This window comes from Natrinema pallidum (genome assembly GCF_005890195.1).
Taxonomy (GTDB): domain Archaea; phylum Halobacteriota; class Halobacteria; order Halobacteriales; family Natrialbaceae; genus Natrinema; species Natrinema pallidum.
The window spans coordinates 1-227,549 of record NZ_CP040637.1; the positions used below are offsets into that span (position 1 = coordinate 1).

Sequence of the window (227,549 nt, forward strand, 5' to 3'; positions counted from 1 at the left end):
GAATCTGTCGCCGAGCGGGTGATCGGGGGGTCGTCCCAACTGGAGAGGACAGGAGAGGGAGTATACGGGTACCGAAAGACCAGTACGGGTAACGGAAAACCGTAGCCGGAGTGCCCGATCGACAGCAGATAGTGGTATTATACCACATACTAATATTTGCGAGGTACTCGAGAGGGCGGAGCCCCCCCCCCACCCCTTCGTTTCGAGTGGAGATCCGCGAGGCCGTCGGGTGGGATACGAACTGGACAGTCGCTACTGGCGGGGATATCGGCCTGCTTTTCGGCTCGAGAAGGTTCTCAGCCCCATTACGATGGTGTATTCGCTGATACGGACGGTTCTAGTAATCCAGAAGCTAGTCTAGCAATATAGATGGCTCTGAGAACCAGTTCTAGTAGGATCTAGTAAATAGCATTCTATACCTAGTAAGAATATCTTGTTTGCTAGTACTGCGGATACTGTTTCTAGCCGACCCAAATAAATCTTCCCGTCACAAATTCCGCCGAACCCCCACCCACCCTCGTGGCTAGTTCCACCTGAAACGAAGGGGTGGGGGGGGTTGGACATCTCGATGCCGCCACCGTTTGGAAGATATTGCCATACCGATCCCCGCTAATCGGGGAAATCGTAACCGAACTCGCGACTCGAGCCGATTCGATCCTCCTTCAACTGCTCGATTGCTTTTCACCGACTCGAAACGTGGTCGCAACGAACGGATCGGTTCCGCAACGACCGCCCGTTTCGGTCGGAAACGGGGGGGGAAGGGAAGACTTTATTACCATGGTTTTCCTCTGTTTCGTTTGCATCAACTGGACTCGGAACGGGCATCTGGAACGGTGAATTCGGCCATGGAGGCCATCACACCGCTATATTCCCGCTCCCGGGTTCGGTGTTCCACTCGAAATAAGGGGGTGCTGCACGACGGATGTCAGACGACAACTCAGAGATCACTGGCTCGGACGAGGTCGACGGAACGAGCGGTTTCTCGACGGACTTCGAGAGCGCCGACCTCGGCGACGACGAGTCGAATCAGGGACTGTTCGACGACCTGCTCAGCGGCGAGCCCATCTTCGAGAACAAGGAAGTCCTCCGTCCGTCCTACACCCCACACGAACTCCCCCACCGGAGCGATCAGATCAACAAGATGGCGACGATTCTCGTCGCCGCGCTCCGCGGTGAAACGCCGTCGAACATCCTCATCTACGGCAAGACCGGTACCGGCAAAACCGCGAGCGCCAAGTTCGTCAGCAAGGAACTCGAGAGCACCTCACAGAAGTACTCGGTTCCGTGCGATGTCGAGTACATCAACTGCGAAGTTACCGACACCCAGTACCGCGTGCTCGCACAGCTCGCGAACAAGTTCATCGAGAAGAACGAAGCGCGGATTGACGACCGCGTCGCGACGCTCGAGTCGCTGCTCGACGATATCGACGAGTACGACGCCGACGCGGCGCGCCGCAGTGCCGACGCGACTACACCGGACGACGGCGCGGACGACCGGACGGCGTCGGACCCCTTCGATTTCGTTTCGAGCGCGGACGCGGAGCCGGACGCCGACGGTTCAGGTGGAGACGAAACCGGCGCTCAGTCTGGTGGTTCTGCAGTCGAAACAGGGGGGTCTCCGGACGGATCGACGGATGCCGCCGACTCCTCGTCGTCCGCATCGGAGACCGGGCGGGAGGTCGCCGGCGGTCCCGGCCACGACGAGGCCACGACCGATTCGTCCGCGCCCCCGCCGGCCCATCCACTCGAGTCGACGGCGTTCGAGACTCGCGCCGAGGTCGAGGACCGCATCGCCGAACTCGAGGACGACAAGGAGTCGTTCGAGGAGGTACCGATGACCGGGTGGCCGACCGACCGGGTCTACAGCGTTTTCTTCGACGCCGTCGACTACGACGAACGGGTCGTCGTCATCATGTTAGACGAGATCGACAAACTCGTCGAGAAAAGCGGCGATGACACCCTCTACAACCTCTCGCGGATGAACTCCGAACTCGAGAACTCGCGGGTCTCGATCATCGGTATTTCGAACGATCTGAAGTTCACCGACTTCCTCGATCCGCGGGTCAAGTCCTCCCTGGGTGAAGAGGAGATCGTCTTCCCGCCGTACGACGCGAACCAGCTACGGGACATCCTCAAGCACCGGTCCGAGGTCGCGTTCAAGGGGAACGCGCTCTCCGAGGACGTGATCCCGCTGTGTGCGGCCTTCGCCGCACAGGAACACGGCGACGCGCGACGCGCGCTGGACCTCCTGCGGACCGCGGGCGAACTGGCCGAACGGTCCCAGGCCGAGACGATCGTCGAGGAACACGTCCGGCAGGCCCAGGACAAGATCGAACTCGATCGCGTCGTCGAAGTCGTCCGGACGCTCCCCACCCAGAGCAAACTCGTCCTCTTCGCGATCATCCTCCTCGAGAAAAACGGCGTCCACAGCATCAACACGGGCGAGGTGTTCAACATCTACAAGCGCCTCTGCGAGGAGATCGACGCGGATGTCCTGACCCAGCGCCGGGTGACGGATCTCATCAGCGAACTCGACATGCTCGGGATCGTCAACGCCGTCGTCGTCTCGAAGGGGCGGTACGGCCGGACCAAGGAGATCAGCCTCTCCGTTCCACTCGAAGAGACGGAGGCCGTCTTGCTTTCCGACTCCCGACTGAGCGACATCGACGATGTCCAGCCGTTCGTTCAGGCGCGGTTCGAAAACTGACCGCGGCTGTGTCCGCGTTCCCGTCCGCCCTTCGCGTTCGCTGCAAGCGCTTCAATCCCTGTCCGCGTCCCAGCGCGATTCCAGCGGTGATTCAATCGGCCGGTATTCCGGCGTCGCGTTCCGATCCCCTTCGTTTCGACTCGAGTTCTCACGGACTGCGACACAGCCGCGAGCCGTGATGCAGCCGCGTCTCGGGGGGCGCGGATTCCGGGTGGAGACAGTCGGCGGTCGGTTCAGTGTCGATGCCGGCCGATCGCGACCGCGGCTCCGGCCCCGGTACTGGCGATGGCAGCGACCCCGGCGAGGTTCCCGTCCGGTCCGACACCAGTGGCACCCGGATCGGCGGGCGTCGGTGCCGGTATCGATCCCTGGGTTGTACTCGAGGGTGATGTCGGAACGAGCATTCCACCGAGGAGTTTGTCGAAGGTCAGGCGGACGTGCCCAAGCCACGGGATGCGGAACATCGCTTTGCCTTGAATCCACGTTGGTTTGACGACATCGCTAATCCCGTTTCCGTACTGGTCGTATCCGTCGTTGTTGTCACCTTTCGTGACGAAGCCGGCGTGCTCTGCGGGGCAGGTCGCGACATCCTCACAGGTCGCATCCCCGACGATCTCCTCGCTGGCCTTGGTATCGACCCAGTGTTCTCCCTTGTCGACCCAGAAGTGGGCGCGGTGGATCACCGGCGTTTCCGCTGGATCGCCGTTGGGTTGGTAGATGATCACGTCGCCGGGATTGCCGAACTTCTCGTGGTCGCTCTCCTGACCGTTCTCGAGGGTGACGACACCGGTTCCGCCGGCGGCAGCGTCACCGGCGAATCGGCCCTCGTCTGCGACGAAGATGAGATCGCCCTTGTGCATGTTCGGCTCCATACTGCTGCTTTCGACGGCGACGAGTGGGGGCCAGATACCGCTGACGCCGAACAGGAGGAGACCGACGACGGCGACGATGGCGACGCTGCTCAGGATATCCCGCGTCACCATGACGGTCTCGTTGTCGGTGTTGAGGAACCAGCGCAGGAGCCCGTCGTCTTCGATCGTCACGCCGTCGTCGGCGGTGGCGGCGTTTCCGGGTGGCTCCTCGGGTGCAGGCGGCGTTTGCGAACTGCCGGCGCTTCGATCCCGCTCGCGATCGTCGTCGCCGGAATCATCCGGGGGCGACCCGGCACTAGAACCGCTCATCGTCACTCGTTTTGCCGGGCCGTCAAATCAACTTTCCGTTCGCGGGGATCGCCCCGATCGTCTCAGTGACTGCCATCCTCGGCAGCCATCCCGAACAGGACGAGCGCGATCGTGCCCGTCGCGACGAAGGTACCCGTCGGTCCCAACCCGGTCGCTGCGCCTGCCGAGCCGACCGCCAGCCGAAGCTCTCCGACCCATGGCACCCGAACCATTGCTTTCCCGGTGATCCAGTCGGGGCTGACGATCGTCGTCTCGGCCCCCGAGCGTGGCAGTTGGTCGTAACCGGGATTGGCGTCGCCTTTCGTAACGAACCCGTCGTGCGGTGCCGGACACGTGGTGATCTCGTCGCAGGTCGCACCGTTCAACGACCCTGGGTCGGCTTTCGTCTCGACCCATCGCTCACCCTTTTCGACCCAGAAGTGGGCGCGGTGAATCGTCGGCGTCTTCGTCGGATCGCCGTTCGGGATGAAGACGATGACATCGCCGGCGCTGGCGAACTTCTCGTGGCCGTTTTCCCGACCGCTCTCGAGGGTGACGACGCCGGTGTCGCCGATGGCGTTTTCGCCGGCGAACCGATCGTCGTCGACGACGAAGACGAGGTCCCCCTCCCGGATGTTCGGTTCCATACTCCCGCTCTCGACGGCGACGAACGGCGGCCAGGTTCCGCCGATAGCGAACAGGAGGAGACCGATGGTCGCGATGATCGCGAGACTCGCTGCGACATCCCGACACGTCGTGACTCGCCAGTCGTCGGTCTCGAGCAGCCAGCGACCGATCCCGTCCTCGATCGCAACGCCGTCGTCGTGAGTGGGGTTCCTGCGGTCGTCGGACGCTCGATCTCGGCGGTCGGGCTCGCGGTCGGCTGGCTTGGCCGCGCGGTCACCGGGGTCGGCTCCCCGAGCCGAGTCCGGTCCCGAGCGTCCGTCAGGGGGTCCGGTCGGGTCGTCGCCCCGCGTCTCGCCGTCAGGCCCATCCATTGGGAACCGCTTTCTCCGAGCCGGGTATCAACCTTCCGGCGACCGTCGCGGGGACGGCGGATGGACTATCGTTCCGTCGACTCGAGCGCCGCGAAACCGGCCGCCGCGAGCGGGGCATTCGCTACCCTTTTGACCTCGCTCGCGAATGCGAGAGGTGTGCCACTCGAGGCCCCCGCTCGGATCGTCGGCGAACTCACGAGCCGCGGGTACAACGCCGAACGCGAGGCAGTGACGCGGCTCGCCGCGGCCGAGAACCCGAACGCGGCGCTCGAGCGCGTCCTCGAGGAGATCCCGGACGATGCACTGGTCGTCCGGACCGACCACGTGGAGACGGCCCTCTCGACGGCCGGCGCGGCCGGGGCGGTCGGGGCCGAGACCGTCGCCGGAGCTGAATCGCAGCCGGCTGATTCGACCCCTTCCGTTTCGACTGGAACCTCGCCCGAGGACCGCGACCCGACCGGCGGGTCTCCAGTTGAAACGGAGGGGTCTCGATCCGCCGATCCCGCCCAGCGCTCGCTCGAGATCGTCGGCGACATGACGGGCCAGAGCACGGGGACGGGCGAATACAGCGACTTCGTCTCCGTCTTCCGTGATCGGCTCGATCGACTGGGCGCGAAACTGCGGGGCCGAGTCAACCATCGGCCGGCGACGGCCATTCAGGACATGCCGGGCGGCAGCGAGGTGGCGATGGTCGGGCTGGTCAACGACATCCGCTCGACCGCCAGCGGCCACTGGCTGATCGAACTCGAGGATGCGACGGGAACGTTTCCGTGGCTCGTGATGAAAGACAGGGAGTACGCCGACCTCGTCGGGGAACTGCTCTGCGACGAAGTGCTGGCGATGGAGGGGACCCTGGCGGACGATTCGGGGATCGCATTCGTCGACGCGATGCACTTCCCGGACGTTCCCCGGACCCACGAGCCATCGACGGCGGACCGGCACGTGCAGGCGGCGCTGATCAGCGACGTCCACGTCGGCAGCCAGGAGTTCATGGCCGACGCCTGGAACGCCTTTGCCGACTGGCTACACACTCCGGACGCCCAGCACGTCGAGTACCTACTGCTCGCGGGCGACATGGTCGAGGGGGTCGGCGTCTACCCCGACCAGGACGAGGAACTCGACATCGTCGACATCTACGAACAGTACGAGGCGTTCAGCGAGCACCTCAAGAAGATCCCGGGCGACATCGAGATCGTCATGATCCCGGGGAACCACGACGCGGTGCGACTCGCCGAACCCCAGCCCGGATTCGACGAGGAACTCCGGGAGATCATGTCCGTCCACGACCCGCAGATCGTGAGCAACCCGTCGATGGTGACCCTCGAGGGCGTTTCCGTCCTGATGTATCACGGCGTCAGTCTGGACGAGGTCATCGCGGAACTGCCCGAGGAGAAAGCCAGCTACGACGATCCTCACAAGGCGATGTACCACCTCCTCAAGAAGCGCCACGTCGCGCCGCAGTTCGGCGGTCACACCCGCCTGGCTCCCGAGGAGAAGGATTACCTCATCATCGACGAGGTACCCGATATCTTCCATACCGGCCACGTCCACAAGCTCGGCTTCGGCAAGTACCACGACGTGCTCGCGATCAACTCCGGTTGCTGGCAGGCCCAGACCGACTTCCAGAAGAGCGTCAACATCGACCCTGACGCCGGCTTCGCGCCGATCGTCGACCTGGATACGCTGGACGTGACGGTCCAGAAGTTCTCCTAACGAAATTTTGCGCTGCGCTCTGGTGAGACGACGCCAGCAGAGCCGACACACGTCTCGCCGACGCTCGGCAACAGTTCGATCAAAAGTCCCTTTCCTTCGTTCGCTCGTCTCACTCGCTCACATCGGTCGTCGGCCCGCGAGCGCCTCCGACGCTCGCGGAACAACCACTTGCCAAGTTACTTTTGCCACAGCATTCCCTCGAAGCTTCGGGACCACTCCGATTACGGCTCGAGTCGAAACCGAACCGTCGGGGAGCCGTCGAACCGCGGGCCGTGGCCGCGCCGTTCGAACCCGAGGTCCTCGGCGGCCGTCTCGATGGAGTCGGCGTCCTGTGCCGCCAGCACTTCGACGGCCATCGACTCGCGTTCGGCGAATCGGACGGGTTCGGCCAGCAACCGTTTGCAGGCCTCGCAGGTGCCGTCGAGTTGGGTGACGTGAACGGTATCCTCGCGTGCGTCGAAGCTAATGAATCCCAGCAGGTCCTCGGGATCGGAGCCGCTATACTGCGAATCCGACACGTCCGCGTTCGGATCGTGGCTCCCGTCCTCGGCGACGCGGACCGTTCGGTCGTGGACGAGATTCCGCATCACGTCCGTTGGGGAGTCGGCGATCGACGCGAGCGCGTCGGCGTCGGCCTCGAGTGCGTCCCGTACGTTCATCGGCGTGTGGTAATGCGGTGCACGACAATAAATCCCGGTCGCGCATCCGTTGTCGTGCGCCGCGCGCTCGAGTCAGCGTCGCGATCGCGGGGGCGAACGGGGACAGGTAAAAATGCGGACGATGAACACAGTTATTTGCCCGCTCTGGTTACGGACGGAGTATGAGTCACACCATCGCACCGCTCGCGGCCCGTGAGGTGTCAGTATGCGCGTCGTAGCCAAGTTCGGCGGGACGAGCCTCGGCAGCGGCGACCGGATCAACCGCGCCGCCGATTCGATCGCCGCGGCCGTGGAGGACGGCCACGAGATCGCCGTCGTCGCCAGTGCCATGGGGTCGACCACCGACGAACTGCTCGACGAGATTTCCTTCGAGACCGACGAGGCCGACCGCGCTCAGATCGTCAGCATGGGTGAACGGACGTCGGTCCGCATGCTCAAGGCCGCACTGTCGGCTCGCGGTATCGATGCGATCTTCCTCGAGCCGGGCAGCGATCGGTGGCCGGTCGTCACCGACGAGTACGGCGAGGTCAACGTTGAGGAGACCCAGGAACGCGCCCAGGAGGTCGCGGCGGATCTCGACGGGACGGTGCCGGTCATCACCGGTTTCCTCGCCGAGGGGCCGGACGGCTCGATCACGACGCTGGGTCGGGGCGGCAGCGATACCACGGCCGTCATGATGGGCAAGTACATGGACGCCGACGAGGTCGTCATCGTCACCGACGTCGAGGGCGTCATGACCGGCGACCCCCACGTCGTCGAAGGGGCCCGCAACGTCGGCGAAATCTCCGTCGACGAACTTCGGAACCTGTCATTCCGCGGTGCCGAGGTCGTCGCTCCCTCCGCGCTGTCGTACAAGGACGGGAAGTTAGACGTCCGCGTCGTCCACTACCAGCACGGCGATCTCCTGTCGGGCGGCACGAGCATCGAAGGCGAGTTCAAGAACTTGGTCGACCTGCGCGAGCGGCCGCTCGCCTGTCTGACCGTCGCCGGCCGTGCCATCCGCAATCAGCCAGGTATCTTCAACCACCTCTCGGAGTCCGTCGCGGAGAGCGACATCAATATCGACGCCGTCGCCAGCGGGATGGACACCATCACGTTCTACATCGACGAGGAGGAAGCCGAACGCGCCGAGAACATCCTCCACCGCGAGGTCATCGCCCGCGACGAACTCTCGAGTGTCACCGTCGACTCGCCGATCGCCGTCATCCGCGTGACCGGCGGCGAACTCCCCAACCAGCCGGGGATTATCAGCGAGATCGTCAACCCGCTGGCCGAGGCCCGGATTCACCTGCAGGACATCATCACCAGCGCGACCAGCGTCGCGCTGTTCGTCGACTGGGATGACCGCGAGGAGACCCTCGAGTTGACTCAGGACCTGTTCTAGCTCGAGCGTGTCGTTGTCCGGACGCGACTCACGGTTTCGGGCACCGACTCGGACGCGACCGCTGGTAATACGCTATTATCTTCGTCGTTGCCCGCGTATACAGCTGCTGCTACAACGGTCACGGCCGGTGTATGCAGTCGCTAATATAGTGGTAACAGCATCGTAACGAAGGTGGTTGTCGATGCGGACGGGCACATGAGCACCGACCCGACAGCGACGGCGGTCCTCGAGGAGGTCGAGGCCGATCCGGACGCGATCCTTGCGGCGTTCGACGCGGACTCGCCCGCCGACCTCGTCGACGCCGGCGGCGACCACAACCCGAGACCGGACGACGCCGTCGACACGACGGCGACTGACCTGTTCGCCGACCTCGCGGCCGGCGAGACGGCGGCTACAAACGGTACGGACGGTGAGCCGCCGGCTGCGAACGCCACCGATGCCGATTCCGACGGGATGGGACGCGCCACCGACGCCGACGGCGGAGCCCCGACGCGTGCGGACCGCGAGTTCGAATTCGTCGGCCACCCGGACATGATCATCCGTGGCGACGGCGACGTGATCGACGCTACCGCGGTCGAACTCGGCGCGCTCGTTGCGACCGACGTCGTCGCTGCCGACTCGACCGATCCCGCTGACTGCGTCGACCCTCGCGCGGCACCCGATACCGACTCGACCGACGCCACCGCTTCGTCGCGGACACTCACCATCCGTGACGGGCGGACCGAGAGGCTGGCACTCGTCGGTCCCGAACCGACGAGGACGCGGATCGCCGACGACGTCTTCGGTGGCGTCCGTGTCGACACTCACTGAGTCCGCGGCCGTGATCGTCTCCGTCCACACTGTGTCACCGTCGGCTCCGTTCGCGTGCGGTCCACCGATTCCGTCCATCGATGCGTCGATCCGTCCGGCGGGGGCCGTCTCGAGCCATCGACGCTCACAACCTCTCAGCTAGACTGAACACGCTGGGCGGCGTTGAGCGGGTATGGTCGCGTACAAGTCGAAAGTAGTCGAACGGATCACCCTTCCATCGAAAGAACGACGAACGCAGGCGCTCGAAGCGGCTGGATACAACGCGTTCAATCTCCCAGCGGACGACGTGTTTATCGATCTCCTGACCGACAGCGGGACGGGCGCGATGAGCGACGACCAGTGGGCCGCGCTGCTTCAGGGGGACGAGGCGTACGCCGGCTCGTCGAGTTTCGACCGCCTCGAGTCCGCGGTCGCGGACGTGATGGGGTTCGAACGCGTGGTCCCGGCTCATCAGGGTCGCGGTGCCGAAAACGTTCTCTACGGTAGCCTGCTCGCCGAGGGCGACGTCGCGCTCAACAACACGCACTTCGATACGACGCGAGCGCACGTCTCGAATCAAGGTGCCGATCCGGTCGACTGTCCGGTTCCGGGAGCCCACGATCCGGCGACGAACGAGCCGTTCAAGGGTAATTTCTCGATCGAGCGGGCTCGCGAAGTCGTCGACGAGGTCGGCGCGGACCACGTCCCGCTGGTGATCCTCACCATTACGAACAATTCGACGGCGGGCCAGCCGGTCAGCGTCGAGAACACCCGTCGCGTCCGGGCGTTCGCCGACGAGATCGACGCCACGTTCGTGATCGACGCCTGTCGGTTCGCGGAGAACGCCTACTTCGTGACCCGGCGCGAAGACGAGTTCGCGGACGCGACGGTCGCCGAGGTGGCACGCGAGCAACTCGGGCTCGCGGACGCGCTCGTCATGAGCGGGAAGAAAGACGGGCTGGCGAACGTCGGCGGGTTCGTCGCGACCGACGACGAGGCCCTCTTCGAGCAGTGTAAACAGCGCGCGATCCTCTACGAGGGGTTCCCCACGTACGGCGGCATGGCCGGACGCGATGTCGCCGCGATGGCAGTCGGCCTGCGCGAGGCCGTCGAGGAGTCGTACATCGAGGATCGGGTCGAACAGGTCCGCGAACTCGGCGCGATGCTCGAGGAGGCTGGCCTGCCGGTGTACACGCCGACCGGCGGGCACGCGGTCTACCTCGACGCGGGAGCGACTTTTCCGGAGATCCCGGCCGAGCAGTTCCCGGGGCAGGCGCTGGTCTGTGAACTGTATCGGGAAGGGGGTGTCAGGGGCGTCGAACTCGGGAGCTTCGCGTTCCCCGAAACCGACCGACCGGAACTGGTTCGACTCGCGGTCCCACGCCGGACCTACCACCGGGAGCACTTCGAGCACGTCGTCGAGACGGCCGAAGCAGTCCTCGAGAAGCGACACGAGGTATCCGGACTCGAAATCGCTTCCAACCCCGCAGTCCCCGAGCTTCGTCACTTTTCGGCGTCGCTCGAGCCGGTCTCGGCCGAAGCCGCGACCGCTGTTGACGCGGGATCGGACTGACGGACGGGTGCGGCCGACGCGAGTTACCGATTCGAGAAAGCGCTGCGCGCTCGCTCTCGAACCGTCTTCGGTTCGGGCTCGGATCGACTCCTGAACTGTCGCTTCGCGATCGTTTGCAGCCCCTTCGATGTCGCTTCGGACCGTATCATGTCGGCCGCCCAGTCGGGAACCTGTGACTCGAGCTCTCGGCGTTTCTGCGCTTTCACTCTGCTGAATCGGCGAAGCGCGACGCCGACGCCGAGGAACAATCCGGCGTCGACGATCTCGCGTCGGAACCGGTCCCGGTCGTTGCGGACCGCGATCGCTTTCACCAGCGAGAGCAGCCCGATCGCCAGATAGACCTTCGAACTCTTCGACGGATCGCCGCTGAGCATCCGTTGGAGCGCCATACTGGGGCACGTACCACATTCATCCCCGATAAAACGACCCCGGCAGGCGACGGGACCCCATGAGTCGGGCCATCAGACGCGCCCGGCCGCCACCGCCACACCGCGGTGGCGCTGGTCGTCGATCGGTTCGATCGAAAACCCCAATCGCTCGTAGAACGGCCTGACATCGTCGTCGAACCGGGCCGTGAGCCGCTTTTCTCGCTCGAGCGCCCGGTTGATCAGCGCCGAGCCGATCCCCCGACCCCGGTGGCGACGGCGGACGCCGATCGCCCCGACGTGGGCACCCGGCTCGCTCTCGAGGGGTTCGAGGACGGCCGTACCGAGTACCCGTTCGCTCCCATCGGATTCGCCGGCCGGCTCCGTGCCGCCTCGCCGATCGCCGGCCACGAAGACGTCTCCGTCGTCGATTCGCTGTTCTACGTCGCCCGGCTCGAGCATCGCCGCGTCGAGGATGCGACGGACCTCCAGAACGTCGTCGGCGGTGGCGGTACGGACGAACATGTGTCAGATGCGTCGGCCGGCGTGGGCCAACAGCGCGTCGATTGTCGCTCGATCGACTCTCGCTTTCGGCAGGGCAACCACGAGGGACATACGCGGAGTACCACATCGATGGGGAAAGCGGCTGGGCTTTCACCGATCGCGCGAGCACCGAGGGGTTCGTCGTCCGGGAGTGATGGTATTACCGTACATGGTTCCGTGCTGTCGGGAGCCACGATCGACCGATTCCCGCCAGTAGCGCGTCACCGTCGGAGTCCCTGAGGGCGACCGCAGTGAACTCGTGAGGAACCAAGTCACCGTCGGCCGTTCGGAGGGCGGCGTCGACTCGAGTGCTCCCGGTCTCGATCGCCGCCTGGATCGATCCCCCGTCCGGTCCCTCGTAGAAATCAAGCGCGTGCATCGACTCGATCCGTTCGTTCGAATAGCCCGCTCTCTCGGGCAGCCGCTCGTTCCAGTCCTGACGGTTCCCCTCCGCATCGAGGACGTAGAACACATCGTCGATTGCATCCGCCAGGGCACCGAGTTCGTCGTCGCGATCGCTCGAGAAGTCGACGGCGTCCGCGCCGGCTTCGAATCGCTCGATTTTCGCCGTCAACCGCGCGATCGCGCCCCCCGTGTCGCTGGGGATGACGAGAGCGAGGAGTTTGACCGTCGGGACTGCGTCCAGTAGCGGCCGGACCACGATGGACCGAATCGACTATGCGAGTTCAGTAGTCGCTGACCGGCTATTACTGAGCGGGTCGGTGCCGCAGAAACTCTTGCCAGCTGAATATTTATCCCGATCGACTCTGATGCAGGGTGGTAACTGCTCCTCCGAGTCGGAGACGCTACGGACCGAGTCGCCAGCGTTACCCGCCCTTGATCAGCCGCAACACCGTTACGTGGTCGCTTTCGACGGGCTGATCCTCCGGGACCGGACGCCCGTCGACGAGGACGCTCACCTCGTGGGGACTCAACTCGACCTCGCGGAGCAGGTCCGCGTACGTCGGCGTGGCGTCGGTGGGATCGCCGGTCGCCTCCCCGTCAGCCGCGACCCCCGCCACCGCCTCGAGTTCGAGTTCGTAGGTGTCCTCGCCCTTGACATCGACGGTGACGTGCATACGCCCCGTTACGCCGCGGCGGCCTTGAGCGCGTCGCTCGAGGCTCGGCTCGTCGCTCACTCCGCCGCCGGCTCGTCCGATCCGGCTCGCCGCTCTCGACCGCGCTTCCGGCCGGCGCGCCAGTGGCCGTAGAGGGCGCGGACGAGCGCGCCGAGTCCCAGCAGGAGGACGAGCAGGTTGACCACACCGCCGACGAACGGGATCGGAAGCCGGCCGAGGGCAGCGCCGGCGACCAGCCCGACGATGAGCGCGAGCCAGCGATTGCCCAGCCCGACCAGCGAGAGGAGCCACGCGGCGACGGCGAAGCGCCCGTAGATGGTCCCGATCCACAGCAGCAGGCCGAACGCGAAGCCGCCCACGAGCGACAGCGGAAGCCCGATGACGGTGATCGCGAGCGCGATCAGGAGGACCGGGATCCCAACGGACACGAGCAACCCGACGAGCCCGGAGCGAATGGGACCCGATGCGACGCGGTCGGCGACCCCGTCGGAGAACCGCGGGAACAGCGCGAGCAATGCGGCTCCGAGTAGCAGGTTCACTGCCAGCGCGTAGGCCGTGAACAGCCACGATGCGAAGGGCTGAATCGTCGGTGCGACGTCGACGCCGAGCGAGGAGTCCTCGACGATGTCGCCCGCGACCGCGTCGGTGTTCCCTTCGAGGTCGCCGTCGTACCGGAGATCGCCCGCGATCGAGGCGCTCTCTCCCAGCCGGATCGTTTCCGCACCGATTTCGGCGTTGCCGTCGATCGTGCCGTCGATCGTCGCGCTCCCGACGCCGGCCGTGAGGTCCTGGCCGACGGTCCCGTTCTCGGTGAGTATCAGACTCCCCGCGCCGACATTCACGTCGCCCTCGACGGGTCCCGCGATAGTCACGCTCCCGCCGGCCGCCTCGAGATCGCCGCCGACCGAACCGGTCGGTTCGATCCGCACGTCGCCCCCGACGGCGCTGACATCGTTGGTGACGGTCCCGCGGACGACGACTGAGCCGGCGATCCCCTCGAGGGTATCGACCGTCTCGCCCTCTTCGACGACGATCGTTCCGCCGGTTTGCCCGTTGCTCTGTGCGGCGACCAGCACCGGAACGGTGCCGACGACGGCGAAGACGACCACTGCGATGACGACGAGCCGCGATCGTGTGCTTGAGCCAACCATTGCGCGTGCTCCTTCTTCGAGCAGGGTGTAAAACCCGACACCACGGTGTCAGGGACGAAAACGGTCCGGTCTCGTGATCGGTTCGCCACCCCTGGACTGTCGGCGACGCGATCCGATGGCGACCTTCGGTCGTTTTATCTTGCGGCCCCACCTTCGACCGGTATGAGCGAGGCCGACGCCGAGGCGGCGGAGCCAACACCCGGCAAAACCGAAGTCTGGATCGAGAAGTACCGCCCGGAGCGACTCGACGACATCAAGGGCCACACGGACATCGTTCCGCGGCTCAAAAACTACGTCGAGCAGGACGATCTCCCCCACCTCCTTTTTGCAGGGCCGGCCGGCACGGGAAAGACGACAGCGGCGAAAAGCATCGCTCGAGAGGTCTACGACGACGACTGGCAGGAGAACTTCCTCGAACTCAACGCCTCCGATCAGCGGGGGATCGACGTCGTTCGCGACCGGATCAAGGACTTCGCCCGCTCGAGTTTCGGCGGCTACTCCCATCGCATCATCTTCCTCGACGAGGCCGACGCCTTGACCTCCGACGCCCAGTCCGCGCTGCGCCGGACGATGGAGCAGTTCTCGAACAACACCCGATTCATCCTCTCGTGTAACTACTCGAGTCAGATCATCGACCCGATTCAGTCCCGCTGTGCGGTCTTTCGCTTTACCGAACTCTCCGCGGACGCGATCGAAGCACAGGTACGCGAAATCGCGGCCACCGAGGACATCGCGGTGACTGACGACGGCGTCGACGCGTTAGTCTACGCGGCCGACGGGGACATGCGCAAGGCGATCAACGCGTTGCAGGCCGCCGCGGTGATGGGCGAAACCGTCGACGAGGAGACCGTCTTCGCGATCACCGCCACCGCCCGCCCCGAGGAGGTCGAGGCCATGGTCGACCACGCCATCGACGGCGACTTCACCGCTGCCCGTGCCGCCCTGGAGGACCTCTTGACCGAGCGCGGGCTCGCCGGCGGCGACGTCATCGACCAACTCCACCGGTCGGCCTGGGAGTTCGACGTTCCCGAGCGGGCGACCGTGCGGTTGCTCGAGCGACTCGGCGAAGTCGACTACCGCATTACCGAGGGCGCAAACGAGCGCCTGCAACTCGAGGCGATGCTGGCGTCGCTGGCGCTCGAGACGGACGCCTGATCGGCGGTCGACCCCCCGGCTAGTGGCCGTCGCTGGCGTCGACGCTGCGGAACGCGACGGCGATACGTCCGTCGTCCGCCGCAACGCCGACGGTCCAGCCGTGGGCGTCGGCGATGCGCTCGACAGTCTCGAGTCCGAAGCCGGTGCCGTCGGCCGCGGTCAACTGGTCGGAGTCGGGCTCCGTCTCGATCCTGCCGTCGGCGGCCGCGGCGTCGGGTTCGGCGTCGCGTCGCGCGACGTAGAACCCGTCATCGGTTGCACCGACGGTGACGACCGCCGTCTCGGCCGGCGTTTCGTCGCCGCTTTTCGTTCCGCAGTCGCTCCTCTCGGCCGTGTCGATCATGGTCCCCAGCAACTGCTCGAACAACTCCCGTAGCCGCGCCTTGTCCGCCTCGAGCACGCGGTCGTCGGCCGTGTGCGTCACGAGCCGTGCATCGCCGGTCTCGACGGTGACCCAGGCCCGCCGCGCGACGTCGTGGATGGCGACGGGTTCGGTCTCGACGAGCACGTCGTCCCGCCGGACGATCGAGACGAGCCGATCGACGAGTTCCCGCAGCCGCTCCTGAGCGTCGTCGACCTCCGCGAAGTGTTCGGCAGCGCCGGTTTCGGCGGCGAGTTCGAGGTAGCCACGGGCGACGTTCAGCGGCGTCCGCATCTCCTCGTCGACCAGCGTCTCGATCGTCTCGAGTCGGGCCTCGGCGGCGGCGACTTCCCGCTCGCGGCGGCTCGTCTCGGTCACGTCGCTGTAGACGAGCAGCCCTTCGGGAGTATGAGCGTCGGATGCCCCCCCGTCGCTCGCGCCAGCGTCGACCGGTACCAGCGTCAGCAGGAACTCGCGGACGCCGTCGACGGTTTCTCGACGACTGTCGAGCTGGCAGCGCTCGCCCGCCCGGAGCGACTCGAGCAGCGCCGCCCGTCGGTGTTCGAGTCCCGGCGCGACGGGCTCCTCGCCGCCGACCCCCTCTGGAGCGGTCCCGAAGACCTCGTCGAAGGCGTCGTTGCTGTCCCGGACGAGCACCCGTCCGTCGTCGATTTCGTAGCGGACCGCCGGCTCCGGGATGGTCGCGAACAGCGCACGGAAGCGGTCGCGTTCGTCGGCGAGGCGGTCGCGCTCGGCCGCCAGCTCGTCCCGCTCGCTGGCCAGTCGGTCGCGGTCCGTCCGCAGCCGATCGCGCTCCCGCTGCAGTTGCTCGCGGGCCGTCCTGTGGCTCGCGTCGGCATCGATCCGCTCGAGGACCGCGGCGGCGACGCGACACCACGCGGCCAGCGAGTCACAGTCGCGGTCGTCGAACGCGGCCGCCTCCTCGGCGGCGACCTGCAGGAGTCCGATATCGCCCACCGGAACGCAACACAGCGACGTCACCCCGTCGAGGGGGGCCGTCAGTCGGTCGTCACTGTCGATCTCGTCGATCCGAAGCGTCTCACCGGTTCGAAGGGTCTCGTCGAGGACCCCGTCGCGCGAGATCGGCTCGAGGTCGTCGTCGGAGACCCCCAACGCGGTCGCTCGGGGAGTAAACTCCCCGAAGTGGACCGTCGAGAGCCAGCAGGTCTCGCAGTCGAGGGCGTCCGCCGCAGTCTCGACCAGTCGTTCGAAGAGTCGGTCGCGGTCGCGACAGGCCGCCACCTCGGGGACCGACTCGAGGAAGCGCTCGGCGGGTCCGGGGGTCGACGCGGCGCGGTCGGCGCTCACCGCGTCCCCGGTCTCACGACAGACCCACTCGATCTCGTCCGCGAGGTGGGCGACGGCGTCGTCGGTGTCCCGGCGGACGTAGCCGTCGATGCCGTCTGTCGACCGCGCGGCCGTCGGCGCGAACGACGGCTCGGTAAAGAGGATCACCGGCGTCGAGCCACAGCCCTCGATCACCTCGAGCAGCGAGGCACCCGCGGCCGTCGTCGGCGTCTCGGCGAAGACGACGCAGTCGGCCTCGGGGGCCCAGTTCCGGACGCGATCGACGGCCGTCACGGCGTGGACCGACCGCTCCGGCCCGGCCTCGACCCCCTCGAGAGCGCCAGCGCCGTCGCTGGCAGCCGCCTCCGCGTCGGCCACGTAGAGCACTGTTCGCGGTCGCTGGGTCGCTGTCGCCGTCGTCATCCCCTCGCCGTTCAATTGTCTATGTGCTGTGACCGTCCGTCAGGATAAAGCTTTGCCGTCCGTCCCGGACCGCGTTTGGGGACGCGTGAAAACGCCCTGCTTCACCGTTCACGCGTCCCTACACACGACGGTCGATTACCCCGATCTCGTCAGGCTCCGGCCCGATCACGACGCGATAGCCGGCATAGTCGAAGCGAACGGTCACGTCCGGGTTCGACTCGAGGACGGCAGTCAGCGCGTCGGGATCGACGGCCTCGTACAGCGGGGGGAGGGCTGCCGGGGCACAGCCCTTACGGGCCGCGATACGATCGAGAGCCGTGGCGAGTGCTGGATGCATGGGTATCGTGCTCGGGGTCTTCGACGAGCGAGAGCGCGAACGTCGTCTCGCAGTCGGGGCAGGTCGTCGTGTCGTCCGTCGGCGCGAGACGGATGTCTGTACCACAGTCGCAGCGGAGTGTGATGCTCGAGACCATATGTGTAGCTCCGTGTACAGGCCCCGACGCGACAGGAAGCGATCCGGCGAGCGAGCCAGCGAGGGTTGCGACTGGTCGACGGACGTCGGCAGGTCTTTATTTCGCCAACGCCAATGGTGGATTGCTCCCGCTACGCGGGGGCGGATCGTTGAGCCGGAGTGCTTGGTTGGATGCTGTGGCACTCCGGCTTGGCGCACTTTCGTGCGCATCCGTGCGGTACGCAATCTATCCGAAAGAACGTTAGGATACTGATCGGTTGGGATCGACGCCCGACGTCGCGCGACCGCGCGCTCGAGGAGGGCGGTGACCGAGACGGTCATCGCGTGGGCGAAGCCGTCGATCGGCGTACGATATGGATCATCTGCGGGAAATATTTATATAGACGTATCTTTTCTTTGAATAAAATGTACCCGCATCCCGACGACCGGACCCGACGGTGTGGCCCCGCGACTCGAGGGGGTGGCTAAATGCGAGAGAAACAGCGGCGCACGCGGTCATCGGCATCGGACGCCGACGAACCGGCGGCCGAAACGCAGTCAGCCACGCGGACCGCCGACCATTCCGAGCGCGATCCCCGTCCGCTGGCGGAACAGTCGCCAGCGGCGCACCCGGCCCCAGCACAACCGGACACCGCAGTGCCGGAGGCAGCGACCGTCCCCGACGGCGTCGCGGTCCCGTCACCCGGCGACCGCGCCCGCCGCAAACGCGAGCGGAACATCCAGCGCTCCCTCGCGGGGACCGACACTTCGCGTGACGATGTCCCCGAGCAGGTACTGGCCGTTATCGGCAGCGGCGGCATGCCCCTGGACCTCAGCCTCCGACGCCCTCTCGAGGAACGGATGGACGCCGACTTCTCGACCGTCCGAATTCACACGGGCGGAAAGGCCGCCGAGGCCGCGGAGGCGATCGACGCGAGGGCCTTTACCTGCGGGACCGACATCGTGTTCAATGCCGGTGAGTACGATCCTGAGTCACCGGAGGGACAGCACTTGCTGGCCCACGAACTCGCCCACGTCACACAGCAACGCAGCGGCGGTCTCACGAAATCTTTCAACAAGTGATGCGAAAACAATCAGAAGGTTTCTGAATATCCAACCATTGTCGGAGGAAGATATCACTGTTATAACGGATATTTTTGGAATTGAAAAAGAAAGTGAGGTTCGAAAAGCTGAACACAGAATACGGTGGATTCAGAAGAACCACGAAAAATTAGCTCAAATTCTATCTGGCTCGGAACCTAGTCAGGAAGAGCGGTACCCCGATTGGTACGACCCTCCGCACGATCCAGACTCGCTAGTTCTTCAATTCATTTCTAGCGGTGATATGAATGATGATGTTGAGATGCTACGAGCGCACGGAAATGACAACCAAAATGGGTATTGGCTCATCCCTCCGGAAGAGGTTGGTGGGCTAGATCCAACTGAGATAGATAACGTGACAGCAGAAGAACTACAAAACAATCTGGCTCTTCCGGAACGTCCAAAATACATCTCAACGGTTACAGTCCCTGCAGAAACAGCAATGCGTATAAGCACCATCAAGCCGAATTTTGGCCAGAACGGGGGCTGGCCGCAGGTCGAACTTGAAACTCGTCTAAGTGATGATGCATACGAGATCACGAAAACATTTGAAGAGTCTAGTGACGAACCAAGAGGTAAATCGCCATGACAACTGTAAGCGTTGATGGGAAAGAGTTGACGATTGGGGAGACAACGGTTACTCTCCGCCACCCAATAAAGGAGACAGTTCGAGTTAATGATGTAGTCGTGGTATTACTCGATGTACCGATCGGAACGATAGATAATCAGAACGTTATAGCCTTCTCGAAAAATGGAGATCGTCTTTGGGAAATAGAACCGATTAGTGACGACCCGACTGCAGACCAAGCATATGTTAATATATATATAAATGAGCGTGGTGTTTGGGTTGTAAACCCAATCGGTGCACGATGTCGGGTCGACGTAGAGACGGGAATTCTAGTGGAAAAAGAAATAACGCGTTGATCTACGGTCTTATTGAAACTGATTAAATTACTAAAATCGATTCAGCGACGGCGAGTACGATCCTGAGTCGCCGGATGGAGCACTTGCTGGCCCACGAACTCGTCCACGTCACACAGCAACGCAGCGGTGCGACGATCAGCATGATGCCCCGGGAAGGGGCTGATCTCGAGATCGATCCCGATCCGCGCTTGGAACGGGAAGCCGATGATGCGGCGAGGGCTGCGCTCTCCGACGAACCACTGACGATCAGTCGGATGGGGACGACTGTCCATATCCAGCGGCACCACGACGATCAGATCCGACGGGAGAACGGAAAGTTTGGACCGCTAAAAGAGGAGATCGCTGCACAGCGAACCGAACGCAAGGAGAAACCCTACGGATACGAGAGACGTCCTGACTACGCACCGGGACAGCGAGAAGCGGTGTGGAACAGGTGGCAGGATCCTGATGGCGATGTGCTTTGTGCAGTTGAGGGCATACCGCTTGATCGGGATAACTGGTGCATGGGGCACAAACCCAGGCGAGAGTATCGGTATCTGGTCGAGTACTATCTGAGAGGAATCATTTCCCGTGAGGAATTCTTAGCAGAGTATAGAAACCCTGACCATTATCAACCGGAATGTCCACACGCGAGTAGTTCCGGAAAACATGAAGAAAACGGACAGTATTGGAAAAAGAAGTGGGGGCCACTGGAGTGATAACCTATGACTGACAATGAGTCCGACGATCTGTACAGTAGTACCGACATCGAGAATGCGATTATTCTGGGCGAGAGAGGGACATTCGACGACCTCATCGACGACGCTGACCTGACGCATCGAGCTAATAATGGGAATACGCTCTTACACGAGGCGGCTGGCTCAGGTCGCCCAGACATAGCCAGGGAACTGATTGATCGAGGAATCGACCTTGATGCTCAGAACGACGGGGGCCTCACCCCGTTGCTTACTGCTTTGGAAGTTGAAAACTATGACACAGCGAAGGTGTTGCTTGAGGAGGGTGCGAATCCGAATACCTTCGATAATAACGGGAGATGTGCACTTTCGATGGCGGTGACGAGAGGACAAAGAGGTGATAAATTAAAAATGCTCCTCGAGCATGGTGCTGATCCGACGGCATCGGATCAGTCTGGAGAATCGGTGCTGGAGTGGTTGAGACGGATCGGGAAAACGGACGTAGCAGAGCTGATGGAATCCTATACTGAGGAATAGGTCCGACTCGATTATGACCTGTGTAACACGTGTGGCTCTCGCATGCATTGTCCTCTCCCGTGAGGGATTCCGTGACGAGTCTAGAAATTCGGATCGCTAGCGGCCAGAATGCCGTCGTGTAAGTAGTGACAGTGGACTGACTCGACTGCTGGATAGACAAGTGGGGGCCACTGGAGTGATCACGTCGCTGTGCGTTGCTTTCGATAAACTAGACGCGTGTTGCGGCCGATCACGTTCGTGTCGGACGATCCTTTCGCGGCGTCAGTTGCGGAACTGTTTTACGCGCTGCAGGGTCAATACACGCGTAATGAGCGAACTAGAGGAGGAGTACCGCCTCGAGTACTTCGAGGAGGAAGGATTCGAGCGCAAGGAGTGCCCGGAGTGTGGTGCTCACTTCTGGACGCGCGACGAGAGCAGGGTGACCTGTGGTGAACCACCCTGTGAAGAGTACGACTTCATCGATAACTCGGGATTCGACGAGTCGTACGACCTGACCGAGATGCGCGAGGCCTTTCTCTCTTATTTCGAGGCGAACGATCACGAGCGCATCGATCCCTACCCGGTCGCGGCGAACCGCTGGCGCGACGACGTCTTGCTGACACAGGCGTCGATCTATGACTTCCAGCCGCTGGTGACCAGCGGCGAGACGCCCCCGCCCGCGAACCCGCTGACGGTCTCCCAGCCCTGTATTCGAATGCAGGACATCGACAACGTCGGGAAGACGGGCCGGCATACGATGGCCTTCGAGATGATGGCCCACCACGCGTTCAACACGCGCGAGGATGTCGCCGAAGACGAGTACGCCTATCATGGCGAGGTCTACTGGAAGGACCATACCGTCGAACTCTGCGACGGCTTCTTCGAGTCGATGGGCGTCGATCTCGAGGAGGTCATCTACATCGAGGACCCGTGGGTCGGCGGCGGCAACGCCGGGCCCGCCATCGAGGTCATCTACCGCGGCGTCGAACTCGCGACGCTGGTCTTCATGTCGATGGAGCAAGACCCCGACGGCGAGTACGAGATGAAAGACGGGAACCGCTACAGCCCGATGGACACCTACATCGTCGACACGGGCTACGGCCTCGAGCGGTGGACCTGGGTCTCCCAGGGCACCCCGACCGTCTACGAGGCGGTCTATCCCGATATGATCGCCTTCCTCAAGGACAACGCCGGCCTCGATCACACCGACGAGCAGGAGGCTCTGATCCATCGCGCCGCGAAACTCGCGGGCCACATGGACATCGACGAGGCCGAGGACATGGAAACCGCTCGCGGCGAGATCGCAGCCGAACTCGACGTCGACGCGGCCGAACTCGAGGCCCTGATGGAACCGCTCGAGGACATCTACGCGATCGCGGACCACTGCCGTACCCTCGCGTACATGCTCGGCGACGGGATCGTCCCCTCGAACGTCGGGACGGGCTATCTCGCCCGAATGGTCCTCCGACGCACGAAGCGACTCTGTGACACGGTCGGCGTCGACGCGCCGCTGGACGAACTCGTCGACATGCAGGCCGACCGACTCGACTACGAGAACCGCGACACGATCCGCGACATCGTCCGCACCGAGGTCGAGAAGTACCGCGAGACCCTGGAGCGCGGCGGTCGCCGGGTCGAAGCGCTGGCCGAGGAGTACGCCGAGAAAGGCGAGGCCATCCCGACCGACGAACTGATCGAACTCTACGACTCCCACGGCATCCAGCCCGATATGGTCGCCGAGATCGCCGCGGAAACCGGCGCGGATGTCGCGGTTCCCGACGACTTCTACAGCCTCGTCGCGAAGCGCCACGACACGCCCGAGACGGTTACGGAGGCCGAGGAGGACGAGGACGAGCGTCTCGAGGACCTCCCCGAGACGGAGAAGCTCTACTACGATGATCAACAGCGGACCCAGTTCGAAGCGGTCGTTCTCGATGTCTTCGAGCGCGACGAGGGCTACGATGTCGTCCTGGACCAGACGATGTTCTACCCCGAAGGCGGTGGCCAGCCCGCCGACACCGGGACGCTCTCGACGGACGAGACGACCGTCGAGGTCGAGGACGTCCAGATCGAGGACGGCGTCATTTGTCACCGGACTGACGAGGACCCCGGGAAAGGCGAACTGGTCAACGGACAGGTCGACGGCGGTCGTCGTCGACAGCTCATGCGCCATCATACGGCGACCCACATCGTCATCCACGCCGCGCGGCAGGTCCTCGGCGAGCACATCCGGCAAGCCGGTGCCCAGAAGGGCGTCGAGCGGTCGCGGATCGACGTTCGCCACTACGATCGAATCGGCCGCGAGGACGTCAAGCGGATCGAGGACCGTGCAAACGAAATCGTGATGGACAACACTGCGGTCTCCCAGGAGTGGCCGGATCGCCACGACGCCGAGGCCGAACACGGGTTCGACCTCTATCAGGGCGGGATTCCGCCGGGCGAGCAGATCCGGCTGATCCACGTCGACGATGACACCCAGGCCTGCGGTGGCACCCACGTCGCCCGTACCGGCGACATCGGGGCGATCAAAGTCCTGAACACCGAGCGCGTTCAGGACGGCGTCGAGCGGCTCACCTTCGCGGCCGGCGAGGCCGCCATCGAGGCGACTCAGGAGACGGAGGACGCTCTCTACGAGGCCGCCGAAATCCTCGACGTGTCGCCCGAAGACGTCCCCGAAACCGCCGACCGGTTCTTCAAGGAGTGGAAGGCTCGAGGCAAGGAGATCGAGGATCTGACGGAGCAACTCGCGGAGGCTCGCGCCGGCGGCGCTGTCGGCGGCGAGGAAGTCGCGGTCGGCGACGCGACGGCCGTCATCGACAGGATCGACGCCGATGTCGACGAACTGCGGGCGACTGCGAACGCCCTCGTCGAGGCGGGCAAGATCGCCGTCCTCGGGAGCGGCGAGGGCAGTGCCCAGTTCGTCGTCGCCGTTCCCGACGATGTCGGCGTCAACGCCGGCGAAGTCGTCGGGGAACTCGCCGGGAAGGTCGGCGGCGGCGGCGGCGGCCCGCCGGACTTCGCCCAGGGCGGGGGCCCCAACGTCGAGGACTTGGACGACGCGCTCGAGGACGCGCCCGACGTGTTGCGACAGGTCTTGAACGCCTGATCGGTCGACGTTTTTTTCCGGACTCCGATTGTACGCCCCCAGCCGTGTCTCCGTTCAATGGGGCGTCAGTTACGCGGTCTTCGAAAGCGTGAGGACGCCGAACGCGGAGACACCGAGGGCGACCGCGGCGATCCCGGCGATGAGGAGCGTATTGGCGTAGCCGACGATCGAGGCGACAGCAACGAACACCGGCGGTCCGACAGTCGTTCCGAACTGCAGCACGCTTGTTCGGATACTCATAATGCCGCCACGGAACGCATCGGGTGCGAGTGTGTTCAGTGCGGTATCAGTAATGGGCTCCGCAAACCCCTGCCCGATACCGAACAGGAACAGTGCGCCGGCAAGGACGACGACCGAGTGGGTGAGTGCGGCGAGTGTCATCCCGATCCCGTAGGTCACAAACCCGAGCGTGATGAGTCGCGGGGGCGAGAGATGGCGAATGAGCCGGGACGACTGCGAGGATGTCAGTCCCATCGTGACTGCCGGGAGTCCGAGCAACAGCCCGATCGTTCCGGACGAAAACCCGTAGGATTCGTCGAGAATGAACGGGATGACCGTGAGCTGTGCGCCGTAGAGAATCAGGAAAATGCCGAACACAGCCGCATACAGCCCGATCGCTCTCCACAGTGGGACCGCCTGGACCGCGTTAGCGACGTAGGAGAGGCCGGACGAGCTTTCGCCCCCCTCGGGTTCGGTAAGGACCGCGGAGCCGGCAATCGCGACGACGATCCCGAGCCCGAAACAGACGAACGGGGCGGCCCACGAGAGCAGTGCGAGGCTCCCACCAAGTAGGGGGTAGCCGGCCGCGCCGATGGCGAGGATTGCCGCGTTCAGTCCGATGAGGCGGCTCCGTTGGGCTCCCGAAAACAGGTCACCGAGCAACGTCACGGTGAGACTCATAATGGCACTGCCGGCGATTCCCTGGACGACGCGGAGACCGAGAATCGTCGTGAAGCCGCCGACAAACACGACTGCAATGCCACTCACGCCGAACAGGAACAGCGCCGGGACGAGGACGCGCTTGCGGCCAACGCGGTCGGCAACGAGTCCGACGAACGGTGTGAGAACGACACCGGGCAAAGTAAACGCCGAAATGAGCAGGCTTGCCTGACTCGCCGAAATGTCCCACGCCGTCTGAATCGTCGGCAGTACCGGGCTGATGAGGGAGACGCCCATTACGCTCACGAGCGTACTCGCAAAGATGATAACGACCGTCCGTGATTGCTGCGTGTCCGTCAGTGGAGTAGATAAATGCGTTCGCATAGACGCTGTTGCTTGACACGTGTCTGCGAAAAACCTATCGAACAGTGATACCAACGGTTGGCCTCATCCGTCCGGGTTCGCCTTCACAGTCGGGAACGGCATGCTCACGGACCTGGCTCCCGACTGCGTTTTCTCGTCCCTGGGTCGTTTCCCGCGAGCCACCTCGTCGTACCGCTCCCGGTGACGCGAGCCGTCGGTTGGAATCGAAACCGTCGCCTTGCTCCACCCGGATAGTCCTCGTATGCCGACCGCATCGAACGGAGCCGTCTCGCTGTACTATGACCGCGCTGGCGAGGGCGAGCCCGTCGTCTTCGTCCCCGAGGCCGGTCTCGGCGGCTGGCTGTGGGGCTGGCAACACGCCGCCGTCGCCGGCCCCCACGAGGCCGTCGTCTGGGACCTGCGGGGAACGGGCCGCTCCGATTCGCCGCCGGGTCCCTACACCCTCGAGACGCTCGTCGCCGATCTCGAGGCGGTGCTGGCCGACTGCGAACTCACCGCCGCGCACCTCGTGGGCTGTGGCCTCGGCGGAGCGATCGCGCTCGAGGCCGCCCGGACCTCGAGTCGCGTGGAGACGCTGACGCTGTTCGGGACTGCGCCGCGGGGCGCGGCGTTCGACCTCGCGCCGCTGTTTGCCCCGCCCGACGATCGGGATGCGCTCGAGGCGTCGCTCGAGATGGCGGTCTCCCCGGCGTTTCTCGAGGCCCAGCCCGACGCGCGCGAGGGGATCGTCGACTGGCGGGCCGACGGCGACGCCGACCGGGCGGGCTGGGAGGCACAGGTCGCGGCGCTCGAGGAGTTCGACGCGACCGACTGGTTGGTCGAGGTGACCCAGCCGACGCGGGTGATCCACGGCGGCGCGGACGAACTCGTGTCGCCCGCGACCGGGAAGGAGTTGGCGCGAGGGCTGCCCCGCGGGGAGTTCCGGGCGCTCGAGGGCGCGGGCCACCTCTGTTTCGTCGAGCGCTCGCGGACGGTCAACGATCTGTTGCTGGGCGCTCTCGAGGCGCAGACGGACGAGTCCGAGTGATTCGGTCGGGCGGCGGGAGGACTCGAGAGGGAGCGTTCGCGGCGTCGGCTCGGCGACAGCGACGCTTACCCGATCGATTGTGACACCAGAGTGAGCCACGCCCTCCCCACCCGATTCGCTCGCTTACCGAGGGGACTCACTTCGTTCGCCCCTCGCACCGCTCGCTCATCCCTCGCGCTTCGAGCAGCGATTCGCCCCCCGCTCATCGCTGCTCAGCGCGCCGTCCCAGTCGTCCGTTCGGCTCCCGTTCCCGTGCTTGCGACTGAGCCCCGCCCTACTACGTACGCGAGGGTGGAAGCGACCGCCGTGACCCTCTCGCTGGCCCGCCGGGCGGACCACTTTCCCGACCGGACGGCGATCGTCGACATCTCCGAGGCCCGCCTCTCCGCGCCCGCGGCGACGATCCACGAGGATCGGGTCTCCTACGGCGAACTGTCGGCGATCGCGGCCCGAACCGCCGAACGGCTCGCCGCGCTCGAGATCGGCTCCGGCGATACGGTCTGTCTCATCACGCGAAACCGGATCGCAGTGGTGGGGCTGTTTTTCGCCTGCCGACGGCTCGGGGCGACGCTCGCGCCGGTCTCCCATCTCCTGACACCTGCATCCGTCGAGCGCCCGTTCGACATCCTCGAGCCCGAGCTCGTCGTCGCGGAGGCGGCCCAGCGAGATCTGATCCGGTCGGTCCCGTTCGACCGGTGGGTGACGCTCGAGGAGTTGTCCGAGACTGATCACGCCGGTCTCGCGGTCGACGACCGACGGCCGGGCGAGGCCCCCCTGCTCGCCCTCCACGGCCGGTCGGGACGACCGGTCGCGGGCTACGCGAGCGAGACGCTCGAGCGCAACTGCCGGACGGGGATCGCTACGTGGGGGCTGGCGGCCGACGACGTCGTCCCGCTGACGACGCCGCTTTCGGCCCCGGACGGACTCGTCCGCGTCGCGCTGTCGGTGCTGTACGTCGGCGGGACGCTCCTGCTCGATCGGGCCTTCGATCCCGGCGACGCGACGCGGGCCATCGCCGCGGAGGGAGCGACACTGTTGCCCGGCCGGCCGGCGGCCCTCCGCGATATCGCGGCCGAATCGGGTTTCGACGCGGCCGCCGACTCACTCGAGCGGGCGATCTGTGCGGCCCCGGTCGACGGGGGCGTGATCGATGCCTACCGAGACCGTGACGTACCGGTCGCACGGGTCTACGGTCGTCTCGAGTGTCCGACGGCCCTGAGTGAGGGAGTTGCCGACGATGCCCGCGTCGGCGACGCCGACGAGTCACCGGTCGGCCGCCCGGTTCCGGACTGTCGTGCCCGGCTGGTCGACGACGATGGGTCGGTCCTCGAGGGGGCAGCCGTCGGCCGCATCCAACTTTCGGGACCGGTCGTCGCCGACGGCTACGTAAACGCTGCCGGAACCGACGACGAACAGTGGCCCGAGCCGGCTCCGCTCCCGAGCGCCGAGGACGATGCCGGCGATAGCGGTTGGGTCGCCGACGGCTGGTTCGATACGGGCGATCGGGCCCGCCGGGACGACACCGGGAACTATCACCTGCCGTGAGACGCGGCGAGCCGATCCGTTCCCGCCCCCGATCTCCCGGACTCGAGTCTCGAGATGTCAGCGCGCCACTCGTCCCAGTGGCGCGTCTCGCCGTCGGCGGTCGCGGCAACCACGGCACCGGACGGAACACCTATTCTTATCGAGTGGCCACTATGGCGTAATGAGTCATCCCCGAATCGCCGTCCTGAACGCGGCTCACCGGGACGAGAACACGACGCGAAATTTCCGGCGCGAACTCGACGGCTCGCTCGCGGAGTTCGACGCCACCGACGGGACGGTCCCCGACGATTTCGACTACGACGGTGCCGTCGTCACCGGCTCCCGATCGTCGGTCTACTGGGACGACGACTGGATGCGACCGGTCAAGGAGTGGGTCGGCGAGGCGATCGACCGCGGCATCCCCTTCCTCGGGGTCTGTTGGGGCCACCAGCTGCTCGCCGAGGTCCTCGGGGGCACCGTCGAAGACATGGGCGTCTACGAAGTCGGCTACAGCGAGATCGAACACACCGGCGAGTCGCGGCTGTTCGACGGCATCGACGAGACCTTCCTGTCCTTTACCAGCCACTCCGATGCGGTCACTGCCCTTCCGCCCGGTGCCGACCCCCTCGCGGCCAACGACTACTCCAATCACGGCTTCCGCAAGGACCGCGTCTTCGGCGTCCAGTTCCACCCCGAGTACGACGCGAAAACCGCCCGCGAACTCGTCGGCCGCAAGGACCTCTCCGATGACCGCCGCGAGTCGATCCTCGCCGAGATCACCGACGAGAACTATCGCCGCTCCTGCGAGGCGAAACTCGTCTTCGACAACTTCCTCGAGTTCGTCCGCGAGGTGAAGGCCGAAGACGCCGTAGTCATGGCCGAGAGCGAGGATTCGGCGGCATCGACCGGTCGTTCCGACTGATCGTCTTTCCCTGTCGTCCGTTTTGCGCCCTGTGCTGTAGCCGTAACCACTCCTGTACGCCGGACTGTCCGTATTCCGTTCCGATTCGGGAGAAACGTATTTTTAGTGGAATCCGCTACTACTGTGTATGAGCACGTCGGTCAAAGTCACCGATCGGACGAAGTCCCATCTCGAGGAGCTACAGGCCGAGATCCGCCTGGAGACGGGCCGAAAAGTGACGCAACAGGAACTGCTCGAGCGAATCATAACCGAAACGTACGAATCAAAAGACGAACTGATCGATTCCTTCCGCGATGATTTCGAACCGCTCTCGGACGACGAAATCGAGCAGTGGTTGTCCGGCAGTTCGGACTGGGGTGTCGAAACGAACGAAGACGGGATCGATGCGGTACTGTACGGCGAATGAGCCTCCTCGTCGATACCGGTGTTTTCGTTGCCGTTCAAAACGAGCGGGACGAACACCACGAAGCAGCGACGAACGCGTTGAAAGCCGCGTTGACCGGTGAGTTTGGTGCACTATATACGAACGATTACGTGTACGACGAAGCGGTGACGCTCACCCGACTGCGGACGGGCAGTCACCGCGAAGCACGGACTGTCGGCGATCGGATCGCCGGGCGCGGTCCGTTTCCCGATCGGATCAAGATGCTGTTCGTCTCCGACGACCGATTCGAGCAAACGGTCCGCGTTTTCGACCGCTACGACGACCATGACCTCAGCTTCACGGACGCGAGCCTCGTCGCGCTCGTCGAAAACAGTGATATCGACGTTGTTCTCAGTTTCGACGACGATTTCGACGGCCTCGTCGATCGAATCGATCCGACGATGATCGGCGACGGGTAACGGGACCGCTGTTCGAACTTCCTCGTTCGATTCAAAAGGCGGATCCGATTCGTCGGCTGCCGAACCGACTGGAGACCGATTAGTCGGCGGTGACTTCGACCTGCGCTTCGTCTGCCTTGCCGATGGCCTCGACGATGAGTTCGGCCACGTCGACGATCTCGATCTCGTCCTCGAAGTCGCCGGTCTTGCGGCCGTCCTCGTACATCGTCATGCACATCGGACAGGCGACGACGAACTTCTCGATGCCGCTGCCGGCGTCGGTGTCCTCGAGCGCCTCTCGAATGCGTTCCTCGCTGGGCTTTGGCTCCTCCTCGAAGTCCATCCAGAGGCCGCCGCCACCGCCGCCACAGCAGAAGGAGTTGCTGCGGTTGCGGGGCATCTCGTCCAACGTACAGCCCGTCGCTTTGATGAGTTCGCGCGGGGCCTCGTACTCGTCGTTGTACCGGCCGAGGTGACACGGATCGTGGTAGGTGACCGTGTAATCGAGTTCGGTTCCGTTCAGGTCGAGTTTGCCCTCCTCGACCAGTTCCTCGACGGCCTGGGTCCAGTGGTAGACGTCGATTTCGCCGTCGTCGTTCCACTGGTCGTCGTACTCGAAGGGCATCATCGGGTCGTCGGCGAACTCGTCGAAGTTGACCTCCGGATACTCGTTCTTGAACGTGTTGTAGGAGTGGGGGTCCGTACAGACGATTTTGTCGAACTCGCAGTCCTCCCACGTCTCGACGTGGTGGCCGGCCAGTTCGACGTAGAGCAGTTCCTCGCCGACGCGGCGGATGTCGTTGCCATCGAACTTCTCGTCGTCGAAGAGGATGCCGAAGCTGACGTCGGCCTCTTTGAGGATCGTCGCCAGCGAACGGGCGACCTGTTTGTTGCGCTCGTCGTAGCTCGGGAAGTCGCCGACGTACCAGAGGTAGTCGACTTCCTCCTCGCGGGCGTCGGTGACGTCGAACTCGAGTTCGTCGGCCCAGTCGCCCCGGTTGCGCGGCGAGTCGCCGAAGGTGTTGCCGTTCTGCATGACGTTCTGGAAGACGTCCTGCATGCTCGAGGAGACGTCACCCTGATCGGTCTGCTGGCGGTTGAGCCGGGTGAAGCTCTTGAGGTGTTCGATCTCGACGGGGCAGGCGTCCATACAGGCCATGCAGGCCATACAGGAGTCCATCGTCTCGGAGTTGATCACCGAGGTGCCGCCGTCGGCGATGATCGGTTTCTCCTCGCCGCCGGCTGCAACCTCTTCACGGTAGGATTTCAGGTCGAGGATGACGTTCCGCGGGTCGAGCGGGCGGTCGGAAGCCTTGGCCGGACAGACCGACGAACAGCGACCGCACTTGGTACAGGCGTCCTGATCGAGGATTTCCTTCCAGGTGAAGTCGTCGATGGAGTCGGCGTTAGTCGCGTCCAGGTCCGACGGGACGTTGGGCAGGCGCTGCCCTGCTTTCTCGTCGCGCGTGACGACGTTCGCAAAGGAGGAAATCATGTGGAAAGGCTTGGCGTAGGGAATCCACGCGATGAAAAAGAAGGCGAGCAGCGAGTGGGACCACCACGTGAGCCAGTGGAGCGTCTCGGCGTTGGCACCGAGATTGGCGGACGCGCTGTACTCGGGGCCGGCGGCCACTGCGGCTTCGGTGCTCGGGAGGCCGATTCCATCGAACACCGTTGCGAGTCCGTAGCCGACGAAGCTCACGATTTCGTGGTCCGGAATCCCGGCGATGTAGATACGGAATCCCTCGAGCAGGAAGCCGCCGATGCCGAGCGCGAACAGCGTCCAGATGAAGACGTCGTCCTCGTTGGAGGTGTGTCGATCCCAGAGACGAGTGTTACGAACCCAGTAGCGGCGGTACATCGCCATTCCGATGCCGACGACGAAGAGGAGCCCCAGCGCGTCGACCATGAACTGGTAGGCGAGATAGAAGTCGCCGTTCCAAAACGACATGTGGAGGAGTTTCTTCGCGGCGTACTCCTCGGCCATCAGGATGAGCGTCGCGACGAACAGCGTCAGGAAGCCCCACAGAATAAACGAGTGCATCAGACCGCCGTAGAGGTCCCTGTTGAACTGTTTCTCGTTCGAGAGCACGATCTTGGTTGCGCTCACGACGCGGTGCTGCAGGTCATCGAGTCGGGGGAACGAATCGTCGTCCCCCGCTGCGTAGCGGGCGAACCGCTGATAGACGCCGTAGGTGAAGACGGCGATGGCGGTAAACGCAAGGAGGTAGAACACCGCGTACTCGACGCTGGTGATCCCCCAGTACGTCTCCCTGGCCACGTCCGACTGTGCGAAGGCGTTCATGTCCAATGACGGGGAGGGCTGTAACTTAATTCTTGTCACACCGTCTCGGCGACAACCCCGACGCCGTCTTGCGAAAATTTCCGCACTATTTCGAGTTTATAATTGTCGACCATGTGCGACTCGGCCGCCCAACGTGATCTGGCAACAGGCTTAAATAGACTCCCGTCTGGAGTGTCCACCCATGAACGATAAAACCGAGGAACTCCGTGATATTTTCACCGACGTCACCGACGGCGAGGAAACGGTCACCGAATCGCAGGAGAACACCCGCGGGTCCCTCGAACGAGACGAGCGATCCGACGCGGACCGGCTCGAGAGCGTCGTTCAGCAGATGCGCGAGCGCTACGAGTTCGAGACGGAACTCTCGGACGACGAACTCATACGGGTCGCCAAAGCCTTCTACGACGGCACTAGCGACGCGGAAATCGCCGACGAACTCGGCGTCGAGGCGGCCGAGGTCTTCGAGGCGCGACTGTCGTTGCATCTCGTCGGGGAGGACGACGCCGACGAGGTCGATCTCGCGGCGATCCGCGACCGCGAGGAGGACGACACGACGCTGGCCGCGGAGTACGACGTCAGCGAAGCCCGAATTCGTCGCTACCGCCGCGTCGCCGACGCGAAAGACCAGTCACGAGCCGCGAACGACCGCTATCGCGACGAGTTCGACAGCATCCTCGCCGACGCCGATCTCTCCGAGCGCATGACCTCCGACCTCCGCGAGGACGGTCTCGAGGACGCGACGGAGGGCATGGAGACCGACGTGGAATTCTGAGGCCGATTTTGTCCGCGATCGTGTGAGCGGGCGTCGGCTTCCCGTGACTGGGTGACTCGAAGCATCCCGAGATCGTCGGCTCCCTCGCTCATCCGTCGGACTCGTTCGCGGCCGCAACGATCCGGTCCGTCCGGTGACCTGTCCGCCGCCCCGCTACGAGACTTCTTATACGAAGCCGGGACCAGACGGGTTGTGACACGTACTCCGGTTTCGTTTAGCGATCTGCGGACCGCCGCCTACTGTCCGCGGAAGTGTTACTACCAGCGACGGCTGCCGGACGAGGATCGCGAGCCGCCGCCCGAGGTCGAGTCGGTTCGGGCGCTTGCGACCCGGTACGACGACCTGCTCGAGTCCCCGCCGGAGGCCCTCGACGAGGAACCGATCGCCGTCCCGGCCGCTCGCTACCGCGACCGGCTTGGGGCGACCCGCGAGCGACTCGTCGACGCGGGTCAGTGGGAGCGTCTCTGTACCCCCGCCGACCGAGCGGTGTTCGCGACCGGCCGCCACTGTCACGGCGTCGTTCACAAGGTCCTCGCCGAGCCGCTCGAGCCGACGCTGATCTCGTCGGGACGGCCGCCCGAAAACGGCGTCTGGGAACCCCAGTCCGTGCACGCGGTCGCGGCCGCGAAGGCGCTGGCCTGGGAGCACCAGGAGACGGTCGACCGGGCATGGCTCGAGTATCCCGCCTACGGCGTGATCCGGTCGTTCGAATTGACGACGCGGCGGACGGCACAGTATCGGAGCGCGCTCCGGGCGGTCCGGGAGTTGGACGGTCCACCAGCGCGGACGACCAACCGCTCGAAGTGCGAGTCCTGCGAGTTCGCCGCGGAGTGTGGCGTCAAGATGCGAACGCTCCGATCGTTGTTGGGGATCGAGTAGCCTATGCGGGCTCGCCTCGAGACGCCTACCGATCCAGCGCGACTTTCAGGAGCGCGGTCCCGGCGGCGAAGACGAGACCGAAGACGAGGCCGACCGGTGCCGCACTCGCGAGCGCTCGATCGGCGATCACGAGTTGGCTCACGGTATAGCCGAGTCCGGGGACGGTGATAGCGAGGACGGACCACAGAACCGGGCGCGTCCGAACCCACGAATCGGTGTGTTGGGAACGACGGCTCATGTGGAGACATGCGAGATATATTCGGCCGAAACCACATAACATTTCCCGGCCGGACAGTTCGCGAGCGGCGCTGTCACCGCCGGATCGTCCCGGCTCCGCTGGCGCAATTCGTCCCGCCGTCAGTGCTGCTCGAGCCAGGCCTCGATCTCGTCGGCCTGTGCTCCGTGGCGGTGGATCGTCCCGCTCGAGACGTCGACGACGGTACTCTCGGTCCCGCCGTCGGTTCGGCCGCCGTCGAGGACGACTGCGGCCGCCTCGCGGATTTCGGGGTCGAGGTCGTCGAGTCGGCGGGCGCTCTCGCGGCCGCTGACGTTCGCGCTCGTCGCGGTGATCGGCGTCCCGGCTCGCTCACAGAGCGCGAGCGCGAGATCGTTGTCGGGGATGCGGACGCCGACGCGCTCGCGGCCCGCCGTGAGTTCGTCCGGCACGGCCGCCCGTCGCCGACAGAGCACCGTCACGGGCCCGGGGAGGAACGTCGCCATGAACCGCCGCTCCCGGTCGGTCGCACGGACGTACTGCAGCGCCGACGGCACCGACGGCACGGCGAAGGAGAGCGGCTTCGTACGGTCGCGTCCTTTTACCTCGAAAACGCGCTCGACGGTCTCGGACTCGAGCGCCGCTCCGCCGAGGCCGTAGACCGTTTCGGTGGGATAGACGACGAGATCCCCCGATTCGATCGCGTCGGCCGCGCGGTCGAGTTCGCTCATTCGGTTCGAAGTCGGCGGATGCCGAGCAAAAAGGTATCGTTCGGGTTCGAGCCCTTACTCGAGGCCGAGTTCCGCCTCGAGCGCGTCGTAGTCGGGGAAGTCGGGCCAGTCGGTGGCGACCCACGCGCCCGCGACCGTGCGGTCGTCGTCGAGCGCGAAGAAGGCGACGCGGGGTTCGCTGATACCGGTCATCCCGTCGAGATCGTGGTCGACGCCGTACGACGCCGCCACCCGGTTGCTCGGGTCGGCGAAGAACGCGAACGGGTGTTCGGTGTCGTCGAGGAAGCGTTTGATGCCGTAGGGTGTCGTGGCCGTGACGCCGACGATCCGGCCCGCGCGGTCGTCCCAGTTTCGCTCCGCGAGTTCGTCCCAGACGTACGTGGCGAGGAAGGAACCGGTCATCGGCGTGAAGACGAGGATAGTCGACCCATCGGTCTCGTTGACGAGCCTCGAGAGCGTCCGGTCCTCCCAGAACTCGTCGGTGACGAGCGGCCGCGTGAAGTCGGGGGCTTCCGCGCCGGGGCCGGGATGATCCGCCGGCCCCAACTCGACGACATCGAACTCCGGCATCAGGCGTCACCTCCGGCGCTCGCCGCGGCCGCGTCGGGGCGGTCGCCCTCGCCGTAGGTGGACTCGAGGTAGTCGACGATGTTGGCGCTCTCCGCCATGGTGACGCCGGTGTTCTCGTCGACCACGACGGGAACCGTCCGGACGCCGGCGACCCGTTTGACGACGTCGCGATCGGAGTGCATCGGCTCGACGAACCGCGAGCGGTACGCGAGATCGTACTCGTTTAGCAGTCGGGTAACGCGCTCACAGTACGGACAGCCCTGCAGTCGATAGAACGTGATCGGTGGCTCGGCGGTCTCGCTCATGGCCGCCCGTACGGGAAACGCCCGGGTAAACGTGTCGTCGCCGGCGTCGATGGCCGTGAGTCGGTAGAAAATGGGAAACGGTTAACCGATCCAGCTATAACGCTGTATATCAATGGCGTTGTCTCCGCTGTTTGCGGTCCCGTTGGCCGCCTACGAGGTCCCAGTCGTGGGTGTCGGGTTCGATCAGTCGACGGTGACGGTCGTCGGCGCGCTCGCGATTGTCGTCCTCATCGCCCTTTCGGGATTCTTCTCGTCCTCGGAGATCGCGATGTTCAATCTCCCGAAACACCGTCTCGAGGGAATGATCGAGGACGATATCCCGGGTGCGAGCCTGGTCAAGGGGCTCAAGGACGACCCCCACAGGCTGCTCGTGACGATCCTGGTCGGCAACAACATCGTCAATATCGCGATGTCCTCGATCGCGACGGCGATCCTGTCGATCCACTTCGGTGGGCTGGTCGGCGTCTTCCTGGCGACGTTCGGGATCACTGCCCTCGTCCTCCTGTTCGGCGAGAGCGTCCCCAAGTCCTACGCCGTCGAGAACACCGAAACGTGGTCGATTCGCATCGCGAGACCGCTGAAGGCCACGGAGTACCTCCTCTTCCCGCTGATCGTTCTTTTCGATTACCTCACCCGACAGATCAACAACCTCATCGGGTCGACGGGCGCGATCGAGTCGCCGTACGTGACCCGCGACGAGATCCAGGAGATGATCGAGTCCGGCGAGCGCGAGGGCGTCTTGGAGGAGGAGGAACACGAGATGCTCACGCGTATCTTCCGCTTTAACAACACCATCGTCAAGGAGGTGATGACGCCGCGTCTCGACATGACGGCGGTCCCGAAAGACGCCGGTATCGACGAAGCGATCGAGACCTGTATCCAGAGCGGCCACGCCCGCATTCCGGTCTACGAGGGCAGCCTCGACAACGTGCAAGGCGTCGTCCACATCCGCGATCTCGTCCGAGACCTGAACTACGGCGAGGCGGAAGACGGCGAACTCGAGCTCGCGGACCTCATCCAGCCGACGCTGCACGTCCCCGAATCGAAGAACGTCGACGAGCTCCTGACCGAGATGCGGGAGAACCGGATGCATATGGCGATCGTCATCGACGAGTTCGGAACCACCGAGGGGCTGGTGACGATGGAGGACATGATCGAGGAGATCATCGGCGAGATTCTCGAGGGCGGTGAGGAACAGCCCATCGAGGAGATAGACGACGACACCGTCCTCGTCCGCGGGGAGGTCAACATCGAGGACGTCAACGAGGCGCTCGAGATCGATCTGCCCGAGGGACAGGAGTTCGAGACTATCGCCGGCTTCATCTTCAACCGCGCCGGGCGGCTCGTCGAGGAAGGCGAGGAGATCACCTACGACGGCGTCCGTATCACCGTCGAAGATGTCGAAAACACCCGGATCATGATGGCCCGACTGACGAGACTCGAGGCGGATGCGACCGCCTCCGACGGGAACGAGTCGGTCGAGGAGGAACCCGATGCCGGCGACGTGACGGACAGCCCGCTCGAGTAGCTCACGAGGGGCGTCTCACGACGATTCGCTGCCGACGACTGAAACGGCATCGTCGCCCCTGCGTCGTAGCGACACGGTGCCGACTGCTCACCGTCCGATGAGACGCCGCAGTCGGCGTCCGATACCCCGTAGCCGCCGTCCGACGAGACGCCGCAGTCGGCGTCCGATACCCCGTAGCCGCCGTCTGACCCGCTCGGAGAACCGGAGTCGACGCGTCTTGACGATCGCTCGAATTTCGACGGCGATCGCGGGTGGCACGGCGATTCGGCGCGGTCCCGCAACGTACTGCCCGTCGGGCTGTTCGTACTCGAGGGAGACGATGGCCGTATCGCCAATCTGCCGGCTGGACACGGCGTTGACCAGCGCGAGATCGATTCGCTGTTCGGGTTCGTAGAGGTAGATCGTCTCCTTCTCGCGGTCGAACGCCCCGACCGACTGCAGGAACGAGGCGAGGACGAGTGCGATGAGAGCCCCCGGAATCAACAGGGCGGCAAGGCCGGTAAACGGGCCGGCACCGGCGGCCAGCAGTTCGTTTTGTGAGACGTACCGCCCGATGCCCATCAGCGCGCCGATGACCGCTCCCATGACGACCGTGCCGACGGCGGCGTCGATCGCACGATTCAGACTCGTTCCCGCCGGTGCGTCGATGGGGAGGACCTCGGCGATCCGCGCCAGATGGGCCTCGGTGTGGCTCGAGGCGGCCAGTGCGAGAACGGTCGCCGCGAACGCCGCGATGAACGCAAGCACGACGGTCCTGCCGGGGCCGCCCGCGGCCTCGCTGCCGAGCCTGTACAGTCGCCAGCAGACGACGGTCCCGATCGCGGCGAAGAACGTCCCGACGCCGAACGCCCACAGGAGTCGCACGGTGCGTGAGGTACTGGCGTCGCGCCGCCACTGCATCGTTTCGTCGGCGGTGTCGGTGCCGTCGACGGCGTCCTCGTCCATGCGTCGAACTCACGACCTCTCGGGTAAAGACCGTTCGATGTCGCACGGATCAGAGCACGAGCGCGGCGACGGTGGTGTAGCCGATAAAGGAGACGGTGATCGCGCCGGCCAGCGAGCCGATCCACGCGAGGACGGTAACGCCCATCTTCCGCGCGCTGACACCGCCACCGGCACCGGCCGCAGCGTAGCCGCTCCCGATGATCGCACTGACGATGATCTCGTTGAACGAGACCGGGATGCCGTAGAAGACGGCGGCCTGCGCGATGATGAACGAGGGAATGAGCGCGGCGATCGACCGGCGCGGCCCCAGCGAGGAGTAGTCCTGCGAAATGGCCTTGATCATCCGCGGTGCGCCGGTCCACGATCCGATCAGGAGGCCGAACCCGCCGCCGACGAGCATCGCGAGCAGCGGCAGGTCGAGGTCGCTCGAGAGCGGGATCAGCGGCCCGATTGCCAGCCCAACCTGACTGCCGCCGGCGGAGAAGGCAACGAGCCCACCGAGGATGAGCAGGAAGTGGCGTTCGCCCCGCTCCGTCCCGTTGCGAAGGTCGACCCCGATCGCGACCGCCCACAGCGCCGCAATCGCGAGCGTCGCGAGAGCGGTGCCGACGACCGCCGGACCCGGAAGCGACGTGCTCGAGGCCTGTGCGATCGACGCGCCGCCGCCCGCCGACGAACCGAGGATCGCGAACTCGATGTTGGCGACGATCGCGCCGACGATGGCGGCCAACACGATGATCAGGGACTCCTCGGCGATCACTTCCGCGCGGAGCGCGCGGGCGACCGCGTAGGCGATGGAGCCCCCGACGAACGGCGTCAGTACCCACAGCGTAGCGATTTCGGTATACTTCGCCCACGCGGGATCGCCGCCCATGGCGAGCCCGGTGCCGATGACCGCGCCGGTAACGGTAAACGCCGTCGCGATCGGGTAGCCGGTGAAAATGCCGATCGCCACCAGCCCGGCCGCGATGAGTAGGGCGAGCGTCGCCGCCATCGACGAGAGCGTGACATCGCCGGCGATCAGTTCCGTGCCGACCGCTTCGGAGACGTTCGCACCCTGGAGGACCGCCCCGGCGAAGCCGAGCAGGCCGACGAGAAAGCCGGCCCGCATCACCGAAATCGCGTTCGCGCCGACCGCCGGCGCAAAGGGTGTCGAGCCGCTCGAGCCGGCACCGATCGCCCAGGCCATGAAGAGACTCGCGACTGCGGCCACGGCAAAGGTGCCGAACGTGGCGATATCGACCATCTACTCGGTCCCTATTAGCGGCCCCTACAAGTGTGTGCCGACCTCCTGCCGCCGGGAGAGCGGACGACAACACACGGTACGGGACCGGCTCGACCCGATCACGTTCGTGTCGGTCCGACCCGATCGTCGATCGGCCTCGTCCTGAGTCCCGTTCGAGCCGTATCTTAACACATAAACCATTGCTATTCTAGTGCCGGGTATGGAGAACATGGAACGGACGGACGAAACGGACGCACTCGACCGCCGACAGTATCTGAAACTGTCGGGTACTGCGGGCATCGCTGTCACTGGACTCGCCGGCTGTCTCGAGAGCAGCGGCAGCGACTCCCCGGACCCCGACGACGAGAACGTGATCGTCCCGGGAACGGCCGCCGGCTTCCCGCCGTTCGAGATGAAACGGGGGAGCGATCTGGTCGGGTTCGACATCGACCTGCTCGAGGCCATCGTCGGCGAGACCGAGTACGAACTGGCCGAGTGGAAAGACCAGGGGTTCGACGGGCTCCCGCCAGCCCTCAAGGACGGCAAGATCGACGTCATTGCCGCGGCAATGACGATCAACGAGAAGCGCCAGGAGTCCTTCGACTTCACCGACCCGTACCACAGCGCCGACCAGGCGATCCTCGTCCAGTCCGGCGGCGACTTTCAACCCGAGTCGCTCGCGGACCTCGAGGGAACGACCGTCGGTGCCCAGAGCGGAACGACCGGCGCGGTGCTCGTCAAGGACGACCTGATCGCAGCCGGCCTGATCGCCGAGAGCGACTTCAGCTCCTACGACAACTACGTGTTGGCGACGGAGGAACTCGAATCCGGAACGATCGACGCCGTCGTGCTCGACGATCCGGTCGCAGAAACGTTCGCGTCCGAGCGCGACGTCGAAGTCGCGTTCGTCCAGGAGACCGGCGAGGAGTTCGGCTTCGCCGTCCGGCCGGACGACGACGACCTGCTCGAGGCGCTCAACGAGGGGCTGGCTGCGGTCCGCGAGAGCGGCAAGTACGACGAAATCTCCGAAGAGTGGTTCAGCGGCTAACCGAGAGATCATAGATGGACCTCACGCTCTGGCTGGGACAGTCCCTGGCAGCGCTTGCACACCGCCCGGACGGAGTCCTCGCCGTCGCGGAGACGGTCCCGGCGCTGGTCGATCCGGTCGCAGCGGGGCCGCTCCAGGCCGGTGATTGGGAGTTCGTTGCGGCGAATGCCGACTACCTGCTCGGGGGGACGGTATTGACCGTTCTCCTCACAGTGACCAGCCTCGTGCTCGGCTTCCTGCTCGGCTTTCCTGCGGGTGCGATCGAGGTGTACGGCGACGGTGTCCTGCGGACGCTCGTCCGCAAGTTCGGCGTGGTACTGCGCGGAACGCCGATCATCGTCATCATGATCTTTACCTACTACGTGTTGCCCATCGAGATTCCGATCAACGCGATCGTCGCGGTCCTGACGGCCGTCGACGCCGCACTCGGGCCGACGCCGTTTACCGTGCCGACGAGCGTGCCGGATACCTTCATGGCGGCGACGCTCGCGCTCGGCTTCCGGAGCGCGGCCTACCAGTCACAGATCTTCCGCGGCGCTTTGGAGAGCATCGACGAGGGCCAACTGGCCGCGGCCAGATCGATCGGGATGAGCCGCTTGGAAGGAATCCGACACGTGGTCGTTCCCCAGGCGCTCCGCCGGAGCGTTCCCGGGTTCCAAAACGAGTTCACGATCGTACTCAAGGACACCTCGATCGCGTTCGCGATCGGCCTCGCCGAACTGCTCAAGCGCAGCCACGATCTGTTCCTCCAGCAGACCACCGCAGTCCTCGAAATCGTCCTCTTTATGAGTCTGATCTACTTCGTCCTGACGTTCGCCGTTAATCGGACGCTCGACTACGGAAGCAACTACTTCGCAATTCCAGGTGACTCGTCGTGACAGTTCCTCGGACGAACGACGGTGACGGACGCACAGCAGACGAACAACGGGGCGACGGCGACGAGCGGACCGCTTCGCCGTCGTCCGCGACCGCGGCGACGGACCCGCTCTTGCGGATCGAGAACCTCCATAAGTCCTACGGGGCCGAGGAGGTCCTGCGGGGCGTTTCCCTCGAGATCGACCGCGGCGACGTCGAGGTGCTTGTCGGCCCGAGCGGGAGCGGCAAGTCGACGTTGCTGCAGTGTCTCAATCGCCTGACCGAGATCGACAGCGGCCATATCTATCTCGGCGACACCGAGGTGACGGCGTCGGAGACCGACCCGAACGAAATCCGCCAGCAGATCGGGATGGTCTTCCAGGATATCAACCTGTTTGCCCACCTCACCGCCCGCAAAAACATTACCCTCGGCCTCCGGAAAGTCCGGGGGATGAGCGCGGAAGCGGCCCGCGAGCGGGCCGATTCCGAACTGGACCGCGTCGGTCTCGCGGACCAGGCTGACTCGTACCCGGCACAGCTTTCGGGCGGGCAGAAACAGCGCGTCGGGATCGCCCGCGCACTGGCGATGGACCCCGAGGTAATGCTGTTCGACGAGCCCACGAGCGCGCTCGACCCCGAACTGAGCAACGAGGTGCTCGCGGTGATGGACGAACTCGTCGACGAGGGGATGACGATGGTCGTCGTTACCCACGAAATGCGCTTCGCCCGCGGCGCGGCCAGCGGTATCACGTTCCTCGCCGACGGGCAGATCGTCGAGCGGGGGCCGCCCGACCGACTGTTCGAGAACCCCTCCCACGAGCGGACCGCGCAGTTCTTCGAGAACATCAGCCACGACCATGACTGAGGGGACCGACGTCACGACCGCGACCGAGCGGGACCCGGTGGCCGGAACGGAGCCGCGACCGACCGCCCGTGACCGACTCCGCAGTTCGTTCGATCGCGCCGGGCACCTGCTCGCCGTGCTCGCCGGACTCGTCTTCTGGGGCTGGCTGCTGACGCGCTGGCTCTACGACTGGGTGCTCGCACGCGTGGGCATCGGCCCGGGTGCCGGCGAGGCCTTCCTCTCGCCGGCCCCGCTCGAGGCGTTGGCCGCGTCGCTTTCGTCCGCTGCCGGGTCGTTCGGCCCGCTCGGCGTCCCGGTCGGCTGGCTCGCATCCGCGGCCGATGCGGCGGCGCTCGGCGTCGACATCGGCCCGGCGCTGGCGACCGGCGCTTGGTACACGATCGTCCTAACGCTGAGCAGCCTCACGCTCGGGTTCTGTATCGCAGTTCCCCTCGCGATCCTGCGGGTCTACGGCGGCCCGATGCGGTGGCTCGCGCTCGCGTACACGGAACTGATTCGCGGGACGCCGCTGCTCGCGCAACTGTTCGTTCTCTACTACGGGCTGCCGTTGTCGGCCTGGCTCAACGACTTCTCCGTCGTCGGACGCGGGTTCGTCCCGGGGTACGCGTTCTGGATCGCCATCCTCGGGTTCACGATCAACGGCTCGGCCTACCAGGCCGAGTACATTCGCGGCGCGCTCGAGACCGTCGACGAGGGGCAGCTGACGGCTGCGCGCGCGCTCGGCCTGTCGCAATTCGAGGGTATCCGCCACGTCGTCCTGCCGCAGACGCTCCGATACGCGATTCCGGCCTGGACGAACGAACTCGTCTACCTCATCAAGTACTCCTCGCTGGCGGGCTTCATCACGGTGCCCGAACTGTACTATCGCGCCAACGACATCGCCTCTTCCACCCTCGAGTACACGTCGATCTTCGGGCTGCTCGCGATCGTCTATCTCGGTCTGGTGCTGTCGGCGACGAACGTCATGGGCCGCGTGGAACGTCGCGTCGCAGTCCCGGGACTCGGCGGTGCCGAGGGTCGCCAACAGGAGCCAAACGAGTAGCGACTTCGCTATCGGTCCGCCGCTCGAGTCGGCCCCGTTTACCCACGCCACGAACCGACGCGTGACTCCGACGCGAGAACGCCTGCGAACGCGGCGACTTACTCGACCGGCTCGGCATCGGCCGCGGCGTGCTCGAGAAAGAACGCCCTGTGTTTGTACAGAATCCATAGGCCGGTCAGCCAGAGTGATGTGGCAGCCACGACACTTAGTAGCAGATCGACATCGTCTTGGACAGTCCCCGAGTCGAGAATCCCAAAAAATCCCAATGTAATGTGCAAGCTCCACCCGAGGACTCCCCCGGCGAGACCGATCGGTCGGCCAGTGATGACCGTCCAGCCGATACCGATTGCACACACACCGACGACGATTGCTGGCCAGATCCCGAGGAGGTTATCCCCACTAATGCTTTGACTACCGATCCGAATTCCGTTGATGAGGACTAGCCATCCCAGTATTCCGACGCTGAGCGGTGCTGTATTTGTATTCGGCTCGAGCAGACCGCTTCGCGTCGTGGGTCTCGCCAGTACCATCGTCACTACGTGTCTGCTGTCGTAGATGCACGCTCCGGAGACATATCGTCTATCTCATTTAAAAAAGTAGTCAACTGCGTGGACTGCGGTCGATGAGCCGCCGCCGTTCTCGAGGGCACTCCCGCCGGACACCTCTCACTCGAACCGGTTCGAGCGGTCAGTTCGTCGTCGATTTCGAGTTATCGCCGTTATCCGGCGGCGGCTCCGCACCCTCGATCGCTTCGGCTGCGTCGGTGTTTTTCTCCACTTCGACGTGCCAGCGGTCGATCTCGTCCTCGTACTCGGCGAGGCGGTCGGAGACCGCCTCTTTCAGTTCGTCGTCGTTGACGTTGACCTCGAAGACGAACTGCTCGCCGTTGCCGCCGTTGCGCGTCGACTGCTGGACGTTGGCACTGACGAGTTCGTTGTCGAAGTAGTAGGGCGCGAGTTGGGTCATCACGTTCTGATAGACCGTGTCCTCGACGCGGCGCAATGCCTTCCGGCTCGCCGAATCGGCTGCCCGTGCGACGTAATCGACTGATTCCTTCCAGTTGTCGACCGCGGCCCCGGCGTCGTCCTCCTCGAGTTGCTCGTAGGACTCCGAGAGTTTCTCTCCGGCGGTCTTGATGTCCTCGTCCGGCTCTTTCCCGGCTTTCTCGCCTTTTCCTTCTTCGACGCTGGCCTGATCCGCGGTTTTTTCGCTGACGTCGGAGTCGAGGGTTTCGTGGGCTTTGGGACGCCACTCTTCCCACTCCTCGAAGGCGCGCGCGAAGCGCGAACCGGTCTCTCCGTCAGGATCGTCGACGTCGACGTCTCGAAGCGCGCGCGTGATGCGCTCGCCGTGTTCGACGATGTCGCCCCAGTCACCGCGAACTTTGAACCCCGAGATGCTCTCTTCCATTCGGCTGGGCGAGTGGTAGCGTGCGGATAGGTATAAACTTCTCCCGTCGACCGCTTGGACGGCGGTGGTCTGCAGGGAGCTACCGCTCCCCGTCCGTTCCCTTGCCACCCAGCTGCTGGCCGCCGGTCATCATCTGGTCCGGCCGCCGCTTGGCTGCTGTGTTCCCATCGCCTGCCCACTCATCTGTTGGCCGCCCATCTGCTGGCCCCCCATCTGCTGGCCGCCTTCGACCGTCTCGAGTAGCGTCAGACAGGAGTCTATCGTCCGATCGATCACGGTAATCGTCTCGGCAACGTGGGGGTGTTGCTGGAACTGCCGGAGTTCCGGCAGGCCCTCCTCGGCGATCCGGACGAACGTGTCCGCGACCTCCGGGCCAAACATCGAGTCGCGCGCGATCAGTTTCTCGTTGAACTCGGCCAACTCCGCGATGTCACGACAGATCGCCGCGCACGTCGCGAGCTGTGGTCCCTCCGACGCGCACATCTTCGCACACCAGTCGGCGACGTGTGAGAGTTCGGTGAAGTCCTCGAGCGCGATCCGAAGCTCGTTGGTGAGGTGGTTCTCGAACGACTGCCCGCTCTGGATCTCCTGTCCCGCCATCGGTTGCTGTCCGCTACTCATCGACTGCGGCTGTTGGCCGCCGCTCATCGACTGCGGCTGTTGGCCGCTGCTCATCGATTGCGGTTGTTGGCCGCCGGCCATTGATCGCTGTCCGCTCCTCATTGGCTGCTGGCCACTGTTCGTTCCTTGCGGCGCTCCTTGGCTGCCGCTCATCGTCCGCTCGCTGGGCATTCGTGTCGGCTGCTGTTCGGTCCGCCCTCGCCGTTGCTGTTGCTCGTACTGGTGTCCCATCGTTGTTCAGCGCCCGTGATGAGGCATCGAGCGCTACACGGATGGGTTGATTAAACCGGACGCACCGTTACGACCGTTTCCGGCGGCAAACCGCCGTTTTCACCTCGTGACGACGACACGCGAACTCGGACCGCCGGTCCACGCTCGACCCAGTAATCACGGATTAGCTCTTTCAAGGTGGTGTTTCCTGCGCTACCGCTGATTCGGATCGCGAGCTGACAGACGGTCGCCGGTGATCGACACTGTGAACTACCCGGCGAGTGGCTGTACGGGTATGCCGATCGAAAACCGGGACAATGCCTATCTCATTACGCATGGACTGGCGAAGGACACGCTCTCGCACCTGCGCGACGTCGAGACCGAGCAGGTCAGCTTCCGGAAGGGGCTGGTCAAACTCGGCCGGATCTGTGGTTACGAGATCATCGACGGTCGAATGGAGACCGAGTACGTCGAGATCGAGACGCCCCTGGAGCAGACGATGGGCGAGCGCGTCCGCGGGCTCGACGACGTCGTCATCATCAACGTCTTGCGTGCGGCAACGCCGTTCGTCGAGGGACTGCTAAAGGCCTTCCCGCGGGCACGACAGGGCGTCATCAGCGCGAGCCGCGACGAGGAAGCCGGCCGCGCGGAGGACGGTTCCTTCCCGATCTCGGTCGACTACGTGAAACTGCCCGAAATTCACGAGGAAGACACCGTCATCATCGCCGATCCGATGCTCGCGACGGGAAGTACGATGTGTACCGTCCTCGAGCACGTCGTCGAGAACGCGGTCCAACCGGAGAACCTGATCGTCCTCTCTGCGGTCTCGGCACCGGAGGGGCTGCTTCGGGTCAACGACGAGTTCGACGAGGCCGACCTGCTGACGGTGTCGATCGACGACCGCCTCGACGACGATGGGTTCATCATCCCCGGTCTCGGCGACGCCGGTGACCGCGCGTTCCGAACGACCTGAGCGCTCGACCGCCGACTGTCACCGAGCGAACGGGTGGCGACGGACTTTTGCGGGTCCCCCGAACCGGGCCTCCTATGGAGTACGTCGTCGTCGATCTCGACGACCTCGAGCGAGTCGCCGAACGACCCTGCGCGGCCTCCGCCGACTGAGCGAGGCGGCGGGGTTGAACAACCTCGCGATCAATCGGTTCGACACGGAGCCGGGCGAACAGCTGCCGCTGGCCTCCTACGGCCACGAAACGCAGGAGGAGGTGTTTCTCGTCCTCTCGGGAACGCTTCACGTCGAGACACCGGGGAGAGGATTCGTCGTCTCCGAGGACTCGATGTTCGCGGTCCAGCCGGACTCGCTACACCGAGCGTACAACCCCGGCGACGCCGAGGGAGCGGTCGGTCGCACCGCTACGACGCGTCCGTCTCGACGGTATCGATTCCCAGCACGGCGTTGACCGGACACCGCTGGATGACCGCCGTTGCGAGGAGATCGCTTCCGGCGATGAACGCCAGCGTGCCGAGCGTGTGCTTCCGGTGTCGGTAGCCCAGCGAGAGCAGTATCGCTGCGAGGACGACCCGCCCGATGCGGTCGGCCCCGCCGACGTTTCTGTCCATGTCGAACCGACGAACGGGAGCGTACGTATAGCTGCTCCTTCTCCCCCCACGTTTCCAGTCGAACCCCGTTCCCGTCGGCGGAATTCGTCTCGGTCGGATCCGGACGAAGCGGGCGTTCGAGCGCTCCTCGCGTCACGCCGCCGTGTCGTCCTCGTCCGCTTCGTCCGACTGCGCGGAGAGGCCCGCGTCGCGGTCGCGCTCGAGTGCTGGCGGTGTCTCGTGGTGGGCCGAGTAGCCGTCGAACCAGCGAGCAATGCGCTCGAGGCGGTCGACGACGTGTGCTGGCTCGCCGGAGCGGGAGAGTTCGTGGCCCTCGCGGGGGTAGCGGACGAGCCGAGTGTCGACACGGTGTTTCTTCAGCCCGTGGTAGAACAGCTCGGCGGTGTTCGCCGGCGTGCGGTAGTCGCGGTCCGAGTGCACCACGAGCGTCGGTGTGTCGACGTCTGGGACGGCAGCGACGGGTGACTGCTCCCAGAGGAACTGGGGCTCCTCCCAGGGCGTCGTCCCGAAATCGCCCTCGAGGAGTTTGAAGGCGTCCGTCGAGCCGTAGAATCCGGTGAGGTCGTAGACGCCCCGTTGGGAGACGGCCGCGCGGAAGCGGTCGGTGTGGCCGACCGTCCAGGCGGTCATGAACCCGCCGAAGCTGCCGCCGGTGACGAACGCGTCGTCGGCATCGACGAACTCGCGTTCGCAGACCGCGTCGACGCCGGCGAGGACGTCGGTCAGCGTGACCGCTCCCCAGTCGCGTTCGATCGCTGTCGCCCGGGCCTCGCCGTAGCCTGTCGACCCTCGCGGGTTACACCAGAAGACGACGTACCCCCGCGCTGCGAGCGTCTGGAACTCGTGCCACATCGTGCCGGCCGTCGTCCAGTGGGTGTGTGGGCCGCCGTGGATCTCGACGACGAGCGGATAGAGTTCGTCGGAATCGAAGTCGGGCGGGGTGAGGAGCCACCCCTGTAGCTGGCCAGCAGCGCCGTCGCTCTCGAACCAAACTGCTTCCGGCTGGGAGACGGCTCGATCCGCAAGATACTCGTCGTTGACCCGGGTCAGCCGGGTCGTCTCGCTGCCATCCCGTGTCGTCACGAAGACGTCACCGGGGTGGTCCCACTCGCTCTGGACGTAGGTGATCGCGTTCCGACCGACGTCGAACGACTCGACGGTAACGCCGTCGCCGTAGATCGCCGTCGGCTCCTCGCTCGCATCACCGGGCACCGTCCAGACGACGCGCGATCCCCTGTCCGGCGTGCTGAAGTAGAGCGCGTCGCCGTCAGGTCCCCACTGGAACTCACACTGATGACCGACGGTTCGATCCAGCGGCTCCGTTGGGGTGGTTTCCGTTCCACTCTCGCGGTCGTGGATGCGAAGTTCCGTCTGGCGCATCGAGGCCTGCTCTTCCGGCGTGTACTCGAACGCGACCCTGCCGTCCGTGGTGGCGTCGATCGAATCGATCCAGCCGGTCGTCTCCGTGAACGCGTCGACCGCATCCGACTCGAGGTCGTGCTCGTACAGCTCGTATTCTAGCGAGTCGTCGGCCGCTTCCCCGGTCTTGGCGGCGTAGTAGATCGTCTCGTCGTCACCCCACGCTGGGGCGACGTAGTCGACGTCCGCGTCGGTCGGCTCCCCGTCGTCGGTGACTCGCGTGACCGCGTCGCCGTCGGGCTCCGGGGTATTCGAGAGCGCCGTCTCGACCTCGAGGACGTAGACGTGATTGCGCCGGCCATCGACGTACGCCATATCCGCGCGGTAGATCATGCGGTCGATCACTCGCGGGTCCGGCTCGCCGCGCTCGTACTCGGAGTCGACCGCCCGATCGCGTCCCATCTCTCGATCGGCCGCGGTGACCTGCTGGGTGAAGAGCAGTCGGGAGCCGTCCGGACTCCACGCGAGGTCGGTGACGCCGCCGACGACCGACGTGACACGTCGAGCCTCACCTCCGCCTGTCGGGACGATCCAGAGCTGCTCGCGATCGTCTCCCTCGCCGCGGGTGCTGGCGAACGCGAGGTACTCGCCGTCGGGACTCCACCGGGGCTCGCTGTCGACGCCGTTGCTGACGGTGAACTGCGTCGGTTCGCCGCCGCCGATCGGAACGACGTGAATCGTCCCCGTGTACGATTCCTCGTCCTCGGGACGCCGCTGAACGAACGCGACGCGCTCGCCGTCCGGCGAGAGTCGGGGGTCCTCGACGCCCACGATGCCGTGGTAGTCTGTCGCCTCGATTTTGTTCATATTTGTTGTCGCATTCGATCGGTTATATATTTCGCCCCCCGTTCCGAGGCAGTGGATCCTCCTGATGGTCCCCGAAATGCCACTCCTCGTCCTCGAGGCCGTCCTCTCGCTGGTCGGGCTGTCCGTCGGCCTCACCGGCCTCTCCGTAACGCTCCCGCTCCGGACGCTCGGACTGGCGATTTTCGTCTCGCTGTCGTACCGGAACGCCACCCGCTCGTCCGGGTCCGAGTTCGGGTCCGCCGCGCCGGCTCCGGCCGACGCGTAACTCTCTCATTACTATTTTAACACGACCGGTCGAAGGTCGGCTATGACCAACCGGGATGCGGCTCGCTCGCGTGTGCCCGACGATGTTCCTCCCCCGGACCGTGCCTTTCGACTCGCGTTCGGCGGCTACATCGGCGTTCTCGTCGCGGGACTCGTGACGGCGATGGCCGTTCTGCGTCGCCCGGCGATGGCTTCGACTGCGGTGACCGGCACGGCCGTCGCCGGTCTGGGAGGCGGGTGTCTCGCTGGCGTCGCCTTCGCGGGACACAGCCCCGGGCTGGCCGTCCGTCTCGGTCGAACCCGACGCCGACGAGCGGCGCTCCTCCTCCCGGCCGTCCCGTTCGGACTGGCGGTCGCCGCATCACTGGTCGGGCCGCTCGAGTCGCGGTTGGCGTTCGTCGCGCTCGTGTCGATGGTTGTCGTCGCTCTCACGGGCGGTCTCGTCACGTGGATGGCACAGACCCGGTACGTGGACGCCGTTACGAGTGACGCGCCAGTCGCCACGTGGCAGTGGGAGCCGCCGAGCAGTCCCACGCTGGACGCCGTCGTGTTCGCCATGTGGCTGCTGCTCGGCGCTGCCAACGCGTATCGCGGCGACTGGCTGCAATCGATCGTGTGGGCCGGTCTGGCGCTACTCTGGCTCTGTAGCGGCCTCGCCGAGGATCGATGGCGGATCGGGTCGATGGGGGCAACGCCCGAAATCCGCGTTCACGAAACCGGACTGGTCAAGCAACGACCGTACACCCGATTGATCGTCCTGTGGGACGATGTCGACCACGTCAGACTCCGAGCGGACGACCTCGTCTTGGACCGTAGCCTGTTCGACGTGCGATTCGACCGCGACGAACTCGCGGCGCTCGAGGCAGCGCACGAGGAAATCGAACGACGGCTTCCGAACTGACCCGCCGATTGACGCCTCGTGGCGGCCGCCCGACGTCTCCCGCGTCAATCCATCACTCGAGGTCGGCGCGGCCGCTCGTTGCGCTTCGAATGCGATCCCGGAACGCCTCGCCCTCCGCGCGCGGGACGCGCACGTCGAAGCTGACCGTGGCCTCGTAGTCGGCCTCGAACTCGTAACCCTCGCTCTCCAGGATCGAGCGCACGGTTCCGGAATCGTCGTATGCGACGGTGATCACGACCCGTTCGTGTGGCCGCTCCTCGACGATGCCGGCCGCTTCGACTGCCTCTTTCACGGCGCGGGAGTAGGCCCGAACGAGGCCGCCGACGCCGAGGTTCGTCCCGCCGTAGTAGCGCGTCACGACGACCGCACAGTTCTCGAGGTCCTGCTGTGCGAGGACGTTCAGCGCCGGTTTGCCGGCCGAGCCGGAGGGCTCGCCGTCGTCGCTCGAGTACTCCCGGAGGAAGTGGCCGTCCGTCTCCCCGTCGCCGGCTCGGACGCGATAGGCGGGCACGTTGTGAGTTGCGTCGGCGTACTCCTCGCGAACGGCGTCGACGAACGTTTCGGCCGCGTCGACGGATTCGACGGGCCGGACGTGCCCGATGAACTCCGAGCCCTGGACGACGAACTCGGCGGTGGCCGGTTCCGGAACGGTTCGATACGCCCGGCTCACGGCCGCCCTCCCTCGTCTCGTCGGCGGACGTACCGACGCGGAGACGGCGTCTCGAAGCGGGTCATAGCGGTGCTACGTTGGGCCACGAAAAGAGACCGTCGGTCCCGCCCGTTTCGCCTCGGCGAACGGGGCCGAATCGTGGGAACGTTTCGCTGGGACCCGTACGCTATTGGTCCTCCATGCGCTGTGTGGACACATGAACGGCGAGACCATCGACGCCGAACTCGCGGACGAAATCTACAGTAGCTGTCGGACGACGGTGGGTGACGAACTGCGCAGCATCACGTACTTTACCGCGGACGACATCGAGCAGTTGTACCTCCGTTCGGACCTGGAACAGACCGCGGACCTGATCGGTTTCGCCGAACACGAGCGGCTGGGCTTTCGCTCGCAGTCGGCCTACCGGAACACGCAACTCGGCGAGTACCAGGCGACGATCCGGATGTTCGAGAACGGTTACTTGTCCCGGGTCATTCGCGGGCCACACGGCGTCTGGGTGACGACCGACGATCTGTCGATGGAACGGTTCGAGGAACTCACCAGCGCACTCGAGTCGATCCTCGACGACTTCGCGGACACCGTCGCCGTCGGGGACGACGACTGACTGTCGGTCACTGAATCTCGATCTTCCGGACGAACGAGAGGTCCCGGATCGCGGTGATGACCTCGCCCGATAGCTCCTCGTCGGTGATCAGGTAGAGCCGCGGTTCGTCGGTGAACTCGGGGTCCTCGCTGATCGTCTGGCGGATCGAGATGTCGTGGTCGGCCAGCGTGCCGGTGACGTCGGCAACGATCCCCTCCTGTTCGGCGTTGGTCACCTCGACGGAGAGGACGGTCAGGTCCAGGACCGGTGCCAGGTCCATCAGGCTCGGTACCTGCGAGATGTTCTGGAAAATCCGCCGTAGCTCGGGGTCCTCGAGAATGACATCGGTCGTCGAGTCGACGACTCGCCGGTCGACGCCGATCTCGCGGGCGATTCCCGTGTTCGGAATCTCGATGCCGCCGGAGACGACCCGGCCGTCGTCGTTGACCGAGAACCCGCGCTCGAGCAGCAGTCGGATCACCGCTTGCTGGCTCGGCGATCCCTCGAACTTCTCCATGATCTCGTCGAACATTCGTTGCCGAGTGTACGGCCGCGCCGGTATAATGTCCGGTGATCGGTCTCGGCCGGCGTCGGCGGCGACCCGCTCGCGGGTGGCCGCCCGGCACGTCGTCTGACGGATGATTTTTCACCGTTCCCGTGCAGGCCGACACTATGCGCGAACTCCGGAGCTGTGACTTCTGTGGTGCCGAGGCGATCGGCGCGTTCGAGATCGTGCCCCCCGAACTCGAGCCGACCGAGGCCGAACAGCGCCGCGTCGTTCCCTGCCGTGACTGCAAGGTTCGACTCGAGACGCTGCTCGAACCGCTGCTCTCCCGGGCCGGTGCCGAGCGCGAAACCGACGCCGCGGATCGCGATCGGGACGGAAGCCCGACCGACGCGTCCGACGGCTCCGAGGATGTCGTCGCCAGCGCCGGCCGATCGACGGAGAAGCGACGGCGGACCACAAGCCCGAACGCGACCGTCTCGGACGCGTCGGCGGAGCACGACGAGCGGACGAGCCCTCGAGACGACACTGGGGCTGAAGCCGACCGTGACCCTGCTTCCGACCCCGAATCGGGATCGCAGTCGGACGCGCCCGCGGAGCCGGTCCTCGAAGACGGGATCACCTTCGAGCGCACCGAGCGGGCGGCCCGGGACGGCTCGACCGAGTCGGACGAGACCGAGACAGGGACGGCGGCCGCGGCCGATTCGACCGACGGGTCGTCGGACGACGAGTCGCTGTCCGACGAAGCCGCCACGACCGACGCACCGACCGGTCCGCCAACGGCTTACAGCAAGGTCCTTCGTCTCCTTCGCAACCGCGAGTTTCCAATGGACCGCAGCGCCGTCGAGGAGTTAGCGGTGGGGGCCTACGACCTCGAGCCCCACGAAGCAGCGGCGATCGTCGACTATGCCATCGCCGAGGACGAGTTCGTCGACGAACGGGGCACACTTCGGCGCTCGTAAGCTGACAGCCGTAACCCAGTTCGGTTCTCGCGTCCGCGCAACAAACGGCTACAGCGTCCCCTTCGTGCTCGGCGTCCCCTCCCGTCGCTCGTCGCGTCGCGTCGCGTCGTCGAGGCTCCGGGCGAGCACTTTGAACAGGGCTTCGACCTCGTGGTGGGCGTTCTCGCCGTCGACCTCGAGGTGGAGTGTCAACCCGGCGTGCATCGCCAGCGATTCGGCGAAGTGGCGGGCCATGTCGCTGGTGAATCCACCGATCCGTGCCTGCGAAAAGCTGCCGTCGAAGTAGAATCGCGGTCGCCCGCTGACGTCGACGACCGCCTCCGCGACGGCCTCGTCGAGCGGAACCCGCCGGTCGGCGTAGCGGACGATCCCCGCCCGGTCACCCAGTGCGTCGTCGATGGCCTCGCCGAGCACGATCGCGACGTCCTCGACCGTGTGGTGGTCGTCGATCTCGAGGTCGCCGTCACAGTCGATCTCGAGGTCGAACAGGCCGTGCTTGGCGAACGACGCTAGCATGTGATCGAAGAAGCCGATACCGGTCTCGACCGTGGCCGTCCCGCTGCCGTCTATCTCGAGCGTACACTCGATCGTCGTCTCGGCCGTCGCACGGGTGACAGTCGCCGTTCGCTCGCTCATGGGAGAGTCATGCCGCCCCCGATACAAGGCGGTTCCGCTCGCCGTAGTCGACGGACCGTCGACCGGGTCGATCGACTCCGATTCCCGTGTCCGTCCCGATTCGCGAATATCGGCTCAAACCGAGTTATAAAATGTCTCCTGGCCGCATGTCGGGTTTCAAAACGTCGTTTGCCACTCCTTAGCGGGAGTGAAACGGTCCGAAACGACGCCAATCTTCGGCCGATTATATACTCCGGTAGCTGAATGTCATACTCGAGAAGAGGTGACCCGTTTCGATGTCCAACCCCTCCCCCGTTTCGAACGAATCGATCGCCCCGTCGAGCCCTGATGCGGAGCCGAGCCGTGACTACGCCGATCGGTTCGTCCGCTCGCTCAAAGGCCCCGCTCAGTTCCTGTCGTTCTGGATCGCTATCGCCCTGCCCTTCGTGCACCTCCCCCTCCTGGCACAGGGACTCGGCGATCCAGCCGTCACGCTCGCGTTCGTCCTCCTGTTGGTCGCCAACGTTTTCGCTCTCTACGTCGGTCACGGCTACAACAGCTAAGCCCGCCGGTCGCCCCTCGAGTCACCGTCGGGAAGCACGAAGAGCACGACCACGTCCGAGGACGGCGATGAACGGGCCGACGAAGAGCATCGCCGGCAGGAGGCGAACACCGCGGCCATTCGGACGTGGTCAGAGTGCTCGTCCGCGTCAGCCACTGGGAGACGGTTCGTCGTCTGCCGCATTGGTTCCCTTCGTCGCTCGCGTCGGCTACTCGTTGGCGTCGACCGCCGCCTGCGCTTCCTCGAGCGTGAAGTTCCCCTCGTAGAGCGCGCTCCCGACGACGACTGCCGCCGCGCCGGCGTCCGCGAGGGTCCGTACGTCCGCGAGGGTCGCAACGCCGCCGCTGGCGATCACCGGGATATCGGTCGCCTCGACCAGTTCGCGGACGGGTTCGGTCGCGACCCCCTCGAGTCGCCCTTCTACGTCGACGTTCGTAAAGAGGATCGCGGCGGCACCGAGGTCCTCGTACCGCTTGGCCGCTTCGACGGGGCTGATACCTGCGCCCTCGGTCCAGCCCTCGACGACGACCTCGCCGTCTTTCGCGTCGAGGCTGACGACGACGCTCTCGGGATGGCGCTCGCTGATCTCGCCGACGATCTCGGGGTTCTCGACCGCCGCCGTCCCGAGGATGACCCGATCGACGCCCCGCTCGAGCAGGGCGACGGCGTCGTCGACGGTGCGGATACCACCGCCCAGTTGCGTCGGTACGTCGACGGCGTCGATCACCGCGTCGATGGCGTCGGCGTTCGCCCGTTCGCCCTCGAACGCCCCGTCGAGATCGACCAGGTGCAGCGATTCCGCACCGGCGTCGATCCACCGCCGGGCGGCCCCGACCGGCTCGCCGTAGGTCTTTTCGGTGCCGCGTTCGCCCTGCACGAGCTGGACGACCTCGCCGTCCTGAACGTCGACCGCGGGGATCACCTCGAACTCGCCGTCTGCGTCGTTGGCCTCAGTACCCATACTCGAGTGCGCGAGGCCGGCGCGAGTAAAGGCGACGGTTTCGTCGACTGCCATCGCTGCGACACTGTCCCCGCGCTGACCGGCGTTATTGGGATGGTCGTCACGGGCCTCCTCGAGTCGAACGAAGGCTACGACGCCATGCAGAATCCCCAAAGTGATTTCACACGTTGTGCTGAAATGACGGTACGTGATGTGATCCCGTATGGATCGAGTTCGAAATCAACTCGCGACTGCGCTGACGGGGCCAGCCGAACGATGAAGCCACGCTATATCGACGCGATTATCGATCTCGCCTACGGCGGTCTGATTTTCGTCTCAGTCGGTTTGATCGTCGTCGAGGGAACGCGAGTCGGGTTAGCGCTCGGGTTAGGCGTCCTCGTCTCGTACGCACTACACGTCATCTGGAAGATGGCACGCTTCGATCCGGAGTGGATGACGACGGAGATGGAAGAGACGGTCGAAGAGGCCATCGAACAGACGATCGGCGAGCAAGTCGACACGGTCCAGCAACGGATCGAAACCGTCGACGAACGCATCGACCGTCGGCCACGCGAGGACGAAATCGAGGATCTCCTCGAGGAGACGGTCGTCGACACCGACGAACCGGACGAGACCGGCGACGCCGCTCGATAGCCCCTCGTCGCCGATCGAAAGCCGCGTCCGACGGCCGTCGATCTTCTCTGCGTACGAGACGGCATAACGAATATCCGAATCGACGTGATACCTATCTCTCAGTATGGTGTCCGTGTTGCTTCTCGTCGGCATTCTCGTGGCCGTTTTCGTGGGATACAACGTCGGCGGTGCGACGACCGGACCGGCGTTCGGCCCGGCCGTCGGTGCCGATGCCATCTCGAAGACCGCGGCCGGCGTGCTGATGACGGTGTTTTTCTTCGTCGGGGCGTGGACGATCGGTCGCCGCGTCGTCGATACCCTCGGCCGCGAACTCGTCCGGGATCCCGGCGTCTTCACGCTCGAGGCGAGTATCGGCGTCCTCTTCTTTATCGGCGCTGCGTTGTTCATCGGCAACTTCTTCGGCGTCCCCGCATCGACGTCGATGACGGCCGTCGGCTCGATCGCGGGGCTCGGGCTCGCCGCCGGCGAACTCAACGTGGCAGTCATGGGTGAGATCGCTATCTGGTGGGTCGTCTCCCCGTTTATCGGGTTCTGGGTCTCGCTGATCATCGGCCGCTACTTCTACTCGGCTCTCAATCGACGGCTCGCGATGGTGCGCAGTGAGGGGCCCCTCTACCGGCTCGATCGGTCCCGTCGGGTCCCGGTTCCGGTTCCGACCGACACCACGAACTGGCGCGAGCTGGGGGGCGTGGCGATGGTAATCGTCATCGGCTGTCTGATGGCCTTTTCCTCCGGCACCTCGAACATCGCGAACGCGGTCGCCCCGCTCGTCGGCAGCGGCCAACTTGCGATGAACCCCGCGATCGTCATCGGCTGTGCCGCGGTCGGGATCGGCACGGTCACGATCGCACGGCGCACCCTCGAGACGATGGGGAACGATCTCACGGAGTTGCCGTTGACGGCGGCGATCGTCACCGCGACGGTGAGCGCCTCGCTCGTTATCTTTCTCTCCGCGATCGGCATTCCCGCGAGTTTCGTGATCATCGCGACGATGTGTATCATCGGTCTCGGCTGGGGGCGGGCGACGCGCCCGATAACGGTGGCCGACGCCGTCCGGGGCGAGGAGTCGGCCCCGCTCTCGGTCGACGCCTTGACCGCCGACGAGGAGGGCGAAACGCTGCCGCCGATCGGCGACGAGGACCCGGAACGGATCCCCAGCGCGTCCGACCTCTTCGATCCGGCGACGACGGCCCGCGTAGTCCTCATGCAGAACATCGTCCCGGTCATCGCGACAGGCGGAGCGTACGCCACGTTCCGGTTCGTTCCGATCTTCGGACTCTGATTCGAGGGGGCTCTCAGTTCGACACACTGTACACTCGGCCCACTCTCGTCTCGCGCTCGGTGAACCTCCTCGGGAGCACGCCCCGAGGCACTCGGCCTGCTCCGCCCGTAGAGCCGCAGACTGTGTCCCGCACCCGCTCGGCCGCCGGTCCGACCCGGGGCCGTGCCGTCCCTGCGTGTTTATTCCTCCCGGTGTGGAACGGGGCGTATGGTTTCACGCGTCTTGGTTCCGATGGAGGACTCGGAAATGAGCGACCGCGCCCTCGAGTACGCCCTTGAGGTCTATCCGGACGCCGAGATAACCGTCTTACACGTCGTCGGCGAACCGTCCCAGATGTGGGGACACGCGACGGGGATTGCACTCGCCGACGATCTCGAGGACGCCGCGGAGGAACACGCGAATGCGGTGTTCGATCGCGCACGCGAAATCGTCGCGGACGCCAGCGGCGACGTGGACCTCGAGACCGCGATCGAATTCGGCCATCCCGCTCGTGCGATTATCAACCGGGCGGGTGACTACGAGACGGTCGTCATCGGTACCCACAGTGGGTCCATTGCGAATCGTATCTTCGTCGGCAACGTCGCGGAAAAGGTGTTCCGGAGTTCCCCGGTTCCGGTGGTGGTCGTCCGGTAGGTTGGTGGGCCGCCGTTGTCGTGAAGACCGGACCGACGCACGTCTCAAGCCGCCACGTGTGTCTTCGATTCGACAACGGGAACTGCAAATGGGCGCGTTTTTACGATCGGACGTACGAGTTATCTGCCGTGACAGAAGTACTGCTTATCGTAGGGATTCTCGTCGCTATCTTCGTCGGATTCAACATTGGCGGTTCGACCACCGGACCCGCGTTCGGGCCGGCGGTCGGAGCCAACGTGATCACGAAACTGATGGCGGCGGGCTTGATGTCGGTCTTCTTCTTCCTCGGGGCGATCACCATCGGCCCGCAGGTCGTCGAGACGCTCGGCGGAGAACTGGTGCAGGACCCCAGCATCTTTACCACGCAGTCGAACGTCGCCGTGCTCTTCTTCATCGGCGGCGCGCTGTTCATCGGGAACTACGCCGGCGTCCCCGCGTCGACATCGATGACAGCGGTTGGAGCGATCGCCGCGCTCGGACTCGCGACGGGCGAACTCGACTGGGCGGTGATGGGCGAGATCGTCGTCTGGTGGATCGTCGCGCCGATCATCGGCTTCTGGGTCGCGGGGGTCGTCGGCCGATACTTCTACCCGCGGATCAACGCCTGGATCGCGATCGAGGGGAACGATGGCGGCAGAGAGATGATTACGATCGATTCCTCGGGGTTCGTCCCCCGGTTCCGGTTCGGGGAGAACGCGACGCAACGGGAAATCACCGGTGCGTTCGCCGTCGTCGGAATCGGGTGTCTGATGGCGTTTTCCTCGGGGACGAGTAACATCGCGAACGCCATCGCCCCGATCTACGGGACCGGTGACGTCGACATGGTCCCGCTCATCCTCATCGGTTCGGCGGCGGTCACGGTCGGTTGCTTCACCATCGCTCGCCGAACGCTCGATACGCTCGGCAACGACATCACGAACCTCCCGCTGACGGCGGCGATCGTCGTCGCAGTCGTCGCATCGGCGATCGTGATTTCGCTGTCGATCATCGGTATTCCCGCGAGTTTCGTCGTGGTGGCGACGATGAGTATTATCGGTCTCGGCTGGGGCCGTGCGACCCGGACGACGACGCTGTCGGGCGTCAGGGCCGGCGAGGAGACCCGCGTTTCGGTCGGCGCGCTGACCGCCGAGGAGGAGGGCGAACAGTCGCCCGAGATCGGCGAGGAGGAACCCGAAGACATCCCGAAGGCGTCGGACCTGTTCGATCCCTCGACGACCGCTCGCGTGATCCTCATGCAGAACGTCGTGCCGGCGATCTCGACGGTCGGCGCCTATCTCACGTTCCGATTCATCCCGATTTTCGGGTTCTGACCCGACGGCGGTGCTCGACCGGACCGGCCGTTTCCGTTATCCGGTTACCGGATCCGATCCCCCGACCCGGGAGCGTGTCACTGGGCGTCCCTCCGGATTTCGGACCCGGCAACGAACGCATCGGTCCTGCGAATACGTTCGGACATTTCTGTTTCCTCTGCCGTTCGAGCACGGGTCTTGTAACGAACCATGGCATTGTTTCCTCCGAATTGGTCAATTCTGACTCAAAGACAATTTAGGACTGAACAGCAAGCTATACCAGTGCGGGACTCGAATCGCAGAGTGATGCCCACGGTAGAATACCTCAACTACGAAGTACTGGACGATCAGGGCTGGGACATGGACGACGACGACCTCTTCGAGCAGGCCGCCGATGCTGGCCTCGACGAGGAGGACTACGGCTCGCTCGATGTCGCCGAGGGCGAATACATCCTCGAGGCGGCCGAAGCACAGGGCTACGACTGGCCCTTCTCGTGTCGCGCCGGTGCCTGTGCGAACTGCGCCGCGATCGTCTTCGAGGGCGAGATCGACATGGACATGCAGCAGATCCTCTCCGACGAGGAGGTCGAGGAGAAAAACGTCCGCCTGACCTGCATCGGGTCCGCCGAGACTGACGAGGTCAAAATCGTCTACAACGCCAAGCACCTCGACTACCTGCAGAACCGCGTCATTTAAACCGGCTGACGGTGCTTCGCCGCGCAGTTATCGATCCCCCCGTTTTCCGGGGTCGCATTGTCACTCTTTCCGCAGCGTCACATCACACGAGCAGCGCCGGCCTCGACGGTCGATTCGCGGGTTCTACACGTCGCGGCCGGTACGGACCGGTCGGGAGCAGTCGCTCGAAGACGAGTAGCGGGCGGGCCGCGTCACCGCATCGGTCTGCGGCCCGTTCGCGGACGTGCTGTCTCCGTCGCTCGCCCGCCCCACTACTTGAATTACCTCTCAATTGTCATGTGGCGAATGACGCACCAACAGCCACTTCAGTTGGGCTAACCTGTCCTGTTGCGATCTATGTATCTCCCACCCGGAACTATTAATTGAATACTTTTTCAACTGACTATCGATAGCGCGAGCAACGGAGCGGTTACGGCGGTACCTCGAGGACGAGGAACTTTGCGTCTTCCCCGTCTTGCTCGCGCTGGTTCACGTCGCGCTGTCCTTCCAGCGGCGGTTCGACCGGACGGGGTTCGAAACCGGTCGCCTCGAGCCGACTGCTGCATCACCTGCCGACGACTACCCCCCACCGAATTCCACGATCATGTCCACCACAGACACTACCGACGATTCGATCCGTCTCGCCTTCGTGTGCGTCCAGAACGCCGGCCGCTCTCAGATGGCCACCGCGTTCGCCGAACGCGAACGCGACCGCCGCGGCCTCGCGGACCGCATCGAAATCCTGACCGGCGGCACCCGTCCCGCCGACGGCGTTCACGAGGCGGTGATCGCCGTCATGGACGAAGTCGGCGTCGATCTCACCGACCGAACACCCAGGGAGATCACGCCCGACGACCTCCGCTCGTGTGACACCGTCGCGACGATGGGCTGTTCGACGCTCGAACTCGGCGACGTGGACAGCCGTCGACGTTCGCGACTGGGCGCTCGAGGACCCGGACGGTCGCGATCTCGAGGCAGTCCGTGAGATCCGCGACGGAATCGAGGCCCGAGTCGCCGCGCTTTTCGATGAGTTCAGCGACGTCTCCGGGAGTTAGCCACTGACCGCTGGCCCGTGCAGGACGAGTTCGTGCACGGCGACGAGGACGACGACGGCGACCACGATGAGCGCGCCGTCGGCGAGCGACGGGAGGAGCCCCAGGGAGACGATCAGCGTCGTCGCGCAGGCGGGCGGGTGGACCGTCTCGGTCGCGAGCATCCCGCCCGTCGTGAGGACGACGGCGACCACGCCGCTGGCGACGACGCGGAACTGTGCGGTCGCGAGCAGCGGCGCGGCCGTGGTCATGCTCACACCGACCCCGGGCGCGATCGTGTGATACGCGACCAGCCCCGCCATGACGCCGATGACGTGACCGCCGATCACGCGCCGCGGCGCGGTCACGTTCCCTTCCCGAACCGTCGCTAACAGGAAGGCGGTGGGTCCCAGACTCGGGAAAATAAACGCCTGGCCGGTCAGCCAGGCCAGCAGGCCCGGAACCGAAAGCAGCACGCCGACGTACAGGGTCGAAACCGCCGCGCCCTCTCTCATGGGCGGCCCCTTGTCAGTACCGACGGATATACCGTTTGTTCCGACGCTTTTCGCGGAACCGGCGCATTACCGGTGGCCCGTGGTCGATACCGCTCGTCGTTTCGTTCCGCGGTCACGTCGCGACCGTCCGCCCGGGAGGCCGAAAACGTAAGGGGACCGCGCTTCGGAGGAACGGTCGTGACGCTCGCTGGTGCCGTCGCGACGGGTCCGGACCTCCTTCGACTCGTCGCCGTCCCCGTCTTCGCCTGGACCGCGTACCGCGACATCGAGACCCGCCGGGTCTCGAGCACCGTCTGGATACCCCTCTCCTTGCTGGGGACCGCGCTGTTGCTCTGGGACGGCTGGCTGGCCTGGCACGCCGGCGGGACCGCCTGGACCGACTCGTTCCTGATTCCGACGGCGATCAGTCTCGGACTGGTCGTCCCCATCGCCTACCTGTTCTGGTGGTTCGGCGGCTTCGGCGGGGCCGACGCCAAGGCCCTGCTCGTCCTCGCCGTCCTCTTCCCGACGTTTCCCGAGTACGCGCTCGGCTCGTGGACGCTCCCGCTCGAGCCGACCACGTCGATCGGTGCGTTCTCGTTTACCATCCTCACCAACGCCGTCTTGGTCGGCGTCGTGTTGCCGCTCGTCCTCGCCGTTCGCAACGCCGCCGCGGGACGGATCGCACCGGTCATGATCGTCGGCTGGCCGGTCGCGTGGGATCGGGTGCCGGAGACTCACGGTCGCCTGCTCGAGACGCCTGCGGGACTCTCTCAGGGCGGGCTCGATCTCGACGCGCTGCGGATGTACCTCCGCTGGCGGGGGCTCTCGCTGGCTGAGCTTCGCGACCGACCCGATCGGTACCGGAACCCGGCGACGCTGCCAGCCGAGCCGAACCCGCCGACCGACGGCGCGGTGACCGCGGATGGACCCGTTTGCGGGGACGGCGGCACGCTCGAGTCGGCCGCCGACGACGCGGGGCTCGAACGGGAGTCCGAGATGCCTTCGGCGTCCGACGACCCCTGGGGTGCCGCGGCGTTCTTGGACGATATCGACGGCTCGGCCTACGGGACGACGCCCGAGACGCTCCGCGACGGGCTCGAGGTGCTCGCGACCGCGGAGACGGTCTGGATTTCGCCCGGGACGCCGTTTCTCGTCCCGATCTTCGTCGGACTGCTGATCGCGCTGGTGTACGGCGATCTCCTGCTCGGAACGGTGTTCTGACGGGAGATGGCGACGCGCTTCGCTTTCCCGACGCGGTAGCGAGCGCCGAACGGCGTTTCACGTCGCCCGCACGAACGGGCGGTGGACGGCACGACGCGGGTACTCCGGCCGGGGTCGCCTCCTCGAGTGCCCGCGAGGAGCACCCGCCCGAGGTGGTCGTAACGTGTTACTGTAGCCGCTTACAGCGTCCGCTCGTACAGCGGGACGAGCACCGTCCAGAAGAGCACGAAGGCGACGCCGACGCCGATCAGCGCCAGCCACGGGTCGCCCCTGCCGGTCGGCGCGCCCATCGCGAGGAGGACGAAGGTCCCGGCGAACAACAGACAGCAAACGAGGACGCTGCCGAGTTCGAGAGCCACGGCGACGGGATGGGCACGCAACTGGGCGACGATGCCGGCGAGGGCCATACCCGAGCCACACACGGGGACGGCAAAAACGTCACGGCACTGGGACCGCCGACGGCAGCCGTCGCCGACAGCATCGTCTTCGCGACGCGTCGCTGCCGGTCGCTCGAGCACGCCCTCTCGGCCGGCCGCGTGGGCTGGCGCTCGAGGCGGACGGACGCGGACGCCGTCACGGTTTGGATGCTGTTCGCGTCGCGCCGACACGGAGCGGCGACTCCCACGCCCGGGTCAGGCTCGAGACTCGATGTCCGCGGCGATGTCGTCGAGTTCGTCGTCGGCGAGGTCGGGGCGATCGCCCGTGATGGCGTGAATGGGGCCGCCGCCGTCGCCCTCGAAGCGGGGGACGATGTGACAGTGGACGTGGGGGACCTCCTGCCCTGCCGCCTCGCCGTTGTTGAACGCGACGGTCGTCGCGTCGGCGTCGACGCTCTCCTCGACGGCGGGGACCATGCGGTGAACCGTGTCGTAGAGGGCTGCGGCGACGTCGTCCGGCACGTCGTTCAGCCGCTCGTACTCGTCTCTCGGGATCACCAGCGTGTGGCCCGGAGCCAGCGGGTTGGCGTCGAGGAACGCGACGGTCGTCTCGTCTTCGTACACGATTCGCGCCGGGATCTCTCCCTCCACGATCTGGCTGAAGATCGTACTCATACGCGGGTATGTGTCGGCTCGGCGTATGAAGGTTACCGACGAGTCGATCGGGGATCGGTTTCGATCGGACAGTTGGCGGCGTCCGCGATGTGCCACTATTGTATCGTTTGATATCGCTGTCGTATCAACTACTGCTGTCGTATACGTGGTCCGGGCTTGTGAGGTCAATTACAATGAGTTCTTGTTCGTCATCCCATGTCGCTTTGTATCTTGTTGTCTTCTCTGGTACGATGTCGTATTCATTTAAGAACGCTCTACAGTTGACTTGTCCACCGTGCCCTTCTCGGTCACTTTTTCGAACCTTATACGATGCATCCGTCTCATCGACTCTCGGATGGAGGCCAACTTTCTGGTTCACAGCGTCGTTGAACAGCTCAACGTAGTCCTTTTCCTCGAAATATTCCGAGACAGCCGCATGATTAATTCCTACTGTGCCGCTTTTGCGAAGCGAAACACGAGGTCCAACTCCGGATTTGCCACCTGCTTTACCACCTTTCTTGGTAAACTTCTTGAACCCCATATACTCCAATATATCCTCATGCATAATATGTCTTTCCCACTTACTTCTTTTACGGTTGTTTTTGCAACACTGACCTACTGAATTCCACCCTTCGGATAAATCAATGTGTATCTCTACCGTTTCCAGTTTACATGATCGAGCGCCTCCTGCAACGTACTGTCGTTCATGTCTCCCTTCAGTGCGGCGACATCGAATGAACGCCTAAGCGTGTCTGCGGTAGTTTTGCAACGGTTGCTTTCGTTCAGTCTTCGTACTTTCTTGCTTCTACAACTCACTCGCTATCTCTTTCCCTCGGCGTTGTGCATCTTCCTCGAACATGGAACTGTCGTAGTGTTTCCGGAGGGTATCAGGAGCTGCGTTTACTCGACCACTGATTACCTCCCACGAAAGCTATTTTCCCCGCATACGGGTGACTGAACTACGCCGAAGGTCATAGGTACCAATGCTCTTATCGCACTTGTGCTTGTTATGCTTCGAGTACGCACGGTCACCTCAGACACTTACTGACGTGGTATCATGATATAGTGTGGACTTGGCTACCCAACCATAGGCTGAGGTTAGCAGTGTACCACTGTTTTCCTTCGGTTCCTTGCACTCGTGTTTGATGTAGTCGGAGATGACGGTCATCACCTCGATAGTGTTCAGATACGCCGATTCCATGCGAAGGCGAATGATCTCAACCACTCATCAGCAATTTCTGCTTTGGTGTTACGAAAGCAGTTCGAAAATGATATAGTTCGTTGCTGAAATCGAGGCTGTGTCGAGAGCAAGCGTCTTGAAGCGGTGTTGCTCCATTGATGGGAAACACGGCGTCATCGACATCGTGTTTTTCACGTAGTTCAGCGAAGAATGTGTGAGCGAAGACGTTTGTTCTCACTGGTTTAAGCTTTGTATAGAGCAAATCGCTTGTCTCAGGATCGACGGTCTCGAGTTCGGTCAGCAGATGGGGCCGGCAGTTCGTTCGCTCTTCGGGAGTGGGTTCGCGATTGCTCGTCGGGTCGGTCGGATCCACTGGAACGCATTTCACCGCGTTCGTGTAGTAGGCGTCGTCACCGTAGCCGATGTCGGCGACCAGCCGACGAATGCGCCGCCCGGAGTGGCGCGAGGTGTAGGCCTTGCCGGTCCAGTTCCCGCCCCGCCAGCGATCGGCGTCGGGGGTGCCGCGGCCGGGTGCCTCGCCGACGACCACGATGCTGGCGTCGAGGTCGCCGGTTCCCCACGAAATGCACTCCCGGGAGTCGGCGAGGACTGAGCAACGGGTACATCCGGGCTCGAGGACGTTGCGACTGGTCGGATAGGTTGGGTCGTCGGTGCCTGCGGAGTCGGGGTCGGTATCGGGAGCTGACGCGGGCACGGTCGGAGATACGCTTCCAGCGGTTTAGCCCGGTCGATCCGAACATGTGAACAACGCTATCTTGTCACATTCGAGGGGACAAGTTTACGTTGGACGGGCGGCTAACGGTGTGCTAATGACATCGATCGGCCCGGAACTACTCGCGGAATCACTCCAATTGGTCCTCTACGCCCTCATCGGGGGCGTGTTGACGGTCGGCGGCGTCCTCGTCGAACAGGCGAGCGTCCAGCACTACGGGTCCGGCGAGGCGATGATCGCGCTGTGGCTGGCCGCGCTCGGCGGCGTTATGCTCTATGCCGGCGCGTACGGACTGGGCTACCAGAAGGTACTCTCGCAGTACGTCTGAGCGCCGCAGGACTGGCTCGGTTTTCGAACTCTTATAGATGCTCGCCGTACCGTTCGCACACCGAACGCACAGCCGTCGTGCGACGGGTGCGCTCGGCTGTCAGCGGTTCCGATAGCCCTTACCAGCGACCGGTGGCAACCATGCGGTGACCCGCAATATCGATTCCTCTTTACTGTCGGAGGCGATTAGGTGGGGTATGAGCAGGTTCGGCGAGGTCGACGACCAGTACGACCCACACGAACTCGAGCAGCGGGTCTTCGAGTACTGGGACGACGTCGATGCCTACGAGCAGACGGTCGAGCACCGATCGGACGGCGAGTCCTTCTTCTTCGTCGACGGTCCGCCGTACACGTCGGGGTCGGCGCACATGGGGACGACATGGAACAAATCGCTGAAGGACGTTTACCTCCGCTTTTTGCGAATGCAGGGGTACGACGTCACCGATCGGCCGGGCTACGACATGCACGGGCTCCCGATCGAAACCCGTGTCGAGGAACGGCTGGGGTTCGAAAACAAACAGGACATCGAGGAGTTCGGCGAGGAGAACTTCATCCAGGAGTGCAAGGACTACGCCGACGAGCAACTCGAGGGGCTTCAGGAGGACTTCCAGGACTTCGGCGTCTGGATGGACTGGGACGACCCCTACCGGACGGTCGAACCCGAGTACATGGAAGCTGCCTGGTGGGGGTTCTCGAAGGCGGCCGACCGCGGACTCGTCGAGAAGGGCCACCGCTCGATCTCGCAGTGTCCCCGGTGTGAGACCGCGATCGCGAACAACGAGGTCGAGTACGAGGACGTCGAGGACCCCTCGATCTACGTCAAATTCGATCTCGAGGAGCGGGACGGGCAACTCGTCGTCTGGACGACGACCCCGTGGACGGTCCCGGCGAACACCTTCGTCGCCGTCGACGAGGACGGTGACTACGTCGGCGTCCGGGCCGAGAGGGACGGCGAGGAGGAACTGCTGTACGTCGCCGAAGCGAAACACGAGACGGTCCTGCGCGAGGGCCGCTACGATGACTACGAGGTCGTCGCGGAACACTCCGGCGAGGACCTGATCGGCTGGTCCTACGAGCACCCGCTCGCCGAGGAGGTGCCCGATCACGTCGACGCCGAGGGGACGTTCGAGGTCTACGCGGCCGACTACGTCGATACCGACGGCGACGGCACCGGACTCGTCCACTCCGCGCCCGGCCACGGTGAAGTGGACTTCGAGCGCGGCCGCGAACTCGGGTTCCCGATCTTCTGTCCGGTCGGCGGCGACGGCGTCTACACCGAAGAGGCCGGCAAGTACGCGGGCCAGTTCGTCAAAGACGCCGATCCGGAGATCACGGCCGACCTCGAGGACAACGGCGCGTTGCTCGCCTCGGGGACGGTCCAGCACAGTTACGGTCACTGCTGGCGCTGTGACACGGGTATCCTCCAGATCGTCACCGACCAGTGGTTCATCACGATCACCGACGTCAAAGACGACCTCCTCGCGAACATCGAAGACAGCGAGTGGCACCCCGAGTGGGCGCGGGACAACCGCTTCCGTGATTTCGTCGAGGAGGCACCCGACTGGAACGTCTCCCGGCAGCGCTACTGGGGCATTCCGCTCCCGATCTGGACGCCCGAAGACCGGGACGACGACGAAGAGCGGCTCGTCATCAGCGACCGCGAGGAACTCGCGGACCGCGTCGATCAGGACATCGACCCGGACGCCGTCGACCTCCACAAGGACACGGTCGACGATCTGACGATCACCGAAGACGGGACCACCTACACGCGCGTTCCGGACGTGTTCGACGTCTGGCTCGACTCCTCGGTCGCGTCGTGGGGCACCCTGAACTACCCCTCGGACGACAGCCGGTTCGACGACCTCTGGCCCGCCGACTTCATCCTCGAGGCTCACGACCAGACGCGGGGCTGGTTCTGGTCCCAGTTGGGGATGGGGACCGCGGCGCTCGGCGAGAGCCCGTATCAGGAGGTTCTGATGCACGGCCACGCGCTCATGCCCGACGGCCGCGCGATGAGCAAGTCCAAGGACATCCTGATCGACCCCCACGAGGCGATCGATCGCCACGGCCGGGACGTGATGCGCATGTTCCTCCTCTCGAACAACCCGCAGGGCGAGGACATGCGCTTCGACTGGGACGGGATGCAGACGATGGAGAACCACCTCCGGACGCTCTGGAACGTCTTCCGGTTCCCGCTGCCGTACATGCGGTTGGACGAGTTCGACCCCACGGCGACGACGCTCGAGGAGGTCGACGCGGACCTCGAACTGATCGACGAGTGGGTCCTCGCCCGCTTGCAGTCCACGAAGGCCGAGATGACCGCGGCCTTCGAGGACCGCCGGCAGGATCGGGCGCTCGAGGCGCTGATCGAGTTCGTCGTCGAGGACGTCTCGCGGTTCTACGTGCAGGCGGTCCGCGAGCGCATGTGGGCCGAGGAGGACAGCGGCTCGAAGACGGCCGCCTATGCGACGATCTATCGGGTCCTCCGGGAGAGCGTCGCCCTGCTTGCACCGTACGCGCCGTTCATCAGCGAGCAGATCTACGGCACGCTCACCGGCGACGACGGGTTCGATACCGTCCACATGGAGGACTGGCCCGCCGTCGACGAGTACTGGGAGGACGAGCAACTCGAGACAGACGTCGCGCTCCTGCGCGCGATCGAGGAGGCCGGCGCGAACGCCCGTCAGCAGGCCGGCCGCAAGCTTCGCTGGCCCGTTCCGCGCGTCGTCGTGGCCGCCGACGATCAGCGGGTCGTCGACGCCGTTTCCCGCCACACCGAACTGCTCGAGGACCGGCTCAACGCCCGCGAGATCGAACTCGTCTCGCCGGACGACCGCTGGGAGGAGCTGCAGTACAGCGCCGAGGCCGACATGAGCGAACTCGGTCCGGCGTTCGGCGACCGCGCCGGCCAGGTCATGACCGCGCTCAACGAGGCCCGCATCGACGAGCCGAGCCTCGACGCGATCGAGGACGCCGTTTCGGACGTCCTCGAGGAGAGCGCGGAGCCACGCTCCGCGGAAGACGCGAGCGGCGATGAGCCGCGAGCGCGACAGGAGATCACCGACGAAATGGTTTCCTTCGTGACCCAGACGCCGGACAGCGTCGCCGGCACCGCGTTTAGTACCGACGGCGACGACCGGGGCGTGGCCTACGTCGACGCCTCGCTGACCGACGACATCGAGAGCGAGGGCTACGCCCGCGAGGTCATCCGCCGCGTCCAGGAGATGCGCAAGGACCTCGAACTCGATGTCGAAGAGCGAATCGCACTCGAGTTCGCGATCGACGACGATCGGATCGCCGATCTCGTCGACGAACGGGAGAGTCTGATCCGCGAGGAGGTTCGTGCCGACGAACGCCGGCCCGTCGAGGACGGCCACCGGAAGGAGTGGGATGTCGAGGACGTGTCGATGGAGATCGCGATCGAGCCGCTGGCGGCGGCGGAAGCATCGGACTAGAGAGCCGCTGTCCGTCACCGCACACCCGTTCACGCGACGGCTGTGCGATCAGTGTGTCGATCGTTGCAGTTGGTATTATCGCGTCCCCCGAACGTCGCGAGAGCTGCAGCGGATGCGCACCCCTCGAACCTGAGCGGGGAACGGAGTGACCGTGAGCGGTGAGGCGGTTGTTTTCTGGCCGGAGTTGTGCGTAACCGGTCCCGACAGAAGGGAGTCACCCGAACGTGACAGTGACGCTGCCACAAATGTCTTGATCGCTGACTCACCAGAATCGAGTAGTGAACTCCCGTGTCGTCGGTCTCGCGGTCGTCGTCTTGCTCGTCGGAAGCCTGCCGGCCGGCGTCGGTGCCGGGGAGCCGTCCCGACCGGTCGACTCGCCGTCGGCAGCCAGCGTCGATATCGGACCCGCCGACGAGCCGCCCGCTTCGGTTGGGACGAGTGCCGGGTCGACGGCGAGCAGCGATACCGATAACGTCCTTTCCCGGACGACCGTCCTCCGCCACCGGCAGGACGACCCCGACACCTTCGAGGTGGAGACGACGGTTCACGTCCCCGAGGCCGTGACGGCACTCGAGATCGAACTCGAGCCGGGCGCGACCGTCGAGGAGACTGCAGGACTCGAGCGGACGGACGAGCGGACGTTCGAGTGGACTGGAGACGCCGACGAGGCGACGATCCGGTACGCGATGCCGGCCGAGCGGCGGGGGAGCCAACAGCAGGGGGACGGCTCCGGAGAGGGGTACACGTTCGTCGATACCGGCGACTGGGGCGTGGTAGCGGTTCCGGACGTGTCGCTTTTCTACCGGCGAACCGCGCCCGTCGGACTCGAGCGGACGGTCCGGGTCGACGGCCCGGGCGCGACCGGCGGTGATATCGCTTTCTTCGGCCCGGTAACGGTCCACGAGCGACCCGTCGACGGCGGGACGATCAGGCTGGCCGTCCCCGACGCTGCGACGCTCGAAGAGTCGCCGGACGCGGTACTGACCGCACTCGCGGATGCACGCGACCGCCTCACCGTCGGCGCACGGAGCGACGACGTATTCATGGTCGCGGTACCGAACGAGACCGACTGGGGCTCGAAGCGCGGGCTCCAGTACGGCGAGTCGGACGCGTGGGTCGTCGACAACGCCACGCTCGACGAGCGGAACCCGGTCTGGCTCCACGAATACGTCCACATCCGGCAGGATTTCGCCGACGGGACCGAGGTCGACCCCGCGGTGGCGTGGGTTTCCGAGGGGCAGGCAGACTACTACGCCAGTCTGCTCGCCCTCGAGAGCGGCGCGACCGACTTCGGCGAGTTCCGATCGCTCCTCGAGCGCGGCGAGCGCGAGCCGTACGCCGGTGGCGTCCTCGCCGACCGGTCCACGTGGGACCACCCGGAGACCCACTACGCGAAGGGCACACTCGTCTACGGTGAGATCGACCGCCGGCTGCGGCTCGCGACGGAGGGTGATCGGACGCTTGCGGACGTGTTCCGGTCGCTGAACGCCCAGGAGGAACCCGTGACCGAGGCGGCGTTCATGGACGCGCTCGAGGACGAAGGCGGACCGGCGGTCCGTACGGTCGCGGAGCGATACACGCGGACGGCGGAGACGCCCGAGATGTGGACCCGACGCGAACACGAGGCCGCCTTCGGCCGGTCGGCCGCGGTCTTCGAGCACGGACTGGGGTCCGGGCCGATCGACGTAGCCGATCGAGAGTGGCCGCGCTGGTCGGCGTCGGCAACCGGCGGTACCGACGGCGACGACCGCACGCTCATCGCGGTGCCGGCCGGCGAATCCGTGACGGTTCCGAGCGCGGTCGCCAACGTCGGCGAGCACGAGGGGACCTACGACGCGACGCTACAGGTCGACGGCCGCGTCGTCGATCACCGCCGGGGGACGCTCGCGCCCGGCGAGGATGCGACCCACGCCCTCTCGTGGACGCCGTCCGAACCAGGTGAATACGATATCCGCGTCGGCTCGGGGCGGCTGACGGCGGTCGTCCGGTCGTCCTCGAGCGTGACCGTGAGGGAGCTGCAGGTCTCGCCCGACCGCATCGAACCCGGCGAGTCGGTGACGGCGACTGCGACGGTCGCGGCCGCCGGCGATCGGCCGGCCGCGGCTAGCCTCGCGTTCCGGACGGCCGACGGCGTCGCCGCGGAACGCGCGGTGGCGCTCCGGCCCGGCGAGACGACGACGGTCGACGCCACGCTCTGGTTCGACGAGGACGGTCAGTACGAGGTCGCCGTTGGCGATCGAACGACGACGGTCGATGTCGGCGGCGACGCGTCGACACCAATGAGCGAGGAACTGCCCGGTTTCGGCGTGTCAGCGGCGCTGATAGCGATCGCACTCGTATTTGTCGGGGCGGGTCGTCGGCGCAGCTAATCGAGTCCGTCCCGCTCCGGTCGCCGTGACACCTGCCCGAACCGGCGTTCGAGAACTCCTGACCGACCGATCGCGTTCCGACGGTGGCGGCGAACGACCCCCTCGCGATCACTCGAGGTCGACGCGGAACCGACAGGCGTCGGCTCCGTCGTCGACGCAGTCGGTTTTCGTGACGGTCGCGTCCGCGTCGAACGCGGCGACCACGCCCTCGAGAATGCCGTGGGCGAGCGCGCAGTATCGCTGGTCGCGGTGGGTGTCGTAGCTGACGATGGCGTGATCGGCCTCGGACGTACAGGAGAGTTCGGGAAGCGACGTGTCATCCGTGGCGGCCTCGATGTCGTTGTAGACGTCCTCGAGCCCGGCGAGCAGGTCGGGCAGCTCCCAGTCTCGGTTGATGTGGGCGCTGAACGTCGAGAGCAGTTTCGGGGCGAGCGTCGTCCCGAAGTCGCGCTCGATCGCCCGACGGTCCTGTGTCGCCATCGTCGAGAGCGTCTCGAGGATAGCGTCGATTTCCCCGTCGTCGTAGTGAGAAACGGGGAGGTAGAGCTTCGGCTCGAAGCCGGACTGCTCGACGATCGTATCCCAGGTACCGTCGTCGGTCCGTTCGACGACGTACTCCTTGAGGGTCTTGTGGACGATTCCGTGCATCTGAGAGTTCCGGTCGTTCTCCGTGACGGCTCGTGTGGCCGAGCCGCTCTCGTGCCACGCGCTAACAACTAGACCCGCGTCTGGGGGCTACTTAATCGTTTACTTACAGGTGTGCCCCGAGCGTCGGTGCGACGGAGACGGTGTCGACGCCTCGCTCGATGGTATCGGTGCCGTATATCGCTTCGACGCCGGCTCGCGAGAGCTTCGTGACGGCGTTACGAGCCAGCAGGGGATGAACGCAGGTGACGAAGACTCGGCCGACGTCTCGCTTTTTAAGGACGGCAACGGCTTCGCTCATCGTCGACCCCGTCGCGATGATGTCGTCGACGACGACGACGTCGCGGCCGGCGACCTCGACGTCGCTCGGCGAGATGTCGACTTCGGTTCCGGATCGGCGGGTCTTCTCGAAGTAGTCGGTCTCGCCCGCGCCGTAGGTATCCCGAACCGTTTCGGCGAGTTCGATAGCGCCCGCGTCGGGCGAAAGGAAAATCGGCTCCGCGAGGTCCTCGGGCAGGGGGGCGGCCAGTCGCCCGGCCGCGTCGACCGCCGTCGCCGTCGGCTCGAAGAAGTCACAGACCGCCCGCTCGTGAGGGTTGACGGTCAGTACCCGGTCCGTTCCGGTCGAAATCGCACGAGCGACTGCCCGCGCGGAGACGGGATGGCCCGGCTCGAAGGCCGCATCCTGCCGGCCGTAGCCCATGTAGGGCAGAACGGTGACGACCTCCTCGACGCCGGCCTCGCGGACGGCGTCCTGGAGCTGGAGCACCTCGAGATGGGCGTCGCTCGAGACGGTCGAGGCGACGATTACCGCCCGCTCCGGCTCGGCCTCGGCGACGCCGGGGACGGCGGCGAGCAGTTCACCGTCGGGAAAGCGGTCGTACTCGACGGCGGCGAGCGGTTCCTCGAGGTCGCGTGCGAGCGCCGCGGCCAGAGATTGTGACGCGGATCCGCTGATGATCATAATCGGTGGGACAGCCCGGGGGCTAAACCAGTTTTCGTTCTCGATCGGCCCGTATTCGATCGGCAGACTCGGTGCAGCGCTCGACCGGTCCGCAATACCGAGGGACCGACAGCCGATGCTCACCGTTTCGGGTGACCTTCCGCCGCGAAAACGCCCTTCGTAGCCTCACCTTGTGACGAGACGTACTTAAACCGCCCACGCGGGTTCGGGATGTATCGCCCCCGATCGGTGGCTCACCGCGGCGGATCGATCACGCCGTGGCGTCGTCGACGGCCGCGTCGCCATCGCCACACGGGCCGCCGTCGGTGTCGCTCAGGATCTTCAGCCCGCCGTCGCGATCGACCAGTGCGAAGACGTTGACGCAGCTCGAGTCGCCCAACTCTGCCGGGGTGACCTGGGTGGGTTCGCCCCCGTCCAGTCGGAACAGTACCCGGAAATCACCGGGTTCGGACGGCCAGTTTCGCTCGAGTTCCGCCCCGCTGTCGCCGGTCAGTTCGTGTGTCGACCAGTGTTCCGGTCCGTCGCCGAACTCGACGATCGCGTCGATGGTGTGCGTCTCGTCGTCCAAGTTCTCGAGCGAAATCGTCCCGAGGAGAGTCCCGCCGGTCCCGCTATCGGGGTCCGACGCCGCCGCGTCGCGGTCCGAGTTCCCGTCCTCGTTCCCGTCCCCGTCCCCATCACTGCCCATACAGCCGGCGACTGCGCCGGTAAGCGCGGTGCCGGTTGCGGCCAGGAGCCGCCGCCGTGGGTATCCCATCATGTATCCACCGAGAGTAATTCGGTGTAGTTAAATATACGTCAGACAGCGGCCGCGTTCACGGACTCAGCGCTCCGTCCCTCGCGGCGGGACGGCGATTCCTGTAACATCTGTGATACCGAGCAATCGTGTCCGCCACTCCCCTCCGCTCGCCGAGAGAAACGTCCCGTCGGCCGTGACGGCGTAGACCGTGTCACCGTACCCGAATCCGACGATAGCGTCGTTCGAACGCTCGCTTTGCGCCCACTCGCCGTCGATCGGATACTCGTAGCACGCATCGTCCGCAACCGCGTGTGCGCGCTCGAGTCGCCCGGGTTCCGAGCGCGGGTCCGCCGCGACGGTCTCGAACGACCCTCCGAGGAGTTCCAGCCAGCCGTTCCCGAGTTTATAGAGCCCGTCGACGGTTGCGGCGAGCGGGACACCGGCGGCCGAAACGTCGCGGACGGCCGTCAACCCCGCGTGCTCGAGCCTGCCTCCGTGGACGCGGGAGACGCCGTCATCGGTGCCGACGAGGTCGCCATCGATCGCCCGCACCGTGGCACCGCTCCCGTTCTCGAGCGTGGTCCACTCGTCGGTCCCGGCCGCTCGCCGCGCGATGTGGCCGTCCGGATCGGCGGCGATCAGATCGCGGTCGTCGTAGCCAACGGCGACTGCCGGGCCGAATCCCGTTCCGACGAACGTCTCGTCGCCGGTACCGTTCCCGCCTTCGAGCGTGCGGACGCGAACGTCGTCGTCGGTCGCGATGGCGACGCCGTCACCGATTGCCGCAACGTCTCGAGCGTGACAGCGCTCACAAAGTCCGAATTCGCCGACGGTATCGCCGGCGACGCGAACGCGGACGACGCCCATCTCGCTCGTGACGTAGGCCGTACTCGCGCCCTCGCGGTCGCCGTAGACGCGTTTTTCCTCGATCGAGTCCATACGAATCCGTGGCGGCGACGGGCCGAAAACGTTCCGTCACGGACGGCCACCGTCGGTCGGTTTGCGGAATCCCTTTCAGGAGTCCGGTCGGACTAGGGCGTGATGCAAGTCTTCGGATCGAGCGGGACGCGAGGCGTCGCCAACGAGGAGTTGACGCCCGCGTTCGTCTTGCGCGTCGCGAAAGCGGCGGGGACAACCTGGGGAGACGGGCACGGTGGGGACCGAGTTGCTATCGCCCGCGACACTCGCCATACCGGGCGGATGCTGGCCGACGCGGCCGCGAGCGGGATGGCGAGTACCGGTACCGATGTCGACCGCCTCGGAATCGTCCCGACGCCAGGTGCACAGGCCTACGCCGAACGGGAGGGCGTCCCAGTACTGGTCATCACGGCCTCGCACAATCCGCCACCGTACAACGGCGTCAAACTCGTCGGCGACGACGGCGTGGAGCTCTCGACTGCCGACCTCGAGTCCATCGAGGAGACGCTGCTCGCCGAATCGTTCACCGTCGCCCCCTGGGACGAGACCGGCTGCGTTCGCGAGGTCGACGGCGTGACGCAGGCGTACGTCGACGACCTGCTCGCGGCCGCCGATCGGGACCGGATCGCCGACGCCGACCTCACCGTCGCGCTCGATCCGGGTCACGGCGCGGGATCGCTGACCAGCCCCGAGTTCTTCCGAGCGCTGGGCTGTCGAGTGGTCACGGTCAACGCCCAACCCGACGGCCACTTCCCGGGTCGGGACCCCGAGCCGGTCCCCGACAACCTCACCGACCTCGGCCGACTCGTCCGCGCGACCGACGCCGACATCGGCATCGCTCACGACGGCGACGCCGACCGCGCCATCTTCTTCGACGAAACCGGCTCGTACGTCGAGGGTGACGCCACGCTCGCCGCGCTCGCGGCCGCCGAACTCGAGGCCGGCGACACCACCGTCTCGGCGGTCAACGTCTCTCAGCGGCTCGTCGATGTCGTCACCGAGGTCGGGGCCGACCTCGAGTTGACCCCGATCGGCTCGACGAACATCATCACCCGGATCGAGGAACTCGAGGAGAACGGCGAGCGGGTGCCCGTCGCGGGCGAGGGCAATGGCGGGATCTTCTTCCCCGATTACCGGCTCTCGCGAGACGGGGCCTTCACGGCCGCGCGCTTCCTCGAGTTGGTCGCCGAGCGACCCGTCAGCGAGATCGTCGCGCCCTACGGCGGCTACGTCAACGTCCGCCACAACGTCGAGTACGAATCGACGGCCGAACGCGACGCGATGCTCGACGCGGCGGCCAATCAGGCCCAGGCCGCCGACGCGGACCTCAACACGCGCGACGGCTACCGGCTGGATTACGGCGACGCGTGGGTGCTCGCCCGCCCCTCCGGAACCGAACCGCTCGTCCGGATCTACGCCGAAGCCCGCGACGGCGATCGCGCCGAGGAACTCGCCGGCGACATGTACGATGCGCTGGCCGCCGCGAAGGCTGACATCTGACTCCTTCGACTGCCACCCACCTATTCACGGAACGATCGTCACGGGAAGTTCCGCGCGCCGCGTGACGGCCTCCGCGACGCTGCCGAGTACCACTCGCGAGACGCCGGTTTTCCCCTCGCTGCCCATGACGATCGCGTCGACATCCGCTTCGGTCACGTACTCGAGGATCGCGTCCGCGACCCCGCTCCCCTCGATGACGCCCATCTCGAGGGTGCCGTCGTACGCGGCGGCGGTGTCCCGGACATCGGCGAAGAACGCGGGCTCGTCATCCCCCGCGACGCCGCCACCGTAGTCCGTCTCGAGGTCGTCGACCGCGTGGACGACCGTCACTCGATCGGCAGGTACCCACTCGAGGGCGTGCTCGAGTGCCGCTTGCGCCGGCTCGGAGTCGTCCATCGGGACGAGGACGTGTCTGGACATACGCGACTATTCGGGGAGTAGCGGCTAAAATCCGGGGTCGAGAGTCCGGACCGTCGGAGTCGCGGACTCAGACCGGGTCCTCGATCTCGAGGGCGTCCTCGAGTCGCTCCCGTTCGGTTCGCAGGGCCTCGAGTTTGTCCGCGACGCGGCCGTCGCTCAGGCGCTCGCGTTCGGCGGGCGTGAGTTGTGCAACTGCCTGTGCGGCGGTCTGCAGGCGATCGTAGTCGGGAGCGGTCGCGAGCAGGCGGACCTCGCGCAGTGCCGCGACGGTGTCTTCGTCGGCGATTCGGGTGACGAAGGGGCGATACTCCCGCGCCCGGCAGCGAAGCGCGCCGGCCGGCTCCGGCGGCCAGTCGATCGTCAGCGGTTCGGCGTCGATTCCGTCGAGGTACGTTTGCTGTGTGGCGACGTTTCGTTTGAGTTCGTCCGCGCTGTCGACGTAGTGTGAGAGCTTCGATCGGGAGTAGCTCGCGTAGTCAAGCAGCTCCGGGAGCGTACACTCGCCGGCCGGGTTGTCGCGGACGTATTCCGCCAGATCGGCGGGCGGTTGCTCGTAATCCACGAACGGATACCACCGGCTCCGCTCGAGCAGGGCGAACACCTCGCGCGCACTGGCCGCGAGCCGATACTCCCGAAAGGCCTCGCGGACCGCCTCGTTGTACCGCTCGATCGGCTCCCGGAGCCGCTCGACCGGAGCATCGAGGTCCGCGTTCGCCAACTCGAGCAGCCGTTCGTGCTCGTCGATTTCGTCGTCAAGTCCCCGTAGACGTTTGGCAGCCGTTTTTCGGGCCTCCGCTACCTCCTTGCGGGCGGCCTCGCGTTCTTCTAACAGGTCGGCGTACTCGGCGGCCGGCTCGAGACAGTCGTGGGCGCGCTCGAAGTCGGACTCGCTGAGCCGGCGCTTGTCGATCGCCTCGAGGGCGTCCTCGAAGGCCCCGTGTTCGGGCAGGTCCTCGGAGAGTCCGGAGACGAGCCCGTCGAACTTGCCCTCGAGTTCGATGTAGGCCTGAAAGTTCTCCTTGCCGGTCCCGGTCGCGCGGTCGACGTAGTCCTCGAGGAGCGTCGTCGCGTTGCGGTAGGCCGCTGTCACTGCCTCGACGGTCTCCTCGCCGTGGTCTTCGACCCGTTCGTCTGCCGTCGCGAATCGCTTTCGGGCGGTTTCGAGCGATTCGAGGGGCGTCGGCTCGCCGTCGGTACGCCGGTCGGGAGCGCTCGAGCCGGCGTCGGCGGGAGGGGCGCGTTCGCTCATTTCACTCGTAGACCGCGTCGGGGTCAAACACTTGCTCGCCGACGTTCTCGCCCTCGATCGTCCGGTAGAAACACGACCGGTGGCCGGTGTGACACGCACCGCCCTCTTGGTCGACCAGATAGAGGAGCGTATCGGAATCACAGTCCACGCGGACCTCCTCGACCGCTTGGACGTGGCCACTCGTCGCGCCTTTCTCCCAGAGCTCGTCGCGGCTCCGGGAGTAGTAGTGCGCTCGGCCGGTTTCGCGCGTCCGCTCGAGGGCCTCCGGCGAGACGTATGCCAGCATCAGTACCTCGCCGGTCTCGGCGTCCTGTGCGACGGCGGGGACGAGCCCGTCCTCGCCGAAGTCGACCGAAACGTCGTCGTCCATACTCGTGATATCGGTCGGCCGAGCGATAGGTCTTTTGCCGCGTGCAATCCGTTGCCGGATCGGGTGTTCTTCGGGACCGCTCACTGAATCGTCCGCCTACCGGGCGGTCCCTCTCAAAGACAATCAGTCGGACTGCGGGCACCTGCGTCCTGTAGTTCGGAATCGAACGAAACGAGATCCGCATCGTGGCCCTGCGCACAGGCAAGTATCAGGCAATCGAGTGGATACAATAGTGTCTCTCGTTGTAGTCGGTTCGCGTCCATCATATCGGAGGCATCGGGGATGATAACCCGAACGTCGGACGTGATCTCGTTCTGGATCGCTTCGACTCGGGAGAACTCGAGTCACTGCTTTTTGGTGAGTACTGATCGCAATTCCATGAGGTTCATCGTCGACGTGAAAAAGTCGTGGTCCGCGTCGAGTACCTCCGCAGCAACTGCCCCTGTTTCGGGTTCGTCGGTAACGGCAGCGATGAACACGTTCGTATCGAGAAAAAGCCTCATCTCTGCTCACGGAGTTCGCGAATTTCAGCTACGGAGTCGACATCTAGCTCGTCGGCCATTCCACGCAATCGCTCACCGAGCGGCAGCCGATCACTGTCCTCGTCCTCGGAGCGAGTGAATTCGTTCACGTCGTCTGCGTAGACGCCCATACGCGCCCAGTGGGGCGGCATCAATAAAACGGTTCACCATAGCGGTTGTTTCCAACGGGAATCGACTGCTGATCGAAGCGAAAATCGGTACCGACGCGACCGATCAGCCCTGCCCGTTCAGCGTGATGTCGCTGACGCCGATGACCCGCTCGTCGGACTCGAGTTCCGCCTTGGCCGCGTCGGGAACCTCGCTGTCGACGTTGTAGACGGTCAGGGCCTCGCCGCCGATGGTCTCGCGGGCGTTGAACATGCCGGCGATGTTGACGTCGTGGGAGCCCATGACAGACCCGATGAGGCCGATGACGCCGGGTTCGTCGGTGTTACGCGTGACGACCATCCGCCCGTGGGGGATCGCGTCGACGCGGTAGCCGTCGATGCGGACGATCCGCGGATCGTCGCCGGCAAAGAGGGTCCCGTCGACCGAGACCTCGTCGTCGTCGTTGCTGACGGTCACGGAGACCAGGCTCTGGAAGTCCTCGGCCTGGCGGGTCTTGGATTCGGTGACGTCGACGCCCCGATCCTCCGCGATCTGGGGCGCGTTGACCGCGTTGACCTGCCACTCGAGGGGTTGGAAGACGCCCTTGAGTGCGCTCGCGGTGACGAACTCGACGTCCTCGTCGGCGATGTCGCCTTCGTAGACGACTTCGATGTCTTCGATGCGGCCCTCGAGCAGTTGGGCGGCGACCTTGCCGGCGGTTTCGGCGAGGTCGATGTAGGGCTCGACGCGGGGGAACGCGCTCTCGTCGATCGAGGGGGCGTTCAGCGCGTTCGCGACGGGCTCCCCGACCAGTGCGGCGTTGACCTGGGCCGCCGTCGAGGTGGCGACGTTCTCCTGGGCGGCCTCCGTCGACGCGCCCAGATGGGGCGTCACGATGATCTCGTCGTGCTCGAGCAGCGGCGAATCGGCCGCCAGGGGCTCTTCGGCGAAGACGTCGATCGCCGCGCCGGCGAGGGTGCCGTCCTCGACCTTGGCAGCGAGGGCGTCCTCGTCGACGACGCCGCCGCGGGCGCAGTTGACCAGGTAGCCGTCGCCCAGCAGGTCGAGTTCGTCCTCGCTGATCAGCCCCTCCGTTTCGGGGGTCAGCGGGGTGTGGACGGTCACGAAGTCGGCGGCCTCGAGACACGGCTCGAACTCGACGAGTTCGGCACCGATACGCTCGGCGCGCTCCTCGCTGATGTAGGGATCGTAGGCGACGACGTCCATACCGAGCGAGTCGAGTTTCTTGGCGACCTCCTGGCCGACGCGACCGAGGCCGACAACGCCCAGCGTCTTGCCGTTGAGTTCGGTCCCGAGGTAGTCGCTTTTCGCCCACTCGCCGTTCTGCAGGCGGATGTGGGCCTGGGGGATCGAGCGGGCGGTCGCGAACGTCATCGCGACGGTGTGTTCGGCGGCCGCGCGAACGTTCCCTTCGGGCGCGTTGGCGACGATAACACCGTGGTCCTTCGCAGCGTCGATATCGATGTTATCGACACCGATCCCGGCGCGGCCGACGATCACGAGGTCCTCGGCGGCCTCGAGGACCGCCGCGGTGACCTCGGTCCCGGAGCGAACGATCAGTCCGTTCGCATCGGATACCGCCTCGAGGAGGTCGTCGCCCTCGAGTTCGTAACCCGTCTCGACTTCGTGGCCGGCCTCTCTGAGTACGTCCAGACCCGCGTCCGCGATCGGATCCGTGACGAGAACCTTCATGCGCGAGACAACCGCGCGGAGCACGTAAACCCTTCCGTTGTGGTCGAGGGCGGCAAAAAATACCGCTGTCCGGCACACTCACACTTCGCGACAGCGGCCGGTCCCATAGCCCGTATCGGCGCACGGGGCGACCGATCCGATGTGGAACTCCCACGACGCAGGAATTGTGGGCCATATCTATATGTCGAACGCGTGTATTGTCCCGTATGTACGATCGAGTCCTGCTGCCGACCGACGCTGCGGAGGGGACGGAACTAGCGACTGAACACGCCATCGCCCTCGCCGAGCACACCGGTGCGGAGCTCCACCTACTGTACGTCGTCGACAGCGATGTCTACAACACGTACAGCGGCGACGAATACGTCCACGAGTTCGAAAGTCTCGAGGCCGCCCTCGAGCACGTCGGCGAGGAGGCCCTCGAGTCGGCGGCCGACGCGGCCCGGGAGGCGGGACTCGAGCCGACGACGGTCGTCAGACACGGCCGACCCCACGAACAGATCCTCACGTACGCCGACGAGGCTGCCGTCGATCTGCTCGTTATGGGATCGAAGGAACGCTCGGGCGAGTACCGCCAACTGCTCGGGAGCGTCACCGATCGCGTCGCACGGCTGGCTAGCCGACCGGTGACGATCGTCAAGACGCCGGTCGAGGACGACGACTGAAGTCGGCCGGGCCGTTCGATTCGCAGGGTTGCTCACGGGGGCTGCGCTCGCGGAAGGCACACGGTCACGCAGCTTCCGGAACCGTCGGCTCGAGGTTCGTAATCCAGATAGCCACCGTAGTCGTCGACGATCAGGCTGGCGAGCCAGAGCCCGAGCCCGTTGCCGTGTCTGACCTGCGTGATCTGTTCGTCGTTGAAAATCCCCGTCCGCTCGGACACGGGAATCCCGGGACCGGTATCGAAGACGCGAACGCCGACCGTATCGGCGTCGACGGTGACGACGCTGATCTCCACCGTCGGATCGGAGCCCTCGGCGTGGACGATCGCGTTGTGGATCACTTCCTCGAGGACGGTGTTCAGGCGGGAATCGGCGGCGACCGCGGCATCGACGGAGTCGACGACCGTGATCGAACTCGCGGGATACTGCGTCCGGAGATCCGCGACGACCGTCTCGAGGATGTCCCGGACGTCGATCGCCGTCCGGCCGCCGTCCTCGTCGAGGGTGGCATCGGCGAGCTGTTTCGCCGTTTCGGTCGTGTCGATCAGCGCGCTCGACGTGTCCACGATCTCGGCCGCGTACTCGCGGTGGGTCTCGTTTTCGACCGCCGACTGGAGGGTTTCTGCGAAGCCGTTGATGATGTTGAGGTCGTTTCGAAGGTTGTGTCGGAGCAGTCGATGGAGGACCCGAAGGTGTCGTTCGCGTAGTTTGAGGGCGGTGATGTCCCTCCCTTCGGAAACGAGCAGCTGTATCTCCCCGTTCCGATCGGTGATCGGGCGGATCGAGAAGTCGATGATCGCGGTTCGGTCGGCCCCCTGGATTCGGAGTTCGTCCCGGAACAGTTCCCCCTGTCTGGCGCGTTCGACTCCTTCGAGCGCCGTGTCGCGCGCGGCGTCGCGCAACTGAAACCACTCCGTCTCCCAGACCGGTTCGCCGACGACGTCGTCGAGTTCGAGGTCGACGAAAGACAGCGCCGTCTCGTTTACTTCGAGGATCGTCCCGTCGGGCTCGAGAAGCCCGGTAAACTGGTAGGTATTGTTGAAGACGGCCTCGAAGCGGCGCTGTCGCGCCTTCCGATCGGAGATGTCGCGGAACAGCCCCGTAAACAGGCGCTGTCCCTCGTGTGTGTGTTCCCGAAGGCTCACCAAGACGGGCACCTCGTGGCCGTCCTCGTGGACCGCGGGGAGTTCGATCCCGTCCCAATCGATGTTCCGCTCGCCCGTCCGGAGGTACGTCTCGAGCCCGGCAGCGTAGGCCGACTGGAGTCGATCGGGGATCAGCGTCGTCTTCGAGGAGCCGATCAGCGCCGCGGGACTGTAGCCGAGGATGTCCTCGATCGCGGGATTCGCGAACACGATCGTGCTCTCCTCGTCGATCGTCAGCAGCCCCTCGGACGTGTTTGCCACTAACTGCTGGAAGAAATCGCTGTCGTCGAACGAACAAAGCGGGGACTCGAGGGACTCGCTTGCGGTCGGTCGTTCGCCCGCCCGGTCGTCGCTGGCCACGCGACGGTAACGTACCGGGCGAGTTATATAAACACCGGAGATAGAGGTCGGCCGTATCGCCCGACGGCGCGGATGTCGGCAGTGCTGTACGCGACCCCGAGTCGGATCGGTCGGACGGTTACTCGTCGCCCGCCGGTCGCAGTCGCGGCAGAGCGGCGACACCGGCACCGAGTAGCGCGAAGGTGAGGACCGTTCCGCCGACGGTGACGATCAGCGAGAGGTCCGTCGCGGCAGTGATCGCACCCTCCTCCATCCCTTCGGTCCCCGTCCCGGGCGTCCACTGGGCGAGTACTGCGAGTCCGACGGCCAGAACGACGTAACTCACGAGGAACGCGCCGACCGCGACTCCGGCCTCCCGGCGCGTCTCGAGGGCAACGTATCGGACGAGGAAGTAGCCGGCGGCGAGCAGGACCACTGCCGGAATCAGCGCCGAGACGGACGGGACGAGGCCGACGGGATACATTCCGATCCCGTCGATCGGTTCGCCGCCCTGTTGAATCGCCGCGCCGTGGTTTGCCAGCGTCGTGAGTCCCGCGATGACCCAGTTACTCGGGCCGGAGTCGCCCTGTCCGTACGAACCCGTTGCGGCGTACGCCGTGATCAACTGGTAGAACGCGGCGAACACGATCACGAACGCGCTCACGCCCGCGACGGACCCGGCCTTCCAGGGGGCGACCGCGATACGTCGATCGCCGGCGTCGGGCGCGGGTCGCTCGTCAGCGTCCGCGTCATCGTCGCTCTCAGGAGGTGTCGTGTCGTCCTCGAGACGCGGTCCTTTGTCGTACTCGAAGCGTCGATTCTGCGACATGTGGGCGGCAACGGAGCCGGCGTCATAATACGTTTCGGTCGCTCGATACGTGGAACCAGTGCGCCGCGGCGGCTGGAAACCTGAACTGGTTTATCCGGGGGCCGACAACCGGGCCACCATGACAGTCGTCGCTTTCGACTTCGACGGGACGCTTTCCGACTCCGAGATGACCGTGTTGCTCGGCGACCGCCGCAGTGTCGCCGAAGACATGGCCGACATCACCGACCGTGCGATGAACGACGAGATCGGCTATGCCGAGAGTCTCCGCAGGCGCGCGGCCCTGCTCGAGGGGCTCCCAGAGGCCGAGGCCGACGCCGCCTTCGACGAGGTCGTCCTCCGCGAGGGTGCTGCCGATCTCATCGAGGAACTGAACGACGCGGGCGTTACGACCGCGATTCTCACGGGCGGATTCGAACGCGGCGTCGCGGCCGCCTTGGAGCGCGAGGGGGTCTCCGTCGATCACATCGTCTCGAACCGACTCCCGATGCAGGCGGGCGAACTCACGGGCGCGGTCGACGGGCCGCTGATCGAGGGCACCAAAGACGACGCGCTCGCGGACCTCGCCGACGATGTCGGCGTCGACCTCGCGGACACCGTCGCGGTCGGTGACGGGGCCAACGACCTGCCGATGCTCGAGGTCGCCGGTCTCGCGATCGGCTTCGAACCCAAGCCGGCGGTCGAACCCCACTGCGATGTCGTCGTCACATCGATGGCCGAGGCCCGAGAGACGCTCGTCGAAGACGGCGTGCTCGCCGACCGCTGATTCCACCGGTACTACTGACTTATCGAGCGTAACCAGCTGTTGTGTGCTCGTGCTCGCACTCGATCCGCGACTGAGCGGCGCGAAGCGCCGCTGACCGCTGGGTCGGTCGGACGGTCATCGATCCGTGAATATCCGCTCTAAGTTCCGATTTCTCGACCGAGAAGGTTTTAACTCGTACTCGAGTAAGTGCTTTTGATGATGTGGCAGGACTTCGTCTTCATGCTCGGAAGCGGCCTCTCGATCGTCTTTCTCGCGCCGACGTTGCGTGACCCGAACGCACGGGTCCCTCTCGGCACGAGTCTCCCCTCGATGGGGATCGGGTTCGTCTACAGTCTGACCTTCTTTACGCTGGGAATGACCTTCTCGGCGACCGGCGCGTTCGCCGCCGGCTCGATGTGGTCGTTGATCGCCCTGTTCCGGTCCCCACAGGGAGTCTCGATGAACCTGTTCGCCCGGGAGAACCTCGCGCTGTTCGTCTCCGACCTTCGCTACTGGCTCGCGCGCCGCCGGTCCGATCGGTCGCTCGCCGACCAGTACGTCTCCTTTGACCGCGGTGCCGGCCACGGGACCCCCCGATAACGTCCGCTCCGGTCTCTCGAGTCGCGGATAGCCACCGCCGACACGATCACACAGCCGTTCGAGACCCGTCCCGCCGTCAGCCCGTCATTCGGAAAAGAGACTCGTGTGAACCGGCGCGAACTCGGTTTGCTCGTCGGACTCCGGCACCGTATCCGTGATCGCCCGCCCGGCGAGTCCCTCCTCGAGCAAGTTCGACAGCGGCGGGCCGACTTTTTCGGGTTCGACGAGGAAGGCGTCGTGGCCGTGGTCGGATTCGACCACGTGGTGTGCGATGTCGACGGCGGCCTCGCGACAGGCCCCCGCCAGCGATTCGGCCTGGTCGACGGTGAAGTGCCAGTCCCCGGTAAACGAGAGGAGCAGGAGTTCGCCCTCGAACGCCGCCAGCGCGTCGGCGTCGGATTCGTAGCCGGCTGCCAGATCGAAGTCGTCCATCGCGCGTGTCAGGTAGAGGTAGCTGTTGGCGTCGAACCGATCGGTGAACTTGTCGGCCTGATAGTCCAGATAGGACTCGACCTCGCGATACGGGAAGAAGGCCGCGGCGGGGTCCGGCGGCTCCTCGCGGACCGCTTCCCGGCCCGCCGATCGGCGACCGAACTTCCGGCCCATCGAGGCCTTCGAGAGGTACATGATGTGTCCGATCTGGCGCGCTCGAGCCAGCCCCTCCTCGGGTCCGGGTCCGCCGTAGTAGTGGCCGCCGTTCCAGTTAGGGTCGCCCGTGATCGCCCGCCGGGCAATGGTATCGAGCGCGAGACACTGGGCGTCGAGGCGGGCGGCGGTCGCGACCGCACCGGCACGTTCGACATCGTCGGGGAACCGGCGCAACCAGTCGAGGACGTTCATCCCGCCGACGCTGCCGCCGATGACGGCGTGGAGCCGGCCGACGCCGAGTGCGTCCAGCAGCCGCCGCTGGGCGCGGGTCCAGTCGCCGACCGTGACCGGCGGGTAGTCGGTCCCGTAGGGTTCGCCCGTCTCGGGGTTCTCGCTCGCCGGGCCGGTCGTCCCGTAACACGACCCCGGGACGTTCGCACAGATGACGTAGTACTCCGTCGTATCGATCGCTTTCCCGGGGCCGACGACATCGCCCCACCAGGCGCGAGCCTGGCCGGCGGTTTGGCCCCCCGAATCGGGCCGGCGAGCGACGTGGGCGCTGCCGGTCAGCGCGTGACAGACCAAGACCGCGTTGTCGCCGGTAAAGTCGCCGTAGGTCTCGTACGCGATCTCGAAGTTCGGAACCGACTCCCCCGAGAGGAACTCGAACGCTCCGATGCTGGCCGTCTCCTTCGTTGTCACGCTGTCTCACCCGCCGCCCGCGTCGCCGCCGCGATCGCTCCCTCGAGATCCGCCAGGATATCCTCGGGGTCCTCGATCCCGACGGACATCCGAATCAGATCGGCCGTGACGCCCGCCTCCTCGCGTTCCGCGGGCGTCAGCTGGCCGTGGGTTGTACTGGCGGGATGGATCACCAGCGTCTTGGCGTCCCCGATGTTCGCGAGGAACGAGGCCAACTCGACGTTCTCGCAGAAGGCCTTGCCCGCCTCGAAGCCGTCCTCCAGCCCGAACGCGACCATGCCACCGAAATCCGACAGGTAGCGGGTGGCGTTGTCGTGGGTTGGATGCTCCTCGAGTCCGGGGTACGTGACCCAGTCGACGTCCTCGTGGTCGTCGAGGTACGCCGCGACGATGGCCGCGTTCTCGCAGTGTTTCTCGACGCGAAGCGGCATGGACTCGAGTCCCTGTAACGTTTGCCAGGCGTCGAACGGTGACTGCTGGTTGCCCAGACTGCGCAGCGAGCGGAACCTGGCCGCGGCGGCGACGGGAGCGTCCGGGAAGTCCCGCGAGAAGTCGACATCGTGGTAGGCGTGGTTCCGGCCCGCGATCTCGTCGTAGCCGTGGTCGCCCCAGGGAAAGGAGCCGCCGTCGACCAGCACGCCGCCGACGGTCGTGCCGGAGCCGTGGAGCCACTTGGTCGTCGACTCCCAGACGATGTCAGCCCCGTGCTCGAGCGGGCGACAGAGCGCCGGCGTCGCGAACGTGTTGTCCACGACGAGGGGAACCCCGTGCTCGTGAGCGATCTCGGCAAGACGTTCGAAGTCGGGCGTCACCAGCGACGGGTTGCCGATCGTCTCGACGTGGACGAAGGCAGTGTCCTCGTCGATGGCCGCCTCGTACTCGTCGTACTCGAGGGTGGGGACGAATTTCGGCTCGATGTCCCGCCGGGTCGCGGTCTTCGAGAAGTAGGCCGTCGTCCCGCCGTAGGTGTCGGTCGAACAGACCACGTTGTCGCCCGCCTCGGCGAGAATCAGGACGGCTGAGTCGAGCGCGGCCATGCCGCTGCCGGTCGCGACCGCGCCCGCACCGCCCTCGAGGTCGGCGAGGCGCTCCTCGAGCGTGGTGACGGTCGGGTTGGCGATCCGCGAGTAGATGTAGCCGTCGTCCTCGAGGGCGTACCGGGCGGCGGCGATGTCGGCGTCGCCGAAGACGTAAGAGGTCGTCTGGTGGATCGGCGGTGCCATCGCACCGGTTTCCGGGTCCGGTGACTGACCTGCATGGACGCTCCGCGTGCCGAGGCCGCGCTCGTCGGTGGCGGCTTCGTCGTCCCTCGAACGACACCGTTCCGCGCTGCCGTCCTCCGGCGGTGTCGCCGACGTTTCGGTCTCGCCGCCGGCGTCGTGCCCGTCGCTCGCGTCGTCGCTCATGTTTAACATGCATACTTCTATAGATATATATGCGTCGTAGTAACGGCAAAAAGCGCAGGCTAGAGAGTGTCACGCCTGAGTGATAGCGCGCTCGAGCCCGAACCGGCCGACGGTCCGCTCAACGACGGCGACGACGACGAGGACGACCGAACGCGTATCGATTCCGACCGTATTGCCGTGCATGATACTGCCCGAATCGGTTCGGTCCGAGACGAACGACTTGATAGTTCCCGAGCGCAAAGAGCCGGTCGTGCACTCGAGTGACCGCGACCGGGTCGTGCTCGCCGCCCTGGTCTTTGCGGTATTGTTCTCGCAAGTGCTGCTCTATCCCGGCGTCGCGACGCTCGTCGAGACGCTGGGTGCCGACGCGACGGCGTCGGCGTTCGCGGCGACCCCGCTAGACGCGAGCATGTGGTTTCTGGTCGCCGAGTTCGCCGCCTACGTTTCGTTCGTCGGCGTCTGGGGCGTCGTGAGCGATGCGACCGGTCGACGCACGCCGTTTATCGTCGCCGGCTCGATCGCCGGCGCGCTCGGGTATGCCGCCCTCGCCGCCGTCCCGATCGTCGGCTCGATCCCCTTCGAGGGGGTGCTCCTCCTGCGAATCGTTCAGGGCGCGATGACCATCGGCGCGTTCTCCCTGACGATGACCATGCTGATGGACTTGGAGGGCGGCCACGGCCGGAACATGGGTGCGGCGGGGATCGCCATCGGGCTCGGGGCCGCTCTCGGCGCTCCGGTCGGCGGCCAGCTCACGGCGGTCGATCCAGTCGCGCCGTTGCTCGTCGCCGCCGGTCTCCTGGTCTGTGTCGGCGGCCTCGTCTCGCTCGTCGACGATCGCGCCCCCGACGAGCACCGGGCCGCTCGAGCCCTCGTCGAGGGTATCCGCCACCGGCCGACGCTGTCGATCCCGTACGCCTTCGGCTTCGTCGACCGGCTTACCGCGGGGTTTTTCGCGCTCGTGGGCACCCTCTACTTTCAGGAAACGTTCGGCCTCGGCGCGGGAACGACCGGCCTCCTGCTGGCGTGCTTTTTCGCACCTTTTGCCATCCTGCAGTATCCGATGGGTGCCCTCTCGGATCGGATCGGTCGGACGGTGCCGATCGTCGTGGGCTCGGTGTGTTACGGCGGCGGTATCCTCCTTGTCGGGGCTTCGCCCTCGGTCCCGACCGCGGCGATCGCGATGGCAGGGGTCGGCGTCCTCGGGGCGCTCGTCGCCCCCGCGACGATGGCGCTGGTCACCGACCTCGCCGACGAGAGCGAGCGCGGCGTCGCCATGGCCGGGTTCAACCTGGCCGGCAGCCTCGGCTTCCTCGGCGGCTTTCTCATCGGCGGCACCGTCGCCGGCAGCTACGGCTACGATCTGGCCTTCCTCGTCGTCGGCGGCCTCGAGATCGCGATCGCCGTCGTCACCGTGCCCGTATTCTTGCGGCTCTCGCTCGAGCCTCCCGACCGGTTTCGGTCGGGCGACCGCGAAAACGCCTGATCGCGGACCCGTTCGAGCTCGTCTAATCGTTCTATGTTGTGCTATGTAGTCACATAACGTTGTATGGGAAGAAGGTATCAATTTTTATGTGCTCAGGCCCAACCCCCGATGATGGCACGAGATAACCCGGTTTCGCGGCGGACAGCGCTGAAGCTTACTGGTGCGGCTGCATCGACGGCGCTCGTCGCCGGTTGTAGCAGCGACGGTAACGGTGACGGCAACGGTGACGGCAACGGCGGCAGTGAGGGGCCGTACACGATCGAGTCCGGGAAAGAAATCAAACTCAAATCGAATGCTCAGTCCTGGGAAGGTATGGCGCCGTCCAAGATCGAAGGCGTGGAGAACCCCGACCTCAGCCTCACCGAAGGTGAGACCTACACGATCACCTGGGCGGAGAACGAGCAGGGCACACACAACCTCGCGATCTACGACGACAGCGAGTCGGCCGTCGCAGGACCGACTGAAAAGACCGATGACAGCGAACCCGGCCTGAGCGTCGAGTTCGAGGCATCGAGCGATACCGTCGAGTACGTTTGTCAGCCCCACTATGGGGTCGGGATGCACGGCAGCATCAAACTCGAATAACGGATTCTACGCCACGGTTCGGGCGGAACGGTCGACACTGTCTGACCGTTGCAGTTTCCGATCTCTTTCTGACGCTTTTTCTCGGTGAGCTCCGATAGCTACACAACAGTAATCACTACTGATACCCTATCGTCGTCGGGGAGTGTCCCGATGCAGCATCAACGTCCCTCTCCTTATTGTTCTGTCAATCTCGAGCCGTTCCACGCTCGAGCAGTGAGCGCGCGTCCCTGATCGAACTGTCCGCCTGCTCGCGAAGGGAATACTTCCCGCCGGTGATCGCTCACTCACTGGGTGGCATCAAAAGTACCATACCACCTCGTTCCGCAGTAGCCCGTATCAGGTGACATCCGTGACGAAGAAACGCGAATACACGGGCGAGTATCCCGACAAGACGCTGTATATCCCGGGTCCGACCGAAGTGCGCGAGGACGTGATCGACGCGATGTGCGAGCCGATGTTCGGCCACCGGATGGACCGCATGACCGACCTCTATACGACTATCGTCGAGGACACCAAGGAGTTCCTCGGCACCGACAACGAGGTCGTCATCCTGACGGGGTCTGGCACCGAGTTCTGGGAGGCCTCGACGCTCAACCTCGTCGACGAGAACATCCTCGTCCCGACCTGTGGCAGTTTCAGCGAGCGCCACGCCAACGTGGCCGAGCGACTGGGCAAGGACGTCGACCGACTCGAGTACGACTGGGGACAGGCCATCAAACCCGCGGACATCCGCGAGGAACTCGAGGCAAGCGACAAGCACTACGACGTCGTCGCGACCGTGATGAACGAGTCCTCGACGGGCGTGCGAAATCCCATCGAGGAGATCGGCGACGTCGTCGCCGACTACCCCGACACGTACTTCGTCGTCGACGCGGTCTCCGCGCTGGGTGGGGACATCGTCGACATCGACGAGCACAACATCGACGTCATCTTCGCCTCGAGTCAGAAGGCGTTCGCCATGCCGCCGGGGCTAGCGATCTGCGTCGTCAGCGACGACGCCTACGAGCGCGAACTCGAGAAGGACTCCGCCTCGTGGTACGGCGGCTTCCAGCGCACGATCGACTACTACGACCGAAAGGGACAGACCCACTCCACGCCCGCGATTCCGATCATGCTGGCCTACCGCAAACAGATGAAGCACATGCTCGAGGAGGGCCACGACGCACGGGACCAGCGCCATCGGGAGATGGCCGAGTACACCCGCGAGTGGGCGCGCGACCACTTCGACATGTTCCCCGAGGAAGGGTACGAGTCCCAGACGGTGAGCTGTATCGAGAATACGCAGGGGATCGACGTCGCCGCGACGATCGAGGCCGTCAGCGAGGAGTACGACATGGTCTTCTCGAACGGTTACGGCTCGCAACTCGGCGAGGAGACGTTCCGCATCGGCCACATGGGCGAACACGACCTCGAGAGCATCAGAGAACTGACCGACGCGATCGAAGACATCGCGGATCTGTAATCCGTCGTTCGGGATCGAGCGACTCGAGACGCTCGCAGCCGACCGATCAGTTACCGCCGGCGTTCATCTCGAATAGGTCGGCCCTCATTCGGTGACCGTTCTGGGGTACCTGCGCCGCGGGTATTCACGGGAACGCGGCTACAGTGATGACGTTTCCGACCAGTTTCGAACGTCGGAATCGCTGGACGTGACCGACGTGACCTACGACGTTCTCGGTGTGAATCCGCTGCATCCGCTGACGCGGATTCGATGGCGAGCTCGGTGATCGTCTAGAATCAGTAAATCACAGCACCGTAGTCCCGCTCGAGTCGGACCCCCCTCAATCACCTCTCGGATGCCGAATTGCAGAACCCCCCTTTGGTTTTGTCGGCGAACGAGCGGTTCGAAGAACCCGAATGACGCCGTTCACCGCGAGGGCCGCAGGCCCGAGCAGGCCGACGACCGATGTGGAGTCCCCGAAGGGGCCAAAACGGAGGGAGAAGTGCTTTTCGTCGACGTTTTGCCGAGGGTACGCCGTAGGCGTGCCCGCAGAGCAAACGTTCGGTTCTATTGAATATGGCCTTCTTCCCGAAGCTGGTCGGCTTCGCTCTTCTCGTAGCGCCAGGTGATATCGGCCTTCTCGTCCTGCCAGTCCCAGGGTTCGACGAGCACGACGTCGTCTTCGCGGATCCAGATTCGTTTCTGCATCTTCCCGGGGATGCGCGCGGTGCGCTCGGTCCCGTCGGCACAGCGTACTTTGACCCGATTCGCCCCGAGCATGTCCGTGACGGTCGCGAAGACCTCGTCGTTCTCGGGCATCCGGAGGTTCTTGCGACCGCCATCTCCGTCGCTCATGGCCGCGGATTCACGTTCGAGGGGTTTAACGCTTTATCGTTCCATCTAGCGCAATGACCGGTGGCTGGCGGTTCTCGTCCGCTGAGCGGGGAACCACGCCGTTTATTTCGCTCGGCTCTGCAACCCTCCGTATGTTACGGAATCTCGGTGCGCTCGGAATCGCCGGTCTCGTGATTCTGGTTGCTGGTATCGGCCTGATCGCCTCGCAGAACCTCTTGATTGCTGCCGGAATGGCACTCATCGTAGCCGGATTGGGATTGGTCGTCAAGTCCCTGATCTCGGGTATGCTCCAGAACTTCGGGATGTTCTAACCGTCTCCGACTGCGTTCGCTGCGATCCCATACGTTTCTTCTCGCCAGCGGTCGTCTCGATCCACCGGCGCGCCACTGCCGTCGAACCGACGGGCGGGTTAAACCTCGTTGTCGCCGGCTCGATGTTCGCTGATGAGTTGGTCGACCATCGCCGCTTTGCGATCCCGTTTTCGATCCTCGGCGCGTTCGTGCCAGTCGTCGATGGCCGCTTCGACATCGTCCTCGCGTGCGACGGCGAGTTCGTCGACCTCCTGCATGGCGACGTCGGCGGCGGGACCGACCGGAATCTCGTTCTCGAAGAGGAGTTCGTCGGCGATTTCGGAGAGTCCGCCGTCCTTGAGAACGACACGGGGATCGAACCCCGCGAGCAGTTCGGCCGTCGACCGGCCCGCGCCGCTGGGGTCCCGGATGTAGACGACGTCGCCGCTCGCGATGCCGTACTGCTCGTTGGCCTCGCGGATCGCCCCCTTGGTGAACTTCTCGACGACCTTGACCGGGACCAGCCCCTCCTTCTCCGCGGAGACGTCACTGAAGTTCGAGTGATCGAGCTTCCAGAGCGCTTTCATTCGCTCGACTTTCTTCTCGAGCGTCTCGACCTCGTCACGAGCCGCGTCGCGTTCGCGCTCGAGTCGGTTCGCCTTCCGCTCGAGGCGATTTACCTCCCGATCCCGGCGAACTTCCTTCCGCTCCTCGCTACGGGTGACACTGAGCTCCGTCTCGAGGTCGTCGATCCGCTCGTCGCGCTCGGCGACGCGACCCTCGAGCCGTTCGACGTGTGACTGGAGGCGCTCGACCTGGCGTTCGAGGTCCTTGATCCGTTTTTCCTCCTCGCTCAGCTCGCGTGGCTCGTGCTCGGTGGGCTCCGATTCGGGCTCCTCCTCGTCGTTCAGGTCGGTCAGGACGGCTTCGACGCTTTCCTCACCGGCGACGACGCGGGCGGTGACCTCACCGCGGTCGATCCCCGGCGGGAGCTTGCTGGCGATCCGCTCGAACTGGTCCTCGTGGGCGTCGAGGGCGTACAGCGCGGCAGCCATCGCGTCGCGCTGGTGATCGTCGTCGTAGGGCTGGTCGCGCGTGCGGTGTTGTTTCTCGTCGATCGGTAGGTCGCTTTCGGGTGCCCAGCCGGCGGCGTCGAAACTCCGGCGGAATTTCTCGACCGTTTCGGGCATCGGCGTCACGTCCGCTGCAACGATGACGGGCCGCCCGCGCTCGACGATCCACTCGATCACCGCGGCGGTGTCGCTGGTTCGCGAACTCCAGACGTCGAGGACCTCACCCTCGAGTCCGACGATGGCGACGGCGGTCGTCGTGCCGGGATCGATCCCGACGATGACGTGATCCCGGCGCTTGACCAGCGGCTCGAACTCGATGCCGTCGCGGCGCTGGCGCTCGATCTCGACGCGAACGTCGCCCGACCGAGTGCGCGAAACGGGGATATCCCCGGGCCGGGCCGCGACGGTGAAGACGGCGTTGGCGAAGCCGCCGTACGCCTCCCGGACTTCCCGTTCGTACTCGAGGTTCGCGTCCTCGAGTTCGGACTCGACCTCGCGGGCGCGTTTCCTGACCGAACCGTGGATACGGCGGGTGTAGCGGTCCTCGCTCCAGCCGCCGCTGCCGGTCGAGCGACCGCGTGCGACCTTGACTGCTGTCGTGTCGGTGAACGCGGAGACTTCGTGGCCGACGTTGTGGGCGGCCAGTCGGGCGGCGGCCTCGGCCTCCTGCATCGGGTCCTTGCCGTAGGGGACGTTGTGGCGGTTCGCCACGCGGGAGAGCGGCTCGGGCTGTTCGGCACCCGTCACCTGGACGAGTCGGGTGCCGGCGGGCAGCGAGCCCAGGAAGTGGATGAGCTGGTCCTTGTCGGCGGCCAGCTCGTACATATTGTCGGTTGCGACGATCGCCGGCTCCTCGTCGTCGATCAGTCGCCTGAGTTTTCGGTGAGAGACGACGTCCCGACTGACGTCGTCGCCGTCGTAGACGGCCAGTGCGTACGACGGTGCATCGCCGCGCACGTCACCGCTCTGAATATCGACACCGAAGACGACTGCATCGAGCGCACTCGTTCGCGTACTCACAGAGGCTGCTAGGAACGAGATCGCTATAAATCCGGCGCGGGTTTGCACTCGCTTCAAGACGGTCCCGAACGCGGCTTCGGCGGCAGCGATCCGCCGGCGCTCAGTCCTCCCCGTCGTCGGGGTACCGGACATCGACCCCCTGCCCGTCGTCGGGGACGAACACGTCCGCGGGATCACCTGCGAAGACCTCACGAGCCTGCTCGAGGTGATCGTCCGCCCGCCCGGCGTAGCGCGAGGAGATGTGCAACAGCGCGAGCCGGGCCGCGCCGGCTCGGTTCGCGATTTCGGCGGCCTGGCGGGCCGTCGCGTGAGCGGTGTCGGCGGCGCGCTCGGCTCGATCGTCGGCGAAGGTGGCGTCGTGGATCAGCAGGTCGGGGTCGTCGGCGACCTCGATCGTCGCCTCGGCCGGGCGAGTGTCGCCGGTGTAGACGATCGTCCGGCCGGGGCGGGGGTCGCCGACGACTTGGTCGGGATCGACGACGGACCCGTCCTCGAGTTCGACGGACTCGCCCGCGTGGAGTTTCGAGAACTTGGGGCCGACGGGGACGCCGAGTTCCTCGGCGTGCTCGCGGTCGAACCGACCCTTGCGATCGTCTTCGACGAGCGCGTAGCCGACCGAGCGGGTGTCGTGGTCGGTTTCGAACGCGCGGACCTCGTATTCCTCGGCACGGTAGGCGATGTCGCCGGCCCCGATCTCGTTGATTCGGACGGGAAACGAGGGGCGATTGTCGAGGGCGTTCACCAGCCCCTTGAGTTGGCGGCGCGTGCCATGGGGCGTGTGAATCGCCAGCGGCTCCTCGCGGTCGTTGAACGCCATCGTCTGCAGCAGGCCCGGAATCCCCAGGACGTGGTCGCCGTGGAGGTGCGTGACGAACAGGTGCGAGACGGCAAACCCCGTCCCGAATCGCATCATCTGACGCTGGGTCCCCTCGCCGGCGTCGAACAGCAACCCGTCGCCCTCGCGGGCGACGAAGACGCTGCTCGGGTTCCGCTCGGTCGTCGGAATCGCCCCGGCTGTCCCCAGAAACGTCACGCGCAGTGGCATCGGTAACCCCTCGGCGGGCCGCGACTAAACCGGCTTCGGATCGTCCGGGACTCCCGGGTCTCGAACCCGGCACGCACCACTCCCCAACGCTGGTACTCGCCGGATCGATCACCGCGGGCGCTCGAGGCGGACGACGAACGGTGTTCGTACACTGTGGTAACTGTGGACTATTCCCGTAAATCGTCTCGGAACGATTCGCCGTCCTGCAAACGGACTGCGCGTTTTACATCCGTCGAGTGCCAAAGGGACGACGACCACACCCCCAATGAGTTCGAGACTGACGTTCGGCACGCTCAAGCGCATCGTCGCGATCCTGATCGCGATCGCGATCGTGCTCGCCGCCGGTATCGTTGTCGGGCAGGCCCCGGCTATTTTCGGTGTCGAGGCGGATCCGGAGGCCTCGATTACGTTCGAAGACCAGCATGGCGAGGGAACAAATGTCACGGTTCGTGAGGTCTCCCTCTCCGACGGCGGCTACGTCGTGCTTACCGACAGCGGCGACGAGCCGCTGGCAGTCTCCGAACACCTCGCGGCCGGCACCCACGAGAACGTGACTCTCGAGCGCGAGGACGACGCGACCCACGAACTGGTCGGGCAGCTGACGGCGACGGTCCACCAGGACACCGGCGACGATCCGTTCGCCTACTATGAAACCGACGGCGAGGAAGACCACCCCTATCTCGAGGACGGGTTCCCGGTCAGCGACACCGCGACGGTGACGATGGGCGAGACGGACGCGCTCGACGACTCGTTCGTCGTCGAATCGATCGATGCGCCCGCAGCCGCGACGACCAACGAGACGATTCGGGTGAACGCGACGCTCCGCAATCCGACCGCGTTCCAGACCCAACAATCCGTCACCGTCCGCATCGACGGTGCCGTCTTCGAGCGACGGGTGCTCGAACTCGAGGGTGGCGACTCACGGCGCGTGACCTTCGAGACGGATACGGGCGGTGCACCCCCCGGGAACCGGACGATCGGCGTCTACACCGACGGCGACGGTGCGGTCGCGGGGATCGAACTCGCGTTCCACACGGAGCCGAGCGTCTCGGTGACCGACGCGAGCGCGGAACGCGTGACCGTCGAGACCGCGATTCCCGAGCGCGGATTCGTCGCCCTCGAGCGGAACGGCTCGGTGGTCGGAACGAGCGTTCAGCTCGAGCCCGGCGATCACGAGAACGTCACCGTCGACCTCCCGGAAGACGCCGCGAGCAACGAGAGTGACGAACTGACGGCGGCGCTCTACGCGGGCGATCCGGGCGATGTCGATTCGGCATCGCCGATCGAAGTCGATAACCGATCAGTTCGGACGACGGTTACTATCGGGGACACGGCCGACGCGGAGGGCGGCGACGACTCCGGTGGTGAGGATTCGGGGTCCGATTCGGCCGCCGAGTAACCGACCGATTCTTACCCGGCCCGTTCGTACTCGCTGGCGATGGACGCGCCGCTGTGGACCGAGACCCACGCCCCGGAGCTGGCCGAGTTGCCCCAGGACGACGCTCGCGAGTATCTGGAGCGAGCCGTCGAGGAGCCGATCAACCTCCTCCTACAGGGACCGCCCGGGAGCGGGAAGACGGCCGCGGCGCGCGCACTAGCCCGCGAGGCACACGCCGACCCGGACAACGATTTCGTCGAGATCAACGTTGCCGACTTCTTCAGCCGGACCAAAACCGAGATCACGAACGACCCCCGGTTCGAACACTTCCTCGTCGGCCGATCCTCGATGTCGAAACGGGACATGATCAACCACGTCCTCAAGGAATCGGCCAGCTACGCGCCCGTCTCGGGGGGGTACACCACGATCTTACTCGACAACGCCGAGAACGTCCGCGAGGACTTCCAGCAGGCCCTTCGCCGGATCATGGAGCAACACCACCGGACGACGCAGTTCATCGTCGCGACGCGCCAGCCGACCAAGCTCATCCCGCCGATCCGCTCACGGTGTTTCCCCGTTTCCCTGCCCGCGCCGACCAGCGAGGAGATCGTCACCGTCCTCGAGCGCATCGTCGAGCGCGAGGGGGTCGACTACGACGCCGACGGCCTCGAGTTCGTCGCGGGATACGCCAACGGCAACCTCCGACAGGCGATCCTGGCGGCCCAGACGACCGTCGAGGACGCGGGCGAACTCACGATGAGCGCGGCCTACGAAACGCTCGGCGAGGTCGGCCTCGAAGACGAAATCGAATCGATGCTCGACGACGCCGAGGCCGGCGACTTTACCGACGCCCGGTCGACGCTGGACGACCTGCTCGTCGACGACGGACTGGACGGCAACGAGGTGCTCGAGGAAATACTTCGAATCGCTCGCAAACGCTATCAGGGTGAACGTCTCGCCCGAATCCACCAGCTGGCCGCGGATATCGACTTCGAGATGCACGAGGGAACGAGCGATCGGATTCACGTCTCGCACCTGCTGGCGGAGCTCGGTCGAGACGCCTGAGACCTGTTTTCTGTCGAAGTTCACTGATGGCGGACGACTCTCTCGAGGAACGACTTGCCGAGTTCGAGTCGCGGGAATCGGTGTCCTCGCAGTCGTCGCTCGACGCACCCGATCCCTCGAGCGACGGCCCGGACCCGATCGGGCCGACGACGCGTTTCTTGGCCGTGTTCGCTCTCGTCCCGCAAGTTCGGCTTCTGCTCAGTATCACACCTGTCGTCGGTATGTCGCCCACGGGGCGATCGACACTCCTTGCGTCGCTGGTCGGCGGCGTCATCGTCGCTGAGTGCTTGCTCCGACGGAGTGGACCAGCCATCGCGTTGGCGCTCTGGAAGGGCCTTTTCCATGCCGTTCTTTGCACTATCGGCGCGTTGATCGGTTCCGTAATCGTGACCGGCTCTTCGCTTCCCGATTCGGTGGTCGGGGCCGGATTCCTCGTCATCAGCGCCCTCGTCACCACCCGCCGGCTCGAGCGGGAGGACAGCGGCTGACACTGCCGGTCACGATGGCGCTGCATTCACCGGCCAATCCGTGGCCGGCACGGACTGTTATCCGCTCGCCGGCCGAAGGGCGGGTATGCCGACGCTTCTCGAGACACGGATCAAGAACCGATTTCGCGTCCAGCCGAACCACGCGAACAACAACGAGACGCTCCACGGCGGCAACCTGATGAAGTGGCTCGACGAGGTGAGCGCGATGTCGGCGATGCGCTTCGCCGGCGAGACCTGCGTCACCGCCCGCGTGAACGAACTCGACTTCGAGCGGCCGATCCGGATCGGTGACACCGCCCTCGTGGAGGCCTACGTTTACGACGCCGGCCGGACGAGCGTCCACGTCGCCCTGCGGGCCTGGCGCGAGGAGCCCCGCAGCGGCGAGACCGAGAAGACCACCGAGTCGACGTTCACCTTCGTCGCGATCGACGAGACCGGCGAGACGGTCTCCGTCCCCGACCTCTCGGTCGAGACCGAGGAGGGTGAGCGCCTTCGGGATCGCGTCCACGAGATCGAGGAGTGATTACCCGCGGACGGTCGACTCACCAGCGTCTCGAATCGCCTCGGTGGGCGGCTGACTGTCCGATCCCGGTGCTGGCGCGCTGGGTCGTGGTTCGTCACTGACGAACCGCGAGGCGATATCGCGAGGGATGAGCGAAGGAGCCACGCGACTGAGCGAATCGGTTGGGGAGGGCGTGGCCACTCCGTGTTGCCACGATAGTAGCGTACGCCGCGGGTCAGCCATCCAACTGCTCGCGTCGATACGAAGGCAGCTACGGCGATCGCCGCTCGAGGACCAGCACGTACCGCGTCAGCGACCGATGGACCCGGCGCTTGAAGGCCGACTCGATCGCCCAGCCCGCGGCCCGCGCCTCGCCGGCCCACGAGCGATCGGCGATCACGACGGCCCGCGACGCGACCCGGTGGGCTTCCTCGAGCGCGCCCGCGACGAGGTCCTCGAGCCGGTGGGTGTCGATCTTCGACTGGCGGCCGTAGGGGGCGTCGAAGACGACGCCGTCGACGGAATCGTCCGCCAGCGGGAGACGCATCGCGTCACCTCGACCGACGTGCCACGACCCCCGCTCGACGCCGGTCGGCGAGGGCTCATCGCGCTCGAGGAAGTGCGTCAGGTTCTCGCGCGCACCCCGGACCATCTTCGCCTGCGCGTCGGTGCCGATCACGTCCGCGCCGACCAGGCCGGCCTCGACGAGGCCGCCGCCGGTCCCACACATCGGATCGAGGATCGTCGCGCCCGCTCGAGCGCCTGCGATGTTCGCCGCGGCGCGCGCGAGCAGGGGGTCCATGCTGCCGGGCTGGAAGAACGGTTTGTCCGTCGGCGCGCGGGTACCGAAATCCCGAACGCTCTCGGCCGCAAGCCAGCCGAGCGCACAGACGGAGACGAACTCGCCCGGCGACTCGTCGCGCCCCTCGTCGTCGACGCGCTCGAGGGCGTGTTCGCCCGTATCATCCCGGTGTTTCCCCTCCGAAAAGACGACCCGAAGGAGATGATCCGGATCGTCGAGATCTACCGAAAACCCACGCTCGACCAGGATTTCGCCGAGTTCGCGTTCCACACGCTCGGTACTCACGCCGCTCGAGCCGTGAACGTCCGTCGCCCGTACCGCGACCGATCCCTCGCGGTCGATCGCAGCGGCTTCGAGGACGGCCCGCGCGCTCTCGAGGTCGGCCGCGCCCCGGCCGAGGAGGTCGCTCGCGCGGTGGGTGTAGGCGAGTCCGCGGACGCGCTCGGGGACGATCCCCCCTGCGACCGCGAGTCCGGGCGCGATGCGACGGAGTCCGGCCGCCGCGCTGGCCGCCTCGCGGGCCGCGAACGCGTCGTCCTCGCCGCCGAGCTCGAGCAGATACACGCTCGACCGTCGCGTCGGCGCGGCCATGAGCCTACCGCTTTCCGCGAACCAAGCCACCAACTACGATACCAAATATCATACCTGTGGCCGCTCGAGCGGCCGGAAATCGGCGATACGCGAATCCACCGCGGAGCGTATAAACCGGATATATCAGGTGGCGGTACTAAGCTTTATAAACCTTAAATACGTCTTTTTAAGCGACTAATGACGGATCCGAAGGACACCATCAACATCGAAAACGTGGTGGCGTCGACCGGCATCGGGCAGGAACTCGACCTCCAGAGCGTCGCGATGGACCTCGAGGGGGCCGACTACGACCCCGAGCAGTTCCCCGGTCTCGTCTACCGTACCCAGAATCCCAAGTCCGCCGCACTGATCTTCCGGTCGGGGAAGATCGTCTGTACCGGCGCGAAAAGCACCGACGATGTCCACGAGAGCCTGCGCATCGTCTTCGACAAGCTCCGTGAACTCCAGATTCAGGTCAACGAGGACCCCGAGATCGTCGTCCAGAACATCGTCACCTCGGCCGACCTCGGCCGGAACCTCAACCTGAACGCGATCGCGATCGGCCTCGGGCTCGAGAACATCGAGTACGAGCCCGAGCAGTTCCCCGGCCTCGTCTATCGACTCGACGAGCCGGAGGTCGTCGCACTGCTGTTCGGCTCCGGGAAACTCGTCATCACCGGCGGGAAGAAACCCGTCGACGCCGAGCACGCCGTCGACAAGATCGTCTCCCGACTCGAGGACCTCGGTCTCCTCGAGTAACGCCGATCCTTTTCGGTCGTTCGATCGACTCGAGCGGTGCCGACGCCACCTGCGGACCCGTGTCCCGACCGGACGCGTCGTCGGTGGTCGGCCGATCGATGCGTCTCGCCCGGAGTCGGACCCCGGGGGTCCGACACCCTGTAGTAATCAGTTCTTACCCGTCCGTCGATCCGCGTCCGTCGTGAGTTACATCTCGAGTCGCCGACCGTCGATCGCATTTCGATCGCTTTCACCGAGTTTTCGATCGTTCAATCGCGGCCCAGCGAACCTGACTCGTCTGAACCGGTGCTGATTCGCCGAAACGACCGTTCGCGTTTATCCGGGTCTCCGTCCCTGACTCTCACGTGCCCATGACGATCCACCCAGATCGAACGCCGCCGGCCTCGGGTCGATTTCATCCCGGTACCGACGGCGCGATCAGCCGTCGTCCTCTCCCGCGGGAGACGATCCGTCACGTCCTCGACAGCGACCGTCGGCGCGAGGTCGTTCGGTGCGTGCTCGCCGCCGACGACCCGATCGCGGTCAGAACGTTGGTCGGCCGACTCGCCGACGCCGAACAGGACCCGACCGTCGCGACGACGATCCATCAACTACGCCAGCGAATTCACACGTCCCTGTGCGAAACCCATCTCCCGCTGCTCGAAAAACACGATATCGTCCGGTACGACCGGGATCGAAACCTCGTCGCCCCGGCCGTGAACTGTGCCGCGTTCGAATCCCGCCTCGAGTTCGACTCGCTCGACCGGCCGATCGCTAGCCGACTCGAGTAGCTTCGACGCGGTCGAGTCGGGCCCGTCGTTCCCGCCCGTCGGAGGCCCGTAACGATCCGTTCACTCGACGAGTCGCTCGATCTCGGTCACGAGAATATCGCTTGCGCCGGCCGTTTTGACCTCGGTAATCGTCTCGAAGACATCCCGTTCGTTGACGACTGCGTGGACGGCAACCGTCGCGTCCCCGCCGTCCTCGTCGGCGATATCCATGATCGTCGGCCCGCCCAGTCCCGGAATGACATCGCGAACGTCCTCGAGGCGGTCCCGCGGGACGTTCATCATCAGGTACCGCTTGCCTTCGGCGTGTTTCACCGAGGAAAGCGCGGTCCTGACCTCGCCGACCTTGGGATCGTCGAGGACGTCCTCCCGCCCGAACAGTCGGACGGAACTCGAGAGGACCTCGTCGATGACGGCCAGTCGGTTCATTTTCAGCGTCGTTCCGGTACTCGTGATGTCCACGATCGCATCGGCCATCTCCACGTGGGGCGTAAGCTCCGTCGCGCCCGAGACCTCGACGATGTCGGGGTCGACGCCGGTGGTGGCGAAGAAGTCCGCGGTGATGTTCGGGAACTCGGTGGCGACGGTTTTCCCAGCCAGATCCGCGACGGCGTCGGTGTCGCCGTCTTCGGGGGCCGCCAGCACGAGTCGGCAGCGACCGAACTCGAGGTCGAGCAACTCGGACACGTCGTCGACGCGAGCCTCCCGAACCTGGTCGAATCCCGTGATCCCGAGTTCGGCCGCGCCGTCGGAGACGTACTCCGGAATGTCGGCCGCGCGAGCGAACAGGACGGTCACGTCCGGGTCGACGGTATCGGCGTAGAGTTTGCGGTCGGCCCCGTTCTCGAGATGGAGCCCCGCCCGCTCGAGGAGGTCGATCGTCGGCTCGTGCAGGCGGCCCTTGTTGGGAACGGCGATTCGCATATGGTCCGTCTTGGACGGCGGCGGGCAACTGTCTTTTCATCCGGGCACCGCCATCGGCCCTCCGCGTCCCCGGAATGGCCGACCCAGGTTCGCGGGTCACGATCGCGCCTCGAGCGGTCCACGCTGCGTGCGGGTCCGGACGCCTCTCGAGGCGAGTGGAGTCGCACGGTATCGGGGCACCCACCCGGGAACGGCCCCGTGACATCGACTCACGCCGATGGACAGCTATCGACTGAACAGAGCACCCTTGATCTGTGCGTAAAGCGAGTCACCACGGCCGGGATCGGTCATTCCGGCGAGTTCGCCCCAGGTTATCGGGAGGTCGGGGCGGAACTCGTGGGTGTAGCCGGGGATATCGGCGTCGATAAGATGGTAAGGTGGGTAGAGATCGAAGTTCTCGTATTTGCCGGTAAAGCGATACTGGCCGTGTCCGAGCACTTTGTATTCTGCGGGCGGTTCCATGCCCCGCATGAGATAGCAGTCGCGAATCTGACACCGCAGATTGTAGCTCAGATAGTCCCTGAACGGCGCGGGATCGACCAGCGGAGCCGGCAAAATATCGACGCAGGCATCCGGCTCTCTCTCCGGCCCATCACCGTGCCAGACAGTCCGGCGCTCGCCCCTCGCAACGTAGTATTCGATTCCGATCCCCGACACCGCCTCGATCTCCCCGGCAGCATCCAGATAGATCTCCTGTTTGTACCCGACCGCCCCCTCGGGCCCGATCTTTTCCGCAGGCAGTTCGTGCGGACGGCTCGTGTCCCCGATGTCTACCTCGGGATCGTCGTCGTAGTGGCTCAGACTTTGGTCCAAGAGCTCACCGAAGCACGTCTCGATCTCCCCGTCCGAGAGTCCCTCGAGCGCCTTCCGTACCTCTTCGAATCGATCTCCATCCAGATCCCACGGAATCGTGTCGTGCTCGGTCTCTCGAGCGACGTAATACTGGGCGTATCTGCGTGCATGCCCAACGTGTTCCCCCTCGCTATGGGTGCGTTCCGCCGGTTTGTCCGGGTAACCATCTTGTTCGTGGTACTTTATTTTGCCATTGAAGTCTATTTCAATGAGGTGCTCGATATCGTTGTTATCGATAACGCTTAGACCGATCCTGTCAGATTCCCCAGTTATGATTGCATCCATACCTGTTACCTCCTGCTCCTTGCGTCACCAGTCGACTCACCAAGCCCAGTGATATCGTCTATATCGAATTCCTGGTCAGTATTGAGACCGAGTCGGTCTCGCAAGAGCGATTGGACCTCGCCGGCGACGTGCTGGCCGAATTTCGTGGTGAGGACGGCCCCGAGCGGAACGCCAGCGAGGCCACCGGCCACTGCCCCGGCCGGTCCAGCTATCGCCCCGACTGCCGATCCAACCGTCCAGCCTTTGGTCATCCCTTTGATCGGGCTACTGGCCGCATCTTGCACCCGGCTGGCTACGTCGATATCGTGATACTCGAGCCACTCGGAGAGTCCGGCCGGGGTTTCGACGGACGTAACGACATCCAGGAGTTGCTCCTTGCTGAGCCGGTATCGTTTGCGTGTGGCGTCGTCGACTTTCTCCGTCCCGTTCTCGAGGAGAGTGCCGGCTTTGGCAACTACACCCTCGCCGGGATACCGCTGGACGTGGACGTCCGTCCCCATCCGATTCACGACCAGCGGTTCCTCACCCGATAATGCCTCAGTGGCCGCCTCGTCGGCTTCCCGCTCGAGTCGCGGACCAGAAACGGTCGTCGTGCAAGTATCAGCGACCGTCAGGATGCCCGTATGTACTGTCTCCATTTGAATCCCGAGTAGGTAGTAGGTGGTTTCAGCTGAACACGGATTAGACCGGAGCAACGTATCCGTCGATGTCGGCCTCGTGATCGAAGTACGGCTCGTAGAAATCGAAGTGGCGGTACTTGCCTGTATACTTGTACTGACCGTGCCCGAGGACGCGGTACGGCTCGGGCGGTTCCACACCCATCCCGATGAAGCAATCCCTGATCTGGCAGACCAGATTGTGACCGACGTGATAGCGGAACCGATCCCAGTCGTAGCTGGACGGCACGATCTCGAGGCGGGCATCGGGGTCGCGATCGAACGGATCGTCCCCCTCGATCGTCCGATCCTCGTTCGTGTCCTCGTAATACATGGTATCGATTCCGGAAACGCCTTCGATCGTGAGATCGGCGAAGGTCCCCTCGGACTCACCGCCGCCACCGACGAGAGCGGTCGCTTTCGAGACGAGCCCCTCACTCGTCGCCGTGGCTAACTCCTCGAGGTCCTGCTCCCCAAGGACGTCCGTCGCGGGTCGGGTGAGTTGGTCCTGAATCCCCTCGAGATCCTCCTCGAGGTAGATGTTCTGCTTGTAGATCAGGAACTCCTCGTTGTAGACCTCCGGTGGCAGATCGAGCGGCGGAACGATATCGGTCCGATCGTGACTGGCTGCCTGCTCGTACAGCGTCTGGAAGTACTCCGCGAACTGTTCGTCGCTGAGATCCAGCAGTGCCATCAAGACCGCAGCGATTCGGTCCGGGTTCTCGGCTGGCGGGAGCGTGTCGTAGCCCTTCTCCCGATAGACGTGATAGCGGGCGAATCGGCGAGCTTCAAATACACTCTCATGTTGGTAATTTGTTCGCTTTGTAGGCTCGTCGGGGTATCCATCTTGTGCGTGGCCAGTTATTTCACCGTCGTACCCCATCATAATCCGGTGTTCAACGCTGTTATTATCTACTACTTCTACACCCAGATCCGTCTCATCTTCACCAACAATGTTGACTTCCATTGAGATCACCAAAATTTCATCGACGAGTCGTTGGTTTCCCCACCATCCTCACGTTTTCCATCAGCATCATCATCGGCGCTGAAGACTCTATCTTTTATTCCACCGAGAGCGCTTTTGATACCTTCACTGGCGGTACCCACGCCAGCAGCCATCACGGCAGCAGCGATGGCAGGTGCAGCTACTTCGTGGTTGACTGCCGTCTCTTTCAGGGCATCCTGAAGCGCCCTGTTGTGCGAGTGCCGCCGCGGACGATGTCTCGTCAGTCTCTGATCGACGTGACCGAATTGCCACGAATCGTTCTTGTATGATATCTCCGTATAAGTGTTATAAATCTTGTTGGAACTAATTCAAAAGAAGACCGCAGGGACCGAGAATTGAGAGTCGTATCGATCTCTAGAATGTCGATTCAACGGGACAATGCACACCCATCTCCCCGTTTTCCATTAGATATAAGTCACAACATCTTGGATATTTGGCTGGAAGTTGTTCATTCTCGCTGATCTAGGAACTGGACAGCAGTACGTGATCCCGGTGAAAGCCACCCACGGACCGACGTTTGACTCCTGCTGACGGTCGGCCAGCAGGAGTCGCTCACTGTCTATACTGACGACTTTCGAGCGTGCGAACCGCTCGAAGATGACGAGGCATTCGACCGCCAATACGTCGACCACGGCGACGGCGAATACGCCGATGACAATCTGCACGTTAGCATCTACGAGAGCTACGCGTCGCTGACGCAATGGTGGCTCTCGTCCCAGCAAGTCATCTCCAAAGACAAGCTGACGCAATATCTCAGAGCGTTTCAACTACGACGAAAATTATATCGAAAACTAGGGTTAGAAGTACTCAGGCGCGGGTTTCAAGCGATGCTCTGAAATCAACAATGTGCTACGAAAGAGCGTCTCTAGAAATCAGTGGAACGCCTCGGCGTTCGGATTGTGGAACTCGGGATAGAAATCGATGTAGTCGTAGCCGCGGGCGGCCATGAATCGCCCCATCCCGATCACCTGAAACTCCTCTGGCGGGTGAACACCCATCTCGACGAACGAATCTCGAATCTGACAGCGCAGGTAGTGATCCATGAACGACTTGAAATACTCCAGATCCTGCGGATCGATCGGCAACAGTTCGATGACAGTGTCCGGGTCGCGTGCCGCCGGTGCGAGGTGGTCGTCGACAACTGCCAACTGTGCACCGTCGGGATACTTGACGTAGAGATCCGATGTCTCGTCGATGTAGGCTGCATCGCTGAGATTAAGGCCCGAATCAGCGGCCTGCGCCGCGAACTCACCCGAGAACTCTCCCCACGACTCGAGTTCGTGTTCGGATACGTCGGCGAGGTCGATCTCGGCAGCCGACTTCGTAACGTCGAGGTCGTGTTTCGACGCGAGTTGTGTTCCAAGGTCAGTTTCCAGCGGGTCTATTCCGAGATAGATATTCTTGCAGTAGATGCACGGATCGGTCGCTCCTGAGGGGACAGTCATCGCCGGCGAGGTCCCGCTTCCTTCCTCGAACTCGAGTTGCTGGTAGAGGTCGCCGAATAGCTCCTCAAACTCAGCGCGGTCCATCTCATTAATCGCTTGGCGAACGGCGTCGATTCGAACGGGATTCTCGGAGGGTGGAACCGTGTCGTAGCCACGTTCGACGAAGACATGGTACCGAGCGAAAGATCGTGCCTGTCGAATACGCTCGCTTTCTTCGTCAGTCTGGTTTACCGATTCATCGGGATACCCGTCTTGTTCGTGATAATATATTTCACCGTCTCTTTCCAACTCGATTAGATGCTCAACATCATCATTATCAATTACGCTCAGGCCAACAGCAAGGTCATCTTCCCCAGTTATTGTTGCCTCCATTTTTAATTACCCCCAGTAGTGCTTTGCGAAAGGCCGCGCGAGGGTCCTCCACCAGTCGAAGTATCGCCTGCTTTCTTCAGTTCCTTAACCTCTTCTTCGAGTTGCTGGTATTTCTGCTGAAGGTCAGCAACGGACGCAGCGTGCTCTTTTGGGAGCGTATAATCGGTTACCTGCTTAGCCATGTCACTGGCGGCTCCGCCGAGTATCTCGCCGCCCAGCGTTCCGCCGATCTGGTACCCAGCGGCAGCGCCCGCAGCGGTCCCAACCGGCCCGGCGAAACTCCCGACGGCTCCCCCGAGGATCGCACCGAGGCTTCCACCGCCGACCTTCCCGACGATTTTTCCACCTGCACCAGCGAGCGAGCCGATCGCGCCCTTGGTCATCGCCTGAGAGAGATCGCTCCCGACCGACCTCATCTTGCCCAGGAATCCACTGTTCTCAGCCGAGTTGCCTGACTGCTCGAGCGATCCGCGCGCAGTATCGCGTTCGGGACCGGCCGCAGTCGGATCTGATTCGGCCCGGTCTTCGACGTGGCCGCGATAGTAGTTGTCGACGATCTCGAGGACGTCGTCTTTGGTGACGTACTCGGCTTCGCCTTTGGCCGATCGCTGGACGTGAACGTCCGTTCCCATCCGGTTGATGGTCAGTGGCTCACCCGCCAACGCCTCGGTCGCCGCCTCGTCGGCTTCCCGCTCTAACTGCGGGTCGGGGTCGATCTCGAGGTCCGCATTCGATTTTGGCTTCATCGAGAGCGGTGCGCCGCCGTGTTGCTGTTTGACGTGGGCGAGTTCGTGGGCCAGCAGGTGTTGGCCGTCGGCCGACCGGGGATCGTACTCGCCCGAATTGAAGACGATCGCGTTGCCGCAGGTAAACGCCTTCGCGTCGATGGATTCGGCCGCTTGAGCGGCTTTCCCGCCGGTGTGGATGCGTACGTCCGAGAAGTCCGCGTCCATCCGTTCGCCGAGTTCGCGCTGGATCGAGAAGTCGAGGGGCATGCCGCCGCTGCCGATGACGTCCAGGACCTCGTCCTCGGTCGTGTCCGCGCCCTTGAGCGCGCGCTGATTCTGCTGTTCGGTTGAAGGCTGGGAAATCGGACCGAGACTGAGTAGGGCGTTTTCGTCGATCAGCGTAGGAGCTGTTGAGGCAGTGCCAGCGAGTGCGTTCCGTGGGGAAGTTGGCCGATTGGTCATCGTGGGCGATATCGTCGACCGAACGGTGCTCGAGCAGGGGATCGTTTTCGAGTGAATGGAGACAGTATTCGACGATTCGAGGTTGGAGTTAGAGCGGAACTGGCGCGCGGTAGCCGGGGATGTCGGCTTCCGGGTCCCAGTAGTCCGGATAGAAATCGAAGTGGCGGTATTTCCCAGTGTATTTGTACTTGCCGTGGCCGAGCGTCCGATACTGACGTGGCGGCTCGAGACCCATTCCGATGAAACAGTCTCGGATTTGACACAGGAGGTTGTGACAGAGGTAAAATCCGAAGACGTCCTCGTCAAATTGTGCCGGAATGAGTTCGATCGTCGCGTCGGGGTCGCGGTCGAAGGGGTCGGGTCCCTCGATCGTCCGGTCGTCGTTGGTGTCTTCGTAGTACATCGTATCGATCCCGGAGACACCCTCGATGGTGAGATCAACCGCATCGCTGGTGCCACTCAGCAGTGAGTGAACCGACGACATGAAGCCGCCGCTTCCAGTTCCCGAAATCGGGTTCCCGCCGCTCAGGAGGTCATCCATGGCATCCTCGTCGAGAATCTCGCTCGCCGGCTGTTGTAACTCCTTGCGGAACGTCTCCAAGTCTTCCTCGAGATAGACGTGCTGTTTGTAGACGAGTGCCTCCTGACTGTAGACCTCCGGGGGGAGGTCCAGCGGTGGCTCGATCTCCGGGAAATCGTGGCTCGCGACCTGCTCGAACAGCGTCCGGAAGTGGCGATCGAACGCCTCTTCTCCCAGATCGAGGATCGCTAGCAGGACGGCCGCGATCCGGTCAGGATTCTCCGTATTCGGGATCGTATCGTAACCTAGCTCTCGATAAACGTGATATCGGGCGAAGCGGCGGGCTTGAGCAGATCTTTCGTCTTCTTTGTTAGTACGATGTTTTGGATTATCTGGGTATTCTTGACATTGATGAGCAATAATTCTGCCATTGAATCCCACACCTATTCGATGTTCTGTACCATCACAATCTATAATTTGGGCTCCGAACCCATCTTCATTTTCCTTCTTTATTTTTGCATTCATTTTACCAAAGTAATCCTGAGTCATCATCTTTGTATTCTACATCTTCACGCTGGCCCTTTTCGTCGTCGTTGAAGATCGAAAGTCGATCTTTGAGACTCTTGAATCCGTCACCCAGTTTCTCGAGCATTCCCGCGCCGTCGATGGCCTGCTGGAGGCCGTAGGTGCCACCAGCGAGAACCGCTGTCAGGCCGGCAGCGGCCACGACATCACTGTTTTGAGCGAGCGTCGGCAAGAGTTCCATCAGCATCTCGTTGCCCGCGATGGCGTCACCGAGATCAGTCTCGGTCGCCGCTCGCGTCCCCGCGGTGATCCCACTGGCCCCGACAGCTGCAACGGCACCGGCCGTCTTGTCCGTCCAGCCGCTGTGCACTTCGTCCTCGAGCGCACGCAGGTTGGATTTCGTGTCCTGAATCTCCCGCTGATTTTGAGTGACGGTTTCCTGCAGGTCGACCACCGCGTCAGTAAGCGTATCGAGCCCCTCATAGGTCATCGACTCGGCGCTCTTCGCCACTCGCTGGACGTGAACGTCGGTCCCCATCCGATTGATCGTCAGTGGCTCACCGGCCAACGCCTCGGTCGCCGCCTCGTCGGCTTCTCGTTCTAACTGCGGGTCGGGATCGATCTCGAGAGCAGGAGCCATCAGAGACATGGGAAAAGTTAGTTAGACGTTCTCCCAGTCGATTTCGGCGTCGGGATCGTGATAGGGTTGGAGATAGTCGAAGTGCTGGTACTGCATCGTAATAAAGTCCTGCCCTGGGCCTTGGACCCGGAACGGTTCCGGCGGCGTCACACCGATGGACACGAAACAGTCCCGAACCTGGCACGTGATGTGCTGAATGATGTATTCTTGGAGGTCTTCGATCGAATCGGGATCGTATGGGACGATATCGAGGCAGCAGTCCGGTTCCCGATCGATATCCGGCAGTTGGTCCGGGTCTTCGTGAATCTGAGTCCCGATTCGCCACTTGGGATACACCGTCGGGGTAGCGTCGAGACACTGTTCCGGCTCGAGCGTCTCGCTGAGGTCGTCTTCGAGACCGTACTCGGCTGCAAGCGGCGCAAGCTGATCTAGAACTCCTGCCGCGCCGGTCTCCTCGTCCTCGAGCAGTGTCACAGCGTCACGAAGGTAGTCGGTCGCGTCTTCAGTGGACAACGTTTCGATGACTTCGGCCAGATCGGTGTCCTCGAGACCGAGATAGATCTCTTTGGCGTAGACCATGAACGCGTCCTCCATGACGGCGTCTTTCACGTGGACGACTGGCTCACCCGCTCCGGCGTGGCTTTTCAGTTGCCGGTAGAGGTCCCCGAAGTGGTGTTCGAACGCGTCCGCCGAAAGGGAGTGGATCACCATCGCCGTGGTGATTAGCCGGTTAGGGTCCTGCAGGCTGTCGCTGCTGGCTAACGTATTGTAGCCGCGTTCACGATAGACGTAGTACTTCGCGTACCGTGCAGCCTGCCCGACGTGTTTCCGTCCTTCCGGGGAGCGATTGTCCGGGTGGTCGGCATAAGCATCTTGATTATGGTGGTATATCTCACCATCCATTTCCATCTCTATCAAGTGCTCTTCTTCATTATTATCAATAACACTTAACCCAACGGCGATATCGTCTTCACCAGTGATAGTTGCCTCCATCCTTAGTCACCACCCGTGGTACTGTTAGAGAGCCCCCTCGAGTCGCCCTTTCCAGTCAGGTTAGCGTCCTCGACATCATCGAGTTGATGAGAGATCTGTTCGGCCAGATGTGGATTTTTGCCAAGCCGTTCGGCGAACTCCTCGCTGTCGGCGAGTGCCGTCCCGAGTTTGCCGGCGATGGCGTCGGGAACGCTGGTGTCGTCGCCGACGATTCCGTCAGAGGCAGCCCCGCGGAGCATCGGTGCGACGGTCGCCGTCGCGATTCCCGTCAGTGCGGCTGCCCCGACGGTGCCGCCACTCAGAACCGTTGCCAGTACCCCCGCACTAGCCAGTCCGCTCGCAACGAGGCCCTCGGTTGCATTTTTCGCTCCCTTCTCATCGAGGGGGTTGAGATTTGTGACCGCGTTCTGGAGTCGCTCCGTGATCGACTGGGACCCTTCGGCGGCCTCCTCGAGATTTACATCGATCGGCCCGTTTTCGAGGTTCGATAGCCTCTCGTCGTGATCATTGACGGTCCCTTTGACGTCTTTGATCTCCTCTTCGACGTCCTCAAGCCGGGAGTCGATGTTCTTCTTCCCGAGTTCTTGGCCAACCAATTTCCTAATTTGTGACGGTGTGTAGGCACCATCATCAGTGGACCGCTGAATCTGAATCTCTGCACCCATCCGATTGATGGTCAGTGGCTCACCCGCCAACGCCTCGGTGGCCGCCTCGTCGGCTTCCCGCTCTAACTGCGGGTCGGGGTCGATCTCGAGAGCAGGAGCCATCAGAGACATGGGAAGTGTTAGTTAGACGCTCTCCCAGTCGATATCAGCGTCGGGATCGTGATAGGGCTGGAGAAAGTCGTAGCGCTGGAACTGCATCGTGTTGATATCCGCGCCCGGTCCTTGGACGTGGAAGGGTTCGGGTGGCACCATTCCCATATGCACAAAGCAATCTCGTATCTGACATTTGATGTGCTGGACGACGTACTCCTGAAGGTCCTCGATCGAGTCGGGATCGTACGGAACGATTTCCAGACGGCAATCCGGATCGCCATCGATGTCCGGCAGTTGATCGGGGTCTTGGTGAATCCCCTTGCCGATCCGCCATCTCGGATAGACCGTCGGCGTTGCACGAATCCACTGCTCGGGATCGGTTTCATCGATGAACCCTTCTAAATCGTACTCCTCGGCTAGCGACGGGAACTTCTCGAGCAGACCGACCGATCCTGTCGGTTCGCTCTCGAGGAGCTCGGCAGCGTCTTGGAGGTAGGCGATGACATCCTCGTCCGTCAGCGATGTCGCCAACTCGGCCAACTCCTCGTCCTCGAGACCGAGATAGATCTCCTTAGCGTAGACGAAAAACGTGTCCTCTCGAATGTCGTCCTCGACGTGTACGACCGGTTCTTGATCGGTGTTGTGACTCTTCAGTTGGCGATAGAGATCACCGAAGTGATCTTCGAACGCGTCCGTCGAAAGCGCCGCAACAACTATGGCAGCGTGGAGAAGCCGGTCCGGGTTCTTGTCGACATCTAAAGTATCATATCCTCGTTCCCGATAGACGTAGTACTTCGCATATTGTTGCGCTTGTCCGACGTGTTTCATCCCTTCTGGTGAGCGTTCGTCCGGGTCGTCAGCATAAGCATCTTGATTATGGTGGTATATCTCACCATCCATTTCCATCTCAATCAAGTGCTCTTCTTCATTATTATCAATAACACTTAATCCAACGGCGATATCGTCTTCACCAGTGATAGTTGCCTCCATCCTTAGTCACCACCCGTGGTACTGTTAGAGAGCCCTCTCGAGTCATCCTCACCAGTCTGGCTCCCGTACGTTACATCATCGAAGTGGGTGGCAAGTTGCTTGGCAAGTGCAGAATTTTTGCCAAGTCGTTCGGCGAACTCCTCGCTGTCGGCGAGTGCCGTCCCGAGTTTGCCGGCGATGGCGTCGGGAACGCTGGTGTTGTCGCCGACGATTCCGTCAGAGGCAGCCCCGCGGAGCATCGGTGCGACGGTCGCCGTCGCGATTCCCGTCAGTGCGGCTGCCCCGACGGTGCCGCCACTCAGAACCGTTGCCAGTACCCCCGCACTAGCCAGTCCGCTCGCAACGAGGCCCTCGGTTGCATTTTTCGCTCCCTTCTCATCGAGGGGGTTGAGATTTGTGACCGCGTTCTGGAGTCGCTCCGTGAGCGACTGGGACCCTTCGGCGGCCTCCTCGAGATTTACATCGATCGGCCCGTTTTCGAGGTTCGATAGCCTCTCGTCGTGCTCATTGACGGTCCCTTTGACGTCTTCAGGATCGAAGTCCGATAGCTTCTGGTCGTGATCATTGACGGTCCCTTTGACGTCTTTGATCTCCTCTTCGACGTCCTCAAGCCGGGAGTCGATGTTCTTCTTCCCGAGTTCTTGGCCAACCAATTTCTTAATTTGTGACGGTGTGTAGGCACCATCATCAGTGGACCGCTGAATCTGAATCTCTGCACCCATCCGATTGATCGTCAGTGGCTCACCCGCCAACGCCTCGGTGGCGGCCTCGTCGGCTTCCCGCTCTAACTGCGGGTCGGGGTCGATCTCGAGGTCCGCATTCGATTTTGGCTTCATCGAGAGCGGCGCGCCGCCGTGTTGCTGTTTGACGTGGGCGAGTTCGTGGGCCAGCAGGTGTTGGCCGTCGGCCGACCGGGGATCGTATTCGCCCGAATTGAAGACGATCGCGTTGCCGCAGGTAAACGCCTTCGCGTCGATGGATTCGGCCGCTTGAGCGGCTTTCCCGCCGGTGTGGATGCGTACGTCCGAGAAGTCCGCGTCCATCCGTTCCCCGAGTTCGCGCTGGATCGAGAAATCGAGGGGCATACCGCCGCTGCCGATGACATCCAGGACCTCGTCGGGGACCTCGTCTTCGGTCGTGTCCGCGCCCTTGAGCGCGCGCTGGATGTTCTCCTCGCGGATCGAGAAGTCGTCGTCCCCGAGAGCGGGGACGGCGGCCGGGTGCTCGACTGCGCCCGGATGCTCGACAGCGTCCGGGTACTCAACGGCGGCCGGATGCTCGACGACATCCGGCCGGTCGACCGCATCCGGGTGCTGCTTGCGCGTCCGCTGGACCGAACTCGTCGTCGTTGTGGTCCTGCTCGAGGATTCGGATTCCGCCTCGGATTCGGCCTCGGACTCGCGGTTCGACCGGGTGCGCTTCTTATGTCCCATCGCTGTTCCCTCCCCGCCCGCCGTAGCGGACCATCGCGGGTCCGTCGTGGAATCGACGGCTCATTTGCTTCCACTTGCTCCTATCATAGTATAATACTTTCTCTCCGCGTAGTACACGGGGTGACACCCGTTGAAGAATCGACGCCGAGATATCGGTCCGCCGAGACTGCTCGACTCGAGGCGAGGTCGGGGTCGTATCCGCCGTGTGAGGCGTCAGCAGTCGAGACGGCGGCGGAGAGGGCTGGAAGCGTCCGCGATCGTCACGGCCGGGATCGATGTCGACGGGGGGAGGAGGAGTCGGGTCCGGCCGTGGGTCGCGGTCCAGCGCAGCGGTCCGGATCGGTCGCCGCCATGACGCGGCCGCTCGAGCGAGCGCGGCGAGGTGCACCCTCGCCGGTTTCGCCGCCGTCCGAGCCAGCCGACAGGGCTATCGCTCCCGGTCGGAAATGACTCGAAAACGCACCTCGGACGCACCGCTCTTCGTCTCGAGCGAACGGACTGTCGGGCGAGACGTTTATGTCTCGGGAGCGGATACGCAAGCATGGCTTCGACCTTTCCGGGTTGGAAGCCACGTCTCGGGTGGCTCTAGCACCCGGGGCATTTCAGCGCATGCCCCCCGCGACTGTTCTGGAGACGATAGCTTCCATCAGGAACTATTACCTATAGTGACTTATATCTAGTGGCGACCGACTGGAACGATCCGCCCTCGGGCACGGATCGGGCAGCGAGCGGGAGTCGCCGAGCCACGGGTCGGGGCGATACCGGATTCCTCCCATTCGGGAAGCGAGCGGGAGAGCGGGCGGACCCGGCGGTGCCACGAGCCCCGTAGTTCGGAACGCCTCCCCCGTCCTACTCGGTCGGGCCGCCGCCGCTGTCCGATCGCCGACCGCTTTCGAATCCGTCGTTTCGGACGGCGAACGCATCGGTTTTTTAAGGGCAATTGCAATAGCCGATTCTCCCGATGACCAACACATGGACCCAGCACTCATTCAGGGGTTCCTCGAGTCGCTCCGGATCGGTCTCGGATTCCTCTGGACGGCGGCGTGGGCGATCATCATGGGACTGACGATCACCAGCCTCGTACAGGTGTACGTCTCGAAGGAGCGGATGGCGCGCGTTCTCGGGGAGAGCGACGTCTCGAGTCTCGCGACGGCGACGGCGTTCGGCGCGGCCAGCAGCGGCTGTAGTTTCGGTGCCGTCGCCATCGGGAAGGGGCTGTTCACGAAGGGCGCGCACGCGGTGAACGTCCTCGCGTTCATGTTCGCCTCGACGAACCTCATCGTCGAACTCGGCCTGATGATCCTGCTCTTGCTGGGCTGGGAGTTCCTCGTCGCGGAACTGTTCGGCGGCCTCGTCCTCATCGCGGTCATGGCGATCATCGTCCGGCTGACGCTCCCGGAGCCGCTGTTCGACGAGGTCCGCACGGAACTCGAGCGCGCGGAGCGGGAGAGCGGCGGGATGACGGACCCGACCTGCGGCATGGAGGGGTCGGACGAGCACACGATCGTGACCGACGGCGGCGAGACGCTGCGGTTCTGCTCCGAGGGCTGTCTGGAAACCTACCGGCAGCAGACGGCCAGCGGCGGCACGTGGTACGACGACCTCCGCTCGTGGGGCGGCTGGTACAGGATCGCGAACCAGTACCGGAAGGAGTGGTCGATGATTTGGACGGACATCGTTGCGGGGTTTCTCGTCTCGGGGTTCGTCATCGTGTTCGTTCCCCAGTCGGTCTGGAACGCGCTGTTCCTCGGGGGCGACGGCTTGCTCGTGACCGCCGAGAACGCGGTCATGGGCGTCACGATCGCCGTCGTCAGCTTCGTCGGGAGCATGGGCAACGTCCCGTTCGCGGTCGCCCTCTGGGGCGGCGGGATCAGCTTCGCCGGCGTCATCGCGTTCGTCTACGCCGATCTCATCACGGTTCCGGTGTTGAACGTCTACCGGAAGTACTACGGCTGGTCGGTCATGCTGTACATCCTCGGCGTCTTTTTCGTGACGATGGCGTTTACCGGCTTTCTCATGGAACTGCTGTTCGACGCGCTCGGCATCGTTCCGAACCTGGCCGGCGGCGAGACGGCGACCGAGCAGCGGTACTTCGAGGTGAACTACACCTTTTATCTCAACCTCGTCGCCGTTGCCCTCTCCGGGTTCCTCCTGTACGTGTACCGTCGCGGGCTCGGTGCTCCCGGACAGTACCGTGATCCGGTCTGTGGGATGCGAACCGACGACGACGGCCCGAGCGCCGCACACGATGGCGAGACCTACTACTTCTGTTCGACTACCTGCAAGCGGGCGTTCGAGGACGCGCCGACCGACTTCGCGGCACACCCGCCGCGGGTGTCAGACGACGGGTCGTCACACGACCACCACTGACACCGCTGTCAGTCGCCGAAAAACGAGTTCCCCGTCGGGTTCCGGCATCGGTACCGGACGACGGGCGGTTGCAAGCGGCCGTCCGCGGCTCGCGCTCGAGTTACGCGGACGCGTCGTAGCCGGCCTCGTCGACCGCGCTGACGAGTGCCTGCGGGTCCGCGTCCCCTTCGACTGTGGCTCGGCCCGCCTCGCGGTCGACTGCGACCGATTCGACGCCCGATACCGCTTCGATCGCCTCCTCGACGGTTTGTTCGCAGTGCTCACAGGACATGCCTTCGACAGTGATCGTCCGGCTCATACGCAGCTTTACGGGCGGCTGTTCTTTGTACGTTACTGCTTTCGATGCGAGTACAACACCGGGGCCGACTTTGGGTTCCAAAGCAGTCACCGTCACGTTCTTTGATCGTCGGCTACGACGGGGAACTATGCGCGATCTCGACGAAACGGACCTGGAAATCCTGCGACTGCTGGGCGACGACGCACGGCGACCCTACAGCGATATCGCCGAGGCGGTCGATCTCTCCGGACCGGCGGTCTCAGACCGCGTCGAGCGTCTCGAGCAGGCGGGCGTCATCAACCGATTCACGGTCGACGTCGATCAGTCACAGCTTCGGGCGGGGATTCCCGTGTTCGTGCGGGCGACCGTTCCGGCGGGCGACGTGGACGGCTGTCGGGCGGCGATCGCGGACGCCGACGCCGTCGAGCACCTGTTCGTTACCGCCGACGGCGAGCTCTGGTTCTATGCCCGCGCGCAGGTCCAGCGGGTTCACGAGTGGCTCGAGGGGCTGCTCCCCGACGCGGACGGCGTCGAGTACGATGTCACGCTGATCGACGACGCCGAATGGACGCCGTCGCTCGACGGGACGCAGTTCGCGCTCACCTGCGCGGAGTGTGGCAACACCGTCGACAGCGAGGGCGAATCGACCCGCATCGACGGGGACGTGTACCACTTCTGCTGTTCGTCCTGTCAGGGTCGGTTCGAAGAGCGATACGATCGGCTCGAGGAGGGCATCTGAGTTTTGATTCCAAGGAACCGATCCCGTCTGACTTTGAGTTTCGACTAGTAAAGGGGGTAAGACGGGAGTCCCTACTAGCTGTTAATGAGCACTCGGACGACACACTTGGATATTCGGGGTATGAGCTGTGCGAACTGTTCGCAGACGATCAGCGATGCCCTGGACTCCCTCGACGGCGTTCATGCGGCGAGCGTGAACTTCGCCACGGACGAGGGGACCGTCGAGTACGACCCTGACGAAGTATCGCTCGCCGAAATCTACGAGACGATCGACGAGGCCGGCTACGAGGCGGACCGTGCGAGCCGCTCGATCGGGATCACGGACATGAGCTGTGCGAACTGCGCCGAGACCAACGAGACGGCTCTCGAGTCCGTCCCCGGCGTCATCGACGCGGAGGTCAACTACGCGACCGACGAGGCGACCGTCGCGTACAACCCGGCCGACGCCTCGCTCGAGTCACTCTACGAGGCCATCGAATCGGCCGGTTATACCCCCGTCCGCGACGAGGGCGGTGACGACGAGACGTCCGATCAGGACCGCCGCGATGCGGCCCGACAGGCGGAGATTCGCAAACAGCTCCGGCTGACGGTCTTCGGCGCGGTGCTTTCCGCCCCGTTCCTGTTCTTCCTCGCCGATAAGTTCCTGCTCGGCGGGACGTACGTTCCCGAGACGGTCTTGGGGGTCTCGTTCGGCTGGGTCGAGTTCCTGCTCGCGACGCCGGTCTACGTCCTGCTGGGGCGGGAGTTCCTCGTCAATTCCTACACGGCCCTCGTGCGGAACCGAACCGCCAACATGGACGTGCTGATCGCGCTCGGGTCCTCGACGGCGTACTTCTACAGTCTCGTCGTCCTGCTCGGTCTGCTGGCGGGGAACCTCTACTTCGACACCGCCGCGATGATCCTCGTGTTCATCACGCTGGGCAACTATCTCGAGGCCCGTTCGAAGGGCCAGGCCGGCGAGGCCTTGCGGAAACTGCTCGAGATGGAGGCCGAGACGGCCACGCTGGTCGACGAGGAAGGCACCGAGGAGGAGGTTCCGCTCGAGGACGTCACGGTCGGCGACCGGATGAAGGTCCGGCCCGGCGAAAAGGTCCCGACTGACGGCGTCGTCGTGGACGGCCAGTCGGCGGTCGACGAATCGATGGTCACCGGCGAGTCCGTCCCGGTCGAAACGGGCGAGGGCGACGAGGTGATCGGCTCGACGATCAACGAGAACGGCGTGTTGATCGTCGAGGCGACGAAGGTCGGCGAGGACACGGCCCTGCAGGGGATCGTCCAGACCGTCAAGGAGGCTCAATCGCGCCAGCCGGAGATCCAGAACCTCGCGGACCGCATCTCGGCGTACTTCGTCCCCGCGGTCATCCTCAACGCGATCTTCTGGGGGCTGGTCTGGTTCCTGTTCCCCACGACGCTCGCCGGCGTCGTCGACGCCGTACCGGTACTGGATCTGGTCGGCGGCGGCCCGGACGCGCTCTCGACGTTCGAGTTCGCGATCGTCGTCTTCGCCTCCGCGGTCCTGATCGCCTGTCCCTGCGCGCTGGGGCTGGCGACTCCCGCCGCGACGATGGTCGGCTCCACGCTGGGCGCACAGAACGGCGTCCTGTTCAAGGGTGGTGATATCTTGGAACGGGCTCGAGACGTCGACACCGTCGTTTTCGACAAGACCGGGACGCTGACCACCGGCGAGATGACGCTAACCGACGTGGTCGCACTCGAGGGGCGCGACACCGATGCGGTGGCGGCCGACGGAGGGACACTGGCGACGCGCCCTGACCTCGATGAGGACGCCGTCCTCCGCCTCGCCGCCAGCGCCGAGCGCAACAGCGAGCACCCGCTCGCGCAGGCCATCGTCGACGGTGCCGCGGAACGCGGCCTCGAACTGGCCGATCCCGAGGACTTCGAGAACGTCCCCGGACAGGGCGTCCGGACGACCGTCGAGGGCCGCGAGGTACTGGTCGGCAACCGGCGGCTGCTCGAGGGGCGGGGTGTCGATCCCGCGCCGGCAGCCGCCGAGATGGAACGCTTGGAGCGCGAGGGCAAGACGGCGATGCTGGTCGCGGTTGACGGCGCGGTGGCGGGCGTGGTCGCGGACGCCGATACCGTCAAGGACAGTTCCGCGGACGCGGTCGCGGCCCTGCGCGAGCGCGGCCTCGACGTCATGCTGATTACCGGCGACAACGAGCGGACGGCCCGCGCCGTCGCCGAGCGCGTGGGGATCGACCCCGACAACGTCCGCGCGGGGGTCCTCCCCGAGGACAAGGCCGACGCCCTCGAGGACGTCCAGTCGACGGGTCGCAAGGCGATGATGGTCGGCGACGGGGTCAACGACGCGCCCGCGCTGGCGGTCGCCCACGTCGGCTGTGCAATCGGCTCCGGGACTGACGTGGCCATCGAGGCCGCGGACGTGACCCTGATGCGCGACGACCCGCTCGACGTGGTGAAGGCGATCCGGATCTCCGAGGCCACGCTGGCGAAGATCAAGCAGAACCTCGTCTGGGCGCTGGGGTACAACACCGCGATGATCCCGCTGGCCTCGCTGGGACTGCTCCAGCCCGTCCTCGCGGCCGGCGCGATGGCGCTGTCGTCGGTGTCGGTCCTCTCGAACAGCCTGCTGTTCCGTCGGTACACGCCGGATCGCGACTACGAACTGCTCGGTCGGCTCCGGCGCTGACCGGCACCCAAGCGGCCGTCAGCGCGTCGCCCCACTCGAAACGCAGTCCGATACGTTCGGACCCTCGATCCCGGAACGAGGGCGCGCTCGAGGCGACCTCACGGCGTCGTCGATCAGTCGTCCGCGGCGTTCGCGTCGGGCGCACCGGTTCCGTTCCCGTCGCTTCCACCGTCGCCGCCGTTGCCGCGGTTCTCGTCCGCGTCGTCCGCGTCGATGTCGCGGATCTCGACGTCGTCACCCGTTCCGCTCTCGCTGATCACCGGTTTGAGGACGTACTTGCCGCTCTTGCCGGCCTTGTGGGGTGCGATGTCGTAGACGAAGTCGACCCGCTCGTCGGTGGCGACGGTGAAAGCCGTGTGTAACTGGAGCTCGTTGCTCGGCAGTTTCACCCTCGTCGTGCTCCCGTCCGTCAAGACGCCCTCGGTGTCGCTGACGTAGATGAAGACCGTCTCGTAGTCGCCCGCCGGAAGCTCGAATTCGTCGATCAGCGACGCGTTCGCGCCTTTCAGTTCGGTGAGATCGACCGTCCGGTCGTCGACATCGTGCTCGATCCAGCGTTCGTCGGTCGCGCCGTCATCGTCTTTCCCGTCCGTCTCGTTCCCTTCGCCCGTTTCGTTCTCCGCCTCGCCGTCGGACACGGTCCCCTCGGTGCCGTCGGCATCGCCATCTTCGTCTGTCGTCTCGTCAGTCGTTTCGTTCGACGACTCGTTCTCGGCGTCCCTGTCGGTCCCGTTCGAGTCACCGTCGCTTCCGTCGCCGGTCTTCTTGAAGCCGACCTTCGTGATCGTCACGTTGAGGTGTTCGAAGTCGTCGATCACGTTCGGTTCGTCGCTGACGTAGAACGCGGCCGTTCCCGTGTCCCCGTCGGCGTCGATCGTGGACGAATCGTCGGTCGTCGCGTCGTTCTGCGGTTCCCCACCCATTCCACCGGCACAGCCGGCGACGGCGACGAGGGCTGCCACGAGTACCAGTTGGACTGTCCGTCTGTTCATATCCGCCGACAGTCATCCGGGAGGGAAAAAGGGGCCCGACGCTTGGGTCCGTTTACGATCGTTCATCCGTGGCTGAACTGGCCGAAACGGTGCGCTTGCGTCGGCGGAGCGTCGGTCAGACGGTCGCTCCCATTTCCTCAAGCCGCTCGGCGAAGAGAGTCTCGAGGAGGACGGGCGTGACGAAGGCCTCGACGAGGGCGGCCACGACCAGTAGCAGCCAGCCGGCGAGGACGAGGAGTCCGGTCCGGTAGAGGTAGGGTTTCGGAAAGATCGCATCGCGGGTGCCGCGAACCCGCTGGCCGATCCGATAGAGGAGTCGGAAGCCGATGCCGGCGGCGATAAACAGCGCCGGAAGTTCGAAGATTCCGTGGGGAAGCAGCCCCACGAGGATGTAATCGAGACCGACATCCCTGGTGACGTATGCACCGACGTTCCCGATGATGATCCCGTTGAACAGCATCGCCCAGGCCGTCACGAGGCCGAGGCTCAACGCGCCGACGATCGAGAGCAGGAACGCGCGGCTGTTGTTCACGAGTAAAAAGCGTGCCAGATCGAACCCACCGCCGTCGACGTCCGGAAACAGCGGTTCCCCGACCAGTTCCTGGATGATCTCGAGCAGGTTGTAGCCCGCGAGCATGAGGAGGACGCCGATGACGATCCCGACCGCGAACAGGCCGGCGGCGAACCCGACGTATCGGCGGTGCTCGTTCCAGGCGTCCGTGAGCGCCTCGCCCGGCGGATACCCGCCGGTGGGGCGCGTGCCGTCGCGCTGCGATCCTGATTCCATATCGACACGTCTTCGAAAGAAGCCATAAACCCGGCGACTCGTCTCGGGACGCCCGTCGGCGTATCGACAGTATAAGGCGGCCCGAGGAGAACTCCGAGCTAATGACGACGCTTGCGATCACCGATGGGCGTGTGCTCCGGCCCGACCTGACGGTGACGGCCGCGGACGTACTGATCGATCAGGACAGCGGCGAAATCCGCGAGATCGGTCCCGATCTCGCGAGCGAGGCCGACGACACGCTCGACGCCGCGAACTCGCTCGTCACGCCGGGGTTCGTCAACGGCCACTGTCACGTCGCTATGACGCTCCTGCGCGGGTACGCCGACGACAAGCCCCTCGAGACGTGGCTCCGTGAGGATATCTGGCCCGCCGAGGGGGAGCTGACGGCTGCGGACATCCGCGCCGGTGCCGAGTTGGGCCTGCTCGAACTGATCAAATCGGGCGTCACTGGGTTCGCTGACATGTACTTCCAGGTCCCCGAAGTCGCCGCTGCGGTCGAAACTGCCGGGCTCCGGGCCCGGCTCGGACACGGTATCGTCACCGTCGGCAAGGACGGCGAGACCGCTCGTGAGGACGCAGCGACGGGCCTCGAGATCGCCCGCGAGTACGACGGCGCGGCCGACGGGCGGATTTCGACGGCGTTTATGCCCCACTCGCTGACGACCGTCGGCAGCGAGTACCTGACGGAATTCGTTCCCAAAGCGCGGGAGGCGGGCGTTCCGATCCACTACCACGCCAACGAGACCGCGGACGAGGTCGCGCCGATCGTCGACGAGCACGGGGTCCGGCCGCTCGAGTACGCCGCCGATCGCGGCCTCCTCGAGCCCGAGGACTTCGTCGCACACGGCGTTCACGTCGACGAGACCGAGATCGAACTCCTCGCCGAGGTCGGTACCGGTGTGATTCACTGTCCGGCCTCGAACATGAAACTCGCCAGCGGGATGGCACCGGTCGAGCGGCTGCGCGAGGCGGGCGTCACTGTCGGACTCGGTACCGACGGCGCGGCCTCGAACAACGATCTCTCCATGCTCGACGAGGCTCGCGACGCGGCCATGCTGGGCAAACTCGCCGCCGACGACGCCAGCGCAGTGCCCGCGGAGGCGGTCGTCGAGATGATGACGCGGGGCAGCGCCGACGCCATCGGCTTCGAGTCCGGACGGCTCGAGGTGGGTGCGCCGGCCGATCTCGCGGTGATCGACCTCGAGCAACCCCACTTGACGCCGCCACACGACCTCGTGAGTCACCTCGCCTATGCGGTCGCAGCGGCCGACGTTCGCCACACCGTTTGCGACGGCCGCGTGCTCATGCGCGACCGCGAGGTCCTGACGCTCGAGGCCACGGCGGTCCGAGAGCGGGCGCTCGAGGCGGCGGAAGCGGTGGTCGAGCGGGCCGACGCGTAGTCGATCCGGCCGGTTCGACGAGCGAGACGAGTGCTGAGATAAACACTCAGATCAGTTTATAAACACTCAAAACGATTTTCGAAGCGTTGTTTCGGTGTGCAAACGACGAGAACGTCCGTGGGGGTTTATTCAGGAATCAGGGAATGTTCCGCTCGGATGAAGCACCACCGACTACTCACGATGGCACTGGTCGCCATGATGGCCCTGTCCGTGATCGCACCGCTGGGAACGGCGGCAGCGCAGACGGGCGATGGCGTCCCCGAGATGGACGACGATGGCGAGCACCTCCTCGTCACGGCCGACGCGAACGAAACGGACGATACTCTCGACGACAACGAGACCGAGGACGACCTTGACGACAACGAGACCGAGGACGACCTCGACGACAACGAGACCGAGGACGACCTCGACGACAACGAGACCGAGGACGACCTCGACGACAACGAGACTGAGGACGACCTCGACGACAACGAGACTGAGGACGACCTCGACGACAACGAGACTGAGGACGACCTCGACGACAACGAGACCGAGGACGACCTCGACGACAACGAGACTGAGGGCAACGAAACCGATGTCTCGAACTTCGGTTCGCTCGTCTCGGAGTTCGCCGAGAACGCCGACAACGAGTCCGACGGCCCGAACGGTCTCTCCGTCGCGAGCTTCGTCGTTGCGAACAACCCGGGTAACGCGCCCGACCACGCTGGTCCGCCGGCCCATGCCGGTCCGCCAAGCGATGATGACGGCGACGACGAAGCCGAGGACGACGATGACGAACGAGGACCGCCCGAACATGCCGGCCCATCGAGCGATGACGAACGGGGTCCACCCGAGCATGCTGGACAGTCCGGCGACGACGCGGACGATACCGACGACAGCGACGCTGATGCCGACGATGCCGACGACAGCGACGCTGATGCCGACGATGCCGACGACAGCGATGACGATGCCGACGATGCCGACGACAGCGATGACGATGCCGATGACAGCGACGACGACACGGATGATTCCGACGATGACGACGATGACGATGATGGCGACGACACTAGCGGAAACGGCGGCGGTCCGCCGTCTCACGCCGGACCGAAGTAACGGCGACCGCACCTGATCCGGACCGACCGGATTCGATCCGCGTCCGAGAGACGCCGCTCGACGATACTGGGTTGTCAGAGGCACGATCTTCGGCGGCGTCGGAACACGGTCGCGCGCGGTGGTCGGTGAGCCGACCGATGCCCGTACCAGCGACCGGCGCGGATTCGACTCTTCTCCAGTTGCCCCACTTTCGCTCTCGCCGTGACGAGAACGCTTCGGTAGCGTTTTTGCCCCGCTCGCACTCAGTCAACCCATGACCGAGACCGAGTACCCACCGATCAGCGAGCAACTGGACGACCTCGAGTCCGCTCGCGAGGAGGGACGCCGGAAGATGGACTGGGCCGCCCAACATATGCCGATCCTCGAGCACGTTCGCGAGGAGTTCGTCGCGGAGCAGCCCTTCGAGGGCGAGCGGATCGGCATGGCGATGCACGTCGAGGCCAAGACGGCGATGCTCGTCGAGACGCTGGCGGAGGGCGGTGCGGAGGTCGCCGTCACCGGCTGTAACCCGCTCTCGACCCACGACGACGTATCGGCGGCGCTCGACACCCACGAGAACATCACCAGCTACGCCAAACGCGGCGTCGACGACGACGAGTACTACGCCGCGATCGAGGCCGTCATCGCCCACGAACCGACGATCACCGTCGACGACGGGATGGACCTCGTCGCCGCCATCCACGAGGACTACCCCGAACTGATCGACGGCATCATCGGCGGCGCGGAGGAGACCACGACGGGCGTCCACCGCCTCCGTGCGATGGACGACGACGGCGCGCTCGAGTATCCCGTCTTCGCGGTCAACGACACCCCGATGAAGCGGCTGTTCGATAACGTCCACGGCACCGGCGAGTCCTCGCTGGCGTCGATCGCCATGACCACGAACCTCTCGTGGGCCGGCAAGAACGTCGTCGTCTCGGGCTACGGCTACTGCGGCAAAGGTGTCGCGAAGAAAGCCGCCGGACAGAACGCCAACGTCATCGTCACCGAGGTCGAGCCTCGTCGCGCCCTCGAGGCCCACATGGAGGGCTACGAGGTCATGCCGATGGCCGAGGCCGCCGAGGTCGGCGACGTCTTCCTGACGACGACCGGCAACCGCGACGTCATCGTCGAGGAACACTTCGAGAAGATGGGAGACGGCGTCCTGCTGGCCAACGCCGGCCACTTCGACATCGAAATCGACCTCGACGCGCTCGACGACCTCGCGGTCGACCGCTACGAGGCCCGCGACGGCGTCGAGGCCTACGAACTGGACGACGGTCGCACGCTGAACGTGATCGCCGAGGGCCGCCTGGTCAACCTCGCCGCGCCCGTCTCGCTGGGCCACCCCGTCGAGGTCATGGACCAGTCGTTCGGTATCCAGGCCGTCTGTGTGCGCGAGATGCTCGAGAACGGCGAGGAGTACGACGCCGGCGTCTACGACGTCCCCGACGACCTCGACAGGGAGATCGCCGAGATCAAACTCGAGGCCGAGGGCGTCGACTTCGATTCGCTGACCGACACGCAGCGCGAGTACATGGACGCCTGGGACCACGGCACGTAAGCGCTCACGCCGGTCGTCCCGTCGAATCGCTCCCGGAACTGGTTCACTTCCCGGAGCCGTCGCTCCCGTCGGCTTCCTCGATCACGAACACGAGGCTCCCGTCCTCGAGTCCGCCGAGGCGAACCCGTACCGCGAACGTCGTTCCTGTTTTTCGCCGGCCGGCACAGCTGCCGGTCCACCGCCATCCCTCCGCAACGGTCGGAATCGCGGTCGATTCGAGATGGCAGACGGCGTCGTCGGTGAACAGGGCCTGCCAGGAGGTGCCAGGGATGGCGTCGTGCTCGTAGCCGAACTGCATGGCGAAGGCGCGGCTCGCGAACTGGATCTCGCCGGCGTCGACGATGGCGATGGCGTCCCCGGCGAACTCGATGCTCGCAAGCGACCGTCGCGAGAGGGTGGTCAGTCGATGGCGCTCGAGGAGGTCGTGGACGCGGTCGGCGAGCCGCGTGCGCGTCTCGTCCCGTTCGATCACGGCGGTCCAGTCGTACGACCGGACCGTCTCCGCGAGGGCAGGCGTTCGCTCGGCCGCGAGGACGACGATCGGCAGGTCCGGCATGGTGGACCTGACCGTCTCGAGGTGGGTGTCCAGCGTTTCGGTGGCTGTCTCGGCCTCCCCTGCTGTGTCCGCACTCCCCGCCGCTCGTGGCAGTGAGACGATGAGGCAGTCGATGTCGTCGGTCTCGAGTTCCGTGATGGCGTCCGCGAGCGTGGCGGCTGTTTCGACGATGGTTTCGGTCCCCTCGTCGGTGAACGCCCGTTCGACGCGGTCCCGGACCGTCTCCCCGCCGACGACCAGGACGGTCACCCGCGTCGGTCGCGTTCGAACGGTCGGCTCCGCTGGGATTGTGGTTGGAACTACCATGGAGACCACCGTCGATCGGTCTCCGATCGGGCGTCCCGTCGCCGCTCGTCCCGACGTGAGCGGACGAACGGTCGTCGCTCGTCGCTCTCAGTGGTCATCGTGACGGGCTGATGTCGCTGCCACTGTCGTAGGTCCTCCCATCGATCGTGACGGTCCCGTCGCTTCGAACCGCAACAAGTACGCCGTGGTACTCGAACTCGACGCTGACATCCGCGGTCGAGCCGGACTGGAAGAGTTGATCGAGCGCCTCGGGATCGACGACGTTGTACAGCGGCTCGAGTTCGTGTGCATCGGTGTTGGTCGCGTCCGCGAGCGCCTCGACGACGCGCAGGCTGATCGAATCACTGTGGTAATCGAGTGTAGTACCGGTCATCTTGCTCGAAGGAACGTCAGCGACCGGTATCGGCTTGCCCGTTATACACGTTATTTCGCGTCGAGGGCGACACTACGTGTATAGTGTCGCGATGCGCCACGGGGATCGAACTGTCCAGATCCCATTTCTCACGGGTTGAGCGGGCCGAATTCGATCGTGGTGAGCGACTCGGTCCGGCGGCCGTCCGCCCGCGGTGAACCGTTCTAGAAAGACGAATATCGCGGGATGGAATCAACCGCGCGTATCATTGTCAGTCGTCCCATAGGCGGGGTATGGTCGTCGCCGCGGTTCACACTGGAACGCTCGACGGCGCTACACGGAAGCCGGTCGCACTGCTACTCGGGGCAGTCGTCGTGCTGGGCGCTGTCAGCATCGGCGTGGTGATCTTCGACAGCACGACCCTCGGACTCGGATTGGGGCCGGAGCCCGGGCTGGTCGTCTTCGGGCTCGCCGCGCGCAGCGGTCCCGATCGATCGACCGATATCGAACGACTAACCGACGACCTCCGTCGATTCGTCTCACGTCTCGACGGCGACGCAGCCGCGTCGGCCGGCAACGATACCGATGCTGAGGACGCGACCATCGACGAGCCGATCGAGTTCACGATCGACCGGGACGACGAGATCGGCCGGCTCTCGGAAGCCGTCGACGACCTCGCGACCGTGGCCCGCACCCGCGACCGTCGTCTCGAGCAGGTCCGTGCGTTCACCGATGATATGCTCGATGCCGTCACCGACATCGTCTACCTGCTCGACGAGGACGGGCAGGTACAGCGCTGGAACGAGGCGCTGGGCGCGGCATCGGGCTACTCGGACGCCGAAATCGGCGAGATGCACGCGCTTGACTTCTTCGACGAAGCGGATCACGAACTTGTCACGACCGCGATCGAGGACGTACTCGAGACGGGCGGTACACGCGTCGAAGTGGCGTTACGAACGAAATCCGGCGAATCGATACCGTACGAGTTCGTCGCCTCGCCGCTCGACGATCCGGCCGGCAACGCGGTCATCGCCGGCATCGGCCGCGACATCAGCGACCGCAGGGCGAAAGAACAGCGCCTCGAGCGCCACGAGGCGTTCATGAACGATATCATCGACGCGTTAGACGACGTGTTCTACATCCTCGACGAGGACGGGAACCTCCGGCGCTGGAACGAGACGCTGGTCGAGGTATCGGGCTATTCGGACGCCGAGATCAGGGAGAGACACGCCCTGGATTTCTTCGACGAGGCGAACCAGGCAGTGATCCGGGACTCGATCGAGGATGCCTTCGAGACGGGCGATACGCACGTCGAAGCGGCGTTGCAAACGAAATCCGGCGAATCGATACCGTACGAGTTCGTCGCCTCGGTGCTCGAGGACCCCGACGGCAACGCGGTCGAAGTCGGGATCGGCCGGGACATCACCGATCGCAAGGCAACGGAGCGGCGGCTTCGCGAGCGCGAAACGAGCCTCGAGCGGACCATGCACATGCTCGAGCAGTCCCAGCGGCTGGCCAACGTCGGGGCCTGGGAACTCGACGTCACCGCGGAGTCGCTCGAACCCCGGTGGACCGACGAGGTCAACCGAATCCACGGCCTGCCGCCCGACGCGGAGATCGGTCTGGATCGGGCCCTCGAGTTCTATCATCCGGCGGACCGGCCGCTGATCGAGGGGGCGATCGAGCGCGCGATCGAGGACGGCGAGCCGTACGATCTCGAAGTCCGTCTGGTCACGGACGACGGGGAGCAGCGGTGGGTTCGGACGATCGGTGAACCCATCCGAGACGGCGAAGAGACCCCGCACCCAGACGACCGTCGGTCGGGGTCCGACGACGGCGAAATCGTCAAGCTTCGGGGCTCGTTTCAGGATATCACCGAGCGCAAGGAGCGCGAACGGGAACTCGAGCGGTCCGAAACGATCATTCAGGCGCTGGACGAACTGGTGTACACGATCGACGAGACGGGGCACTTTACCTTCCTGAACGACGCTCTCACGTCGATCACCGGCTACGATCCCGAGGACCTGATCGGTGAGCACGTCTCGACCGTGATGGACGAGGACGACCTCGAGACGGCTCGCGACCGGGTCCGTGACCTGCTGCGTGCCGGGGACCCCTCTCGGACGTTCGAGATGGAACTCGAGACCGTCGACGGCGACGTGATCGATACGGAGAACCACATGGCGCTGTTGCCGATGGCCGACGGCGAGTTCGCCGGAACCGCGGGCGTCATCCGTGACATTACCGAGCGCAAGGAGCGCGAACGTGACCTCGAGCGCTTCGAGACGATCGTTCAGGCGCTGGACGAACTGGTGTATACGCTCGACGCCACGGGACGGTTCACCTTCCTGAACGACGCCGCCAAGCCGATACTCGGCTACGACCCCGAGGAACTGATCGGTGAACACGCTGCAGCGATCATTCCATCGGACGACATCGAACGGGCCCGGGACATGATTCGGGAACTGCTGCGGTTCGACGAGCCCTCTCGAACCGTCGAGATCATCCTCGAGACGGCCGATGACGAACGGATCGATGCCGAAAACCACATCGCGCTGTTGCCGAGTTCCGAGGACGGGTTCGCCGGAACAGCGGGCGTCGTCCGGGACATCACCGATCGCAAGGAGCGCGAACGCGAACTCGAGCGAACGACGGAATTGCTCAAACAGGCCGAACGCCTCGCCGGCATCGGCGGCTGGGAACTCGACATCAGCGGGGACTCGCGGGAGGTGACCTTCACCGACGGGCTGCGTCGCCTGTACGAACTCCCGTCCGACGTGACGCTCGATTCGGACCTGGCATCCTCGTTCCCCCATCCGGAGGATCGACCTGCCGTCCTCGAGATCGTCGACGCGGCGCTCGAGGACGGCGAGAGCTACGAGATCGAACACCGCATGCAGACGGTCGCGGGGAACGAGCGGTGGGTTCAGTCGATCGGCGAGCCCGTCCGAGCGGACGGCCGCCGATCCGGCGGCCAGTCCGACGACATCGTCGGCGTCCGCGGGACGATTCAGGACATCACCGCGCACAAGGAACGCGAACTGGCACTCGAGTCGCTCCACAGCGCCGCCCGCGATCTGCTCGGAACCGAGACCGATACGGAGATCGCTGAGCTGGTCGTCGACACCGCCGCGGAGATCCTCGACGCCGCTGGCGTGGCCGTCTACCGGCTCGATTCCGACGTGAACCGGTTCGAGCCGGTCGTCTACACGGACGGGTTCGAGACGCTCTCTGACGGTCCGCCGTCGGTCGCCGTCGGCGACGACGATTCCGTCCTCTGGAACGCCTACGTAACGGGAACGGGGACCGTGGTCGACGATCCGATGTCGTTCGATCAGTCGCGGGTCTTCGGCTCGGCGGTCGAGAGCGGAGCCGTCGTCCCGATCGGCGATCACGGCGTTTTCGCGGTCGCGTCGGGCGAGACCCCGATCGACGCCGACGCCCGGCGACTGATCGAGACGCTCGTCGCCACGACCGAGGCCGCGTTCGACCGCCTCGAGAGCGAGGCCAGCCTCCGCGAGCGGGAAGCGGAGCTCGAGGAACGAAACCGGCGGCTCAACCGCCAGATCGAGAGCACGGAACTCATCAGGCGGATCGATCAGTTACTCATCGGGGCCGACAGCAGGGCCGAAATCGAGCGCACCGTTCCCGACCGCCTGCTCGAGGCTGGCAACGTCGCGTTCGCGTGGATCGGGACCCTCGACGCCAGCGGCACGCGGCTCGAGCCCCGCGCCTGGGCCGGACAGCGACAGACGTATTTGGACGACGTGTCCCTCGAGTACGACGCGTCGATGGAACCCGCCGTCCGAACCGCACGAACCGAAACCACGTCGGTCGTCTCGAACGCCGTCGAGGGGCTGCAGGGCGAGGGCTGGCGGCGACATGCCCTGGATTGTGGGTTCCAGTCGGTCATCAGCGTCCCGCTGTCCTACGCGGAGTACACCTACGGCGTGCTCACGGTGTACGCCGACGAGCCCGACGCGTTCGGGGACCTCGAGCGGACGGTGCTGACGGAACTCGGAGCGGGGATCGCGAACGCGATTACGGCGGTGAAAACGCGGGAGGCGCTCCACGCCGAGCGGTTGCTCGAACTCACGCTCCGGATCGGCGGCGCGGACGATCTGCTCTCTCGCATCGCGACGGCCACGGGAGCCCGTGTCGAGTACGAGGGGCTCGGCTCACACTCGACCGACGAGACGCTGTTGTTCTTCGAAACGAGCGGCGTCCCGGCCGACGACGTGCGGTCGGTACTCGACGACCTCGTCTCGGTCACCGACTATCGGCTGCTCACCGAGGCCGACGACGAGTGTCGCTTCGAGGCGACCGTCGCCGGCGATGTCGTCGCCTCGCGGCTGGTCCGCCACGGTGCCAGCCCGCGCTCGATGCACGCGACCGACGACGGCATCGAGGTGACCGTCGATGTCCCGACGGGAACCGATGTCCGTGAGTTCGTCGAGACGCTTCGGGATCAGTACGCGACCGTCGAACTGCAGGCTCGCCACCACGTCGAGCGCTCGATGGGAACGGGGAGCGAACTCGTGACTTCCCTGTTCGACGCCCTCACGGATCGGCAACTCGAGGTGTTGCGGACGGCCTACTTTGCCGGCTTCTTCGACTGGCCTCGAGAGAGCACCGGCGAGGAGATCGCTGCGATGCTCGACGTGACGCAGCCGACGGTCAACCGTCACTTGCGGATCGGCCAGCAGCGGGTGTTGGCACGGTTGTTCGAGGACGAACTGCTGACGACTGGGGAGTGACCGTCCGGACGGCCCCCAGCCGACCCGTTTCCGAGAGAGGAACGCCCAAGGGGCCGGTGGTCGTAGCCGCGCCCATGGAACCATCCGACCGGCAGCGCCAGGACGGGCCGCTCCGATCGACACTCATCGCCGTCGGACTGACGGCGTTCGGCCTTCTCGCCGCGAATCTGGCCACGCTTCCGGCCATCGCGCTCGATCCGTTGCTGATCGAGTCGCCGGCGGAGGCGTCGATCACCGCCCGAACGGTATTCATGATCCTGAACTTCCTTGGATTCGCCCTTGCCGGCGGGCTCTATCTCGCCGTGACCGACCGCGGCTGGTCGTACGTCGACCTGCGGGCCCCGACGAGGCGGGGGTGGCTGTACGTCGTCGGCGGTATCGTCGGCATCATCGCGTTCTACGTCCTCGTCAACGCCGCCGTCCAGTTGCTTTCCCTGCCGTCGGCCGACAACCAGGTCATGTCGCTCATCGATAACGATCCGCAGATGGTGCTGATCATGATCGGCATCGTCTTCTTCTTCAACGCGCCGGCAGAGGAGTTCCTCTTCCGGAACGTCGTGCAAAAGCGCCTCTACGACGCCTTTAGCCGGACGAACGCGATCGTCATCGCCAGCGCGATCTTCGCGCTCGTCCACCTGCTGTCGTACGCCCTGCTGTCCGAGTCGCGGCTCGCGACCGTGGTCCCCATCGTCGTTGTCTTCGGCGGCGCGCTCATCTTCGGCTTCCTCTATGCCAAAACGGACAACCTCTTCGTTCCGATCGCCGCCCACGCCGTGTTCAACGCCCTCCAGTTCGGCCTGCTCTACATCGCACTGCAGTACGATCTCGAGGAACCGGAGGCCGCCACGTCGCTGCTCGTCGCAGTCGTCGCGACCGCCCTCCCGTAATCGTCCCCCGGATCGGGTCCGATTCTTTAATATCGCCGGACGGTGAGAGGGTGGTATGTCCCAGGCGAAGGGCGACCGTCGCGAGCGGGAACTCGTCAACGAACTCGACGAGGCCGGCTTCGCGGTGATGCGCGCGCCCGCGAGCGGTTCCGCGACCGACCGCGACCTCCCCGACGTGCTCGCCGGCGACGGCGAGCAGTTCTACGCGATCGAGGCGAAATCGAGTTCGGGCGATCCGATCTATCTCACCGGCGAGGAAGTCGAAGCGCTGACGTTCTTCGCCCGGAACTTCGGCGCGAAACCCCGCATCGGCGTCCGCTTCGACCGCGAGGACTGGTACTTCTTCCACCCCGGGGACCTCTACGTCACCGACGGCGGCAACTACCGCGTCAAGAAGGAGACCGCACTGGCCGAGGGCACCGACTTCCCCGAGTTTACCGGCCGGTCGGAGAAGGTCACGCTCGAGGAGGTCGGCGACGGCGACGACGGCCCGGACGAGGAGATCGTCCGCGTCCTGAACGCGGTCGAACAGGGTGTCATGGGCGTCGACGAGGCCGCGGGTCTGCTCGAGTAAGCCACGCGGCGAGCGCGAGCCGTCTGTGGCCCGCCTTGGCCGCGCTCGGTGCGCCGATTCCGACTCGAACTGTACGCTGATCGCCCTACTCCGGCGCGGAAGCGATCGCGCTGGATGGCCCGACTCTCACGCCGAGTCGGTGACTCGTCGCAGCCGCGTCCGCGGGAAGACGTAGACCTTCAGCGATGCGGGGACGACGCCGTTGCTGGCGACGGTGGCGTGGTGGTAGACCGCGCCGACGACGGGAACGTCCGGCTCGTAGGCCTCGTTCGTCCCGTACTCGGCGACAGTACAGCCGGCCGCCTCGAGTTCGACGGCATCGGCTCGCAGTTCCGAGACGTCGACGACGGTGAGACGGTCGCCCGTCTCGCGGTCGACGACGACATCGCCCGGGGCGATCGCGTGTTCGGCACAGTAATACGGGCCGGCCGCGTCCTCGTCGACGACTATCGGCTCGTCGCAGTCGTGACACGCGACGGCGATCTCGCCCGGTGGCGGGGTACGCCCGCCCGTGATCTCGATCGCGACCCGGCGCACGTGCTTGCAACGGACCCCGCGGAAGACGTGATCCGGACAGGTGCACCGCCCCGCCTCGAGATCGACGAGATAGGTGTGGTCGCTCGCGGACTCGACCTCGTAGAGGCCGTCGCCGAGCGGGCGCACCGACATCGGCTCGGTGCGCGCGCGGCGCGATCGCTCCGTGAGGTGGTCCGGAGACGGGACTGGCAGCGGTGCTTTCGGTGACGCTGTTGTTTTCATGGATGCGTCGAAGGGGAACCTCGCTGGTCGGCTGGCTATTCAGTGTTGGTAGGGGCTCGGGAATCTTAACCGCCCCGCCTGCGATCGCAAGGGCGGCGTTTATGCGGGTGATCGTTTCGGATCAGTCGCCGCTCGAGGCCCCCTTCGAAGCGCTTTTCACCGGGCCGGAGAAAGCGATTAGCCAATGGTCGAACGCGAACAGGTCATCGAAATCGGCGTGGCCGTCGCTGCCGTCGCCGTGATGCTGGCAGCCATGCTCACCATCGGGTCCGCCTACGGAGCCGAGAACAGTACGCTCTCACCCACGGGTGGGCAGATGCTCGTCGGCGTGATCATCGGCTTCATCTTCCTGATGACCGCGGTCGGCGTCGGACTGGCCTACACGCTGAACGATCCCGAGGACGATCTCGACGCGAGCGACGACGAGAACGGCGACGCGCAGGGAACGGCCTGAGACCGTCGAGATGCTTTCGTTCGTTGCCCGACCGTCGCCGCCCCCGACCGCCGCTCCGACTTCGAAACGCCGTCAGTCCCCGCTCGCGGACTGGCCGTCGGTCTCGTTTTCCCGCCAGTCCTCGAGTTCCTCGTCGTCGGCGTCGTCGATCCGCTGTTCGTAGTACGCCATCGGGTGGGGAATGCGCTCACAGAGATCGTCCTTGTTGACGCAGTCGCCGTAGGACTGCATGGTCGCACAGGAGGGCGCGGAGTACTCCGTCGGCGAACTGTCCCCGCGGATGTGGTCGGTCTGATAGCGGGTCATCTCCTCGCCGAACGACGAGTTGACTCGGTAGAGGTCGACGATCTCGTCGGTCGTCATGCCGATACTCGTCAGGAAGGCGGTGATCGCAAAGCGGGAGTGATGGGAGAGGTGTTCGCCCTTCTGAATCTGATCGAGCAGTGCCTTCATACAGGGCGGGAACAGGTCCGGCACGACGGTGTCGATATCCTGGGTGAGATCGAGGTCCGCCAACACCTCTCGGATCTCGGCGGCGTCGTCCTCGAGGCGGGTCCCGATCGTCTCGGGGACGTCGAATGGAAGCCCGTCCTCGATACGGCTCCGGATCGCCTCCCGCAGAAGCGTCAGGAGGTCGTCCTCGTCGACGGGCACGTCGCCCGCGTTCAGCGGCTGATTGACGAGTCGCCACTCGTCATCCCACAGGTCCGCCGCCAGCGGCAGATAGGTGCCGACGTCGATCCGGTAGCCGTCGTCGCCGCCCGACTCGCGGACGGCGTCCCGCAGGTCGAACTCGGCGAGCAGGTCCTCGAGCGCGAGCCCCGTCGACTCGACGCTTTTCAGTTCGGTGGTGTCGGCCATGTCGGTGGTGAACCGCTCGTAGGCCGTCGCGGCCTCGGCGCGGGCGTACTTGCGGACGAGCACGCGTTCGCCGACCATCGAAACGAGCACCCGTGCGACCGGGTAGGAGAGCAACTCGATGCGGGCGTCGCGGTGTGGGTCCCCGGTCGACCCCGCCTCGAGCGCGGTAATAACGCGTTGGCGCGCGCGGTCGACGACCGCCCGGTCCTGCTCGACGACGGTTGCAAGACCGACCGCCTCCGTCGCGACGGACTCGCGGGCCGCCTCGAGAAACGGGTACCGGGCGTGGAGTCGCTGCATCGGTAAGACGATTTCACTCCGACGGGATAAACGCGCTGATTATCCTAATCACGTTTTATCAGCGACGCTGGGGTCGCCGGTACTGTCGGAGTCCGACCGTCACGGCGGGGCAAACCGAAGTCCCCGATCAGTGACATCGAGCCGACCGTCGGAGGATCGATTTCAAGGGCGTTCGACACGTCGGGTCGGGCATGCCACAGGCGACGAGAGACGGCGTGTCGATCTATTACGAGTACGAGCGGAGCGACGGTGAGGGCCGGTCGCCGGTCGTCTTCGTACAGGGGCTCGGGTTCGGACGGTGGATGTGGCGCTGGCAACGCGAGGCCGTCGCCGACGAATACGACGTGGTCGCCCCCGACAACCGGGGGACCGGCCGCTCGGCTGTTGGCCTCCCGCCGCTCGTTGCGCGCCTCCCCGGGACGCTTCGAGGTCTCGTGTTGCTCAAGTTGGCCGGCTACTCGATCGGCGGGCTGGCGGCCGATCTCGAGGCCGTCCTCGACGACGCGGGGATCTACGACGCTCACGTCGTCGGCGCGAGCATGGGCGGGATGATCGCCCAGCAATACGCCCTCGAGTACTCCCGGGCGAAGTCGCTGACGCTGTGCTGTACGAGCCACGGCGGCCCCGATGCCGCTCCGGTCCCCGACGAGACACAGGCACACATGTTCGACACCCCCGACGGAGCTAGCCAGCGGGAGACGCTCCGCCACCGGATGCGACCCGCGTTCAACGAGCGGTTCACGAACCGGAACCCCCACCTCATCGATCGGCTCCTCGAGTGGCGACTCGAACAGGACGCCGACGACCCGGCTCGCGAGGCCCAGGCCGCCGCAGTCCAGAACTTCGACGTCAGCGGCCGTCTCGACGGGCTTCGCGTGCCGACGCTGATCCTCCACGGGACGGCCGATCGGGTCGTCCCCGTCGAGAACGCGCGGCTCCTCGAAGAGCAAATCGCGGACAGCCGCCTCGAACTCGTCGAGGGCGGCTCACACCTGTTCTTCATCGAAGACGCCGACGAAGTCACCGAGACGGTGCTGTCGTTCATCGACGCACAGGACTGACCGCCGGACTCGAGCGGGGACGGGGATTACGCGGCGCTCGGTGTCGGCGAGACAGGTTGTTCGCTCGGTGGGGCCACGAGCTCGCTCCCACCGTCGGTCTCATCGTTGACCGTGACGGTTCGGAGCACGCGGTCGTCCGCGGTGAAGACGCCGATCCGACTGGTTCCGGTGGCCTGTTCGTCGAGTACTTCGGACTCGATCTCGAGCGTCGTCGTCTCGCCGGCTTCGAGATCGACGACCGTACTATTGATCGAGACGATATCGTCGGCCAGCCGTGCCCGCTTCCCGTCTTCGAGACCCGGACCGAACTCGACGTCGACGATCTGTGACGCCCGTTCGGTGCCCCGGTTCTCGAGTTCGTACGTGACCGTGTACTCGTCGCCGATGTCGAGATCCGTCTCGTTCACGGAGACAGCCGTGATATCGAAGAACGCGTTCGACTCGAGTGCGATGGTTTCGCTCTCGTCCAGACGAACGGTCTTCGGTTCGAAGTCCTCGGCGGTGACGGTCACCTCCTGTTCGACGTCGGTCGGGAGTGCCGGGAGCGTGAAGGTCCCGTCGGCTCCGGTCGTCGCCGAGACGGTGGTGTTGGTCACGTGAACGGTTGCCCCTGCGACGGGCGCACCGTCGGCGCGCCGCTGGACGGTCCCCGTCCGTCGTTCGGCGTCGATCTCGAGGTCTTCGTAGGCCGCGTCGAGCGTCGTTCCCCCGGCGACGGTGGGCTCGAGTTGGCCGTCCTTCGTCGCGAACACGAGGTAGCCGGAGAACGGACTAACTGCGTTGGTGGTCTCGTCGAAGAGCTCGATACCGTCGAACTCGCTCTCGGGAACCATCTTCGAGTCGGGGGCCCGCTGAACCCGGGTCACGCTCCGGATGGCGTCCGAATCGTGATCGAACGCCGCCTCGGGGTCGTCGTAGACGGGCGGCGCGACGAAGTTCCAGCCCCGCTCGATGTCGCGCGGTTCGGTCACTCCGTCGCCGGTACCGGGTGTCCCGGCTATTTCGACGGTCATCGTCGTGTCTTCGACCGGACGAACGAGGAGCGCGTCGAGCGGCTCGACTTCGTCGTCCCGGCTCGGTTGCTCCCAGCCCTTCGTCGTTTCATTGTACATCAAGACCATGGCGTTGGTCCCGTTCGGAACCACGTCACCGACAGTGCCGCCCTCGACCGGGCCCGGCAGCCCGACGGAGTAGACCCTCCCGCCCTCCATCGAGAGTTCGAACGTCGGATCGCTGCCGACCGTGAGATTCCGTTCGATCGGGTCGAGGCCCTCGTTGAACCGGGCCGTCGTGCTCGTCGGTCCGTAGCTAGTTGCGTTCGCAGTGACCGTCCACTCGCCGGGCGCATCGACGATGACGGCGTACTCGCCGGCGCTATCGGTGACGGTACTGACCCGTCTGTCGCCGTTCGTCGCCGTGATCTCGATGCCGGGTAGTGGGTTGCCCGTGTCCGCGTCGGTCACCGTGCCGGCGAGTTCGCCGCCGACGATTTCGGTGGTGAACTGCTCCTCCTGGATCGGTGCCAGCGTGCCGTCGAGGAGCACGAACCGGTGGTCGACGGTCTCGCCGGTGTCGGCGATGTACGACCACGGCGTCGGCGTGCCGTCACCGTACGAGAGGGTGCGATTGTACGTCGTGGTTTCGCCCGGCTCGAGTTCGAACTCCTCGGAAGCGAAGTCCCCGATCGGCGTCTTCCAGACCACGGTGCCGTTCTGGGTGACTTCATCGTCCGTATTCTTGACGACGACTTCACCCGGTGCGATCTGCTCGCTGGCCAGCGCCTCCTCGACGATGTCCGTCTCGACGATCCGAAGGGGGTCGGCCTCGGTGACCTCGGTGACGACGGTCGTCGGCCCGGTCGTGACCGTTTCCGTCGTCCCGTCGCTCCCGACGAACGTGTGCTCGAGCACGATCGTTTCGCCCGCGGTGTCCGCTCCGTCGACGGTCACCTCGAGCGTCGCGGGCGTCGCGGTCATCGGTTCGTCGAACGTAACGGTGTCGCCCAGCACGTCGGATTCGATGCCGACGAGGTCGACGGTCACGTTCGCCTCGTCGACCGTCGATTCGTTACTCAGTTCGACGGTGAGCGCCTCCGCGTGGGCGACATTGACCGCAACGTCGGCCGTCCGTCCCGCTTCGAGTTCGCTGGGTTGTCCTTGCACGACCTCGAGAGCGAACTGCTCGTCGAGGACGATATCCCGTTCGACCGATCCGCTCGCATCGACCGTGGCCGTCGCATTCTCGTAGCCGAACGCGCCGGCGGCGGTTACGTTGTATCGGCCCTCGGTCACGTCGAACGCGAAGGTTCCGTCGGCGGCGTACTGTGTCCGATCCGCGTCGTCGATCGTAACCGACGGGCCGCTCCCGTCGGGCACGCCCTCCGAGCGATCCGTGATCGGGGTCCCGTCGCCGTCGACCACGGTTCCCTCGATCCGGCCGTCGTCCGCCAGCGCTGCGGACGCTGCGTACGCATCGATGATGCCGTACCCGTACCGGACATCGCGTTCGGTGTCGGTGTACAGGGTCTCGTACTGCGCGTCGCTCACCGCCTTCGCGTCCGCGGCGACCTGCTTACTGATCCGGTCGGGAGCGGGCTTCGTCGCCGTCTCCTCGAGGAGCGTTTTGATCTCGGCTGGATCGTCGGCACCCTGAGCGGCCAGGAGCGCGGCCACCCCGCTGGTGTGTGGCGCGGCCATACTGGTGCCGGACAGTTCCGCGTAGGCGTCGTCGCCGCCGGTGTCGGAACTCCGGACGTCCACGCCGGGGGCGGAGACGTCCGGCGTCACGTACGTCTCGGGCCAGTCGTCCGGTGCGACCGGGCCCCAGTCCTCGTCGGTGGCCACCGTCCCACCGGTCGAGAAGTCGGCAATCTGCTCGTTCGCGTCCGTCGCACCGATCGCCAGCGCATCGTAGACGTTCGCCGGCGTTCCTTCGGACGCCGGGCCGTCGTTGCCGGCGGAACTGACGACGAGCGTCCCCGCCATCTGCGCGTTTCGGATCACGTCGACGTAGATCGCCGCGAACCCGCTCCCGCCGAGGCTGAAGTTTGCCACGTCGGCGTCCTGCTCGACCGCTTCCTGTAGTCCGGCGACGATCGCCGCGAGCGTTGTCGACTCCCGATCGGGCATCCCCGGGAAGACGCCGATCGGGATCAGTTCCGCGTCGGGTGCGACGCCGATCCGCTGGCCGTCGGCGTCACCGCCCAGGATCGTCCCGGCGACGTGGGTACCGTGCCCGTTCCGATCGTAGGGCTCGCTCTCGATTTCGCTGCCGTCGAAGTCGAACTCCGCCCAGTTGTCCGCGACGTCCTTCCGGTCCGCGAACTGCTCGTGGGACGCCGTTAGTCCGGTGTCGACGACGGCGACCGAGACGCCCTCACCGGTCGCGTCGAACTCCTCCCACACCGCGGGCGCGTTCACCTGATCGAGGCCGTAGGTGACCTCGCCGTCGGCGGGCGACCCGTCGGTCACGGCCGGTTCGCCGAGTTCGACCTCGTAGTTCGGGTGGAGTTCGGTCACTCCGTCGACCCGCGCGAGGTCCGTGAGATCGACCCGCGTCGTGTCGATTTCGACGAGGGCCGCGTTCGTGAGCCAGAACTCGGTGACGATTTCGACGCCATCGACGCCGTCGGCATACGTCTCGAGGGGCCGCTGTGTCGCGGCTGCCTCCCGCTTGAGCGCGGTCGCGCTCGCGGCGTCAGTTGCGGTTGCGAACTCCGATACCTCGGCGTCCATGCGTACGAACACCTCGACGGTGTCCGCCGCGGCCGCTGACCGCTCGAGTTCGGACTCGATCCGAACGTCCGTTCCTGACTGTGTCTGTACATCCGAAACCGTGAGCGCGTCTTCGTCCGTCCCGGTACTCGCATCCGTGAGGCTTCCCGTTGCCGCGACGACTGGTGATGTCACCAGCAATAGCGTCATCAGCGCCACGAATACGGTCGGTCGACTGGGGCCGTCCATCATCGTTACGATTGGCAACCGACATTACTAAAAGCAATAAAAGTATGCAATCCGGAATTATAAGATGCTAATTCAATCAGCTACAAAAGTGTATACTACCTGCTTTGGCGAATCCCGGTGGTGGCCGATACGGGCACGCTTACCCGCGCCTATCGGAGCGGCCCCGTCCAAACGACAGTCGCCGCGTCACCGAGAGGCCGGATCGGCACCCGGGACACACAGGCTTCCCTCGAGCGGTGTCGAGCGCCGACACGCCGGACGTCACATCCGCTCTCGAACGGCCGGGACGGGCGGCCTGGAGAAGACCGACGCACTCGGTCGCTACCGCTCGAGACATCGTTTCTCACGGGAAAATCGGCGCTACTGCTCGAACGGTGCGTTCGTCAGTCGCTCTGGATTCGCGGTGCGAGCATGTACGTGACCTGTCCCTGCCCCTCCCCGAACCCGAAGTAGATCTTGACGGGGAACTCCTCGCCGAGGTCAAGCGTGACCTCGGTGTCCCTTGGAATCGCCTTGTTCATGTCTTTGAGATAGTCCAGCGAGAACAGCGAGTGTGCGGGGCCGATCTGCAGGTCGATCAGATCGTCCTGGGTGAGTTCGAGGTGTACGTCGTCGGTATCGCCCTCCGCATCGACGTAGAAGTACTCCTCGGTCTCGTCGACGCCGAGCGCGATGTGATCGGAGACCATGTCGGCGGCGGTCACCGAGCGGTTGACATCGTTGCCCTCGAGGACGACCTCCGCGGGTAGATCGAGGTCCGGAATGTCCGGCTCCTGGCGGATCGAATCGGGATCGATGAGCGCAAGCGTGTACTCGAGCCCGTCGATCTGGATGTGGAGTTTGCGGGTCTCCTCGTCGAGTTCGAGCTGGATGAGTTGGCCGGAATCGGCCATGCCAGCGATATCCTCGAGCCGCGAGAGGTCGACACCGATCAGCCCGCCGTCCGCTTCGTAGGACTCGAACGCAGCCGCATCGAGCGAGAGGTCGACCATCCCGACGTTCGCCGGATCGACGGCCCGGATCTCCAGCCCGTCTTCCTCGAGGTGAATCTTGCACTCGTCGACCAACACGCTCACCGAATCGAGCGCGCTGGTGAGCGTTTCGGCGCTCACGATGGCCTTGAACATATAGGTCGGCGTACGGACGGTCGACATAAAAAGCCACCCTTTACGCGCGGCCCTGCTCGAGGTCGCTCTCGACTCGTGATCGGCGGCGGACCGACAGCCCGCACCGCCTCGAGTCGCGGCCCGTCCGGACGGGCCGCGAGACGAGACGATCGGAACCATAGACACGGTTTCGACACGACCCCCAACCTCGTCGTGCGAGTCGGTGTGGCTCGGCTATCAGTGGCTCCGATACGACGGTGCGCCGCACGGAGACCACGGTGTTTTCCCGCTCACGACCCAATCCACGTCACATGATCGGTCCGCGTTGGCTCCGGCGACACCAGATCGCCCTTTACGCGATCGCCGTCCTCCTCGCGCTCGGAGTCGGACTCGGGGCACCCGCCACCGCGTCGTTCTTCGAGCGGCTCATCACGCCCGTGCTGGCGGTTCTCCTGTACGTGACCTTCCTCGAGGTTCCGTTCGTCCGGTTCAGTCGTGCTTTCACGAACGGCCGGTTTATGGCCGCCGCCCTCGGGATGAACTTCGTCGTCGTGCCGGCGGTCGTCTACGGGCTGACTCGCGTCCTCCCGCACGAACCCGTCCTCCTCGTCGGCGCGTTCATGGTGTTGCTGACGCCGTGTATCGACTACGTCATCGCGTTTACCGACCTCGCGGACGGCGACGCCGAGCAGATCACCGCCGCGACGCCGGCGCTGTTGATCGTTCAATTGCTCCTGTTACCGGCGTATCTCTGGCTGTTCATGGGCGGTCAAATCGCCGACATCGTCGATCCCGGGCCGTTCGTGGAGGCCTTCGCGACGCTCATCGTGCTGCCGTTGACGCTGGCGTGGCTGACCGAGGCGTGGGCAGCCCGCGCCGATCCGGGGCGTCGCTTCCAGTCGGCGATGGGTTGGCTGCCCGTCCCGATGATGGCGGCGACGCTGCTGGTCGTCATCGCCTCGCAACTGCCCCGCGTGCAGGACTCCATCGACCGCATCGCATCGGTCGTCCCCGTTTACGTCGCGTTTCTCGTCGTGATGCCGTTGCTCGGCCGGTTCGCGGCCGACCGCCTGGGAATGGCGACCGGCGAGGCCCGCGCGCTCGTGTTCACGGCGACGACGCGGAACTCGCTCGTCGTGTTGCCCCTCGCGCTCGCGTTGCCGGCGGGCTACGAACTCGCGCCCGCGGTCGTCGTGACCCAGACGCTCGTCGAACTAGCCGGGATGGTCGTCCTCACGCGTGCGGTGCCGGCGTGGCTCGTCCCCGAGGAACCGAGCGACGCGTTCGGACGGTCCGTTCTGCGCAACGACTGAAACCGCGGTCGGGCCGCTGACCCCGTCGGCGCGCTCGCTCCCCGGCCGCGCACGCGAGTTGCGTCAGCCCTTTCACCGCACGACGCATTTCTCAGGGTATGATTGACGCGCACTCTCGTACGACGAGACGGACGACGAGGAGACCGAAAACGCCACGAACGCCGGGAGGGATGCCATGACGCGCGATCACTACTACAACCACTCCCAACGGCCTGTTACGCCTACTACTTCTCACACAGCCCCGCTCGCCGAACACGAACCACCCACAAACAAGTAGACGTACCCGAATACCGCCAACCGCGGGAGGATCGTCGGCGAGTCATCTCACTTCCCGTCAGCACCTCCCGCTATCTACCGCAAGAACAAGACCGAACCGCGAACCAGTCCTACAGCACGTGGAGTTCGTCCACTCGCTCCCGCTCCGCCCGCCCCGGCACGCCGAAGTCAACCGGCCCGAACCCGATCCACGCCAAGCAGTCCCGGCGATGCTCTAGCCGCGAGTCACCGTAGACCTTCAACGGCACCTCGACGATCAGGTCGTCCTCCCAGTCCCTCCACGCGTCGACTTCGCCGACAACGCGCGCCATCGCGTCCTGCGACACCGACACGACGCGCACCGTGTCACCCTCCTCGAGTTCCTGCATCAGTTCGACGATCTCGTCAGTCGTTCGCGCCTCGCCACTCCTATCCGCGACGATATGCGCCGCAATGTCACTCATCGCTGACCACCTCGACGCGCTCCACGTCGAACCCGCCCCATCCCGTAAACTCGCCATCCTCGAACGTCTCCCAGCCAATACCCGGACGCCGCCAACCCCGGTGAAGATCCTCATTCACGCTGACGTTGCCACCCACTCCGTAGTTCTCGATCTCGTCGTCCAAATCATCGCTATCCAACACGGCCATAAACTCGCCGCGGGGCGCTTCGCGCCGCATCCGTGCGAGCGGCTCGTCAACATCGATCACCTCCACGCGAGCCTCGATGACGCGGCCATCATCGCCGTAGACCCGCACGCGCTTACCACACGCCCCGCGAAGAGTCTCGATAATCTCCTCGGTCGATTGCCGGTCGATGTTGTTCGCGCGCTGTTCGTCGTCACCGCTGGATTTTGGCGTGGTCATCAGCAATCCTACCGAAACCCGCCACCCGCGGATAAAGGATTGGGTGGGGTCTGCAACCTGCTGTCCGAGTATTTATCCGGAGCGAAACAGCGTAAGCCACTCGCTGACGGGCGCGCTCAATTCTCGCTTTCTGCCATCGAGAAACTACGATCAGCTTTTCATCGGAACCGAGGGGGGTAGAAAGGGTCGAGAGACATCAACTAGTCGATGATTATTAGGATGTCCGCTGCTGCGGGCCCCATCGCGATGCCAACAGCATCCATCGAACTCCCACAGGAGTTCTGCGACCTCATCGAGGAACAGATCGCCGACCACGACCAATACGACACCGTCGACGAGTTCGTGGCCCGAGCGACCGCCGAGAAGCTCCAGCAAGAGGCGAAGGAAGAGTACCGTAAGCAGGGCACATACACCGATGGCCCGATCACCGAGGAAGAGCGCGAACTCCACCGCCGGCTGGTCGACCTCGGCGTGATCGAGCGCGACCCCGTCCTCCTCGACGAGGTGTAGCCGTCAGTCCGCACGGGACAGTTCGTTTCTGACCGCCGAGTAGAGGAAGTCCTCCGCGTCCCGGTACCTCGGGTCACCTTCGACCTCCTCCTCGATCATCTGCCACAGGTCTTCCGGCACCTCGACCTGTCGACCGCCTGTCTGTGCCTCCTGCAGCGCCTCGAGATCGATGTCGTACGCGTCCTCGTCGTAGTGAGCGTTGAATGCGGCGTCGGCCGCCTCAAGGTCAGTGTGAGCCTCGGGGACGTCCGGCGCCGACTCGGCCTCGTTGACCACCGCACGAAGGTTATACACCTCGTACGCCTCACGCACGTCGTCGACGAAGTCCCAGTACTCCTCGACGGACGCCGTCTGCCGATTGGGGGCGTCGTAGCCGAGCGCCTCCATTCCGAGCACGGCCCGCTTGTTGAGGATCGCGTAGGTGTCCGGTGCGAGGACGTGGAGCAGCTCGGTCGCGGTGGCCCAGCCGAAGCCGTCGAGTTCCAGCACCTTCTCAAGCGCGTCGCTGTCCTCCAGAGCCTGCTCGACCGCGGCGGCGACCTCGTCAGGCGTCTGGTCGTCGAAGACGATGTCGTCGACGTAGTAGTCGATGCTTCGGCGAGGCTCGGTCGCCCAGAAGCCATCGTGGGCGACCAGCTCTGCGAAGGCGTCGCGCGTCGGGCTCTCAAGGAACGCCTTGGCCAGTTCTCGCTTCTCCTCGATCTCGTCGTTCCGGTCAGGGTAGTACGTCATTCTGGTTACCTCCGTTTTTTCTTGTGCGCCATCTCCTCTCTTTCGAGTCCAATCTTCAACTCTGTGTAGAGAATATACACACATAAATCTTGCTCTGATTAGAGACAGGATTTTCCCTATTCAGAAAAATCTTAGAGAAATACGGTATCTATGCGGGAAATCCACCGAACGACGCGAATGAAGAACGAACGACAGGCTACAGGGTTGTCTCGACGCCAATGGCTCAGAAGAACGGGATGGAGCGACGTAAACGGCTTACTCCGACGTTGCCGTGTTGAGCGGCACCCACTCCATCTATGCATCCACCAGAGTCCGTATGAAGCACCGCGGTCTGTGGGATCATAATGTGACAGTCGGCGATCCACTGCAACCACCGCAAAGCAGATTATCAATCGGACGAGATTGAGGCTGTACGTGAGCCTCTCGAGTTTTCTCCGGAAGGCGTTGGGGGACTACCGCCACAACAAGTCTGCGGCCTTCGTTCACGGCGTTCGAGTGCTGACGACCGCGATCCTCGGAGGGCTTCTCCTGCTGGCCGGACTCGTCCATCTGGGAGTCGTCCGCCCCGTCCAGTTCTTACAGGCCGCGGGGTACGGACTCCTCCTGCTCGTGATGGACTATGCGATGGTCAGCGACCTCGCCTTCTTCTTCCGGTTCGTCGCACCTGACCTGTTCGGGTTCCTCAGCTTCTCGATGCTGGTCTCGGCCGTGACGGGCGTTGGGGGCCTTTCGATCGCGTGGCGGTGGCACCGAGCGTAGCGACTCCCGAGGAACCACATCCAAGGCTGATCGTTCACCGCGGGACGAGTGTCGTCGGGTTGCCGTCGGATGGCTGGAGCGGGTCGTGCGGGCCGGGCTGCTCCAAGAGGAAGCGACTCCGTGTCACCGTGATTGTCGCCCATCACGAGCAGGCGCTGGCCCTCCATCCTCAGTACTCCCGCTCGATCTCGAGCTTGCGCATCGCCCGCTCAAAGACCTGCTCGTGGCGGTGAGCGAGCTTCTCGATGTGGTCGCGGATGGACTGCGAAACGTCGACCTCGACCTCTTCGGCGTCCTGTAGCTCGTGATACAGGGCGTGCATCTCCTCGTTCACTGCGATCCCGATGGTCTTCTCCTTCGGCCCAGCGTCGAGCGCGTCGTAATACCGGTCGAGATCGAACTCGGACTCTGTGTCGCCGCTGTCGTCCGCATCTCCTTCGGCCTCGTCCATGGCGTCGTTGAATGGATTCTCGCTCATAGTTGTGTGTTAGTGTTAGAGTTAATGTTAAGATTGATTCTTGATGTACTCTTCGAGCGTTTCAGCAGTGATTTCGACGCCCGCATCATCCGCGAACTGGCGGGCACCGGCACGAAAGGCGTGGTAGCATTCCTGTCGGATGCTTCGGGGCGTGCCGTCGCTCCGTTCGACGACGCGTTCGATCGCCGACGCCGCAAACGGGTCGGACGGGTAGCCCTCCTTGTACTCCTCGTCTCGCGCCCACGCCAGCCAGCGCGCGATCAGCTCGTCGGTCTCCGCGAATCCGAACCGCTCCAGCGACCGGTTCTTCGCGACGAGCCGCGAGGAGAGTGTCTCCCGCAACTTGTCGATACGCTCGGCGGCCAACGGCGTACCGAACAGAAAGAGGACGAACACAGGCCGGGAGTCCCCGAGGTCGCCCATAGACTGTAGCGCTGCGAGGAGCTGTCGGAACGTCCGCGCGTTGCGGGCGGCGTCCTCAAGCTGGTCAACCTGCACAACACAGGCCTTGTCCTGCGCCTCGAGTTGCTCGGCGACATCCTCGACGAGTTGGCGCACGTCGTCGGTCGCGTGGGGGTACTCGTCGGGGATGTCGAGGTCGTCGTACTCGGCCAACGCGTCGAGGAGCCGGGTGTAGACCCGGCGCGTGGTTAGGCTCTCGACCTCGCGGATGCGAGCGATGTAGAACTCGTCGCTTCGCGGGCCGTCGGAGAGCGCGTTGTAGACGAGGTCGCGGAAGTGGCTCTTCCCCGCGCCGCGCTCGTCGATGATCGAAACGTGACCGGCGCGGTTAATGAGGTGGCTCGCGACCTCTTGCAAGAGATCTTGGTTGACGCGGACGGCGATTCGGGCATCAGGAAGCGTCTCGGCGGTGAACGGAATGCGCTCGGACTCAATCCCGAACTGCTCCGCGTACGCCCGCTGCGCCGACTCGGTCTCGTCCAGCACTGCGGTGAACTGGTCGGTCATTCTCCGTATTACTCATATGGTTATCCTTATCCTTAAGGTTAAACGAGTTCGCTGCCAGACATCTGTGCGTTGTGGTAGTCGCTATCGAGTGATCACCTCGTCAAACAATTCTGCCACTCGTCGTGAATCTTGACCACCTCATCCGGCGACAATCCATCAGGATCATCCAAGTCCCAAAACCCTCGAAGTATCCTCCAAGACAGCGAAAATAGAAAACTCGCCAACCAGCATTCTATAACTGGGCTAAAATCCGATATGACGCAGGACGTTAGCCAACAATTGGAGACTCTCCGCAATAAGATACAGAACGGTCGCCGGGATGTAGACGAAGCGAATCGAGATGCATTACTGGAATTTAGTGACGAACTGATGCTCATCCCGAGTCAAGTAGGCGATCATCGGCACCTCAAACTTCTTCGTCACAATGTCCGAATGGCAGAGCACGCTGGGAGTCTGGTCGATGCTTTGGAGGATGAAGAAGAAGTGAAGGAGATCGTTCGGTGGATTCATCGAACCTACGATAATCCAGAGACGAATCGCGATTACCGAGTAGCTCTGAAGCAATTCGGCCGGCGGGCTACAGAGGTAAATGGCGATTCTCCGCCGGAGACAATGGAGTGGATTCCGTCAAATACTCCCAGTACATACGATCCGGCACCTGAGCCCAGTGATATGCTGAAATGGGAAGACGATGTCCTTCCTCTAATCGAGGAAACACGGAATCCACGTGATGCGGCTTTGGTCGCTGTTGCATGGGATGCTGGCCCTCGGTCGGGAGAGCTTCGAAGTCTCACGCTTGGAGACGTCACAGATTACGAACACGGCTATCAGGTAACGGTACGTGGGAAGATGGGACAGCGGTCGGTCGGGTTGGTTCCAAGCGTTCCGTTCCTTCAGCGGTGGCTGGAGGCCCACCCCGGTGATGCACTCGATGATCCACTGTGGAGTAAGTTGGAAGAACCAACGGCACCGACTTACAACGCGCTTCGGACGGCGATCAAGGACGCAGCCGAACGTGCAAACGTCGATAAGCCAGTCACATTCACCAATTTCCGGAAGTCAAGCGCGTCTCATCTAGCATCTCGAGGGATGAATCAGGCACACATCGAAGATCACCATGGGTGGACGCGTGGGAGCGATGTCGCCTCACGATACGTCTCGGTGTTCGCAGAAGATACCGACCGGGAAGTCGCTAGGATCCACGGAATCAACGTTGACGAGGGTAAAGAACCGAATCCAACTGCTCCCGTTGAATGTCCTCGATGCCACCAGAAAACGCCACGTGAGAAACAAAACTGCATTCACTGTCGACAACACCTCACTAAGGAAGCGACGATTGAGCAACGACAGACGTGTGATTGGTGTGGAGAGACTATTCGTGGATACTCTGAGCATCTTCCAGCGTGTCCGGCAGTCGAGATCGAGAAATGAGATACTTGATTGTTAACGGCTGGTATCGATAGTCGAGTCGCCTGTCCTACCGATCTTTCGCAGCATCGCACGATGCAGGAGCCGTGGGAGTGACCCCGCCTCCGTCGGCGAGAAAGCGCCGGAAATAAGCTGGGGAAGTCCAACCACCCGTTCGGATCAATCGTCGTCCGCCGCTTCCTCCTCGGAATCAATCTCTTCGAAGTCGAACAGGGTTGTGCCGCCGGTCGCGTGATCACGCTCCAGTTCAGTCACAACCTCCTCCTTCTTCTCCCGCACCGCCTCCTCGAAGTCTTCCTCCATCCTCGCCCTTGCCATTTTCTCCATCAACTCGTCGATGAGCTTCTCCTGATCCTTTGTCGCCCGCGACTTCACCCGGTACTCGTTCTCGAACACGTCGCCGTTGCTCTCCTCGATCGCGATCACGCCGACCTCCTTCGCGTACTTGATGTACCGCTTGAACAGCGTCTGCTTCTCCTCCTCGAGGTAGTTGTACAGGTCGACGTCCGCCTCGAACAACTGCTTCCAGTCCTCGTAGGTGAACGAGCCGTCCTCGGAGTGCCGCTGGAAGCGGTTCACTAGCGTGATCGACATGTGCTTCAGCTTCAGGTACTTCGACGAGGAGTAGGTGAAGCTGACGTAGTCCTGTTTCTCGACGCCACTCGCAAGCTCGGTCTCGATGTAGTCTCGGAGGTCGTCGTCAGCGTGCCCATCGAACGGAGCGGTCTCGTCCTCCTTGACGATGAAGTCCTTGACTCGGCAGGTGTTTCCGTGCGAGCCGAGCAACCACGCGATGAAGTTCAATCCTTCCGCGGCTGCCGCATCTTGGAGGTCGCTCTCGGCGAGGTGCTGGGAGGACAGGACATAGTCGATCTCGTCGGGCTGGGTGGAGATGACCTTCTCGAAGTACTCGTCTACGTCGAAGTCAGCGCCGTTCGACTTGACGACGTCCATCTTTCCCTCGAACTTCGAGACCTTTCCCGGGAGGCGGTCGAGGAGCGTCCGCTCAATCTCGACGAGGACAGCAACTCCTTTTGACGGGGCCGCCACCAGAACGTCGAAGTTCTTGTCCTGCTCATGGATGAGGGGCTCCGTCCGGATGAACGTGTAGTCGGTGCCGTCCTGCTCCAAGAACCCCGACACGATGACGTTGAAGTCGCTTAGCTCGGCCTCGTCATCGGTGATCTGGTTGCCGATCTCGCTGTGGTGCTGGTCGAACAGCTCCTCTTCCAGTTCCTGCTCGAAGGGCTCTATCCGCTCTTCGAGTTCTTCCCGCTTTTCTTCAGGGAGGTTCTCGATCCGTTCTTCAAGGTCTCTCCCGGCCATCAGGCCACCCCCATGACCGTGGCGTCGGCGTCAACCTCCTCCACGACGAATCTGTAGAACCGCAACAGGGAGTCGAATCCCGACTCGTACCGCGGGAGGATTGACAGGATCTCGCCGTCTGTCGAGAGCGAGATCATCCCGCCGTTCGACTCATCGACGATGCGGCCGTTGAGTAGGAGGCTCCCCTCGGCAGCTTGGTAGGAGTATGGATAGAACCCGTCGTCCTTCATCTGGCTGATGAGGTCATCGGCCTCCTCGTACTCCAGCGGCTTAGTCAGTTCAATCTCTAACGTTTCCTTCTGGATTTGTTGGATTCCCTGCCGCTCGACGATGTGTAGTTCAGAGGCCTTGATCGCGGTGTTCAACGGTTCCACCTCGTTGAGGCCGGGCGTGATGACCTCGTTGAAGAAGTACTCGGGATCGCCACGGGTGAGAACGAACTCTCCCTCGTCGCGGAAATGAAAGTCGCCCTTCGTCGGCCACTCGAAGTAGAGGTGCGTAGGCGTGATCCCGTACTCCTTCTTTCGCTCCTCAAGCGTGTCCGCGGCGTCGTCGCCGGCGTACTCCCCTTCGCGTCGCGTTCCCGGTCGCCGTTCCTCCTCGTATTTCCGGTCTCTGCCAAACTTCTCGCCCTCGAACTTGACCAGCCGACTGCCTTCCTCGTCGAGGATCCGCTCTTGCAGCAGGGCCATCTGTTCCGGCGGGAACCACATGTAGTAGATACCCTCGCCGCGAGTGATCATCGAATCAGCAGTCCGTCGGAAGTCATCGTGTGAATTGAGGGTGAGGAAGGTTGGCGATCCTGTTTCGGGGTGCTGGAAGAGATAGAGGAAAACGTCAAACTTCTTGTTGTGCTTCGTGTACGAGGCGTGGAGTTCGTAGAAGTCGCCCTGTTCTTCGATGTCGAACCATCCCCTGCATCTGGTGAGGAAGTCCTCCCAGTCCAGCTCCGTGGTTAGACAGACGACGCGAAAGTTGATCCGACCGTCATCGTGCATCCGCTCGCGTGCGGCTAGGAGGAAGTCGTCGAGCGTAGTTGCGCCGATGCGTGGGTCGGTTTCCATCGTTCACCTGTCAGAGGTTCTTCGTTCTGCACTTACGTCAGTTCTGTTTCTGACCAACGGAACCACCCTTTATATCTTTAAGGGCGACCGACATCTCGGAATCACACCTCTACGGGCACGATGCCACTTCTGCGTCCCCCTCGTCCGCCGCGGAGATGATCTCCATGATTACGGCTGACATCTCTAAGAACCAGTTCCTGAATTCGATCCAATAGGGAGTCCACTCCCTAAGCCGGGTTATCCGTAGGCGTAGCCCCGGTTCCGGAGGAATTGAAACTGGTTGAGATGATTGCCGACGATTCCCCAACTCCCTCGCTCCCTCCCATACTCATAGTAACGTTGCAAGGTCTCGTCGTCCGTAATGACGGCGCCGTGGTAATGGTCGAATGGCTGCGTCACGTCTACGAGTTTCGACCCATCGAGCAGACACCAACCATGCTCAATTGCCCCGATGTCAAGGTCTGAGACGGCAGCGAATCCCTCGGCGTATTTGAACCGGCTGTCGTACGCCCACATCTGGAGGGCGTTGGCGAAGCAGGCCTTCATCTGCGGGTCGGTCGCCCGGATGGCATCCGCGACGAGTTCTCTTTCGTCCTCCGTCAGGGCGTTCGTGACCGCGACGGAACGCCCGGCTATCGTTTCCTGTATAATGGTGCTACTGTCCACGGCTTCACCGTGATCGGCGATGTACGAATGAACCGGCGACAAATCGCGCGACGCGTGGACGTACTCGGTAGCAGAATTTTCCATCCACCCCACGCGTGGCCGACTGATCGATTTAGCCGCATCGCCTCGGGGGGTCGCTTTTCGTTGACCCACCCACCCCTCGGTTCCGATGTAAAGACCAAGGGTGGGCAGATCTCCGCCCGGTGCGTCTATCGAAGCTCTTCTTCCAAGACGGGAGTCAGTTGTTCGTGGAACTCTGCCAGCCGATCGACTGCCCACTCTTTGAGTTTCTCGTCGTCTAGTGCGTCGTCCAGCCGTCCGACCTCGCGTTTGACATAGAGCCGCGTGTACCCGCTACTGCCGTACTCCTCGTAATGGATCTCCTCTGGCACATCCAGCGAACGGTCTTCAATCGCCGACTGCATCGTCTCGAGCATCTCCTCGTTCCGTGCGTAATCGTCGAACTGGAAGTTCATCACGACGTGGAACTCCTTGTCGCCGGGATCGCCTTTGAAGTGCCAGACGAACTCGACATCCGAGTGGCCAGCCGGGATCGTGAGCCAGCTGTCGCTGCTAGCGCTCCTGCTGGTGACGCCGGGAAGCTCCTCCTTGAAGCGTTCGAGTACCTCGCCGAAGAACCGTCGGTACTTCTTCTGCTTCGGCGACGCCTCCCGCTCCTTGATCTCCTGCGTCTCGTCGGCGCCGATGACCGTCGGAACGAACATCTCGGCGTCGTCTCGCTCGTAGTAGTCGAACTCGACGCAGTTGATCTTCAGGTCGTGGGTGTCCCGCAGCCAGCGCGTCATTCGGCGAACGTCGTCGGTGATCGTGTATGCCACCAGCATAAGCTGGGGCGACTCCAACCCCTCTGCGAACTCTCGCTCGAAGTCGTCGATGTCGAATTCTGAGTCCTCCTCGTGCTCGAACGCCTCGTAGAGTTCCTCCAGCGACTCGTAGTCGGTAAGGTCGAAGAACTCGTCCTGATCTAGCCGTGCCAGCGAGGACGCGTAGTCGAAGAGTTGGGTCACGGCCGATCGTGGCGAACGGTCGCGCTTGAACTCGATCGTCGTGAGTGTTCCTCGTTTGTCGCATACGAGGAGGTCTGGCTCCTTGCCGGTCGGCAACTGGAGCTTGCTCCCGAGAACGATGTTCTCTCGGGTCGTCAACGTCCCCATCACCAGTCTTGGGTCACTGTGAATCACCTCATGGAGATCGTCCTCCAGATGTTCTTCGCTGTACTCTACCTCTTCGAGGTACTCGATCTCGCCTTCCTCGCGGCGGAAGCCGATTAGTGACATTACTGATGGATGCGGGCGGTCATTCAAAGGGTCTTCCGGCGCTGGTTGGTCTTTTGAAGGGGAGAATTAGAGGGCGTTCGAGGTCAAGCACACCGCGAGTCGAATCTCAGGCGCTGTGCTACTAGAGTAGACTCACACGAACGACCCACTAGAAGGGTCTGCTCAGTTTCGGGGCTAACGAGGAGACGGAAGGACAAACTGGAGGTCAACATCATACTGCTCGGCTATCTCGCGTAACCCCTCCTCGGCGGCAGTATCTGCATTCCGTCGAAGCAGATCGTAGTTGCCGAAAACCACGCACCGACGATAAACCTCGTTGGGTAGTTCACCCAACCGTTCGATGTCGGTAGCGATGTCGCGGTACTTGCTAGCGTCGTCATCTGGCCGATACCGGAGGTAGTTGATGTTCTTGACGTACTTGAACTCGGCCGCGGCGGCTAAGTCGGCCAGAGCAAATTCCTGCGTTCCTCCAGTGATCGTCATTCGTAGATCGTCGGTGAACACACCTAAGTCAAGACGTTCGCGGGCTCCGAACGGGAAGTCAGTCCCCCCAATCTCACACTGTACACGGTCAATCTTGGTGACCTCCCGGTACCGAGAAGTGTACGCCTCGTGGTCGGGAATGTTGCCGTTCGCCCCTGATGATTCTTCGACGGTGACGTTGCCGACCGACGCCGGCGGCAGCATCGCACACATCCGCTGCCGGACATCCTCCGCTAGTGCTCGTTCGTCGCTGTAGTTAGCCGGGTTATGTAGGAACGACTCCGCAGTCGCTTCAATAGCGAGATCAAGCGCTTTCAGCGTCCGCGTCATACCGGACGTAGTATGTCTCGATGTTAATACCCACCTACATATACCGAGGGCAAGTGCGAAGAGGAGTTCCGCCCCTTACTCGTCGCTGTCAACCATTTCGACAGACACGATTTCTCCACCACCATCTTCGACGCGTTCTCCGGGGCTATTGACTCCGGTCGTCCAGTACACCTCCACCGGACGGCAATTCCCATCGTAGTCCTCTTTCGCGTAAATCGTCCCGCCCTGAACGTCCATCACTCCCTTGGGCTATGACAAGGGTGTCTACTCCTCGCTAAGGCTCTCCTTGGCCGACAAGAGGAGATGGAGTTCCTCTGCGGAGAGAGCGTCCTCCTGAGAGTCGACTGTGTCCGGATGATACTCGCGGATGTAGTCGGCACACGCTTCCTTCATTACGTCATCGTCGACATCAGCGTCCACGCCGATGAGTTCCGCGACGGCCTCTCGGTCGAACTCATCCTGATTATTACCGTAGACCGCTGATTCGATCTCTACTCGAATGTTGTTCGATAACTCGGCGAACTCCTCAAGATCGTCGTCATCCGTCGGGTCGACCTCGGTAGCCTCCTTAGCGAGAGTGATAACCTTACCCGCATCCACACGTCCGCCAGAGACGTCTCCCATCCGGCGAGCCAGTTTCACTACGACTTCACAGGCACCGGCCATCTTCTCGTCGTTCGTCATCTTTTGGCCGTATCGACTACCGTTGGGCTTCAGAAACACCAGCGAGTTGATGGTTTCGTTGCAGAGCGTCCACGTCTCTTCCAGCCAGATGTCTTCATTTGCGAACCACTTGTCGCTGTCCCACTCGTTGACCTCGATAGCCCAGTCGACGAAACCACGAACCGAATCCGGGTAGCACTTTTCGGGAACGGAGATGTCCGAGGGATGCGATACACTCGGGTCGGTCTGCTCTGCCGCAGCAACGAGTATGTCCTCGTACGCGTCCTCACCGACGATCGATTCATCGTTGCTTGGATGAGGGAGGACGGTTCCTTCGCTCACGAGCTGCTTCCGGTAATTCCGAGCAGTTGCGGGCGACATCCCGAGGTTCTTCGTAATCAGCTCCTCGATCGTCTCCCAATCGAGTTGGCCCGGGTGATTTGCCTGCTTGTGATTAATCATCGCTTGAACTGCCGGGAGGAGATGCTTTGGCGTCTTCTTCACCCGATTGTCCGGCCCACCAATACTGATCTCCGCCACCACGTCGGGATCGAGACGCGTGTCGTGGTTCATCTCGCCTGACAGCGATTCGATCGTCGCCTCGGCGGTCGCGACCGCCGGCATTTGACTCTCGCTTGTGTCGTCACGCGCCAGTATCTCGCTCGAACCATCGTCGTCATCGGGATCGGGTGTCGAGCCGGCCGCAGCACTGCCTGTCTGAGAATTATTTTTGACGTCGACCTCGCTCGCCGTCGGAACTCCCCCCTCAATTACCGAGAGGATCTTCCGCTGATTCGCCAGCAACTCCTCAAGCACGTTGTCGCCGTGTTCAGCGTCCGGTGCGCTATACGTGTCGTCGACGAGGAACTGCCCTTCTTCGGTTATCGTCGAGTTCTCGCGGAGCCGGCGGAGGGCTTCGTCCATCACGTCCGCCTTCGAGAGGTTGGTTTGTTGCGCTACGGCGTCGACGAACTGCTGCAAGTCCTCGTCGACGCGCTGTTGGAACGGGGTTCTATCACCCATCTGCGCCACTGTCTGACGGAGTTGTGAATATAAGGCGCTCGTCCCGGCACCTTTTCCCACTAAATTAACTCTGTTTTACATTTTGTAGACGTAGTAAGTAGTAGAATAGGATTTTCGATAGGGATAGGAGAGATTGCTCGATGATGTCCGTGACCGATCGACGCCGCTAACGCCTCCTCTCGCAATAGCGCCCCTCTAGCAGCTCGGCACCCCGGAGCGGGCGGCAAAACTACCTCAAAAATAAATTCGTGTTAGGTCTTCCGCGGTCTTCGACGGACAGTTCACGGCATACCTGACACACAGAGACGATCCCAGCCGAGAGTGCGCAGTCGTTTACCGAATTTTCGGGTCTTCGCCGCGTTCTTCGTGCGTATCGTCGACGAGCTCTCCCAGTTCATCCAATAGGAGCGGATCGACCTCAACCCGTTCGCCGTCAGCGGTGTAGTAGATGCTCGCCGAGACTCGACGGTCGGGGTATTCCTGCCGGACGACGTGATAGTAGACGCTCAACTGCTTCCGGTACTCGGCCTCCGCGTGACGGCCACGGTCGGTTTTGTAGTCCACGATCTCGACCCGGTCGTCGGTCACGTGAAGCAGATCGACGATCCCGGAGATCGTCACCTGTTGTCCGTCAACCGATACCGGGAGGTAGACGTTCTCCTCAACTCGGAACTCGCCGGGTAGCGAATCGAGGAAGGCCTGCACGTTTCGCTCGTCGGGGCTGGTTGGCTCGACTGCCTGTCCCATCGAGTATCGTTCGGCGAAATCGTGGACGCGTGTGCCAAACTCCATCCCTTTCCCATCCTCGACGTCGCTGAACACGCTGTCGTCCATCAGCGAATGAGGGGACTGGCCGGACGGCGCCTCAGGAACCGGCACCGAAATCTGGAGTTGCGTCTGCTCCGTCCCGCCAACAGCGGCGGCCTCGACGTCCGGCTCGACCGTCGACGGCTCGAGCGGGAGGTTTTCGAAGAGCGGGCTCGGCGACTCTCCGGCGGAGAACAGTACGTGGCTCTCTGCACGCGTGATGGCGACGTACAGCAGCCTCCGTTCCTCGTCGTACTCTCGGCCCAGACATTTCGAGAGAATCCGATACCGCCAGTTATCGTAGAGATGGGGACGACCGTGCGCATCGGTGTATCGCTTGCTCTGTCGGAGACCGACCGGCTCCTCGTACCGAATCCGATCCGCGCCACCACCGGACGGCGGGAACCGGTGCTGGTTCATGTTCGCCATGATGACGATGGGATGTTCGAGGCCCTTGGCGGCGTGAATGGTCTGCACCGTTACCGAGTCGCCGCCGGGGTTGTCCTCGACCTCGTGGGTGGCATCGGCGTCGAGACTCCGTTCGAGGAATCGCACGATGTCACCGCGGTTGTGGTGGGTGCTGTCGAAGGTGCCCTGTAACAACGAGACGAGCCCGTCCGCGTACGCGTCGTCGAATCCGTATCGATCGAACACCCGTCGCGCGATTCCACCGATGGTCTCCGCCTCCGCGAGCTGGTCGCGGAACTCGACCATACCCGTGGGATACGCGCCGGTATCGAGGACGTGCTTCACCTCGTCGAGGGTATAGCCAGCCTCCTCGAGGACGACTGCCCAGCCGCGCTTGGAGTCCTCATGTTCGAGGATGCGCAGCCACGCGAGCAGGAGAATCGACTGCTCGGTTCCGAACAGCTCGACGCCGCCTTCGTACGCCACGGGAATCCCGTAGTCTGCGGCACACGCCTGTAACTCGCGCCCGAAGTCACGCGTCCGCGTCAGCACCGCAACGTCGTCGTACGTCGGCGCTCGAAGTTCGCCATCGTCCTCGACGGCGTACTCGCGATTGCCGACGATCTCCTGTATCCGCGTCAGGATCGCCTCCTGCTCGTCATCGCACGTGAACGCCTCGATGTTGCTGTGGTCGTGCTCCGTTGTCGCTGCTAGCGATGTGATGTCATCCTGTATCTCTGGATCGACCTCCTCGCTTCCCGTTGCGGGCAGCGTGAGGCTGTGTTCGGAGAAGTCGAGAATGGACTGTGTCGAGCGGTAGTTCTCGACCAGCGAGATCTCGTTCACGTCGTCAACCGGGAAATCGACCCGCGCGTAGTCGCCGTTGAGTTCTCGCTTGTAGGTCTGGAGACGCTCCTCGAAGCGACGGATGTTGTCGACTGAGGCGTACTGGAACGAGTAGATGCTCTGCTTCCAGTCGCCGACGACACAGAGGTTGTCCGTGCCCGCGAGCAACAGTGCGAGCTTGAACTGAATCTCGCTCGTGTCCTGAAACTCGTCGACGAGCACGTGGTCGAACTGAACCGACTCCCGCAGCGAGTGATCCTCGCAAAGCATCGCGAAGGTGAACATCAGCAGGAAACTGAAGTTCAGGTAGTTCCGTTGGAGCGCGAACGCGATGTACTCGAGGTAGACATCGTGGACGAACGCCTTCAGGTTGTCACGGTCTTCCTCAAACGCTCGGCTGGCCCACGCGTCGTCGATTTGCGGATAGCCGTCCCGGAGGTCGTTCTCGCTAGGGGCGTCTGGCTCGTAGCAGCGATCCCGCTCGAACCCGCTCAGACCGTCGCGCAAGTCCGACTGGGTCGGGCCGTTCGCGCCCTCGTTCGGTTCGTTGGTCTCATCGAAGAGCGTCTTGAACTCCTCGTAGTCGCCATCGAGGAAGGACTCACCATCGCGGAACCAGCCCTCGTCGGTCGGGAACACTCCCTTGGCGGCAAGCTCCTTGATCAGATCGAGGAGCGATGTCGCGTCGTTGAGCGTCCTGAAGTAGTCGTGATACTCGGGATGTGCCTCGATGAACTGATCGAGGAACTCGCGGAAGCGATCTTCCTCGATGACTTCGTTCTCGAGGGGCTGCGTCGACGACGTGATCCGGTCGTCGATGCCCAAACGCGTCGGCGCATCGAACCCGTGGCGGATGAGCAGGTCGTGGCAGTACCCGTGGAACGTGTTGATGGGTGCGTCCCGTAACGCAGACATCGAGTAGTCACAGTTGGCCACGACGCGTTCCTTCATCTCGCCCGCAGCGTTGTTCGTGAACGTGATCAGGAGGATGTCCTCTGGTTCGACGTCTCCCTGTTCGAGGAGATTCGCGTATCGGCGAGTGATGGTGAAGGTCTTGCCAGTTCCGGCGCCGGCGTCGACGACGTGAATGCCGCTCGTTGCATCGATCAGCTCTTGCTGTCGCTCGTTTGGCTCGTACTCAGTCATCGGTTCGGATCAGGTCGCGGTGGGTGACTCGGTCGAAGTTCGGTTCCCCGACGGGGAACTGCGACGTGCGATACTGGTTTATCCGGTCGATCTGTGCGTTGAGGAAGTCCTCGAACGCGTCGACCTCGCCCTCGAAGTAGTTGCGACCGCGAATCCGCACGAGCTTCTTGAGTGCGCTCTCGGTACCGTCTTCGACGTAGACGTAGTCTCCGACCTCCGCTTTCGCGTACTCGGTGAAGCGGGCCGCGAAGTCGGTGGCGAGCAGCTCGTCGGTGTCGTCGGTCTCTGGGAAGTCGTGTCGCTCGAAGAACGATGCGTACGCGTCGTACCCCATCCGCTCCAGCGTCTTCCGCCGGTCGTTGCTCTCGGCGACGCCATCGCAGAGCGCATCGAACGCCTCGCGACTGCCGGCAAACGTCCCGAACGGCATCGGGTGGTAGGTGACCCGGACGAGTGCATCCTCGAGATCCGGCTCCCCGGCGACGACATCGTCGACCAACTCCAGAAAGTGGAAGAAGACGAACTCGAGGCGCTCATCCGGATGCTCCTGCCGATGGTGGGCGAGGTAGAGCAGCGCTTGGAAGTCGGGCTCGTCGCTGATCTCCTCGATGTCCGACCGTGAAACGACCTTGGACGCCGACTTGCGGCCGCCGCTCTTGTAGTCGAGGAGCGTTTCCGGCGCGTGTATCAGGTCAACCTTCCCCTTGCCGCCGAGGTTTGGATTCTCGAACCAGCGCTCGGTGATGGGCGAGTCGATCGACTTCTCGAAGTGGTCGGCGAAGAAGTTGTCCTCCTCCTGTCGTTCGTAGTGGCTGTACTCCCGGTCGGTAGGTGGATCGGCGGCGACGAACTGCTCGATCGTGTCGAGACCGATCTCGAACTCGGTCTCAAGCGGTTCCAGCTCGACATCGGGAACGTATGGTCGCATCTCCGCCAGCATCAGGTCGACCAGCTCCGAGCGGTCGGCGTCCTCGATCACGTCGGAGTGATTGACGTAGAACTCGGCGTAGTCGTGGAAGAGATTGCCCTTCTGGAAGTAATCACGGTCGGGGTTATCGACGATCCTGTCGAAGTAGTAGTCTCGCGGGCAGTTGATGAACGTGTTCAGGCTCGACTGGCTGACCACGTCGATCTCGCTTGGCGCGACATCGACATCCTCCTTCTCGAAGCCGGCGTCGCCGTTATTACTGAGGCGAGTGTGGGGGATATGCGGCAGGTCTCCGATCGTCTCGAAGTCGTCGTCGAGGAGGTCGTGGAAGTAGAGACACGGTGTGACGGGCTGGCCGGCGCTCGTCTCCTGTACCAGATAGTACTGATCGCGACCGTTCTGGAGGAGAATTTGGAACTGTCGAAGGTACTGCTCGTCCTTCGCGTCGGCGTCGATCCACGGGCGGTCGAGAATCCGATGCGTCCAGTCCACGTCCATCCCGAGGTAGAACACGACCGGACGGTCGACGTAGGCCGCGGCGGTGGCATCGGCCAACAGTACGCCCGAGTCGTCGCGGTCGACGGGCACGTCGAACGACTGGAGGTAGAACTCGAGGTCATCGATCGAGTCGCTCGTCACCCGATCATCGTGTAGTCCGAGTTCCCGCAGTTCCTCGTGGAACGCGTCCAGCGTCTGGCCGCTCCAGTCTTCGAACGTGGTCACCGTCTCACCGAACGTGTAGTCGTCGATGGTGCGACAGAACTCCTGCAGAGGGCGGAGTTCCTCGTGGTTGAGTTCGTGGAGAAACTTCTCGTCGTCGACGACGGATGGCGGACGACCGAGATGGGTAAGGATCGGTCGAACGTCGGTGACGCGTGCCCGCGAATCGCTGTGCGCCGTGCGCAGCAACCGGAGGTACGTGCGGATGGTCTCGTCGTCGGTGAATCCCGGCCCGCCGTAGAAGGGGATGCCAGCCGCCTCGAACGCGGATTCGACGAGGGCGGGATACTCCCCGCCGCTGTCCATGATAATGGCGACGTCGTCGGCGGTGTCCGGCGAGACGTTTTCGACGATGGCGTCGACGATTGCGGTCGGGCCGTCGAAGGCGTGGAACTCTGGCAAGTCGAACTCCTCGTCAGCAAACGGATCGATCGCATCGTAGGAGTCCGGGAGCACCGACTTGTCGAGCGCCGTGAACTGCTTCTCGCCAATGACCGCGACCGACGTTCCATCCTCGATGCGATACTCGGCGAGGTCTCGATGGGAACTCTCGGCGGACTCGATCACCGAAATAGCTTGACGCGTCTCCTCGGTATCGAATCGGTCGTAGTCGAGAACCGCGCGCAGGTCTCCGGTTTCTTCCCAACAACCGAGGATGTTCTCGAGCAGATAGACAGCGTGCTTGTAACTCAGATCCGTCTCGTTGATGAGGCGCAAAAACAGAGTTCGATCGTCCTGCGGGTCAAACTCGCCCGATGCGAGCATTCGTGGGGTGGCCGCGAAGCGACCAAGATGTGGACGATCGAGTCGGCGATTCAGGGCGTGGCTGAGCGGTGCATCGGTCGTTAATACCAGATCATAGTCAACGACTTCGTCGTAGAGAGAATCAATAGAGCGAGACCGTTTGAATGACACAACGGTACTGCTCACTTATCTCTCAAAAAGGTTGAGTATAGCTAGAGGTTCTCTTTATGATACTAACGCTTCTTTCGTTACTTGCGTACCATACATAGTCGAGGCCGCTTGCCTCACCGATGTTACCGACGTCACTTACGAGTCCAATCGGCGAAGGAGTCGTCTCGGGGAGAGATTACACATCACTAGCAGAGTGATCTTACTGCGACGTGGGGGACACCCCACGTCTTGAATGTAAACCCGATACCGTCGAAGCCGATAGAGACCCCTTGGGTTCGGGTGGAGTTCACACACTTTCCCCACCCCCCTCTGTTCCGATGAAAACCAGCCAAAGTTCAGGGTCTCATCTTTACTGAAAGTCAGCAGGAATCTGTGCCCGCTGTACCGGGTCGGAACCAGCTTTTCGTGGCGAGGAAGTGCTTCCGCCACAGGGTGTCTCCCCTCGTCGTTGTAGGTCTGTACTACGGGAACCTTCTCTGGTCTCCTCAAGAGCCCTCGTCGCCGGATTCCACAATACCCCAACACGTTGGAGACGGGGGTTCGTGGGGGCGCGGCGCCTGAGCGTCTCTCGCTTACTTCGTTGGGGCATACGTCCCGGGAGCAACTACCGATAGGGGTGCCCGCATGCGGTATTCGGACGGCGTTCCGGTTAGGCCGAATACCCTCAGAATCCACCCCCGAAATATTCCGCCCAAGGCCGAACATTCTCACCCCTCTTCCGAGGGGTTCTTGCCGCCATAGTGACAACTAAAGAATACGAATATGGCGAGGTACGAGGAACCGGAGAAAATGGATCTCCTCGCTGAGAAGACACTTACTGCGCTGTTCAAACGCGGCCGATGTAGCACGACAGAGCTGAAAGAGATGACCGGTGGAAAGCCACGCCTCATCAAGCACAGGATCGACGAGTGGCTCGCACCCGCAGGGCTCGTCAAGCAGTGTGGAACGCGCCCGCACGCTGGTAATGATGTTCGAGTGTTTAAGCTCACAACCGAGGGGCAGCGGTACGTAAGCGACCAGTGGAGCGACCTCGCCCATTACGCGCTTCGGGAAGAGGTGCTTGATGCCGCCCGAGAGATGAATGATGAAATGGGTCTTGTCCGCGATCTCCTCGACGAGATTCGGGATAACCAATCCGACCTCGAAGAATCAATCGAGGCTGTCGAAGATGAGGCAGAGGATGAGCGTGGCAACCTCAAGTCCGAGTTCGGACAGTGGCGTGACCGCGTGAAGGAGTTAGAAAAGGAGAACGAGGAACTCCGCGAGGAAATCAAGGAGTTGGGTGAGAGGGTGGACACGAACGAGGAGCGGTCGAAGAAGACGAAGAAGATCGCGGAGGAGGCGTGGGCATGGACAGTCGGCAATTGGATTGATAACGTACGGAACCCCGATAACGGACAGCGGTTGCCGTGGATGGACGTGCGGGGCGAAATCAGTGGTATTGTAGCGAGGAATGGCCCAGACGAGAAGCGACACAAGAAGGTCAGTCGGAAGTTCCGAGAGTGGACGTGGGGAGAGGATTGAGGGCTTGTAGGTTCTGTATCTGCTGGTTTTACATTCAAGAGCTGGGGTGTCTCCCCATGATTCGTTCATCGGAACCGAGGGGTATGTGCGTATGGCTGGAAATCGACGTTCCGTAGGGTGATTTTACATCGGAAGTCGAGGGGGTGTGGGGTTCCGCCATCGGAGGTAGCGGTCAGTCTTCGTCGGCTAACTCGTCCGGATCTGGATTGATCTTGACCACTTCCTCGGGGCTATATCTGATTCCATCCTGCTCGTCGTCCGGAAGGTCATCAAGCAGGTCGTTAATGTCCTCGAGAGACTCCTCGTCATCAAGTTCCGTGACGCGATCACCGAGGTCTATCCCGAGGTCGTCAGCGACATCTTCGGTTGAGTGGCGGCAAGCGTCGTCCTCGACCTCCTCAATACGGTCGTCGATGATTGCCTGCTCGTGCTCCGACATCGTCTCGATAGACTCCTCGACAACCTCGACGTCAACGCCGTTAGCTAGCGCAATCTCTTCCGCTGACCGCACGTCGAGTGTGTTGTCGTCATCCGACCACCGCGTGTCAGAGTAGTCTAGTTGCTCGCCGATGTCGTCCTTGTCGTCGGATCGACGATCTGCCCAGAGCCGACCCGAGTAATCTTCGCGGTACTGGTGGCGGCTGAGAGCGCAGGCAACGTCTTCTGCGTCGACTTCTCGGCGATCCGCGGCTTCGGGCAGCGACTCGTAGCCGCAAGCGACGGCGCCAACGGTCTCGAGGAACGCGTCGTCCACAAGCAGTCCACGGATCATCCTCCGCAAGTACCGAGAGCGGCGCCAATCGTATGCAACTTTGGAGTCATCGACCTCGTCGGGGCTGTCGGCGTCGTGCTCTTCGCGCCACTCGGCGATCTCGTCGTTGATTCGGTTCAGTTCCTCTCGCAGTTCGGCGACTGGTTTCTCCGCGAGACGTTCGCGCTTTTGCTGGCGTAGTTTTCGTTCGTCCCAGCAGTATCCCTCGTCGACGCGAACGAACGCGTCATCTGATTCGGCCAGTTCGGCGAGCATCGAGCGAGCGAACGCGGGGTCGACGTCAGCCTCGTCGGCGATCCAGTCGGCGTCCCGAGGCTGGTGTAGCATATCGACGATTGCTTCGACGCGTTCCTCTGGAGACCAGTCGTCGGGCCACTTTCTGTCAGGGCCGATGTCGGGAGGGTCGTCGAGCATACTGCTATCCACGGCCGCCGCTGGCATAGTCGCTTTGACGGTCTAAAGGATAGTTATGGGCATTTTCGCGGCTTCTGCGCTGGTTTTACGGTGGCGAGAAACATATTGATAGACTGGCGGGATAGAACCCGCCGGTGGGCAGGTGGAGTCGAGCACCTAGGTTCTGGGGGAGCCATCCCCCTTTCGATTATCGACACGTCGTCATGGAGCTAGTGGTAAAAAGTAGACGACCCACGTGCCGACATTTATCCGGTAGTAGGGGTGAGAATGCCGGCGCTATGGAGGAGGAAGAACGGTTGAAGGCAAAGCTGGCGATGTTCGTGAGTGGAAGCAAAGGCTGGGTCGCGGAGGCGGAGGAACAGGACATGGATGGTGATGCCATCGAGGAAGTCAAGCAGGCTCACGAGCACATCCGCGAGGCATTCCGGATTCTGGATGAATAGTGAGGCGGAGAATTTCCCCTATCGGACGTTGTGAGTAGCTTGTACAGTTACTCTTTCTCGACGTGAAGCGCCCCACCAGCTTCTGGGTCGACTGCCACCTCGCACCCACAGTCAGGGCAGTTTCTGAGTTCCCCATCGGGATCGACGCCCGTGTAGGTGATTTCGCCGCCGCGGTCGCGTCGATCGCACTCCGTTTTGACGACCGGCATTACACGCCCACCTCCTCTTCGTCCCACTTCCGCAGTTTGTCAAACATCTCCTGCTGCTCGGACTGACTCTTCTGCTTGTGTTCGAACGCCTCCCTTTCAGAAAGGGAGATCATGTGCCGCATCCCACATTCGGAGCAGCTGTTGTGGCGGAGGTTGCGTTCGACTGTCCACTCCTGTTCCGTACCGCACGCGTCGCAATCATCTGTGATCGTCGCCATCACTATCGTCGACACGTGAGATTCGACTTGAATGCCGGCTCGCCGGCTGCCACCGGTGGCTGCGGAGGAACGTGGATCCTTTTGACCGATGCTGCTCGACCGCGTTGGTAGTGACGCCGAGCATTCACGAAGTTGACCGCGAACAGCTCACCGAGGGAGAGCACGTCGAACTCGCCGTTGAGGGGTCAGAACATCGGGTTTACATCACCGCTGTCGAGGGACAGACAGTCACAGTCGTCGGTAACGGAAACGGAGAGCAAGCATCGATCTCCCTTACGGATGGGGAGTGGAGGCTCAAATCACCGGAAAAGAAGGATTAGGGACGGAACGTGTAATCAGCAGCCTTGACAACGTACGTGCGGACTCGTCGGTCAGATCTAGTTCATGCGATGGCCACGTAGTCTGCTTATCTCCACTCTCCAAACAACACAATGGCTGCAAGGACGATGCTGGATGGCCACAGACTGGACGATGGTGACTGCGACGAAGGCGCTGGTGATGGTACGCATCCGGATTACTCGTGGTCAGTGATCTGTTGGTAACCGATGAAGCTGACAATAGAGAGCTAGTTCAGCGCACGGAATAACTTCCGTGCTTCCTCCCGGAATCGTACATCTAGCAATGCAGTCGGCCAGTCCTCGTTCCCATCTGGTTCCTCAATCTCGTACGTCTCGGTATCACGGTCAAGTCGCACGATCATCACGCGGTCGATCGCGCCCTCGAATTTCGCGGTAATCGTCGCCTGCATCCGGTGCGCCATCGTAATCCGATACCCCGTCTTTAGCGATACCGCCGTCACGTCACCATCCAACCACACGATTAGATCTGGTCGGATGCCGACCCGGGTGTCCCAGTCCACCTCTACTTTATAGATTGTCCGCCACTCCGCCCGGATCGTGTCCTGAAGCCAATCTACGTTGTGGTCGTCTGCCCAATCCATCCAGACGCTCTTCAATGTCTTCGCATCCCGCTGCGCTTGCGTCACGGTATCATCCGCTACGTACTCTTCGTGTCGGTACTCATCCAGCGCCTCAACAACTTCTCCCGAGTCAGCATCAATACCAACCGCATCGTGAATACGGTCGCAAATGTCGTCTGCTTCGGCTTCGTACGTCAGGTCTACGTAGTCGGCGATATAGTCGTGCGCCAACTCGCCGACACGGGCGGCGTACCAGCGTATCAGGTCGGGGCGGTCGGTCGTGCGGTTCACCCCATCCGTTGGCATCAAAGGCTCGTACAGTCTTCCCGGTTCCTCGCTAAAGTCGATACGATCAACAACATCCACGACCGTCGGGCACAGCGCACCATCGTCGTCAACGTAGACACCCACTCCCTGATAGTCGGTAACCGTGATGTCCTCTCGGACAAACGCGGATTCGGGGTACTCCAGCATACTGTCCGTAGAAGGTGCTCCACCCACTTATTATTTCACTAACTTGATACTTGGGGTTTCGCGGGGGATTCGAGGGAACACGCTACAACTTGTCCCGCTTCGTCTCCATTTGAACCACAAATCATTCTTTGGCGTACTGATACTGGAAACCAACAGGTCATGAAGCGTCTTAGGTGAAAGAACGTGCAGCAGGTACCTACTATAGCTGGCTAGTTCAAGTTAGTAGCCTTCTGTTCCGAGGCAGCCGCATCACTCTCGTTGGCAACACACGGACACTCGCGGCGTCGAAATAGCGTGGTAATCCCGTAGGTACGTCCGCAATCGCCACAAGTGACTTTCACCGAGACGGTGGCTTCAGGCGAACCGATCTGAATGACGTCGTGCTCCGTCAGGCGCCTGACTGATTTTTCCACGACCTTCTGGAGTCGCTGCTGAATCTTCTCGATGTTTCTGCGGTCGTTGTCTGGCTTCGGCGTGTATTCTTCACTAGTGTCCTTGTCGAGACACTCGTTGAGGTGTTTACGGACAGTCTGGTACGAGACGAAATCGGCCTTAACTCCGTCCACGTCGATTCCCGCCTCCTCGAGCTTTCGGCGTGCCTCTCGACGCGCAGTAGTCATCACCGTGTCATCCGTGAGGAGCCGATAGTAGTTCTCGACCTCGCCATCAAGGGGACTCATCCCCTGTTCGAACATCTCCCTCTTGAGCAGCCGCCTGTTCAGATGGGTTTCGAGTTCTCGGAGACTGGCGTCTTCGTTTTCTCGGCGGCGAAGCAGGCGCTCATCGGCTTCGTGCAGGTCGTACCTCTCGGTGACGCGTTCGACCTTACACCCCTCGTGTGCGGCCATACTAGATCTGGCGCCACTGCTCCTACTTGTATGCCGGCCCGGGAGAAGTACCCACTTTCAGCAGATGTTTGCTCAACGCCTCTGCTCAGTCCGTAGTTCGAATAGATTCGTGTGGCTCTCGTGGAGGAAGGCCACTACCGAGGTCGAAGGGGTAGTCGATGTCGCTCAAGCGTACCGTTAGTTATCTGTAGCAGCCACGCAGCTGGTTCGTACCCTTCTGAGTTCCGCGCGATGCCCGTCGTCGCGCCGGCGTAGAACGCACGAAACCGTTTCCCGCTGTCCTTGTAGACATCACCGATGTAGGCTCGCTTGTGCTTGTGGAGGTCGCCGAGGGCGAGAGCATCCAGTTCGACTTCGCTGGCGTCCACCAGCTCCCCAATTGAGATTCCATCTCTGGCGATGGGCTCGACGGCCTCGTGCCACGCCAACAGCCGGTACGCGTCCTGTGGTGCGTCACCGACAGGAGCTACTTCTGAGAGTCCGTTCACAGATGCATCGGCATCCATCCCGTAGAGGGCGAGAGTTCCCTTACCGAGCAACTGAGGCTCACTTGAGAGATGTATCATTCGTCCTGCCTCGGTCTGTGATTGAAGAAACGCGTCCCCTCGGTCGCACCCGTGATTGCCTCGAACGTAGTAGATCGGAATACCGGCGTCGGCCAACAACTCGACATGTTCTTCGACGGTCTGCACGGTCGCTTCATCGACATCGTCGTCGAAGATGTCGCCAGTGTGGATGATCGCATCCACTCGAGATTTGACCGCGAGATTGACCGCATCGAGAAATCGCTCCAGCTGATTCGCGTTCCCCATGTGTTCCTTGTCGGTCAGAGGACGACCGAGATGGGTGTCGCTCACGTGGAGAAGGCTCACTTCCGGATCCTGTGGATGTCCTACTCTCGAAATCTGTGTATTCGCAGCGGTCTCGTACCGGGCCTTGTTGGCCTCGACGGGATTCCGCTTGACCTCTACTAAATCGTACATCGAGCCGACCCGCCACTCGACTTGTCCGTGGTGCTTACTCCATACCCTGAGATCGGAAACTCGTCTGTCGGCGTCTTCGACAGGAACCTCGTGGTTGCCGTGTCGGTCAAATTTGGGCGGCCCCAGCACTCGTACCGTGATGTCCGTAATCTCTACCGTTCCCACTTTCTCTGGAGAACCACGAAGGGGCAATGAGTCTTCTCACTGCAGTGTGTCCGAATAGCACGGAAACGACAGAACGCAGCGTCACGTAGAGAACCTGAATTAATCTCCAGCCGCATTGATTTCGATGGAGATCGAGACGTCGTCCGGTTGTTCTGCCTCTGGCACCGCGAGTAGCACACTCAACTCGAGGAGGGTGCCAACCCGGTCAATATCTACCGCGTTGAGCATGAACCGAAACGGACAGGTGAGCCGGGCGATCTTCTCGAGTTCCTCCCAGTCGTCCACGTCGATCTTATCCTCCGGGATGTCGCCGAACAGGGCCTCGTGGTTGTCGAAGTCGTCCCACCGGTCGAGCAGGCAGAAATCGGATAACGCGTGTCGCACCGTCTCATGTAACCGGTCGTGATACCCCTCCGGCAACGACTCGTTTCCGTCGATAGCCTCTTGGATGTGTCCACGATCGACGAGGGACAGAAATCCGTCCGACCAGTCCTTGCGAGTCGGACTAAGTTCAGAGCCACATTCCGGACAGTAGTTGGCTGTCGGCTCAGCTGCGGTGTCGCAACTCTCACAGATCACCATATCATCGTCAATTCAACCCCCGTACTATTCAAATCTCACAGCGATCCTATCCGAGAAGACGGCCCAATATTCCGCTACTGGAATCCTCGTCATTAGCGGTAAGATCGTCCATATCGAGCCATTCCTCGAAGTCATCGGGGTTCTTGACGATGATGTTGCGTCCACTCTTTTCGGGGCGCATCTTCGTCGGCAGCGTCTTGCGATAGCTGTACAGCTCGTGCGGTTCAAGATCGAAGTCGGCGATGAGGTGATCTTCCCGCCGTTCGAATTCAACGTCCCCACGCTCGCAGGCCTGTCGCCACTTGCGCTTCCCGATATTGAACCGGCGGTTTGCTGGCTCCTCAGGGAAGTATTTCGGCTGCTCTCGGCCAGCCTGCTCGTAGAAGTCGAGAAACACCTGCCGGACGTCGTCGACTGTTCCTCCGGCATCGAGATACATCTCGTCGTCCAGAATCCGCCGCGAGACGTACGAGAAGATTGGGTTGCGTGCGTCGAGAATCTCGTTCAGGTCTTCCTGAGCCTTGTAGAACCCCTCGTCCTCGGGATTCGACGGGAATGCGACATCGAAGTGGAGCATCTTCGCCCGGTTGCGGAACCAGTCGTTAGGCCGAGAATCGTTGCTCGTGAAGATGACCGTCGGGTATGCCACCTCATTCGACGGGTGCCACGAGTCCTGCCAGAAGTTCCGCAGCGTGTCGATGCGCTCGATCTTCTGTTTAGAGATGTCCGAGACCACATAGGGGAACACGGTGTCGATGTTCCGCAGCGAGCGGATCTGGTTCTTGCCGACATCGTCGGCGTCGGCGCCACCCCTGACCAGATCGTCAGAGACGAGCCGCAAGACGAACTCGGAGAACTTGTCCTTGCCCGCGTCGGATTCGCCGAAGATATAGAGGTACTGGAGCGCGTTGTCGAGCGTGACGCTGCCGTAGAACTGCCGGGCATATAGGTTCACGAACGGCGCCCATAGCCCGTAGAGAATCCCCTCGTACATGTGAGCCTTCACTGCTCGCGGGTTGTTCGTCTCGCCCCAGCGGTCTATCGTCTCGACGTAGTCTTCGATGTTTTCGAGGGCGGCGTCGAGAACCTCCGGGGAGGGTTCGTGATCAGCGGTGAGGATGCGGTGATGCTCGCCGTGCTGAAGGTGAACGCGTCCAACGTCCTCGTCGACCCACATCTTCGGAACGTCGTACTGGGTTTGGAGGTAGTTCGTGTATCCCTCTACGGGTGTTGTGATGGCGTCGGCGCCGACGTCCGCGCCGCGACGCTTGAGGTCGTTCTTCATCTGGTCGACGTACCCATCGTTCTCGTATCCTTGCGTTGAGAGCGTGATCGTGTACTCGGGTGTCTTCGCCGCGGTGACTCCCTCTGGCGTGGGTTCTCCGCCGTTGCTTACACCGTCGTCCGCGTCGGGAGCGACCGAATCCGATCCGTTTTCACCTGCCGGTTCTTCGGGCTCGATGGTCACAACCTCGTCTGCTTCGTCGGGATCGTCGCTGACACTGACGACTCGGTCGACTTCGTTACCGAGTTCCTCCAGTTCGTCGCCGACGTTGGCGTGGATTTCGCCCTGCTCCGACAGTTGCGTATCTCGGTTATCGATCCACAGCTCGATGCGACGTTCTTTCTCCTCCTCGTCGTCAAGTGCCTCTAGTTCCTCGGCTAGATCCTCCATGAACACCTCATCAGCATACCGTTCTCGGTGATCGTCGATCCACTGCTGGAACTGTTGGTCGAGTTGCGATCCAGCCTCCGTCCGAAACACGACCACGCTGTTGGTCTGGTTCTTCCAGCTGTTGTAGGAGAGGTTGGCGCTGCCGGCGATCAGGGTCACTTGCTCGTCTTCCTTGACGATGCGGTAGAGTTTCGAGTGGACGACTTTTCGATTCTTCAGCCGAACGATAAGCTTGTCTTCCCGGTAGTAACGCTCGAGCTGCCGAGCGACGGACGCGTCGTCGACGGACGACTGGTACTCCTCTCGGTTACCGACCAGAACGTCCATCCCACCCAACTGGGAGTCGGAACGGTCGAATAGATCGAGGAGAAGTTCGGGCGACTCACAGTACGTGACTGCATCGATGTGGACAGCGCCGTCAAAGTAATTGGTAAACGAGTCCCAGCTTTTGACCGTCTCCCACTCCATCTCGGCCGAGTTCCCGAATCCGCCCAAATTGATGGTCGTCGTCCAATCCATATGTTAGCGCCTTGCAGGGAAGGCTACTAAGAATTAGTGCGCAGAAATGACCGGAAGACCTCTTGCCGGGCCTCCTCCGGGTGAGCGACCTCGTGATTGATTTTCCACGAAGTAACTCACTCCACTCAGTATTATCCACTGACGTTCCGTCCATTCTCCCCCAGCCTGTCGTGCGATCAGTAGAGAGTCACTCAGCCTGTACTGAGCTTATCTGCTAATGGGTTAGGCATCGTATGTACCAGTTCGCGTTCTTCCTCGTTCAGGATCAACATCGGTGCTTCCCCTCGCTTCTCAAGCCGTTCATAGAACACGTCATCTGGAATCTTCACACCGTAGTACAGCGCCTCTTTTCCATCGACGTGATGCCACGGCCATGTGAGTTCAGCAACGCTTCCATCTATCTCGATCCAAGCGTGTCTAACGACGCGTCCCATCTGTTTTGGAAATGCCAGCCCTTCACAGTAGTCCACCCTGTCGTGATCATGGGCTTCCTTGTATGCCCGTTGAGCCGTTAGATAACACGTCCGTGTGTCTATATTGATGCTACTGAGAATTTCTCGAGCGATTTCAGTAGCTTCAGAATCAAGGTTTGTATCTCGCCATTGCCCCTCCTCGATAGGCTTCTTCCAGATCGGAGTTGGTACGACACTGAGCTTCTCCTCTACCTGCGTCATCATCTTTCGCGCCCTCTCCTTGCGCGATATTTCCTCTAGTTCTTTTTGGACATCATTCACCAACTCTTCTCCAAGATTCTCTCTTAGTTCTCTCCACGATTTCTGCTCATCGAAGCCGTGGATCTCCAAGTGTGAGAGGTGTTGTCCTAAGGCCAAGACGGCCTCTGTTGCAGAATATCCCATCATCCCCGTACCTGTCTCGTCCATCTCTCCACCACCCACACCTACCCCAGATTTCTCGAACGTGTAGAAGGGGCTCTCGTCTGTCACATGCAGATTGATGACGCGAGTGCCCTCCGAATCGAAATCAGGTATCTCGGTCAGTTTCGAATTATACGTTTTAATCTCGAGGTCATCCGTCACGTAGTACGTCTCAAATGCCTCATCAGCTTTAGACATGTTCTCCATCGCTACCTGAGCATCGACCATCCGATAGCCACCTCGTGGTTTTCTAGTACCAATCCCCGTATAAATCTCCATATTTAACCAGCAGTCCAACCAAGAGCTTCGTCAGGAAGCGACTCCATCGCCCGAATCTCCGTCAGAGGGCGAAACCTCTGCGACCATCCGCTCCACCTCATCAAACGCGACGCCGGCATCCAACTCGTCGTTGATGACCAACTTCTTCAGGAGGTCGATTTTCTCTTGCACGGCTTCGACTCGTTGTGTAGCGGGTTCCGACTGTTCGTTTTGGGCAGTAGTGTCGTTATCCGCTTCTCCGTCAGATTTGGTAGTTGTCGACCGTTCGGAGATGTGCTGCATCGTCGCGTCAATACCCTTCTCGGGGCCAGCGTACGTTCCGGTGCCGTTCTCACGACGCACTGTGTCATCGCTCTCACTATCCTCCTCTTCGGTTTCCTCCTCGAGAACCTCCACACGACGCTGAACAGCCTTTTCGTACTCGTATTGGCACGTCGTCACGTAATCCCGCTTGTCGTCAATCGACTCCGCTGCCTCGCGATACGAATCGAATTCACCGAGTTCGTAACGAGCAGCCGCGTCAATCGCCTTTTGTTGGCGCTCGCTGAAGTCTTCAAACGGACGCGCCCCACGTGCGGTTTGGGTGGTACCGAAGTATCGGCGAATCGTCTGTCGTGTGTATTCCTCAGAGGGGCTGTCATCCCGGTCTTCGAGGAACTCGGCAACCTGTTTGGCCGAATAGTCAGGATGCATCATCTTCGTCGCGATAATACGACGTTGGACGGAGCTCCAATCTTCGTCGGGTTTGCAGATGTCGTCGAATTCGTCAGGTTCTCGCTTCAACTCCTCGCCAGTGACGTTGTCGACGCGATTGCCGTCTGCGTCGATGGCGTCGACGCTCGTCATCGGTGAGAATCCCTCCCGACCACTGTGGTCGCCATCCGAACTTTCCTCGATGTGGAGCCGAACTTCCCGCTCCTTCGTGCTCGTGTACGGCTCGGCCGAGCAGTAGGGACAGCGGTACCGATCAACTTCGGAGTCGTTACTCACGCGTTCTCACCTCCGTTCACTCTACTAGTCCAGTGCAGCGTTTGTCCAACAGTATCCTTAGTCGGGAGCACCGACTCGATAGGGAGACTCGTCTGGCTGTCAACCGCTTCTTTGTTCGCTCGATTCTCCTCTTCGGGATTGTCTGCTTTCGTCGGCATCGCACTCCCCCGGTATCCGAGCCTAATAAATGGGGATTTGCCGGAAAACCTGCTATCGCCTCTACGGCCGAGAATCCGCCCTATGAGCGTCTATAGCAAAAATGCTCCTTGGAAAATGTGGGTAAGACGGCAGTTGGCCTCCAGCGCCTTAGGGTTCCTGCGACCGCGTCAACTCACGCACCGTGTCGACGTCTTTGGCCCGCTCAATCACGTCCCGACCGGCTTCGCATCCGCTCTCGACCGAAACCGGGGCGAGTCCCCCGACGCTGTCATCAACGTAGAGAGCCGTCCAGTCCGGTGTGGCTCCGTACGGCCCGTCCATCGTCAGCGTCGTGTGGAGCGGATACGTTTCGTCGCCGACTTCGACGGCGTCGATGGGGCCAACGATGGGCGCGCCCTTGGCTGGCACCATCGGAATCCGGAGATCAATTGTGGCCTCGCCGAGCACGAGAGGTTCGTGGTACATCTCGACCGACGCGGCACCTTCGTCTGCCAGCCGCTCGACCACGAGTTCGAGCGGAACCGTCTCGTTCGGTCGTGGTGAGATGTCCGGCTCGGTTGCGACGACCTCGCGAACGTTGTTCACGCCGTCATCGATTTCGACGGGATCGAGTCCGGCCATACCCTCGGCGATGTACACCGGAACGCGGCGATACAGGTGCAGGCTATTGTAGTGGATGAAGCGAACGCATGCGGGCGTCGCTTCTCCGCCGATACGAACCGCTCCCACTTGCCCCTCGTAAGGCTGGTGACCAACTTCCTCATCTAGATACGTGGCGAGGGACTTCTTCTGACTGTCCGACACGCCAGCGGGAAGGTGGTAGTAGAGCTGTGCGGGCTCGTCGACGAGCGATCGTGTGTTCGCAGCGACGTATGTCGCTCCGTGTTCGACGAGCGTTTCCACGACGGCTGCCAGTTCTGGGTGTGTCTTAGGCACGGCGCCTGCTCAATATCCAAGGGCTGCTTATAACGGGTTGCCCGGCAGCGTTCTCGTTTCTCCGGAATATCGCTAAGCTACTTTAGTGCAGAGTGAGCGTTCGTACAGAGGAATCTGGGGTAAGAATGGAGACATCTTACCTACGAGCTCGAAACGCCCTCAGCCGACCCGAGGTATTCCGTCTTCACGGTGTCCCCGTCTCGGTAGACGCGATACTTGTACGGGCCGTGTGGACACGACGAACAGTTCTCCTTGCCGCACGGTACCTCTTTCAGCACGATCGTTCCATTATGGGCACGCGTCACCCCGGCGATCTGCTCGCTATCGTCCGCCCACTCTTCGAGTTCGTCGGTGGGGACGAATTCGCGGTGGGACGCCAATTCATTCGCGTATTCCCCGATCTTACGGAGCGTCGTCGGCTCCTGACGCTCGAGCCCATCGACGATGTACTGGGCGATGTCGTCTGACGGCGACGGTGACTTCGCGATCTCGGCCTCCATCTCTTCGGAGACTCCTTCGAGCCGCCGCCGTGCCGTGTCGATGTACGACTCGGATCGGTCAATGCCGACGTAATCCCGTCCCGTCTGCTTGGCGGCTACAGCACTCGTCCCAATACCGACGAACGGGTCGAGAACGAGGTCGCCCGCGAATGAGTACAGCGCAATCAGGCGTCGGGGCAACTCCAGCGGGAATGCCGCGGGATGGTCGGTCTCCACCGACGGACTCGGACGGGGGAGTTTCCAGACGCTCTGTGCAAACTCTCGCCACTCTTCCGCAGTCAGTTTCGAGGCCTCACGTCGCTCGTCGCCAGCCGCAGGCCGATCACGCTGCTTCTGGTAGTCTTCGGAAACGTACTTTCGGAAGACGAGGATGTACTCGTGGCGTTGGTTCACTGGGACGTTCGTCGGATAGGGATACGATCCGAGCAGTGCCCCATCCCCGTGAGACGCATACTGATCCTTAATCCAGACGAACTCGTCGAAGAAGTCGAAGCCGGCGTCTCTACACAGCTCCATAATGTGACTCCGAAGCGGGACGCGTCGGTATCGTCCCTCGTCCTCTGAGTTGAACGACGCTGCCACGTTGATGCAGACCTTCCCGTCAGGTGCCGTTACGCGGAACAACTCCGTGACGACCTCGTCCATCAACTCACGCCATTCCGCGATCGGTCGCCGATCATCCTCACTCCCTTCGTAATCCTTGCCGAGATTGTAGGGCGGGCTGGTGACCGTCAACTGCACGCTCTCGTCGGGCAATTCCGACAGCCGACAACCGGCATCACCTACAAGGAGACGATTGCGATGCGACACTATCTCGCAACTTTCAGTCGTCGCCTATGAATGTTCTCGAGTCGCTATCCCGGCTGTCTTGTTGAGTTTTTCAGACGAGTTATTGGCGATAGAACCCCTGATTCCTGTACAATCCCCGTTTTGATCTGAGCAGCCCCCTCTCCTGCGTTTTTAAGCATTCAATCGTACATCAGTGTGCATGTCGACCGAATCCGACTCTGTCAACGCTGACCGGCTGAACAGCATCGAACGGCGCCTCGAAGAGCTGGTTGAACGGAAATGGTCTCCGCTGCGTGAAAAGCACGATTCTGAGCCGATGGAAGTCCGGAGAGTGGAAGACGGCGTCCTCGTCGGCCACGTCAACAAACTCTGGATCAGCCTTCTGAGGGATGACGTGATCCGGACGTTCGACACCGGCTATTACGACATCGTCCCCCGGCCTACCGACCAAGGACGAGCCGTTGTTGTTCGTCCTATCAGCCAGTCGGACTACTACGAGACTCCCTACGGAATGGATGTGAACAAAGCGGCCGTCATCGAGGCTCTCACCGAGACCGGCATCCACGTTCCGAAAGTTCTCGATACCAGCGGTGCGGCATGGCTGAAACACTTCGAGACCGAGGTGGAGGCCGAAGAAGCTGCGAAGGTGTTGGAGCCGCATATCGAAACTGCGTACAACGAGATGTTGAACGAAAGTGTGGAAGAACTCGAAGTCAGGGAGTTCGAAGAACCTCGTGAGTTCCTGACTCCCGATTCGTGGTGTGCGATTATCGTCCACTACAAGTGACTCGTAGTGACTAACGATTAGAAAATCCGTGGCGGAATTCAAAGGGGTAGCGTGAGACAGTAGTTCTCGACTTCGGGCGCAAGGGAGATGATCTGCTCTCGACGTCGGAGTTCTTCGCGACGCGTTTCGATTCTGTCCTCGAGCTGTTCGAGACGCTCCTGTTGGCCACGGATCGCGATGTCCATATCCGAGCCGGCGTCGGCCTTGCGCTCGTATTCCTCGATGAAGGACTCGATCCGTTCTCGTTCCGCCTGCGCATATTCCTCGAGGTTCTCCAGCTCCCGAGCGGTTTCCTCGTGACGCTTCTCCTGAAGATGGTTCTTGATCTCGTTGACCCGCACGCTCACGTATCGATCGGCAGCCGTCCGTAAGTCGGATTGAGCGTCGAGAACCGTCCGAAGGTCGTCGACGTCGGGCTTTGCTGCTACCGAGTCGCCCTCGACGACACGTTCACCGAGCGCCTGCTGGGCGTCCTCTTGTGCAGCATCCACGAAGACGGGGATGGTCTCCTCGCGAATCACGTCACCGGTGCCGTCCTCGAACGCCACGCGATAGTTGTAGGTGATCCCCGGCGTGTCGACGAACGGAAGCAATTTGAGTCCGACTTCACCGCGCTCGTCCTCCAACACGCGTGCCATGAGCCGTTGCAGGACGTCCGTATCGGGAGCGAGGTAGGTGATGTCCTCGTGATCCATCGCGAAGTCGCGATCGAACGTGAACGGGCCGAACGTCGCGTCTTGGCCGGGCGAATTGATCCCATCAGGCAACTCGGCCTGATAGAGATTGGTGCCGCGCTTCTCGAACTCGCCTCCGAAGGCTTCGACTGCTCGCTCGAAGAACTCGCGAATGTCTCCCTCGCTTCCGTAGACGTCCTCTGACTCGTCGACGACCTCCTGAATCTGCCGGCGACTCTCGGCATCGAACGTGCTCGTATCGACGAGGCTCCGCTCGTACCACTCCTCGAGCGTCCGCTGACGCTCTTCGATCATTTCCTCGAGTTCTTCTTTGGTCGCACTCGGCGGTTCGTCGTTCTCGATGGACTCCATGATGAGTGAGTCCACGTCGATGTCGTCGAGGATGCCGAGCACGTCCGCCGTGTTTCCGAGCTGGGAGCGGATCTCCTCGACCTTGGTTTGGAGCATCTCGAAGATCTCGCTCTCGCGGGTGTCGTCGAAGAGGAAGTTCCAGACTTTGACCTCCTCCTCCTGTCCGTAGCGATGGATGCGGCCGATCCGCTGCTCGAGCCGGTTCGGGTTCCACGGAAGCTCGTAGTTGGCCATGATGTGGCAGCTGTGCTGGAGGTCGATCCCTTCACTCGCGGCATCGGTCGCGAACAGGAGTCGCGACTGGCCGTGGTTGAACTCGTCTTCGATCCGCGTCCGTTCCTCCTTGTCTACGTCGCCGTGAATAACGAGAATCTCGTCGGCCCACGGCTCGTCCTGCACGAACTCGAGGAGATAGTCGAGCGTGTCTCGGTACTCCGTGAACAACAGGAGTTTCTCGTCCGGTTGTTCCTCAAGGAGTTGGGAGATGAACCGTCTGACCTTCTGGGCCTTGGAGTCGACCGGCAAATCCTCCGCCAGCGAGACGAGGTCGCGGAGCGTATCGATCTCCTCTTGGAGCTGTTCGTCAGTGCTGGTGACGGTCAGACCGGCAATCTCGTCTTCCGCATGTTGCTTGTCGTCCTCGTCTAGATCCTCGCCATCGAGATAGGCTCGTGCTTCTTCGGAAAGGTCATCTGTTTCCGCCTCCTCGCCGAGGAGATCGTCCAGTCGTCGACGGAGCGTCGCGTGAATCGCGCCGACGCTGCTCACCAGCCGTTTCTGCATGAGCGCCATCGCGAACCCGACCGCGGGTTCGTTCAACTTCTCCGAGCGGTTGTAGACGTTTTTGACGTAGTCAGTGACCGCGCGGTAGAACTGCCGCTCGTCGTGCGTCATCGAGACCGATACCGAATTGACCTCCCGGTCTGGGAAGACGCGTTCACCATCCTCGTCGTAGATGTCGGTCTTCCCGCGACGGATCATTACGCGGTCGACCGTTTCCTGTGAGAGTTCCCGGTTCTCGGCGACGAGGAACGGGTCGATGTACTCGACGAGTGAGCGGAACGCCTCGCCCTTCCCGTCGTGCGGCGTCGCGCTGAGAAGCAGCAGAGAGTCGGAGTTCCCCGTGACGGTATCGACCATGTTTGCCGTCTTGCTCGGCGAGTCACCCCGCTTTGCGGCCTTGTGTGCCTCGTCGACCACGACGACGTCCCAGAACGCGTCCCGGAGTGCAGGCCGGAACTCGTCCTGTCGCAGGAACGCCATGCTGGTGACGAGCTGTTGCTGGTCTTGGTTCCAGATGTTGGCCTCCTCGCCGAGCCGTCGTCGCTCACCTTCGACCCACGCCCGGTCTGCAACGGTGAGATCGACGTCGAAGAAGCGATCCATATCCCGGATCCACTTCTTCTGCAGGTGCGCGGGAACAACGAACAGGACGCGGTCGGCGCGATTTCGGGCGGCGAGTTCCTTGAGGATGAGCCCAGCCTCTATCGTTTTCCCGAGCCCGACGTCGTCGCCGATGAGCGCCCGCTGCCGGAGTTTCTGCATCACCCAGTTCACGGCGTCGAGCTGGTAGGGCTCCAGTCGAACGAGCGAGTTCGAGATGCTCAGGAGCTGTCCCTGTTCATGGGCGAGCTTGAGTTTCGTCGCCTGTGTGTGGAGGTCGAACCACTGCGCCGAGACCGTATCGTGATCAGGATGAAGGGCGTCGAGTTGGTGATCGGAAATCCTCTCGATTCCACTCTGAGAGGGCTGAATCTCGACGTCATCCAGACAAACAGTTTTGGCGCCTTCCCCTTCGATATAGGCTCGCAGGTACTCGATGTCACCGACAGTCCGAGTCCGGATGACCTCTGCAGGAGTATCGTTAAGAATCACCCGCTGACCGGGAGAAAATTGTGGAGATCCCGTCATTAACTGATAGTGGTGGCAACGGCTGACGTCGTCTTGAATGTTGGTGGGTCGCGGTCGGCAGTTTCCGTCGATACCGGCCGTAGTGCATCAACACCCTCAGCAAGTGGTTAGTACCTATCATAGATTTATGTCAGTTCATGCTAATTGTGGTGTAATGGCGACGATCGGAGAATTAGAGGAGCAGTTTCGCGAGCTCCGAACCTCACTCGACGCTATACCAGACGTGTCCGAGCCGCCGAAGTCGACGCTCCGAATCCTCGGGTCAGCGAGATCAGAGCAGACGTGGAATACATTCTTAGCGTATTTCCTCGATCCCGATCAGCCGCACGGCTTCGGCATCGATCTTCTGACGAGTTTCTTGGATAGGGTACAAGAGGAGGCTGATCCTTCATTCGAGTATTATCACCGTCATGTCGAGAATATCGAGGTCGAGACTGAAGTCACGTCACCCGACAATAACCGCCCCGACGTGGTACTCCGCGTTCCGGGGGACTGGTTCCTCTGTATAGAATCGAAGGTCGACTCAACGGAGGGCAACCAACAAACGACTCGATACGTCGAAGACACACATCTCGGAAGCGAGGAGAAGGCGACGTACTCCGACGACGGACACCACTACGTATTCCTCTCGAAAAAGTACGCACCAGACTCCAGTGCGGACGAGTTCGATGACCTGTATTGGCGGCACGTCGTCGAGAGTTTCGAGACGGTACTCGACCGCTCACACGGCCGTTATCCGGAACGGAGCGTCAGCCAACTGCGGGAGTTCCTATCGACGATAACTCAGGTAACCAATATGGAAGACGACGACTTCACCGAGATACAGAAAGAGAAAGTCCAGTTGCTCGGAGAGTACCGAGATGACATCGACGCGCTGCTCGATGCCGCAGAATCTCTTCGAGAGCGGGCAATCGAAGACTGGCCAGAACTGTTCAGAAGTCACGTGGACGAGGAGCTATGGACGGACGAGTGGCACACTCGTCCGGATCACGGGAAGTGGGGCTGTTTGTTCAAAGACGGCTGGTATCTCGATGACGACAACCTCGAACCCACGATAGATCACACGGACACTCACGGCCAGACCGGGTTTCGATTGCACTTCGTCCATCTCATTCGGAACAAAGAGTCGTTCAGTCGTGGAAAGCTCACGTTCATACTCCGTACTCCGACGAGAGTCGACTTACGGGACGAGTTCAACCGCCTCTACAACACCGACCGTTGGCAAGATCGCCTTGACCCGATCCTCGATGATGCTGGAATCACGAACAAGGGACAAAAGAAGGACTACACGCAGAAAACGTACGATGTCGACCAGTCCAACCTCCCGGAGAGTTACTTCGAAACGCTCGCAACAGCATTCGCGGAGCATCAACCTCTCGCGGATGTCGTCGACGAGATCGTCACCGAGGCCACAGAGAACGTCTGTGTGGACTGAGCGCGTACTGGTTATCGACGCTAGCGGTGTTATCCCTGCGTGATGCTGATGAAGTCGAGTACGAACTCCTGTGGGAGCAGTCCGCCGTGGTAGAACCGCGCGTCACCGAGCCCCTGCTTTCTGAACCGCTTGAGTGGACTCGCAAGGACGCTGACGTTGGCGTCGAGGTACCCCAGTCGTGAGCTGGAGTCGAGTAGCACGCCGGGTGAATCCTCGTCCACGTCCTCCCCGGCGATCCATCGGCGCCCAGAGTCGGACGCTTCCGTCGGTCGCGAAATCTTCTCCGGTGACGCGTTGTCCGGGAGCAGGACGAACCCGTGGTCGGTCAACACGTAGGCCTGATCCCACTCGCCCTGTTCGAGTTTCGTGCCGATGAACTCCGCGAGCGAGTCGACGCGTCGCGCCAGCATCGCCTCGAGGTCGCTGAGTTCCTTCTCGCCGATGTCGTCGATGTCGTTCTTGAAGTAGGCGACACGCGTCGACTGCCAGCCGTCGTCCTCCTCGCGAGTGACCGTCCAGCCGTCGCCGCCCAACAGCGACTCGCGGCGGTTGGTCGTCACCCGACGGTTGTTTCGAAGCGGCTGTAACTCGCCGTCGACCAGCGAGACGTCGAACATCTGGATCTCGCCCGGCGTGAGTGCAGCCTTCCCGAACTCAGTCTCCGAGGGAAGCGTTCCGAGCCAGACGTCTTCATCGACGGCGAACTCGGGGGCGTCGGCCGGGAGTGTCGCCACGTAGTCGCGCAACTCGTCCGCGAGCCGGCGAGCGAGATCGAGTCGAAGGGCGTCGATGACGAACAGCGCAACCGTCTGGCCGCTTTCGAGGCCGTCGGACTCCTTCGTGAAGAATTGGTAGGAGTGATCCTCGTCCACGAAGGGGGCGCCGGCTTCGACGGTCTCCGTTACGAGGTCGCCGAGGTCTTCGAGGTACTCGACGTATTCCGACTGGAGTTGGGTGCGGAGGTCGTCGAGTGCGGCGGTCGCGGGATGGTCGTCGGGGAGGTCGGTCTCGGGCTCGCCGGCGACGACGAGGTTGAGCACCGCGTTGTCGATCTGCCACGTGCCGTCGTCCGGGTCGGCGTACAGCGAGACGACGTCGTCGGTGGCGTGCTCATCCCACGTTTCGAGCTGGTGAGCGAGCTGAGCGATCTCCGCGGCCTGCTCCCACGTCCGCGTCCACGGGCTGTCCGGGCCGTAGGCTCCGCGATAGGTGCCGCGGAAGTCCTCGCTCCCGAGCAGAGCGTCGTACCGCTCCTCGGCGCGTTCGAGACACGTCTCGTAGTCGCCGGCGTCGAAGGACGCGTGCCACTCCTCCCAGAGGCGACGCTCGAGCGCGGCGTCGACGATACAGTCCGCGAGTTCCCACGGGTCGTCGACGTCCGCGACGACGTCGGGCCAGATCGCCTCGCCGAGGTAGCGGTCGGCGAGGAGGCTGGCCGAGGTGGTGTTGTTCAACAGTGACTTGAGTTCGGGGAGGTCGTGATCGCCAGCCGTCTCGGCGCGGAACTCCCTCGGGAAGCGTTCGGCGTCGGCGCCGGCGTGGATCAGCCACTCAGCGACGGCCCACCGACGCGTCGCCGTGACAATCCCTATGGGTTCGTCCTCGCTGGCGACCGCGTCGACGCCCTCGCTGGTGAGCAAGTCCTGCATCTGCTCGATCGTGTCGGGGCTGTCGTCGATGTCGCCCCAGCCGTTCTCCAGCACGAACGCGACCGGGTCGGTATAGCCGCCGGTGACGATCTGCGTGCGGAGCTGTTCGAGCGTCGGGAGCTGTCCGCCGGTGAGCTGGTCGTGGAGGATCCGCGCGATCTCGCGGCGCTTTGCGGGGTCGTCCGCCTGCGTCGCGGTTTTCAGCTCCCACGCATCGAGTTGCCCGCGCTCGAACGCGTGGACGGTGAGGTCTTCGATGCTCATCTCTACCTCGCCGCCCGTGTGCTGGACGTCGCGGAACCAGTCGTAGTCGCCCTCGACGTTTTCGGGCTCCTTGACGTGTGGGACGTACCAGACCTGTTCGCCGTCGACTGGATCCGCACGGAGTTCCAGCGGCGTCTCCTCGGCGACCTTTAGGTGAACGCCGAGTTCGTTGCAGGCTTGCTCGATGATGTCCTCGAGGTAGTTCCCGTCGTCCCACCAGAGGACGATCGGGTCGGACGACTCGGCTCGGTCGAACTCGCTACGGATGGTGTCTTTCGCGGCGTCGGGGAGGGTCTGCTTCGCTTGCATAGTTCAAAGCACCTTGTCCTCGACTACCTCCGGAACGATGTCCTTCTCCGCGAGCGGTGTGATATTGATCGCGACGCCGTGCTTGTGGACAGGCTGGTAACCCGCTGTCGTGATCTCAGATAGCGCCCGTTCCGACCAGTCCGAGGGAATCTGTTTATTCACCGTCTGACAGCGGTCATCGATCTCCTCAGCGAGCGCCTTGAACTCCGCTAGCGGTGGTAACTCGTCCACGTTGTCGACGCCTTCATCATCCGCAATCTGTTGGAGGTACTTTTCGTCAAGGACGGACGCATCGTTGACACCCGTCGCGAGCGAGGCGAGCAGCTTCTCGTCCTCTGTGAGATTATCAAATGGCTCACCATCGTCGTCAAGGAGGTCGTTCCCTTCGCGCTCGAAGTAGTAGGTCATGAAGAGGATGCCCGTACTGGAGTAATGATCCGAGCCTTTGAGCCGCCAGTTGAAGTAGTCGAAGAGGTCGGCAAGGTGAGCTTCGACGGGCTCGTCGCTGGGTTTGGCGTACTCCTCGCAAGCGTGTTCCAGTTCCTCAAGAGCGTCCACCCACTCGTCGCGCCACTCGTCGACGGCGTTCCAGAAATTATCGGAGAAGGTGTCTTGGAACCACTCCTCGCCATTCATCTCGCGGAGTCGTTCGAGCGTTTCGATGCGCTCCGCGGTCTCTTCGCGGAACACGGCGACTTTGGGGGCCAGTTCGCTGACGCGTTCTCGGTCATCGGCGTCGAACTCCCGCTCGCTAGTGGAGCCGAGTTCCTGCATCACCTCTTCGAGTTCGGCGATTTGTTCGAGGGCGCTCGAACAGAACTCGAACTCGTCGGTCGCATCAGCGCGTTCGCTCGTGGAGAGTGACTCGTCGTTCCGACGCTGGTTCGCTGCCGACCGGCGCTCGCGGAGTTCGGCCTTCCGCGGTTCGAGGTACTGGTTGCTTAGACGGTCGAACAGGCTGGCGTCGAGTTGGTGGTAGTCGACGAAGCACGCGAAGCCCTCGTTCCCCGCGTCAGCGAGGAGCCGCTCCGTGCTAAGCTTCCAGAGGATGGGTGTGTTCTCCATCGTGTCGACGTGGTAGGCAAAGAGGTCATCCTCGATGAACGCTCGGAGATTGGGGTACGCCTCGTCGGCGGCCGATTCTGCTCCAAGGATGTCGTCAACCTCGACGAGTCGATCCTCAGCGTACTTGCCGTACACGTCTTCGAATCGCTCGACGATGCGGTCAAGCATATCGGCCTGCTCGTCCGTGCCTCCGAGTGGAAGGATGCCGTCCGATTCCTCCCGGACGGCCTCCATCGCGAAGTGGTGGATGAGATCTTTGACCTGTTCGTCTATGTTTTCGGGAACTTCAGTTACTGATTCGGGATCGGGGACTTCACGATCTTCTGGATCTTCTGATGTTCGGAGAAAGATTTCCGTTTCAATATCCTTTCTCACATCATCGCTTATGCCAAGATCATCGTACACGATCTGGTTGATCTCGGTGAAGTACTCCTCTAATTTCCGCTGTTGTTCGAGAGCATCCATTTTCGCACTCTTGGCCTGCTCAACGATCGACCGTTCGTTTCCGTTCGCCCCGTAATCCATGTCGATCTGGTTTTTAACTTCCTCAATCTGTGGGTGATCGAAGAAAAATCCGTCACGAGCGTCCACCGGGACGATTGCAGGAGCGACATAGAATGGACTGACGGGGTTCTGTAACTGTTCAATTATCTTTACATTATATTGCGACCTTACAATTTCTTCAAGCTGCCCGTTATCAGAGATACTGTCGTGCCAAGGGATACTTCCTACTTCCCCTGCGTTCCAGTTCCGTTCAATAGTGATTGATAAGAAGAGGGCATGGTAAAGATCCGAATTCACAGCTCCCATTATATTCCACAAATTTCTATCAGCGTTCGGTATGTAGATGAACGCGGTGTGGCTGAATAGCCCTCCGGGTGGATAGTACCCAAACCGTCTTCCAGTCTCTTTCAGGAATGTCCACGTGAGACCTTCCTTCCCGTAGAGTTCTTCGTTAGGTGTTCTGACGGTATTACTATACCTTTTGACTTTCGTACCGTTCTCTCCCCACTCTATTACTTTTGTGATAAGGGGGACAATCCACGCGTCTGCTCCGCCTTTAGAGATCGGACTAAATATCTCGAAGTCATCAACCTCCCAATGAAAGCGGATAAACCGATCTGAATTGGCGGTAGCAACTCCCTGTTTAGCGACCCCGATTGATTTCCCCTCAAGGTTGGAACGCTCAGCGTCCAATTTCATCTCTTCCGAGTGTAAATCACGGACTTCACTCGGAGTTGAATAGCAGATTGTTGATCCCGGTACCTTCGCAAATTCGTCGTAATCAACGCTAAAGAACCTCTTTATCTCTTGATCTCCGTCAGACAGCACATCCGTAAACGCCTGTTCTTTCGATCCCTTATCGAGGTCGTGTAGCCTGATAAACTCTCCCTGATTTTTCCTACTATCACCAGATCGAACGACCGTTCCCGCCGTTCGAACGGTCGCATTATCTAATATCCCAACCCCGAACTCGGCGAGGAAGTCGAAACTTCCGGATTCGTTCCTAATGAAGTCTCTTCTGAATTCTTCGAACTTGTGCCGGAACATGAATGTCCGTGGCACAAGCATCCCAATTCGACCGTTCTCCTTGACGAGTCTGTCGCAAACCTCGAAGAAATTAATGTAGAATTCCGCCGGATAGCGGTAGTGGTCTTCGACGTACGCTTGCACGGATTCAGGCATCCGGTTCCGCGATCCATACGGCGGATTCATTAGCGCAACATCATAATCTAATGCCAATATATCTAGGAGCCGTACAAAACTCCGCAAATCTTGTGCTAAAAACGAGTCGTCATCCCGTTGCTCGTCAACAGCTTCTCGAAGGCTGTGGAGAACTCGGCCGAGCGTATGGTGGGCTTCAGGATCGTCGTCAAGAGTGATCTGTACGCTTCCTTGATCGATGTCATCCTCAAACAGGTCGCCCAGCGTTCCGCGGACATCAAGAAGGCTTCCAAGGCCGTGTACTTCCTCGAATGCATCTAGAATACGACGGAGTGCATCTTCAACATCTGACGTTCCGTCAGCCACTTCGGCGAAGACCTCCTCGACTCCTTCAACTTCGGCTACTTTAGCGTCCGCACAAACAATCCCTACCTCCGGCATCTCGAAGTTGGTCTTCCCCTCGGCTTCGGCCCGCGTCCGTCCCTTTAGATAGAGGTTAAATGCAGCAAGTTGGCATGCCCGCATGTCGAGATCAACGCCATAAAGGTTGTGTCGGAGAATTTTACGGGGAATTTCGGCGTGGCTGAGGTCAGTTTCGGCCCGCCAGATTCGCTCTAACACGTCGAACGCGTACAATAGGAAATGCCCACTTCCACAAGCAGGGTCAATAACGTGAATCTCCTCTGGGCTGTCGAATTCTGGCGGTTTCCCTTCTTCCTCCGACGGAACAAGATACGTACAGAAGTCGGCTATGTCCGGCGATTCGTCGGGGGAAAGAGGACGGTTCTTCCGCTCCTTAGAGGTTAGCGAATCCTGTCTCTTTACGGTATCCTGTAGATCCCCCCGGTCTTCGAGATAAAGTTTGCCCAGCGAGTTATCGGTAAGCATCCTGACGACCCAATGGGGTGTGTAGAACTGATTCGCCGTCGGTACCTCGTGAGGCTCAAACGCCTCTGTTCGAGCTTTATCTCGAAGGTCACCTAGTAATTTGACATTGTAGTACTCATATACCCAACCCAGTACGTCATCACCGCGCCAGACCTCGTCAGGCACTTCGTCAAGCATCCCACAGAGGTCTTCGAAGGTATCGTCGTCGGGGTCGATTTGGCTGTAAGCCGTCGATCGGTCGAAAAGAATCTCTATCTCTTCGGCGAGGTCGTCACACGCGTTCCGGTAGGCTTCGAGGACTGCCTCCTCCTCGAGCATGAACTCCTCGGTGACCAGCCGGTCGGCGGCCGGTGTGAGGCCGTCGTCGCGGAAGGCTGTGACCTCGTCGTCGATGAAGTCCCGAACCTCCATACAGCGGAGCGCGGCCAGCCGATTGACGATGGTGTAGCCGACGCCCGTGATGTACTGCTCGTAGCCGTCGTCCCAATCATTCCCGTCGACGGCTTCGAGTTCGATAGCCTCGACGAGGTCTTCCTGCTCCTCGCTCAGGGACGCGCCGTCGTCCGGTTTCTCGTCGAGGTCGTACTTGTCCTCGAGCTGGTAGCGAACGTTCGCCTCGACGCGGTCGCGCATCTCGGTGACGACGTCCTCGAGATGCTCGCGCTCTTCCTTGTCGAGCTGGGCCTTGCGGGGTTGGGTAGATTGTCCGTCCATACGAAACTCAGTGATGTTTCAAGCAGAACCATTGAGGTGTCTTGAAGATTGTCCATATACTCTCGGACGGCGTCCGGGTCAGTATCTGTGAGGTTCTCCAAAAAGTGGATACAAAACTGACTTTGACCTCCGAATAGAACATAGCGAACCTAATGGGGCGCATTCCGAGCTGGGCGAAGATCGTCCTGTTTCTGAGCTCCTATAGCCCGCTCTTCGCTATCGTCGCCCTCCGCGCCCACGATTCGACCCACTCGGTTTTCGGGTACCAACTGGAGCCCGTCGGAATCGGGCCTATTGAGTTATCCTATCTTTCGCTCGGTTTCTCGGCTCTCACCGTGGTTAGCGTCGTCTTCTTGGCTCTGATGATACGGATGAATCGCACGAGACAGGGCCAGTTGAGCGAAATCGAGCACTACCGAAATCGGTCAGATATGTTCACAGAATACCTCTTAGTCTACATCTTCCCGTTCATCGTGTTCGAGTTCTCGAACATATACGATGTAGCAGCATTTCTCGTGCTATTTCTCACGGTCGCCGCGATCGTGATCCGCTCTAACCGCTTGTTCGTCAATCCGGTTCTGATCGGCTTCCGCTACCGCGTCTACGAAATCGAAACTGAGCACGACAGACGAATCCTCCTCACCAAGCAGGAATTGAGTGGGAACGACATGACACTCAATACCGCAAGAATAAGTAGTGATGTCTATATCACCACAAGATAATGAGTTCAGCGAGCCGAGTTGACGCTCGAGACCACTTCGACGAACTGGTTGCATTTTTCCAACGGATCGAAGACATCGACACCAGCGAACTCGGGATCGACCTGCTGCTGGCTCGTCTGGACGAGGAAAGTGCTGAAGACTACGACTACACGTTTGAGCGTATTTCGTTAGATCAAGAGCTCCCAGAGGACTTGGAGAATTTGGTGCGTGATAAGGTCGAGCATAAGCAATCAGCGCTCGAAAGCGACAACATTCGATTCTCGGATTACGGCATCGAAAATCGCAATCGCGACCAAACCTTCGTTCAGTACGAACCCACGGAGAACATCCCTCAGTTCGATAACTTCGAACGCCTGCTGGAGGGACAGCGGTTTAGTCACACGACATATACGGAGCCGCCGAAACCCGAATTCCAAGCGATCCGTATTCGAGATGCCGACAACGACCAGATGGCGATTGCCTTTCTAAACTACAGTCGGCGCCAGATTATGGGTCGAACGTCTCGAGCCCGTATGATGGTCGGAAGCGAGAAACACAGGAAGGTGGATGACTCGCTAATCTCGATCCCTGATCGCGTGGATTCCATCTACTATGATGGAATGATGTACATTTTCGACCAGTCTCGGTTCGAGAAGATATTCGATTATCTCGCGGAGTATGAGCGGTGTGCGGATGACGTCATAGACCGAATCGAAGAAACGGACATCCCCTTCCACGACTTTGAGATGTTCAAGGAGGCAGTGTACGGGAACAACCGTGTGCTGAGACTGATGTACAAGGTACACGAACGCGGCGTGTACGAAGATATGGATTTAGACGACGCGACGTATATCCGTGACAACTTCGATACCGACGTGAAATTTGAGGAGAACGGTGACGGAGAGATGTCCATTAAAATGGACGATAAACGAGATGTGTGGGCTGTTCTCCGTTTCTTCAACGACGATCACCTCGACTCGCCGCTTACGAATGAGCAGTACATCTCGCTCTCAAAGCAAGATGCTGGATAGACTCACTCAGTAGTCTCGCCGAGTATCTCCCGAGCCTGAGATTCAAGCGCGTCGAAATCGATCTCCTGATTCGGATTACAGGTAATTCTCACTCCGCTCCGACCGCTGCCCCGCATATCCTCTTTGACTGCAACCGACTCGGCATCGATCCCGAGTGCATCCGCAATCTCTGCAGCATCAAGCGACGCCGTATCGACGTCGTACAGGTCGATGTGGAATAGCGTCCGCTTCGTCCGGATCGCGATGCGACGTTTTCTGCCCTTGTTGAACGCGACGTAGTGCTTCTGCCCCCACTCCGGCCCGTTGAGGAACTCCAGTTCCTGCAGCGCGGCTGTGACGTCTTCCAGCAACCCGGCTGTTTCCTCGTTTGAACGCTCGTTGAGGTGCCAACTCTGCCCGTCCTCCTTCCACGGCTCGTCAGAAGTGTCGGGACTTACGTCCGTCACGGTATGCTCCGGTGTCGGAATCGTCTGCTCTGCATCGAGATACAAGCGGTCGCCGTCCTTGAGGAGCTGGAACTCGATGACGGAGATGTCGATCGATCTGTCGCTGAGCCACCGGAGTACGATGTCCAGCCGCTCGCGGACAGATTCACCGACGAAGACGATTCGCTGATCCTGATTGAGCGTGTAGTCCTCGTTGCAGAACTCGTCGAGTACCTCGGTAAACGTGGTTTCCTCTTCGTAGAGCGTCCGACCCCACGTCGTGGACTTAAACTTCTCGAACTGGTCGCGGAGCTTGGAGTAATCCCAGTGCGAGGTGTAGGCGGCGTACTTGAGACCCTGAAAATCGACCTTCGGCTTCAGCGCGCCTCGTTTGAGCTCGATGGCGACGACGTTGGCGTCTCGGTCGATGGCAAGAAGATCGATGCCATCGCCGATCTGCTTGACAGAGACCTCCCGTCCGACGAGTCGAAAGTCCTCTCCGAGGATGCTCTCGGGACTATTGATGATCCACTCCCGAAGGTCATCCTCACGAAATCCCTCTTCCTTCAGGGAGACCGTTTCTAACGTGGACACGTCTTCCTTGTCCCCGACTCTAAGCATGATGTCGAAATAGAGTCACAGACACATGATAATCCTTTGGAGCAAACAGTAAGCGATGGGTGTTCGACGCATGTCGCAGATCCAATTGGAGTAGAGTGCGAGGGTATGTTTGACAGGGAATCGGACAACGGACGTTCACTACGATTTAACAACTCTCGACCGAGAGTAGCCGTTAATGAAGGGGATTCTTAGCTCGGTCATCGGGCTTCCAGCTCGGATAGGGGCCTCGGCACGAGCAGCCCTGTATCGAAGCGAGGCCGAATTGAACGACGAGGCGGCCTCCCAGCTCCCCGACTCTGAAGAATTGCGCACCATCAGCGAAGTCGACATCCGCGTACGGACGAGAGCATCGTATCCGGGGCTGAGCGAGTTCTATTCGAGAGAGACCTTAGCCTCGATCAACGTGGAATTGGTCGAAGAAGCACCTTCATACGACATCGTTCGCCTGCAGCGCCAGTTACGAGAGTTGGATGTTCCGGTCATACAGGTTTTCGGGAACACGCTGGTCTCCCAAGGTAACCTCGGAATGAATGAGACGCTCCTGTTTTCTGGTCGTGATGACTCCTCGTTTGAGGTCTTGATCGAGTTAGGGTCTGACGTTGGAGATGTCGAGCGGTGGATTCGAGATCTCGATTCGGAGCTGTTTGAGCATCTTCGTGCCGTAGAAAACGACGTTGACGAGGGATTCGATCTCGAAAGGTACGATGACGGTGAACGCATTGCTACGAGTATTACGGCGAACTTCGAGAGAGCGTCCAAAACTACGTCCCTCGACGACCTCCTGACGCAGGTCGAGGAAGAAGTAGATGATGTAACCGTTTTTCGGCGTTACGAGCCAGACTGGTACCTCCAACGCGTAGAGGGATCAAACCACCCCGATACGGCGATTCTGACCGTGAGTCACCGGTATCGAATTGACGATGAGTGGCATAGTGGTGCAGGAACTGACGAAAACGAATTCACCGAAACAGAGGCTGCACTCCGGTGGCTTAGGGAGTTCCGTAAAGACCCGCCAGAGCACATCGAGACACAATAGATCGACTCCTTCTCACAGATTAGTCGATTTCCGGACGATAACGTCGTCGTCAATCTCAACGACATCCTTCTCTACGAGATGTTCGATAGCCTCGTCTACGTCTTCGGGAGAAAGGTCGACCGCAGCTTCCAACTCTGATCGAGAGATCGACTCGTTGAAGGCCTGCAATACTTCGATTTCCCGGTACACGCGTTCGGTGATTTCGGAGACCCGCTCGGCCAACGGCGTCGAGATGTTGTGCTGCTCTTCGAGTTCCAGTAGTGCCTCGTTCGCGTGTGTGACGAACAGCTCCTGTCCCAGCAAGTCGATCTGCTGTTCCAACTCGTCCTCGATAACGTCGAAATCGAGTTCGGTCTGCACAAGCGAAAACATGTCCTCGATGTCGTCCGTTCGCCCGGCGACTGACTTGAACAGGAAGATGTCCTCGGAACTGACCAGCGCGACTGACAGCTTCCCGGCGTCGAGGTAGGCTTCACTTCGCCGGCGCATCCCCTTCGAGAGGACGAGCTTGTCGATCACCTGTTGGTTGAAGATGTCGATACGACACCCGTCGTCGTTCTCGAGGATCCGCTGCGCTCCGAGATCGTCGTACTCTTCTCCGGGTTCTTTGACGATGTCGTACCCGTTATCCAGCAAGACTGCCTGTAGCACTCGGAGGTCGTCGCCGTCAGTGACGATTAGATCGATGTCCTTGGTCGTTTCCTTGAGACCACGGAACGACATCGCACCGCCCCCGATCAAGTAGACGGTCAGTTCGATTTCGAGCTGCCTGCCGACCCGCTCTAGCTCGGACTTGATGTACTCGCTATCGAACCGTCGCCTCATACTGCCACCCCGTATTCGTCGGCGAGCTCACGGAATTCTTCCCATCGCGGGAGGCGCTCCGCCCGACTCTCTCCCTTGGTATCGAGGTACTCGAGGAGATTCGAGACCCGCTCGGCGACCTCGTATTTTTGCGCGGCTTCGAGCAACTCGTCGCGGCCGATAGCCGTTCCGCTGATCAGGAGAAGGCAGTAGGACTGCGAGCGCGTTCCGTCGTCGATTACGAGCATGTGGCAACACAGCTCCGCCGGCGAGACGTCATCGACCGACTCCGAGTACAGGTAGTACCGACGCTGACGAGCCATCAAGGGAAGATCGTACGCTTGGAACAGTTCCGGCCCCGTCAGGTGAAACGCGTCTTCTTCGATCTCGGCGCGAGTCTGGACGAGAAACTCGTCCAGCGATTCCCAGAGGATTGTGAACGACTCCGCGTGGTCTTCGACGCGGCGTCTGTGCCGCAAGTGCGCAAACTCACGGGCCACCGTAGATAGCTCCTCGAATTCGTCGTTGAGCGTGTATTTCCCGTCCGACTTGTAGATCATCCCGCGGTTCTCCAGCGAGGATAGCGACCGATGTACCGTGCTTCGATGGACATCGACTTGCTCCGCGAGTTGGGTGGCAGTCGCCGGCGACTGCAGATAGTACAGAATACGTAGCGTTGCGCCGCCGAGCAGTTCAGGAAACGGAATGTGGGTGTACTGTTGGACGAACCTGTCGAACAGTTCGATGGCTCGGGCGTCTGACCGATTGATCTGCTTCCGCTTTCCCTCACGGCTGGTGTGAACCAACCCCTTCGACTCCATCCGGTCAACGAGTTCGGACACGTAACTACGACTCCGGTCGAGTTCCTCGGCGAGTCCTGAAACCGTCGACTCGCCCTGAAGTGCTTCTAGCGCCCGAAGCTCTGCCTCAGTGTACACTACGTTGCATATTTACGAATCGAATATAAATAAGTTCGGTGTTTTGCAACACCCGACCTGCATTCGAGCGGCTCGATCATCATCACAGAGCCATTCGAGAGAGCCCTACAACGAGATGGAGCTCCTCGTTTAGCTTGTACTTATAGGTGAATCGTGTAAATACGCCTCCCAGAGAGCATCCAAATCGAAATCCACGATGAATCGCTCTCGTTGGCTATCGGAGAGTTTTCCTGCTAATTCGGCAAACACACTTTCCCACTCCTTTGGCGCCAATATTGGTGGATAGTAAATCCAGCCATTCGATTTCTCGACGTTGTAAGAGTTGATTTTGAAGAGGTCTGAATTGCTGAACCTAAGCATTATTCCAGCTGGCTCGGGGTATCCCTCTCGCTCAGCTTTCGCGAAAGTACTTCCACTGTCTTTGAAGTCGGCTAAAGTGAGATCAGTTGTCTCGACCACCCACTGCTGTAGTCTCTCGAAGTCGCCCTCGAGGAATACCTTCCGTCGAGTCTCGAGAGCCATCTCACCGAAGAGTTCCTGAAGACAGTCTTCTGGAACCTCTATCGACGAGGATTGGTTCTGGCCTTCGCGGTGAGAGAATGCCCAGAAGGTTAGTACTGGGTCGGAGTCTGGATCTTTTGGGCCAACGAGCAACCGTTTGCGGTGCTTATCCCCATTTTCTCCACCCGTCTTGCTCACTCCGAGCGTACCCCGCACCATGCCCTTCTGAAGAAGTCGATGGTTAAATTCGCTGAGTAGATACTTGTCTCGCGAAGGAACCTCGCAACTTGAGGCAGATTCTCGAGCCTCTTCGAAAAGGCGGTAAACATCAGACCACTGGATGGTGTCCCACGACTGCCCATCTTCACCTTGCTCCGAGATGCCGAAGGCGTCGACGTATTCTTCAAGTTGACGGCGCTGAAGATCAGAGCCGCGAACCTTTGCCTCAATAAATACGTCACACAGTGACTCTCCCTCAGAATTCTGTATTTGAATTTGGGCGTCCACTTGCGGTGAATCCCCGGCGCCGCCCCCATCTCTTACCCCACCAGTTCTTGAAAGACCAATCAGAATGCTCTGTTCTGCCGAGTCAGGGGACACCCGCTTAGCTGGTACTTCCGTTTCATACTCGAATGTGACTGAGTCTGGTAAGGATCGGCCAGTACAGAACTCAAGAAACCGTCTTGATACTGGGAACTCCGTATCTTTGAGGGTCTTGACAAGCCCGTGTACGGTATTCTTCTCTAATGGGTCAGCCTTCTCTCCGGATTCATAATAGAAGATGTTATCCTTGTATTCCCGCATGTCTCGATTCTCATATCCAGCCAAAATAAAGTCTACCTTTCAGTCGAGTGACTCAACCAGCACTACGGAACCGTCCTCAAGTTCATCCATAGTCTCCCGAATCCGCCGCAGCTGCTCGTCAACACCATCGAGCAACTGCTCTGCATCTTCGATCAATTCACCCACGCGTTCCTCATTCGGTGGGCTGGTTCCCTCTACTGCATCGACGACCTCTTGGGTGAGATCGTGGTCGGGATACTCAGACTGCAGTTCGCTGGCGAGTTCTTCGAGTCGCTCGTCGACCTCGAAGGGGTTCTCGGCCTCGTCGAGAAGCTGCTCTACATCCTCAACACTCGGCGGCTGCGACCGACTGAGCATCTCACTCACGTCGGTCGTGACCGGATGGTTCGGACGTTCTTCCTCGAGTCGTCTCGACGCATCGCGAAGTTGCGACCAGAGCGATGCCTCGCCGTCGGATGCTTCGAGGAGTCGCCGTGCCCGTTTGTATCGCTTGGCTTGCTGAACGACCGTCGAGTCGACGAGGTCTTTCTCCGAGAACGAGCCACCGTTCCACGCCGTCTCGAAGAGATCATAGAGATCGTCGATGGTTACACCGTCGAACTCGACGGCGACGCGGTCGGCAGTTTCCTTGCTGCTCCCATCGTGAGCGTAGAGCCACGTCGCAAGACTGGAAACCACGGTCTCCGGCCCCTCGTCAGCCGGCGGTTCTCCCGTGATACGTTCGTACTGCTCGCGGACGACGGTTCGTCTGTGAGCGTCGGCTTCGTCGATCGTTGCTCGAAGCCGGCCGGCATCTGGCACTTCGTCCCCGCCGACGATCGCTTGCATCTCCCCCGTGATTTCCGCACCGGGGTAGAGCCGCTGCATCTCCGCCGTTCGTTGGCTGAACTGCTCCCAGAGCGAGTCGCCATCCTCTATCGACTGGAACAGTCCTCTTGCCCGAGCGAAGCGCTCGGACTGCCGTGCGATCTCGTCGGACGCAAAGTCGTCTGTTTCGAGAGATTCGCCCCCGAGTGCGGGCTGGAGAGCCGTTTCGAGTTCGTCCAGTGACGCGCCTTCGCTGAACTCTCTGCTGACGCCTCGCAAGACACGCTTCACCAGCACGCTGTTCTCGTCTACCCAGTTAGCCAACTCCGAGAGCCACGCGTCGGGATCGGTTCCGTCCGGCTCCTCGCCGATCAGCGTCTCGACGGTTCCCCGAATCTGGTCGGGATCGATTCCGTCTAGTGACTCGAAGCGAATCTGTACGTCGGTCAGGTTCGTCTTGTTTCTGACCGCTCGGCCGATCTCGTCCGGTTCGGTAATGTACTCGTCGTCTCGCCGTAGCGCGATTTTGTTGGCTGTTGCAAGCGTGATCAGCAGTGCCGAGATCGACTCCTGCGGTGTCCCACGATACGTACCTCCGCGCTGGACAGTCTGGGTAAGCAAGTCCTCGGCACGAAGCGATTGGGTGTCCTCGTACTCGTCGAGGAATTCCTGACACCAGCCGTCGGCGAGTTCTGCGCGATCGGTATCCACACCGAGCGTGACGGCGTCCTCGCTCGAGAGCGGCCAGTCGTCGACGCCGCGGAAGAACCGCGCCATCTGCTTGGCGTCCTCGACTTCCGTGATTCCGTTGGTCAGAACGAAGCGCGTCCCGCTGAACACAGACCGTACTTGCGTTTCCACGACCTGCTCGAACACGTCTCCGTATCGCCCTTTCGTCCCATCTGTTCGGACGTAGATGTCCGCTTCTTCGAGTTGCTCCCGAATCGTCGATTCGAGCGCCCGCTGTTCGTCGCGGTGGTCGGACTCCAAGTCTGGATACGTTTCCGTCTCCTCCGAGAGTACCTCCTGCATGCCCATCACGTCCCGCAGGCGGTCGATCGTCGATCCCTGTAGCTCGACAGCGACGAGGACGTGCTCGCCCCCGTCGCGCCCTTCGTTCGTCGACTGCCATGCATCAACCTGATCGCTAACCTCCTCGTCGCGGCCCGCGACCAGCCGCACACGAACGGCGTCAAACTCCGGCGTCGGTGCTTGCTCGATAGGGTCGAGAACAGAGTAGCCGAAACGGAGCGGGACTTTGCGCTCCCCCTCGAGATCCACCTCGTGTCGACTGCCCTCAGAGAGCAGAAGGTTGCTTCCCTCCCGAAGAGAGTTCTCCAACTTGGCCGAAAGTCGATGTGACGGAATCTGCTGTGCGCGAGTCTTTGCCCGCGTCAGAATGTCTTCCTGTTCTTCGGAGACCAATAGGTACTCCTCGTCGCCGCGGTCGTTCGTCTCCGTCAGTACCTTCCGATCCTCGAGGAGGTCGGTCAGCGCCGATTCGACATCATCCCGGACGGATTCGAACGACTCGTCAGTCGACTTGACCATCAGCCGGGCGAGGTTCGCTGGCGTCGACGGTACCTCGGAACGAACCTGATTCAGCAGATACAGCGCCTTCGCAACGCGGACGGAGAACGCATCTTCGTCGCCGCCAGCCGAGGGGACGAGTTTGTTCTCGACCATCTCCTGCACCCATAGCGGGATGTAGGTCGTTTCCTCCACCAGCAGGTCGTACAACTCATCCCACGTGACGAGCGCTCCGACCTGCTTGTCTCCCCACTCGAACCGCGTGAACAGCGAGCGGACGAGGATGAGCAGCGCCCGGCCCTGCACGTACTCCTCTTCGGTCACGCGTCCTCGTGGCATCAGTTGCTGAATCACCGTCCGAAGCAACCCGAGATCGTACTCGCGGAACGGGTACGACTCGACCGCGTCCGGGTCGGCGCCGGCAATATCGGAGTATGCGTCGAGCGTCAGGTCGGGCATCTCCCGGAGCGCGGACTCGACGGCCTGTCCACCCTCGGTATCCTTCTGTAGCCACCGCTTTCGGACGATGATCTCGGTGTCGGCACCCTCGAGCGGTTCTTGGGCACCGTACCACGGCTGCTCCGTGACTTCGGTATTGTCGAACTCACTGTGGATACGCTCGATCGGATACTGTCCAGTCCCGATAACTGGTGGATTGGGGCCGACACCCAGCTCCGTCAGCGCTTCCATCGTCTCTTGGAACTCCCTGTAGCGATGGCGGCCATCGCCGATGAACAGCGCCACCTCGTCAAGCCCGATCAGCAACTCTGTCTCGGTCTCCGGCGTGCTCAGCGACTCTTGAGCTGCTTCGATGCGGTCGACGAGTTCGTCGGGGTCGAACTCATCGGGATCGACTTCCTCGATGGCGTCGTCGATCGATTGTTTGACTTCCTCCCGAGACGCGTACGGTGAGTCATCGAGTGTCGGAACGGCGTCGTAGAGCCAGCTCCGTAGCGACGCCCGCTCGTCGTACACGTCCTCGAACGTCTGTCCGTCGTGCTCGACTTCCTGTAGTCGCTCCCAGCAGTCACCGTGGTTCATGTCGAGCTGCCACGCCCACTCGAGCAGCCAATTCGGGTCGGTGGGATACCCGAGTTCGCGGCCGATCGCCTCGTAAATGAGGTAGGGAAGTGGCGGTTCCTGTGACGCGTCTCGGTTGAGGAGGTTCAAGAAGACGGGCTTCAGGCGGTCGACGTGAGAGTTGGCGACGCTCTGTCGGAACGACTGGAAGCCCGGCCATCTGTTCGCCAACTCTTCGCCGAGGTCGGCGAACTCCGATTCGGTGTCGGCAGCGAACCCGATGAGCTTCAGAAGGTGCGTCTTCCCTGACCCGAACGTCGCGGAGATGTAGAGGAAGCGAGGTTCCTCGTGTGGATACTTGTCGACGAGGTTCCCGAGCGTGGTGAGCACGTCGCGAGCGCTGTCGGTCTCGTAGAACTCGCGAACGTCGTTTTCGGCTTGCGCTCTGGCGTTGACCTTCTGGACTTCCTCGAGTTCGCGGGTCGGTGACTGCTGGAAGATGTCGTGAATGTGTGTGTCGCTCATTGGAGATGCACCCCCTCAACCCGGCCTTCGATCTGGTGGGCAGGGTAGTAGTTGCGCGATTCCTCGCCGAAGAAGCTCAGTTTCCCACCGACGATGTCTCCGGGGAACGGAATACCGATCGTCGACTGGACGTTACGGCGGTCGAGCTCGTCGAGCAGTTCCGACGCACGCGTAAACGGGTAGAGGCTCCCGAGGTGCGTGAGGAGAACGACGTGTCGCTGCTGGGCTGGTGCGTCGATTTTCTCGACCATAACCGCGACGAGTTCCTCCGCTAATCGGTCTTGCATCGTTTCGGTGATAGTCGCTGGCTGGCTGTTCTCGCCGAGGTCGACCGCGAGTTCGAAGACGTCGGTTTCGACGAACAGTTCGTCCAGCCGGAGGACTTGGACGGTTCCGTCATCCGGGAACTCCTCGGTACGATGCGGGTTCGTCGCCCACTCGGTGAGCCGTTCGGCGACCCGTCGCTCGTACTTCGGCTGGACGGGGACGATCACGAACGGGTTTCGGATGCCGCGTCGTCCGTCGGCGAACTGTGCAAGTCGCTCCGTGAAGTCGTGGAAGGGACGTTTGGTCGTCATCGGATGATCACCCCCATCTCAGTCCGCTCGATATTGAGGTCGTGGCGTTCGACGAGCCGTTCCAGTTCGGAGTCCAGCGATTCGCGATCCGACGGGAGAACCCCGATCGCCGTGATGTCTGTGGGAGACTGATCCCCAACGAGTGTCTGTAGCTCCTCGAACGTATCTCGTAACTCCTCGATGTCGCTACCGGCAACCACAGCGAGGGGTTCGCTGTCGAGGAGTGTGTTCGTCGCTCGGATGAAGTCGTCAGCCTCGGTGTTGGTCGTTCCGCCGGTCACCGTCGATACCGCGTCCGAGACGTCCTCGTACCACGATGCGGCGCGACGGAGGGGTGTGATGTATTCGCTCTCGAAGGCCGGCCGAACGTTCGACCCGAACTCGCTCGCGGGCCGAATCCACGGATGCTCCTGTAACCCGTCGACGAACGCATCGATCTCAGTTTCCGCCCGGAACGAGTCCCACGCGGTCTCGATCGCCTCGTCGAGCGCCGGCGAGGTGGTTTGGGCGTCGTTGAACCGATCCCAGCCATCGTGTGTCCACCATTCTCCCTCGTAGCCGTCGATGCTCTCGCGAAGCGTCTGGCTGGCTGCTTCGCACTCCTCGGTCAGCCAATCGTACGACTGCTGGGCGAGAGTCAACTGCGAGTCGATTCGTGTGAGCGCGGGGAGGCGCAAACTCCACACTTCCTCGGCGTCGTCGTACCAATCCTGAGCGTTGTTGGTTGCTTCGACGACGTCCTCCCAGTCGGTGTCGCGTGATTTGACGGCCTCTCGTCGGTTGATCGCGCTCTGCTGCTTGGCTTCGAGCTCCTCAACGAACGACTCGAGGAGGTTGCGAACGGCGCGCGTTTGGATGTCACTCTCGGCGACCAGCCTGACGTCTTCGACGAGACTACCGAGTCGACCCGCGAGCGTGTCGTTCGCGGACTGGAGCCTGACGATTCCGTCCGGGATGGTCTCTGTAGAGTCGATGAATCCGCCCTCCCGAAGGATACTTCGGACGCCGCCACTCCCCGCGATCTTGAGACGCGTCGTCGTCAGTTTGTTCAGATCGATGACGGCGTCGAGTTCGAGGGAGTCGCCCGTTTCGTCGACGGGCAGGAAATCTCCCTTCCGGCAGAGGCCCCAGATAATCGCACACAGCGCGGGGCGAGCGTCCTCGTAGATCGGCTTCTTCTTCACGATGCCGTCGATGATTGTTGCCATCGCGAGGTTCCCGCCGCGTTGCTTCAACTGTCGACCGGTGAAGGCGCGAACGTTGTTCTGGATCGACCCACCGTGCGTTTCTGGGTCTTCCGTCGCGACATCGATCTGCTGGGCCCACGTAGGTAGTGGGTCTTGTGCTGAGAGTCCCCGGAGTTCCTGTAAGTGCTCGTCGCCGACCTGCAGCATTATGGGGTGGAAGTCGTCGGGGTAGTTGACGTCGAGATATTCCTCGACGCCGGAGACCATACCACCGATCTGATCGCCGCGATCCTTGACGTCGAACGTCCCGCTCTTGAGCGCCTCGACGAGTTTGCTCTGGACGCGAGCTGCGCGGTCGGAGAGGTCACGTTCGACGGACTGTGGGAGCGTGTGGTCTCCGACGGCATCTCTGAGCGACCACCACTCGATGAGGCTATCACGGAGATCGTCGAGTCCGTCCTGTCCGATCGTCCATTCGAGCGGATCGCCGTCGTAGCTGATGTCTGCTGCGGCGGGAGAAATCCCTTCGACGGCGACCTCGACATCGAGTGCGTCCTCTGCATCGACTGTCGTATCGAGTTCGATCCCGTCGATACTGAATTCGTAGCGAACGGGATACTGCTCGCCGGTATCCGGGTACTCAGCCGATGTCGGGAGAGAGAGGTCGCGCACGATGTCCTCCCAGAGATACCCGTCCACGGCCTCGATGATGGACTGCCAGTCCGGGTTGTCGAGGTTCCGCTCGGAGGCTTCGATGATCTCCCGCTCTTCCGGATGAGTGAACGCGTACTTCGGCCCCGTTTCGTCATGCGTGGGACGGATGAATTTCCGAAGCCGCTGGAGGGAATCCTCGACGCGGTTCTCCATCTGGAACTGAGTCGGGCCGTCGAGGTCACTCAACACGGCGACTGCGAGATTTCGCTCGGACATCGGAATCGTGTCCGGGATGTGCTGGAGGAGCAACACGGCCTTCGCGACATCCACGTCGATCTCCTCCAGTTCGCCTGCCTCGTGCTGTTCCTCGATCTCCTCGATGACCCCCACGTCCTGTGGCGTAATGTCATCGAGTTCCGGTTCGATGAGGTCGTAGAAGTCCACCAGCGAAATGACGTTGGTCTCCTCGCCGGCCTCTATCCACTCTTGGAGGAGTCCGTGAACGAGGGCCAAAATCGCCCGCGCAGTCCCCGAGAAGATCGACTTCGCCGGGTCGTGTGCTTCCTGCCGGAGGTTCGAGAGGATCTCAAGGAACAGCGGTGGCTGATACGGGAGGAACGGATAGAACTCGACGAGGCGCCCGCGGTCGATGTCGTCGAGCGGCGGTTCGGTGTTCTGTTCGATGCCCGAGTACACGAGTAACGTCTCGGGCTCGTTGCTGGTTCGGTCGAGGACGCGTTCTGTGTCCTCTTTCCCATCCACCGTCTTTTTGAGCAACCGCTGGGTCGATATTTCGCCGACGTGCCGGCTCGGAAGGCCAAACCGATGGGGGAATCGATCCTTGACGATGCTGAAGTCGGCCCCGCGAGCCGCGAACTGCGGCTGGACGTCCTCGATTTTGGCCTGTGCCGTCGCCACCAGTTGGATGTCGCCGTCACCGGTCTCGTCGACGCTCTCTGCAAGGGTCTGTAACTCGGTGAGGCGGTCGAAGTCCGTCCCGATGAAGAGACTGACCTCGTCGAGTAGTAGTACGAGTTTGACCGAGCGACCGAGTTCCTCTTCGCGGTTGCTCCGCAACTGCTCGAGGCGCTCGACCATCGCTTGCGGGTCGAGATCGGACGGCATCAGGTCGTCTAGACCATCCGCCGTGCCGGTCTCCTGCTCGAAGAGTGTGGGAAGAACGGCATCCGCGAGAGCGTTGTACTGCTGAACGTCCTCCCAGTCGTACTTCTCGGGGCTGTCAACCGTACTCCGTAGTGCCGTTTGGGTGTTGGCAGTCCGATCATCCCACGCGTCTGTCGTCCGATACCAGTCCTCGAAGAAGGCGACGTCGAGTTGCGATGAGAGCCCGCCCCCGGCACCGGTGAGCCGTTCCGACGTGTGGGCACTGCGGAGAACGATCTCGCTGAAGCTCAATTTCTTCTGACCCTGATGCTTCAGGAGGTTCACCGAGATGGGGATAACCTCGTAATCATCGTGGATCGACGACCACGTGGACTCGAGCGTCTCCAGCTCACGCCCATCAGTTAGCTGTTCCCAGACATCCTCGCGCTCTCGAAGCCATTCGCTATCCAGCAGACCGCGAAGCACGCTGAGGAGGTGGCTCTTCCCGCTCCCGTAGTACCCGTAGAGCCAGTAGTTTGCGCCCGACCGCATATCCTCGGAACGGCCGAGCAGGCGCGAGAAGAAGTCGGACATGAAGTCCTCAGACTCCTCCGTCACGTGGTAGGTGTCGATCGATTCCAGACGGTGATCGCGACCGTCATCCTCGCGGTCGATGCGGACGGATTCCTCGAAATCGCTCCCAACATCGGCGGCGAACCAGCTCTCGTCAGTCATACTTCGCCCTCCCACGGTTCGGCCCAGTCGTACGTGTCGGCGACCGGCTGGAGCCTCAGTTCACCGTGAATTCCGCTTGCTTCCCAGTTCGGATGATCGCTTATGCGTTCGGCCAAGGAGTCCCAGTACTGTTCCGGTTGGAAGAGGTAGAGCCATCCGGTCGGCTGGGAGAGCCAGTCATCGCTGTGGGTCTCCCACGAGTAACCTGACGCGACGAGCAACGGTGTCGTCCCAATATTGGGGATCTGGCCCTCTAACGCCTGCTGTGTGTCGAGAACGTCGATCTCTCGCATCACAGAGCGGAGTCCTTCGCCCCACCGACGCGTCGTCGATTCTGCGTAATCAAACTCGCTCCCATCATCGTAATGGAATTCGTTCAGAAGGCGCTCGACTGTGTCCTGCTCAAAGTCCAGCCCGTCGACGCCGGACTCCTGAAGCCGATTGGCGTATCGGTGGACGATGTACTTCACGAGAGGATCGTCCTCCACTAAGTAGAAGTACAGTACCTGCGCCTTATCGCGTTTCGTCTCGCATTGATCGAAGACCGTTGGAAGTTGAACGATCGACGGGAGTTCGCTTCCTGCTGTCTTGAATCGCGAGCTGAGAGCGCGATAGATGCCCTTCGAACTGCCGCGCGTACTACGCTCGTCGAACCGTTCTTCGAGCCATTGCTCCTCGACGACTGTCCAATCCCGATATTGGGCGTACAGCCGAGCGAGCGTCTCTGCTCGTTCTACGAGAAGCCCGCATCTAGTGAGCGCCATCGACACCTCTTCGTGAGAGAATGTCGAGTCGAGCGACGGTAGGGAAGTTCCCCTTCCGTCGGTGCGGAGAGTCATACTTTGTCTCGAACCATCCGCACCACTTAGTTGATAGGGAAAAACGAATCGAGGAGACTGTTAGATGTAGATGCGTGCCGTCCCCGGATTTCGAAGAGGTGCTAAGTTTGTGACGAAGCAGTTATTGGGAGGCCATCACCACCTATTTGAAAAATGGCTGAGGCGGTGCCATCGGAGATTGAATATCTCGATCCGGACTCTCTCGAACCACATCCGTTGAATGATGACGTATATGGCGACCGTACAGACCCCGACGAGGCACTACTATCAAGCATCGAAGACATCGGTGTTGTAGAGCCAATCGTCGCCGATCCCCAACCAGAGGCGGGGGAGGTCAGCGATCAACCAACCATCATCTCTGGACATCGTCGCACAGAGGCCGCAAAGAAAGTCGGATTGGAGCAAGTTCCCGTTCGATTCGTCCGCTTAGAGACAGACCTTGAGCGACAGGAGCGGCTCCTCGTCCATAACCAGAGCCGAGACAAGTCGTTTAGCCAGAAGCTCAGAGAGGCAGAGGAGCTAGAACGAATTGAGCGCGAGCGCGCACGCCAACGACAGGGGACGCGTACGGACATCGTGGAAAATTCTTCACAAGGTGACGAAGAGACATCCTCGCCCGACGACGACGACTTCGGTAAGACGCGAGACAAGGTCGCCGATACGGTTGGCTTCGGCTCCGGGCGCACGTATGATATGGCGAAGACAGTCTGGGACGCCGCTCAAGATGGAGATACCGTCGCTCAGCACGAGGTCGACAAACTCGACCGCGAGGAGCAGTCTGTCTACGGTGCGTACCAGAAGGTTCGCGACCGAGTTCAAACAGAGACAGAGGCTGACGACGAGGACGGGACTTCGAGTTCAGACGAAGAGGAACAGGATTCGTCCTCGGATGATGAAGAACGGGAACGCGTCGCGGCAGAAGACGCCATTCTCTCAGCGCATAAGGGAACGAATGATGAGGTCTTCCCCGAGGTACTTGACCTGCACGTCGAGCCCGGCTCAGCGATAGCCGACGTTACCTATGGAGAGGGGGTTTTCTGGCGTCAAGTCCCGTCAGGGAAGTACGAGCTGACTGCAACGGACATTGACCCCTCGCGATCACCAGACTCTACAGACGGGGTCGATTGTCGAGAACTTCCCTACGACGACGCATCGTTCGACTGCATCGTCCTCGATCCACCGTACGCTGAGGGATTCTACGAAACGCCGGACAAGCCGTCGGAGAACGATTACTGGATCAAGGATCGCTATGTCGGGACGACCGGCGAGCAGTCGGCGACCTACCACGATGCCGTTCTCGAGATGTACGCGGCGGCTGGTGAGGAAGCCCGTCGTGTACTACGTGACGATGGTCTCCTTATAGCGAAAATGCAGGATGAGGTCAGTCGGAACGAGCAGCGCCTCACCCACGTGGAGGTGACGAATATCTACGAGGAGATGGGGTTCCACGCTAAGGATCTGTTTGTCGTCGTTCGACCTGATACCCCAACTGTAGGGAGAATGTACGAACAACGTCGGGCGCGGAAGAATCACTCGTACTTCCTAATCTATGAAAAGCGGGAGTAGGGGTTTCAAGCCCCGTCGAAACGCCAAATCGCAGTCTTTCTGTCGTCGAGTTTCCCTCGTCACCTTCGGCTGTGTATCCCTGATCCGCCGCGACGGTTGGAGATGAACCAATCGATGAAGGATACCCAACTCCAGATCCTTGCTCCGACAACGATGATTCCTGCCCCAATCGCGAACAACACCATCCCGGCTACGGGAGCGGAGAGGAACACGTTCGTTCCCGCCGCCTCAAAGACGAACCCGAGGATACCGATCGGGCCGGCAGAGATAGTGACGATTGCAAGCCCGGCGAGAGCGATAATCAGGGGATAGTTTTGGATGACGAGGAGGAGCGTACTAATTGACCCGTCGGCTGTGATGCTTCCAGTGGGTTCGGCAACTTCCGCTAACGATTCCCCGATCATGGAGAAGGCACCGGCGATGACGGCGACAAAGACACCTTCGATGTTGCCGATGAACCGGTTCCCGTATTCCTCGCCGAGAGACATTCAGGCGGGTGTATGCGTTCCGGTACCTTGAATCTCAGTTGCGGTTTGTCTCGTTTCCGGGATAGTCAGATACCGGTGTTACTGGTCAATCGCGTCCAAATCATAACGTGCTTGCTCGGCAAGGTCGTCGTCGCCTCGGTCTCCAAGGTAGATGTCGCGTCGTTCGACGACTCGGGGGACTGTTCGTCGCGGCACGCCAATCTGGCGTTGGATACGGCGGTCTGACCAGTTGAGTTCCTCTTTGGCCACGATTGTCTGTACAGCCTGCTCGTACTCCTCGTCGTCTGGCCGGAGGTTTCCATCTTCGGAGGTGAAGCCATAGATTGGCCGACCGATGCGCTTCCCGGCCTCTTCGGCGGCGCGGAGACCGTCGATGGTTCGCTGCTTGATCATCTCGTGTTCGATGTCGGCAGCGAAGGAGAGGCCATAGAGGATGGCTTTCTGCTCAAGGTTGAGTTCCTTGGTATCTGGTTCGATGTAGAGGCCGTCGTTGACGATGACGAGTCCGCATCCGTTGTCCTCGACGATCTCGTGGACGGCGTCATTGAGGTCACGCATATTGCGCCCGAGGCGAGTAATCGATCGGACGATGACGCGTTCGGTCTCGCCTTCGCGGACGCGGCGCATCATCTCTTGGTAGCCGGCGCGATCTGTGTCGCTGCCGGTGGCTTCATCCTCGAGAACATCAATATTCGCGGGATCGATCTCGAGTTCCTCCGTGGCGTGGTTCCACAACTTCTCCTTCTGCTGGTCGATGTCCTGTTTGGATGTGGAGACGCGAGCGTAGATTGTGGTCGGGTATCGCATGCTTCGGTGATTCTGAAGGGGTGTTGGGCTGGTCGATTGCCCACCGGGGCAGGTGGTATAAAGACCGGAACTTTTCGCCCGTGTCAGGAGGTAACGGGCGAGAACCATCCGGTTCTGGCCCAACACGCACTTGATACTGTTGTCTCCTGAGTGATAAACGCCGGCGCGCAGAGCTACTCGATGACAGCATTAAGTGAGGAGGGGTCTATCACGATTCCATGGAAATCGTGCATGACCCGTCGCTCGATGCTCGGGAGCCTCGGGAAGGCGATTTGGAGGAGTTTGAAGGTTTGGAGCCGGGGGATTCTGTGAAGTTCTTCGAGTGGCCGGTCGAACCGCTCACCGTCCTCGGTTGGGAGGATGACGAGAATGTTGGGGAACGACTACGAGTCGAGGCAGGAGGCAGCGAATCCTTTCTATATCGTGTAGAAGATCATCTCTGGCACTACGTCCCCGAAGAAGAGTTCGACGGAGAGAACAATCCATTCCCGGTTCAGAATCTCGTACTGGTTGAGTCTACAGAGGCCTGAGTGCTCTCTATAAGTTCGATACTTCCTCAACAGTAGTTGGGAAGGTATGCGTACTAGTCGGCACACCTGTATCAATTTGGAACAATAAGGCCTGAACCAGCACGGTACTTATGCCGCCATACTGATACCAGATGAATATGGGCAACCAGCAGCTAGACACCGTCGTCCGCGTTACTGTTCGAGACACAGCAAGCAAGCACGGCATGGGATGGAACGACGAGTACACCTTGTACGACCGCCCAAACCAAGCAGCAACTGTCTTCCGCTCATTCGAGAAACCGAATACCGGGCCCAACACTACGATGTTCCGCAACGAGAATGTCCCAATCGGAAACGTTCCCGGCCGGGTCGCCGATGTCTTCGACATCTACGTTGACGGCAACGCACTCGGCCTACCCGTCACTGGTAACCCGGTACAAGATCTCCAACGTGAGGACGCCACTATCACCGTCGACAAGAACGGTACTACCTACAGCTTCGATGTATTCAACCGGAGCTATGTCGAGCTCAGCATCGATGGTACCCGCGACAGCATTTCCAATGTCCCCGCAACCGTGGAAAGCGCCGTCGACCCTCACCTTCCCAACAACGTCCAGTACCTCTGAACAAGACCGCTATTTCCCCGCAAACCCACGGATCGACCATAATTGGCTCTCCTCCTAAATTGCTCTTTGAGGCGTTGGGAGCCTGTAATCGCCGATTTGCTCTTAGCTTCGTCTACTGGCAAGGGTTGTTCTGGAACTACGCGTGAATCTCTGCATTAAAAGCCTTTAACCGACTCCAACAGCCCCTGTATCTCCCAAAAACACCCTCCTCAACAGTCCATTTATCCATCTCTTCGACCCAATCAGTTCTCGAGAAGAGAAAGACGCCGTGATGGAGGTGACGACGCCAAAGCAAGTGATCTGCTATGAGCGACAACGACGACAATCCGGAAGCACAGAACGAGAACGAACTGGCTGGTCTCGACGCTGTAGAGGCCGCCCAGCAAATCCACGACGAAATCCGATTCCGCCTTGAGCCTACGAACGAGTACGAGTGGGACGACCCAGAGTACGAGGCGTTCGACGAACTCCTCGAGAACAAGTGGGGGTCGCGTCTGGAAGCATCCATCCCAGCGACGGGGAGCGACGAGCCCTATCTCACCCTCGGTATTCACCTGCTGCGAGAGAGTGCGGTAATCCAGCAGCGTACGGTCGGCCCGATGGATGAAAACGCGACATACGTCGGCGACGTGCGCGACGTCCTCACGAGCTTCGCACCGGTGCTTGAGAAGTCGTATATCGAGGTGGAGCGGGATGCTGAAGCCACCGAGCTGATGCGGGAAGAACTCGCTCGCGAGAGCGGTGGTAGTGATGAGTGACTACGACACGAACCCGGATGCCCCACCGATGGAGGAAATCGCGAGGCAACTCCGCCACAGCGACAGAGGCCAACGGAACATCGTCTCGGATGCTGACGAGGTAATCGGGATGTCGAACAACTGTGTCGAGGCCCACCATCACGCGTGCGATGGCGAGATCATCATCCAACTGAAGCCGCACATCGGCTGGCGAATGGGTGACGGCGATTCGGGTTGGACGATGAGTAACGAGGAGATCCGGAACTACTCCGTCTACACGATCTGACATCACTCGCGGCCGGCCCGGCGGCCATCTCGGAGGTTCGACTCCTCCGGCGAGCTTCAGACGAGAACGACGTTAGAGAGGTGATTTGGACGCGACACGTACGCGAGATAGCTACGACCCGACTCGAGAATATGACCGAGAATCATCCGATCAACATGAACAGGTTTCGAACATTCGACAGTTTCGAGGGCGACGCCTACGTCGAGGACTATCGAATTCGCCCACAAGAAGTTGGAGACGACCAACTGGCAGTGTCGCTGCTGATGCGGATTGGCGGGCCTCACGGTCGGTTTACACTCCGCGCCGAAGCGACGTTCATCGACGGGGAGGACGAGCGCCACCGGGTGGAGATCTGCCGTCCGGCTGGAGACCTCGTCGATGAGCTTGAACTCGACTGGACAGCTGCTGCGCCGACCAACACCCGTAATGCGACACAAGTCTTCCACGAGGTCTACGTCGGGGCGGTGAACGACTGGTACAATCACGCGCTGGCCGCCGAAGAGGCGGGTGAAGAGGCGTGAAATACGGAACGTGGCTGAAGAAGGACGGCGAGAGCGCAGAAGTGGTTACGTCCCCGAAGAAGCAGGCGCGGACGTACAGGTATCCGTTCGTTCGCGTCGGCGACGCGTGGATGCTTGACCGGGAGCGTGACTGGTACACGGAGCACGCACTCAAGTACGCGGCGATGAAACTGGATGCACCGCTTGTCCGCAAGCGAATGCATCCAAGCCAGACCGCGCTCGACGACTTCACCGATGACCGTCCTTCTGACGGCGGGGTTGGGGCGGGGTTCACCATCGCGATGGCGGGCTGATCCCCTTCACCTCATTCTGCCGAGCCCCTGCCCGTTGCTACATTTATCCGCGGGCAGCACAGTCCCGGTAAAGTGCAGTGGTACGCGAGAACCTGCACGATAGTGACGACAGGAATCCCAACCAGCCGCGACGCGTCGAGACGGGTGACATCGACGCCATCGAGTCCGAGGCCATCCGCGAAGTCGCGCGGAGGTGGTGTCGCGCCGGCCGTCGTATCGAGGCTGGGAACCAGCTTACCGGAGACTACGTGTTCGACATCGAGACTGGCGTCTCCGTCTACGAGCACGCCGGGAAGTACGTCGCGAGTGACGGCGATGGCCGTGACTCTCGGCTCAACTTGCCGCGCGACGCCGCGCAGATGGCGGTCGGTTACCTCGAGGCCGTTGAGGCCGGTGGTGACGCGTGACTCGCTACGGCGATTTCCCGGATGACCTTCAGCACCTTATCGACGATCTCGACGAGGAGGGGTTCAGCATCATCTACGGCGAGGTCAAGGGCTTGGGCGGCGGCCCCAGCTTCACCGCCGAGCGTGGGGTGACCGTCATCCACGTGGAGGACTGGACGCAGACGTGGGCCTTCAGCTGCCGCGATCCCGAGCGCCCGGACTTTAACGACACGTGGGCGTACCCACGCCGCGTGCGTGACGAAGTGCGGGAGTGGTTGGACGAGTCCACGGGTTAACCCACCTCGGGCGGGCCGCGCAGCCTGTCGGGAAGTTACGTTGTTGCCGGAGCCTATCCGGTTCACGAACCGAGAATCTATTCGATGACCGAACAGAACAGGAATGACGATTCGACGATGACCAGCACGACTGATTTTATAAAATCTCATTCCGTTGGACTGCCCCGCAATCGAGTATGGAACTCGATGAGGCACTCAAAGCCCTCGAGTGCGGAGGAGAAATGAAGGTGAGAGAGACACCCATCGGCGATAAACTGTCCGCAACTACCCCTACTGGCGAAGACTGGCACGCCGCGGGTGACGAACTAGAAGCGGTGCGTAAGGTGACGGGAGAGTACGAAGACGTCGCGGTCAGGGCATACCACGCCTGCAAAGATGGTGACCTTGACGAAGAGGAAATCCAACGTGCCCTCGCCGAAGCAGACGTTGAGGAACCGTGGCGCGTAATCGGTCGCGTGGAGAACATCCCTGTTTCCGTCAACAGGGCGCGAGAGCTGGCCACACAAGACGACTGACCGCTATCCATTCAGCGCGTTCGCCGCGCCATCGTCGATCGCCTCCTGATTCCGTTTGAGATTCACGAACACCTCATACTCGATGTCCCCCGGGGCGTGATCCGGCGGCAACTCCCCGATCTCGCCCTGCGAGTCGCGCGGAGTCACGTACACACCCACGGACTCATCGCCGATCCCAGCCTCCCGAAGCACGTCTCGCAACTCCACGACATCCTCCTGCTCGACCATCTCCCAACCGCTGGCGGTGATATTCGGCCTTTGACCCGCCTCAACCTCGTACCGCGACTCGTCCAACTCGCTCTGCTGAAGAGCCTCCTTGACTTCGCTGGCCATCTCCTCGCCGAACTCCTCTCGCCCACCATCCACCTCGCCGTCACCGTACAGGTACTCGTACCACGTCTCGTCGTCCGGTTTCTCGCTCATGTCAGGATCTGTGCCACCACCCCCAGATAAATGTCTGCGTTCAAAACCTGCCGACGACGTGGCGAGAAGAACTACTCGTTGCGAATGTCGAGACTGGCCGGATGCTCGTCCTGATGCCGTTCCTCGATCTCCGGATAGTTCTCGCGGATCCACTCCGCGTCCTCGCCACTCATCTCGGGATCGTCGGCGAGTCCATCGACGCCAACATCGAAGTCGCCCAAATCCGCCATCGGAATCGAGTCCGTAATCTGCTGGAGGAGACCGACAGACAGCACGTCAAGCACGTGCTCGAAGTACCCGGGCGCGAGCTGGCCCATCGTGGCCGGAGGGGTGTCGCCACCACTGTCGTACTGCTCACGCACGGGATCGTCCTCCGCAGCCACGTCGCGGTAGATGCGCCACCAGCGCGGCTGGCCATCCGTCTGCCGAAGGGAGCATGTCGGGCAGTAGTCCGCGTTGGCGTCAACCATCGTTCCACACCGCGGACACGGGTGCTGCTCGATGGGGTCGCCGTTGCCGTCCTCGCCGGGCTCGTATCCTTGCTTCCTCAAGATCCGCTCGGCTTCGTCAGTCTGCGTGACGTGTTCGTAGCGGCCGTGCATCGGCGTCCCTTCCTCCCAGTCCAGAATCTGCTCGATGTCATTCTTGTCGAACCGTTCAGAGGCTCGCATTTCGCTCGCCCTGCCGTGTTTGAACGCGTGAGGGCTGATGTTCTCCTCGTCGACACCGTCAGTGCGGCGGGCGATGCGGTACAACTGGGTCGCGATCGAGTGTGGGTGAAGGTGTTCCGAGGGATCGTCCTGCGGTCGGGTCGGGCAGAACAACGGAGCCTCGGGATCGTCAGCGAGCGGATGTTCGGCGAGCCAGTTGTCGAGATAGCCGCGAGCGAACGTGATCGGCTTCGCGCCGTGCCCCGCACCCTTGAGACCAGTAACGTGGTTTCCGGGGAGCCGAATGATCCCGTGACCATCCCCCTTCGGCTGCCAGTGCTTGATCTTCAGCGAGGAGAGGGCCGTCACCCGACATCCCGACTCCCAGAGCGTTGTGTAGAGGGCCTTGTCGCGGACGCTCTCCCCCTCGATGATGGCGTACAGGTCTTCCCGAGTCGGCACAGTGTCGATGTCGACTGCGGCGTCGTCGTTGCCGATCTGCGGGTAGTCGATCTCCGTGGCCGCCTCAACGCGGTCGTTGGCGAGGAAGAGGTTTCGCATCGAGAGACAGTAGTCACGCTCCGTGCCTTTACTCCACTCGCGTTCGATGGACATGTCCTCGATCAACTCGGTCACCTCTTCGGGATCGAGATCGAGGAGACGGTCAGGGTAGTCATCACGGCCCTCACGGCCTTTCCACGTGGTTCCCTCGTACTCGACTTCCTCAAGCCCCTCCGTCTGTCCTGCGAGAATTCGGAGATTACGGGCGTTGTTCCTGACGGTCTGCTTCCCCCACGAGTCCTTATTACGGCGATTCCGCTTCGGCGATGGGATGGAACCCCGGCGGCCTTTGCGGATGGTTTTGCGGATGTCCTTGCTGTTGGGGTCGGAGACTTGCAAGCGGACGCGTTCGACTTGGCGTTCAACGTACCGCTCGACGCGGCCCGGATCGCTCCCATCAGGCATACCGACACGGAATTCGATACTACGCCTTAAATGCCGGCATAGTAGGTCTAACAGCCTGCTACGCCTTCTTAGCGTACATACCCACTCCAATCCACACCAGTTCATCGAAGTGGTTGCGTCAGCCCTTTCACCACACGCCACATTTATTAGGGTATGACTGAAGCAAGCTCGCCCGCGCGGTCGCCGGATGGCCGCCTCACCCCGATGAAAGTGTCAACGAATTTTGGGTGGTAATGATGGCAGGAAAAGATCGCTACTACAACAAGGCGAAACAGGAAGGTTACCGGTCACGGGCAGCCTACAAGCTCAAACAGCTCGACGCCCTCGAGAACGTCATCGACCGCGGCGACACCGTTGTCGACCTCGGGGCCGCACCCGGCGGGTGGCTCGAGGTGGCCGCCGAGGAAGTCGGCCCCGAGGGGAACGTCATCGGCGTCGACTTCCAGCGGATCGACGACTTCGCTGACCACGACACCGTCGAGACGCTCCGCGGGGACATGACCGAGGACAAGACCCGCAAGCGGGTCGTCGACGCCGCCGGCGGACCCGTCGACGTAGTCGTGTCGGACATGGCACCTAACATGTCCGGCGAGTACTCGCTGGACCAGGCCCGTTCGCTGCACCTCGCGCGGCAGGCCTTCCAGACCGCCCTCGAACTCCTCGACAGCGGCGGCGACTTCGTCGTGAAGGTCTTCGAAGGGCCGGACGTCGACGACTTCCGGGCCGATGTCGAAGCGGAGTTCCAGTACGTTCGCGCGACCTCGCCGAAAGCCAGCCGCGACGAGTCCTCCGAAATCTACTTCATCGGGAAGGGCCGGCTCACTGCCCCGGTACGGTCGGGCGACGAACTCGAGGTCGAGATCGAAAGCGTCGGGGACGAGGGCGACGGCATCGCGTCCGTCGACGGCTACCGGCTGTTCGTGTCCGGGGCCGACGAAGGGGAGACGGTCGAGGTGCGCGTCGAAGACGTCAAGCCGAACTTCGGGTTCGCCCAGCGACTCGATCAGGATTGAAGCCGTGCCCCGCCGGTCGTCCCGCTCGTGCCGCGTGCTCCCGTTTCGGCCGCTGACGACCGCTATTCTTGCTCCCCAAGGCGGTCGTGTCGTTTGTCGATCTCGTCTAGGATATCCAGATTCTTCCTGATCGAGGATCGAATCGCGTCGCTGCGGTTGACGAACTTGCCGTCGTCGCCGACGTGATCGTCCAGATCGTCGAGGAGTTCCTGTGGGATTTCGACGCTGATCTTGGGCATCAGTCTGGCTGGGCGTTCGCAAGTCGCCGACTTAACAGTAGTCACTCGCACGGGTTCGGCAGCCGGCTTCGCCGTCGGGCGACCGCTCACTGCACCGGCGGCCGCCTGGGCTCCACATCACACCGAACGGGACTCCCAACTGGCACGTATCTCGAGCCGACCGTCACAGAAGGCGTGGGAGCCGTTACTCCGTGGCAGCGACGCCGGTGTCCTCGGCATCGGGCTCGGCTGCCGATCCGCCACCGCCGCCGAACAGCCGTCCGCCGGCGGTCAACACGTAGAGGATGGCGAGCCCGAGCAGGTAGGTGAGCGAGATCGGAATGGCGAACAGCAACATCATGAGGATTCCCTTCGGGCTGAAGAAGGCGGCGACGACGAAGATGCCGACCACAACCGGCCGCCAGCGCTCGAGCATCGAGCGGTAGCTGACGATGCCGCCGACGTGGAACAGGGCCATCGTGACGATGATGTTCAACAGGAAGCCGATGCCGACGGTGGTGAAGAGCACGAGCCAGAAGAAGCTCTTGATCCGGTAGGAGATGACCATCTGGTTACGGAGCCCATCCGAAACGAGATACGAAATGATCGACGGTGCGACCCAGAAGAATCCGAGGTAGGTCCCGACGGCGAAGCCGGCCAGCAGACCGCCGCCCCAGATGATGAACGTGCGACGGTCGCCGTAGACCAGGCCGCGCTCCTTGGCTGGCTCCCAGGCATAAAACAGGATCACGGGCAACGCGGCGACGAGGCCAGCGAGGGCGCTCACCTTCGCCTCGAAAATGAGCACCTCGACCGGATGCAAGGCGACGACGATATCTAACTGCTCGATGAGGCTCTGCAGGTACTCGCCATCGGGGATCGCGGTCGGATCAAAGTCTTCGCCAGCGACTTCATTGAGCACGTCTCGAGGTACTTGAGCGAGGAAGAGTTTGAATATCTCCTTGATGCCGCCCGAGTACAGCCAGAAGAAGGTCCCTCCCATGACGACCATGAAGAGCCCGACGATGCGGAACACCTTCGAGGTGAGGCTGTTGAAGATGAAGGCGATGTCGTAGGCGTAGCCGCCGATGTCGTCCTCGGTCGTCTCGTCCTCGGTGAACGGATCGAGCATGCCGGCGGCGGTGCTCGCGACGAAGCCACCCTCGTCCTCCTGGTTCCCCGCCGCTCCCGTCGCGGCCGCGCCTCCCGCTGCTGCCGCCGACTCGTCGTCCATCTCCTCGATCGTGTCGAACCGATCGAGGATCGCCTCGGCTTTCGCCCGGTCGTCGTCGTACATGGCCTGCCGGGAGTATTCGAGGGCCTGATCCTCGCTCATCGTCCGGAAGACCTGCGTCGACACGTCCTCGATGTCCTCGACCGCGAGCGTCTCGAAGTCGACGTCTTCGTGGGAGTTGGCCCGTCGAATGTCGTCCTGTCGCGGGTAAACGGGCTGTTGGAGCACGTGAATCGTGTAGCCGAGCAGGACGACGAAACCGACGCCGGCGGCGACGACCAGGCCGACCCCGATCTCGCCGAGGAGACCGTGTTCGATCACCATCGTCTCGAGGCCGGTCGTCCCGCTGGGTCGCAGCCACGACGGGAACGTGGGGTAGACCGACTCGCGGAGGTAGCCGAAGCCGCCTTGGCTGACCGCGGCGGTGGTCCCGAGAGCGACGACGGCGAGGACGCCGCCGAACTGGAGGAGACGGCGCTTCACGTGGGCCGTCCCCGTGCCGGGGGATTTCGCCGCGCCGCGCCGGCGGACGTTGGTGACTACCTTGGCCAGCCCGAGGCTGAACACGTAGAGGACGACCATCGGCATCGCCCACATGACCTGCGTAAACGGGTCCGGCGGCGAGAATAGAGCCCCGAAGACGACGATTCCGACGACGGCGTGTCGCCACTTGTCGCGGAAGGTCTCGTAGGGAACGATCTCGGTGTAGGACAACACGCCCATCAACAGCGGCAGCTGGGCGGCGAGGCCGAACGACAGCGTCAGCAGCGCCATGAACTCGGTGAACTCGGTAATGCCGTAGCTGGGTTTGATGCCAGCGCTGACGGCGTTTTTCGCGAGGAACCCGAAGGCGTACGGGAAGAAGATATTGTAGGCGTAGACGACGCCCGCGATGAACAACGACAGCGCCATCAGGATGAAGCCGGCGATGTAACCCTTCGAAATCGGGATGGCGCTGGTGTAGCCACGGCGGCGGAGCGCTTTCCGAGAGAAAAAGAGTAAGGCCGGAATCGCGACGATGACCCCTGTCACCATACCGATCTTCGCCTGGAGCAGGATCACTTCGAACGGCGTCCGGGTGATGACGTCGGTCGAGCCGGCGACAGTCTGGCCCATCTTGGCCGTCGCGGTCGCCTTGAGGAAGTCCCAGACGACCACGCGCAGCGCGTAGAAGGAGCCGACGAAGCCAACAAGAAAGACGATAAACACCTTCTGAAGGTGCTGTTGGGCACCCGAGAGTAGTGCGCCGATCGTCTCCCGGCCGTTGTTGAGGGCCTTGGCAGTGTCTTCGTCGACGGCAGAACTCATTGGATACACGGTAACTGACATCCAGTTATCAACCTTTCGAGTGGGTACCCGGTTCGAGGGCCGCTCGAACGACCTTCTCGCTTTTCGATGGGGGTCCGTAAGAAAAAGGCCTATAACCAGCGGCCTATCAATATCCTGTAGATGTCGGACGAACCGGACGATCGCGATGCCGAGGGCCCCCGAGAGCCGGGTGATGACCCTGACGAGCGACGGTCAGTCGCGTCCGGCTCCGATTCCGACCCCACCGATTCCGGAGACGGGCTGACTAAGATCGACGACGCGGACGGCCCCAGTCTCGAGACCGACGGCGAAGGCGTCGTCAGCGATCGGCACAACCCCGAGCCGACCTATCCCGAGCGCGACGACGATATCGGCGGAATCTCGACGCCGCCGGACGACGAGGAGATGCCGCTAGCGGACCACATCGAGGAGATGGTTCTCCGACTGGCGGTCGTCCTCCTGTTCGGTGCCGGCGGGACGGCGATCGGCCTGCTGTGGGCCTCCGATGCCATCGAATTCGTCTGGTTCACCGTCTTTCCACAGGGTGGTGACGCCCCGCCGCCACACCTCTACAACCCGCTCGAGTTGTGGTTGACGCGGATCAAGATCTCCTCGCTGTTGGGGATCATGATCGCGTTGCCGGCGTTCGTCTACGAGTGTTACCTGTTCATGCGGCCGGGACTGTACCCCAACGAGCGCAAGTACTATCTCGCGGCCGTGCCGACGAGCGTCGTGTTGGCGGCGGGCGGGATGGTGTTCTCGTACGTGCTGGTGTTGCCGCTGCTCTTCGAGTACTTCACGTACTACGCGGAGGGGAGCGCGGAGATCGCGTACGCGCTCGGTGATACGTTCAATCTGATCATCACGTTGACCGGCTTTCTCGCCATCGTCTTCCAGATCCCGCTGTTCATCATGCTGGCGATCATGATGGGCGTGACGACCCGTCGCTGGCTGGCCCAGAAGCGACTATACTTCTGGGCGGCCTTCGCCGGCCTCTCGTTTATGTTCACGATCGATCCGACGATGATGGCTCCCATCCTCGTCGCCGTCACGATGATCCTGCTGTTCGAAGGAACGTTGCTGATCCTCAAGTGGGTCGGACAGGAGTAATCGCGCGCCAGTCCCGTCCCGTTTTGCCGATGTGCGTCCCCGTACCGAGCAGCCACACCGGCAGCGATGTGGTGACCGTTCGGTCGCCGATCGGGCCGTCCACGTCGTATAATGGCCTTATATTCACCCTATCCGTTCGCATATCGCGGACTCCACCGCCCTCGGACTGCAAAATTCGTTATCCGTAAACGATTATGGTTTAGTAGTTGTGTCCGTTCTCCTATCCCGTGTATCAGTGAATGATAGTCAGCCGTCTTCCCTCATTCGGGTGTGGTTGTAACTCACGCATCCTCGTTCGATCCGATACGGCGGGGTGGCCGCCGTGACCGATCTCGTGCCGACGACGTGCATGCGGTGTGCGGTCGGCTGCGGGCACGTCCAGCAGGTCCCCGACCGGGGGTACGGGCTCGAGAGCGTCCGCGGCGATCCCGGACACCCGGTCAATCAGGGGCTTGCGTGTCAGCGCGGCGTCAGCGAAACGGCCAGCCCGGATGGCGAGTGGCTGACCCGGCCGCTCGTTCGCGAGGATGGCGGACTCGTGCCGACGACCTGGGAAGCGGCGCTTCAGCATGCGGCCGACGGGCTCGGCACCGCGCTCGCCGACGGCGGCGACAGCGTCGCCGTGCTGGGCAGCGGGCAGCAGACGAACGAAGCCGCCTACGCCCTGGGCAAGCTCGCCCGCGGCGGCTTCGGTACGCGGTACTACGACGCCAATACGACGCTGTGTATGGCGTCGGCCGTCACAGCGTACTACGATGCGTTCGGGAGCGACGCGCCGCCGCCGACCTACGACGACATCCCCGAGGCCCAGCGCCACGTCGTCTGGGGTGCGAACCCCGCGGCCGCTCATCCGGTCATGTTCCGCTGGATCCGTCAATCGGCCCAGCGGGACGACTCCGAACTGATCGTGGTCGATCCCGTCCACAGCGAGACCGCCGCGGCCGCCGACCACCACGTCCCCCTCGAGCCCGGTGGTGACCTCGCGCTCGCCCGCGCCGTCCTCGCTCGCGTGATCGAGACGGACGGCGTCGCCGAGGACTTCGTCGCCGAGGCGACGGTCGGCTTCGACGGACTCCGCGCGGACCTCCTCGACGCGGCCGTCGCCGCCGAGATGGCGGGCGTCTCGATGGACGACGTCGACCGCCTCGCGGCGGCGCTCGAGGAGCCGACACTGCTCTACTGGGGGATGGGAATCAACCAGAGCGTCAACGGGACCGCGGCCGCGGGCGCGCTGATCGATCTGTGCCTCGCGACCGGCAACCTCCGGCCGGGTTCGGGACCGTTTTCGCTGACCGGACAGGCCAACTCGATGGGGACCCGCGTCTGCGCTTCGAAGGGAACCTGGCCGGGCCACCGGCCGTTTACGGAGGGGGACCACCGCCGGGAGGTCGCCGAGGCGTGGGACGTGCCGGTCTCGCGGTTGCCGGACGAGCCGGGCCCGGGGCCGGTCGGCATCGTCGACGCGATCGGCGACGACGTCGCGGCCGTCTACGCGGTTGCGACCAATCCCGTCGCGGGCATGCCCGATGCCGCGCGCGTCCGCGAGACGTTCGCTGACGCGTTCCTCGTCGTTCAGGACGCGTTCCACAGCGAGACGGTCGACTACGCCGATGTCGTCCTGCCCGCGGCGACGTGGGGAGAGTCCGAGGGGACGACGATCAACATGGAACGGACCGTCTCCCGGGTGCGAGCCGCGACGGAGACACCCAGCGGGGTGCGGTCGGATCTCACGCTGATCGGCCAACTCGCCGATCGCCTCGTTCCCGGGCTGTCCGACGGCCGGCCGGACCCCGAAACGGTTTTCGACGAGTTCACCGCGCTGACCGCGGGCACCCCGGCCGATTGTTCGGGGATCAGTTACGACCGTCTCGAGGCCGAGACGGCGGTCCGCTGGCCGACACCGGATGCCGACGCGTCGGGCGGCTACCGGTACTACGAGGCCGACGGGAACGCACCGGACGATGTCGCATCGGAATCGGTCGATCCAAGCTGGTCGTTCGACACGCAGTCGGGCCATGCGCGATTCTCGACCGGTGAGGCCCGCCCGCTTCCAGAACCGACGGACGAGACGTACCCGTTCACGCTGACGACCGCCCGCCGCCCGGACGCGTACAACACCGGCGTTCGGACCCGCGAGGACGGACCGCCGACGGCGCGGATCAGCCCGGCGACGGCAGCAGCAGTCGCGGCTGAACTCGAGGCCAGAACTGACCGCGAGACCGGCGACACCGACCGGTACGCTCGCGTCGTCTCTCGGCGGGCGTCGGTCACCGCCAGACTCGAGGCCGACGAGGCGATTCCTGACGGGGTCGTCTGGCTGCCGATCCACCACCCCGAGGTGAACGATCTCACGCTGTCCGATGTCGACCCGCGCTCGAACGAACCCAATTTCAAGCAGTGTGCAGTGCGCCTCGAGCCGCCGCGGGAACGGGACGTCAGGGCGGTCGCGGAAGCGAGCGCCTGAACGCCGATGACGTGATCGACCCCCGAATCAGCGTCAGACCTTTGAGTTCAGGCTTGTCCGACGATCGACTCCGCCGCTGTTTTGCGTGCCGGGTTCCGGTTTGCCCGCCTGTCGGTTCGAACCCGCTGGTGGACGCGTCCCTCGCGCGCGGCCGCCAACTCCGACCGGAACACTGCACCGACCTGCCACACGGGCGGACGAACCACGCCGGCAGCGCTTGAAATACCCAATTCCGAGCCCGTTCGACTCGCGATGTACGTCCTTATACAGACCATATTCCATTGGAGATGACACGTCCGCCCCTGAACCCGGCACAAAAACAAATATATGTAAACGATTATGGTTATATAGTTTAGGAACATGGGATTGAAACGTGTATTACGGCATGTTTGGAATCCAAATCCGGCGTTTCAACCCCGATCGTACGGTCGTCGAGGTGGGTCCCGATGGCGCATAACAAAGAAGCGCTCAAGGAGGGCTGTTACGGCGACGACGTTCGCGAGCACATCCTCGAGTTCGCGGCGAACGGCGGCTACGAGGCGATCCCAGAGGACGAACGCGAGACGTGGTTCACCCGATTCAAGTTCTGGGGGCTGTTCCACCAGCGCGACGGGCAGGAGTCGTATTTCATGATGCGGCTGACTAACGCCAGCGGCGTTCTGGAGCCCGGCCAGCTCCGGGCGATCGGCGAGGTCGCCCGCGAGTACGCCAACGGCCCCGTCGCGAACCCCGAGTTCGGTAACGGCTGGATCGACCTGACGACGCGCCAGTCGGTACAACTCCACTGGCTCGAACTCGCGGACGTCCCCGAAATCTGGGAGGAACTCGAGTCGGTCGGCGTCCACTCCCGCTCGGCGGGCGGGGACACGATGCGCAACATCTCGGGCTGTCCGCTCCATGGCAAGGCCGAGGAGTTCGTCGAGGCCGGCCCGCTGCTCGAGCGCTTCGAGGAGGAACTTCGCACGGACGACGCGCTGGCGAACATGCCCCGGAAGTTCAACATCAGCGTGTCGGGCTGTACGGTCGGCTGCGCACAGGACTCGCTCAACGACATCGGGTTCGAGCCGGCGACCAAGGAGATCGGGGTCTCCGGCGAAGCCGGAGGCTCGTCGGACTCGTCCGACGGTGGCGAGGAGGTCCGCGGGTTCAACGTCCGGATCGGCGGCGGGCTCGGGGGTCGCCAGCCCCGCGCCGCGACGCCGCTCGACGTCTTCGTCCGCCCGGAGAACGCCTACGAGGTCGGCCGTGGCTTCGTCGAGTTGTATCACGACTACGGCGACCGCCAGAACCGCTCGAAGAACCGGGCGCGGTTCTTCGCCGAGGACTGGGGGATGGCAAAGATCCGCGAGACGCTCCAGGCGGAGTACGTCGACTTCGAGATGCACACCGCGGGCGAGGATGTCCGCGAGGAGTACACCTACAACGCCGGGAAACCGGTCGAGGCGGGCCAGCACGACCACGTCGGCGTCGGCGACCAGAAAGACGGGGGAAACTACGTCGGCCTGAGCGTACCCGTCGGCCGGCTCCCGGCCGAAGACGCCATCGAACTGGCCGATCTCGCCGACGAGTACGGCTCCGGCGAGGTCCGGCTCACCCGGCGTCAGAACCCCGTCATCGTCGATGTCGCGGCCGACGATCTCGAGGCCCTACTCGCGGAACCGCTGCTCGAGACGTACCCCGCCGAACCGAGCCCCTTCGAGCGCGGCGCGATGGCCTGTACGGGAACGGAATTCTGCTCGATCGCACTGACCGAGACGAAAGCGCGGATGGCCCGCATGCTGCGCTGGTTCAACGAGAACGTCGAGTTGCCCGACGACGTCGGCACGATCAAGATGCACTACTCCGGCTGTACCGCGGACTGCGGGCAGGCGATGACCGCCGATATCGGCCTACAGGGGATGCGCGCCCGCAAGGACGGCGAGATGGTCGAGGCCTTCGACATCGGCGTCGGCGGCGGCGTCGGCGAGAACCCCTCCTTCATCGACTGGGTGCAACAGCGCGTGCCGGCCGATGAAGCGCCCGGTGCGATCCGGAACCTGCTCGAGGCCTACGCGGCCCACCGGGCGTGCGAGACTCCGGAGGAGTCTCGGGAGGACGGCGACAGCGAGGCGCGAAGCGCCTCGAGCCGTGCGAGCGGGCAGGGCCCGCGAGCAGAAGCCGTCCGGGGCCAGTCGTTCCGCGAGTGGGTCGATGCCACCGCCGAGGAGCAACTCGTCGAGTTCTGTGTGCCCGAGGAGACGGACTTCGAAGCGCCCTACATGGCCGACGCCAAGCAGTCGTGGTACCCCTTCGCCGAGGGTGACTCCGCCGCGGCCCCAGCGGCCGACGACTCCGCGGCCCCATCGGACGACTGAGACGCCGACGGCTCCGCGCTTCCACGAAACTCAGCCCGTGTCCTCGAGCGTGTCTTTATCTGTTCCCGGATCGTACTGTCTCCGATGCCCGAAGACGTACTCTTCAAATCGGAAACCGATCGGAGCCGAGCCGAAATCGCGTCGCTGCTCCGTCGCGTCGCGGACAACTTGGAGGACGGCGAGTCGATCACGCTCACAGCGGGGACCGACTCCGTGACGCTCGAGCCGCCCGCCCGGCCCACCTTCGAGGTCAAAGCCGAACGGGAGGGGCCGGCCGACGGCCCGGGCGAGTTGAGCGTCGAGTTCGAACTCGAGTGGGACGAAACCGACGGGACGGACGACGGCGGCGACGCGCTCGAAATCGAGTGAGGCGTCTTCGAGTCGTGTTCCGAGGTTGGGGCACGGAAACTTGCGACCGCGCTCGAGCCGGCGGTCACCGATGCTTGCGGGTCCGCTCGTAGGCGTAGTCAAGCGCGTCCTCGAGCGAGCCGGGGCCGTCGTAGCTGGCCGAGAACAGGTCCATGAAATGGCCGGCGATCCGGGTACACCGGTCGAACATCAGGACGGTTCTAACCCGGACCGTCTCGGAGAGATCGAGCCCCGGATAGCTCGTCGCCGTCAGCGCGTAGCCGGGATGATCCTCGCCGTCGAGCGAGGCGGGCGCGACCTTCAGCCGCAGATCCCCTGACTCGTGGAGATATGTCCGATACTGCAGTTCCCGATCCGTGTCGGCCGGCGTGTACGTCCGGCACGTTTCGGTCGTCCACTCGGGCGGCACGTCGGTTTCCATCGATCACTGATACCGACCCTATCGATACGTTCGTATCGCAACGAGCAATATTATCGAACGAAGGTCCACACACTCTACCAATGGTGGGTTCTCCGTGCGAAACACGGTTATATTTTGGCTGCCCGTTTCTATTCGCGGCTATAATCCGACCGATCGGCGAATCCACACGCGCTCCGACAGTCCGTTCCGCCGACGGTTCCGCCATCTTCGGGAGCGCCCTCGAGTTTCGCCTCGACCGCCGTCACGGACTCGGGTCGAACCCGACGGGCAAAAGCGCGTTGTCGTCGGCACGGTCCCGACCTCCGGCTGTCTACCCGTGGCGCTGTCCGCGGTCGCTCGAGCCGTCGACGGCTGTTCCGATCGTCCCAGCCCCACCCGCCTCCGGCGGTCCGTTCACGGCCATGACGGGGCCACCAGTAAACAGCGTGCCGGACGGTTAAGACGGCGTCCGTGGTAGAAGTGCCATCCGGACTACTATGGCTGTCTCAGATCGATTGGGGCGACTGCGTTCGATCACCGGTACGGAGGGACACACCAGCGATGTCGACGACGACTCCCGCGAGGTACACCTCGCCGACGCGGTTGCCCGCGGGATCCAGGGCGGGTTCGTTGCGACGCTGATGATGACTGCGTTCCGACTCCCGCTTCTCCGATCGCTGCCGCCGTCGGCGAACTTCTGGTCGCAGTACATCGCCGATGGCGAGCCGGACGACCACCCGGTCGCCGGTCTCGTCCTCCATCTGCTCTACGGCGTCGGCTCGGGCGCGCTCTTCGGCGGACTGTTCTCCCTGTATACCGCCGGCCGGTCCATCGAACCCGAAGGGCGCGGGCTCGTCTGGGGCTCGATCTACGGGATGGTCCTGTCCGCGTTCGGCGTACAGGTCATGCTGCACGCACTGCTCGATATCCGTCTCGAGGCCGACGAACTCGCGTTGTTTCACGCCGGCCACCTCGTATACGGGCTCTCGCTCGGTGCCTGGGTCGGGTCCCGCACCGAGGGTGTCGAGAACCCCGACCGGGAGTACGAGTACGACGACGGCAACTAACCGTCCGCCTCGCTCGGCTCGTCGTCGAGGACGGCTTCACGGTGGGTGTCACCGCGACGCTTCAGACGAGTGCCAACAGGAGCCAGATACCAAGCGGCACGCCGACGGCCGTCGCCGCGGCCGCGCGAGAGAGGGCCGCCGCTCGTTCGAGCCCGCCGGTGAGGAGACACCACTGCCAGAGCACGGTAAGGACGGTCGCGGCCGCCACGAACGGCTCGATCGGAGCGAGCGCCGACTCGAGGACCGCCACGCCCCGCTGGGGATCGGTGATGGTCACGTCCGCGAGGGCGAGGCGTAACGCGAGGAGTCCGACGCCCAGCTGGAGGAACTCCGGGAGGGCGGCCCAGCCGGCCAGCGCGACCGTCCCGCGGACGGACGGCGCGCCGCCCGCGAGTCGCGCGGCACCGAACAGGACGACGCTCCCGAGTGCCCAGAGGACGAACGGTACGATCACCGCGAATCCGAGGTAGTCAGTTACCGCCTCGGAGACGAGCATCCCGGCGTCGCGGTCGATCGTGGCGGGTTCGTCGCAATTGTCGACCGGCAGGCCGGACCCGTGTTGTTCGCAGGCCCACTCTGGGGGCCGGTCGGGGTTGTCCATCGTTACCGTCGCGTCCATCGACCCGGCGAGCATCGACCCCACCGCGACGGTCGAGAGCCCGAGGGCGACGGCCAGACCGACCACGAGAATCAGGGCGATCGGGAGCGTCGTCGCGGGGTCGTGCTCGTCGAAGAACGCAGCCGGATCGCGGAGGAACAGGGGGAACGATTGCAGGGCGGATCGAACCATCGATCCCAGCTACTAACATCGCATCAATAATGCTACTGGTCGGTCGACGGGGAGCCGACGGCGGCCCGGACCGATCGCGTTGTGACTGCAGGGGCCGCGTCGATCCCCGCCGGAGCACTTCACGGACCTGCAACTCCCCGTGTCGATCCGGACGGCAAACGCAACAAGAACGCCCTGCGGACGGCGAAAAGCGGCGGCCACGGCGTCGGCGTGGTCGCGGACCTCGATGACGACAAGCGAGCGGCTATCGAGGCACTGATCGACGACCTCGCGAACGAACGCTTCGAATCGGTCGCGTTCGGCGACTAAGCCCGGAACTCGCTGGCAAGTCCGGGACGCGATCCGCTTATTCCGGCTCGAACCCGCCGACCAGGTGCTCGAGGGCGAACAGGGCGATCGCGCCGAGTGCGGCCCACGCGGCCGTCAGCGCGATCGTCTCCGTGGTCCAGGCGTGCATGTCCCCGATGTTGTGCAGGGGAGCGGGGACCGAGCCGGCGATGAGACTCACCAGAAAGACGAGGGTCAGCCCGCGGTTGCGGGCCAGCGCGGTGCGGACGACGCGGGCGATCGTAACGAGGCCGACGGCACCGCCGACGACGAACAGGGCGACGGTCGTTCCCGGATCGATCACGGCCGCGACCGAGCCGCCACTGAGTAGGTCGCTGATCGCGTGGACGAACGCGCTCAACTCGCTCGAGAGGAAGACGTACTGGCCAAACAGGATCAAGAGCAGCGAGCCGGACACGCCGGGCAGGATCATCGCGCTGACCGCGATCGCGCCGGCGATGACGATGACGACGGGTCCGCTGCCGGGGAGGTGGACGACATCGGCGGCGACCAACAATGCGAGCGTCGTCCCCACGATCGCGGCACCGATACGGGTCGGCGAGTCGAACGCGAGGCTCCGGCCGAGCGTGATCGCCGAGGCGGCGATCAACCCGGTGAAGAAGCCGAACATCGCGATCGGGTTCGATTCCGCGAGCGACGAGACGAGTTCGGCGATGAGGACGACCGAGGTGATCACGCCGACGCCCAGCGGGAGCAGAAACTGCAGGTCCATTTCGAGGAGCGCTTTCCGTGCTCGTGGCCGGTTCTCGCGCCGGTAGCCACGGAGCACGGCGATCGCTCGGCGGGGCGTGAGCGCGGTGACCGCGGCGATCAGTCGGCCGTAGAAGCCAAGCAGGAGCGCGACGGTCCCGCCAGAAACGCCCGGGAGGGCGTCCGCGGCACCCATACAGAGCCCGTAGCCGTAGGTTCGCAGTAGTTCGAGGCGATCGACCGCGATGTCGGATCGCTCATACTCCATGCGTTCGCTCCTGGCATAGCTGCCTCGAGTCGCGGACGGGTCGCACTCGACGCCGCCGGGTCGCACCCACCGGACGGGGCTGTCGTTTCGGCTGCATGCTCGAATGGGCGACGTGGGGGCGTATAAAAGTGCGACAACGCCGTCAGCGCGCGTTGCTCGCCGACCATGCTCCCGTTCCAGGCGGGTCGTCTCGGCGATCGCCGACAGCGCCGGCCGCTGTGGCGGTCGCCTCCGGGAAGCATGTGCCGAGCTATCACTTCGGTCACGAACCGCCGGGGCGGGAGGTTTTTCTCGCTTCGGTTTGATACGCACCTCGAGACCATGGACCTCGAGTCGATTCCGGGCGTCGGCGAGAAGACGGCCCGAGCGCTGTCCGAACTCGACGATCCCGAGCGCGCGCTGCGGACGGGCGACGTGGCGACGATCGCGACCGCGCCGGGGATTTCCCAGGGCCGGGCCGCCCGGATCGCCCGCGGCGCGATCCGACTCGAGCACGACGATCCCGGCGGCTTCCTCGCGACCGACCGCGCCCGCGAGGTCTACCGGACGGTTCGCTCGCTGCTCGAGGCGCGGACGGTCACCGACTACGCCGCCCAGCGACTCGCGACCATCTATCCGAGTCCCTGCCGGTCACGCATCGCGGAAGTGCAGGCGTTCGCCCGCGAAGCCCTCGAGCGCGATCCCGACCCCGACGTGCTCGCGGCGCTCGAGGGGGTAGCGCCGCTTCGGGAGCCGGGCGACGTGCGGGTTCGCGAGCGATGTCTGGCGACGACCGACGCCGAGCGCTACAGCGAGGCCCGGGAGATGATTCCGGAACTCTCCGTCGAGGTCGTCGAGGACGCGCAGGGGTTGGCCGAACTCGCGCGTGGGTACTCGACGGTGATCGCCCTCGACGAGTCCTTCGCCGGCGTCACCCTCGATGGGGATGTGCAGGTCCGACCCGATGCCCTCGAGACCCCGGCCGAGGTGGTCCCCGAGCGGCCGCTC

The 227,549-nt window shown here is 62.9% G+C and carries 209 protein-coding genes and 6 pseudogenes (1 of these 215 running past the window's edge); 97 read left to right on the forward strand and 118 right to left on the reverse strand.

Annotated elements, in window-relative coordinates:
• Positions 1 to 922: 922 nt before the first annotated feature.
• The gene (locus FGF80_RS00005) at positions 923 to 2,707 is read left to right on the forward strand and encodes a Cdc6/Cdc18 family protein (protein WP_006185010.1); all 1,785 of its coding nucleotides are present in this window, start codon (positions 923 to 925) and stop codon (positions 2,705 to 2,707) included.
• Between the two features lie 233 nt (positions 2,708 to 2,940).
• Here the strand turns inward: FGF80_RS00005 and FGF80_RS00010 are convergent, their stop codons facing one another.
• Both FGF80_RS00010 and FGF80_RS00015 read right to left on the reverse strand, forming a co-directional pair.
• Positions 2,941 to 3,888: a S24/S26 family peptidase gene (locus tag FGF80_RS00010; RefSeq protein WP_138651453.1), complete on the reverse strand. Its 948-nt coding sequence runs from the start codon at positions 3,886 to 3,888 to the stop codon at positions 2,941 to 2,943.
• A gap of 62 nt (positions 3,889 to 3,950) precedes the next feature.
• Complete coding sequence (locus tag FGF80_RS00015) at positions 3,951 to 4,865, reverse strand: S26 family signal peptidase (protein WP_138651455.1); 915 nt, start codon at positions 4,863 to 4,865, stop codon at positions 3,951 to 3,953.
• Between the two features lie 156 nt (positions 4,866 to 5,021).
• Between FGF80_RS00015 and FGF80_RS00020 the strand changes: the two genes are divergently transcribed.
• Positions 5,022 to 6,578: a DNA-directed DNA polymerase II small subunit gene (locus FGF80_RS00020; RefSeq protein WP_138651457.1), complete on the forward strand. Its 1,557-nt coding sequence runs from the start codon at positions 5,022 to 5,024 to the stop codon at positions 6,576 to 6,578.
• A gap of 221 nt (positions 6,579 to 6,799) precedes the next feature.
• Here the strand turns inward: FGF80_RS00020 and FGF80_RS00025 are convergent, their stop codons facing one another.
• Entirely contained in the window at positions 6,800 to 7,237 is a 438-nt protein-coding gene (locus tag FGF80_RS00025) for a hypothetical protein (protein ID WP_006185014.1), read from the reverse strand.
• Between the two features lie 205 nt (positions 7,238 to 7,442).
• On the opposite strand from FGF80_RS00025, the gene FGF80_RS00030 reads away from it, so the two are divergent.
• The 3 genes from FGF80_RS00030 (at position 7,443) to FGF80_RS00040 (ending at position 10,983) form a co-directional block, all read left to right on the forward strand.
• Entirely contained in the window at positions 7,443 to 8,621 is a 1,179-nt protein-coding gene (locus FGF80_RS00030) for an aspartate kinase (protein WP_006185015.1), read from the forward strand.
• 195 nt (positions 8,622 to 8,816) lie between these two features.
• On the forward strand, positions 8,817 to 9,431 hold the full coding sequence (locus FGF80_RS00035; protein ID WP_138651459.1) for a hypothetical protein: 615 nt from the start codon (positions 8,817 to 8,819) through the stop codon (positions 9,429 to 9,431).
• Between the two features lie 172 nt (positions 9,432 to 9,603).
• Entirely contained in the window at positions 9,604 to 10,983 is a 1,380-nt protein-coding gene (locus FGF80_RS00040) for a tryptophanase (protein ID WP_138651461.1), read from the forward strand.
• A 23-nt stretch (positions 10,984 to 11,006) separates the two neighbouring features.
• On the opposite strand, the gene FGF80_RS00045 is transcribed toward FGF80_RS00040, so the two are convergent.
• The 5 genes from FGF80_RS00045 to FGF80_RS00065 form a co-directional block, all read right to left on the reverse strand.
• Complete coding sequence (locus FGF80_RS00045) at positions 11,007 to 11,372, reverse strand: hypothetical protein (protein ID WP_006185018.1); 366 nt, start codon at positions 11,370 to 11,372, stop codon at positions 11,007 to 11,009.
• 72 nt (positions 11,373 to 11,444) lie between these two features.
• The gene (locus FGF80_RS00050; RefSeq protein WP_006185019.1) at positions 11,445 to 11,873 is read right to left on the reverse strand and encodes a GNAT family N-acetyltransferase; all 429 of its coding nucleotides are present in this window, start codon (positions 11,871 to 11,873) and stop codon (positions 11,445 to 11,447) included.
• 178 nt (positions 11,874 to 12,051) lie between these two features.
• Entirely contained in the window at positions 12,052 to 12,552 is a 501-nt protein-coding gene (locus tag FGF80_RS00055; RefSeq protein ID WP_175416955.1) for a PAS domain-containing protein, read from the reverse strand.
• A 166-nt stretch (positions 12,553 to 12,718) separates the two neighbouring features.
• Entirely contained in the window at positions 12,719 to 12,970 is a 252-nt protein-coding gene (samp2, locus tag FGF80_RS00060; protein WP_006185021.1) for a ubiquitin-like small modifier protein SAMP2, read from the reverse strand.
• A gap of 56 nt (positions 12,971 to 13,026) precedes the next feature.
• Complete coding sequence (locus FGF80_RS00065) at positions 13,027 to 14,121, reverse strand: bactofilin family protein (RefSeq protein ID WP_138651465.1); 1,095 nt, start codon at positions 14,119 to 14,121, stop codon at positions 13,027 to 13,029.
• A 162-nt stretch (positions 14,122 to 14,283) separates the two neighbouring features.
• Between FGF80_RS00065 and FGF80_RS00070 the strand changes: the two genes are divergently transcribed.
• Entirely contained in the window at positions 14,284 to 15,276 is a 993-nt protein-coding gene (locus tag FGF80_RS00070; RefSeq protein WP_006185024.1) for a replication factor C small subunit, read from the forward strand.
• 19 nt (positions 15,277 to 15,295) lie between these two features.
• On the opposite strand, the gene FGF80_RS00075 is transcribed toward FGF80_RS00070, so the two are convergent.
• Both FGF80_RS00075 and FGF80_RS00080 read right to left on the reverse strand, forming a co-directional pair.
• A complete protein-coding gene (locus FGF80_RS00075; protein ID WP_138651467.1) occupies positions 15,296 to 17,368 on the reverse strand; it encodes a GAF domain-containing protein in 2,073 nt (690 codons plus the stop codon).
• 118 nt (positions 17,369 to 17,486) lie between these two features.
• Positions 17,487 to 17,705: a HalOD1 output domain-containing protein gene (locus FGF80_RS00080; protein ID WP_006185026.1), complete on the reverse strand. Its 219-nt coding sequence runs from the start codon at positions 17,703 to 17,705 to the stop codon at positions 17,487 to 17,489.
• 603 nt (positions 17,706 to 18,308) lie between these two features.
• Between FGF80_RS00080 and FGF80_RS00090 the strand changes: the two genes are divergently transcribed.
• From FGF80_RS00090 to alaS, 6 genes and pseudogenes are all read left to right on the forward strand, one after another.
• On the forward strand, positions 18,309 to 18,902 hold the full coding sequence (locus FGF80_RS00090; RefSeq protein ID WP_138651471.1) for an eCIS core domain-containing protein: 594 nt from the start codon (positions 18,309 to 18,311) through the stop codon (positions 18,900 to 18,902).
• Positions 18,903 to 18,939: 37 nt separating this feature from the next.
• Positions 18,940 to 19,509, forward strand: coding sequence for a hypothetical protein (locus tag FGF80_RS00095; protein ID WP_138651473.1), 570 nt, complete (start codon positions 18,940 to 18,942; stop codon positions 19,507 to 19,509).
• Positions 19,506 to 19,844, forward strand: coding sequence for a hypothetical protein (locus tag FGF80_RS00100; protein ID WP_138651475.1), 339 nt, complete (start codon positions 19,506 to 19,508; stop codon positions 19,842 to 19,844). Before FGF80_RS00095 ends, FGF80_RS00100 begins: the two co-directional genes overlap by 4 nt.
• A 40-nt stretch (positions 19,845 to 19,884) precedes the next feature.
• Positions 19,885 to 20,542 (forward strand): annotated as a pseudogene (locus tag FGF80_RS19715) (GH-E family nuclease); the annotation flags it as partial.
• A gap of 6 nt (positions 20,543 to 20,548) precedes the next feature.
• Complete coding sequence (locus FGF80_RS00110) at positions 20,549 to 21,055, forward strand: ankyrin repeat domain-containing protein (protein ID WP_138651479.1); 507 nt, start codon at positions 20,549 to 20,551, stop codon at positions 21,053 to 21,055.
• Between the two features lie 307 nt (positions 21,056 to 21,362).
• Positions 21,363 to 24,140, forward strand: coding sequence for an alanine--tRNA ligase (gene alaS / locus FGF80_RS00115; RefSeq protein WP_138651481.1), 2,778 nt, complete (start codon positions 21,363 to 21,365; stop codon positions 24,138 to 24,140).
• 69 nt (positions 24,141 to 24,209) lie between these two features.
• On the opposite strand, the gene FGF80_RS00120 is transcribed toward alaS, so the two are convergent.
• Positions 24,210 to 25,403, reverse strand: coding sequence for an MFS transporter (locus tag FGF80_RS00120; protein ID WP_138651483.1), 1,194 nt, complete (start codon positions 25,401 to 25,403; stop codon positions 24,210 to 24,212).
• 241 nt (positions 25,404 to 25,644) lie between these two features.
• On the opposite strand from FGF80_RS00120, the gene FGF80_RS00125 reads away from it, so the two are divergent.
• From FGF80_RS00125 to FGF80_RS00145, 5 genes are all read left to right on the forward strand, one after another.
• Entirely contained in the window at positions 25,645 to 26,430 is a 786-nt protein-coding gene (locus FGF80_RS00125) for an alpha/beta fold hydrolase (RefSeq protein WP_138651485.1), read from the forward strand.
• A gap of 291 nt (positions 26,431 to 26,721) precedes the next feature.
• Positions 26,722 to 27,975 carry a class I adenylate-forming enzyme family protein gene (locus tag FGF80_RS00130; RefSeq protein ID WP_138651487.1) on the forward strand — a complete coding sequence of 418 codons (1,254 nt, stop codon included), beginning with the start codon at positions 26,722 to 26,724 and terminating at the stop codon, positions 27,973 to 27,975.
• Between the two features lie 160 nt (positions 27,976 to 28,135).
• Positions 28,136 to 28,876 (forward strand): type 1 glutamine amidotransferase, encoded by a 741-nt coding sequence (locus FGF80_RS00135; RefSeq protein WP_138651489.1) that lies wholly within the window; start codon positions 28,136 to 28,138, stop codon positions 28,874 to 28,876.
• 127 nt (positions 28,877 to 29,003) lie between these two features.
• Positions 29,004 to 29,282 (forward strand): hypothetical protein, encoded by a 279-nt coding sequence (locus tag FGF80_RS00140; RefSeq protein WP_138651491.1) that lies wholly within the window; start codon positions 29,004 to 29,006, stop codon positions 29,280 to 29,282.
• Positions 29,279 to 29,719, forward strand: coding sequence for a type II toxin-antitoxin system VapC family toxin (locus FGF80_RS00145; protein ID WP_006185036.1), 441 nt, complete (start codon positions 29,279 to 29,281; stop codon positions 29,717 to 29,719). The genes FGF80_RS00140 and FGF80_RS00145 overlap by 4 nt, the downstream gene beginning before the upstream one ends.
• 79 nt (positions 29,720 to 29,798) lie before the next feature.
• On the opposite strand, the gene FGF80_RS00150 is transcribed toward FGF80_RS00145, so the two are convergent.
• On the reverse strand, positions 29,799 to 32,003 hold the full coding sequence (locus FGF80_RS00150; RefSeq protein WP_138651493.1) for a (Fe-S)-binding protein: 2,205 nt from the start codon (positions 32,001 to 32,003) through the stop codon (positions 29,799 to 29,801).
• 181 nt (positions 32,004 to 32,184) lie between these two features.
• Between FGF80_RS00150 and FGF80_RS00155 the strand changes: the two genes are divergently transcribed.
• Together FGF80_RS00155 and FGF80_RS00160 are read left to right on the forward strand one after the other, a co-directional pair.
• Complete coding sequence (locus tag FGF80_RS00155) at positions 32,185 to 32,775, forward strand: hypothetical protein (RefSeq protein WP_006185039.1); 591 nt, start codon at positions 32,185 to 32,187, stop codon at positions 32,773 to 32,775.
• Between the two features lie 192 nt (positions 32,776 to 32,967).
• Positions 32,968 to 33,654: a CRISPR-associated protein Cas4 gene (locus FGF80_RS00160; protein WP_138651495.1), complete on the forward strand. Its 687-nt coding sequence runs from the start codon at positions 32,968 to 32,970 to the stop codon at positions 33,652 to 33,654.
• Positions 33,655 to 33,679: 25 nt separating this feature from the next.
• Here FGF80_RS00160 and FGF80_RS00165 read toward each other — a convergent pair whose 3' ends face one another.
• The 4 genes from FGF80_RS00165 to FGF80_RS00180 form a co-directional block, all read right to left on the reverse strand.
• Positions 33,680 to 33,892, reverse strand: coding sequence for a hypothetical protein (locus FGF80_RS00165; protein ID WP_006185041.1), 213 nt, complete (start codon positions 33,890 to 33,892; stop codon positions 33,680 to 33,682).
• 119 nt (positions 33,893 to 34,011) lie between these two features.
• Entirely contained in the window at positions 34,012 to 34,599 is a 588-nt protein-coding gene (locus tag FGF80_RS00170; protein ID WP_006185042.1) for an L-threonylcarbamoyladenylate synthase, read from the reverse strand.
• A gap of 54 nt (positions 34,600 to 34,653) precedes the next feature.
• Positions 34,654 to 35,169, reverse strand: a complete 516-nt coding sequence (locus tag FGF80_RS00175; RefSeq protein ID WP_006185043.1) for a redoxin domain-containing protein — start codon at positions 35,167 to 35,169, stop codon at positions 34,654 to 34,656.
• Positions 35,169 to 35,474 carry a glutaredoxin family protein gene (locus FGF80_RS00180; protein ID WP_006185044.1) on the reverse strand — a complete coding sequence of 102 codons (306 nt, stop codon included), beginning with the start codon at positions 35,472 to 35,474 and terminating at the stop codon, positions 35,169 to 35,171. Before FGF80_RS00180 ends, FGF80_RS00175 begins: the two co-directional genes overlap by 1 nt.
• A gap of 112 nt (positions 35,475 to 35,586) precedes the next feature.
• Between FGF80_RS00180 and FGF80_RS00185 the strand changes: the two genes are divergently transcribed.
• A complete protein-coding gene (locus FGF80_RS00185; protein WP_138651497.1) occupies positions 35,587 to 37,002 on the forward strand; it encodes a hemolysin family protein in 1,416 nt (471 codons plus the stop codon).
• A gap of 87 nt (positions 37,003 to 37,089) precedes the next feature.
• Here the strand turns inward: FGF80_RS00185 and FGF80_RS00190 are convergent, their stop codons facing one another.
• Together FGF80_RS00190 and FGF80_RS00195 are read right to left on the reverse strand one after the other, a co-directional pair.
• On the reverse strand, positions 37,090 to 37,947 hold the full coding sequence (locus FGF80_RS00190; protein ID WP_138651499.1) for a hypothetical protein: 858 nt from the start codon (positions 37,945 to 37,947) through the stop codon (positions 37,090 to 37,092).
• Between the two features lie 49 nt (positions 37,948 to 37,996).
• On the reverse strand, positions 37,997 to 39,193 hold the full coding sequence (locus FGF80_RS00195) for an inorganic phosphate transporter (protein WP_138651501.1): 1,197 nt from the start codon (positions 39,191 to 39,193) through the stop codon (positions 37,997 to 37,999).
• A 199-nt stretch (positions 39,194 to 39,392) separates the two neighbouring features.
• On the opposite strand from FGF80_RS00195, the gene FGF80_RS00200 reads away from it, so the two are divergent.
• From FGF80_RS00200 to FGF80_RS00215, 4 genes are all read left to right on the forward strand, one after another.
• Positions 39,393 to 40,220: a basic amino acid ABC transporter substrate-binding protein gene (locus FGF80_RS00200; protein ID WP_138651503.1), complete on the forward strand. Its 828-nt coding sequence runs from the start codon at positions 39,393 to 39,395 to the stop codon at positions 40,218 to 40,220.
• Positions 40,221 to 40,234: 14 nt separating this feature from the next.
• The gene (locus tag FGF80_RS00205; RefSeq protein ID WP_006185049.1) at positions 40,235 to 41,098 is read left to right on the forward strand and encodes an amino acid ABC transporter permease; all 864 of its coding nucleotides are present in this window, start codon (positions 40,235 to 40,237) and stop codon (positions 41,096 to 41,098) included.
• A gap of 110 nt (positions 41,099 to 41,208) precedes the next feature.
• On the forward strand, positions 41,209 to 41,940 hold the full coding sequence (locus tag FGF80_RS00210) for an amino acid ABC transporter ATP-binding protein (protein ID WP_049908007.1): 732 nt from the start codon (positions 41,209 to 41,211) through the stop codon (positions 41,938 to 41,940).
• Positions 41,933 to 42,982 (forward strand): amino acid ABC transporter permease, encoded by a 1,050-nt coding sequence (locus FGF80_RS00215; RefSeq protein WP_138651505.1) that lies wholly within the window; start codon positions 41,933 to 41,935, stop codon positions 42,980 to 42,982. The genes FGF80_RS00210 and FGF80_RS00215 overlap by 8 nt, the downstream gene beginning before the upstream one ends.
• Before the next feature lie 98 nt (positions 42,983 to 43,080).
• Here the strand turns inward: FGF80_RS00215 and FGF80_RS00220 are convergent, their stop codons facing one another.
• The 3 genes from FGF80_RS00220 to FGF80_RS00230 form a co-directional block, all read right to left on the reverse strand.
• Complete coding sequence (locus FGF80_RS00220) at positions 43,081 to 43,512, reverse strand: hypothetical protein (protein WP_138651507.1); 432 nt, start codon at positions 43,510 to 43,512, stop codon at positions 43,081 to 43,083.
• 157 nt (positions 43,513 to 43,669) lie between these two features.
• Entirely contained in the window at positions 43,670 to 44,392 is a 723-nt protein-coding gene (locus FGF80_RS00225; protein WP_006185053.1) for a DUF5828 family protein, read from the reverse strand.
• 129 nt (positions 44,393 to 44,521) lie between these two features.
• Positions 44,522 to 45,244, reverse strand: coding sequence for a hypothetical protein (locus FGF80_RS00230; protein WP_238705317.1), 723 nt, complete (start codon positions 45,242 to 45,244; stop codon positions 44,522 to 44,524).
• Between the two features lie 274 nt (positions 45,245 to 45,518).
• Here FGF80_RS00230 and upp point away from each other — a divergent pair, with 274 nt between their 5' ends.
• Together upp and FGF80_RS00240 are read left to right on the forward strand one after the other, a co-directional pair.
• Positions 45,519 to 46,196: a uracil phosphoribosyltransferase gene (gene upp / locus FGF80_RS00235; RefSeq protein ID WP_006185055.1), complete on the forward strand. Its 678-nt coding sequence runs from the start codon at positions 45,519 to 45,521 to the stop codon at positions 46,194 to 46,196.
• Between the two features lie 163 nt (positions 46,197 to 46,359).
• Entirely contained in the window at positions 46,360 to 46,641 is a 282-nt protein-coding gene (locus FGF80_RS00240; protein WP_006185056.1) for a cupin domain-containing protein, read from the forward strand.
• Here the strand turns inward: FGF80_RS00240 and FGF80_RS00245 are convergent.
• Positions 46,595 to 46,801, reverse strand: a complete 207-nt coding sequence (locus tag FGF80_RS00245) for a YgaP family membrane protein (RefSeq protein ID WP_006185057.1) — start codon at positions 46,799 to 46,801, stop codon at positions 46,595 to 46,597. The genes FGF80_RS00240 and FGF80_RS00245 overlap by 47 nt on opposite strands.
• A 132-nt stretch (positions 46,802 to 46,933) precedes the next feature.
• Positions 46,934 to 49,027 carry a S9 family peptidase gene (locus FGF80_RS00250; protein ID WP_138651509.1) on the reverse strand — a complete coding sequence of 698 codons (2,094 nt, stop codon included), beginning with the start codon at positions 49,025 to 49,027 and terminating at the stop codon, positions 46,934 to 46,936.
• 76 nt (positions 49,028 to 49,103) lie between these two features.
• On the opposite strand from FGF80_RS00250, the gene FGF80_RS00255 reads away from it, so the two are divergent.
• A complete protein-coding gene (locus tag FGF80_RS00255; RefSeq protein WP_238705318.1) occupies positions 49,104 to 49,292 on the forward strand; it encodes a hypothetical protein in 189 nt (62 codons plus the stop codon).
• A gap of 42 nt (positions 49,293 to 49,334) precedes the next feature.
• Complete coding sequence (locus FGF80_RS00260) at positions 49,335 to 50,192, forward strand: hypothetical protein (protein ID WP_138651511.1); 858 nt, start codon at positions 49,335 to 49,337, stop codon at positions 50,190 to 50,192.
• 52 nt (positions 50,193 to 50,244) lie between these two features.
• Here the strand turns inward: FGF80_RS00260 and FGF80_RS00265 are convergent, their stop codons facing one another.
• Positions 50,245 to 50,862 carry an IMPACT family protein gene (locus FGF80_RS00265; protein WP_138651513.1) on the reverse strand — a complete coding sequence of 206 codons (618 nt, stop codon included), beginning with the start codon at positions 50,860 to 50,862 and terminating at the stop codon, positions 50,245 to 50,247.
• Positions 50,863 to 51,058: 196 nt separating this feature from the next.
• Here FGF80_RS00265 and FGF80_RS00270 point away from each other — a divergent pair, with 196 nt between their 5' ends.
• Positions 51,059 to 51,466 (forward strand): DUF7522 family protein, encoded by a 408-nt coding sequence (locus tag FGF80_RS00270; protein ID WP_006185062.1) that lies wholly within the window; start codon positions 51,059 to 51,061, stop codon positions 51,464 to 51,466.
• A gap of 7 nt (positions 51,467 to 51,473) precedes the next feature.
• On the opposite strand, the gene FGF80_RS00275 is transcribed toward FGF80_RS00270, so the two are convergent.
• On the reverse strand, positions 51,474 to 51,977 hold the full coding sequence (locus tag FGF80_RS00275) for an amino acid-binding ACT domain protein (RefSeq protein WP_006185063.1): 504 nt from the start codon (positions 51,975 to 51,977) through the stop codon (positions 51,474 to 51,476).
• A 140-nt stretch (positions 51,978 to 52,117) separates the two neighbouring features.
• Here FGF80_RS00275 and FGF80_RS00280 point away from each other — a divergent pair, with 140 nt between their 5' ends.
• Complete coding sequence (locus FGF80_RS00280) at positions 52,118 to 52,912, forward strand: prolipoprotein diacylglyceryl transferase (protein WP_006185064.1); 795 nt, start codon at positions 52,118 to 52,120, stop codon at positions 52,910 to 52,912.
• Between the two features lie 48 nt (positions 52,913 to 52,960).
• On the opposite strand, the gene hisB is transcribed toward FGF80_RS00280, so the two are convergent.
• Positions 52,961 to 53,548 (reverse strand): imidazoleglycerol-phosphate dehydratase HisB, encoded by a 588-nt coding sequence (gene hisB, locus FGF80_RS00285; protein ID WP_006185065.1) that lies wholly within the window; start codon positions 53,546 to 53,548, stop codon positions 52,961 to 52,963.
• A 275-nt stretch (positions 53,549 to 53,823) separates the two neighbouring features.
• On the opposite strand from hisB, the gene FGF80_RS00290 reads away from it, so the two are divergent.
• Entirely contained in the window at positions 53,824 to 54,090 is a 267-nt protein-coding gene (locus tag FGF80_RS00290) for a hypothetical protein (protein WP_006185066.1), read from the forward strand.
• A gap of 207 nt (positions 54,091 to 54,297) precedes the next feature.
• On the opposite strand, the gene hisA is transcribed toward FGF80_RS00290, so the two are convergent.
• Positions 54,298 to 55,050, reverse strand: coding sequence for a 1-(5-phosphoribosyl)-5-[(5-phosphoribosylamino)methylideneamino]imidazole-4-carboxamide isomerase (hisA, locus tag FGF80_RS00295; RefSeq protein WP_138655412.1), 753 nt, complete (start codon positions 55,048 to 55,050; stop codon positions 54,298 to 54,300).
• A gap of 255 nt (positions 55,051 to 55,305) precedes the next feature.
• On the opposite strand from hisA, the gene FGF80_RS00300 reads away from it, so the two are divergent.
• The 6 genes and pseudogenes from FGF80_RS00300 to FGF80_RS00325 all read left to right on the forward strand — a co-directional run bounded on the left by FGF80_RS00300 (position 55,306) and on the right by FGF80_RS00325 (position 60,617).
• The gene (locus tag FGF80_RS00300; RefSeq protein WP_006185068.1) at positions 55,306 to 55,683 is read left to right on the forward strand and encodes a hypothetical protein; all 378 of its coding nucleotides are present in this window, start codon (positions 55,306 to 55,308) and stop codon (positions 55,681 to 55,683) included.
• Positions 55,684 to 55,786: 103 nt separating this feature from the next.
• On the forward strand, positions 55,787 to 56,965 hold the full coding sequence (locus FGF80_RS00305) for an inorganic phosphate transporter (protein WP_138651515.1): 1,179 nt from the start codon (positions 55,787 to 55,789) through the stop codon (positions 56,963 to 56,965).
• 207 nt (positions 56,966 to 57,172) lie between these two features.
• Positions 57,173 to 57,598, forward strand: coding sequence for a universal stress protein (locus tag FGF80_RS00310; protein ID WP_006185070.1), 426 nt, complete (start codon positions 57,173 to 57,175; stop codon positions 57,596 to 57,598).
• A gap of 128 nt (positions 57,599 to 57,726) precedes the next feature.
• Positions 57,727 to 58,908 (forward strand): inorganic phosphate transporter, encoded by a 1,182-nt coding sequence (locus FGF80_RS00315; RefSeq protein WP_006185071.1) that lies wholly within the window; start codon positions 57,727 to 57,729, stop codon positions 58,906 to 58,908.
• Between the two features lie 285 nt (positions 58,909 to 59,193).
• Entirely contained in the window at positions 59,194 to 59,583 is a 390-nt protein-coding gene (gene fer, locus FGF80_RS00320; RefSeq protein WP_006185072.1) for a ferredoxin Fer, read from the forward strand.
• 583 nt (positions 59,584 to 60,166) lie between these two features.
• Positions 60,167 to 60,617: pseudogene (locus FGF80_RS00325) on the forward strand (arsenate-mycothiol transferase ArsC).
• On the opposite strand, the gene FGF80_RS00330 reads toward FGF80_RS00325, so the two are convergent.
• The gene (locus FGF80_RS00330; protein ID WP_138651517.1) at positions 60,614 to 61,108 is read right to left on the reverse strand and encodes an HPP family protein; all 495 of its coding nucleotides are present in this window, start codon (positions 61,106 to 61,108) and stop codon (positions 60,614 to 60,616) included. The pseudogene FGF80_RS00325 and the gene FGF80_RS00330 sit on opposite strands and share 4 nt — an antisense overlap.
• 177 nt (positions 61,109 to 61,285) lie before the next feature.
• Between FGF80_RS00330 and FGF80_RS00335 the strand changes: the two genes are divergently transcribed.
• On the forward strand, positions 61,286 to 62,311 hold the full coding sequence (locus FGF80_RS00335) for an A24 family peptidase C-terminal domain-containing protein (protein WP_138651519.1): 1,026 nt from the start codon (positions 61,286 to 61,288) through the stop codon (positions 62,309 to 62,311).
• 179 nt (positions 62,312 to 62,490) lie between these two features.
• On the opposite strand, the gene FGF80_RS00340 is transcribed toward FGF80_RS00335, so the two are convergent.
• The 4 genes and pseudogenes from FGF80_RS00340 to FGF80_RS19445 all read right to left on the reverse strand — a co-directional run bounded on the left by FGF80_RS00340 (position 62,491) and on the right by FGF80_RS19445 (position 65,237).
• Positions 62,491 to 62,718: a hypothetical protein gene (locus FGF80_RS00340; protein ID WP_006185076.1), complete on the reverse strand. Its 228-nt coding sequence runs from the start codon at positions 62,716 to 62,718 to the stop codon at positions 62,491 to 62,493.
• A 225-nt stretch (positions 62,719 to 62,943) separates the two neighbouring features.
• Positions 62,944 to 63,363, reverse strand: coding sequence for an HIT family protein (locus FGF80_RS00345; RefSeq protein ID WP_006185077.1), 420 nt, complete (start codon positions 63,361 to 63,363; stop codon positions 62,944 to 62,946).
• 124 nt (positions 63,364 to 63,487) lie between these two features.
• Positions 63,488 to 63,883 carry a hypothetical protein gene (locus FGF80_RS00350; protein WP_138651521.1) on the reverse strand — a complete coding sequence of 132 codons (396 nt, stop codon included), beginning with the start codon at positions 63,881 to 63,883 and terminating at the stop codon, positions 63,488 to 63,490.
• Between the two features lie 641 nt (positions 63,884 to 64,524).
• A pseudogene (locus tag FGF80_RS19445) lies at positions 64,525 to 65,237 on the reverse strand (uracil-DNA glycosylase family protein).
• A gap of 115 nt (positions 65,238 to 65,352) precedes the next feature.
• Here FGF80_RS19445 and FGF80_RS00360 point away from each other — a divergent pair.
• The 3 genes from FGF80_RS00360 (at position 65,353) to FGF80_RS00370 (ending at position 71,406) form a co-directional block, all read left to right on the forward strand.
• Positions 65,353 to 65,583: a hypothetical protein gene (locus FGF80_RS00360; RefSeq protein WP_006185080.1), complete on the forward strand. Its 231-nt coding sequence runs from the start codon at positions 65,353 to 65,355 to the stop codon at positions 65,581 to 65,583.
• 196 nt (positions 65,584 to 65,779) lie between these two features.
• Complete coding sequence (ileS, locus tag FGF80_RS00365; RefSeq protein WP_138651523.1) at positions 65,780 to 69,037, forward strand: isoleucine--tRNA ligase; 3,258 nt, start codon at positions 65,780 to 65,782, stop codon at positions 69,035 to 69,037.
• 278 nt (positions 69,038 to 69,315) lie between these two features.
• Complete coding sequence (locus tag FGF80_RS00370; RefSeq protein WP_138651525.1) at positions 69,316 to 71,406, forward strand: hypothetical protein; 2,091 nt, start codon at positions 69,316 to 69,318, stop codon at positions 71,404 to 71,406.
• Between the two features lie 108 nt (positions 71,407 to 71,514).
• Here the strand turns inward: FGF80_RS00370 and FGF80_RS00375 are convergent, their stop codons facing one another.
• From FGF80_RS00375 to FGF80_RS00390, 4 genes are all read right to left on the reverse strand, one after another.
• The gene (locus tag FGF80_RS00375) at positions 71,515 to 72,054 is read right to left on the reverse strand and encodes a heme NO-binding domain-containing protein (RefSeq protein ID WP_006185083.1); all 540 of its coding nucleotides are present in this window, start codon (positions 72,052 to 72,054) and stop codon (positions 71,515 to 71,517) included.
• 103 nt (positions 72,055 to 72,157) lie between these two features.
• Entirely contained in the window at positions 72,158 to 73,015 is an 858-nt protein-coding gene (locus FGF80_RS00380; protein WP_006185084.1) for a ribose-phosphate diphosphokinase, read from the reverse strand.
• A 250-nt stretch (positions 73,016 to 73,265) separates the two neighbouring features.
• Entirely contained in the window at positions 73,266 to 73,775 is a 510-nt protein-coding gene (locus FGF80_RS00385) for a hypothetical protein (RefSeq protein WP_138651527.1), read from the reverse strand.
• 63 nt (positions 73,776 to 73,838) lie between these two features.
• Positions 73,839 to 74,693 carry an HVO_0234 family beta-propeller protein gene (locus FGF80_RS00390; protein ID WP_138651529.1) on the reverse strand — a complete coding sequence of 285 codons (855 nt, stop codon included), beginning with the start codon at positions 74,691 to 74,693 and terminating at the stop codon, positions 73,839 to 73,841.
• 102 nt (positions 74,694 to 74,795) lie between these two features.
• On the opposite strand from FGF80_RS00390, the gene glmM reads away from it, so the two are divergent.
• Complete coding sequence (gene glmM, locus FGF80_RS00395; protein WP_138651531.1) at positions 74,796 to 76,172, forward strand: phosphoglucosamine mutase; 1,377 nt, start codon at positions 74,796 to 74,798, stop codon at positions 76,170 to 76,172.
• Positions 76,173 to 76,196: 24 nt separating this feature from the next.
• On the opposite strand, the gene FGF80_RS00400 is transcribed toward glmM, so the two are convergent.
• The 6 genes and pseudogenes from FGF80_RS00400 to serA form a co-directional block, all read right to left on the reverse strand.
• Positions 76,197 to 76,592: a universal stress protein gene (locus FGF80_RS00400; RefSeq protein WP_138651533.1), complete on the reverse strand. Its 396-nt coding sequence runs from the start codon at positions 76,590 to 76,592 to the stop codon at positions 76,197 to 76,199.
• Positions 76,593 to 76,659: 67 nt separating this feature from the next.
• Positions 76,660 to 77,841: a DUF7118 family protein gene (locus FGF80_RS00405; protein WP_138651535.1), complete on the reverse strand. Its 1,182-nt coding sequence runs from the start codon at positions 77,839 to 77,841 to the stop codon at positions 76,660 to 76,662.
• A 1-nt stretch (position 77,842) separates the two neighbouring features.
• Entirely contained in the window at positions 77,843 to 78,211 is a 369-nt protein-coding gene (gene hisI / locus FGF80_RS00410; protein ID WP_138651537.1) for a phosphoribosyl-AMP cyclohydrolase, read from the reverse strand.
• 113 nt (positions 78,212 to 78,324) lie between these two features.
• Positions 78,325 to 78,714: pseudogene (locus FGF80_RS00415) on the reverse strand (type II toxin-antitoxin system VapC family toxin).
• Positions 78,711 to 78,863, reverse strand: coding sequence for a hypothetical protein (locus tag FGF80_RS18935; RefSeq protein ID WP_175416956.1), 153 nt, complete (start codon positions 78,861 to 78,863; stop codon positions 78,711 to 78,713). Before FGF80_RS18935 ends, FGF80_RS00415 begins: the two are co-directional and overlap by 4 nt.
• Before the next feature lie 103 nt (positions 78,864 to 78,966).
• Positions 78,967 to 80,553: a phosphoglycerate dehydrogenase gene (gene serA, locus FGF80_RS00420; protein ID WP_138651539.1), complete on the reverse strand. Its 1,587-nt coding sequence runs from the start codon at positions 80,551 to 80,553 to the stop codon at positions 78,967 to 78,969.
• A gap of 206 nt (positions 80,554 to 80,759) precedes the next feature.
• Between serA and FGF80_RS00425 the strand changes: the two genes are divergently transcribed.
• The gene (locus FGF80_RS00425; RefSeq protein ID WP_006185093.1) at positions 80,760 to 81,215 is read left to right on the forward strand and encodes a universal stress protein; all 456 of its coding nucleotides are present in this window, start codon (positions 80,760 to 80,762) and stop codon (positions 81,213 to 81,215) included.
• 32 nt (positions 81,216 to 81,247) lie between these two features.
• On the opposite strand, the gene FGF80_RS00430 is transcribed toward FGF80_RS00425, so the two are convergent.
• Together FGF80_RS00430 and FGF80_RS00435 are read right to left on the reverse strand one after the other, a co-directional pair.
• Positions 81,248 to 82,717, reverse strand: a complete 1,470-nt coding sequence (locus FGF80_RS00430; RefSeq protein ID WP_006185094.1) for a sensor histidine kinase — start codon at positions 82,715 to 82,717, stop codon at positions 81,248 to 81,250.
• Positions 82,718 to 82,835: 118 nt separating this feature from the next.
• Positions 82,836 to 83,525 (reverse strand): hypothetical protein, encoded by a 690-nt coding sequence (locus FGF80_RS00435; protein WP_006185095.1) that lies wholly within the window; start codon positions 83,523 to 83,525, stop codon positions 82,836 to 82,838.
• Between the two features lie 118 nt (positions 83,526 to 83,643).
• Here FGF80_RS00435 and serB point away from each other — a divergent pair, with 118 nt between their 5' ends.
• Together serB and FGF80_RS00445 are read left to right on the forward strand one after the other, a co-directional pair.
• A complete protein-coding gene (gene serB / locus FGF80_RS00440; RefSeq protein ID WP_006185096.1) occupies positions 83,644 to 84,288 on the forward strand; it encodes a phosphoserine phosphatase SerB in 645 nt (214 codons plus the stop codon).
• 195 nt (positions 84,289 to 84,483) lie between these two features.
• Positions 84,484 to 84,867: a hypothetical protein gene (locus FGF80_RS00445; protein WP_049908004.1), complete on the forward strand. Its 384-nt coding sequence runs from the start codon at positions 84,484 to 84,486 to the stop codon at positions 84,865 to 84,867.
• Between the two features lie 84 nt (positions 84,868 to 84,951).
• Here the strand turns inward: FGF80_RS00445 and metX are convergent, their stop codons facing one another.
• Positions 84,952 to 86,157, reverse strand: coding sequence for a homoserine O-acetyltransferase MetX (gene metX / locus FGF80_RS00450; protein ID WP_138651541.1), 1,206 nt, complete (start codon positions 86,155 to 86,157; stop codon positions 84,952 to 84,954).
• Positions 86,154 to 87,563 carry an O-acetylhomoserine aminocarboxypropyltransferase/cysteine synthase family protein gene (locus FGF80_RS00455; RefSeq protein ID WP_138651543.1) on the reverse strand — a complete coding sequence of 470 codons (1,410 nt, stop codon included), beginning with the start codon at positions 87,561 to 87,563 and terminating at the stop codon, positions 86,154 to 86,156. Before FGF80_RS00455 ends, metX begins: the two co-directional genes overlap by 4 nt.
• Positions 87,564 to 87,813: 250 nt before the next feature.
• Here FGF80_RS00455 and FGF80_RS00460 point away from each other — a divergent pair, with 250 nt between their 5' ends.
• The 3 genes from FGF80_RS00460 (at position 87,814) to FGF80_RS00470 (ending at position 91,093) form a co-directional block, all read left to right on the forward strand.
• The gene (locus FGF80_RS00460; protein ID WP_138655414.1) at positions 87,814 to 89,046 is read left to right on the forward strand and encodes an MFS transporter; all 1,233 of its coding nucleotides are present in this window, start codon (positions 87,814 to 87,816) and stop codon (positions 89,044 to 89,046) included.
• 111 nt (positions 89,047 to 89,157) lie between these two features.
• Positions 89,158 to 89,631, forward strand: coding sequence for a plastocyanin/azurin family copper-binding protein (locus FGF80_RS00465; RefSeq protein WP_138651545.1), 474 nt, complete (start codon positions 89,158 to 89,160; stop codon positions 89,629 to 89,631).
• 349 nt (positions 89,632 to 89,980) lie between these two features.
• Entirely contained in the window at positions 89,981 to 91,093 is a 1,113-nt protein-coding gene (locus FGF80_RS00470; protein WP_138651547.1) for a pyridoxal-phosphate-dependent aminotransferase family protein, read from the forward strand.
• Positions 91,094 to 91,639: 546 nt separating this feature from the next.
• On the opposite strand, the gene eif1A is transcribed toward FGF80_RS00470, so the two are convergent.
• Positions 91,640 to 91,927, reverse strand: a complete 288-nt coding sequence (eif1A, locus tag FGF80_RS00475; RefSeq protein ID WP_006185102.1) for a translation initiation factor eIF-1A — start codon at positions 91,925 to 91,927, stop codon at positions 91,640 to 91,642.
• Positions 91,928 to 92,058: 131 nt separating this feature from the next.
• On the opposite strand from eif1A, the gene FGF80_RS00480 reads away from it, so the two are divergent.
• The gene (locus FGF80_RS00480) at positions 92,059 to 92,238 is read left to right on the forward strand and encodes a DUF7470 family protein (protein ID WP_049908010.1); all 180 of its coding nucleotides are present in this window, start codon (positions 92,059 to 92,061) and stop codon (positions 92,236 to 92,238) included.
• 98 nt (positions 92,239 to 92,336) lie between these two features.
• On the opposite strand, the gene FGF80_RS00485 is transcribed toward FGF80_RS00480, so the two are convergent.
• Entirely contained in the window at positions 92,337 to 94,310 is a 1,974-nt protein-coding gene (locus FGF80_RS00485) for a DUF460 domain-containing protein (RefSeq protein WP_049908011.1), read from the reverse strand.
• A gap of 100 nt (positions 94,311 to 94,410) precedes the next feature.
• Positions 94,411 to 95,355, reverse strand: a complete 945-nt coding sequence (gene rnz, locus FGF80_RS00490) for a ribonuclease Z (protein ID WP_138651549.1) — start codon at positions 95,353 to 95,355, stop codon at positions 94,411 to 94,413.
• Between the two features lie 265 nt (positions 95,356 to 95,620).
• Here rnz and FGF80_RS00495 point away from each other — a divergent pair, with 265 nt between their 5' ends.
• The 4 genes from FGF80_RS00495 to FGF80_RS00510 all read left to right on the forward strand — a co-directional run bounded on the left by FGF80_RS00495 (position 95,621) and on the right by FGF80_RS00510 (position 98,809).
• A complete protein-coding gene (locus FGF80_RS00495; RefSeq protein ID WP_138651551.1) occupies positions 95,621 to 96,754 on the forward strand; it encodes a DUF7282 domain-containing protein in 1,134 nt (377 codons plus the stop codon).
• A 39-nt stretch (positions 96,755 to 96,793) separates the two neighbouring features.
• Positions 96,794 to 97,798, forward strand: a complete 1,005-nt coding sequence (locus FGF80_RS00500; RefSeq protein WP_138651553.1) for an AAA family ATPase — start codon at positions 96,794 to 96,796, stop codon at positions 97,796 to 97,798.
• Between the two features lie 26 nt (positions 97,799 to 97,824).
• A complete protein-coding gene (locus FGF80_RS00505) occupies positions 97,825 to 98,286 on the forward strand; it encodes a DUF92 domain-containing protein (RefSeq protein ID WP_138651555.1) in 462 nt (153 codons plus the stop codon).
• Positions 98,287 to 98,371: 85 nt separating this feature from the next.
• Positions 98,372 to 98,809, forward strand: a complete 438-nt coding sequence (locus FGF80_RS00510; protein WP_138651557.1) for an acyl-CoA thioesterase — start codon at positions 98,372 to 98,374, stop codon at positions 98,807 to 98,809.
• Positions 98,810 to 99,059: 250 nt separating this feature from the next.
• Here FGF80_RS00510 and FGF80_RS00515 read toward each other — a convergent pair whose 3' ends face one another.
• The gene (locus FGF80_RS00515; RefSeq protein ID WP_238705319.1) at positions 99,060 to 100,154 is read right to left on the reverse strand and encodes a methyltransferase domain-containing protein; all 1,095 of its coding nucleotides are present in this window, start codon (positions 100,152 to 100,154) and stop codon (positions 99,060 to 99,062) included.
• A gap of 204 nt (positions 100,155 to 100,358) precedes the next feature.
• Between FGF80_RS00515 and FGF80_RS00520 the strand changes: the two genes are divergently transcribed.
• Both FGF80_RS00520 and FGF80_RS00525 read left to right on the forward strand, forming a co-directional pair.
• A complete protein-coding gene (locus FGF80_RS00520; RefSeq protein ID WP_007109921.1) occupies positions 100,359 to 100,919 on the forward strand; it encodes a TATA-box-binding protein in 561 nt (186 codons plus the stop codon).
• A gap of 350 nt (positions 100,920 to 101,269) precedes the next feature.
• Positions 101,270 to 101,689: a DUF7344 domain-containing protein gene (locus FGF80_RS00525; RefSeq protein WP_138651561.1), complete on the forward strand. Its 420-nt coding sequence runs from the start codon at positions 101,270 to 101,272 to the stop codon at positions 101,687 to 101,689.
• A gap of 60 nt (positions 101,690 to 101,749) precedes the next feature.
• Here the strand turns inward: FGF80_RS00525 and hisG are convergent, their stop codons facing one another.
• From hisG to FGF80_RS00545, 4 genes are all read right to left on the reverse strand, one after another.
• Entirely contained in the window at positions 101,750 to 102,610 is an 861-nt protein-coding gene (hisG, locus tag FGF80_RS00530; RefSeq protein WP_138651563.1) for an ATP phosphoribosyltransferase, read from the reverse strand.
• A 225-nt stretch (positions 102,611 to 102,835) separates the two neighbouring features.
• Positions 102,836 to 103,747, reverse strand: coding sequence for a hypothetical protein (locus FGF80_RS00535; RefSeq protein ID WP_138651565.1), 912 nt, complete (start codon positions 103,745 to 103,747; stop codon positions 102,836 to 102,838).
• 5 nt (positions 103,748 to 103,752) lie between these two features.
• Positions 103,753 to 104,385 carry a hypothetical protein gene (locus FGF80_RS00540; RefSeq protein WP_238705320.1) on the reverse strand — a complete coding sequence of 211 codons (633 nt, stop codon included), beginning with the start codon at positions 104,383 to 104,385 and terminating at the stop codon, positions 103,753 to 103,755.
• 43 nt (positions 104,386 to 104,428) lie between these two features.
• A complete protein-coding gene (locus FGF80_RS00545; protein WP_138651567.1) occupies positions 104,429 to 105,370 on the reverse strand; it encodes a hypothetical protein in 942 nt (313 codons plus the stop codon).
• A gap of 483 nt (positions 105,371 to 105,853) precedes the next feature.
• Between FGF80_RS00545 and FGF80_RS19450 the strand changes: the two are divergent.
• Positions 105,854 to 106,245: pseudogene (locus FGF80_RS19450) on the forward strand (IS1595 family transposase); the annotation flags it as partial.
• A 36-nt stretch (positions 106,246 to 106,281) separates the two neighbouring features.
• Here the strand turns inward: FGF80_RS19450 and FGF80_RS00560 are convergent.
• The 8 genes from FGF80_RS00560 to FGF80_RS19465 form a co-directional block, all read right to left on the reverse strand.
• On the reverse strand, positions 106,282 to 107,226 hold the full coding sequence (locus FGF80_RS00560) for a hypothetical protein (RefSeq protein WP_138651570.1): 945 nt from the start codon (positions 107,224 to 107,226) through the stop codon (positions 106,282 to 106,284).
• A 2-nt stretch (positions 107,227 to 107,228) separates the two neighbouring features.
• The gene (locus FGF80_RS00565) at positions 107,229 to 108,416 is read right to left on the reverse strand and encodes an eCIS core domain-containing protein (protein ID WP_202978779.1); all 1,188 of its coding nucleotides are present in this window, start codon (positions 108,414 to 108,416) and stop codon (positions 107,229 to 107,231) included.
• An 88-nt stretch (positions 108,417 to 108,504) separates the two neighbouring features.
• Positions 108,505 to 109,461 carry a hypothetical protein gene (locus tag FGF80_RS00570; RefSeq protein WP_138655418.1) on the reverse strand — a complete coding sequence of 319 codons (957 nt, stop codon included), beginning with the start codon at positions 109,459 to 109,461 and terminating at the stop codon, positions 108,505 to 108,507.
• Between the two features lies 1 nt (position 109,462).
• Positions 109,463 to 110,101 carry a hypothetical protein gene (locus FGF80_RS19455; protein ID WP_238705322.1) on the reverse strand — a complete coding sequence of 213 codons (639 nt, stop codon included), beginning with the start codon at positions 110,099 to 110,101 and terminating at the stop codon, positions 109,463 to 109,465.
• Between the two features lie 21 nt (positions 110,102 to 110,122).
• On the reverse strand, positions 110,123 to 111,094 hold the full coding sequence (locus FGF80_RS00580; protein WP_138651572.1) for a hypothetical protein: 972 nt from the start codon (positions 111,092 to 111,094) through the stop codon (positions 110,123 to 110,125).
• A gap of 2 nt (positions 111,095 to 111,096) precedes the next feature.
• Positions 111,097 to 111,861 (reverse strand): hypothetical protein, encoded by a 765-nt coding sequence (locus FGF80_RS19460; RefSeq protein WP_238705323.1) that lies wholly within the window; start codon positions 111,859 to 111,861, stop codon positions 111,097 to 111,099.
• A 21-nt stretch (positions 111,862 to 111,882) separates the two neighbouring features.
• Entirely contained in the window at positions 111,883 to 112,842 is a 960-nt protein-coding gene (locus FGF80_RS00590) for a hypothetical protein (RefSeq protein WP_138651574.1), read from the reverse strand.
• Between the two features lie 2 nt (positions 112,843 to 112,844).
• A complete protein-coding gene (locus tag FGF80_RS19465; protein ID WP_238705324.1) occupies positions 112,845 to 114,275 on the reverse strand; it encodes an eCIS core domain-containing protein in 1,431 nt (476 codons plus the stop codon).
• A 972-nt stretch (positions 114,276 to 115,247) separates the two neighbouring features.
• On the opposite strand from FGF80_RS19465, the gene FGF80_RS00600 reads away from it, so the two are divergent.
• Positions 115,248 to 116,645 (forward strand): permease, encoded by a 1,398-nt coding sequence (locus FGF80_RS00600; protein WP_138651576.1) that lies wholly within the window; start codon positions 115,248 to 115,250, stop codon positions 116,643 to 116,645.
• Between the two features lie 100 nt (positions 116,646 to 116,745).
• On the opposite strand, the gene FGF80_RS00605 is transcribed toward FGF80_RS00600, so the two are convergent.
• Positions 116,746 to 116,943: a CopZ family metallochaperone gene (locus tag FGF80_RS00605; RefSeq protein WP_006185120.1), complete on the reverse strand. Its 198-nt coding sequence runs from the start codon at positions 116,941 to 116,943 to the stop codon at positions 116,746 to 116,748.
• Between the two features lie 127 nt (positions 116,944 to 117,070).
• Here FGF80_RS00605 and FGF80_RS00610 point away from each other — a divergent pair, with 127 nt between their 5' ends.
• Positions 117,071 to 117,661 (forward strand): winged helix-turn-helix transcriptional regulator, encoded by a 591-nt coding sequence (locus tag FGF80_RS00610; RefSeq protein WP_006185121.1) that lies wholly within the window; start codon positions 117,071 to 117,073, stop codon positions 117,659 to 117,661.
• 84 nt (positions 117,662 to 117,745) lie between these two features.
• A complete protein-coding gene (locus tag FGF80_RS00615) occupies positions 117,746 to 120,331 on the forward strand; it encodes a heavy metal translocating P-type ATPase (protein WP_138651578.1) in 2,586 nt (861 codons plus the stop codon).
• Positions 120,332 to 120,444: 113 nt separating this feature from the next.
• Here the strand turns inward: FGF80_RS00615 and FGF80_RS00620 are convergent, their stop codons facing one another.
• Complete coding sequence (locus tag FGF80_RS00620) at positions 120,445 to 121,323, reverse strand: DUF4382 domain-containing protein (protein ID WP_138651580.1); 879 nt, start codon at positions 121,321 to 121,323, stop codon at positions 120,445 to 120,447.
• Between the two features lie 115 nt (positions 121,324 to 121,438).
• On the reverse strand, positions 121,439 to 122,110 hold the full coding sequence (locus FGF80_RS00625) for a stage II sporulation protein M (RefSeq protein ID WP_138651582.1): 672 nt from the start codon (positions 122,108 to 122,110) through the stop codon (positions 121,439 to 121,441).
• A gap of 101 nt (positions 122,111 to 122,211) precedes the next feature.
• Here FGF80_RS00625 and FGF80_RS00630 point away from each other — a divergent pair, with 101 nt between their 5' ends.
• The 3 genes from FGF80_RS00630 (at position 122,212) to FGF80_RS00640 (ending at position 126,145) form a co-directional block, all read left to right on the forward strand.
• The gene (locus tag FGF80_RS00630) at positions 122,212 to 123,510 is read left to right on the forward strand and encodes an amidohydrolase (RefSeq protein WP_138651584.1); all 1,299 of its coding nucleotides are present in this window, start codon (positions 122,212 to 122,214) and stop codon (positions 123,508 to 123,510) included.
• Positions 123,511 to 123,666: 156 nt separating this feature from the next.
• Positions 123,667 to 124,602 carry a hypothetical protein gene (locus tag FGF80_RS00635; RefSeq protein ID WP_138651586.1) on the forward strand — a complete coding sequence of 312 codons (936 nt, stop codon included), beginning with the start codon at positions 123,667 to 123,669 and terminating at the stop codon, positions 124,600 to 124,602.
• A gap of 253 nt (positions 124,603 to 124,855) precedes the next feature.
• Positions 124,856 to 126,145, forward strand: coding sequence for an adenosylhomocysteinase (locus tag FGF80_RS00640; protein ID WP_006185126.1), 1,290 nt, complete (start codon positions 124,856 to 124,858; stop codon positions 126,143 to 126,145).
• A gap of 43 nt (positions 126,146 to 126,188) precedes the next feature.
• On the opposite strand, the gene FGF80_RS00645 is transcribed toward FGF80_RS00640, so the two are convergent.
• Both FGF80_RS00645 and FGF80_RS00650 read right to left on the reverse strand, forming a co-directional pair.
• Positions 126,189 to 127,007 (reverse strand): PAS domain S-box protein, encoded by an 819-nt coding sequence (locus FGF80_RS00645; RefSeq protein WP_138651588.1) that lies wholly within the window; start codon positions 127,005 to 127,007, stop codon positions 126,189 to 126,191.
• A gap of 94 nt (positions 127,008 to 127,101) precedes the next feature.
• Positions 127,102 to 127,380, reverse strand: a complete 279-nt coding sequence (locus FGF80_RS00650; protein WP_006185128.1) for a HalOD1 output domain-containing protein — start codon at positions 127,378 to 127,380, stop codon at positions 127,102 to 127,104.
• A gap of 272 nt (positions 127,381 to 127,652) precedes the next feature.
• Here FGF80_RS00650 and FGF80_RS00655 point away from each other — a divergent pair, with 272 nt between their 5' ends.
• The 3 genes from FGF80_RS00655 to hjc all read left to right on the forward strand — a co-directional run bounded on the left by FGF80_RS00655 (position 127,653) and on the right by hjc (position 133,577).
• Positions 127,653 to 132,116: a PAS domain S-box protein gene (locus FGF80_RS00655; protein WP_006185129.1), complete on the forward strand. Its 4,464-nt coding sequence runs from the start codon at positions 127,653 to 127,655 to the stop codon at positions 132,114 to 132,116.
• 74 nt (positions 132,117 to 132,190) lie between these two features.
• On the forward strand, positions 132,191 to 133,003 hold the full coding sequence (locus tag FGF80_RS00660; RefSeq protein ID WP_006185130.1) for a CPBP family intramembrane glutamic endopeptidase: 813 nt from the start codon (positions 132,191 to 132,193) through the stop codon (positions 133,001 to 133,003).
• Positions 133,004 to 133,058: 55 nt separating this feature from the next.
• Positions 133,059 to 133,577, forward strand: a complete 519-nt coding sequence (gene hjc / locus FGF80_RS00665) for a Holliday junction resolvase Hjc (protein WP_138651590.1) — start codon at positions 133,059 to 133,061, stop codon at positions 133,575 to 133,577.
• A 126-nt stretch (positions 133,578 to 133,703) separates the two neighbouring features.
• On the opposite strand, the gene FGF80_RS00670 is transcribed toward hjc, so the two are convergent.
• Entirely contained in the window at positions 133,704 to 134,336 is a 633-nt protein-coding gene (locus tag FGF80_RS00670) for an SWIM zinc finger family protein (RefSeq protein ID WP_138651592.1), read from the reverse strand.
• Between the two features lie 184 nt (positions 134,337 to 134,520).
• Between FGF80_RS00670 and FGF80_RS00675 the strand changes: the two genes are divergently transcribed.
• A complete protein-coding gene (locus tag FGF80_RS00675) occupies positions 134,521 to 134,790 on the forward strand; it encodes a DUF7472 family protein (RefSeq protein ID WP_006185134.1) in 270 nt (89 codons plus the stop codon).
• A gap of 72 nt (positions 134,791 to 134,862) precedes the next feature.
• Here FGF80_RS00675 and priL read toward each other — a convergent pair whose 3' ends face one another.
• Complete coding sequence (priL, locus tag FGF80_RS00680) at positions 134,863 to 135,951, reverse strand: DNA primase regulatory subunit PriL (protein ID WP_138651594.1); 1,089 nt, start codon at positions 135,949 to 135,951, stop codon at positions 134,863 to 134,865.
• A gap of 191 nt (positions 135,952 to 136,142) precedes the next feature.
• On the opposite strand from priL, the gene FGF80_RS00685 reads away from it, so the two are divergent.
• Positions 136,143 to 137,012, forward strand: a complete 870-nt coding sequence (locus FGF80_RS00685; RefSeq protein ID WP_138651596.1) for an alpha/beta fold hydrolase — start codon at positions 136,143 to 136,145, stop codon at positions 137,010 to 137,012.
• A 26-nt stretch (positions 137,013 to 137,038) separates the two neighbouring features.
• On the opposite strand, the gene FGF80_RS00690 is transcribed toward FGF80_RS00685, so the two are convergent.
• Positions 137,039 to 140,920, reverse strand: coding sequence for a S8 family serine peptidase (locus FGF80_RS00690; RefSeq protein WP_238705325.1), 3,882 nt, complete (start codon positions 140,918 to 140,920; stop codon positions 137,039 to 137,041).
• Between the two features lie 437 nt (positions 140,921 to 141,357).
• A complete protein-coding gene (locus FGF80_RS00695) occupies positions 141,358 to 142,101 on the reverse strand; it encodes a DNA polymerase sliding clamp (RefSeq protein WP_006185138.1) in 744 nt (247 codons plus the stop codon).
• 290 nt (positions 142,102 to 142,391) lie between these two features.
• Here FGF80_RS00695 and FGF80_RS00700 point away from each other — a divergent pair, with 290 nt between their 5' ends.
• Complete coding sequence (locus FGF80_RS00700; protein WP_006185139.1) at positions 142,392 to 143,393, forward strand: arsenic resistance protein; 1,002 nt, start codon at positions 142,392 to 142,394, stop codon at positions 143,391 to 143,393.
• A gap of 386 nt (positions 143,394 to 143,779) precedes the next feature.
• Here the strand turns inward: FGF80_RS00700 and FGF80_RS00705 are convergent, their stop codons facing one another.
• Entirely contained in the window at positions 143,780 to 144,112 is a 333-nt protein-coding gene (locus FGF80_RS00705) for a hypothetical protein (RefSeq protein ID WP_138651598.1), read from the reverse strand.
• Positions 144,105 to 144,521, reverse strand: a complete 417-nt coding sequence (locus FGF80_RS00710) for a hypothetical protein (RefSeq protein ID WP_138651600.1) — start codon at positions 144,519 to 144,521, stop codon at positions 144,105 to 144,107. The genes FGF80_RS00705 and FGF80_RS00710 overlap by 8 nt, the downstream gene beginning before the upstream one ends.
• A 240-nt stretch (positions 144,522 to 144,761) precedes the next feature.
• Between FGF80_RS00710 and FGF80_RS00715 the strand changes: the two genes are divergently transcribed.
• A complete protein-coding gene (locus tag FGF80_RS00715; protein ID WP_138651602.1) occupies positions 144,762 to 145,025 on the forward strand; it encodes a hypothetical protein in 264 nt (87 codons plus the stop codon).
• Positions 145,026 to 145,028: 3 nt separating this feature from the next.
• Here the strand turns inward: FGF80_RS00715 and FGF80_RS00720 are convergent, their stop codons facing one another.
• On the reverse strand, positions 145,029 to 145,757 hold the full coding sequence (locus tag FGF80_RS00720) for a hypothetical protein (protein ID WP_138651604.1): 729 nt from the start codon (positions 145,755 to 145,757) through the stop codon (positions 145,029 to 145,031).
• Between the two features lie 414 nt (positions 145,758 to 146,171).
• Here FGF80_RS00720 and FGF80_RS00725 point away from each other — a divergent pair, with 414 nt between their 5' ends.
• Positions 146,172 to 146,516, forward strand: a complete 345-nt coding sequence (locus FGF80_RS00725) for a hypothetical protein (protein WP_138651606.1) — start codon at positions 146,172 to 146,174, stop codon at positions 146,514 to 146,516.
• 169 nt (positions 146,517 to 146,685) lie between these two features.
• Here the strand turns inward: FGF80_RS00725 and FGF80_RS00730 are convergent, their stop codons facing one another.
• A complete protein-coding gene (locus FGF80_RS00730; RefSeq protein WP_138651608.1) occupies positions 146,686 to 146,994 on the reverse strand; it encodes a hypothetical protein in 309 nt (102 codons plus the stop codon).
• Positions 146,995 to 147,021: 27 nt separating this feature from the next.
• Complete coding sequence (locus FGF80_RS00735) at positions 147,022 to 147,963, reverse strand: ATP-binding protein (RefSeq protein ID WP_138651610.1); 942 nt, start codon at positions 147,961 to 147,963, stop codon at positions 147,022 to 147,024.
• A gap of 255 nt (positions 147,964 to 148,218) precedes the next feature.
• On the opposite strand from FGF80_RS00735, the gene FGF80_RS00740 reads away from it, so the two are divergent.
• Positions 148,219 to 149,394 carry a tyrosine-type recombinase/integrase gene (locus tag FGF80_RS00740; protein WP_138651612.1) on the forward strand — a complete coding sequence of 392 codons (1,176 nt, stop codon included), beginning with the start codon at positions 148,219 to 148,221 and terminating at the stop codon, positions 149,392 to 149,394.
• A 156-nt stretch (positions 149,395 to 149,550) separates the two neighbouring features.
• Here the strand turns inward: FGF80_RS00740 and FGF80_RS00745 are convergent, their stop codons facing one another.
• From FGF80_RS00745 to FGF80_RS00780, 9 genes are all read right to left on the reverse strand, one after another.
• Positions 149,551 to 150,717, reverse strand: a complete 1,167-nt coding sequence (locus FGF80_RS00745; RefSeq protein WP_138651614.1) for a hypothetical protein — start codon at positions 150,715 to 150,717, stop codon at positions 149,551 to 149,553.
• Positions 150,717 to 151,781 carry a hypothetical protein gene (locus FGF80_RS00750; RefSeq protein ID WP_138651616.1) on the reverse strand — a complete coding sequence of 355 codons (1,065 nt, stop codon included), beginning with the start codon at positions 151,779 to 151,781 and terminating at the stop codon, positions 150,717 to 150,719. The genes FGF80_RS00745 and FGF80_RS00750 overlap by 1 nt, the downstream gene beginning before the upstream one ends.
• 237 nt (positions 151,782 to 152,018) lie before the next feature.
• Positions 152,019 to 152,531 (reverse strand): hypothetical protein, encoded by a 513-nt coding sequence (locus tag FGF80_RS00755; protein ID WP_138651618.1) that lies wholly within the window; start codon positions 152,529 to 152,531, stop codon positions 152,019 to 152,021.
• Between the two features lie 125 nt (positions 152,532 to 152,656).
• Complete coding sequence (locus tag FGF80_RS00760; RefSeq protein ID WP_138651620.1) at positions 152,657 to 153,745, reverse strand: DUF4268 domain-containing protein; 1,089 nt, start codon at positions 153,743 to 153,745, stop codon at positions 152,657 to 152,659.
• Positions 153,746 to 153,919: 174 nt separating this feature from the next.
• Positions 153,920 to 154,558, reverse strand: a complete 639-nt coding sequence (locus FGF80_RS00765) for a hypothetical protein (protein WP_202978780.1) — start codon at positions 154,556 to 154,558, stop codon at positions 153,920 to 153,922.
• Positions 154,559 to 154,633: 75 nt separating this feature from the next.
• Positions 154,634 to 154,795 carry a hypothetical protein gene (locus FGF80_RS18940; RefSeq protein WP_175416957.1) on the reverse strand — a complete coding sequence of 54 codons (162 nt, stop codon included), beginning with the start codon at positions 154,793 to 154,795 and terminating at the stop codon, positions 154,634 to 154,636.
• A 27-nt stretch (positions 154,796 to 154,822) separates the two neighbouring features.
• Positions 154,823 to 156,304, reverse strand: a complete 1,482-nt coding sequence (locus FGF80_RS00770) for a hypothetical protein (RefSeq protein WP_138651622.1) — start codon at positions 156,302 to 156,304, stop codon at positions 154,823 to 154,825.
• A gap of 273 nt (positions 156,305 to 156,577) precedes the next feature.
• Positions 156,578 to 159,451: a UvrD-helicase domain-containing protein gene (locus tag FGF80_RS00775; RefSeq protein WP_138651623.1), complete on the reverse strand. Its 2,874-nt coding sequence runs from the start codon at positions 159,449 to 159,451 to the stop codon at positions 156,578 to 156,580.
• Positions 159,444 to 162,014, reverse strand: a complete 2,571-nt coding sequence (locus FGF80_RS00780; RefSeq protein WP_138651625.1) for a PD-(D/E)XK nuclease family protein — start codon at positions 162,012 to 162,014, stop codon at positions 159,444 to 159,446. Before FGF80_RS00780 ends, FGF80_RS00775 begins: the two co-directional genes overlap by 8 nt.
• A gap of 762 nt (positions 162,015 to 162,776) precedes the next feature.
• On the opposite strand from FGF80_RS00780, the gene FGF80_RS00785 reads away from it, so the two are divergent.
• Positions 162,777 to 163,538 carry a hypothetical protein gene (locus FGF80_RS00785; RefSeq protein ID WP_138651627.1) on the forward strand — a complete coding sequence of 254 codons (762 nt, stop codon included), beginning with the start codon at positions 162,777 to 162,779 and terminating at the stop codon, positions 163,536 to 163,538.
• A 172-nt stretch (positions 163,539 to 163,710) separates the two neighbouring features.
• Here FGF80_RS00785 and FGF80_RS00790 read toward each other — a convergent pair whose 3' ends face one another.
• A complete protein-coding gene (locus FGF80_RS00790; protein ID WP_138651629.1) occupies positions 163,711 to 164,724 on the reverse strand; it encodes a DUF7342 family protein in 1,014 nt (337 codons plus the stop codon).
• Positions 164,725 to 165,002: 278 nt separating this feature from the next.
• On the opposite strand from FGF80_RS00790, the gene FGF80_RS18945 reads away from it, so the two are divergent.
• Complete coding sequence (locus tag FGF80_RS18945) at positions 165,003 to 165,167, forward strand: hypothetical protein (RefSeq protein ID WP_175416958.1); 165 nt, start codon at positions 165,003 to 165,005, stop codon at positions 165,165 to 165,167.
• Between the two features lie 47 nt (positions 165,168 to 165,214).
• Here the strand turns inward: FGF80_RS18945 and FGF80_RS18950 are convergent, their stop codons facing one another.
• Both FGF80_RS18950 and FGF80_RS00795 read right to left on the reverse strand, forming a co-directional pair.
• The gene (locus FGF80_RS18950; RefSeq protein ID WP_175416959.1) at positions 165,215 to 165,376 is read right to left on the reverse strand and encodes a hypothetical protein; all 162 of its coding nucleotides are present in this window, start codon (positions 165,374 to 165,376) and stop codon (positions 165,215 to 165,217) included.
• Complete coding sequence (locus FGF80_RS00795; RefSeq protein ID WP_013878525.1) at positions 165,376 to 165,594, reverse strand: hypothetical protein; 219 nt, start codon at positions 165,592 to 165,594, stop codon at positions 165,376 to 165,378. The genes FGF80_RS18950 and FGF80_RS00795 overlap by 1 nt, the downstream gene beginning before the upstream one ends.
• Positions 165,595 to 165,704: 110 nt before the next feature.
• On the opposite strand from FGF80_RS00795, the gene FGF80_RS00800 reads away from it, so the two are divergent.
• Positions 165,705 to 165,914 (forward strand): hypothetical protein, encoded by a 210-nt coding sequence (locus FGF80_RS00800; protein WP_049895056.1) that lies wholly within the window; start codon positions 165,705 to 165,707, stop codon positions 165,912 to 165,914.
• A gap of 245 nt (positions 165,915 to 166,159) precedes the next feature.
• Here FGF80_RS00800 and FGF80_RS00805 read toward each other — a convergent pair whose 3' ends face one another.
• The 10 genes and pseudogenes from FGF80_RS00805 to FGF80_RS00845 all read right to left on the reverse strand — a co-directional run bounded on the left by FGF80_RS00805 (position 166,160) and on the right by FGF80_RS00845 (position 176,308).
• Positions 166,160 to 166,987 carry a hypothetical protein gene (locus FGF80_RS00805; RefSeq protein ID WP_138651631.1) on the reverse strand — a complete coding sequence of 276 codons (828 nt, stop codon included), beginning with the start codon at positions 166,985 to 166,987 and terminating at the stop codon, positions 166,160 to 166,162.
• A gap of 209 nt (positions 166,988 to 167,196) precedes the next feature.
• Positions 167,197 to 167,835 (reverse strand): rod-determining factor RdfA, encoded by a 639-nt coding sequence (gene rdfA / locus FGF80_RS00810; protein WP_013878523.1) that lies wholly within the window; start codon positions 167,833 to 167,835, stop codon positions 167,197 to 167,199.
• A 134-nt stretch (positions 167,836 to 167,969) separates the two neighbouring features.
• Entirely contained in the window at positions 167,970 to 168,983 is a 1,014-nt protein-coding gene (locus FGF80_RS00815; RefSeq protein ID WP_138651633.1) for a metallophosphoesterase family protein, read from the reverse strand.
• Positions 168,984 to 169,082: 99 nt separating this feature from the next.
• On the reverse strand, positions 169,083 to 169,565 hold the full coding sequence (locus tag FGF80_RS00820; RefSeq protein WP_138651635.1) for a zinc ribbon domain-containing protein: 483 nt from the start codon (positions 169,563 to 169,565) through the stop codon (positions 169,083 to 169,085).
• Positions 169,566 to 169,611: 46 nt separating this feature from the next.
• A complete protein-coding gene (locus tag FGF80_RS00825; RefSeq protein ID WP_238705326.1) occupies positions 169,612 to 171,246 on the reverse strand; it encodes a hypothetical protein in 1,635 nt (544 codons plus the stop codon).
• A 93-nt stretch (positions 171,247 to 171,339) separates the two neighbouring features.
• A pseudogene (locus FGF80_RS19870) lies at positions 171,340 to 171,759 on the reverse strand (hypothetical protein); the annotation flags it as partial.
• 191 nt (positions 171,760 to 171,950) lie between these two features.
• A complete protein-coding gene (locus FGF80_RS00830) occupies positions 171,951 to 172,862 on the reverse strand; it encodes a hypothetical protein (RefSeq protein WP_138651638.1) in 912 nt (303 codons plus the stop codon).
• Positions 172,863 to 172,943: 81 nt separating this feature from the next.
• Positions 172,944 to 173,903 (reverse strand): hypothetical protein, encoded by a 960-nt coding sequence (locus FGF80_RS00835; RefSeq protein ID WP_138651640.1) that lies wholly within the window; start codon positions 173,901 to 173,903, stop codon positions 172,944 to 172,946.
• A 306-nt stretch (positions 173,904 to 174,209) separates the two neighbouring features.
• Positions 174,210 to 174,998, reverse strand: coding sequence for a hypothetical protein (locus FGF80_RS00840; protein WP_138651642.1), 789 nt, complete (start codon positions 174,996 to 174,998; stop codon positions 174,210 to 174,212).
• Between the two features lie 140 nt (positions 174,999 to 175,138).
• Positions 175,139 to 176,308, reverse strand: coding sequence for a DNA-methyltransferase (locus FGF80_RS00845; RefSeq protein WP_175416960.1), 1,170 nt, complete (start codon positions 176,306 to 176,308; stop codon positions 175,139 to 175,141).
• A 178-nt stretch (positions 176,309 to 176,486) separates the two neighbouring features.
• Between FGF80_RS00845 and FGF80_RS00850 the strand changes: the two genes are divergently transcribed.
• Entirely contained in the window at positions 176,487 to 177,074 is a 588-nt protein-coding gene (locus FGF80_RS00850; RefSeq protein WP_138651646.1) for a hypothetical protein, read from the forward strand.
• A gap of 38 nt (positions 177,075 to 177,112) precedes the next feature.
• Here FGF80_RS00850 and FGF80_RS00855 read toward each other — a convergent pair whose 3' ends face one another.
• Positions 177,113 to 180,031 (reverse strand): helicase-related protein, encoded by a 2,919-nt coding sequence (locus FGF80_RS00855; RefSeq protein WP_138651648.1) that lies wholly within the window; start codon positions 180,029 to 180,031, stop codon positions 177,113 to 177,115.
• Between the two features lie 154 nt (positions 180,032 to 180,185).
• On the opposite strand from FGF80_RS00855, the gene FGF80_RS00860 reads away from it, so the two are divergent.
• Positions 180,186 to 181,466 (forward strand): PD-(D/E)XK nuclease family protein, encoded by a 1,281-nt coding sequence (locus FGF80_RS00860; protein ID WP_175416961.1) that lies wholly within the window; start codon positions 180,186 to 180,188, stop codon positions 181,464 to 181,466.
• 29 nt (positions 181,467 to 181,495) lie between these two features.
• Here FGF80_RS00860 and pglZ read toward each other — a convergent pair whose 3' ends face one another.
• Together pglZ and pglX are read right to left on the reverse strand one after the other, a co-directional pair.
• The gene (gene pglZ, locus FGF80_RS00865) at positions 181,496 to 183,688 is read right to left on the reverse strand and encodes a BREX-5 system phosphatase PglZ (protein WP_138651654.1); all 2,193 of its coding nucleotides are present in this window, start codon (positions 183,686 to 183,688) and stop codon (positions 181,496 to 181,498) included.
• Between the two features lie 3 nt (positions 183,689 to 183,691).
• Entirely contained in the window at positions 183,692 to 188,020 is a 4,329-nt protein-coding gene (gene pglX, locus FGF80_RS00870; protein WP_138651657.1) for a BREX-5 system adenine-specific DNA-methyltransferase PglX, read from the reverse strand.
• Between the two features lie 152 nt (positions 188,021 to 188,172).
• Here pglX and FGF80_RS00875 point away from each other — a divergent pair, with 152 nt between their 5' ends.
• Together FGF80_RS00875 and FGF80_RS00880 are read left to right on the forward strand one after the other, a co-directional pair.
• On the forward strand, positions 188,173 to 188,742 hold the full coding sequence (locus FGF80_RS00875; protein ID WP_138651660.1) for a hypothetical protein: 570 nt from the start codon (positions 188,173 to 188,175) through the stop codon (positions 188,740 to 188,742).
• On the forward strand, positions 188,742 to 189,752 hold the full coding sequence (locus tag FGF80_RS00880) for a Kiwa anti-phage protein KwaB-like domain-containing protein (protein ID WP_138651664.1): 1,011 nt from the start codon (positions 188,742 to 188,744) through the stop codon (positions 189,750 to 189,752). Before FGF80_RS00875 ends, FGF80_RS00880 begins: the two co-directional genes overlap by 1 nt.
• Before the next feature lie 2 nt (positions 189,753 to 189,754).
• Here FGF80_RS00880 and FGF80_RS00885 read toward each other — a convergent pair whose 3' ends face one another.
• A complete protein-coding gene (locus FGF80_RS00885; protein ID WP_138651667.1) occupies positions 189,755 to 190,798 on the reverse strand; it encodes a PDDEXK family nuclease in 1,044 nt (347 codons plus the stop codon).
• A 175-nt stretch (positions 190,799 to 190,973) separates the two neighbouring features.
• On the opposite strand from FGF80_RS00885, the gene FGF80_RS00890 reads away from it, so the two are divergent.
• On the forward strand, positions 190,974 to 191,834 hold the full coding sequence (locus FGF80_RS00890) for a hypothetical protein (protein ID WP_138651670.1): 861 nt from the start codon (positions 190,974 to 190,976) through the stop codon (positions 191,832 to 191,834).
• A 12-nt stretch (positions 191,835 to 191,846) separates the two neighbouring features.
• On the opposite strand, the gene FGF80_RS00895 is transcribed toward FGF80_RS00890, so the two are convergent.
• The 7 genes from FGF80_RS00895 to FGF80_RS00925 form a co-directional block, all read right to left on the reverse strand.
• The gene (locus FGF80_RS00895; protein ID WP_138651672.1) at positions 191,847 to 192,659 is read right to left on the reverse strand and encodes a DUF6036 family nucleotidyltransferase; all 813 of its coding nucleotides are present in this window, start codon (positions 192,657 to 192,659) and stop codon (positions 191,847 to 191,849) included.
• Entirely contained in the window at positions 192,656 to 193,576 is a 921-nt protein-coding gene (locus FGF80_RS00900) for a helix-turn-helix domain-containing protein (RefSeq protein WP_138651674.1), read from the reverse strand. The genes FGF80_RS00895 and FGF80_RS00900 overlap by 4 nt, the downstream gene beginning before the upstream one ends.
• Positions 193,577 to 193,705: 129 nt before the next feature.
• Positions 193,706 to 194,881, reverse strand: coding sequence for a hypothetical protein (locus tag FGF80_RS00905; protein WP_138651676.1), 1,176 nt, complete (start codon positions 194,879 to 194,881; stop codon positions 193,706 to 193,708).
• Positions 194,882 to 194,920: 39 nt separating this feature from the next.
• Positions 194,921 to 198,763, reverse strand: a complete 3,843-nt coding sequence (locus FGF80_RS00910) for a hypothetical protein (protein WP_138651678.1) — start codon at positions 198,761 to 198,763, stop codon at positions 194,921 to 194,923.
• Positions 198,760 to 199,341, reverse strand: a complete 582-nt coding sequence (locus FGF80_RS00915) for a BREX protein BrxB domain-containing protein (RefSeq protein ID WP_013878505.1) — start codon at positions 199,339 to 199,341, stop codon at positions 198,760 to 198,762. Before FGF80_RS00915 ends, FGF80_RS00910 begins: the two co-directional genes overlap by 4 nt.
• On the reverse strand, positions 199,338 to 203,021 hold the full coding sequence (locus FGF80_RS00920; protein ID WP_138651679.1) for a hypothetical protein: 3,684 nt from the start codon (positions 203,019 to 203,021) through the stop codon (positions 199,338 to 199,340). Before FGF80_RS00920 ends, FGF80_RS00915 begins: the two co-directional genes overlap by 4 nt.
• Positions 203,018 to 203,860, reverse strand: coding sequence for a DUF1819 family protein (locus FGF80_RS00925; protein WP_138651681.1), 843 nt, complete (start codon positions 203,858 to 203,860; stop codon positions 203,018 to 203,020). The genes FGF80_RS00920 and FGF80_RS00925 overlap by 4 nt, the downstream gene beginning before the upstream one ends.
• Positions 203,861 to 204,013: 153 nt before the next feature.
• On the opposite strand from FGF80_RS00925, the gene FGF80_RS00930 reads away from it, so the two are divergent.
• On the forward strand, positions 204,014 to 205,426 hold the full coding sequence (locus FGF80_RS00930; protein ID WP_138651683.1) for a ParB/RepB/Spo0J family partition protein: 1,413 nt from the start codon (positions 204,014 to 204,016) through the stop codon (positions 205,424 to 205,426).
• Positions 205,427 to 205,485: 59 nt separating this feature from the next.
• Here the strand turns inward: FGF80_RS00930 and FGF80_RS00935 are convergent, their stop codons facing one another.
• Both FGF80_RS00935 and FGF80_RS00940 read right to left on the reverse strand, forming a co-directional pair.
• Complete coding sequence (locus tag FGF80_RS00935) at positions 205,486 to 205,914, reverse strand: hypothetical protein (RefSeq protein ID WP_138651685.1); 429 nt, start codon at positions 205,912 to 205,914, stop codon at positions 205,486 to 205,488.
• Between the two features lie 78 nt (positions 205,915 to 205,992).
• On the reverse strand, positions 205,993 to 206,847 hold the full coding sequence (locus tag FGF80_RS00940) for a recombinase family protein (protein WP_238705328.1): 855 nt from the start codon (positions 206,845 to 206,847) through the stop codon (positions 205,993 to 205,995).
• Positions 206,848 to 206,939: 92 nt separating this feature from the next.
• Here FGF80_RS00940 and FGF80_RS00945 point away from each other — a divergent pair, with 92 nt between their 5' ends.
• From FGF80_RS00945 to FGF80_RS00985, 9 genes are all read left to right on the forward strand, one after another.
• On the forward strand, positions 206,940 to 207,251 hold the full coding sequence (locus FGF80_RS00945) for a hypothetical protein (RefSeq protein ID WP_138651687.1): 312 nt from the start codon (positions 206,940 to 206,942) through the stop codon (positions 207,249 to 207,251).
• A 137-nt stretch (positions 207,252 to 207,388) separates the two neighbouring features.
• Complete coding sequence (locus FGF80_RS00950; protein WP_138651689.1) at positions 207,389 to 207,856, forward strand: hypothetical protein; 468 nt, start codon at positions 207,389 to 207,391, stop codon at positions 207,854 to 207,856.
• A gap of 305 nt (positions 207,857 to 208,161) precedes the next feature.
• The gene (locus FGF80_RS00955) at positions 208,162 to 208,614 is read left to right on the forward strand and encodes a hypothetical protein (protein ID WP_138651691.1); all 453 of its coding nucleotides are present in this window, start codon (positions 208,162 to 208,164) and stop codon (positions 208,612 to 208,614) included.
• A complete protein-coding gene (locus FGF80_RS00960) occupies positions 208,607 to 208,879 on the forward strand; it encodes a hypothetical protein (RefSeq protein ID WP_138651693.1) in 273 nt (90 codons plus the stop codon). The genes FGF80_RS00955 and FGF80_RS00960 overlap by 8 nt, the downstream gene beginning before the upstream one ends.
• A 131-nt stretch (positions 208,880 to 209,010) precedes the next feature.
• The gene (locus FGF80_RS00965) at positions 209,011 to 209,400 is read left to right on the forward strand and encodes a hypothetical protein (RefSeq protein WP_138651695.1); all 390 of its coding nucleotides are present in this window, start codon (positions 209,011 to 209,013) and stop codon (positions 209,398 to 209,400) included.
• Positions 209,397 to 209,693, forward strand: coding sequence for a hypothetical protein (locus FGF80_RS00970; protein WP_138651697.1), 297 nt, complete (start codon positions 209,397 to 209,399; stop codon positions 209,691 to 209,693). Before FGF80_RS00965 ends, FGF80_RS00970 begins: the two co-directional genes overlap by 4 nt.
• A 77-nt stretch (positions 209,694 to 209,770) precedes the next feature.
• The gene (locus FGF80_RS00975; RefSeq protein WP_138651699.1) at positions 209,771 to 210,100 is read left to right on the forward strand and encodes a hypothetical protein; all 330 of its coding nucleotides are present in this window, start codon (positions 209,771 to 209,773) and stop codon (positions 210,098 to 210,100) included.
• On the forward strand, positions 210,097 to 210,375 hold the full coding sequence (locus FGF80_RS00980; protein ID WP_138651701.1) for a hypothetical protein: 279 nt from the start codon (positions 210,097 to 210,099) through the stop codon (positions 210,373 to 210,375). Before FGF80_RS00975 ends, FGF80_RS00980 begins: the two co-directional genes overlap by 4 nt.
• A gap of 176 nt (positions 210,376 to 210,551) precedes the next feature.
• Positions 210,552 to 210,890: a hypothetical protein gene (locus tag FGF80_RS00985; RefSeq protein WP_138651703.1), complete on the forward strand. Its 339-nt coding sequence runs from the start codon at positions 210,552 to 210,554 to the stop codon at positions 210,888 to 210,890.
• Between the two features lie 3 nt (positions 210,891 to 210,893).
• On the opposite strand, the gene FGF80_RS00990 is transcribed toward FGF80_RS00985, so the two are convergent.
• Positions 210,894 to 211,313 carry a hypothetical protein gene (locus tag FGF80_RS00990; RefSeq protein WP_138651705.1) on the reverse strand — a complete coding sequence of 140 codons (420 nt, stop codon included), beginning with the start codon at positions 211,311 to 211,313 and terminating at the stop codon, positions 210,894 to 210,896.
• A 71-nt stretch (positions 211,314 to 211,384) separates the two neighbouring features.
• A complete protein-coding gene (locus tag FGF80_RS00995; protein WP_175416962.1) occupies positions 211,385 to 212,929 on the reverse strand; it encodes a site-specific integrase in 1,545 nt (514 codons plus the stop codon).
• 236 nt (positions 212,930 to 213,165) lie between these two features.
• Here FGF80_RS00995 and FGF80_RS01000 point away from each other — a divergent pair, with 236 nt between their 5' ends.
• Positions 213,166 to 213,942 (forward strand): 23S rRNA (uridine(2552)-2'-O)-methyltransferase, encoded by a 777-nt coding sequence (locus tag FGF80_RS01000; protein ID WP_138651709.1) that lies wholly within the window; start codon positions 213,166 to 213,168, stop codon positions 213,940 to 213,942.
• A 62-nt stretch (positions 213,943 to 214,004) separates the two neighbouring features.
• On the opposite strand, the gene FGF80_RS01005 is transcribed toward FGF80_RS01000, so the two are convergent.
• Together FGF80_RS01005 and FGF80_RS01010 are read right to left on the reverse strand one after the other, a co-directional pair.
• Positions 214,005 to 214,181 carry a hypothetical protein gene (locus FGF80_RS01005; RefSeq protein WP_006185141.1) on the reverse strand — a complete coding sequence of 59 codons (177 nt, stop codon included), beginning with the start codon at positions 214,179 to 214,181 and terminating at the stop codon, positions 214,005 to 214,007.
• A gap of 184 nt (positions 214,182 to 214,365) precedes the next feature.
• On the reverse strand, positions 214,366 to 216,702 hold the full coding sequence (locus FGF80_RS01010; protein ID WP_138651711.1) for a twin-arginine translocase subunit TatC: 2,337 nt from the start codon (positions 216,700 to 216,702) through the stop codon (positions 214,366 to 214,368).
• 141 nt (positions 216,703 to 216,843) lie between these two features.
• On the opposite strand from FGF80_RS01010, the gene tatC reads away from it, so the two are divergent.
• The 4 genes from tatC to FGF80_RS01030 all read left to right on the forward strand — a co-directional run bounded on the left by tatC (position 216,844) and on the right by FGF80_RS01030 (position 222,999).
• On the forward strand, positions 216,844 to 217,812 hold the full coding sequence (tatC, locus tag FGF80_RS01015; RefSeq protein ID WP_006185143.1) for a twin-arginine translocase subunit TatC: 969 nt from the start codon (positions 216,844 to 216,846) through the stop codon (positions 217,810 to 217,812).
• Between the two features lie 322 nt (positions 217,813 to 218,134).
• A complete protein-coding gene (gene nasA, locus FGF80_RS01020) occupies positions 218,135 to 220,276 on the forward strand; it encodes an assimilatory nitrate reductase NasA (protein ID WP_138651713.1) in 2,142 nt (713 codons plus the stop codon).
• A gap of 446 nt (positions 220,277 to 220,722) precedes the next feature.
• Positions 220,723 to 222,630, forward strand: a complete 1,908-nt coding sequence (locus tag FGF80_RS01025) for a nitrite/sulfite reductase (RefSeq protein WP_138651715.1) — start codon at positions 220,723 to 220,725, stop codon at positions 222,628 to 222,630.
• 84 nt (positions 222,631 to 222,714) lie between these two features.
• Positions 222,715 to 222,999 carry an amphi-Trp domain-containing protein gene (locus FGF80_RS01030; RefSeq protein ID WP_006185146.1) on the forward strand — a complete coding sequence of 95 codons (285 nt, stop codon included), beginning with the start codon at positions 222,715 to 222,717 and terminating at the stop codon, positions 222,997 to 222,999.
• Between the two features lie 64 nt (positions 223,000 to 223,063).
• On the opposite strand, the gene FGF80_RS01035 is transcribed toward FGF80_RS01030, so the two are convergent.
• Positions 223,064 to 223,420 (reverse strand): hypothetical protein, encoded by a 357-nt coding sequence (locus FGF80_RS01035; protein WP_006185147.1) that lies wholly within the window; start codon positions 223,418 to 223,420, stop codon positions 223,064 to 223,066.
• A 476-nt stretch (positions 223,421 to 223,896) separates the two neighbouring features.
• Between FGF80_RS01035 and FGF80_RS01045 the strand changes: the two genes are divergently transcribed.
• On the forward strand, positions 223,897 to 224,466 hold the full coding sequence (locus tag FGF80_RS01045) for a hypothetical protein (protein WP_138651719.1): 570 nt from the start codon (positions 223,897 to 223,899) through the stop codon (positions 224,464 to 224,466).
• Between the two features lie 61 nt (positions 224,467 to 224,527).
• Here FGF80_RS01045 and FGF80_RS01050 read toward each other — a convergent pair whose 3' ends face one another.
• Positions 224,528 to 225,256 carry a YIP1 family protein gene (locus tag FGF80_RS01050; RefSeq protein ID WP_138651721.1) on the reverse strand — a complete coding sequence of 243 codons (729 nt, stop codon included), beginning with the start codon at positions 225,254 to 225,256 and terminating at the stop codon, positions 224,528 to 224,530.
• An 81-nt stretch (positions 225,257 to 225,337) separates the two neighbouring features.
• Here FGF80_RS01050 and FGF80_RS01055 point away from each other — a divergent pair, with 81 nt between their 5' ends.
• The gene (locus FGF80_RS01055; protein ID WP_006185151.1) at positions 225,338 to 225,565 is read left to right on the forward strand and encodes a hypothetical protein; all 228 of its coding nucleotides are present in this window, start codon (positions 225,338 to 225,340) and stop codon (positions 225,563 to 225,565) included.
• Positions 225,566 to 225,602: 37 nt separating this feature from the next.
• Here FGF80_RS01055 and FGF80_RS01060 read toward each other — a convergent pair whose 3' ends face one another.
• Entirely contained in the window at positions 225,603 to 226,562 is a 960-nt protein-coding gene (locus FGF80_RS01060; RefSeq protein WP_138651723.1) for a DUF368 domain-containing protein, read from the reverse strand.
• 321 nt (positions 226,563 to 226,883) lie between these two features.
• Between FGF80_RS01060 and FGF80_RS01065 the strand changes: the two genes are divergently transcribed.
• Positions 226,884 to 227,549, forward strand: partial view of a MutS-related protein gene (locus FGF80_RS01065; protein WP_138651725.1) — the start only. The gene runs 1,341 nt beyond the window's last position; 666 of the gene's 2,007 nt are visible here — the first part of the coding sequence; it begins with the start codon at positions 226,884 to 226,886; its stop codon lies beyond the right edge, outside the window.

What these genes read in the sequence shown, in the direction of transcription:
- FGF80_RS00775 (WP_138651623.1), bottom strand. Translation starts at nt 159,451, where the DNA reads ATGACTGAGTACGAGCCAAACGAGCGACAGCAAGAGCTGATCGATGCA.
- FGF80_RS00225 (WP_006185053.1), bottom strand. Translation starts at nt 44,392, where the DNA reads ATGGAAGAGAGCATCTCGGGGTTCAAAGTTCGCGGTGACTGGGGCGAC.
- FGF80_RS00455 (WP_138651543.1), bottom strand. Translation starts at nt 87,563, where the DNA reads ATGAGCGACGACGCGAGCGACGGGCACGACGCCGGCGGCGAGACCGAA.
- FGF80_RS01050 (WP_138651721.1), bottom strand. Translation starts at nt 225,256, where the DNA reads ATGGTTCGATCCGCCCTGCAATCGTTCCCCCTGTTCCTCCGCGATCCG.
- hisI (WP_138651537.1), bottom strand. Translation starts at nt 78,211, where the DNA reads ATGGACGACGACGTTTCGGTCGACTTCGGCGAGGACGGGCTCGTCCCC.
- ileS (WP_138651523.1), top strand. Translation starts at nt 65,780, where the DNA reads ATGAGCAGGTTCGGCGAGGTCGACGACCAGTACGACCCACACGAACTC.
- pglZ (WP_138651654.1), bottom strand. Translation starts at nt 183,688, where the DNA reads ATGCAAGCGAAGCAGACCCTCCCCGACGCCGCGAAAGACACCATCCGT.
- FGF80_RS00925 (WP_138651681.1), bottom strand. Translation starts at nt 203,860, where the DNA reads ATGACTCTCCGCACCGACGGAAGGGGAACTTCCCTACCGTCGCTCGAC.
- FGF80_RS00855 (WP_138651648.1), bottom strand. Translation starts at nt 180,031, where the DNA reads ATGACGGGATCTCCACAATTTTCTCCCGGTCAGCGGGTGATTCTTAAC.
- FGF80_RS00170 (WP_006185042.1), bottom strand. Translation starts at nt 34,599, where the DNA reads ATGAGCGAACTCGACCGCGCGGCCGACGCGATCGAATCGGGGGATCTC.
- FGF80_RS00540 (WP_238705320.1), bottom strand. Translation starts at nt 104,385, where the DNA reads ATGGAGACAGTACATACGGGCATCCTGACGGTCGCTGATACTTGCACG.
- FGF80_RS00380 (WP_006185084.1), bottom strand. Translation starts at nt 73,015, where the DNA reads ATGATCATCAGCGGATCCGCGTCACAATCTCTGGCCGCGGCGCTCGCA.
- serA (WP_138651539.1), bottom strand. Translation starts at nt 80,553, where the DNA reads ATGAAGGTTCTCGTCACGGATCCGATCGCGGACGCGGGTCTGGACGTA.
- FGF80_RS00720 (WP_138651604.1), bottom strand. Translation starts at nt 145,757, where the DNA reads ATGACGTACTACCCTGACCGGAACGACGAGATCGAGGAGAAGCGAGAA.
- FGF80_RS00065 (WP_138651465.1), bottom strand. Translation starts at nt 14,121, where the DNA reads ATGGTTGGCTCAAGCACACGATCGCGGCTCGTCGTCATCGCAGTGGTC.
- serB (WP_006185096.1), top strand. Translation starts at nt 83,644, where the DNA reads ATGACAGTCGTCGCTTTCGACTTCGACGGGACGCTTTCCGACTCCGAG.
- FGF80_RS00850 (WP_138651646.1), top strand. Translation starts at nt 176,487, where the DNA reads ATGTCGACCGAATCCGACTCTGTCAACGCTGACCGGCTGAACAGCATC.
- FGF80_RS00035 (WP_138651459.1), top strand. Translation starts at nt 8,817, where the DNA reads ATGAGCACCGACCCGACAGCGACGGCGGTCCTCGAGGAGGTCGAGGCC.
- FGF80_RS00960 (WP_138651693.1), top strand. Translation starts at nt 208,607, where the DNA reads ATGAGTGACTACGACACGAACCCGGATGCCCCACCGATGGAGGAAATC.
- FGF80_RS00075 (WP_138651467.1), bottom strand. Translation starts at nt 17,368, where the DNA reads ATGACGACGGCGACAGCGACCCAGCGACCGCGAACAGTGCTCTACGTG.
- FGF80_RS00270 (WP_006185062.1), top strand. Translation starts at nt 51,059, where the DNA reads ATGAACGGCGAGACCATCGACGCCGAACTCGCGGACGAAATCTACAGT.
- FGF80_RS00945 (WP_138651687.1), top strand. Translation starts at nt 206,940, where the DNA reads ATGGAAATCGTGCATGACCCGTCGCTCGATGCTCGGGAGCCTCGGGAA.
- FGF80_RS00145 (WP_006185036.1), top strand. Translation starts at nt 29,279, where the DNA reads ATGAGCCTCCTCGTCGATACCGGTGTTTTCGTTGCCGTTCAAAACGAG.
- FGF80_RS18950 (WP_175416959.1), bottom strand. Translation starts at nt 165,376, where the DNA reads ATGCCGGTCGTCAAAACGGAGTGCGATCGACGCGACCGCGGCGGCGAA.
- FGF80_RS00895 (WP_138651672.1), bottom strand. Translation starts at nt 192,659, where the DNA reads ATGAGGCGACGGTTCGATAGCGAGTACATCAAGTCCGAGCTAGAGCGG.
- FGF80_RS00190 (WP_138651499.1), bottom strand. Translation starts at nt 37,947, where the DNA reads ATGGACGAGGACGCCGTCGACGGCACCGACACCGCCGACGAAACGATG.
- FGF80_RS00745 (WP_138651614.1), bottom strand. Translation starts at nt 150,717, where the DNA reads ATGGCCGGGAGAGACCTTGAAGAACGGATCGAGAACCTCCCTGAAGAA.
- FGF80_RS00255 (WP_238705318.1), top strand. Translation starts at nt 49,104, where the DNA reads ATGCCACTCCTCGTCCTCGAGGCCGTCCTCTCGCTGGTCGGGCTGTCC.
- FGF80_RS00230 (WP_238705317.1), bottom strand. Translation starts at nt 45,244, where the DNA reads ATGGGACACCAGTACGAGCAACAGCAACGGCGAGGGCGGACCGAACAG.
- FGF80_RS00860 (WP_175416961.1), top strand. Translation starts at nt 180,186, where the DNA reads ATGGCGACGATCGGAGAATTAGAGGAGCAGTTTCGCGAGCTCCGAACC.
- FGF80_RS00760 (WP_138651620.1), bottom strand. Translation starts at nt 153,745, where the DNA reads ATGTCACTAATCGGCTTCCGCCGCGAGGAAGGCGAGATCGAGTACCTC.
- FGF80_RS19460 (WP_238705323.1), bottom strand. Translation starts at nt 111,861, where the DNA reads ATGGCTCCTGCTCTCGAGATCGACCCCGACCCGCAGTTAGAGCGGGAA.
- FGF80_RS00045 (WP_006185018.1), bottom strand. Translation starts at nt 11,372, where the DNA reads ATGGCGCTCCAACGGATGCTCAGCGGCGATCCGTCGAAGAGTTCGAAG.
- FGF80_RS00200 (WP_138651503.1), top strand. Translation starts at nt 39,393, where the DNA reads ATGGAGAACATGGAACGGACGGACGAAACGGACGCACTCGACCGCCGA.
- glmM (WP_138651531.1), top strand. Translation starts at nt 74,796, where the DNA reads ATGCAAGTCTTCGGATCGAGCGGGACGCGAGGCGTCGCCAACGAGGAG.
- FGF80_RS01060 (WP_138651723.1), bottom strand. Translation starts at nt 226,562, where the DNA reads ATGGAGTATGAGCGATCCGACATCGCGGTCGATCGCCTCGAACTACTG.
- FGF80_RS00310 (WP_006185070.1), top strand. Translation starts at nt 57,173, where the DNA reads ATGGTTTCACGCGTCTTGGTTCCGATGGAGGACTCGGAAATGAGCGAC.
- FGF80_RS00820 (WP_138651635.1), bottom strand. Translation starts at nt 169,565, where the DNA reads ATGGTGATCTGTGAGAGTTGCGACACCGCAGCTGAGCCGACAGCCAAC.
- FGF80_RS00880 (WP_138651664.1), top strand. Translation starts at nt 188,742, where the DNA reads ATGAGTTCAGCGAGCCGAGTTGACGCTCGAGACCACTTCGACGAACTG.
- FGF80_RS00025 (WP_006185014.1), bottom strand. Translation starts at nt 7,237, where the DNA reads ATGAACGTACGGGACGCACTCGAGGCCGACGCCGACGCGCTCGCGTCG.
- FGF80_RS00480 (WP_049908010.1), top strand. Translation starts at nt 92,059, where the DNA reads ATGTTACGGAATCTCGGTGCGCTCGGAATCGCCGGTCTCGTGATTCTG.
- FGF80_RS00640 (WP_006185126.1), top strand. Translation starts at nt 124,856, where the DNA reads ATGACCGAGACCGAGTACCCACCGATCAGCGAGCAACTGGACGACCTC.
- FGF80_RS00930 (WP_138651683.1), top strand. Translation starts at nt 204,014, where the DNA reads ATGGCTGAGGCGGTGCCATCGGAGATTGAATATCTCGATCCGGACTCT.
- FGF80_RS00645 (WP_138651588.1), bottom strand. Translation starts at nt 127,007, where the DNA reads ATGGTAGTTCCAACCACAATCCCAGCGGAGCCGACCGTTCGAACGCGA.
- FGF80_RS00995 (WP_175416962.1), bottom strand. Translation starts at nt 212,929, where the DNA reads ATGCCTGATGGGAGCGATCCGGGCCGCGTCGAGCGGTACGTTGAACGC.
- FGF80_RS00050 (WP_006185019.1), bottom strand. Translation starts at nt 11,873, where the DNA reads ATGTTCGTCCGTACCGCCACCGCCGACGACGTTCTGGAGGTCCGTCGC.
- FGF80_RS00155 (WP_006185039.1), top strand. Translation starts at nt 32,185, where the DNA reads ATGAACGATAAAACCGAGGAACTCCGTGATATTTTCACCGACGTCACC.
- FGF80_RS01045 (WP_138651719.1), top strand. Translation starts at nt 223,897, where the DNA reads ATGGCTGTCTCAGATCGATTGGGGCGACTGCGTTCGATCACCGGTACG.
- FGF80_RS00755 (WP_138651618.1), bottom strand. Translation starts at nt 152,531, where the DNA reads ATGGAAAATTCTGCTACCGAGTACGTCCACGCGTCGCGCGATTTGTCG.
- FGF80_RS00965 (WP_138651695.1), top strand. Translation starts at nt 209,011, where the DNA reads ATGACCGAGAATCATCCGATCAACATGAACAGGTTTCGAACATTCGAC.
- FGF80_RS00015 (WP_138651455.1), bottom strand. Translation starts at nt 4,865, where the DNA reads ATGGATGGGCCTGACGGCGAGACGCGGGGCGACGACCCGACCGGACCC.
- FGF80_RS00510 (WP_138651557.1), top strand. Translation starts at nt 98,372, where the DNA reads ATGCCGACGCTTCTCGAGACACGGATCAAGAACCGATTTCGCGTCCAG.
- FGF80_RS00260 (WP_138651511.1), top strand. Translation starts at nt 49,335, where the DNA reads ATGACCAACCGGGATGCGGCTCGCTCGCGTGTGCCCGACGATGTTCCT.
- FGF80_RS00125 (WP_138651485.1), top strand. Translation starts at nt 25,645, where the DNA reads ATGCCGACCGCATCGAACGGAGCCGTCTCGCTGTACTATGACCGCGCT.
- FGF80_RS00600 (WP_138651576.1), top strand. Translation starts at nt 115,248, where the DNA reads ATGGACCCAGCACTCATTCAGGGGTTCCTCGAGTCGCTCCGGATCGGT.
- FGF80_RS00385 (WP_138651527.1), bottom strand. Translation starts at nt 73,775, where the DNA reads ATGATGGGATACCCACGGCGGCGGCTCCTGGCCGCAACCGGCACCGCG.
- FGF80_RS00715 (WP_138651602.1), top strand. Translation starts at nt 144,762, where the DNA reads ATGCCAACAGCATCCATCGAACTCCCACAGGAGTTCTGCGACCTCATC.
- eif1A (WP_006185102.1), bottom strand. Translation starts at nt 91,927, where the DNA reads ATGAGCGACGGAGATGGCGGTCGCAAGAACCTCCGGATGCCCGAGAAC.
- FGF80_RS00375 (WP_006185083.1), bottom strand. Translation starts at nt 72,054, where the DNA reads ATGCACGGAATCGTCCACAAGACCCTCAAGGAGTACGTCGTCGAACGG.
- FGF80_RS00765 (WP_202978780.1), bottom strand. Translation starts at nt 154,558, where the DNA reads ATGACGCGGACGCTGAAAGCGCTTGATCTCGCTATTGAAGCGACTGCG.
- pglX (WP_138651657.1), bottom strand. Translation starts at nt 188,020, where the DNA reads ATGGACGGACAATCTACCCAACCCCGCAAGGCCCAGCTCGACAAGGAA.
- alaS (WP_138651481.1), top strand. Translation starts at nt 21,363, where the DNA reads ATGAGCGAACTAGAGGAGGAGTACCGCCTCGAGTACTTCGAGGAGGAA.
- FGF80_RS00735 (WP_138651610.1), bottom strand. Translation starts at nt 147,963, where the DNA reads ATGACCGACCAGTTCACCGCAGTGCTGGACGAGACCGAGTCGGCGCAG.
- FGF80_RS00705 (WP_138651598.1), bottom strand. Translation starts at nt 144,112, where the DNA reads ATGAGTGACATTGCGGCGCATATCGTCGCGGATAGGAGTGGCGAGGCG.
- FGF80_RS00950 (WP_138651689.1), top strand. Translation starts at nt 207,389, where the DNA reads ATGGGCAACCAGCAGCTAGACACCGTCGTCCGCGTTACTGTTCGAGAC.
- fer (WP_006185072.1), top strand. Translation starts at nt 59,194, where the DNA reads ATGCCCACGGTAGAATACCTCAACTACGAAGTACTGGACGATCAGGGC.
- FGF80_RS00495 (WP_138651551.1), top strand. Translation starts at nt 95,621, where the DNA reads ATGAGTTCGAGACTGACGTTCGGCACGCTCAAGCGCATCGTCGCGATC.
- FGF80_RS00040 (WP_138651461.1), top strand. Translation starts at nt 9,604, where the DNA reads ATGGTCGCGTACAAGTCGAAAGTAGTCGAACGGATCACCCTTCCATCG.
- FGF80_RS01010 (WP_138651711.1), bottom strand. Translation starts at nt 216,702, where the DNA reads ATGAGTTCTGCCGTCGACGAAGACACTGCCAAGGCCCTCAACAACGGC.
- FGF80_RS00985 (WP_138651703.1), top strand. Translation starts at nt 210,552, where the DNA reads ATGGAACTCGATGAGGCACTCAAAGCCCTCGAGTGCGGAGGAGAAATG.
- FGF80_RS00955 (WP_138651691.1), top strand. Translation starts at nt 208,162, where the DNA reads ATGAGCGACAACGACGACAATCCGGAAGCACAGAACGAGAACGAACTG.
- FGF80_RS00890 (WP_138651670.1), top strand. Translation starts at nt 190,974, where the DNA reads ATGAAGGGGATTCTTAGCTCGGTCATCGGGCTTCCAGCTCGGATAGGG.
- FGF80_RS00935 (WP_138651685.1), bottom strand. Translation starts at nt 205,914, where the DNA reads ATGTCTCTCGGCGAGGAATACGGGAACCGGTTCATCGGCAACATCGAA.
- FGF80_RS00535 (WP_138651565.1), bottom strand. Translation starts at nt 103,747, where the DNA reads ATGGATGCAATCATAACTGGGGAATCTGACAGGATCGGTCTAAGCGTT.
- FGF80_RS00340 (WP_006185076.1), bottom strand. Translation starts at nt 62,718, where the DNA reads ATGGCCCTCGCCGGCATCGTCGCCCAGTTGCGTGCCCATCCCGTCGCC.
- FGF80_RS00675 (WP_006185134.1), top strand. Translation starts at nt 134,521, where the DNA reads ATGGTCGAACGCGAACAGGTCATCGAAATCGGCGTGGCCGTCGCTGCC.
- tatC (WP_006185143.1), top strand. Translation starts at nt 216,844, where the DNA reads ATGTCGGACGAACCGGACGATCGCGATGCCGAGGGCCCCCGAGAGCCG.
- priL (WP_138651594.1), bottom strand. Translation starts at nt 135,951, where the DNA reads ATGCAGCGACTCCACGCCCGGTACCCGTTTCTCGAGGCGGCCCGCGAG.
- FGF80_RS00100 (WP_138651475.1), top strand. Translation starts at nt 19,506, where the DNA reads ATGACAACTGTAAGCGTTGATGGGAAAGAGTTGACGATTGGGGAGACA.
- FGF80_RS00635 (WP_138651586.1), top strand. Translation starts at nt 123,667, where the DNA reads ATGAAGCACCACCGACTACTCACGATGGCACTGGTCGCCATGATGGCC.
- FGF80_RS00465 (WP_138651545.1), top strand. Translation starts at nt 89,158, where the DNA reads ATGGCACGAGATAACCCGGTTTCGCGGCGGACAGCGCTGAAGCTTACT.
- FGF80_RS00915 (WP_013878505.1), bottom strand. Translation starts at nt 199,341, where the DNA reads ATGACGACCAAACGTCCCTTCCACGACTTCACGGAGCGACTTGCACAG.
- FGF80_RS00545 (WP_138651567.1), bottom strand. Translation starts at nt 105,370, where the DNA reads ATGGAAGTCAACATTGTTGGTGAAGATGAGACGGATCTGGGTGTAGAA.
- FGF80_RS00620 (WP_138651580.1), bottom strand. Translation starts at nt 121,323, where the DNA reads ATGAACAGACGGACAGTCCAACTGGTACTCGTGGCAGCCCTCGTCGCC.
- FGF80_RS19465 (WP_238705324.1), bottom strand. Translation starts at nt 114,275, where the DNA reads ATGGGACATAAGAAGCGCACCCGGTCGAACCGCGAGTCCGAGGCCGAA.
- FGF80_RS00790 (WP_138651629.1), bottom strand. Translation starts at nt 164,724, where the DNA reads ATGCTCGACGACCCTCCCGACATCGGCCCTGACAGAAAGTGGCCCGAC.
- FGF80_RS00670 (WP_138651592.1), bottom strand. Translation starts at nt 134,336, where the DNA reads ATGAAAACAACAGCGTCACCGAAAGCACCGCTGCCAGTCCCGTCTCCG.
- FGF80_RS00090 (WP_138651471.1), top strand. Translation starts at nt 18,309, where the DNA reads ATGCGAGAGAAACAGCGGCGCACGCGGTCATCGGCATCGGACGCCGAC.
- FGF80_RS18935 (WP_175416956.1), bottom strand. Translation starts at nt 78,863, where the DNA reads ATGGGCGTCTACGCAGACGACGTGAACGAATTCACTCGCTCCGAGGAC.
- FGF80_RS00300 (WP_006185068.1), top strand. Translation starts at nt 55,306, where the DNA reads ATGAAGCCACGCTATATCGACGCGATTATCGATCTCGCCTACGGCGGT.
- FGF80_RS00910 (WP_138651678.1), bottom strand. Translation starts at nt 198,763, where the DNA reads ATGAGCGACACACACATTCACGACATCTTCCAGCAGTCACCGACCCGC.
- FGF80_RS00445 (WP_049908004.1), top strand. Translation starts at nt 84,484, where the DNA reads ATGATGTGGCAGGACTTCGTCTTCATGCTCGGAAGCGGCCTCTCGATC.
- FGF80_RS00165 (WP_006185041.1), bottom strand. Translation starts at nt 33,892, where the DNA reads ATGAGCCGTCGTTCCCAACACACCGATTCGTGGGTTCGGACGCGCCCG.
- FGF80_RS00435 (WP_006185095.1), bottom strand. Translation starts at nt 83,525, where the DNA reads ATGTCGCAGAATCGACGCTTCGAGTACGACAAAGGACCGCGTCTCGAG.
- FGF80_RS00615 (WP_138651578.1), top strand. Translation starts at nt 117,746, where the DNA reads ATGAGCACTCGGACGACACACTTGGATATTCGGGGTATGAGCTGTGCG.
- FGF80_RS00080 (WP_006185026.1), bottom strand. Translation starts at nt 17,705, where the DNA reads ATGCATCCAGCACTCGCCACGGCTCTCGATCGTATCGCGGCCCGTAAG.
- FGF80_RS00565 (WP_202978779.1), bottom strand. Translation starts at nt 108,416, where the DNA reads ATGACCAATCGGCCAACTTCCCCACGGAACGCACTCGCTGGCACTGCC.
- FGF80_RS18940 (WP_175416957.1), bottom strand. Translation starts at nt 154,795, where the DNA reads ATGGACGTTCAGGGCGGGACGATTTACGCGAAAGAGGACTACGATGGG.
- rnz (WP_138651549.1), bottom strand. Translation starts at nt 95,355, where the DNA reads ATGCCACTGCGCGTGACGTTTCTGGGGACAGCCGGGGCGATTCCGACG.
- FGF80_RS00280 (WP_006185064.1), top strand. Translation starts at nt 52,118, where the DNA reads ATGCGCGAACTCCGGAGCTGTGACTTCTGTGGTGCCGAGGCGATCGGC.
- FGF80_RS00185 (WP_138651497.1), top strand. Translation starts at nt 35,587, where the DNA reads ATGGCGTTGTCTCCGCTGTTTGCGGTCCCGTTGGCCGCCTACGAGGTC.
- FGF80_RS00010 (WP_138651453.1), bottom strand. Translation starts at nt 3,888, where the DNA reads ATGAGCGGTTCTAGTGCCGGGTCGCCCCCGGATGATTCCGGCGACGAC.
- FGF80_RS00630 (WP_138651584.1), top strand. Translation starts at nt 122,212, where the DNA reads ATGACGACGCTTGCGATCACCGATGGGCGTGTGCTCCGGCCCGACCTG.
- FGF80_RS00390 (WP_138651529.1), bottom strand. Translation starts at nt 74,693, where the DNA reads ATGGACTCGATCGAGGAAAAACGCGTCTACGGCGACCGCGAGGGCGCG.
- FGF80_RS18945 (WP_175416958.1), top strand. Translation starts at nt 165,003, where the DNA reads ATGGAGGAGGAAGAACGGTTGAAGGCAAAGCTGGCGATGTTCGTGAGT.
- FGF80_RS00205 (WP_006185049.1), top strand. Translation starts at nt 40,235, where the DNA reads ATGGACCTCACGCTCTGGCTGGGACAGTCCCTGGCAGCGCTTGCACAC.
- FGF80_RS00180 (WP_006185044.1), bottom strand. Translation starts at nt 35,474, where the DNA reads ATGAGCGAGACCGCCGAGCCACCGATCACGTTCTATCGACTGCAGGGC.
- FGF80_RS01000 (WP_138651709.1), top strand. Translation starts at nt 213,166, where the DNA reads ATGGCAGGAAAAGATCGCTACTACAACAAGGCGAAACAGGAAGGTTAC.
- FGF80_RS00700 (WP_006185139.1), top strand. Translation starts at nt 142,392, where the DNA reads ATGATCGGTCCGCGTTGGCTCCGGCGACACCAGATCGCCCTTTACGCG.
- FGF80_RS00885 (WP_138651667.1), bottom strand. Translation starts at nt 190,798, where the DNA reads ATGCTTAGAGTCGGGGACAAGGAAGACGTGTCCACGTTAGAAACGGTC.
- FGF80_RS00250 (WP_138651509.1), bottom strand. Translation starts at nt 49,027, where the DNA reads ATGAACAAAATCGAGGCGACAGACTACCACGGCATCGTGGGCGTCGAG.
- FGF80_RS00580 (WP_138651572.1), bottom strand. Translation starts at nt 111,094, where the DNA reads ATGGAGGCAACTATCACTGGTGAAGACGATATCGCCGTTGGGTTAAGT.
- FGF80_RS00350 (WP_138651521.1), bottom strand. Translation starts at nt 63,883, where the DNA reads ATGGGGTTCAAGAAGTTTACCAAGAAAGGTGGTAAAGCAGGTGGCAAA.
- FGF80_RS00245 (WP_006185057.1), bottom strand. Translation starts at nt 46,801, where the DNA reads ATGGACAGAAACGTCGGCGGGGCCGACCGCATCGGGCGGGTCGTCCTC.
- FGF80_RS00590 (WP_138651574.1), bottom strand. Translation starts at nt 112,842, where the DNA reads ATGGAGGCAACTATCACTGGTGAAGACGATATCGCCGTTGGATTAAGT.
- FGF80_RS00805 (WP_138651631.1), bottom strand. Translation starts at nt 166,987, where the DNA reads ATGCTGGAGTACCCCGAATCCGCGTTTGTCCGAGAGGACATCACGGTT.
- FGF80_RS00330 (WP_138651517.1), bottom strand. Translation starts at nt 61,108, where the DNA reads ATGAGAGAGGGCGCGGCGGTTTCGACCCTGTACGTCGGCGTGCTGCTT.
- FGF80_RS00650 (WP_006185128.1), bottom strand. Translation starts at nt 127,380, where the DNA reads ATGACCGGTACTACACTCGATTACCACAGTGATTCGATCAGCCTGCGC.
- rdfA (WP_013878523.1), bottom strand. Translation starts at nt 167,835, where the DNA reads ATGGCCGCACACGAGGGGTGTAAGGTCGAACGCGTCACCGAGAGGTAC.
- FGF80_RS01030 (WP_006185146.1), top strand. Translation starts at nt 222,715, where the DNA reads ATGCCCGAAGACGTACTCTTCAAATCGGAAACCGATCGGAGCCGAGCC.
- FGF80_RS00990 (WP_138651705.1), bottom strand. Translation starts at nt 211,313, where the DNA reads ATGAGCGAGAAACCGGACGACGAGACGTGGTACGAGTACCTGTACGGT.
- FGF80_RS00920 (WP_138651679.1), bottom strand. Translation starts at nt 203,021, where the DNA reads ATGACTGACGAGAGCTGGTTCGCCGCCGATGTTGGGAGCGATTTCGAG.
- FGF80_RS00150 (WP_138651493.1), bottom strand. Translation starts at nt 32,003, where the DNA reads ATGAACGCCTTCGCACAGTCGGACGTGGCCAGGGAGACGTACTGGGGG.
- FGF80_RS00120 (WP_138651483.1), bottom strand. Translation starts at nt 25,403, where the DNA reads ATGCGAACGCATTTATCTACTCCACTGACGGACACGCAGCAATCACGG.
- FGF80_RS00345 (WP_006185077.1), bottom strand. Translation starts at nt 63,363, where the DNA reads ATGAGTACGATCTTCAGCCAGATCGTGGAGGGAGAGATCCCGGCGCGA.
- FGF80_RS00070 (WP_006185024.1), top strand. Translation starts at nt 14,284, where the DNA reads ATGAGCGAGGCCGACGCCGAGGCGGCGGAGCCAACACCCGGCAAAACC.
- FGF80_RS00520 (WP_007109921.1), top strand. Translation starts at nt 100,359, where the DNA reads ATGACGGATCCGAAGGACACCATCAACATCGAAAACGTGGTGGCGTCG.
- FGF80_RS00305 (WP_138651515.1), top strand. Translation starts at nt 55,787, where the DNA reads ATGGTGTCCGTGTTGCTTCTCGTCGGCATTCTCGTGGCCGTTTTCGTG.
- FGF80_RS00505 (WP_138651555.1), top strand. Translation starts at nt 97,825, where the DNA reads ATGGCGGACGACTCTCTCGAGGAACGACTTGCCGAGTTCGAGTCGCGG.
- FGF80_RS00135 (WP_138651489.1), top strand. Translation starts at nt 28,136, where the DNA reads ATGAGTCATCCCCGAATCGCCGTCCTGAACGCGGCTCACCGGGACGAG.
- FGF80_RS00695 (WP_006185138.1), bottom strand. Translation starts at nt 142,101, where the DNA reads ATGTTCAAGGCCATCGTGAGCGCCGAAACGCTCACCAGCGCGCTCGAT.
- hisA (WP_138655412.1), bottom strand. Translation starts at nt 55,050, where the DNA reads ATGGGTACTGAGGCCAACGACGCAGACGGCGAGTTCGAGGTGATCCCC.
- FGF80_RS01005 (WP_006185141.1), bottom strand. Translation starts at nt 214,181, where the DNA reads ATGCCCAAGATCAGCGTCGAAATCCCACAGGAACTCCTCGACGATCTG.
- FGF80_RS00685 (WP_138651596.1), top strand. Translation starts at nt 136,143, where the DNA reads ATGCCACAGGCGACGAGAGACGGCGTGTCGATCTATTACGAGTACGAG.
- FGF80_RS00425 (WP_006185093.1), top strand. Translation starts at nt 80,760, where the DNA reads ATGTACGATCGAGTCCTGCTGCCGACCGACGCTGCGGAGGGGACGGAA.
- FGF80_RS01025 (WP_138651715.1), top strand. Translation starts at nt 220,723, where the DNA reads ATGGCGCATAACAAAGAAGCGCTCAAGGAGGGCTGTTACGGCGACGAC.
- FGF80_RS00110 (WP_138651479.1), top strand. Translation starts at nt 20,549, where the DNA reads ATGACTGACAATGAGTCCGACGATCTGTACAGTAGTACCGACATCGAG.
- FGF80_RS00005 (WP_006185010.1), top strand. Translation starts at nt 923, where the DNA reads ATGTCAGACGACAACTCAGAGATCACTGGCTCGGACGAGGTCGACGGA.
- hisG (WP_138651563.1), bottom strand. Translation starts at nt 102,610, where the DNA reads ATGCGAATCGCCGTTCCCAACAAGGGCCGCCTGCACGAGCCGACGATC.
- upp (WP_006185055.1), top strand. Translation starts at nt 45,519, where the DNA reads ATGCCGATCGAAAACCGGGACAATGCCTATCTCATTACGCATGGACTG.
- FGF80_RS00140 (WP_138651491.1), top strand. Translation starts at nt 29,004, where the DNA reads ATGAGCACGTCGGTCAAAGTCACCGATCGGACGAAGTCCCATCTCGAG.
- FGF80_RS19455 (WP_238705322.1), bottom strand. Translation starts at nt 110,101, where the DNA reads ATGGCTCCTGCTCTCGAGATCGATCCCGACCCGCAGTTAGAACGAGAA.
- FGF80_RS00525 (WP_138651561.1), top strand. Translation starts at nt 101,270, where the DNA reads ATGACGATCCACCCAGATCGAACGCCGCCGGCCTCGGGTCGATTTCAT.
- FGF80_RS00570 (WP_138655418.1), bottom strand. Translation starts at nt 109,461, where the DNA reads ATGAATGCAAAAATAAAGAAGGAAAATGAAGATGGGTTCGGAGCCCAA.
- FGF80_RS00750 (WP_138651616.1), bottom strand. Translation starts at nt 151,781, where the DNA reads ATGGAAACCGACCCACGCATCGGCGCAACTACGCTCGACGACTTCCTC.
- FGF80_RS00730 (WP_138651608.1), bottom strand. Translation starts at nt 146,994, where the DNA reads ATGAGCGAGAATCCATTCAACGACGCCATGGACGAGGCCGAAGGAGAT.
- FGF80_RS00360 (WP_006185080.1), top strand. Translation starts at nt 65,353, where the DNA reads ATGACATCGATCGGCCCGGAACTACTCGCGGAATCACTCCAATTGGTC.
- hjc (WP_138651590.1), top strand. Translation starts at nt 133,059, where the DNA reads ATGTCCCAGGCGAAGGGCGACCGTCGCGAGCGGGAACTCGTCAACGAA.
- FGF80_RS00030 (WP_006185015.1), top strand. Translation starts at nt 7,443, where the DNA reads ATGCGCGTCGTAGCCAAGTTCGGCGGGACGAGCCTCGGCAGCGGCGAC.
- FGF80_RS00830 (WP_138651638.1), bottom strand. Translation starts at nt 172,862, where the DNA reads ATGGTCGATGCTCAGGTAGCGATGGAGAACATGTCTAAAGCTGATGAG.
- FGF80_RS00400 (WP_138651533.1), bottom strand. Translation starts at nt 76,592, where the DNA reads ATGTCCAGACACGTCCTCGTCCCGATGGACGACTCCGAGCCGGCGCAA.
- samp2 (WP_006185021.1), bottom strand. Translation starts at nt 12,970, where the DNA reads ATGCACGTCACCGTCGATGTCAAGGGCGAGGACACCTACGAACTCGAA.
- FGF80_RS01035 (WP_006185147.1), bottom strand. Translation starts at nt 223,420, where the DNA reads ATGGAAACCGACGTGCCGCCCGAGTGGACGACCGAAACGTGCCGGACG.
- FGF80_RS00655 (WP_006185129.1), top strand. Translation starts at nt 127,653, where the DNA reads ATGGTCGTCGCCGCGGTTCACACTGGAACGCTCGACGGCGCTACACGG.
- FGF80_RS00560 (WP_138651570.1), bottom strand. Translation starts at nt 107,226, where the DNA reads ATGGAGGCAACAATAACTGGGGAAGATGACCTTGCTGTTGGCCTGAGC.
- FGF80_RS00405 (WP_138651535.1), bottom strand. Translation starts at nt 77,841, where the DNA reads ATGAGCGAACGCGCCCCTCCCGCCGACGCCGGCTCGAGCGCTCCCGAC.
- FGF80_RS00660 (WP_006185130.1), top strand. Translation starts at nt 132,191, where the DNA reads ATGGAACCATCCGACCGGCAGCGCCAGGACGGGCCGCTCCGATCGACA.
- hisB (WP_006185065.1), bottom strand. Translation starts at nt 53,548, where the DNA reads ATGAGCGAGCGAACGGCGACTGTCACCCGTGCGACGGCCGAGACGACG.
- FGF80_RS00275 (WP_006185063.1), bottom strand. Translation starts at nt 51,977, where the DNA reads ATGTTCGACGAGATCATGGAGAAGTTCGAGGGATCGCCGAGCCAGCAA.
- FGF80_RS00625 (WP_138651582.1), bottom strand. Translation starts at nt 122,110, where the DNA reads ATGGAATCAGGATCGCAGCGCGACGGCACGCGCCCCACCGGCGGGTAT.
- FGF80_RS00290 (WP_006185066.1), top strand. Translation starts at nt 53,824, where the DNA reads ATGTCCAACCCCTCCCCCGTTTCGAACGAATCGATCGCCCCGTCGAGC.
- FGF80_RS00875 (WP_138651660.1), top strand. Translation starts at nt 188,173, where the DNA reads ATGGGGCGCATTCCGAGCTGGGCGAAGATCGTCCTGTTTCTGAGCTCC.
- FGF80_RS00175 (WP_006185043.1), bottom strand. Translation starts at nt 35,169, where the DNA reads ATGCCGGAGTTCGATGTCGTCGAGTTGGGGCCGGCGGATCATCCCGGC.
- FGF80_RS00795 (WP_013878525.1), bottom strand. Translation starts at nt 165,594, where the DNA reads ATGGCGACGATCACAGATGATTGCGACGCGTGCGGTACGGAACAGGAG.
- FGF80_RS00905 (WP_138651676.1), bottom strand. Translation starts at nt 194,881, where the DNA reads ATGCGGGAATACAAGGATAACATCTTCTATTATGAATCCGGAGAGAAG.
- FGF80_RS00220 (WP_138651507.1), bottom strand. Translation starts at nt 43,512, where the DNA reads ATGGTACTGGCGAGACCCACGACGCGAAGCGGTCTGCTCGAGCCGAAT.
- FGF80_RS00215 (WP_138651505.1), top strand. Translation starts at nt 41,933, where the DNA reads ATGACTGAGGGGACCGACGTCACGACCGCGACCGAGCGGGACCCGGTG.
- FGF80_RS00500 (WP_138651553.1), top strand. Translation starts at nt 96,794, where the DNA reads ATGGACGCGCCGCTGTGGACCGAGACCCACGCCCCGGAGCTGGCCGAG.
- FGF80_RS00610 (WP_006185121.1), top strand. Translation starts at nt 117,071, where the DNA reads ATGCGCGATCTCGACGAAACGGACCTGGAAATCCTGCGACTGCTGGGC.
- FGF80_RS00605 (WP_006185120.1), bottom strand. Translation starts at nt 116,943, where the DNA reads ATGAGCCGGACGATCACTGTCGAAGGCATGTCCTGTGAGCACTGCGAA.
- FGF80_RS00740 (WP_138651612.1), top strand. Translation starts at nt 148,219, where the DNA reads ATGACGCAGGACGTTAGCCAACAATTGGAGACTCTCCGCAATAAGATA.
- FGF80_RS00195 (WP_138651501.1), bottom strand. Translation starts at nt 39,193, where the DNA reads ATGGTCGATATCGCCACGTTCGGCACCTTTGCCGTGGCCGCAGTCGCG.
- FGF80_RS00785 (WP_138651627.1), top strand. Translation starts at nt 162,777, where the DNA reads ATGGCGAGGTACGAGGAACCGGAGAAAATGGATCTCCTCGCTGAGAAG.